This is a genomic window from Zhihengliuella halotolerans (genome assembly GCF_004217565.1).
Taxonomy (GTDB): domain Bacteria; phylum Actinomycetota; class Actinomycetes; order Actinomycetales; family Micrococcaceae; genus Zhihengliuella; species Zhihengliuella halotolerans.
Genome location: NZ_SHLA01000001.1, coordinates 460,427 through 688,161, shown reverse-complemented (window position 1 = coordinate 688,161; position 227,735 = coordinate 460,427). Strand labels below are relative to the sequence as shown.

Here is a 227,735-nt window from a genome sequence, read left to right as displayed (position 1 = left end):
GCGCGTCCGGATCGGAGTTGATCGCGACGATGGTCTGCGCGGTCTGCATTCCGGCCTTGTGCTGGACGGCGCCGGAGATGCCGGCAGCGATGTAGAGCTGCGGCGAGACGGTCTTGCCCGTCTGGCCGACCTGGTAGGAGTGCTCGATCCAGCCGGCGTCGGTCGCCGCGCGGGAGGCGCCCACGGCCGCGCCGAGCGAGTCCGCGAGGGCCTCGACGGGGCCGAAATCGCCTTCGAGTCCGCGGCCGCCGGAAACGACGACACGCGCGTCAGCGAGCTCCGGCCGCCCCGAAGCGGGCTTGGCCTCGGTGCGCTCGACGGTGGCCGACGGGCCGATCTCCGGGACGTCGAGACGGCGGACCTCGGCCGCGCCGTCGCCGGCCGCGGCCGGCTCAACGCTGTTGGCCTTCATCGTGACGACGGCAGTGGCCGTCTTGACCCGGATGCGGGTCGTGTAGGTTCCGGCGAGGACGGACTTCGTGTATTCGTCACCGGCCACCGCGACGACGTCGGTGACGACGCCGGCGGAGAGCTTGATGCCCAGCCGCGCGGCGACCTCCTTGGAGTCGCCCGCGTTGGTCAGCAGGACGAGGTCGGCACCCGACTCGGCAGCCGCTGCGGCGGCGAAGGCCGCCGGGCCGGCGGCCAGCGAAGCGGTGACGTCACTCGACGGGACCAGGACGGTCGTCGCGCCGAACCGGCCGAGGCCGGCGGCGACGTCGTCGTCCACGGGGGACGACACCGCGACGACGACGGACCCGGCGGACCGGGCGGCGGCGATCGTCAACAGTTCGCGCTCCGCTTTGCCGATTCCCTCGGCTGACAGTGAACGCGCATCAAGATAAACCAGTGTGGTGCTCATGTGTATCTCCCGAGGTGGCTAAAGCAGCTTGCGGTCAGCGAGGAAGTCGGCCAGCTTGACGCCGGCGTCGCCGGAATCGGTGATGACGGTGCCGGCGGTGCGTGCCGGGCGGGCCTCACTCGAGACGACCTCGGTCCACGATCCATCCGTGCCGACCGCATCGGCGCCGAGGCCGAGATCGGCCAGGGACAGCGGTGCGGTCTTCTTCTTCTTGGCTCCGATGATGCCCTTGAAGTTCGGGTAGCGCGGCTCCTCGAACTGATCGGTCACGGAGACGATCGCCGGAAGCGGCGCGCGCACGTACTGGGTCTCGGTGTCGCCGTCGCGACGGGCGACGACGTCGCCGCCCTCCAGCGACAGCTCCGAGACGAGAGTGACCTGCGGCAGGCCGAGCCGCTCGGCGAGCTGCGACGGCACCAGCGAAGTCTCGGCATCAGTCGAGGCCATTCCCGTGATGACGAGATCGAACCCGCCCTCGTGGCGGATCGCCTCGGCGAGCGCGAGTGACGTTGCGGCGGCGTCGGAGCCGGCGAGCGCGTCGTCGTTGAGGTGCAGGCCCCGAGTGGCGCCCATCTGGAGGGTCTTCTTCACCGCGTTGGAAGCGGCGTCCGGTCCCATGGTCAGGACGGTCACCTCGTGACCCGCCTTGGTGCCTCCGTGAGCCTCGATGAGCTGCAATGCGGCTTCCACCGCGTACTCGTCGAGTTCGGAGAGGATGCTGTCGCTGCGGTCCAGGCGAGGGGTCTGCCCCGTCAGGTGCCGATCGAATTGCGCGTCGGGTACGTACTTGACCAGTACCAGTACCTTCAGCTGCGCCGGTGCGTCGCTCATTGCTGCCTTTCAGTCAAGACCTGCCGGCGTCGAACGCCTCCGTGGGGTTCGCCGCCGCCATTGGCCGTGGGGACTGTCCGCACACGACCAGGATCGATCGCGGCGGTTGGTCACCATGCTAGCGGGAGAACGCGGATCAGGTTATTCGCCGAAAACCGCGTCGGTTCCCGATGACTCTCAGTTACTCGGGCTCGCGTCGACTGTTACGTCAGCGGTCGCCTCCCGGCCGTCGCGCAGGTAATGAATCGTCGCTTTGTCGCCGGCGGCGTATTCGCGGATCACGGCGGTTAGCGAGAGGCTGTCGTCGATCCGGCGCTCGTCGACGCGGGTGATGACATCACCCTGGCGCAGCCCCGCCTCCTCAGCCGGGGACCCATCCGAAACCTCCCGGACGACGGCCCCGACGCTGAACGACGACGCGTTCTCACCGGTGCCGGCCGGCTGGGCCTGCACCGTGACGCCCAAGAGGCCGTGGCTGGCCTCGCCGTCGGCGATCAGATCCGCGGCGATCCGCTGGGCGTAGTCGATCGGGATCGCGAACCCGACGCCGATACTTCCGCTGTCCTCCCCGCTTGTCGCCCCGTTGCCGCTGGAGGCGATGGCGACGTTGACACCGATGATCTCACCGTCGACGTTCACGAGCGCGCCACCGGAGTTGCCGTGGTTGATCGCGGCGTCGGTCTGGATGACGTTGACGTGGATGGAACCGGAGTTCCCGCTCCGGCCCTCCTGGCCGGGGAACTGGAAGTTGAACTCCCCGCCTCCCCCGTCCTCTTCACCCTCGGCGGGCGCGTCGGGCACGGCGGAGGACTGGATGCTGATCGTCCGGTTCAGCGTGGAGATGATCCCGTCGGTCACTGTTCCGCTCAGGCCCAGCGGGGCCCCGATGGCCACCGCGGTGTCGCCGACGTTGAGGTCGCCGGAGCTGCCGAGCTCGGCCGGGGTCAGATTCTCGGCGTCGATCTTGATCACCGCCAGGTCCGAGAGCGGGTCGGTGCCGACGATCTGCGCCTGGTGCACCTGGCCATCGGCCGTGCGCACGCTCAGACTCGGGTCCCCCGTCTCGCCGCCGAGGGTGACGACGTGGGTGTTGGTCAGGATGTGGCCGTCGTCGTCCAGGATGATCCCGGACCCGGACCCGCCGGCGCTCGACGACGAGGCCTCGATGGTCACGACGCTCGGCGAGGCCTTGGCCGCCGCCGCACTCACGGCCGTCACGTTTTCGGGGTTGTTGATGACGAGGGATTCACCCGGCTGCTGCGAGGAGACCTGCGAGCTGCTGCCCGAGGTCAGGAAGTAGTTCGCGCCGATCGCGGAGCCGGCGCCGACGATCGCAGCCAGGAGCATGCCGCCGACCAGCGTCGCGGCACCGTAGCGGCGGGGCCTGCGCTGCGAGCGCGGGGCCGGCACCGGGGCGCCGTAGAACGTGTGCCCGTCGCCGCTCTGGCCGTACTGGTAAGCACTCGAGTACGCGGCCGGCTGCCCCGCTGCGCCCGCGGTATCGGCGTCGCTCTGGGTCCTGGGACCGGCATCCGCACCGGCCGCCGGCCCGAGTTGTCCGTAGCGCGGCCGCTCAGCCGGCTCCTCGGCCGCGGCGGGCTGCTCCGTCATGGCGGGCTGCTCCGTCGTGGGCTGCTCGACGGCGGGCTGGGCCGCGGTGGCCGCGGCGTCCGGACGCGTGATCGGGGTGGTTTCCGGCTCAGTGGAGGGCTGCGACGCCGGCTCGTCCGGGCCGGTCGCGCCGGTCGGCGGTGTCTGCGGCCGGGGCGGCACGGCCCCCTGCCCGGCCTCCGGCGACGCCGGGTTCCTCGCGTCGTGCTTCGGCGTCTCGGAGCCGTTCGTCTCGCTCATGGCGTGGTGTGTCCTTTCGTCCGTCTTGTTGAGTTCAACTATGACGGGGTCCCCTGTGTTCCGTTCCAGCCTGCCCTATGTTTTTCCTGTGTACAGCCTCCAACGCGCGGACTCGATCGGCAGGGCACTTACGCTGTGAGCGCACCGCCCGCCAGTCGCGGCCCCAACTCTGGAGATGGGCGCCTCAAGACCATAGAATCGCCAACATCTGCTCGAAAACACGGCGTTTCGCCGACGATGCACCGCAGACTCGAAGGGTTACGCATGCGAGAACCGCACGGAATGTCCCCCACGGTACGAACACGCTGGCGTTCGCACCGGTCCCGGCTGAGCTTCGCAGCGCTGGCCTGCGGTCTCGCTCTCAGCCTGGGTGCCTCTCCCGCGGCCGCTGAGGAACCGGTGGACATTCCGGCGGGCGAGTACGTCGTCGACACGACCGGCCTCTTGGGCGGACGCACCGGCGACGTCGAAAATCGGCTCGCCGAGGTCCGTCAGGACACCGGGATCACCCTGTTCGTCGTCTACGTGGACTCCTTCGACAACCCCGATGATCGCGCCTCCTGGATCCAGGCCGTCGCCGACGCCAAAGACTTCGGCAGCAACGACGCCCTCCTCGCGCTCGCGGTCGACGAGCGGCAAGGCGAGCTGGCGGCCCACTCGAGCGGCTGGCTGCAAGAGCACACGCAGCAGATTTGGGGCGAGTGGATCAGCGGCGAACTCTCCGGGGACCCGCTGACTGGCGATGCGCTCGCCGCCGCGGCGGTCGCCGCCGGTGACGGCATCGAGGCAGCCTCCGCGTCCCGCTCCGGAGGCGCCGTGCCGCCGGGGGCCGCGGAGGACCCCGCTGCCACCGGGTCCGGGGGCGGAGGCTTCTGGCCGGTCGTCCTCATCGGTGGCGCGATCGGAGTCGCCGCCCTCGTCGCGGGACGCCGCAAGAAGCGCAATCTCGGACGCGCGCCGCAGCAGCCGTCCGGCGACGGGCAACCGCGGCAGGAACAAGCGGCGCAGCAGGCGCCCGACCCGCTCGCCGCATTGAGCGTCGAGGAGCTGCGCACGCAGGCCGGGAGCCTGCTCGTGGCGGCCGACGACGCCATCAAGTCGAGCGAGCAGGAGATCGACTTCGCCCGCCTGCAGTACGGGGACGATGCCGTCGCGACGTTCGTGCAGGACGTCGCCGCGGCGCGGGGGCACCTGAACGCTTCGTTCAAGCTGCAGCAGCAGCTCGACGACCACATCCCCGACACGGAGGAGCAGCAGCGCTCCTGGCTCGGGGAGATCATCCGCCGCTGCGAGTCCGTCAACGACACCCTCGAGGAGCACCACGAGGACTTCGACGCGCTCCGCCAGCTCGAGCGCCGCGCGCCCGAGTCCCTCGCCCGGCTGCGCGGCGAGCTGCCCGGGCTCGAGGGGCGTCTGGACGCCGCCGAGGAGACGCTGCAATCCCTCGCAGCCTCCTACACGGACTCCGCCTTGGCGCAGGTCCGCGACAACGTCGACCAGGCCGCTGAGCGGATCGACTTCGCGGGGGCCCGACTGGACGAGGCCGCCGGCTCCGTGGGCGACGCGGGCGGCGGCAGCGCCGCCGTCGTCATCCGCAGCGCCGAGGAGGCCATCGGCCAGGCCCGCCTGCTCGTCGACGCCGTGGAGGCGGCGAAGAGCCAGCTGACGCAGACCACCCGCGACCTGGAGTCGGCGCTCAAGGCGGCCGAGCGGGACGTCTCGAGCGCGCGGGCGGCGATGGACGCCTCCGCCGCACGCGAGCTCGCGGGCCCGACGGCCGCCGTCGAGCAGGTCGTCGCCGCGACGCGGGCGGCGATGGTCCAGCCACGTACCGATCCGGAGACCCTGCTGCGCGATGTCGAGGCGGCCCGCACGCAGCTGGACGCGCCGATGGCAGGACTGCGCGACCTGCAGGAACAGCAGCGCCGGGCCGGCGAACAACTCCGCTCGGCGATCCACTCGGCCCAGGTCAAGATCCAGGGCACCGCCGACTACATCCGCGCCCGACGAGGTGGCGTTCGGGCGACGGCGCGGACCCGGTTGGCCGAAGCCGAGCGGCACCTCGACGAGGCGGTGCGCCTGTCACCAACCGACCCGGCCACGGCCCTCAACCATGCCAATCAGGCCATCCACCTCGGCGACCAGGCCGCGCGCGAGGCCGAGAACGACGTCGGCGGCTTCGGCGACGGCGCCCCGGACCTGTTCGGCGGCGGCTACCGGCGGCGGCGCGGCGGCGACAGCTTCGGCGGCGGTCTCGGCGGAGCCATCCTCGGCGGCATCATCATCGACTCCCTCCTCGGCGGTGGCCGCTCCTCGGGCCACGGAGGCGGAAGCCCCTTCGGAGGCGGCGGCTTCGGCGGCTTCTCCGGGGGCGGAAGCTTCGGCGGTGGAGGCGGCGGGTTCGGCGGCGGCGGGGGCTTCTCCGGCGGCGGCGGCAACTTCTGACCTAGACAATCGATTCCCGACTACACGACCAACTACATCTCCAGCGAAAGGCACACACCATGCAGAAGCAGTCGATCTTCGGGCGCATCGCCCAGCTCGCCAAAGCCAACATCAACTCGATCCTCGACCAGGCCGAGGACCCGGAGAAGATGCTGGACCAGATGCTGCGCGACTACACCAATAACATCGCCGAGGCCGAGTCCGCGATCGCGCAGACCATCGGCAACCTCCGCCTGATGCAGCAGGACCGCGACGAGGACACCCGCAACGCGGCCGACTGGGGCAACAAGGCGCTCGCGGCGTCCAGCCGCGCGGACCAGGAGCGGAGCAACGGCGACGATGCGCGGGCAGCCAAGTACGACAGCCTGGCCAAGGTCGCCATCCAGCGGCAGATGCAGGCCGAGTCCGAGGTCCGGTCGTCCGCTCCGACGATCGCCTCGCAGGAGCAGGTCGTCGAGAAGCTCAAATCCGGCCTCGAGCAAATGAAGAACAAGCGCCAGCAGTTGATCGCCAAACGCGACGAGCTGGTCGCCCGGGCCAAGGCCGCCGAGGCGCAGAACCAGGTGCACGACGCGATCAAGAGCATCGACATCATGGACCCGAGCTCGGAGGTCTCGCGTTTCGAAGAGAAGATCCGCCGCGAGGAGGCCCGCGTCCTCGGCGCCAGCGAACTGGCCGCTTCGAGCCTCGACTCGCAGTTCGAGGAACTCGAGGACCTGGGTGAGGAACTCGAGGTCGAGGCGCGGTTGGCGGCGCTCAAGCAGGGGAAGAACCCGGGGGCGCTCGGCGAGGGGGCGGCCGAGATCGAGGGCTCCAGCTACCACGGAGCCTGACGCCTGAACGCACCTGTTAACGCAGCAGGCCCTGACTTGGTTTCCCAAGTCAGGGCCTGCTTTCTCGTTGCGGGGAGAGGATTTGAACCTCTGACCTCCGGGTTATGAGCCCGGCGAGCTACCGAACTGCTCCACCCCGCGGCGCGAGATACAACTATACATAGCCTGTGGCCCGATGCCAAATCGGCCCGCTCCCCGACTGATCGCAGCCGGTTCTCAGCGGCTGACGCGGCCCGTCAGGTTGGCGATCGGGGCGATGACCACGGGCCTCGAGAAGACCACCGCAGCGACGCTGACGAGCACCGCGACGACGAAGATCCAGAAACCGAGCCAACCGTCGTCGCTTCGGGCGGCGAACATGTGGTTCAGATTCGCCCGTGCCCCGGTCGCCAGCACGAGGGCGACGTGGGCGATGACGAAGAGGACGAAGTAGACCATCGTCGGCAGGTGAACGGCGCGGGCCAGTTCGATCGGGTAGACCTTGTTGATAGCGGCCTTCTTCGGCCAGACCTCCGACATGCGCAGGCCCGTCGCGATGGCCAACGGCGCCGCAACGAAGACCGTCAGGAAGTAGGCCAGCAGCTGCAGCGAGTTGTAGTTCACCCACCCGTTTTCCATCGGCCAGTTCAGCGACAGGTACTGCAGCCCGGCGGAGAGCGCATTGGGGAAGACGTCCCAGCTCGTCGGGACAATCCGCACCCAATGGCCGGTTGCGAAGATCAGCACCATGAAGACCAGCCCGTTGAGCACCCACAGCGCGTCCAGCGTCAGGTGGAACCACAGGTTGATGCTGATGCGCTTCGGCGGGTTCTTGGTCTTGATCAGACCCTTGTTGTTGCGCGTCCAGTTCGCCGGCGGACGCTGCTGGGTCCGCACCTGCCAACCGGTCTTGATGATCAGGAACAAAAAGAACATGTTCAGGAAGTGCTGCCAGCCGAGCCAGGCGGGCAGCCCTTCGGCCGTGCCGGCCGGCAGTGGCGTGTGCCCCGGATAGTCGCGCAGGAAGCCCTGCACCGGCTCGAGGGTGACGAGCCACCGCGAGCCGAGCACCAGGAGGGCGAATACGACGACGGCCACGGCCGCCGCGATGCCGTACCTCGCCCACGGCTTCGATCCGCCAGCGGGGGTCTTCGTCGAAAGCGACGCGTTCACATCCATTCCTTTCACCGGGCAACGCCCCTCAGAATACAAGTCGGCGGCCTTCGAGGCGCACCATGTCACGGCACGAGACGCGCAACGTGGCACCGACATCGCGATAGTTAATGATTATTAACATATCGTACTGCAGTAGTTGTGAACTATCCCACAGGGCGCGAGGGCGACCGTGGTCGCTGCGCACTCGGCTCCTCCTCACGGCCCTCGCTGGGGCACGAAAACAAGCAGGCCCTGACTTGGTCTCCCAAGTCAGGGCCTGCTTTCTCGTTGCGGGGAGAGGATTTGAACCTCTGACCTCCGGGTTATGAGCCCGGCGAGCTACCGAACTGCTCCACCCCGCGGCGTAAGACTTAATACTGCCAGCATGGAGGACTGAACGCAAATCGAGGGGCCAGTCGAGGACTGTGCGATGGGACACGGTGGCTGGAACGGCGACGGCCGCCGGCTCCCCTAGCGGGGATTCGGCGGCCGTCGCGTGCGTCTCTCGCGGTGGACTAGTTCTAGTTGTCCCCGGAGCCCTCCGCCGACTCGTCCGCCGGGGCCTCGTCGCCGGTGGCCTCGTCTTCAGCGGGCTCTTCGTTGACCGGTGCCGTGCCGGCGATCTCCGCCTCGGCCTCGATCGCCTGCTCGAGCGCACGGTTCAGGTCCTCCTGCGCCTGCCCGTAGGCCGCGAAGTCGCCTTCCGCGAGTGCCGCCTGGCCCGCCGCGATGGCCGAGTTCGCCGCGGCGAGCGCCTCTCGCAGGTCCTCCTCGGCTGTGGTTTCGGCTGGTTCCTCGGAACCGTCGGGGTCGCCGGATCCGGCGTCGCCGTCGCCATTTGGCTCCTCGCCGGTCGTCGCGCCCGAGGCGCCCTCGAAGAGCTGGTCCAACGCCTCCGAGAGCGTATCGGCGAAGCCGACCTTGTCACCGAAGGAGACCAAGACCTTGCGCAGCGTCGGGTACGAGGTGTCGCCCGTCGAGCGCACGTAGACCGGCTGGACGTGCAAGATACCGCCACCGACGGGCAGCGAGATCATGTTGCCGTTGATCACGTTGGACGCACCCTGGCGCAGAAGGTTCAGCTCCCGCGAGACCTCGGTGTTGGAGTCGAAGTTCTGCTGCGCCTGTCCCGGCCCCGGGACGACGGTGCTCCGGGGAAGCTCGAGGAGCCTCAGCGTCCCGTAGCCGTCCGCCTTCACCCCTGCCTCGCGGCCGGCGTCCGCCTCGGCGGACAGGAACCCGTAGAGCACGTTGCGCTGCTGTCCGCCGGCCGAGGCCCGCGGGATGAACGTCGACGTCAGGGAGAAGGTCTGGTTCTCCTGGTTCGGCATTTTCAGCGACAGGTAGTATGGCGGCTGGGCGACGTTCCCGCCCTCGACCGTCGGATCGCTCGGCACCGACCACGCGTCGTTGGCTTCGTAGAAGTCGTCCGGGTTCGTGACGTGGTACTTGCCGAGCAGCTCGCGCTGCATCTTGAAGATGTCTTCCGGGTAGCGCACGTGACTCATGAGGTCCGCCGACATCTCGGTGTACGGCTTGATCGATTCCGGGAAGACTTTCTGCCACGCCTGCAACAGCGGCTCGTCGGGCTCCCAGGCGTACAGATCGACGGAGCCGTCGTAGGCGTCGACTGTGGCCTTGACCGAGTTGCGGATGTAGTTGATTTCGCCGGAAGCGGTGAGCTCGCGCTGCGCGCCCGTCAGGGAGTCGGTCACGGCCGACTCGATCTGCTGGGACTGCGAGTACGGGAAGTTGTTACTCGTCGTGTACGCGTCGACGATCCACTTGACACGCCCGTCGACGATCGCCGGGTAGGCGTTCGAATCGACCGTCAGGTACGGCGCGACCTTCTGGATGCGCTCCTTCGGCGTGCGGTCGTAGAGGATCTGCGATTCGTCGTTGACGTCGCTGGAGAGCAGCAGGTCGGTCGAGCCGAACTTCAGCGCGTAGACCAGTCGGTTGAAGAAATTGCCGATGCTCGGTCCGCCGTCGCCGGCGAAGGTCGTCTTGGCGTCGCCCTCGCCTGACTCGTCCTGCGGGCGGTCGAGCTCTCGCGGCGCCCAACCCTCGGGGCCGCCGACGACCGAGTACTGCGGCGATTCCTCACCGAAGTAGATACGCGGCTCGTAGTCGTCATCGCTCGTCAGATCGCCGCGCGTCGGGATGCCGCCGAGCATGAAGTCCGGACGGCCACCGGCCGCGACCTTGGCGCCGTAGGCGGCCACGACGCCGTAGCCGTGGGTGTAGGTGATGTGCTGGTTGATCCACGAGTCGGCCGGGTCGACATCGACCTCGCGCACGGCGATGACCGTGTCCTGGACCTCGCCGTCGATCTCGTAGCGGTCCACGTTGAGCGTCTCAGCGAAGCTGTAGTACGGGCGGAACTGCTGCAGCTGCCGGAAGGCGTCGGAGATGAGGTTCGGATCGAGCAGACGGATGTTCGCCGTCGTCGCGCTGTCCTTGGCCAGGGCGTTCTTGGCGGTGTCCGTCGTCGCGTCGTAGTTCTCGGCCTCGACCTTGTCGAGCCCGTAGGCCTGACGCGTCATCTCGATGTTCTTGGCGATGTACTCCTGCTCGACCGTCTTCTCCGACGGGAGCACCTGGTACTGCTGGACGATGAACGGGTACACGCCGCCGGCCACAAGTGCGGTCACGATGAGCATCGCGGTGCCGATGATGGGCAGCTTCCAGCGGCCCAGGATGGCGCCGAGGATGAAGAGGACGGCGACGATGACGGCGGCGACGGCGAGGATCGTCTTGGTCGGGATGACCGCGTTGACGTCCGTGTACATGGCGCCGGCCACGCGGCCGTCTTGATTCAGCAGCGTCGAGTAGCGGTCCAGCCAGTAGTTGACGGCCTGCAGCAGCACGAAGATCGCCGCCGTGACGCAGATGTGCACGCGGGCCGCCTTGGAGACGGTGATCCCGCCGCGTTCCTCGATGCGGATTCCGCCGTAGAGGTAGTGCATGAGCAGGCCGGCGATACCGGCGATCAGCACGACGGAGACGCCGTAACCGACGATGAGTCCGACGAACGGCAGGGTGTTCAGGAAGAACGAGAGGTCCAGTCCGAACTCCGGATCGGCCTCGCCGAAGTCGACCTGGTTCAGGTACAGCATGATCGTCTGCCACTGGCTGGCGATGGCAGCGGCCGAGAACGCGGCCAGCAGGCCGGGGACGCCGATCATCAGGAGACGGCGGATCGGCTCGAGCTGCGTCTGGTACTTGCTCAGCACGTCTTGCTGCTGCGCCGCGGAGGCGTAGACCGGGCGCGAGCGATAGGCCAGTGTGAGGCTGCCCCAGACGCCCAGGCCCATGATGAGGAAGGCGACGACCCAGAGGACGATCTTCGCGATCTTCTCGGTCCAGAACACCTCGGAGTAGCCGAGCTGGTTGAACCAGAGGATCTCCGCGTACGTGTTCGCGAAGAACACGAAGCCGGCCACGAGAACACCGACGACGACGATCGTCGGCATCAGCGCCGAAGACTTGCGTGCGGGCCTCTCGGGCGGCTCCTCGCCGCTATTCGAACCGCCGTCGCCCGGAGGGCGGCCGCCGAAGGGAAAGTCAGAGCCAAACGTCATAGGAACCTCAAGTCAGGGGTTACGGGGCTATGCAAAGTCGCAACATAGTTTGTGTCTATTCTGCCCCATCTGGCCCCGTGTGGCGAACCTCATTGGACACTCTGTGAAGCCCCGTCGCGGGAGGCCGCGTCAGGCCCCGATCAATCGCAGGAGGGCAGGTTCTCCGGTGACTCTCCGGCACCCACGCCGCGCACGGCGTCGTACGCGTCCTCGAGCGTCTCGACCTCGATGATCTGCAGTCCGTCCGGAACCCGCCCCGCCAGATCACGGCAGTTCCCCGCCGGTGCCAGGAAGAAATCAGCGCCGGCCTCCCGGGCGCCCACGACCTTCTGCGCGATGCCCCCGATCGCCCCGATCCGCCCGTCTGCAGTAACGGTTCCGGTGCCGGCGATGTGCTCGCCCCCCGTCAGATCACCCTCGGTCAGCAGGTCGATGATGCCGAGCGAGAACATCATCCCGGCACTCGGGCCCCCGATGTCGTCGAGCGCGAATTCCACGGCGAACGGGAAATCGAAGTCAGTGCGCAGGAACAGGCCGACCTGCTTCGTGCCGTCGGGCGCGGTCGTCGTCTCGACCGGGACCTCCAGCGTCTTCGACCCGCGGCGCACGGTCAGGACGTGGCCCTCCTCGCGGTCCTCCTGCAGCCCGTCGCGCAGCGCCTGGACCGTCGCCACCGAGTCGCCGTCGAGGTCCGTCACGACGTCTCCGACCTCCAACACGTCTTGATTCTGATCGGAGGCGAACTCGACGACGGAGATGGACGCGTCGTAGTCGATGTCCAGCTGACCGAGCGCCGCGGCGACGGATGTCTCCTGCGACTCGTCCATCTGGGCCGTGTTCTGCTCGCTGATCTGCTCCCCTGTCACGCCGCGCGGATAGACGCTCTCCTGGGGGAAGAGGTCCTTCGTGGGGTCGGCCCACGCCTGCAGGGCTTCGAAGAAGGTGACGTGGCGTCCGCCGCCACCGCGGACGAACACGGTCGTCAGGTCGAGACGCCCATCCGGCCGATAGGATTCGGTACCCCTGACGCTGAGCGCGGGTTCTCCCTCCACCTCACCGAGGGTATTGAGCGTCGGACCCGGCGACTCGATGACGTAGGGCGCGGGAAGCGCCATCGTCACGAATGAGAGCCCGACGACGACGGCCGTCGAGGCGAGCAGCGTCCTGCGGAGCCGGCGAGGGCGGGCAGACTGGTCCTCCCCGGTCGGGGATGTGCCGGGCGAGGGTGGGGACTGCTGGGTCAACGGGGTTCCTCTGTACGATTGCCTGCTACGGATCTTTGAGTCCGAACTCTAGGCTACTGCCTACACCAGCGGCCCGTGTCCCGGTCCCCTCCTTGCGCTTTGCCAACAGCGAACCGGGCGGATTCACCCGGGTCACGCACCGGAATCGGGAGTACCGTTGGAGCATGGCTGACAACACCGAGAACAATCGCCCGGACGGCTCCGACGACAACAACGACAAGGACCCGTTTGCCGAGATGTTCTCCAATCTCTTTGGCGGCGCAGGTGGCGGCATGGACCCCGACAACCTGCCCGAGGAGATCCAGAAGGCGATGGGGATGCAGAACGATCCCGCCGCCATGCAGGCCATGTTCCGCCAGATGCAGCAGCTGATGGGGGCGATGGCCAGCGGTGAGAGCGGGCCCGTGAACTGGTCCCTCGCCATCGACTCCGCCCGCCAGGCGGCCGCCGGTGACGATCCCAGCGTGACCGCGCCCCGCCAGCGTGCCATCGCCGATGCCGGGCGACTGGCCGAGATGTGGCTGGACGCGGCCACCGCCTTCGAGGCCCCGACTGCCGAGTTCACGGCGATCTCGCGGGCCCAGTGGGTCACCAAGACGATGGATACGTGGAAGGTCCTCACCTCCGACGTCGCCGAATCGATGTCCGCTGCGATGACAACCGCAATGCGCGACCAGGCACCGGAGGAGATGAAGGGCATGCTGGCCGGCGCGCAGGGCATGTTCCAGAACCTCGGCGGCGCCATGTTCGGCATGCAGCTCGGGACCGCCGTGGGCGGTCTCGCGAAGGACGTCTTCGGCGGTACCGACATCGGCCTACCCTTGGCCGGGAACGCCCCGCTGCTGGTGCCGGCGAACGTGAGCGCCTTCGGCGAAAACCTCGACGCGCCCGAGCAGGAGGTCCTGCTCTTCATCGCGTTGCGCGAGGCCGCCCACGTCCGCCTCTTCACTCGGGCGCCCTGGCTGCGATCGCACGTCGTCGGAGCGATCGAGGCCTACGCACGCGGCATCCACATCGACATGTCCAAGATCGAAGAGTCGATCCGCGACATCGACCCGAGCAACCCCGAGTCCTTCCAGAACATGGCCGTGGAGGGCCTGTTCACCCCACAGCACACCCCGGCTCAAGAGACCGCGCTGGCCAAGCTGGAGACCGCGCTCGCCCTGATCGAGGGCTGGGTCGACGAGGTCGTGGCAGCCGCATCGGCCAACCTGCCCTCCGCGACCGCCCTGCGTGAAATGCTGCGCCGCCGGCGCGCCACGGGCGGGCCCGCCGAGCAGGCGTTCGCCTCACTCGTCGGACTCGAACTGCGCCCGCGCCGGCTCCGCGACGCCTCGGCGTTCTGGTCGACGATGCTCGCCGAACGCGGCCTCGAGGGCCGCGACGACATCTGGTCCCACCCGGACCTCATGCCGACAGCAGAGGACCTGGACGACCCCGCCGGCTTCGGCACGCGTCGCAAGCTCGCCGAGGCCGAGGACAGCGAGCTCGACGAGGCGCTGAACAAACTGCTCTCGGGCGGGTTCGACACCCCTGACGACGACGGGGACGACGAGGCACCGACAGGCCCGACGGACGACTCGAAGTAGCGGCCCGGCCGCCTACGCGGTCTCGGGATTCGCCCATGCGAAGGCCGCCCCGTCGAGGAAGGCGTTGGCCTCCTGCATCCGCGGGTAGCGCCCGGCGAGCGCTTGGAACCGGGGCCCGTGCCCGTCGTCCGCGACGAGGTGGGCCAGTTCGTGCACGAGCACGGCGTCCTGGACCCACCCGGGCATAGGCTGCAGTCGATGCGAGAGCCTGATGGACTTCTCGAACCGGGTGGCCGAGGCCCAGCGGTGGTTCTGGTTCGTCACCCAGCGAACGCTGACCGGCTGGGCCCTCGAGCCCAGGTATTCGGCGTCGAGTGCGGCCGCACGGGCTGCCAGGTCGACGTCGCTGGCCCGCGGCCGGCTGCGGCGCCGCTTGAGCTGCATCTTGCGCACGAGAGACTCCGCGTGCCTCGTCTGGGTTCCGGCGTCCATCCATTCCGGGACCGTGACGACGACGGACTCCCCGTCCCACTTGGCCCCGACGCTCTTGTTGCGCCGCGTCGAGGAGACGATCCGCACGCGTGTGCCGTCCGCCGCATCGAACTCCCTGAGATTCTTCATCGCCATACCCGGAATTCTCCCCCACCCGCCCGGTTGTAGCCATTCGAACCGGCCCCCTGTGGATAACTCGGACGGCCGGTCGCGCCAACGTGGCACCATGCTTCCATGAGCGTGATCGACCCCACATCCGAACCGCCCGTGGCCGAAGAAACGAACCGTCTGCCGCTCGGCCTCGCTGAGACCGCCCGCCGCATCAACCCCGGCCTGCGCCTCTACCGTCTCACCGCGACCTCCGTCTGCATCGGGCTGGGCGCGCGCGGCATCTGGATCGGCGGGGTCTCCGATGCGGACCGCGCCTATCTCGCCCGGCTCGCCGCGAGCGGATCCCACGTCGACTACCCGGTCGCCGACACGACTCTGCCCCCGGCGCCGCGCTGCCGCGAGCTGGACCGCCTCGTTGAGCCCGTCCTCGTGGAGGCGGGGTCGTACCGGCTCCCGGGACTCCGGGCGGACATCATGGCGCCGGACATCGCCGACTGGTCTCTGGCTTACGCGGCACACGCCGGCCCCGCGCTGCAGCGGCGCGACGACGCCGTCGTGCGCGTTCACGGGCTCGGTCGGGCCGGCGCGCAGGCCGCCCAGCTCCTGGCTGCAGCCGGTGTGGGGACGATCGTCCTCGACGACGGCCTGGACGTCCGACCAGCAGACCTCGGCACGGGGCCCTTGTCGATGTCGGACCTCGGCCGGGCGCGCGCAGCGGCCGTGACCCGACGCCTGGAATCGAGCCACCCGCAGACGCGTGTGATCTCCGGCGCCCGGGAGGCGGCAGCCGATATCACGTTGCTCTTCGCGGACCCGGCCACCGGGCTGCCGCGGCACTCCGTCGCCGGGCTGGACGCCGCCCACCTGCCCGTCCGGTTCGAGGACTCACGGGCGGTCGTCGGGCCGCTCGTGCTCCCGGGCCTGACGCAGTGCCTGCGTTGCTGCGTCGACCATCCGGTGGCCTCGCCGTCGTCGACTCCCGTCGGAACGGAGGTCACCTTGGCGGCAACGGCTGCCGGGATCGCGGTCATGCACGCACTGATGCTTCTCGATCGCGTCAACGTGCCCGCGTCGGCTGGTCACGAGGTCACTGTAGACCTCGCCTCGGGCGCCACATCGGTCACGCCGCAACGGACCGGCGACCACTGCGGCTGCATGGGGTAGCGACCTTAGGCCGCGGGGCCGCCGGCACTCAGGATATCGAGGACGTCCGGGCCGTAGCGCTCGAGCTTCGTCCGCCCGACCCCCGGCACCTTGGAGAGCTCCGTGGCGTCCGTCGGGCCGGCCTCGGCGATCGCCATGAGCGTGGCGTCCGTGAAGATCACGAACGCCGGCACCGACGCCTCATTCGCGGTGTCCAGCCGCCACTGCCGCAGCCGCTCGAAGACCGCCTCGTCGTAGCCCGGCGGGCAGTCGCCGCAGCGGCCGACCTTCCGTTCGGCCGCACTCGAGAGCAGCGTCCCGCAGACCCGGCACGTGGGCGGCCCCGCCAGACGACGGCGTTTCGCGGCCCGCGGGCTCGAGGCGCCATCCTGGGTGGACACGGCCGGGCGCAATCGGTCCAGGAAGCGCGAAGGGCGCCGGCTGGCGCGGCCCCCGGGCGTCCGGGAAAGCGACCACGAGACGTGCAGGTGGCGTCGGGCGCGGGTGATTCCCACGTAGAGCAGGCGGCGCTCCTCGTCGTAGTCCGCCTGGTCCTCGGCGAACGAAATCGGCATGAGCCCGTCACTCATGCCCGCGAGGAAGACCGCGTCCCACTCGAGCCCCTTGGCCGAGTGCAACGAAGCGAGGGTGACCCCCTGCACGGTGGGGGCGTGCTGTGCGGCGGCCCGCTCGTCGAGCTCGGCAACGAACTCCATGAGCGAGAGCGACTCCTGCCGGTCGGCGCGCTTCTTCTCAAGCTCGGCGGCGAGTGCCACGAGCGCCTGCAGCGACTCCCAGCGCTCGCGCACGGCCCCCGAACCGCTGGGCGCCGTCTCCGAGTACCCGAGGGAGGAGAGCACGTCCTTGACCTGCTGCGTGACGCTGCCTTCGGCATCGACCCGGGCCGCGGCCCGCAGCTGCAGGATCCCGTCGCGGACCTCGCGGCGCTGGAAGAACCGCTCGCCGCCGCGCAGCTGGTAGCCGATGCCGGCCGCAGCCAACGCCTGTTCGTAGTTCTCCGACTGGCCGTTGGTGCGGTACAGCACGGCGATCTCGGCGGCCTGGACACCCGAGTCGATCAACTGCTGGATGGCCTTGGCCATCCCCGCCGCCTCGGCCTGGTCGTCGGCGAATTCCGCGAACTGCGGCTCGGGTCCGCTCTCGCGCTGGGCGATCAGTTCGAGCGGCTCGGGCCAGGACACGTTCCGGTCCCCGACTCCGGCCTCTATCCGGCGCGTCGAGAGCAGTCGGTTCGCCAGGTCGACGACCTGCGGGGTCGAGCGATAGTCGCGAATCAGCTTCACGAGCGGGGCCTCCGGGTACCGCTGCCCGAATTCCAGGAGGTGCGCCGGCGTCGCGCCGGTGAACGAGTAGATGGTCTGGCTCGCATCTCCGACGACGCAGACGTCCTGGCGGTCCCCCATCCAGAGGTCCAGCAGGCGCTGCTGCAGCGGCGAGACATCCTGGTACTCGTCGACGACGAAGTGGCGGTACTGCTTCCGGATCTGGGCGGCGATCTGCGCTTCGGTGTCGAGGATGCCGACAGTCAGCAGCAGCACGTCCTCGAAATCGATCATGTGGCGGTCCGTTTTGACGTCCTCATAGGACTGGAAAATGCGGGCGATCGTCGTCTTGTCGAACCCGGCGGCGTCGTCGCGTCCCGCCGCGGCGTCGACGTAGCTCTCCGGGGTGTGCATCGAGACCTTCGCCCACTCGATCTCGGCGGCGAGATCGCGGATGCTCGCGCGGTCGGTCGTCAGTCGCAGCCGCCGGGCGGCCTCCGCCACCATCTGCGCCTTGTAGTCGATGATGTTCGGCAGCTCCCCGCCGATCGCCTGTGGCCAGAAGTACTGGAGCTGGCGCAGTGCGGCGGCGTGGAACGTGCGGGCCTGCACGCCGGGGGCGTCCAGGTCGCGCAGCCGCGTGCGCATTTCGGCCGCAGCGCGGGAGGTGAACGTCACCGCGAGGACCTGGTTGGCCTGATAGGCGCCGGTATGCACGCCGTAGGCGATGCGGTGGGTGATCGCGCGCGTCTTGCCGGTCCCGGCGCCGGCGAGGACGCAGAGCGGACCGTTCAGGGTCGTCGCGACGCGCCGCTGTTCGTCATCGAGTCCGGCGAGGATTCGTTCTTCTACTGAGTTCACGCTCTCTGACTCTCCGGCTGGCGCGGTTCGGGCAACGGCCCACCGTACCAAAGTTCGATGAGGCTCCGCGCGACGGAGGCCGGCGTCGGCGCCGCGATGCGCCCGGAGCGGACATCTTCGGCGAGCTGGTCGCGCGTGAACCAGCGCAAGTCGATGATCTCCTCGCCGTCGGGCACGACGTCGACGTCGTCCGTCTGCGCCCGAAACGCGAGCATGAGGGACGCCGGAAACGGCCAGGGCTGTGAAGCGACGTACTCGGGCGAATGCACCACGATCCCGGCCTCCTCGGCGACCTCGCGGACGACGGCGGCCTCGAGCGACTCCCCCGGTTCCACGAACCCGGCCAGAGTCGAGTAGCGCTGCCCGCCCCAGCGGGCGTTCGCCCCCAGCAGCAGCCGGTCTTCCCGGTCGATGATCGAAACGATGATGGCCGGGTCTGTTCGCGGGAAGTGTTCGGTCCCGTCGGCGCTGCAGCGCCGCACCCATCCGCTGTGCACGACGACGGTGGGCGCGCCGCAGCGCGGACAGTGCGTGTGCCCCGCGTGCCAGTTGACGATGGCCGTGGCGGAGATGAGGATCTCCGCCTCGGCGGCGTCCAGCAGTGGCGCGAGCTCGCGCAGCCGACGGTAGGACGCGAACCGATCCTCGGCCACCACATCGACGACCACCGCAACGAGGTGACGTCCTGCGGCTGGCGAGGCGGCGTCGTCGTTCAGCCTGCCGAGGTAGATCTCAGCTGCGTCGCGCGGCGCAAATGCGGCGACCTCCTCGCGCGTGAACCAGCGCAGCCGGGCGCCGTCGGCTTCGACCGCTCCGCTGTGGGCCGAGCGACCGGAGAGGATCGGCAGGTACCTGGTTTCGGGGTCCGCCGTCACAGACGGGAGCCATGCCTCGCTGGCGCGGTCCTCACTGCTGCGCTCGAGGAGGTACGGCACCGGCGCCGCGTCGGCGGTCCGGGGCCTCGAAGTTTGCATGATCCCACCGTACTCACTTGGTCGCGTGCACGCCCCGCGGCACGGCGAAGCTGTGGAGGCCTTCGCCGATGTGGACGCCGCGCGGACACTCTCAGTTAATTTCATGGTTGACGACTCGCCGCCGGCTTCGCCCGTGCTCCCGCCCGTCCCGCATACGGTGGAGGGGTGAAACGCTCTCCCATGGAACTCGCCGCCATCGCCACGGCCGCCGTCCCCGGGCTGACTCCGGTCGGGGTGGGGGCCCTGGCCGACGATGCTGATGACTTCGATTCGGCGCTGGTCCGGGATGCTCAGCAGAATGAGTGGCGCGTCCGCGCCCCGCGCCACGACGAGGCCAGCATGCGCCTCGAGTCCGAGCTGGCCGCCCTGCGGTCGTTCACACCCGCGGTTCGCGCGAGCCTGCCGTTCCGCATCCCCTCGGTGGCCGGAACGGTCCGCCAGGGCAGCCTGCGCACGTTCGTCTACAACCATCTCGACGGTCGGAACATGCCGCTCGACGATCTCGTAGCGGCCGGCGGGAACGCGGCCGCGAGCGTGGGCCGGACGATCGCCGTCGTGCACGGCCTGCCGAAAGAGGTCGTCGACCGCGCGGATCTGCCGATGTACTCGGCGGAGGAATTCCGTCAGCGTCGCCTCAACGCCCTCGACCAGGCGGCGACGACGGGCAAGATCCCGTCGCGCCTGCTGCGCCGCTGGGAGCACGCGCTCGAGGACGTCAGCCTGTGGCGATTCAATCCGACGGTCGTTCACGGCGACCTGCACGAAGAAAACCTGCTGCTCGACGGCGCCGACGTCACCGCCGTCACGGGCTGGACGGACCTGCACATCGGCGACCCCTCTGACGATCTCGCGTGGCTGGCTGCCGCCCACGAGCAGTCGTTCAGCGACGCCGTCTTCGAGGCCTACGTGGGTGAGCGCGGCGACAAAGCCGACCCGCACCTCATGCGCCGTGCCGCTCTGTCCGCCGAGTTCGCCCTCGCGCAGTGGCTGGTGAAGGCCGTCTCGGTGGAAGACCCCGAGCGCATCGCCGAGGCCGAACAGATGCTCGCGGACCTGGACGAAGACATCGCCGAATACGGCGGCCAGCCCATCAGCGTCATCGACCAGCCGCGCTTCGGCGCAGGGGACACCGACGAGGATGCGAACGGCGGCCCCGACGCCGAAGACGCCGACCGCCGCGAGGCCGACGAACCGAAGCCCTCTGCAGAGGGTTCCTCCGATGAGGACGAGGAGCCGGCCGTGACCGTCGAGAAGCCGGCTCACCCGGCCGTCGTCGTGCTCGACGATGTACCGGACGACGACGAAACGCCGGCGAGCCGGGGGCGAGAGCCGCTTACCTCCGCTTCTTTCGCCGCGGTCGCGGAGTCCGCGGCGCCGGAACCCGCAACGAGTGATGCCCCGGCTTCCACACTGGCGGACGAGGCCCCCGCGTCGTCACCGGCCGACGCTGCCGAACCCTCCAGCCCCGAGAAGCCTGCGGATTCCACCGGCTCCGCGCCCGTGGACGAAGAGTCCGAGCAGGACGAACTTGACGGCGAGGACAGCATCAGCAGCGAGGAGGACCGGACACCAGACGAGGTCCCGACCTCTGCCATCCCGTTCATCCAGCTGCCCGCGAAGGACGACAAGGACTGACACGCTCCGTCGCCCCGGCCGTGCTCAGCGCGTCGAGGCGTCCGTGTCGCCCAACGCGCCTTCGATGAGGTCGACGAGCTCGTCCTCCCCCGCGAGCCGCCCCGGGCGGAGCGTCCGCCCCTGCCCGACGTAGAAGAACGCAGCGTCCACTCGCTCCACATCGACCCCGTGCAGGCGCGCAAATCCGAGCCGGTAGACAGCGAGCTGAATCGCTTTGGCCTCTGCGTCCCGGCCAACGGGCACGCGCCCGGTCTTCCAGTCGACGAGGGTCCACCGCTCGTGCCCGCCCGCGTCGCGCTCGCTGAACACCGCGTCGATGCGGCCGCGGACGTTGACAGGGCCCACGTTGGTCTCGAAGGGGACCTCGACGAACGCCGGCTGCCGCTCGGCCCACTCCGATTCGAGGAACGCCCGCTTCATCTCCTCCAATTCGTAGGCGTCGTCGATATGCGCGTCGGCGGTGCCGACCCATTCCTCCAGCTCGAGCATGCCCGTGGAGCCGAATCGCTCCTCGACCCACGCGTGGAAGGCGGTGCCCTTGCGCGCGGCGACGCCCGGCCTCCGCGGCACGGGGCGCCGCATTTGCGCGAGCACCTCTTCGCGTTCGGTCGCGAGGTCGACGAATAGCGAGGCACGCACGTGGGTCGGCGCCTCGTACCGCTTCGGCTCCTCGTCCTGCCTCTTCTTGGCCAGCAACAGCCGCGCCTCGTCCAGCCAGGCGTGCCCTTCCGCGGTGGAGGGGGCCGCGTCCTCGCCGCGGCGCAGGCCGGCCAGCGCCTCCCGCACGACGGCGGCACTTGCCTCGAGCGCCGGGCGCCGGCTCCCGCTGGGCGGGCTCTCGCTGCCGCCGCGGAAAATCTGCGGGCCCGCGAGCGGGTCGAAGGGCCAGCGTGCCTCCGTGGGGTCCTCGCGGTACGGGTTCTCGGCCGGGGCCGCGTCGTCGTCGCACCAGACGGGGACGGTGGCCGGGGAGTCCGCTTCGTCGGCCAGCGGGAGCAGATCCCGCAGGAACGGAGAGACATCGACGGGCTTGCTCCGGCTGCCGAACCACACGGATCCGGAGCACACGAGCAGATGCCGGGCGCGAGTGAGGGCCACGTAGGCGAGGCGGCGCTCCTCGAGTTCGCCGTGGGCCTGGACGTCCTCCTTGAACGCCTTCTCCGCGTCGAGGACGGTCTTGAGGTCCGGCTGATCCGTGTCCCATTGCGGGAGGTCGTGCCGGTCCCCGCGCAGCGGCCACGGCAGCGAGTCGTGCCCCGTGGTCCAGCGGTTGTCCCGCGAGCTCGGGAAGACGCCATCGTCGAGGCCGGCGACGGCGACGATGTCCCACTCGAGGCCCTTGGACGCGTGGATGGTCAACAGTTGGACGGCGTCCGGATCGGATTCGCTCTGGGGGATCTCGAGCCCGTTCTCCTGCTCGGCGGCCGCGTCGAGCCACGCGAGGAAGCCGGTCAGCGAGGAGCCGCCGGAGCTGCGGGCGTAGGTCGCCGCGACGTCGGCGAAGGCGTCGAGGTGCCGCCGGGCCGCGTGGATGCTCTGCCGCGGTTTTGCGGCCAGCTCGAGATCGAGGCCCATCGCCCGTTCGACCTCGTTGATCAGGGTGAGCAGGTCGTCGTCGACGAACGTCCGCAGGTAGCGGACCTCCTCGGCGAGCCGTGCGAGCCGCTCACGCGCGGCGACGCTGAGACTGCGACCGTTCCGGCTCGACCAGCCCGGTGGCGGCAGCTGGTCGAGAGCCTCGACGAGGCTGGCCGCGTCGGACAGTTCGGGCGTCGGGGTCGATTCCTCGCCGTCCAGCGCTCTGGCGCGCCGCGCCTCGAGGGCCTTCGACCAGTCCGCGAACGCGAGCAGGTCGGCCGGTCCGAGACGCCAGCGCGCGCCGGCGATGAGGCGCAGCAGCGCATCCGATCGGTTCGGGTCCACGAGCACGCGCAGCGTCGCCGTCAGATCGACGACTTCCGGCAGCGCGAGCAGCCCCGAGAGGCCGACGATTTCATAGGGGACTCCGCGGGCCTCGAGCGCCGCTGCCATCTCCGCCAGCTGCCCCCTGGTCCGGAAGAGCGCCGCCGCGCTGGGCGTCGGGCCCTGACCGGAAGACTGCTCGGCCCGTAGCTCGGCGCGCGCCGAGAGCAGGCGCCCGGCCAGCCATTCGATCTCCTCGCTGCTGGATCCGAGACGGGCCAGCTCGACCCCGCCGGCCCCGGCGGCCGGGCTGGGCTCGAGCTGTTCGACCGTGACCCCGCCGCTGCGCGACGCCTCGAGCAGGAGCGGTGCGGCGACCGCGTTGGCAGCCCGCAGAATGTTTCGCGAGTTCCGCCACGCGGTCGTCAGCTGGGCGACGGCTGCGGGGCCGCGCTCCCCGGTCCCCGGCTCGAGACGCGGGAACTCGGTCGGGAACCGGAAGAGCTGGCCGGCGGAGGCTCCGCGGAAGCCGTAGATGGACTGGTTGGGGTCCCCCACCGCGGTGACCGCGTGCCCGTCACCGAAGAGCGAAGAGAAGAGCACCATCTGCGCGTGCGAGGTGTCCTGGAACTCGTCCAGCAGGACGACCTTGAAGCGCTCGCGTTCCTCGACGCGGGCAGCCTCGACGTCGCGGGCGATCCGGGCCGCGAGCGCGACGAGATCCCCGTAGTCGAGCACCGACCGCGCCCGCTTGGCCTCCGCGTACCGCTCGGCCAGACGGGCGACGGCCACGCGCGTGGAGAGCATGCCCATCAGCTTCTGGGCCGCCTGCGAACGATCCTTCTCCTTCCCGGCCATGTACGGAAGGGCGTCGAGCCGCTCGATGAGACCCGTCAGATGCTCGATCGCTTCGGCGGGAGTGACCAGGTGTTCGGCGCATTCGGAGGCGAACTGGACGACGGCGTCGGTTAGGGTGGACCGCGCCCCCTGCAACTCGGCGGCGTCGCCGTCGTAGTCCTGCACGATGCTGTCCGCCAGCTGCCAGGTCTGGGCGCTGCCGAGGAGTTCAGCGTCGGGTTCGATCCCGATGCGCATTCCGTGGTCGGCGACGAGCGAGTTCGCGTACGAGTGGTACGTCGAGACGGTGGGTTCGCCGAGCTCCTCGAGCCCGTCCGCGAGCAGCCCCCGCTCCTCCAGCTTGAGCAGCTGGCCCCGGATCCGGTGAGCGAGCTCGCCGGCGGCCTTGCGGGTGAAGGTCACGCCGAGGATCTGGTCCGGGCGCACCAGATTGTTGGCGACAAGCCAGACGACCCGGTCCGCCATGGTCGCGGTCTTGCCCGAGCCCGCGCCCGCGACGACGAGCATCGGTTCGAGGGGCGAGGAGATGATGGCCGACTGCTGTTCCGTCGGCGCGAACGGGCTGAGCTGCGCGGCAAGTTCCTCCGGTGTGAAGCGGACGGCGGTCTCGGCGCTCATGTGGTCTCTCACGGCTGTGTCACCTGTCGTCCTTCGTCGCAGAGCGGGCAGAGGCCGGGCAGCCGGCAGGGCGCGGCCCGCCCCTTCGACGGGTCGTGCCGGGCCAGGAAGTCGGCTGCGCCCATGAGCCCGGCGGCCTCGAGCACGAGCGGCGTCGCCCAGTCATCGTCCCCGATCGCCGGCTGTTCCTGCGGCCGCATCGATTTAGTCCCGTCTCCCAGTTGGACGAGGGCGGCGCCGGCCGGCCGGCCGGCAAGTTGCAGCGAGTCGCCGAGCGCGCCAGCGAGGATCGCCGCCTGGTAGGTGCCTAGCTGGGGGTGCCGGTCGACCTCGCCGGCGCTCGGTTTGGTCTTGCCGGTCTTCAGGTCGACGACGTAGGGTCGCCCGTCCTCGCCGACCTCCACCCGGTCGATGATGCCGCGTACGAGCGCCTTCCGGCTCCCGTCCGTGACCTCGACGCTGAACCCGACCTCCTGGCCGACGAGCCGGCGCCCGTTCTTGCGCATCTCGATGCCGTAGAGAGCGAGTTTTCGCAGCATCTCCTCGGCCCGTTCGCGGTCCTTCTCCGTCTCCCAGCCCGAGGGCAGGTCGAGCTCGGGCCAGCGCTTGTCGAGCTCGGCACGGTACTGGTCGCCGGTCGCCTCGGGCATGTCCTCGGCGATCGCGTGCACGAGCGTGCCCAGACTGCGGGCGAAGTCCACGGCGGCCTCTCCCCCGGCAGCTTGGACGAACCAGTTCAGCGGAGACTCGAGGACCGCCTGAACGCGGGAGGGCGAGACCGCCACGGTCTGATCCTCGGGGGCCACGGGCCCGGTGCTGGTCGGCGGGACGAGCCCCCACCAGGTGTCCGGATGCGCCCCGCGGATGCCGGCGTGCGCAAGGTGGGCCAGGACGACGCCGGCCTCGCGCGCCACCGCCGGATCTCCGCCGTCGAGCTCCTCCTCCGCCGTGCGGCGAAGGTGCGCGACAAGGGCGGCGAGAGTGCGCGGGCGAGGCACTTCGGTGACCTCCCGTTCGCCGCCGTCCGGCACGGGGTCGATGTAGTCGAGCAGCGCGGACGGCTGCTCGTCGGCGGAGAGCACCCCGATGCAGACGAGCTCCTCGCGGGCACGGGAGGCTGCCGCTGCGAAGCTGCGGAACTCGTCGGCGCGCACGGCGCGCACACGCGCGGCGGCATCGCGCTGAGCGGCGGCCTCGGGCCCGTCTTCGACGATGGCGGTCAGCGTCCCGGTCTTGAGCAGTTCGCCGCGCAGCCGGGTGTTGGGCCAGATGCCTTCCTGCAGTCCAGGGATCAGCACGAGACCCCACTCCCGTCCGACGGCGGCCGCCGGGGTCAACACGGCCACGGCTTCGGCGGTGCTGCCCCTGCCGGCGAGGGAGTCCATCGGCAGCTCCTGCGAGGAGATGTGGTCGACGAACTGGCCCACCGTGGATCCGGGCAACTGGTCGATGAAGCGCTCCGCCGCCTGGAAGAGCGCGAGCAGCGCGTCGAGGTCGAGGTCCGCGCGGTGGCCGGCACTGCCCCCGGCGAGCGCGGCCCCAGACCACGCCTTCTCCAGCCCGGAGGCCTCCCAGAGGGACCAGAGGGCCGTCTCCGCGTTGGCCTCGTCGGCGGCGAGGTGACGGCGGGCGGCCGCGAGCATGCGGACGATGCGGCGGGCGCCCGCGGCCTCGCGGCCGAACCCCTCGAGTGCCGTGGCGTCCGCTTCGGGGGCGAGCAGCGCGCACAGCAGTTCGGAACTCGTCCGCCGACCGCCTGCGGTGTACTCCGCGCGGCGCAGCTGCTGCCGCAGCCGCCGGACATCGAGCGCCGTCGCCTGGCCGTATCGGGAGGTGAGCAGCTGCTCGACGACGTCGGCTTCCTCCGGCGGGCCGTCCGCTTGGGCGAGGCTCAGGAGGGTGACGAGCGGGTGCACGGCGGGTTCGTCCTTGAGCGGCACCTCCGCCGGGGGGACGCTGACGGCGATTCCCTGCTGGGTCAGGTGGCGGGCGATATTCCGGACGAGACCGCCATGGCGGACGATGACGGCGATGTCGCCGAGCGGCCGGCCGGACATGAGGTGCTCTTCCAGGATCCGGTGCGCGACGTAGCGCATTTCGTGCACCGGGCTGTCGACGAGGTGCCCCGAGACGCGGCCGGCGCGAGATTCGGCGTCGGGCAGGACCAGGGAGCGGCCGTCTCGACCGGCGGAGACGGGGATGCGCCGGGCGACTCTGCCCCACGCCTCTGCGATGGCCCGGGGCAGGCGGAACGACTCTTCGAGCGTCCATCGCGTCGTGTCTCCGAGATGGGCGTCGATGCGACTCAGGAAGTCGGGACGGGCGCCGCGGAAGCCCTGAACGACGGAGTCCGGCGCGGCGAAGGCCAATACGTCCCGCCCCCGCCCGAGGACGGAGAGGAGCCGGTACTGCGCCGGGTTGGCCTCCTGCAGATCGTCGACCACGAGGAGCCGCAGTCGCTGCTGCTCCTGGTCGAGCAGCTCGGCGTTCGCCTCGAGCAGGCCGGCGGCGCTGCTGATCAGACCGGCCGGGTCGAACGCTTCGGCGTTACCGAGATCGAGCAGGTCTCGATACTCCTGGTAGACGAGCGCGGCGGCCTCCCATTCGGGAACGAGGTGGCGCGCGCCGATCTCCTGCAGGTCGGCCGGCTCGAGCCCGTGTTCGGCCAGGCGATCGAAGAGCTCGCGCAGTTGATCGCGAAAGCCCCGGGTGCTGACGGCCTCGCCGAGTGCTGCAGGCCAGTCCGGAGCAGACGGCAGGCCCGCCGCGTGGCCGTCGAGGATCTGGCCGATGAGGGCGTCCTGCTCCGGTCCCGACAGCAGTCGGGGCGGGCGCTGGAGCGCGGGCAGGTAGCCGCCGATGCGGGCGCGACGGATCAGGTCGAATGCGTAGGACGACCACGTCCGGACCGCCGGCTCGGAGAAGGTCACGTCGACCATTGTCGAGAGAGCGTCGCGCAGCCGCGACGCGTGCGAGCGTGCCGACGTGAGGACCAGCAACTGCTCGGGCTCGAGGTCGGCGTGGACGCCCGGAGCGAAACCCAGGCGCGCGGCCACCGCTGCCAGCAGCGCCGTCGTCTTGCCCGTCCCGGGCGCGCCGAGGACGAGGGTGGGGCCGTGCCCGGCGCGGAGTCCGGCGATCCGGCGCTGGGCTGCGCTGAGTTCCGGCGGCGCCGTGGCCGTCTGGCTCGTCATCGCTCGCTCCCTTCGGTGTCCGTGCCAGCAGTCAAACCCACGGCACCCGCAGAATGGCTCCGGGCGAGGAAAGCCGCGATCGCGTCGAGCGCGGCGAACTCGGCATCATCGGGCTGCCAGCGGGCCTGAGGGAAGCGCAGGCGCGGCGGTTCGGTCGCCTTGAGCGGCTGGCCCTCGGCGCGCCAATACGGCTCGGCCCGCGCGGCGAGATCGGCCGGCAGCGACCCGTCGGCCCGGACGATCCGCCACCACGGCAGTTCCAAGCCGGTGCTGGCCGCCATCGCCGCTCCTACCTGACGCGGGCCGCCGGCACCGAGCAGCTCGGCGACATCGCCGTACGCGAGCGCGCGGCCCGCGGGCACCATCGCCACCACCTCGTAGATCGCGTCAATCAACTGTCCAGCCACCGTTTCAGCCTAGTCGTTCGCCGATTGCCGGTGCCCGACATCACCGGCCGCGCCACGGTTCGTTTCCCATTCCGCGAGCGGGCGCGGGTACCGTTGACGCATGACTCAGACGGCAAGCATGACGTGGAACGAGCTGCCCCGCGCGGCATTCGATCTCGAGACGACGGGCACGGACCCCGAGACGGCGCGCATCGTGACCGCGTCGGTCATCGTGGTCAACGGCAAAAGCGAAATCGTGCACCACAACGAGTGGCTCGTCGATCCCGGCGTCGAGATCCCGGAAGGCGCCGCGGCGGTGCATGGAATCACGACCGCGAAGGCCCGTGCCGAGGGTCAGGACGCCGCGTCCGCGGTGGCCGAGATCACCGCCCACCTCCGCGATTTGTTCGCCACGATGCCCGTCATGGCGTTCAACGCCGCCTACGATTTCACCCTTCTGAGCCGTGAGGCCGCGCGTTACGGGGTCGAACCTCTGGCGCCGGCGCCGGTCATCGACCCGCTCGTGATCGACCGCCACGTCGACAAGTACCGCCGCGGCAAGCGCACGCTCGAGGCCATGGCCGAGTTCTACCAGGTGCCGCTGAACAATGCGCACACCTCGCTCGCAGACGCGGCGGCGACCATCGGCGTCGCCGACGCGATCGCGTCCCGCTATGCGGAGGTGCGGATCGACCCGTTCGAGCTGCACGCAGCCCAGGTGAACTGGCAGCAGGCGTGGGCCGCGAACTTCCAGGAGTTTCTGCGCCGCAAGTCCCCTGAGGCCCTCGTCGACGGTACGTGGCCGCTCAAACCGGCCTTCTGAACCGCCCGAGCGTCGCCACGGGGCGTTAGGTACCACACACTTGTGCACCCTCGGCCCGTCAGAACCCGGTTGGTTACGTCGTGCGTCATGCACCCGCGATAGTGAATGATTCAATGGAACGATACGTTTTTCCTACTTTCGAGGGTTCATTTGATCACCATCACCGATCTGCGCAAGGTGTACCGCCAGGGCAGCCGCGAAGTCGTGGCGCTCGACGGCGTGTCCCTCAGCGTGGCCAAAGGACACATCCACGGCATCATCGGCCACTCCGGCGCCGGTAAGTCCACCCTGGTCCGCTGCCTGACACTCCTGGACCGCCCGACCTCGGGCTCCGTGGCCGTCGACGGGCGCGAGCTCGCCGGCGTCAGCGACCGGGAGCTGCTGTCCGCCCGACGCAAGATCGGCATGGTTTTCCAGCACGCGAACCTCTTCGACTCCCGGACCACGGCTGAGAACGTCGCGTACCCCCTCGAGCTCGTGGGCACGAGCAAGGCGCGGATCCAGGAGAAGGTCGCGAGCCTGCTCGAGATCGTCGGTCTCACCCAGTTCGCGGGTGCCTACCCGTCCCAGCTCTCCGGCGGCCAGAAGCAGCGCGTCGGCATCGCCCGCGCCCTCGCCACGGACCCCGACGTGCTCCTGTGCGACGAGCCGACGAGCGCGCTGGACCCCAAGACCACCGACGAGATCCTCGCGCTGATCAAGGATGTCCGCGACCGTCTGCAGATCACCGTCCTGATCATCACCCACGAGATGGGCGTCGTGAAGAGGGCCTGCGATTCGGTGTCCCTGCTCGAGGCCGGCAAGATCGTCGAGCACGGCCCGATCTCGCAGGTCGTCGCCGACATCGACGGCCGGCTCTCGCACGCCCTGCTGCCGCTGCCGGGCGAGATGCCGAAGGACCTGCCGCCCGGGACGATCATGGATCTGCTCTACTCCGGGGCCGACGCCGTCGAACCCGTGATCTCGACGCTCGCGCGCACATTCGACCTCGACGTCAACGTGTTGGCCGGCTCCGTCGAGGACCTCGGCGGGGCGCAGTTCGCGCACCTGCGCATCCACCTCCCGTCCGACGCCGATATCGCCGCCGTGACCGCACACCTGACCGCTTCCGGCATCGCCGTGTCCGTCAAGGAGGCCTGACCCATGGATTGGTTGACCTCACTCCTCGAGAACCCCGGCATCACCGACGCGATGCCCACCGCGATCGCCGAGACCCTGATCATGATGGTCCTCGCCTCCGTCGCCACGATCATCATCGGCATCCCGCTCGGCGTCGTCCTGTTCGTGACGGCGCGGGGCGGGCTGGCCCCCGTGCGCTGGGTCAATGTCGTACTTTCGGCGATCATCGTCAACATCACCCGCTCGATCCCCTACGCGATCCTGATGCTCACCCTCATCCCGTTCACGAAGTGGATCGTGGGCACGGGCATCGGGCCCTACGCCGCGTGCGTTTCCCTCACGATCGGCACCGTGCCGTTCTTCGCCCGCCTCGTCGAGACGGCCTTGCGCGACATCCACTCCGGAAAGATCGATGCTGCGCTCGTCATGGGCTCGACCCGCTTCCAGGTCGTGCGCAAGATCATGCTGCCGGAGGCGCTGCCCGGCATCATGGCCGGCATCACGACGATGGTCGTCATCGTCATCGGCTACTCGGCCATGGCCGGGATCATCGGCGGAGGCGGCCTGGGGCGCCTCGCCTACAACTACGGCTTCCAGCGCTTCGACAGCCAAGTCATGGTCGCCACCCTCGTCGTGATCGTCATCATCGTCCAGCTGGTTCAGGCCACGGGCGATTGGTTGACCCGGAAGGTCGACCACCGCTGACCCCGATTTTCCGCCATCTTCGCGTGGCGGCCTGCAGCTGGTAGCCGCCGGCTGCACCATCTGCCCGCCCGGTAACCGGCGGGCCGAAAAGAAAAGGATGCGCAGACTATGCGTAAGAAGCTCTCGCTCGCCGCAACCGGCGCTGTCGCCCTCTTCGCGCTGACGGCTTGCGGTGGAGACACCCCCGGCGACGAAGAAAACGTGAACGCGGACGGCAACACGATTATCGAGATCGGCGCCGTTCCGGTCCCCCACGCGCAAATCCTCGAATACGTCGACGAGAACCTCGCCGCCGATGCCGGCATCGACCTCGAGATCAAGGAGTTCGACGACTACCAGACGCCGAACATCGCGCTCGACGAAGGCAGCATCGACGTGAACTACTACCAGCACCTGCCGTGGCTCGAGGACCAGATGGCCACCAAGGGCTACGAGTTCGAGCACGGCGCCGGCGTTCACATCGAGCCCTACGCCGCGTTCTCGAAGCACGACTCCGTCGAGGACATCCCCGACGGCGGCGTCGTGGCGATCACCAACGATCCCGCCAACCAGATCCGCGGCCTCCGCCTCCTCGAAGAGGCCGGCCTCGTCCAGGACATCGACGACGAGACCACCGCGCTGTCCATCACGGACGAGCAGAACCCGAAGGGCCTGGAGTTCGAAGAGAACCAGCCCGAGGTCCTCGTCCAGATCTCCGGCGACCCGAAGGTCGACCTGGCGATCCTCAACGGCAACTACCTGCTGCAGGCCGGCATGAAGACCGCCGACGCCCTGCTGCTGGAGGATGTCTCCGCCGACAACCAGTACGCCAACTTCCTGGTCTGGCGCGCCGGTGAGTCCACGGAGGCCATCGAGGCCCTCGAGGAGATCATGCAGTCCGATGAGGTCAAGCAGTACATCAAGGACTCCTGGCCCGACGGCGACGTGACGGCCACCGACGCCGAATAGCCGCTTCAGGCGCCAGCACGACGACGGCGCGGCGACCTTCCGATGGGAAGGTCGCCGCGCCGTCGTCGTACGCGGGGTCGAGCGTCAGGCGGGCGTCGCGGCGGCGGCCGCCTTGGCCGCTGCGGGAAGCGCGTCGTAGACGCGCTGCATGGCGGCGTCGTCGTGCGCGGCGGAGAGGAACCAGGCCTCGAACACGCTCGGCGCCAGGTAGGCACCCGACTCCAGCATGGAGTGGAAGAACGGCGCGTAGCGGAAGGCCTCCTGGGCCTGCGCGTCGGCGTAGTCGTGCACGCCGCGCTCGCTCGTGCCGAAGGCGACCGAGAAGAGATTGCCCGCGGTCTGGATGGAGTGGTCTACGCCCTCGGCGTTCAGCGCCGCAGAAACGGCCTTCTGCAGCTCGAGGCTCAGCGCGTCGATGTGCGCATAGACCTCGGGCGTGGCGTGGGTCAGTGTCGCGACGCCGGCGGCCATCGCGACCGGGTTCCCCGACAGCGTGCCCGCCTGGTAGACCGGCCCGGTCGGGGCCAGGCGGTCCATGACGTCGGCGCGGCCGCCGAGGCCCGCCGTCGGCAGCCCGCCGCCGATGACCTTGCCGAACGTGTAGAGGTCGGGAGTCCAGCCCTCGACACGGCCCGAGAGGCCCCAGTAGCCGGCGTCTGAGGCCCGGAAGCCCGTGAGGACCTCGTCGACGATGAGCAGCGCGCCGTGCGCGTGCGCGGTGTCGAGCAGGAACTTGTTGAAGCCCTCCCCCGGAGTCACGACGCCCATGTTGGCCGGGGCGGACTCGGTGATGATCGCGGCGATGTTGTCCCCGTGCTCGGCGAAGACGGCCTCGACGGCCGCGCGGTCGTTGTAGGGGACCACGAGGGTCTCGGCCGCCGTGGCCGCGGTGACGCCGGCAGAACCCGGCAGCGCCATCGTCGCGACGCCGGAGCCCGCAGAGGCGAGCAGGGAGTCGAGGTGCCCGTGGTAGCAGCCGGCGAACTTCACGATGAGGTCACGGCCCGTGTAGCCGCGGGCCAGGCGGACCGCAGTCATGGTGGCCTCGGTGCCCGTGGAGACCATGCGCAGGCGGTCCACGCCGCCGAACCGCTGCATCACGAGCTCGGCCAGGGCGGACTCGTCCGGCGTGGACGCCCCGAAGGACAGGCCGCGGTCGACAGCGGCGTGCACGGCCTCCTGCACGGCCGGGTGCTTGTGCCCGAGCAGCATCGGCCCCCACGAGCAGACCAGGTCGACGTACTGCTTGCCGTCGGCGTCGGTCAGGTAGGGGCCGTCGGAGGCGACCATGAAGCGGGGGCTGCCGCCCACGGACCCGAAGGCGCGGACAGGCGAGTTCACGCCGCCCGGCATCAGGGTGCGGGCGCGTTCGAAGAGATCCTCGGAGACGGTCATGGGGTTACTTTCCTTCCTTCAGCCAACCGGCGAGCTCGGCGGCCCAGTAGGTCAGCACGGTGTCTGCGCCGGCGCGGCGGATGCCCAGCACGGATTCGGTGATGGCGGCGCGGCGGTCGATCCAGCCGTTCGCGGCGGCTGCTTCGATCATCGCGTACTCGCCGGAGATCTGGTAGGCGGAGACCGGCACGGGCGACATCTCCGCGACGTCGGAGAGGATGTCGAGGTAGCTCATCGCCGGTTTGACCATCACCATGTCGGCCCCCTCGGCGAGGTCGAGTTCGACCTCGTACACCGCCTCGCGGCGGTTCGCGGCATCCATCTGGTAGGTCCGGCGATCTCCTCTCAGCTGAGAGTCCACGGCCTCGCGGAACGGGCCGTAGAAGGCGGACGCGTACTTCGCGGCGTAGGCGAGGATCGCGGTGTCCTGGTGCCTGGCGTCGTCGAGCGCCTGCCGGACGACGGCGACTTGGCCGTCCATCATGCCGGACGGGCCGAGCACGTGCGCTCCGGCCTCGGCCTGGCACACGGCCATCTCGGCATAGATCTCCAGCGTGGCGTCGTTGTCCACGCGGCCCGCGTCGTCCAAGACGCCGCAGTGCCCGTGGTCGGTGAACTCGTCGAGGCACACGTCGCTCATGACGATGAGCTCGTCGCCGACCTCGGCGCGCACGTCGCGGATCGCCCGGTTCAGCACGCCGTCGGGGTCGGTGCCCGCCGTGCCCGTGGCATCGCGCTCGGCGGGGATGCCGAAGAGCATGATGCCGCCGAGCCCGAGCTCGACGGCCTCGGCGGCCGCACGCTTCAGTGTGTCCGGCGTGTGCTGGACGACGCCGGGCATGGACTGGATCGGGTTCGGGTGCGTCAGGCCCTCGCGCACGAAGGCGGGCAGGATCAGCTGCGCCGGCGCAAGCGTCGTCTCGGCGGTGAGCCTGCGCATCGCGGGGCTCGTGCGCATCCGGCGCGGCCGGTTGGCTGGAAAGCTCATGTCTTCTCCTCGTGGTTCGCGTGCGGGTGGACCCGCACCTACCGTAGTTCTAATGTTCCGGTCCGTGGCGGAGCGCCGATTCCCAGGCGTCGGCCATCGACGCCGGCGTCGGTTCGGCCGACGTGACGATCCGGGCGAAACCGAGGTTCTCGAGTTCGGCACGCGTCGACTCGCCGATCGCGACCGCGATGCCGGCGAGCCCCGTGCCCGCGACGGATGCGAAGGCTCGGGCGATGCTCGGCGACGTGAAGAGCACGGCGTCGATCTGGTCCAGGTCCCCGGCCAGCCGTGCCGGCTCCCAGACCTCGGCATCGGCTGGGCGCGTCCCCTGCCCGACGTCGACCGCAGCCGTCAGCCGCCGGTGCGGCGCAGCCGGCGAGTCCACGGTCCGGTACGCCACGACGACGTCGCAGCTCGCCCCGCGCTCGTTCAGCCCGGCCGCGAGCGTCTCGGCGGCGATGTCGGCCTGTGGCAGGAACACCCGCTCTCCCCCGGTGAGGGAGAGCTCGGCGACGAGCCCGACGGCCGACTGGTCCGCGGGCACGAAGTCCACGCGCAACCCCTCGGTGCGCGCCGCACGCGCCGAGGCCTCGCCGACGGCGGCCAGCCGCGTCGCGGCCGGGACGGTCAGCTCGAGACCGAGCTGGCCCGCCCGCTGTTTGAGCGCGCGGATCGTCGTGATCGACGTCAGCACGATCCAGTCGTAACCGCCGGAGACGAGCCGGCGCACGCCCGCGTCGAGCTCCGTGGTGTCGGCCGGCAGCTCGAAGTCGATGAGCGGGCACAGCACCGTGCGCGCCCCGCGCGCGGCCAGCGCCTCGACCGTGCGCGCGGCCCTCTCCGGGGCGCGCAGCAGCAGCGCGGTCCGTCCGGCGAGCGACGCGCCCCGACCCACGGCTAGAGCCCGGCCAGATCGGCCGCGCCCTCGCGCAGCAGCAACTCGGCGAGCTGCACGCCCAGGGCACGGGCGCCGTCGTCGGTGAGGTCGCGGGTCGACGCGGAGCGGCGGATCACGTCGGACCCGTCCTGCGCGCACACGACCGCGTCAAGCGTCAGCAGCTCACCGTCGACGCTGGCCAGTGCGCCGATGGGCGCCGCACAACCAGCCTCGAGCCGGGCGAGCAGCCCGCGCTCGCTCGTGACGGCCAGGCGGGTCGCGTCGTCGTCGAGCGCGGCGAGCGCCGCCGCCAGCGGCGAGCCGGGGTCGGCGACCGTCTCCGGCCGGCACTCCACCGCGAGCGTGCCCTGCCCGGGGGCGGGCAGCATGACGGACGGATCCAGATACTCGGTGACGTGCTCTTGCAGGCCCAGTCGCCGCAACCCGGCGGCGGCCAGTACGACGGCGTCCAGATCACGCTGGGCGACCCGGCCCACGCCTCCGTCGTCTGCCTGCTCGGGAGAACCCTTCACGCGGCCCAGCCGCGTGCCCACGTTGCCGCGGATGTCCACGATGTCGACGTCGGGACGGGCGTACTTGAGCTGGGCCGCGCGACGCGGCGAGCCCGTGCCGATCGTCGCTCCGGCCGGCAGCGCCGCCAGCGTGAGCCCGTCGCGCGCGCAGAGCGCGTCGCGCACGTCCACGCGCTCGGGCATCGCCGCGAGCACGAGTGCCTCGGGCTGGGCCGTGGGCAGGTCCTTGAGCGAGTGCACGGCCAGGTCGCAGCGGCCCTCGAGCAGGGCGACGCGCAGGGCGGCGGCGAAGACACCGGTGCCGCCCAGCTGCGCGAGTGGCCCGGACGTGACGTCGCCCTCGGTCTTGACGAGGATCGTCTGCGGCGTCAGGCCGGAGAGCGAAGCGAGCGCGTCCGCGACGTGCCCGGTCTGGGTCGTCGCGAGCGCGGATCCGCGCGTGCCGACGGTGAAGCTGCTCATCAGGATTCGGACGACGGCGCCGCGGTGGGCGTGCCGGGACGGGAGGCGGCCGAGCGCGCCGTCAGACGGGGCCGGCAACCGGTCACGCAGCAGATGTCACCCCACTGCCCCGGGACCTGCTGGCCGTCGGCCTGCTTCGGTTTGGCGCCCGCCAGGTGGCCGGCGACGATGTCGACGAGACCGGAAACGAACGCCGCGTGCGTCCCGGGCGTCGGCGCGCGGTGGAACGCGAGGCCGAGCTCGGCGGCGGTGTCCTTCGCCTCGGTGTCGAGGTCCCACTTGACCTCCATGTGATCGGAGACGAACCCGATCGGCATGACGACGACGCCGCGGGTGCCCGCCTCGGCGTACTCCTCGATGGCGTCGTTGATGTCCGGCTCGAGCCACGGAGTGCTCGGGGCGCCGGAGCGGGACTGGAAGACCAGAGTGTGCTCGAGGCCGGCGGCTGCCGGCACCGTGCGCATGAGGGTGCGGGCGACGGCCTCGTGCTGTGCGGAGTAGGCGTCCGTGCCGTACTCCTCCTTCACATGGTCCGGCCCCTGCGCCTCGGCGATCGCCGTGGGGATCGAGTGGGTGACGAAGACGATCTTCGGCTGCGCGTCGGGCTCGCCCTTCGCCGCCAGCTGGGCCCGGACGTCCTCGATACCGGCAGCGAGGGCCTCCTGGAACGGGGCGATGAAGGCGCGGTCGTGGAAGAACTGCGGGATTTTCACGATCTCGAGGCTGTCGCCGAGCCCAGTGGACTCGAGGCCCTTGTCGATGTCCTCGCGGTACTGGCAGCAGCTGGAGTAGCCGGCGTACGCGCTCGTGACGAGCATGAGCACCCGGCGGTGGCCGTCGTCGTGCATCTGCTGCAGCGCCTCGGGGATGTAGGGGTCCCAGTTGCGGTTGCCCCAGTACAGCGGCAGGTGCCAGTCGCGGGCGGCGATCTCGCCCTCGAGGGCTGCGAGCAGGTCGCGGTTCTGCTCGTTGATGGGGCTCACGCCGCCGTTGGCCCGGTAGTGGGTCGCGACTTCTTCGAGCCGCTCGTCCGGGATGCCGCGGCCGGCGGTGACGTTGCGCAGGAACGGGATGACGTCGTCCTGGCCCTCCGGCCCGCCGAAGGAGGCGAGCAGGATCGCGTCGAAGCCGAGGCCCTGGGCCCCGGCTGTCGTTTCTTCAGCTACCCGGCTCATCAGCGCAGCACCTCCGCGACCTGCTCGAATCCGATCATCTTGCCCGTGTAGAACGGAACTTCCTCACGCACGTGGTTGCGGGCGTCGGTGTAGCGCAGGTGGCGCATCATGTCGACGAGGTCGATCAGGACCGGTGCCTCGAGGCAGATCATCCACTCGTAGTCGCCGAGCGCGAACGCGGCGACCGTGTTGGCGCTGATCTCCGGGAAGTCGCGGCCGAGGATGCCGTGGTCGCGCAGCATCTTGCCGCGCTCCGCCGGGTCCAGCAGGTACCAGTCGTACGAGCGGACGAACGGGTAGATGGTCATCCACTCCTTCGACTCGACGCCGCGGGCGAAAGCCGGCGAGTGGGTCTTGGCGAACTCGGCCTCGCGGTGCACGCCCATGCCCGACCACACGATGGAGGTCTCGGCGAACAGGTAGGTGCGGCGGATCTTGCGCACGGCCGCCTGCAGGTCCTCGGCGGAAGGCCCGTGCAGCCACACCATGACGTCGGCGTCGGCGCGCATGCCCGAGACGTCGTAGGTGCCGCGCAGGGTGACGCCGTCGGCGGCGAGCTCCTCGACGAGGGCCCCGAAGGCGGCGACGCCCTCGGAGCGGTCCAGGTCGGAGTCACGCTTGAAGACCGTCCAGAGGGTGAAGTGCAGGGTATCGCCCTCGCGCTCGCGGTCCGCGAGCACGGGGCTGTTCGAACGGTTCTCGCTCATGGTGCCTCTTTCTAGGGGGAAATCGGTGGTGAGTTCTCGGGGATGGGGCTAGCTCACGCTGATGCGGGTCCGCGCTCGGGTGTCGGCGACGACGGCGGCGAGGCCCGTGCCGGAGAGCCAGCCGCCCACGGCGTCCAGGGATGGGAACGCGGAGAGGGCCGCACGGAAATCGGTCACGCGCTGCTTGTGCCCGGTCGTGGCGTACGGCAGGGCGCCCGTGTAGCGCACGACGTCCCAGCCGAGGACGTCCTGCTCGGCGACCTCGACGCCGAGCAGCGCCGCAGCGTCGGAGAGCGCCGTCGAGTAGAGGGTCGCGTCGTCGGAGTCGGCGATACGTGCCTTCTCCTCGGACAGGCGCCCGTAGGACAGGCGCAGCACGTGGGTCCCGGGCCCGGCCTCGTCGGCGAGCCACGCCCACTTGCTGGTGGCGTGCGTCAGCGCCTTCGCGACGATGCCGTCGGCGTCGCTCGAGACGAGGACCCCGCTGCCGCGCGGCCCGCCCGCGGCGCCCTCGCCGTCGAGCTCCGGCCGGTCGACGACGAGCGTGACGAGCGAGACCCCGGCCCCCGGCTCCGGCCGGTACACGGCCAAGTCCGGATCGAGTTGGGAAATCAGGTCGACGGCGGCCGGGCCATCCGTGGCGACGACCACGCGGTTCGCGGTCACGGCCTCGTCCGGCTCCCCGATGGAGAGGGTGTAGCCGTCGTCGTTCCGGCCGATGCGCGTCACGCGCGTGCCGAGCCGCAGGTCGGCGCCGCGGTCGGCGAGTTCCTCGACGAGCGCGGCGGTGAGCCGGTGCATGCCGCCGGCGATCCCGCCGACGGCGGACCCGGCCGGTGCCGCGGCGCGCAGCGCGGAGACGGCGCGAGCGAGCGATCCGTGCTCGACGACAGCGGCGCGCAGCCCGGGGGCCACGGCGTCGACGTCGAGCGTGTCGGGGTCCGCGGAGTGAACGCCGGAGACGACCGGGGTGACGAGCTCATCGAGCACGGTGTGGCCCATACGGTGGCGGACGAGCTCGCCGAGGCTCATGTCGCCCTCGGTCAGCGAACGGTTCACGGGCCGGGCGAAGTCTGCCGCGGCGCGCAGGGCCGCGGCGTGGCCGATGACAGCACGGACGTCGTCGGCCATGGGGTCGCCGGGGATGCCCAGGATGCCGGTCTGCGGCAGGGGCCGCGCGCCGGAGGCCGCCTGCAGCCACGCGCCCGATCCGGCCGGGTAGACGACGTCGCCGTCCAGCCCCAGGTCCTCGAGCAGGTCGACGACGGCGGTGCTGCGGGTCGCGAAAGACTCGGCGCCGGCGTCGAGCCGCAGTCCCGCGACGTCGTGGGCCGCGACGCAGCCGCCGAAGGCGTCGGAGGCCTCCAGCACGGTCACGGTGAATCCGGCCACGGCCAGTTCGCGCGCGGCGATCAGGCCGGAGATGCCACCACCGACGACGGCGGCGGCCGGGCGGGGTGCGCGGGCGGAGGTTTTCACGATGTGCAGCCTACGGCTCGATGGAGTGGATGAGGGAGACGACCCGGGTCAGGACCTCCGGGTCCGTCGTCGGCGGCACGCCGTGACCCAGGTTCACGACGTGGCCCGGCGCCGCGGATCCGGCCTCGACGACCGCGCGAACGTGGGCCTCGAGCACCTCCCAGGGCGCGGTGAGCAGTGCCGGGTCGATGTTGCCCTGCAGCGGGACGCCGCCGCCGAGCCGGCGGTTCGCCTCGTCGAGCGGCAGGCGGTAGTCCACGCCGACGACGTCGACGCCCACGTCGCGCATCGGCTGCAAGATTTCGGAGGTGCCGGTGCCGAAGTGCACGAGCGGGGCGCCGAGACCGCGCACGCCGTCGAGGGCGCGGGCGGAGGCCGGGGCGACGAAGCGTTCGTAGTCCGCGCGGCCCAGGCTGCCGGCCCACGAGTCGAAGAGCTGGCCGGCCGAGGCGCCGGCCTCGATCTGGGCGCGGAGGAACTGCCCGGAGACGTCGGCGGCCCAGCCGGCGAGCGCCTGCCAGGTCTCCGGGTCCGCGTGCATCATGCTGCGCGGGCCCATGTGGTCGCGCGACGGGCGCCCCTCCACCATGTAGGCCGCCAGGGTGAACGGTGCCCCCGCGAAACCGATAAGCGGCGTCGAACCGAGTTCGGCGACCGTGAGCGCGACGGCCTCGCGGATCGGATCGAGCGCGGAATCCTCGAGCGTCGGCAGGGCTGCGACGTCGGCCGCTGTGCGCACCGGGGAATCGAGCACGGGCCCGACACCGGAGACGATGTCGACGCCGACACCTGCGAGCTTGAGCGGGATGACGATGTCGGAGAAGAAGATGCCGGCGTCCACGTCGTGGCGGCGCACGGGCTGCAGGGTGATCTCGGAGGCCAGTTCGGGCAGCAGGCACGACTCGAGCATGCCGGTCCCCTCCCTCGCCTTCCGGTATTCGGGCAGCGAGCGGCCGGCCTGGCGCATGAACCACACGGGGCGCCGGGACGGCTTGACGCCCCGGTAGGCGGAGATCAGCGGGGATTCTGCGGTTCGGCCATCCATCAACGGGTGGCTGGGGCTCAGGGTCATGGGGCAATTCTGCCAACCGGGCATGCTTTGCGCTAATTAGCGCCCCACCAGCGCGCCGCTTCGTGGCGAACGCCACGTGCCGCGAGGGGTGCCGGGACCGGCGTTCTTAGGGCAACCTTAGCGACAGGTGGCGATACCATGGGAGCACTGTGGTTTTTGTTTCGCTCGTAGCCTCGCATTCCGACGTCGACCTCGAAACCGTTGCCCGGCTGAGCGCCGGCGCGTCCGAGGTCGCTTCCGGCGCGCTCGACGGGACCGGACCGGTGAGCGGTGCCGTCGTCCTCGCTACTTGCAATCGCTACGAGGTCTATGCCGAGGCCCGCTCCGAGGAGGACATCGAGGCGACGCGCTCGACCGTCATTTCCGAGATCGCCGAGCTCTCCGGCCTCGACGAGCAGGTCGTCTCCTCCGCCCTCACCACGCTGACCGGCAAAGACGCCGTCAACCACCTCTTCGCCGTGGGCGCCGGTCTCGACTCGGCGGTCATCGGCGAGCGCGAGATCGCCGGCCAGGTGCGCCGCGCGCTTATCGAGGCGCAGGAGTCGGGCACCGCGAGCGGCCCTCTCGTCCGTCTCTTCCAGACAGCCTCTCGCACCGCCAAGGACGTCGGCTCGCGCACCGCGCTCGGCGGGCGCGGCCTCTCCATCGTCTCCGTCGCCCTCGACCTCGCCGAAGACCTGCGCGACGACGCCTGGGCGGAGAAGAACGTCGTCGTCTTCGGGACCGGCGCCTACGCCGGCGCGACGATGTCCCTGCTGCAGCAGCGGCACGCCGGCAACGTCTTCGTGTACTCCAATTCGGGCCGTGCCTCCGCCTTCGTGGCCACCCGCGGCGGGACCGCCTTGACGGACGAGACCCTGGCGGACGCGCTGCGCGACGCCGACGTCGTCATCGGCTGCTCGGGCGGCGACCACAAGCTAACCGCCGGGGATCTGGCCGAGACCGGCCGGGGAGACGCGCCGCTCGTGGCCATCGACCTGGCGCTGACGCGCGACTTCGACGTCTCGCTCGAGGAGCTCGAGCACGTCGATGTCGTGACCCTCGAATCAGTGCGCATGGCCGCCCCCGCCGAACAGGCCGCCGCGCTCGAGGAGGCGCGGGAGATCGTACTCACCGCCGCCGACGAGTTCGCCGCCGAACAGCGCGAACGGTCCGCCGACGCGGCGATCGTCGCGCTCCGCAAACACACCCAGCGGGTCCTGGAGACCGAGGTCGAGCGGGTGCGCGCCCAGCACGGCTGCACCGCGGCGGCCGAAGAGGTCGAATTCGCAATGCGTCGGATGATGCGCCAGCTGCTGCACGAGCCGACCGTGAGGGCCCGAGAGCTGGCAGCCCAAGGCCGCTCGGACGAGGTCGAGACCGCGCTGTCGAATCTGTTCGGCATCTCCACGGCGGACGTCGCCGCGGCGAACAAGAAAGCGCCGCGTCAGAAGCCGCAGGCTGCCCCCGCTCCGGCGCCCGCAGCGATGCCGGACGACGCGGTCCACGCGCGCCACCGCACTGCCTGACCCGCCCCCTCAGTAGACGGGCTTGCCCGGTTCCACGTCGCGCACCCAGCCGAGAATGCCGCCGTCGAGGTGGCGGACGTCGTCGTACCCCTCGGAACGCAGGTGCCGCAGCACCTCACCCGAGCGCCCTCCGGACTTGCAGTGCAGGATCAGCGGCGTCTCGCGCGGCAGATCGATCTCGCCGCCGAGCACGAGTCCGCGCGGGGCGAGGCGGGCACCGTCGATCGAGACGATCTCAGCCTCGCCCGGCTCGCGCACGTCGATCAGCAGGAAGTCCGTCTCCCCCGCATCCCGCCGGCGCAACAGCTCCGCGAGTTCGCGCGCGTCGACGGCGGGGAGCGGCTCCTCGTCGGCCGGGGGCACGGTGATTCCGCAGAACGCGCCGTAGTCCGCCAGCAGCTCGGTCGGCTGCACGAGCTCCGGATCCGGCCGGACGCGGATCTCCCGCCAGGTCATCTCGAGCGAATCGAGGATCTGGACGCGGCCGAGCAGCGGGCGGCCCGCGCCGGTGATGAGCTTGATGGCCTCGGCGACCATGACGGATCCGATCTGCGCGCACAGCACGCCGAACACGCCGCCCTCCGCGCACGACGGCACCGTTCCGGCCGGCGGCGCCTCCGGGTACAGGTCGCGGTAGGTGGGCCCGTGACCGCGCCAGAACACACTGACCTGTCCGTCGAAACGCAGGATCGATCCCCACACGTAGGGCTTGGAGAGAATCGCGGCCGCGTCGTTGACGAGGTAGCGCGTGGCGAAGTTGTCGGTGCCGTCGAGGATCAGGTCGTACCCGGAGAAGATCTCCAGCGCGTTCTCCGAGCTCAGCCGCGTTTCATGCACGACGACGTCGGTCGCCGGGTTGAGATCGGCGACCGCCTTCGCCGCCGATTCCGTCTTCGGCATGCCGATGCGCGAGGTGGTGTGGATGACCTGACGCTGCAAGTTGGAGTCGTCGACGACGTCGTCGTCTACGATGCCGAGCGTTCCGACGCCGGCCGCCGCGAGATAGAGCAGGGCAGGAGATCCCAGCCCACCGGCGCCGATGACGAGCACCTTCGCGTTCTTCAGGCGGCGCTGACCGGTCACGCCGATCTCCGGGATGATGATGTGACGCGAGTAGCGCCGCAGCTCATCCGCCGTCAGCTCCGGGCCCGGTTCGACCAGCGGGCCGGGCGGGGTCGGGGCTGACGTTGCGGGCGCGTCCTGCGGGTTCTCCATGGCTCAACTCTAGGACGCGCCGGGCGCGGCCCCAACACCGCGGCCTCGGCGCGTAGACTGAATGCCACGCCGAGCCGGTCGTCATTCCCCGGCCGATCGGCGTGTTTCTTGCACGTTGGGGGACGAGGCAGAAAGAGGGACACCCGTGGAACACACACCCGTGGGATCTGTTCGCAACGCTCCGGAGGGGCAGCGCTCCGACGCCGGGCCGACTGATCGGCGCGCTCCGCGCATGCCGCGCGAGCAGCGACGGGCCCAGCTCCTGGACGCCGCACATCAGGTTTTCGTGGTCCACGGCTATCACGGCGCCGCGATGGACGAGATCGCGGAAACCGCCCGGGTCAGCAAGCCGGTGCTCTACCAGCACTTCCCCGGCAAACGCGAACTTTACCTGGCACTCCTCGATCACCACCTGGGCATCCTCACGGACGCGATGGTCACGGCCCTCCAGTCGACGGTCGACAACAAGGAGCGCGTCAACGCCGCGATCCGCACCTATTTCGATTTCATCGCTGCCGACCATCAGGCGTACCGGCTCATCTTCGAGTCCGATCTCCTCAATGATCCAGAGGTCAGCGACCGCTTCGAGACGTTCAATGCGCGCATCGCGGACGAGATCACCGGCGTCATCTCCGGCGACACGTCCCTGCCTCACGCGCAGGCGGTGCTGCTGGGGCGTAGTCTGTCGGGCATGGCCCAAGTGGCCGCGCGCTCGTGGCTCGAAGTTGCCGATGACGTGGAACAGGACGTCGCGAGCGATCTCGTGTCCCGTTTAGCTTGGCGCGGAATCAGTCGTTTCCCCAAAGAATCCTGAAGTAGGTTGTAAACATGGACGTACGCATCGGAATTCAGAATGTTAGCCGCGAAGTCGTTGTCGACTCGGACGAGGCCCCGGACGCTGTGGCGAAGACCGTGTCGGAGGCCCTGGCCTCCGGCGGTCTGCTGACGTTGACCGATGCCAAAGGACGTCAGGTGATCATCCCGACGGCCACCATCGGCTACGTCGAGATCGGCTCCGAGGCCCCGCGCCCGGTCGGTTTCGCCCAGTAGTCTCCGCCCCGTGATGACGGCCCGCGGATCCGGCTCCTCAGCCGGGTCCGCGGGCCGTCGTTTTCTGCGCGCTACGCCGTCAGCTTCAGGGCCGCCATCCGCCGCGAGTGCTTCCTGATCAGGTCGGCGAACAGCTCTTTGCGCTCCTCGTCGCCGAACAGTGCGCCGAGGTCGGTGGTGTCGAGGACGAACCGCGCCTTCGTCAACGCCTCCCCGAGCAACCGGCGCCCCCACAGCGCGAGCCGCGAGCGCAGCCGCTCGTCGTCGATATCGGCACGCAGGCGCTCGGTCAGCCACGCCGACTGCTCGTCGAGCTCCTGGATCCGCCGGGCGAGCAGCCGCGCCTGCTCGGAAAGCCGCTCGGCCGCGACCCGGTAGAAGTCGGCGGAGACGGCGTCGAGCACGTACGCCTTCATGAGCGACTCGTACCAGTCCCCCGGCCGTGTCCGCTCGTGCAGCTCGTCGATGATCTCCATGAACGGCTCCATCACGGCCTCGGGATCGCGGCCAGCCGCCGTGAGCTCGTCGCACGCGAGCTCGAAGTGTCCGTACTCGGTGACGGCCAGCTTCGCGAGCGCGGCCCGGTCCGCGAGCGTCGGTGAGAATCGGGCGTCGGAGGAGAGCCTCTCGAACGTCGTCAGTTCGCGGTAGGCCATGAGGCCGTACAGGGACTGTTCGAGCTTCGTCGACTCGTGCTTCTGCGTCATGGCCCCCACCTTATACGCGCTGATTGCTAGTCTTTCGTCGTGGTCTATAAACATCTTGAACTGTCCGCCCGCGCGCACCAGTCCGAACTCGCCGACGCCCTGCGTGCGATCGTGACGGACCTCGAGCTGCCCACCGATTTCAGCCCTGAGGCCCTCGCCGACGCCGAGCGCGCGATCGCGGCGTTCGAACCACCCGCGCTCGACCTCACCGACATCGAGTTCGTCACCATCGACCCGCCGACCTCCACCGACCTGGACCAGGCCGTGCACATCGAGTACGACGGCGACGGGTTCCGCGTCCGGTACGCGATCGCCGACGTGCCGGCGTTCGTTGCGCCGGGCGGCCCGCTGGACGCGGAGACCCGCCAGCGCGGCCAGACCATCTACCTGCCCCACGAGCGCCTCGGTCTCCACCCGGAGTGCATCGCCGAAGACGCCGGCAGCCTGCTGCCCGATCAGCGCCGCAGCGCGTTCGTGTGGACTTTCGACGTCGCGGCGGATGGCCGCCTGACGCGAACCGACCTGGTGCGCGCCGTCGTCGTCAGCCGCGCCAAACTGCACTACGAGCAGGTGCAGGAGATGATCGACGGCCTCGACGGCGCGCGCGCGGACGGTTCCCTGCCGGGCGGCGAAACCCTCCCGGGCCTGCGCGACATCGGCCGCGCCCGGCTGCGCCGCGAACGCGAGCGCGGCGGCGCGAGCCTACGCCTGCCCGAGCAGGAGGTCGAGGTCGATGGCGACGGCCACTACGTGCTGGCGCACCGCTCGAACCTGCCGGCCGAAGAGTGGAACGCCCAGATCTCCCTCATGACCGGCATCGCAGCGGCGCGGATCATGCTCGACGGCGGCGTCGGCATCCTGCGCACGATGCCCGCCCCGGACGAGAAGCAGATCGCCGGGTACCGCCGGCAGGCGATGGCTCTCGGGCACCCGTGGGACGAGGACCTGACCTACGGAGAGTTCCTCGACTCCCTCAATCTGGAGGACCCGGCCGCCCTGGCACTCATGTACTCGGCCACCGTGCTCTTCCGCGGCGCCGGCTACACGGCCTTCGACGGGGAACTGCCCGAGGAGCGCGAGCAGGCTGCGATCGCCGCGCCGTACGCGCACACCACGGCCCCGCTGCGCCGGCTCGTCGACCGCTTCGTGCTCGTGGCCTGCTGGCACCTGGTTCAGGGCGAGGCCGTGCCCGAGTGGGTGCGCGCGGCCCTGCCGGAACTGCCCGGGCACATGCGGGCCTCGGGCCAGCGCGCGTCGGCCGCCGAGCGGCAGGCGATCGACGCCGTCGAGGCGGCCCTGCTGGCCGGGCGGATCGGCGAGAGCTTCGAGGCCGTGGTCATCGAGGAGGGAATGGTCCAGATCCTGGAGCCGGCGATCACCGCGAAGATCAACGGCGAGGGCGACGTCGATTCGGTGCCCGGCCAGCGCGTGCGCGTCGAGCTGGCGGAGGCGGACATCGCCGCACGGCGCGTCCGGTTCGTGGTCCGGGAAATCATCAGCGCGTGAAGTCAGCGATGCCGGCCCGCACCCGTTAGACTGACCGCGTAGGCAAGGATGCCCGATCGTAAGAGTTTGTGAACACTTTTGCAGCGTTTCCCAGCGAACCTGCCTGAAACCTCCACGCCCGCACGGTGCCGTACGAGCCCATGCACGACCAGCGGCTCCCCGCTTCAGCAGGGGAACGACATCGTCAGCAACGCACTTCGGCGTGATGTGAGAAGACCGCGATCGGCTCCGCTGGACGCGCTCGATGCCTCCCGACACGAGGAGCCACGGCGAGCGCCTAAACGAATGAGAATTCATTGACCATCAATACTGGCAACACTGAAGAGACCGTCAAGATCGCAGAACCGGTCGAACCAACAGAGACCTTCGGGGACTTCGGCGTCCGCGGCGATATCGTCGCCTCCCTGGCGGACAAGAACATCATCACCCCCTTCCCCATCCAGGCCATGACGCTTCCGGTGGCTTTGAGCGGCCACGACATCATCGGGCAGGCCAAAACCGGCACGGGCAAGACCCTCGGCTTCGGCATCCCGGCACTGCAGCGCGTCGTCGGACCCGGCGACGCCGGCTTCGAGGAGTTGCCGACGCCGGGCGCCCCGCAGGCGCTGATCGTCGCGCCGACCCGCGAGCTCGCCGTGCAGGTGGCAGCGGACATGACGACGGCGGCCAAGCGCAGCAACGCGCGCATCGCCACGATCTACGGCGGCCGCGCCTATGAGCCGCAGATCGATCAGCTCGCGGCCGGCGTCGAGATCGTCGTCGGCACCCCGGGCCGCCTGCTGGACCTCTACAAGCAGAAGCACCTGAACTTGAAGAGCATCCGCATCGTGGTCCTCGACGAGGCCGACGAAATGCTGGACCTCGGCTTCCTGCCGGACGTCGAACGGATCCTGGCCGCCGTGCCCGAGGTCCGCCAGACGATGCTGTTCTCCGCGACGATGCCGGGCCCGGTCATCGCGATGGCCCGCCGCTTCATGTCGCAGCCGACGCACATCCGCGCCCACGACCCGCTGGACGAAGGCATCACCAAGAAGGACATCCGCCAGGTCGTCTACCGCGCGCACCCGTTGGACAAGGTCGAGGTCGTCGCCCGCATCCTGCAGTCCGAGGGCCGCGGCCGCTCCATCATCTTCTCGCGCACCAAGCGTGCCGCCGCGAAGCTCTCCGAGGAGCTCACCGACCGCGGCTTCTCCGCCGGCGCGCTGCACGGCGACCTGGGTCAGGGCGCCCGCGAGCAGGCGCTGCGCGCCTTCCGCAACGAGAAGATCGACGTGCTCGTCGCGACCGACGTCGCCGCCCGCGGCATCGACGTCGACGACGTCACACACGTCATCAACCTGCAGTGCCCGGAGGACGAGAAGACCTACCTGCACCGCGTGGGCCGCACGGGCCGCGCCGGCAACAAGGGCACGGCAGTGACGCTCGTCGATTGGGAGGACATCCCCCGCTGGGGCCTGATCAACAAGGCCCTGGGCCTCGATCAGGGCGAACCGGTCGAGACCTACTCCTCGTCTCCGCACCTCTACGAGGAGTTGAACATCCCGGCGGGCACGAAGGGCCGTCTGCCGCGCAACAAGCGCCAGCTCGAGGGACTCAAGGGTGAGAAGGTCGAGGACCTCGGCGAGACCGGCGGCAAACAGCGCTCGGACGCGCGTCCGCAGCGCTCGCGCGGTCGTTCCAAGGAGGGCGAGCGTCGCCACGGCCACAGCCATGGCCGCGCCGACCGCCCGAACAAGGAGAGCACCGGCGAGGGCCGCGGCCAGCGTGCCGAAGAGGCGGACACTCCGCCGGTGGAGGCAGGCAGCGAACGGCCGCGCCGTCGTCGTCCGCGGACGCGCCGTCGCAACGGCGAAGTCGTGAACAACCGCGACGAACAGTAGGCATGGGCCGAACCAAGCCGGCGTGGACCACCGACAGCGAGAACCTGGTGGTCCACGCCGACAACTCCGAGGTGCTCCCGCGCCTTCCCGATGGATCGTTCACGCTGATCTACGTCGACCCTCCGTTCAACACGGGACGCAAGCAGGCGCGGCAGTCGACAACGAGCGTGCGCGCTCTGGAGGGTGAGGGCGACCGCGTCGGATTCAAAGGTGTCTCCTATTCGACTCTACGCGGGGCGCTGCGCAGTTACGACGACGCGTTCGACGACTACTGGGGCTTCCTGGAGCCGCGGCTGCGCGAGGCCTGGCGCCTCCTCGCGGACGACGGCACGCTCTACGTGCACTTGGACTACCGCGAGGTGCACTACGCGAAGGTCATGCTGGATGCGATCTTCGGCCGGGAGAACTTCCTCAACGAGATCATCTGGGCGTACGACTTCGGCGGTCGCGCCAAGACCCGCTGGCCGTCCAAGCACGACACGATCCTGGTGTACGTGAAGGACCCGCAGAAGTACCACTTCGACTCGGCCGAGGTCGACCGCGAGCCGTACATGGCGCCCGGCCTCGTCACGGCCGAGAAGGCCGCGCTGGGCAAACTCCCGACCGACGTCTGGTGGCACACGATCGTCTCCCCCACGGGCAAGGAGAAGACGGGTTACCCGACGCAGAAGCCGCTCGGCGTGCTGCGGCGGATCATCGCGGCCAGTTCGCGCCCGGGCGACTGGGTGCTGGACTTCTTCGCGGGTTCCGGTACGACCGGTGCCGCTGCACTCGAGCTCGGCCGCCGCTTCGTCTGCGTGGACGCGAACCGTGAGGCCGTGAAGGTGATGCGGGCGCGCTTCGGCGACGCCGCCGTCGTCGTACCTGGCGTGAAGAAGCCCCGCTAGCGGATGTCGACGCCGACCGGGGCGGACCCGGTCCCGGCCGCGAGGATGAGGCCGAGGGCCTCGACGCTGGTCGAGTTCTCGCCGAGCCGGTTGGGTTTGCCGGCGCCGTGGTAGTCGCTCGAGCCGGTCGCGATCAGACCGTGCTCGGCAGCGATCCGGCGCAGCATGTGGCGACCGTGCTCGGGGTTGTCCCGATGCTCGATCTCCAGCCCCATCAGTCCTGCGGCGATCATCTCCTCGAACACCTCGTGGCCGACCACGCGCCCGCGCGCCGAGGCGACGGGGTGGGCGAAGACGGGCACACCTCCGGCAGCGCGCACGAGCCGCACCGCGTGCGCGGGCTCGATGGCGAAGTGGCCCACGTAGTAGCGCGAGCGCGGCGTCAGAACCGATTCGAACGCTTCGGTCCTCGTTGATACGACGCCCGCGGCCACGAGCGCGTCGGCGATGTGCGGGCGGCCCATCGTCGCCCCGTCCGCGGTGTGCTCCTGGACCAGCTCCCACGAGATCGGGAAGTCCTCCCCCAGCAGCTCGACCATCCGCCGGGCCCGCAGCACGCGCGAGTCCCGCGCCCGGTCGACCTCGGCCAGCAGCCCCGGGTCCTTCGGGTCGTGCAGGTAGCTGAGCAGGTGCACGCTGATCCCCGTGGAGGTCTTGCAGGAGATCTCCATGCCTGGCACGAATCCCACGCCGTAGTCCTCCGCTGCCTCGGCTGCCTCCGCCCACCCGGCCGTCTGGTCATGGTCCGTCAAGGCGACGACGTCGACGCCGGCTTGCGCAGCCGAGCGCATGAGCGCTCGCGGCGACTCCGTGCCGTCGGAGACTCGCGAGTGGGTGTGCAGGTCGATCAGCATGCCACCACTTTAGAGGTTCCGTCGCCGGAGGATGCGCGATGCTGCGAAAACCGTGCGAAACGCCCTCTCGCCGCTGTCATCGGTCGCGGATCTCGTTCTAAAAAAGTTCAGAATCTCTTCCATTTCTCGAATACTTGTACTAGGATTAGTTCATGGAAGCAGCCCTCCTGTTGAACCCCGAGGCGTACGTCGGTCTCTCGCCGGCGGACCGGGGTCGCGCCGTGATTGCGGCACTCGGAGGTACTGCTGGTGAGCTGGCCGCCCAGGATGATGAGGCGCTGATCGAGGCCACACGAACCATGGAAGCCGCAGGCCGCCAGCTGGACGCCCTTCGAATCCGTGGCGCCGGGGAGGTCGCCCTGCGGTCGGAGAAGTCCCTGGGCGAGGACCGGCTCTCAGCCCGGTTGGGGTGCCGGAACGAGATCGAACTGCTGCAGCGGCTCACCCGCCTGCCGTTCGGGCAGCTCAAGAAGCGGATCGCCCTGGACGCGGACACGCGTCCCACCGTCAGCGTGACCGGTACGCCGATCGAGGCCAAGTTCCCTCACATCGCCGGCGCCCTACACCAGGGACAGATCGATCCGGCGACCGCATCCCTGGTGACGGGGATGCTGAACAAGGTCGCCCGGCGTGCAGACCCGGCGCTGCTGGCCGAGGCCGAGGCCGAACTGGTGGACGCGGCCACCGGCGCCCTCTCCGCCCGCCTCATCCAGCAGTCCCAAGCCGAAGAGAACGGCACAGACAACTCTCCCGAGAACCCGGTGGTGCCGGATGAGGGGTTGGCGTTGAGCTACCCGCAGATGCTCAAGCTCGCCCACCAGTGGGGTGCCTGTCTGGATCAGGACGGCCCGGACCCTGCGGCCGAGCGGGCGCAGGGCAAGCGTTGCCTCACGCTCGGACCGCTGAAGGACGGGCTGGTGTCGTTGACCGGGTGGTTGATGCCCGAAGTCGCCGCTCACTTGCAGCGGGTCTTCGACGCGCACTCGAACCCCGCGGCCCGCACCACCGACGCCGAAACCACCGGTGCTGCTGCTCCGGTGTTGGACACGCGGACGGCGGCGCAGAAGCGCCACGACATCCTCATGGCGGTGGTCCAGGCAGCCTCGCGTTGTGAAGGCACCCCGAACCTTGGCGGTGACACCGCCACCCTGCTCGTGCACGTGAATGCCGAGGACTTGTTGGACCCGCAGGGCTACGCCGAGGTCGACGGGATTGATGTTCCGGTTTCCGGACGGATCGCTCACCGCACCGCGTGTACGGGGGCGGTGCAGAAGGTCGTGTTCGACACCCACGGGCGCATCATCAAGCTCGGTACGAAGGAGCGGGTGTTCACGGGGCATCAGCGCCGGGCCATCGCCGCCCGCGACGGCGGATGTGTGATCGCCGGTTGCACGATTCGGGCGGCCTGGTGCGAAGTCCACCACGTGAGCCCGTGGGCCCGGGGTGGGAAGACCACGATCGATAACGGGGTTCTTCTCTGCTGGCACCATCACCACAGCCTCGAGAAGTCTGGTTGGGAAATCGAGATGCGTGCGGGAGTCGTGTTCGTCAAGGCGCCGCCCTGGCTGGATGCGGGAGGAACCTTCGTGCCGGCGCCGACCTCGCAAACGAGGCAGCGGGCCAGGATGCTCGCCGCTGAGCAAGCTCGTCAGGCCGCGCCCAGTCGTGACCGACACGGCAGCGGGGACCGTCCCGGGCCCGGCGGCGGCAGAGGTGGCGGAGGCGGCAGCGACGGGGACGACCCACCCGACCCGCCAGCACCGCCCGACGGGAACCGCCAAGCTGCCTAACCCGCCGGGCCCTCCCGACGGACCCCACCGCGCCGCCTCAGCGGCAGCCACGACGAACACCTCCCGAACCGCGCCGGCCTGTCTGGGCCACGCGGGCAGGACACACCTCAGAACCCCTCACGGGACTGCGATCCGTCTTGTGACTTGTCTGTGCCAGCAAAGCCACACGCGATCATTCTTGATGCCTCGGCGAACTGTTTGAGACACTGGAGCGGTGATGACTGAAGAGAACAACACCTCGTCGAACGACACGCCTGACATGGCGACCGACCAGCCGATCGAGGACCGCGTGAACAACCGTTCGCAGCGGCCGTCGTCGGACGCATTCAAAGAGTTCATGGCCGGCCAGTGGGCCCCTGCGGACACGACACTGCCGCCGGAGGACGCCGTAGCACCCTTCGCCGCCAAGCGCCGGCTCGGGCTGTCGCAGCGATTCCCGGGCGAACGCCTGGTGATCCCCGCCGGACCGCTCAAGGTCCGCTCCAACGACACCGACTACCGCTTCCGCCCACACTCCGGCTTCGCCCACATGACCGGCCTGGGTCTGGACCACGAGCCCGACGCCGTGCTCGTGTTCGATCCGGTCGAGGAAGGCACCGGCGACGACGGGGGCAACCACCGTGCGACGCTGTACTTCCGCCCCATGGCCGGCCGCGACACCGAAGAGTTCTACTCCAATTCCCGCAGCGGCGAATTCTGGATCGGCCAGCGGCCGACCCTTCCGGAGCTGCGGGCGCGCCTGGGCATCCCGACCGCCCACATGGACGAGGCCCTTGAAGACGCCATCACCCGGGGCGCGGGGAATACCGCGCTCGGCGGGGTACGCATCCGCCTCCTGCGCGATGTGGACCTGAACTGCGACGCCCTCGTCGACACCTCGCGCATCAACACGGGAGTGGACCTCGAGGAGTCCGACAAGCTCGACGCCGAACTCCCGGAGGCACTCTCCGAGCTCCGCCTCGTCAAGGACGAGTGGGAGATCGAGCAGATGCGCGCCGCGGTCGACGCGACGATGAACGGATTCCACGACGTGGCCCGTGCACTGCCGCGCGCAGTCGAGCACAAGCGCGGCGAGCGCGTCGTCGAAGGCGCGTTCTTCTCTCGCGCCCGCGAAGAGGGCAACGACCTCGGCTACGACACCATCGCCGCTTCGGGCAACAACGCCACAGTGCTGCACTGGATGCGCAACTCCGGTCAGGTGAACTCCGGCGATCTCATCCTGGTCGACGCCGGCGTCGAGGCCGACTCTCTTTACACGGCCGACATCACCCGCACGATGCCTGTCAACGGCAAGTACACGGAGATCCAGCGCAAGATCTACCAGGCGATCGTCGACGCACAGGACGCCGCGTTCGCCGTCGCCAAGCCGGGCACCACGTTCCGCGATCTGCACACCGCGGCCATCACGGTACTCGCCGAGCGCCTCGACGCATGGGGCCTGCTGCCGGTCCCGCTCGAGGAGGCCCTCGCCGACACCGGCCAGCAGCACCGCCGCTGGATGCCGCACGGCACGAGCCACCACCTCGGCCTCGACGTGCACGACTGCGCGCAGGCCAGGCGCGACATGTACCTCGACGGCATTCTAGAGCCGGGCATGGTCTTCACGATCGAACCGGGCCTGTACTTCAAGGCCGAGGACCTCGCCGTTCCGGAGGAGTACCGCGGCATCGGCGTGCGGCTCGAGGACGACGTCCTCGTCACCGAAGACGGCTGCGTGAACCTCTCGGCCGAGTTGCCGCGCACCCCTGACGAGATCGAGGCGTGGATGGCACGGGTCCAGGCAGGCTAGGGCCCCGGGTACGACGACGCCCGGCACCTGAGCGCGAACTTCGCGTCCAGGTGCCGGGCGTCGTTGTTTCCGAGGGAGTCAGTCCCGCTTCTCGTCCTCCGCGGGCTCCGGCTCGCCGGCGCCATCCTGCTTCTGGGCCTCGGGCGCGGGTTCGGTGACGCGCACGCCGAACTGCGGGCGCCCGTCCGGCAGGTCGCCGTACCCGGGGCTCCCGGGCGCGGCGCCGGCCGAGGGCGTCGGCTCCTCCTGCGGGGCAGCGGGCGCAGAACCGGCCGACTCCGACGGCGGAGTCTGATCCTGCCGCGGCGGCGCCCACGCCGGGGTCACGTGCTCCGCCTGCACCCGGCTCATCGGCAGGCTGGAAGCCAGCCTGCGGGCTGCCGGAGCATGCTCGAAAGAGACGACGACGTCGTAGTATCCGGCCAGGAACTGGTTCGAGGAGGAGAAGTCGCGCTTGCCGCGACGGAACGAGTAGCCGACCACGCCGACGATCATCCAGATCGCCATGCCGAGCGCAACCGAGGAGAGGATCTGGCCGAGCGGGTTGCCCTCGTTGAAGAGGCTCAGCAGCAGGCCGACGAAGATGCCGAACATGGCACCCTGTGCGGCACCGGAGAGCGCCACCCGAGGGTAGGAGAGCTTCGCGGTCACGCGCTCCACGCTCTTGAGGTCGCAGCCGATGATGCTGACGTTGGAGACGGGGAAGTCGTTGTCCGCAAGGTAGTCCACGACCTTCTGCGCGTCGAGATAGGACTCGTAACGGCCAAGGACCTCACCGCGGGGAAGCGAGAGCAGGTCGTTGCTGGACTTGGGGGAACCGAACGGAGTGGACATGCCCCCATTCTGCCGTGTTTTCCTGACGATGACATGAAAAGGCTCCCGGTATCGCTGCCGGTGAACCGAAGCCGCGAAAGCGCACGTGACGCCACGCTTCACCCACCCCGTTTCGGGAGTCCTCGAGGCAGTAGCCTAGAAGTCATGAGCAGCAACCTCGCCACCAAGGTTTTCGTCGCACGCCTGCTCGGACTGGACGTATTCGACCCGCTAGGAGACCGCCTCGGCCGCCTGCGCGACGTCGTCGTGATCAATCGCGGTACCACCAAGCCGGCCCAGGTGGTGGGCCTGCTGGTCGAGGTCCCCGGCAAGCGTCGCGTCTTCGTACCCGTGACCCGCGTGCAGGCCATCGAATCCGGCCAGATCATTTGCTCTGGCTTGGTCAATCTGCGCCGCTTCCAGCAGCGCGGCGCCGAGCGGCTGGCTGTCGGCGAGCTCTTCGACCAGCGCGTCACATTCAAAGACGGGTCCGGGCCCGGCATCATCGAGGACATCGGGCTGGACCAGCAGCGCAACGGCGACTGGCACGTCTCGGCCTACTACGTGCGCCGCGGCGGCCGCGACACGGGGTTCCGCCCGTTCCGCCGGCTGGCCCGCGGCGAACGCATCGTCGTGGACTGGCACGAGATCCTGCACGTCGACGACTCGGAGCCGCAGGCGGCGACGCAGTTCGTCGCCGCCCACGACGAGCTGAAGCCGGCCGACTTCGCCGAAGCCCTCCACGAGATGCCCGACAAGCGCCGGCTCGAAGTCGCCGCGGAGCTGCAGGATGACCGCCTCGCCGTCGTCCTGCAGGAGCTGCCCGAGGAGGAGCAGGTCCAGATCCTCTCCGCCCTCGACATGGAGCGCGCCGCCGACGTGCTCGAGGAGATGGACCCCGACGACGCGGCCGACCTGCTCAACGAGCTGACGGACGAGCAGCAGGAGGCGCTGCTGCAGCTCATGGAACCCGACGACGCCGACGACGTCCGCCGCCTGCTCGAATACGAGGAGGACACGGCCGGCTCGCTTATGACGCCGGTTCCCGTCATCCTGCCGCCGGAGGCCACCGTGGCCGAGGCCCTGGCCTACGTCCGTCAGGAGGAACTCAGCCCGGCGACCGCCAGCGCCGTCTACGTGTGCCGCCCGCCGCTCGAGACCCCGACGGGCCGCTACCTCGGCGTCGTGCACCTGCAGGCGCTGCTGCGCACTCCCCCGCCGGAGTCCCTCGGCAGCATCATCGACACGGACCTCGAGCCGCTGAACGACATGTCGCCGGTCGAGGAAGTCGCCCGGGCGCTGGCGACGTACAATCTGACGAGCGCACCGGTCGTGAACACGCAAGGCCGCCTGGTCGGCTCGGTCACGGTCGACGACGTGCTCGACCACCTGCTCCCCGACGACTGGCGCACCCACGACGACGATCCGAAGGCGGTGTGACCATGCCTGAGAACAACCGGCTTCACCGGGCCCTCGACACCCCGATGGCAGCCCGCGCGCGCCTCTTCCCGCGGATGCGCCCGGACCCGGACGCGTTCGGCCGCGCGACGGAGGGTTTCGCCCGCTTCATGGGCACCCCGCAGTTCCTCGTCTACATGACGGTCTTCTGTGCCCTCTGGCTGGTCTGGAACACGGTGGCCCCGCAGGACTGGCGCTTCGATTCGGCCGCGTTGGGCTTCACGGCTCTGACCCTCATGCTGTCCCTCCAGGCCTCGTACGCCGCGCCGCTGCTCCTGCTGGCCCAGAACCGCCAGGACGACCGCGACAAGGTCTCGCTCACGGAGGACCGCAAGCGCAGCGAGCGCAACCTGCACGACACCGAGTACCTCACCCGCGAACTCGCCGCCCTGCGCATCGCGCTGCGCGACGTCGCGACCCGCGACTTCGTCCGCTCGGAGCTGCGCAGCGTGCTGGAGGAGATGGTCGAGTCCCACGACGGCGAGGAGATCAGGCTGCGGCGCGGGGCCAAGAAGCGCCCGAAGAAGAAGGAAACGCTCTCCGAGGCGACGACACAGCTGCCCGTTGTCGCCCCCGCAACCGACGAGACCTCAGGAGAACCGCAGCAGAAGTGACTTCCCCCGCGAATCCCGACCTGACCCGGCAACTGCACGCTGCGCTCACGCGTGTGCAGGACCCCGAGCTGCGACGCCCCATCACCGACCTCGGCATGGTGGCGGACGCCTCCGCGTACGACGACGGCACGGCCGGCGTCGCCGTGCTCCTCACCATCGCGGGGTGCCCCCTGCGCAACACGATCATCGACGACGTCACCGCCGCGGCCACGTCCGTCGACGGCATCGACTCCGTCGACGTGCAGCTCGACGTCATGACCCCGGAACAGCGGAAGGCGCTCAAGGACCAGCTCGCTTCGCGCACCGTCCCGTTCACGCAGCCGAATTCACTCACCCGCATCATCGGCGTTGCGAGTGGCAAGGGCGGCGTCGGCAAGTCGAGCCTGACGGTCAACCTGGCGTGCGCCATGGCCGCCGATGGGCTCCGGGTCGGCATCATCGACGCCGACGTGCACGGCTTCTCGGTTCCGTCCCTGATGGGTATCACGCAGGCGCCGACCCGCGTCGACGAGATGATCCTGCCGCCGGTCGCGTACGGGGTGAAGGTCATCTCGATCGGCATGTTCGTGGAGGGAAACCAGCCCGTCGTGTGGCGTGGCCCGATGCTTCACCGCGCGCTCGAGCAGTTCCTGACGGACGTGCACTTCGGGGACCTAGACGTCCTGCTGCTGGATCTGCCGCCGGGGACCGGCGACATCGCGATCTCCGTCTCCCAGCTGCTGCCCGCCTCCGGTCTGCTCGTCGTGACGACGCCGCAGTCCGCCGCCGCCGAGGTGGCCGAGCGGGCCGGAGCGGTCGCTTCGACGACCGGTCAGAAGGTCCTCGGGGTCGTGGAGAACATGTCCTGGCTCGAGCTGCCGGACGGCTCGCGCATGCACCCGTTCGGATCGGGCGGCGGCGAGCTGCTCGCGGCGCGGCTGACCGAGGGACTCGATACCGAGGTGCCGCTGCTGGGTTCGGTTCCACTCGAACCGCGACTACGCGAGGGCGGCGATGCCGGCACGCCGCTCGTGATCTCGGACCCGGAGTCGGCCGCGGCCGCGGAGATCGCGGGCATCGCCCGCCGTCTCACGCATACGCCGCGCGGCCTGGCTGGCAAACCCCTCAACGTCACGCCGAACTAGGCGCCCGCGGGTCAGGTCGCTTCGGTGTCGAAGGGCGCACGCTCGCCCTCATCCAGGCGCGGCAGGGCTGCCGCAGTGGCAGCACTTGGCGCCACGGCACGTGTGGAGGCGGGGATGGCCTTGCGGCTCGACGGAGCCTGCGGCGTCTCGCGTGCGGCCCGGGCCGCGTCCTCGAAGTCGTCGAGGAGGGCCTCTTTGATGATCCGGCGAGGATCGTACTGCCGCGGGTCGAGCTTGCGCCACTCGATGTCGGCGATCTCGTCGCCGACCTCGTCGCGCAGCTGGTCTTTGGCGCCTTGGGCCATTTTGCGCACGTTCTTCACCAGCTGCGCCAACTGCTGGGCGTAGCCGGGAAGTTTGTCTGGGCCGAGGATGAGGACAGCCAGAACCGCGAGGATGACGAACTCGCTGCCGTTGATACCGAACACGCCCTTGAGCCTACCTGCTCTCAGCCGTTGATTCGTAGTCGAACACGTTACTCGGCGCCTTCTAAGACGCCCATGCGGGCCAGTCCCTTCGCGAGCCGCGCAAACGCGTTGTCCGGCCTGGTCGGAGCGTGCTCCAGAAGGGCGTTCTCGGTCAGCAGGATCCGGTTGAGAACGGTTTCGTGCTCCGACTCGTCCTCGGTGAACGTCACCTCGTAGACGGCGTCCGCGGTGTCAATGAGCGACGGCTCCGCCGCGTTGGCGTTGACCGTCGTCGAGAGCGCACCCGCCGGGCCCAGCTCGCCCTTTGCCGCGGGGCTTTCGACGGCGGCGAGCGGCTCGGGCAACTCGGCCACGCGGCTGCCGCGGTCCTTGCGCTGCTCGCGGAGGACCACCTCCCCCGCGTGGCCCTCGTAGGTCAGGGTGACACGGGGCACGCCGTTGACGGTGGAGCCGACGGCCGCGCTGAGCTCGTAGCCGATCGAGTTCAAGGCGGGCAGGTTCCATCCATCGCGGCGCAGGTCAGCGACGGCCTGATGGGAGAGCTGTTCGCCCTCTTCATCCCAATTCTCCGTAATCGGCGCACCGGCGGGGCCGCTGGGGCCGGCACCGCCGAGTACCCATGCCGTCGACAGGAAGACGGCCAGCACTGAGCACACGGCGATGAAGGCGACCATCGGGATGAGCTCCCGCCGCGCGCTCCGGCGGCCCGGGGCCGGCGCGGTACGCGCGGAGAAGCCGACGGTGTCATGGGGTCCCGTGTCCGCGCCGACGGCGACGGCGTACGTCGTCCCGGACGCGCCGGCGTCGTACTCACCGGTGCGTGCCGACACCACCGGCAGGGCGGAGGTGAATCGCGCGGTGCGGGTGGCGCGCCGGCGGCGCTGCTCGAGTTCAACTCGGCAGTCGGCACACCGGGACACGTGGGATTCGAACCGCTCGACCTGCCGCTCGTTCAACTCCCCCAGCACGTACGGATCGAGCCATCGACGCATCGTATGCATAGACCGACCAGTTTACGAGGCCGCGCGCGTCACGCGGGGCAGCGACATCGTGGGCGTCTTGGGGCGGGCGGGGTTGCGGTGCGGCAGGCGCTCACGCAGCATCGCGCGGCCGCGGTGAATGCGGGAGCGGACGGTGCCAAGTTTGATGCCGAGCGCCGAGGAGACCTCCTCGTAGGAGAGCCCCTCGAGGTCGCAGAGGACGACGGCGGCGCGGAAGTCGACCGGGAGCGTAGCCAGCGCCTGCTGCACGTCGATGTCGAGGTTGTTGTGTTCGAAGAGCCGCTCGGGGCCCGGGTCCCGGCCGGGCAGGCGAGACTCGGCGTCGTCCGCCAGCGCGTCGAAGCGGATGCGGGACTTGCGACGGGCCTGGTCCAGGAAGAGATTGGTGGTGATGCGGTGCAGCCACCCGCCGAGGGTTCCGGGGGTGAACGAATCCAACGAACGGAAGACGCGGACGAAGGTTTCCTGGGTGAGGTCCTCGGCATCGTATGCGTTTCCGGTCAGGCGGAACGCCAGCCGGTAGACCTTCGCGGAGTGGTTCTCGACGATGGACTCCCAGCTGGGCACGGATTCCGAGGATTCGGCGGCCGAGAGGGCAGCGGATTCGGACGGGGCTGGCGATCGTTTCACGGCTTCAATGCTGGCAGATCAGGCTGTGAAATCGCTGTATAGCACACCGCAAGCCCCTGAAGATCCGGCGCTAGACTGGGTGTGTCCGCAACTGCCCCACCGAAGGAATCGCACCGCCCGATGAGCACCGACAAACACAGCAGCTGGTCCTACGCCGAGGCCCTGCCACTGGAAGACGACGTGCTCGCCCGCGCCCGCGACCGTGGCCACGAGCTCGGCGTCACGCCGGTCGGGACCGGCGCGGCGGCCCTGCTGACGGTTCTGGCCGCCAGCTCCGGCGCCCGCACCGCCGTCGAGATCGGGGCCGGCGTGGGCGTCTCCGGCGTGAGCCTGCTGCGCGGATTCTCGGCCCAGACGGTGTTCACGACGATCGACGTCGACGTCGACCACCTCTCCGCGGCCCGGACGGCCTTCCTCGAACTCGGCGTGCCGACGAGTCGCACCCGAACGATCTCCGGCCGCGCGCGCGACGTGCTGCCGCGGCTGACGACGAACGCGTACGACTTCGTGTTCATCGACGCGGACAAGCCCTCTCTCGTCGAGTACGTCGAACACGGCCTGCGCCTGCTGCGCCCGGGCGGCATGCTCGTGCTGCACGACGCCCTCGACGCGGACAAGGTTCCCCTGCCGGCCGTGCGCCAGCCCTCGACCGTCGCTGCCCGTCAAGCGGGCCGGCTCCTCCGCGAGAACGACGACGTCGTCTCGGCGCTGGTGCCCACCGGCACCGGGTTGTTCCTCGCCGTCAAACGCTAGGCGAGCCGCCCCGACACGCACGCGGCGGCCGGGCCGGGCTCCCCCGGTCCGGCCGCCGCCGTCGTCGTATGTGGTGACTCAGTCGGTGACACCGACCAGGCAGGCCTTCAGCTCGGCCGCTTCCTCGGCGTTCAGCTCAACCACGAGGCGTCCGCCTCCATCGATCGGAACCCGCATGATCAGGCTCCGGCCCTCTTTGGTAACTTCCATGGGTCCGTCGCCCGTACGGGGTTTCATCGCAGCCATTGGTGCTGTCATCCTTCCTCGACAAACGGAACCCCTGCGGCCCCGCCAAGCGGTGCGGCCGAACCCACCGGGGCCCGCCTCTGGCGCCCGATGCTTTCAACCTGCGTTTCATATTATTCCCAAGATCGCCCCGTGGTGCTAATCACAGGCCGACACGAACCGTCCGGGAGCCCGCATCAAGGCTCCTGCCGGCGGTCCGCCCCTGCGGCGGCGCGCACCTGATCCAGCTCACCGTGCAGCCGTTCGATCTCTGCGGAGAGCGCGTCGAGGACGTCGTCGACCTGGTCGCAACGGTAGCCGCGCGCCCCCAGCGAGAAGCGGACGTGCCGCACGTCTTCCGCCCGCATGCGCTCCGGCAGCAGCACGGGCGGCAGCGACGTCGTCGGCTCCCCCAGCTCCTGCGTGGGCAACGGCTCGCCGCTTCGACGGCGGCCCACGACCAGGAACACGGTGGCCCCGAGGACCACGATTGCTAGAAACAGCAGCACGTACTCCATGGCGCCCTACCCCTCGCCGGGACCCGCGGAGGCATCGGGGCGGTAGGCGGTCGCCCACCGCACGGCGTCCTCCGGGTCGTCCGTGAGGTGGAAGAGGTCGACGTCGCTGCTCGAAACGGTGCCCTGGGTGACGAGCGTGTTCTTGATCCAGTCCACCAGCGGACCCCAGAACGCGGTGCCGAAGAGGACGATCGGGAAGTTGGTGACCTTCTCGGTCTGCACGAGCGTCAGCGCCTCGAACAGCTCGTCGAGGGTGCCGAACCCCCCGGGGAGCACGATGAAGCCCTGCGAGTATTTCAGGAACATCGTCTTGCGGGCGAAGAAATAGCGGAAGTTGATGCCGAGGTCCACCCACTCGTTCAGACCCGTCTCGAAGGGCAGCTCGATGCCGAGGCCCACGGACGTCCCGCCGGCCTCGACCGCGCCCTTGTTCGCCGCTTCCATGGCGCCGGGACCGCCGCCGGTCATGACCGCGTAGCCGCGCCCGACAAGGAGCCGGGCGATGTTCTCGGCCTGCTCGTACTCCTTGCTGCCGCGGTGGGTTCGGGCAGACCCGAAGACGCAGATCGTCGGCCCCAGCTCGGCCAGCGTGCCGAAGCCCTCGATGAACTCGCTCTGGATGCGCAGCACGCGCCACGGGTCGGAGTGCACGAAGCTCGTATCACGCGGCGCGTCGAAGAGAAGCTCGTCGGCCTGCTTGATGTCGGCCTGCTCGCGGCGCAGGGTCACGGAGCCCTTGCGCCGCGCGGGGTCCGGCAGTGCGTCGAAGTCGCTCGAGGAGATGTGGTGGCGTCCCATGCGTCCAGCCTATGCCCGTTCGTTCCACCGGGTCGTATTGAGTTGCGAACGGGTTAAATTTTCTCAGGCAACCCCAAGACACCCTTGTGACCAGCCACACTTCGAGTATGGTCAGTCACATGAAAGAAACGCAGACCAACGAGGGTGGATCCGCCGGGCCGGTCGTGCGGATGAACAAGGTCAACAAGCACTACGGCTCCCTGCACGTGCTGCAGGACATCGAGCTCGAGGTCGCCCGCGGCGAAGTCGTCGTCGTCCTCGGCCCGTCGGGGTCCGGCAAGTCGACCCTGTGCCGTGCGATCAACCGGCTCGAGACCATCGACGACGGCGACATCTACATCGACGGCGCTCTCCTGCCCGAGGAGGGCAAACCGCTCGCCCAGCTGCGGGCTGACGTCGGCATGGTCTTCCAGTCCTTCAACCTCTTCGCCCACAAGTCGATCCTCGAGAACGTGACCCTGGGACCGATCAAGGTCAAGGGCATGAAGAAGGCGGCCGCGGAGGAGCTCGCGATGAAGCTGCTCACTCGCGTCGGCGTGGCCAATCAGAAGGACAAGCTGCCTGCGCAACTCTCCGGCGGGCAGCAGCAGCGCGTGGCGATCGCCCGCGCGCTGGCGATGAAGCCGAAGGTCATGCTGTTCGACGAGCCGACCTCGGCCCTCGACCCGGAGATGATCCAGGAGGTTCTGGACACGATGGTCGAGCTCGCTCAGGAGGGCATGACGATGATCGTCGTGACCCACGAGATGGGCTTCGCCCGCAAGGCGGCCCACCGGGTCGTCTTCATGGCCGACGGCCAGATCGTCGAGCAGGCCAAACCCGAGGAGTTCTTCACGAACCCGCAGTCGGACCGGGCCAAGGATTTCCTCGGCAAGCTGATCACCCACTGACCACTCATCACAAGGAGAAGAACATGCGCAAGAAGAATCTCGCGATGGCGTCCATGGCCGCCATCGCCGCACTGACACTGTCCGCCTGTGGCGGTTCCACCGACGACGACGGCGACGGGGCCGACGGCGGCGGAGACAGCATCCGAATCGGCATCAAGTACGACCAGCCGGGCCTCGGATTCCAGGAAGGCGCCGAATACACCGGCTTCGACGTCGACGTAGCCAAGTACGTCGCGAACGAGCTCGGCTACAGCGAAGAGAACATCGAATGGGTCTCCGCGCCGTCCGCCAACCGCGAGACGCTACTCGAGACCAACGGCGTCGACATGATCTTCGCAACCTACTCGATCACGGACGAACGCAAGGAGCGCGTCGCCTTCGCCGGACCGTACTTCGTCGCCGGCCAGGATCTGCTCGTCCGCGAGGACGACAGCGAGATCTCCGGGCCCGAGGACCTCGAAGGCAAGCAGCTGTGCTCGGTCACTGGCTCGACGTCGGCGAGCAAGCTGCAGGAGCTGCACCCGGGCATCGACCTCGTCGAGCAGGGCGGCTACGCGGACTGCCTCGGCCTGCTGGAGACCGGCGGCATCGACGCGGTCACCACCGACGACATCATCCTCGCCGGGCTGGCGGCCACGGAAGCCAACCAGGGCAAGTTCAAGGTGGTCGGCAACCCCTTCTCCGAGGAGAAGTACGGCGTGGGCCTGAACAAGGAATCCGACCAGTGCGAGGCCATCAACGAGGCCATCACCAAGATGATCGACGACGGCGCCTGGGAAGAGGCCGTCTCGACCAACACCGACGGCACCGGCTACGAGCCCTCCGACATGAACCCGCCGGAGCCCGACGCCTGCGCTTGAACCATGCTGTGACCTCGAGGGGCCGGCAGCCCGGCGCGAGCCGGGTGCCGGCCCCTCAGAGGTTCCACACCCACTGAAAAGGAGTTAGGCCGTGGAAGCCTACCTGTCTCTCTGGGAGACGTACGGGCCGCGGATGTTGGAGACCTTCTGGACCAACATCCAGCTCACTTTCTGGGCGGCGATCGCCTCGGTCACGCTCGGGGCGCTGCTGGCCCTGATGCGCATCTCACCCGTGACCAGCCTGCGCTGGGTCGGCGCTGCCTACGTGAACATCTTCCGCAACACCCCGCTGACGATCATCATGACTTTCGGTGTCCTCGTCCTCTTTGGTGTCTTCCAGGTCCAGATCGCGGACGACTTCAATCTGAACTTCTTCCGCATCGCGATCATCGGCCTCACGGTCTACCACGCGGCGTTCTTCTGCGAAGCGATCCGATCGGGCGTGAATACCGTCCCCCTGGGCCAAGCGGAGGCGGCCCGGGCGATCGGGTTGAGCTTCCTGCCGGCCGCCCGCCTCGTCATCTTCCCGCAGGCGTTGCGGGGTTCCATCGCGCCCATGGGCAACGTGCTCATCGCCCTGATCAAGAACTCGACGGTGGCAATGGCCGGTTCCGTCGCAGAGATCTCGGGGACCATGCGGACGATGATGGAGTTCCGGCCCGACGTCGGCATCCCGATCTTCCTCACCGTCGCGGCCTTCTTCGTGATCGTGGTCCTCCCGGTCGGCATGCTGGCGACATACCTGTCCAAGAAACTGGCGGTGACACGATGAGCGGTTCTGTCCTCTTCGATGCGCCCGGCCCCAAGGCCCGGCGCCGCATCCTGATCCTCAACATCATCGGCGCACTCGGCTTCATCGCGCTGATCGTCTGGGTGATCTCCGTCTTGGCGGACTACGGCCAGCTGGCACCCGAGAAGTGGACGTCCTTCACCCAGTCGAGCACGTGGCAGAACTACCTCCTGCCCGGCCTAATGAACACGTTTAAATCGGCTGCGATCGCGATCTTCACCTCGCTCGCGTTCGGCATGATCTTCGGCATGGGGCGACTGGCCCACAACAAGATCATCAACGGCATCAGCTCAGTCGTCGTGGAGTTCTTCCGCGCCGTACCGGTGCTGCTGATGATGATCTTCTTCTGGATCTTCTTCGGTCGTATGGGGATCGTCCCCCAGGGAGACGCCCCCTTCGTCGCCGTCGTGCTCGCGCTGACGCTCTACAACGGTTCCGTCGTCGCAGAGCTCGTCCGTTCGGGCGTGCACGGGCTGCCCAAGGGCCAGCGGGAGGCCGGTATCGCGATCGGCCTGACGCGGGGCCAATCACTGCGTTTCGTCGAAGTCCCGCAGGCTCTCGTGGCGATGATGCCGGCGCTGCTCGGTCAATTCGTCGTCATCCTGAAGGACTCGGCGCTGGGCGCAATCATCAACTACAACGAGCTGCTCTTCAGCTCGCGTCTGGTTGGTACGGGCAACGCGAATGTCTTCCAGGCCCTGCTCGTCGCCGCGGTGATCTTCATCCTGATCAACTTCGCGCTGACTTCCCTGGCCCAGTGGGTATCGACCCGCGTCGCCCGCCGGCGTGCACGCGCCGACGCCACGGACGAAGGACCGGGAGAAGCTCCCGGGCCCCCGCAGACGATGGGAACGACCGCCACGGTCTGACCGGTCTGTCGGCAAGCCGACGACGGCGCCGCACCCCCGTTCGGGTGCGGCGCCGTTTTCGCGTCGGGTGCTCGCGCGTCAGGCGGTCAACCACTCCCGGAGCGAGCCGTAGCAGGCGCGGATTGCGTCGGCGCGGACGTGCTCGTCATCGGAGTGCGCCAGTAGGGCGTCGCCCGGGCCGAAGTTCACCGCGGGGACGCCGGCGGCGGAGAACCGCGCAACATCGGTCCAGCCGTACTTGGGCTTGGGCTTCTGGCCCACGGTCGCCACGAACGCCGCGGCGGCCGGGTGGTTCAGGCCCGGGCGCGCACCGGCGGCCGCGTCCGTGCGCTCGAGATCGTAGCCCGGCAGCAGCGCCCGGACGTACGCCTCGGCACCGTCTGGGTCCTTGTCCGGGGCGAACCGGTAGTTGATCTCCGCCTCGCAGTGGTCGGGGATCACATTGCCGGCGATGCCGCCGCCGATCTTCACGGCGTTGAGCGACTCGCGGAAGTCGAGCCCGTCGACGTTCACGGTCACGGGCCGGTGCACGGAGAGCCGGGTCAGCACGTCGGCCATCTTGTGGATCGCGTTCTCCCCCATCCACGCGCGCGCCGAGTGGGCGGCCCGGCCCTTCGTCGTGACGCGGAACCGGATCGTGCCGTTGCAGCCGCCCTCGACGGTCCCGTCGGTCGGCTCGAGCAGGATCGCGAAGTCGCCGTCGAGAAGCTCCGGACTGTTGCGGAAGAGCCGGCCGAGCCCCGACTTGTAACCCTCGACCTCCTCGTGATCGTAGAACACGTAGGTGACGTCGCGGTTCGGCGCGGTGAGCCCGGCCGCGAGCGCGAGCTGCACGGCGACGCCGCCCTTCATGTCGGTCGCCCCTCGCCCGTAGAGCACGTCGGTGCCGTCGTCGTCCTTCTCCCACACCGAGGGCACGGTGCCGCGGGAGCCGGGCGTCGTCGGCAGCGGAACCGTGTCCAGATGCCCCGCCAGGATGACGCGCTCGGCGCGACCGAGCTCGGTGCGCGCGATGATCGAGTCTCCGTCGCGGTGCACGCTCAGGTGCGGCAGCCGCGCCAACGCCGCCTCGACGGCGTCCGCGATCGCCGCCTCGCCGCCGGAGACCGATTCGATGTCCATCAGCCGGGCCGTCAGCTCCGCGACATCCCCTTCCAGGTCCAGGTGCGCGGGGGCCGCTACGACGCCGTCTTTCACGTGTTTATGGTTAGTCACCGAACCATCCTATCGCCGGTCGCCGCCGTTAGGATGGAATCATGACTTCTGCTTCCGCTCAGCCCACCGCTGCCCGAAACACCGACGTACGCGTGGCCGCCGGCCACGGCCTCGCCACGGTCGCCGCCGACGGGTCCGTGCTCGACGTCTGGTTCCCCGCCCCCGCCTTGGGCTCGCTCGCCGACGCGCAGGACCTCACGGCCGACCTGAACGCCTCCGCCATCGAGGACGCCGATCGCGGCACCCGCCAGGAGGTCGTCACTGTGGAGGCCGACCTCGACGCGGCGCCGACCAGCACGGCCGACGCCTGGCTGCGCCTGCACCTGCTCTCGCACCGGCTGGCGGCCCCGAACTCGATCAACCTCGACGGCGTCTTCGGCCTGCTCACGAACGTCGTCTGGACGAACTTCGGCCCGTGCGCGGTCGAGGGCTTCGAGCTGACGCGCCTCAAACTGCGCCGCCGCGGCAACGTCACCGTCTTCGGCGTCGACAAGTTCCCGCGCATGGTCGACTACGTCGTGCCCTCGGGTGTGCGCATCGGCGACGCAGGCCGCGTCCGCCTCGGCGCCCACCTCGCCGAGGGCACCACGGTCATGCACGAGGGCTTCGTGAACTTCAACGCCGGCACGCTCGGCAGCTCCATGGTCGAGGGCCGCATCTCCGCGTCCGTCGTCGTGGGCAACGGATCCGACGTCGGCGGCGGCGCCTCGATCATGGGCACCCTCTCCGGTGGCGGCAAGGAGAAGATCGTCATCGGCGAACGCGTGCTGCTCGGCGCGAACGCCGGTGTCGGCATCTCGATCGGCGACGACTCCGTCGTCGAGGCCGGGCTTTACGTCACCGCGGGCACGCGCATCACCCTCGGCGACCAGGTCGTCAAGGCGCTCGAGCTCTCGGGCGTGAAGAACCTGCTCTTCCGTCGCAACTCCACCACCGGTGCGGTCGAGGCCCTGCCGCGCAAGGGGCAGACGGTCGAGCTCAACTCCGCGCTGCACGCCAACTAGCCGATGGCGGCACGACGACGGCGGCGGCGCCGTTTCAGGGCCTTCCTCACTCTGGCCCTGAGCGTCGCCGTCGTCGCCGTGGGCATCTACGGCGTCTCGCGGTACGCCGGTGAATCGCAAATCCTCGTCCGCGAGCAGTGCACCGCGTTCATCGGCTCCGAGCGGCACACGCTCGCACCCGACCAGGCGGCCAACGCGGCCCTGATCGGTGCCGTTTCCGTCGAGCGCGGCTTGCGCGCCCGCGCTGCGACGATCGGCATCGCGACGTCGATGCAGGAGTCCAAGTTGCGCAACATCGACTACGGGGACGAGGCCGGCCCCGACTCCCGCGGTCTGTTCCAGCAGCGCCCCTCGCAGGGTTGGGGCACCGAGGAACAGGTCATGGACCCCTTATACGCCGCCAACCGCTTCTACGCGGAGCTCGAGCGCTTCGACTACTCCTCGATGCGCGTGACCGAGGCCGCGCAGAAGGTCCAACGCAGCGCTTTCCCCGAGGCCTACGAGCAGCACGAGCCGACCGCGCGCGCTTTCGCCTCCGCACTGACCGGACACTCGCCGGCCTCCCTCGACTGTACCCTCCGCCGCGCCGAGGCCGCCGGCGACGCCGCAGCCGTGCGCGACCAGCTGGGTGAGCAGCACAGCCCCTTGCTCGCCGCCCGGGCCGAGGTGGACGGGCGCCGGCTCAGCATCCCGACACATGCCTCCGGCGGGCTCGTGGATTCGAACGAACTGACCCAGCGTACGGGTTGGTCGATTGCGCAGTGGGCGGTCGCCCGTGCCGGCACGGAGAACATCGAGTCCGTCTCTTTCGGCGGGCTGATCTGGAACCGGGCGGAGAACCGCTGGGTCCAGGGAAGCACGACGGACGGGCACGTGATCGTCACGGTGTCCGCCGCCCCGGGCACCCCTACCGGATAAGGCGGATCATCGGCTCGAGGTAGCTGCGCAGCAGGCGCTCGTCGCGCACCAGCTCCTGGCTCAGGATCACGGTCCGGTCCCCCACGAGCCACGCCCGGCGCTCGGCCAACGGCAGCTCGATCATGTTCAGCGTCAGAACGTCTTGCGGGTCCGATTCCAGGGACCGTTCCTCGACAAGCGACTCGAGCACCTGCCGGCGACCCGCGGCGGCGTGTTCGCGGCTCAGCGCGTTGTACTCTCGGCGCCGCTCGTGCGACCAGTCGGTCGCCGCCCCGTAGTGGGCGCGGAGCAGTCGCTGCAGCGACGGTGAAGACCGGTAGGCGTTGAAGTGCGGCTGCCCGAGCAGCCCCGGCTCAGGTGTTTCCGTCTCGTCCGGCGACCCGTCGGCGTCGTACCGCGTGACGATGCGCCGCCACCACTGGTGCCATTCCTGGCACAGCTCGGCGAACTCCGCCCGGCTGAACTCATCAGCGGCGCGCGGCTTCACCGGCGGGCTCAGCGGACTCAGCATCGGAGTCTGCGGCGAATCGCAGAGCGCGGGCGAGGCCCTGCGGATGCCGGCCAGATCGCGGAGATAGAGCGCGATCAGCATACTCATGTGGCTTCTGGCCGATACCTGCCAGCCCGGACCGGAGCGCTCGAACACTGCAACCGCCCATCACTCGTGAGACTTCTTAGTCTGTGATTTCCACCGTAGCCCCGGCTGTGGCCCCGCGCCAGCATTTAATCGCAAACGGCGCCGGCGAGTACGTGAGTACTCGCCGGCGCCGTGGGGGTGCACCGGACCTAGCGGGTCGGGTAGTCGCGCTCCGGGTGGCCCACGTAGAGCTGGCGCGGGCGGCCGATCTTCAGGCCCGGCTCCTGGATCATCTCGCGGTACTGGGCGATCCACCCCGGCAGGCGGCCGAGGGCGAAGAGAACCGTGAACATCTTCTCCGGGAAGCCCATGGCCTTGTAGATGAGGCCGGTGTAGAAGTCGACGTTCGGGTACAGCTTGCGCTCGATGAAGTAGTCGTCGGCGAGGGCCTTCTCCTCGAGGCGCATGGCGATGTCCAGGAGCTCGTCTCCACCGCTGAGCTTGCCGAGGATATCGTGCGCCGTCTGCTTGATGAGCTTGGCGCGCGGGTCGTAGTTCTTGTAGACCCGGTGGCCGAAGCCCATGAGGCGGACGCCGTCCTCCTTGTTCTTGACCTTCTCCATGTAATCTTCGGGGCTGACGCCCTCCGCCTGAATAGTGCGAAGCATCTTCAGGACGGCCTCGTTGGCGCCGCCGTGTGCGGGGCCGGAGAGGGCGTTGATGCCGGCGGAGACCGAGGCGAACATGTTCGCCTGGGCCGAGCCGACGAGCCGCACGGTCGAGGTCGAGCAGTTCTGCTCGTGGTCTGCGTGGAGGATGAGCAGCAGGTCCAGCGCCTTCACGATCTCCGGGTCCATGACGTACGGCTCGGCGGCCGTGCCGAAGGTCAAGCGGAGGAAGTTCTCGACGAGGCTGTGCGAGTTGTCCGGGTAGAGCAGCGCCTGGCCGATGGACTTCTTGTAGGCGTAGGCCGCAATGACCGGCATCTTGGCCAGCAGGCGGATTGTGGACAGCTCGACCTGCTCCTCGTCGCTCGTGTCGAGGGAGTCCTGGTACCACGTCGACAACGCCGAAACGGCGGAGGAGAGGACCGGCATCGGGTGGGCCTCGCGCGGGAAGCCGCCGAAGAAGCCCTTGAGCTCCTCGTGCAGCAGCGTGTGGCGCCGAATCTTCTGGTCGAAGGCCTCGAGCTCAGTCGGGGTCGGCAACTCGCCGTAGATGAGCAGGTAGCTGGTCTCCAAGAAGCTCGACTTCTCGGCCAGCTGCTCGATCGGGTAGCCGCGGTAACGCAGGATTCCGGCGCCGCCGTCGATGTACGTGATCTCGGACTTGGTCGCCGCGGTGTTCATGAAGCCGGGGTCGTAGGTGACGTTGCCCGTGGACTTGAGCATCGGTGCGATGTCGAAGCCTGCGTTTCCTTCGACCGCCGGGACCACCGGCAGTTCCAGGTCGGCGCCATTGAACGATAGGCGCGCTGATTTCTGTTCCGTCATAACCTCTCCTTGGTTCGGAGTGAAGGTGGATCGAGCGTCAACGCGATTGCGCCTCAGCGATAATCAGGCAACACGGTACCGGCATGACGTACAACATATCTAATCGACGCTCTGCTTTACGGCCCCTTGACAGCGGCCATGAGTCGTGCTTTTGCGGCGTCGATCCGCTCGTCCGCGGCCGTCAAAGCTACTCGCACGTAACCTTCTCCGGCGTCCCCGTAGAAACTGCCGGGCCCGACGACGATGCCGAGCTCTGCGAGCCGGCCGACCGTCGTCCACGTATCCTCGCCCGCGGTGCACCAGAGATAGAGGCCCGCCTGCGAGTGCTCGATGCGCAGCCCAAACGCCTCGAGGGCGGGAATCAGGCGCTCGCGGCGGCCGCGGTAGAGGTCCTTCTGGGCCTGAACGTGGGCATCGTCGGCGAGACCGACGCGCATGGCCTCCTGCACCGGATAGGGCACGATCATGCCCGCGTGTTTCCGGTTGTTGATCAGGCTCGGCAGCAGGTTGGGGGCCCCGGCCACGAAGGCGGCGCGGTAGCCGGCCACGTTGGATTGCTTCGACATCGAGTACACGGCCAGCAGGTCGGTGTGATCGCCTCCGCTGACGGCCTCCTCCAGCAGGCCCGGCACACCGGCCTCCCAGTCGCCCCAGCCCAACTCGGAGTAGCACTCGTCGGAGGCGACGACCGCCCCGAGGGAACGTGCGTCGGACACGACCTCGGCCAGAGAATCTGCGGAGCGGACGATGCCGGTCGGGTTGCCCGGGGAATTCACCCAGACGAGCTTGACCCGAGAGCGGACGTCGTCCTCCAGATCGCGCAGCGAGTCGGCCGCGACGGACGTCGCGCCGGCGAGCTGCGCGCCGATGTCATAGGTCGGATACGCCACCACGGGGCGCACGACGACGTCGCCCTCCCCCAGCCCGAGCAGCAGCGGCAGCCACGCGACGAGCTCCTTGGAGCCGACCGTGGGCATGACGTTCGCCGGATCCAGGCCCGGGACGCCGCGACGGCGCGCGAACCAGTCCGCGATGGACTGGCGCAGCGCCACGGTGCCGTGAGTCGTCGGATATCCGGGCGCGTCGGCTGCGGCACGCAGGGCGTCCTGAATGACGGCCGGTGTCGGGTCGACGGGCGTACCGATCGACAGGTCGACCGTTCCCCCGGGGTGCCCCGCGGCCTGCTCACGGTACGGGCGCAGCGACTCCCAGGGGTAGTCCGGCAGCGTCAGCATCCGACTCAGGCCTGATTCTGCGGCGGCAGGGCGGACACGAAGGGGTGGTCCTTGCCGGTGTTGCCCATCTTCGCCGCACCTCCCGGGGAACCGATCTCGTCGAAGAACTCGACGTTCGCCTTGTAGTAGTCGGACCACTCGTCGGGGACGTCGTCCTCGTAGTAGATGGCCTCGACCGGGCAGACCGGTTCGCAGGCGCCGCAGTCGACGCATTCGTCCGGATGGATGTACAGCGAACGGTCGCCCTCGTAGATGCAGTCGACGGGGCATTCGTCGATGCAGGCCTTGTCTTTCACGTCCACGCACGGCTGGGCGATGATGTAGGTCACTGAACCCGCTGCCTTCCTACTGGTCTGTGTTCTCGAAGCTGGCGTCGCCGCCCCGCACGGAAGTCCGGGCGCAGACGACTAGGTACCAGCTTAGTCCCTGCGCCCGCACACAGCATTCGGTCTCCTGGTGTGACGGTAGGCTACTTAATGTGACCATCCGCTCCTTCGATGACCTTCCCGCCGGCGAACGAATCGTCGTGCGCTATCGGCTGCGCGCATCCGGGCACGGGCCCACGCTCTCCGACGCTCTGGGCACGTTCACCGGGATCGAAACGGACGACGACGGCGCCGTCGTCGTCATCGAGACCCGCTCCGGGGCGGTTAAGGTGCCGCTGGCGGACATCACCCACGCGAAACAGGTGCCGCCGGCCCCGCCGCGCCGTCGCCGCGGCCCGTGATCTTCGCTTCATCTCCGGTTTGAAAACACCAATCACTTCGTTCTCTTCCCGTATGATGGCAGGCATGTCTTCTGCCCAAGCCGCTACTGACGAAGAACTCCAGGCCCGTGCCCGCGCCCTGAGTTCGCCGCTGCGACTGCGCATCCTCCGCCTGTGCCTGCACAAGGCGCGCACCAACAAGGAAATCGCGGACCTCCTCGAGATCAACCCCGCGACGAGCCTGCACCACGTGCGCACACTCCTGAGCAACGGGTTCCTCGAAGCGGGCGAGACGCGCCGCGGCAACCGCGGTGCCAAGGAGGTCCCCTACCGCGCGACGCGCATGTCCTGGGGCACCAAGATCCCCGATGCGGCGCCCGTCCTCGTCGACACGTTCCTGCAGGAGATCGACGGGCTCGCACCGGACGAGATCCAGGTGATGCGGATCGGGCTCAAGCTCACCGAGGAGGACCAGCGGGAGATGCTCGGGCGGATCAAGGACCTGCTCGCCGAGTATGCGATGCGCCCGGCGGACGACGACGGCGTGGCCACCTCGCTCTTCCTGGCCCACCACCTCGACCAGACCGCGGGCTGAGGCCAGGCCCGCCTACCGGCGGCGGCGCAGGGCTGCGGCCGAGAGGAACAGCGCGACGATCGTCGCCGCGACCAGTCCGAACGTCCACAGCGACCCGGCAAGCGCCGGGCCGAACATGTGCTCCCGGTTGCTCCACGGGACGATAAGCCAGTTGACCGAGTCGAACGAGATGAGCGCGACGACGCCGTAGGCCAGCGTGCCCGCGAGCGCGGCGGCCCACAGCCGCTCCGAGTACGTCGCCGCCAGCGTGAAGAACGCCGTCGCGAGCACGAGCGCGGCGAACGCACCCCACGTCACGGGGGTGTCGCCGAAGTAGAGGATCTGCCCGTGCAGCATCGTGCCGAGCAGTGCCGTGAGCAGCCCGGCGACGACGGCGGCGATCCCTCCGACGATGGTGCCGTACCGGGCGCTCGTGGGCTGGCTGGCCTGCTGCTGCGTCATGGGTCCTTCCAGGGGATCTCGAGAGGTCCGGATCAGTCTACGCGTCCTGCGCGCGACTCCGCCCCTGAAACGCGAGAACGCCCCGCCGCCACCGGTGCGAACCGGCGGCGACGAGGCGTCGTCGTACGAGGAAGCAGATCAGGCGCGGGCGCGGGCGCGCTGGGCCTTGCTGCGGTCGTTGGCGTTGAGCAGAACCTTGCGGATGCGGATGGCGTCCGGGGTGACCTCGACGCACTCGTCCTCGCGGGCGAACTCGAGGGACTCCTCGAGCGTCAGGATGCGCGGCGGGGTCAGGTTCTCGAAGGTGTCCGCAGCGGCAGAGCGCATGTTGGTCAGCTTCTTCTCCTTGGTGATGTTCACGTCCATGTCGTCGGCGCGCGAGTTCTCGCCGACGATCATGCCCTCGTACACCTCGGAGGTCGGCTTCACGAAGAACGAGCCGCGCTCCTGCAGGTTGATCATCGCGAACGGGGTCACGACGCCGGCGCGGTCGGCGATCATCGAGCCGTTGGTGCGGTACTCGATCGGGCCGGCCCACGGCTCGAAGCCATCGGCGAGCGAGGATGCGATGCCGGCGCCGCGGGTCTCCGTCAGGAACTTGGTGCGGAAGCCGATGAGGCCGCGGGCGGGAACCACGAACTCCATGCGAACCCAGCCGGTGCCGTGGTTCGTCATGGACTCCATGCGGCCCTTGCGGGAGGCCATGAGCTGCGTGACGGCGCCGAGGAACTCCTCGGGCACGTCGATGGTCATGCGCTCCATGGGCTCGTGCACCTTGCCGTCGACCTCCTTGGTGACGACCTGCGGCTTGCCGACGGTCAGCTCGAAGCCTTCGCGGCGCATCTGCTCGACGAGGATGGCCAGCGCCAGCTCGCCACGGCCCTGCACCTCCCAGGCGTCGGGGCGCTCGGTCGGGAGGACCTTGAGCGAGACGTTGCCGATGAGCTCCTTGTCGAGACGATCCTTGACCTGGCGTGCCGTGACCTTGGCGCCCTTGACCTTGCCGGCGAGCGGCGAGGTGTTGATACCGATCGTCATGGAGATCGCCGGGTCGTCGACCGTGATGAGCGGCAACGGCTTCGGGTTCTCGGCGTCGGTGAGGGTCTCGCCGATCATGATGTCCTCGATGCCGGCGACGGCCACGATCTCGCCGGGGCCGGCGGACTCGGCCGGGACGCGAGTGAGGCCCTTGGTCGCGAGCAGCTCGGTGATCTTCACGTTCTTGAGCTGGCCGTCCTGGCGGGCCCAGGCAACCTGCTGGCCCTTGCGCAGCGTGCCGTTGAAGATGCGCAGCAGCGCCAGACGGCCGAGGAACGGCGAGGCGTCGAGGTTGGTCACGTGCGCCTGCAGGACCTCGTTCTCGTCGTAGGACGGGGCCGGGACGTGCTTGAGGATGGTCTCGAACAGCGGCTCGAGGTCTTCGCTGTCCGGCAGCTCGCCGTCGCCCGGCTGGGTCGTCGAGGCGCGGCCGGCCTTGCCGGAGGCGAAGACGACCGGCAGGTCGAGCACGGAGTCGAGGTCGAGGTCCGGGACCTCTTCAGCCAGGTCCGAGGCGAGGCCCAGGAGCAGGTCCATCGAGTCGGCGACGACGCCGTCGATGCGCGCGTCGGGGCGGTCGGTCTTGTTGACCACGAGGATGACCGGCAGCTTTGCGGCGAGTGCCTTGCGCAGCACGAATCGGGTCTGCGGCAGCGGGCCTTCGGAAGCATCTACGAGGAGGACGACGCCGTCGACCATGGACAGGCCGCGCTCGACCTCGCCGCCGAAGTCGGCGTGGCCGGGGGTGTCGATGACGTTGATGAGCAGCTCTTTGCCCTGGGCCGCAGGGCCGGAGTAGAACACGGTGGTGTTCTTGGCGAGGATCGTGATGCCCTTCTCGCGTTCCAGCTCGCCCGAGTCCATCACGCGGTCTTCCGTCTCGCCGTGAGAGGAGAAGGCGCCCGTCTGCGCCAGCATCGCGTCAACGAGGGTGGTTTTGCCGTGGTCAACGTGCGCAACGATGGCGACGTTGCGCAGGTCTTCGCGTCGGGTGATGGTTTCAGACATGCGTAAATGGCTCGCTTCGAGTAGAGGGAGAGGGCGCGCAAAGGCCCAGACGTGTCAAGTCTACCCGGTGGAAACGCAGACGGCGTATCGCGCCCGCAAATCGGGGCGCGATACGCCGTCTGCCGACGCGCGTCAGTCGACGCGCAGCCCCTGCTCGCGGAGCAGGGCGCGACGCGCTTCGCGTCGTTCACGCTGCTCGTCGGGATCCGGAACCGGAGCCGCCGCCAGAAGGCGCTTGGTGTAGTCCGCCTGCGGCGCGTGAAGCACTGTCGAGGTGGCTCCCTGCTCGACTGCCCGGCCGTCCTTCATGACGACCACCTGGTGCGCGAGCAGATCGACGACAGCGAGATCGTGGCTGACGAACAGACACGCGAACTCGTACTCCGCCTGCAGTTCAGCGATCATCTCGAGCACCGACGCCTGAACGGAGACGTCGAGCGCCGACGTCGGCTCATCGGCGATGAGCAGCTCAGGTTTTAGCGTCAGAGCGCGCGCGATGGAGATTCGCTGGCGCTGACCGCCGGAGAGCTCGTGCGGGTAGCGGTTCAGGACGCTGCGCGGGAGTCGGACGGCATCGAGGAGTTCCCCGGCACGTGCGAGTCTCTCCTTCCTGTTCCCGACCTTGTGAATGACCATCGGCTCCGTGATGCAGTCGCCGATCGGGAAACGCGGGTTCAGCGACGCGGCCGGGTCCTGGAACACGACGCCGATCCTGCGGCGGACCGCCTTCGCCTCCTTCGGAGGCAGAGCGGCGAGATTCTCCCCCTGAACGGCGAGAGTCCCGCTGGCCACAGGCAGCAGTCCGAGGACCGCTTTGGCGATGGTCGATTTTCCGGAACCGGACTCCCCCACGATGCCGAGGATCTCGTTGCTCGCGACGTCGAAGGAGACTCCTTCGACGGCGCGGAACTTGTGTCCTCGCATGTCGTACTCGAGGACGAGGTCTTTGGCCTCGAGCACGAGCCGGCGTTCTCGCTCCGAGACCCCGGAACGCTCAGCACTCGCGAGCGCCTCGTCCGCGTGCCGCAATCGCGGGACGGCCTCGAGGAGCTTCTGCGTGTACGGGTGCTGCGGACGGGTGAGGACATCCTTGACCGTCCCGGTCTCCACGAGGTCGCCACGGAACATGACGGCCACGCGGTCGGCCATGTCGGCCACCACGCCCATGTTGTGGGTGATCAGGAGAATGCCCGTGCCCAGTTCGTCCTTCAGGCGGCGCAGGAGATCCAGAATCTCCGCCTGCACCGTCACGTCGAGCGCCGTCGTCGGCTCGTCCGCGATGATCACCTTGGGATTGCACGAGATCGCCATGGCGATGACAATCCGCTGGCGCTGCCCGCCGGAGAACTGGTGCGGGTACTGCTTGATTCGCTTCGCCGGATCCGGGATACCCACCTGTTGGAGGAGCTCCACCGCGCGGTCCACGGCTTCCTGACCGTACGCGAGGTCGTGCAGCTCCAGCGCCTCGGTCATTTGCCGCTCAACGGTCAGCACCGGGTTGAGCGCTGTCATCGGTTCCTGAAAGACCATCGCAACGTTCGTGGCCCGCATTTTGCGGACCTGCTCCGGATCCATTCCGACGACGTTGCGCTCCCCGACACTGGCAGCACCCGTGATGTGCGCGTTCTGCGGAAGCAATCCCATCGCGGCGGTAGAGGTCACGGATTTGCCCGAACCGGACTCCCCGACGAGCGCGACGACCTCGCCGGGGGCCACCTCCAGGCTGAGCTTCTTGACAGCGTCCACGTCGCCGAACTCGGTGTCGAAAGTCACACTGAGGTCAGCGAAGCTCAGGACCGACGTCTTGCGGTGCTCGATTGGAGTGCTCATGCGTTGGCCTTCGCTTTCTTCCTCTTGCTGCGTTTCTGCGTTTGCCGCGGGTCGAAAGCGTCACGCAGGCCGTCGCCGATGAAGTTCACGCTCAGCGCGATGGCAACGATGATGGCGCCCGGCCACCAGAAGAGCCACGGTCGATTGGTGAATGAGTTCTGGTATTCGCTGATGAGCAGTCCCAGAGACGATTCAGGCGCTCGCACACCGAAGCCGAGGAAGCTCAGTGACGTCTCCAGCAAGATGGCGCCGGCGATGGCGAACGTCGCGTTGACGACAATCACGCCGATGGTGTTGGGCAGGAGGTGCTTGAAAATGATGCGGCCGTAGGACGCACCCATGGACTGTGCCGCGGAAACGAACTCTCGCTCGCGCAGGGAGAGGATCTCACCGCGCACGAGACGCGCCAGACCGGTCCACGTGACGAGTCCCAGCACCAGCGCCAAGTAGACAATCGAGCTACCCAGGTTGCCGGCCATCTGGCCGAGAACCGCCGCGAGAACCAGCAGCGGGATCACGATGAAGAGGTCAGTGATACGCATCAGGATGGAATCGACCCAGCCACGGAAGTAGCCCGCGACGGCGCCGATAATGGCGCCGATGGCCGTCGCAACAGCGCCGACTATCACCGCGATGATGATCGATTTCTGCGTCCCGCGCATCACCAGGGCGAAGTAGTCCTTGCCCGTGTTCTCCTGACCGAAGGGGTGCTCCCCCCAGATGAAGCCATCGCCACCGAGCCAAGTGGGTATCAGGCTCAGAGTGGGACGCCCGCCGTCGACAACGGATCCGGCGGCGAAGTAGCTCTTGTCCCACCAGCCGGGGATGCCAGCGAATCCGATGGAGGAGAAGGCCATGATGGTAATGAACACCAGCATGCACACGGAGATCATGGCTGCTTTGTGATGGAGGAAGCGCCGCCGAATCATCTGCCCTTGGGAGAGCGACTCCGCGTCTTCTTGAATGAGCCGAGCGTCCTCAGCCTCGGCCAGCGAATAAATTTCACCCGTCGCGGGTGATTTCTGTTGCTTGGGAGTACTCATACCCTGATCCTCGGGTCGATGACGGCGTAGAAAATATCGGCCAGCAAGTTGAAGAGAATGGCTGCCGTGCCGGTGACGAGGAAGAACGCCATCACCGGATTCGGATCCACTTCGCGCAGACCCGTGATGAACAGCTCACCCATTCCCTTCCAACCGAAGACGGACTCCGTGATGACAGCCCCACCGATCAACGCCGCGAAATCGAACGCCGCGATCGTGGCGATGGGGATGAGTGCATTGCGGAACGCGTGCCGGAAGATCACGGTGCGCTCAGGCAGGCCCTTCGACCGTGCTGTCCGGATGTAGTCCTGGCCGGCGACCTCGAGCATGGAGGAGCGCGTGTAGCGGCTGTAGCTGGCCAGCGAAATGATCGTCAACAAAATGGTCGGCAGCAACAACTGGGTGCCCTGATCCAACATGGTCTGCCAGAAGTCGCCACCGAAGTTCGGCGTCTGGGAGCCAATGGTGGCAATAGGCCGCGGCTTCATTCCGAGGAAGCCGGGCCACGCGCGGAACACGTGATCGATGACAGTCAGGCCCGCTCCGATGACACCGGTGGCGACGCTCACGCCCGCGGCCGTCGCACTGTAGCGCCCGCCCATTTTGCGTCCAATGAACCAAGGAATCAGCACTGCGAGCGCCAGACCCGCAACGATGAACCACCAGTTCATGTAGTAGTAGAAAACGTTGAACAGGGCGATCTGCAGGACCGACACAAGCGCTGCGGTGATCAGCGCAGGATACAGAACCTTGCGGTTCTTCACGCCGGTGGCCATTGCGGTAGCGCTCAGCGCGACGGCAAACGTCAGCAGAGCAACTCCGACATATCCCAGCTGCGGATTGCGGAAGAAGTCCAATGCGGTCAACGCCGGCAAGGCGACAGCGAAGAACACGGCAGTCACAGCAAAGGTGATGATGCGTCGGCGGATGCTTCCGGCTAAGAAGACTTGCATGAGGAAGCCCGCGATCAGCGACGTCAGCGTTATTTGTATGACGCTGAAGTCTGGCTCGCTCAGCCAGTTGTTGTAGCCGATGGCGAGGTATTCCTTCAGCAGGACTGCAGCCCAGAAGACGGGGAGCGAGAAGAAGAGGAAGGTCAGGAACGTCACGCCGTAGTCCAGGCCTGAATACTGGCGCACAGCCGTCAAGATTCCGATCGCGATGCCGAAAACCAGGGCCAGAAGTGTGGCCAGCAAGACGAGACGCAGTGTCGACGATGCCGCTAGCTCGAGGAGGGAGTTGACTGAGACACCAGAGCGATTGGTTCCAAGGTCACATTGGAGGGCGAAGCACTTGCCGACACCCATGAGCCACGTCAAATACCGCTGGTACCACGGCAGATCGAGGTTCATATTCGCGATCCGCTGTTCCATCAGGTAGTCGCGGTTCTCAGCGTTGCTTTCTCGCAGATCCTGAAGCGGGTCACCCGAATTGATGACTAGGATGTAGAGCAGAACGGAGGCGCCGAAAAGAATGACGAGCGCAGCACCGATTCTGCGAAGGATGAATTTAAGCACGGGAACTGGTTCCTTTCGAAACCGTCACCACCCGATACGGGTGGACGGACAGGACGCGGGGCCCGGCGCTGTTTGCGTCGGGCCCCGCTCCTGATCGGACGGCTACCTAGCTACTATTCGGCGGCCCGCTGCCAAGTTGGGGCGTTCCAGACGATCCCATCCTGGGTAGCTGTACCTTCGACGTTCTCGATATTCGCAGCCGAGGAGTCGAGCCCCGGGTGCGCGAAGATCGGGATGCCGAACAGGTCGTCCCAGAGCAACTTTTCGATTTCCTTCGTCTGCTCGAGGTGGACCGACTCGTCAAGCGACGTAGCCAGGGTCCGCCATGCAGCATCGACTTCCTCATTCGAGTAGTCCGTGTAGTTCTGCGGCTTACCCGTGGCGTAGATGTTCTCGCCCGACGTGATCTGGCCCGAACCGGCCCAAGCGAACAGCGCTACCTCGTAGTCGCCACGCTCCTGAGTACCACCCGGCTGGAAGAAGTCAGCATCGCCAGCGTCGACGATGTCGAATCCTGCCTCGTCACACGAGGACTTGATCATGGCAACCTGATCAGAACGGCGGGGGTTCGGCGCGGAGTAGCCGATGCGGACCTCGGCACCGTCAGCACCTTCGGCCTCGAGAATCGCCTTGGCGCCCTCGATGTCGACCTCGTCGTACTGGCCGTCGTACGAAGCGTCGACGACCTCACCATAGGTGTCCTGGAACGGGAAGACCTCGCGAGCGTTCAAAACCTCGGCCTCCGGGTTGATCGGCTGGATGAGGTTCTCGACGATCTGCTGGCGCGGCACGCACATGGCAAATGCCTTGCGCAGTTCGAGATTGTCCGAGAAGAGCGAGCCTTCAGTGAAGTTGAAGTCGAGGTGCTCCCACGTCAGAGTGTCGCCCTGGTGGATGTTCACCTTGTCGCCGAGCCCTTCGAGCTGGCTCAGCGTGTCGACCGTCGGCTGCGGAGCGATGACGTCGAGGTCGCCATTGTCGAGGGCCTGAACCATCGCACCCTGGTCGACGAAGCGCATGACCAGCTCATCGTTCGCGGCAAGCTCACCGTAGTAGTTCTCGTTGGGAACCAGCGTCACCGACTGGCCAGCTTCCCAGGATCCGAGCTTGTATGGGCCGTTGACAGGAACCAGCTCTTCGTCCGGAAGCGTTCCTGGGTCGGTGTGCCAACCGGTGTTCCAGAATTCGGCGGCGTCTGCGAGCGCCTCGGCGTCGCCATCCCGCGCTGCCTCGACGAATTCTTCGGTGGTCAAGCCGCCCTGTTCGGCAACCACGTGCGCCGGGTGCAGCATCCAGGTCTGGATTTGCCAGTCAGGGTTGGGGGCGGCGAACTCCACGGTGAAGGTTTTGCCCTCCGCGTCACCCTGCGGTCCCTCCGGAACCTCATCCCCAAGATCAGCGGAGACGGAATTGAAGAGGGGTTCGTCGCCGGACTTCAGGTTGGGATTCTGAAATGCCCACGCGAGCACCGCGTCGGCAACCGTGATCGGTGTGCCGTCGGACCACACCGCGTCGTCAGCGATCGTGTACTCGATCACCATCGGGTCTTCGCTCACCATCTCGAAGGAACCGAGGTCCTCATTGGGGAGGATCTCACCGTCAGTCCCGAAGTACGTGAATCCCAGCTGCATACGGTCCACGATCGCGGAGTTGTACGTGCTGTAGGTCTCCGGGGTGAAGCCGTTGTAGCTGATGAAGTCGTTCGGCCCCACGGACGCGGAGATCGACTGATTTTCAGCAGCCGTCCCGCCGCCGCCGCCGCCGCCGTCACCGTTGGGGTCCGTCTCGGGCGCACACGCGCTCAGGGCCAGCCCCAGGATCGCTCCTGCGGCCACTGCCGTGGAAATACGCTTCAGACGCATTCCGCCTCCTTGTGTCTGCATGTGAATCACATGTCACTGTTTCTGGCCGTCCCGACCTCCGCCGGTCCGACCGCTTCGCCACACACAACGTGCGTGGCATGCCTCACACGAGAGAGACTAGTCCGTGAAACGTTTCTTGAATATAAACTTTCGGGCCCTTGAGGCGAATGTTACCGACTCGCAACATTCCGTTACGTGCATCACATCCACACCCGCAGGCCGTGGCAGCGGGCTCACTGGCGGAAAATCAAGGATGTACTTCAGGTTGAAGATTCCCAATCACTCCCGCCCGTCATGACGGGCCTCTCGACGAGGAAACATAAAGTTTCCAATCGGTCGACGCGGCGCAGAGTCAAGCGTGCGCCTGGCTCGCTGCCCGCGCGATCGGCAAGCCTCACGACGACGACGGCAGCCGGCTCTTGACATTCTCCTGCGGATCGTCTAGCAAGCTCGGCGGATGCAAGATTCTCTGACACGACGACGGCGGGTGGTCCGTCAGCGCTTGCGCGTCGCCGGACCACCCGCCGCATCTCTGGCCGGTTCGACCCGGCCGAGATGGGCCGCTAGACCACTGGTGGGCCGTCCGCCCGCGGGCCGGAAGCCGGAGGGGCCGTCGGAGGTACCGTCCGTCCCGCCGCCGGACCGGGCTCCGGATCGGCCAGATCGTCCAAGTCGACCTTGTTGAGCGTCCGAGCCGCGGCGTCGCGTCCGCCGAGGCCGAAGGCCAGCGCCGCCGCGAGGGCGCCGCCGATGACGACCGCGCCGAACGCGAGGTTGATGATGGAGTCGGCGAGGCCCATGTAGCGCAGGCCCATCGCGATGAACAGTGCGATGGCCGAGTACCGCAGCACCTTGGACGCCAGGCCGTGGGTGACGAACTTGCCGATGAGCTTGGCGATCAGGAAGCCGGCCGCGATGATGACGCCGCCGAAGAGGACGTTGCCGCCCAGCTCCAGGATCTCGTGGAGGATGTTGGTGATCGCCGGGAAGCCCAGCAGCTGCGCCGCCATGATCGCGAAGAAGATCATGATGGCGACCTGGACGATCTTGGTGATCACACCGGAGGCGCTCGCCCCCTCCGGGACGACGCCGAGGCTGCCGAGGGCACGGTCGGTACCGACGCCGCGCAGCAGTTCCTCGAGCAGCTTGCCGAGGAACGAGGAGATGACGAAACCGATGGTCAGCAGGATGCCCGCCGCGATGATGGCGGGAATGGCCGCAAGGAACATCGTGAGCATCTGCTCGGCCGGCTGCGAGATGGCTTCGATGCCGAGGACCTGAAGTGCCGCGATGGCCACCACGATGATGATGACGCCGAAGAGCAGGTTTCCGACGAGCGAGGAGACCTTGGCGTTGGTCTCGTGCGGATCGGTCGGTTCGGCGTCCCTCGGCTTGAACTTGCTGGTCAGTTTGCTCAGATCGACAGTGGCGAGAGCTGTCTGGACGAGCTGGCGCACGATCTTGGCGATCACGTAGCCGATGAAAAAGATGAATCCGGCACCGATGAGGTTGGGCAGGAACCCGAAGATCCCGCCGAGCAGACCCTGCAGCGGCGAGAGCGCCTGCTCCAGATTGAAGAGCTGCAGAATGGCGATCAAGCCGAAGAGCCAAACCAGCAGCGAAGCGATCTGACCGATCGACTCACCGATCTGCTGCCCGTCGTTCCCCTGCTTCTGCAGCGCCGGGATCTTGGCGACCGCCTTGCTGATGGCCCACTTGACGGCCTTCGCGATGATCCACGTGACGACCAGGATGATGATCGCGAAGAGCACCTTCAGGAGCATCGACCCCCAATCGATGTCACCTAGGAAGTTCGACTGCATGACTATTCTCCTCCCGTATTCTGGCGAACCGGCCGGGGCGCCGAATCGCGATGTCCCCTTTGAGCGTAGAAAGTTATGTGACACACCACAAGGGTTTTAAGGACACGGGATGAATTCACGCCAATTCTTGAGGAAGTCGTTCGCCGGCGAGGGAAAGCGCTAGTCACCGCCCTCTAGAACTGATCGCCGGCCCACTGACCCCCACAAATTCGCTGTCCGCGGGGCGGATAGAACCCGATCGGCGCGGGCATTCGATCTCGAATGCCCGCGCCGATTTCAATGCACCGGGAGACGGCCATGGTCGCGCAGACCCGTCAATTCGCGAGAATCGAATTCCCGGTTAATAGTTCGTGAAAAGATTCACCGTGGAGGATCCTGTTTACTTATATCTTCAAGTCTCCTTCGGGTTATCTTTTCGCCAGTGCCGCCACGTCCGCCGCGTCGAGGGCACCCGTGTAGAGACGAAGGTCGTCGACGGCCCCGGCGAACGGCGTGTCCCACCAGTTCACGCCGACTCCGAACACCCCGTCCGCGGTCGTCAGCACGTCCGGAAATCCGGACCCGGCGTGCACCAGCTCCCCGTCGAGATAAACGGCGACGTCGCCGTGATCGACCGTGAACGCCATGTGGCTCCACTGCCCCGCGGGGATCCGCGAGCCCGCGTCGCCGTCGTAGTAGGTGGTGGCCCCGGACCAGAGCAGCGTGTTCCCGCCGACGCCACTGTGGCCCTGCGGGACCAGGCTGATCCAGTTGTTCTCATCCCGCGCCCCGAAGAACGCGGTGGTGTAGGGGGTGAACTGCTCCGGATTGAGCCACAGGCTCACGGAGTACTCCTTGCCGGAGAGCACGCCGTCGGGCAGGCGGATGCCGCTGGCCCCGTCAAGCACGGCGGCCTGCCCGTCGACGCCGCCGGTGTAGGACACCTGCCCGCCGGTGGTGTCGATCCGGTGTCCGGTGACAGTGCCCTCAGCGGTGCGCGACTCGGCCTCCTCGAGCGAACCGTCGAACGAATAGTGCGCCGCGAGCCCCTGCTCGACCTTCGCCAGCACGGTCACGTCGAATTCCACGCGTTCGGTCAGGCCGCCGCTCGCGACAGTGGCCGTCAGGGTCGCGGCGCCGTCGTCGTCCCCGGGGGCGGGCCGGGTGACCGCGCCTTCCGCGGTGACGACGGAGGGATCCGAACTCTCCCACGCGATGTTGGAGCCGTGCGTGCCCTCCGTGGGAAGCTGCAGGTCGGCGACGACGGCGGAGGTGTCACCCAAGTAGTCGCCGCCGGCGAGGTCCGCGCTCACCGCAGCAACGATCTCCGCGTCGGACATCGGCGCGAGAGCACTCCCCCACAGCGAGACGCCAGCGGCGGACTGGACGCTGAAGGCCTGCACCCACGCCTGCGCGGTCGGGTCCCACTCGCGCGAGAAGCGGCCGTCGTAGACTTCGCCGTCCAGCGTGAGCTTGGCGCGGTCCTTGTTGTAGACCTGCCAGCGGCCCGTCACGGCTCCGCTGACGGTGCCGTTCTGGTTCAGGCGGAGGTCCTCAGCGCGGGCGACGTCGGCGGTGATCGCCTTGCCGTGGTCGATGAGGCGGTAGCGCCCGACGGCGTCGCCCCGGCGCACGTGCTCGAGCCCGGCGCCCGCGTAGCGGTAGGGCGCGACGACGGGCCAGCCGGCGGAGTTGAAGTGCATGCGGTTGGCGCGCACGTTGTGGCGCTCGCCCTGGCCGGGGAACCGCGAGTGGAAGATCAGGAGCATCTCGCCGGTCTCGGGGTCGACATAGGTGGTGTTGTGGCCGGGCGAGACGTAGCCGTCGCCGATGCCGGAGCCCGGGTCGCCGACCTCGCGCTGGAAGAGGTAGCTGCCCATGAGCTTGGTGCCGTACGGCTCGATGGAGGCGTCGTCGAAGATCGGCAGGTCGGGGTCCGAGCGAACCTCGCGCATGTCGTTGCCCTCGGCGTCGTAGTAGGGACCGGCGGGACTGTCGGCGCGGGCGACGCGCATGTTGTATCCACCGTCGGAGTCGAGCCCGCCGAAGGAGAGGAACATGAAGTAGTCGCCGGATTCGGCGTCCGGCATGATCGAGGCGCCCTCGATCCGGCTGTGGTTCCCGCCGGTGAGGTGCGTCCCGTAGCCCTGATCGGGCAGCGGCATGCCGGTCTCGGGGTCGAGCTCGAGGCTGAAGATGCCGCCGGAGTAGGAGCCGTAGGTCATCCAGAGGTCGCCCTCGTGGTCGTAGAAGACGTCGGGGTCGACCGCGTTGGGGTGGATGCTGCCGTCGTAGGGCGTGCCGTCGGCGCTCATGCCCTCGCCGTCGCGGTGGCCCGAGCGCAAGATGATGCCGAGATCCCGGTAGGGGCCGCCGACGTCATCGGAGACGGCGACGCCCATCGCCGAGCGCGGCGAATCGCCCCGGCACGCGTTGTAGTACATGTAGTAGCGGCCGTCGGCGAGCTGGATGACGTCGGGGGCCCACAGGGTGTCCGATTCGGCCCACGCGAAGGTCTCGGCGAGTTCGACCGTGACGTCGCCGAAGAGCGGGTTCTCCGCAGTGACGTGATTGGCCTCCTGTTCCCACGTCATGAAGTCCTCCGTGCTGGCGGCGGCGAGGTGGGAGCCGAAGACCCAGTGTTCGCCGTCGGCCTCGACGTGCGAGGGGTCGTGAACCTCGACGTCGGTAAATTCCGGCGTCGGCAGCGGCGCCGGTTGCGGGGGCGCAGCGGTCGCGGCCGGGGCCACGAGCGCGAGCGACAGCGCGGCCACGGCGGCGGCTGTGAGGTGCATTCGTTGTCTCAAGGGTTCTCCTCCTCGTTCGCGCGGCGGCGGGGGCCGCAGCATACAACGTTGTAAATTAGGCGCGAACGATGGAATTCCAACGTTGTATATTGTGACTAGGTTCACAGAATGCGCGGCTCGAGTCAAGGGCTTCCCCGCCGCGCGACGCCATCCTACGATGGGGCCATGAACGTGCACTTGGACGCCGAAGCGGCCGCGCTTGCGGGGATGCTCGAGCTCCAGCGCGAGGCGATCGACGCGCTGCTCGACGACCTCACGGACGAGGAGGCCCGCCTGCGCCTCGTCCCGTCGCTGACGACTCCGCTGGGCCTGGTCAAGCACGCGGCTTTCGTCGAAGACGTCTGGTTCGCCCACCGGGTGGCTGGCCGGGAGCGGGACGTGCTCGGCCTGGCCGCGACGGTCGATGAGAGCTTCACGCTCGCACCGGAGGACACGATCGCGTCGGTGCGCGCGGCCTTCGCCGCCGCGTGCGCCCGCTCGCGCGACATCGCCGCGGAGCACGACCTCGACGAGCGCTTCGCCTGGCGGGAACGCACGGTGACGCTGCGCTTCATCGTCCTGCACATGATCCGCGAGTTCGCCCGGCACGCCGGGCACGGCGACATCCTGGTTGAGCAGATCCGCGCGCGACGGACCTGACGGGACCGCCGCGGCCGGGCCGACCCTTGCCCCGGGGCCGAAGCGGTGCTGGACTGGGGCCCATGGGCATCCAGCGGATCGTGCCGATCCTGACCGTCGACGACCTACCCGGGGCCATCGCGGCCCACACCGCAGCGCTCGGTCTGCGCGTGCTGATGGACAACGGCTGGCTCGCGTTCCTCGGCGACGACGCCGGGAACCAGCTCGGCGTCATCACCCGGGACGCGACGGCGCCGGTCAATCCAGACGTCTCAGTGTTCGTGGACGACGTCGAGGCCGCCCACTCGGCGGCCGTTGGCGCGGGCCTCGAGATCGTGCACCCGGTCACCCACGAGACCTGGGGCGTGCGGCGCTTCTTCTACCGCGACGCCGCGGGGCGGGTCGTCAACGTCGGCACTCACGTCTGAGCCAGGCGGCGCGGTCGCCCGGACCGCGCCGCCGGCCCCGGGCGGGTCTAGCGCGTGGCGTCGATGAGGATCTTGCCGTTCGCGCCGGCCTGGTTGGCCTCGAGCGCCGCCGCCGACTCGGCCAGGGCGAACGTGCGGTCGATCTCGACGCGCAAGGTGCCGGCCGCGACCTTCTGGAGGAGCTCCTGCAGGCGCGCGCCGTCGGGGCGGACCCAGACCCAGCGTCCGCCCGCGCCCTCGACGGTCGGGTCGGCGATCGAGACGTGCCGCCCGCCTTCGGCAAGGACCGCCTGCGTCTCGGACAGGACTCCCCCGACGAAGTCGGCGACGGCCGTCACGCCGCCGGGCGCCACCGCGCGCACGCGCTCGGCCAGCCCGTCGCCGTACGTCACCGGAATGACGCCGAGTGCGCGCAGCTTCTCGTGGTTGCGCTCCGAGGCCGTGCCGATCACGGTCGCGCCGATTTCAAGCGCGAGCTGCGCGGCGAGGAATCCGACGCCGCCGGAGGCCGCGTGGATCAGGAGTGTGTCCTCCTCGGTCAGCTCGAGCGTCTCGAGCGAACGCTGGGCGGTCAGGCCCGTGAGCGGCAGGCCCGCAGCGGCGTCGTACGAGACCGATTCGGGCACGCGCGCGACGGACGTGGCCGGGAGTGCGACGAACTCGGCGAACGTGCCGCCCGAGACGACGTCCTTGCGGCCGTAGGCCGCGACGCGGTCGCCCGGGGCGAATTCCGGGGTGTCGGGGCCGACCTGCTCGACGACGCCGGAGACGTCCCAGCCCGGGATGACCGGGAAGACGGCGTCGAGCAGGCCGTCCAGGCCGCCGGCCATCAGTTTCCAATCGACGGGGTTGACCGCCGCGCGCTCGACGCGGATCAGGACCGCGCCGGGGCCGACGCTGGGGGTCGGCTGGTCGGTGAGTTCGAGGGTGTCTGGGGTGCCGTATTCACGGTAAGTCATGGCTCGCATACCCAGCACAACCGCGCGCCCGGCGCCCGCATTCCCGGCCCGGCCTGTGACTTCGCCGACGGCGGGCCGCTACCCAGCGGCGCTATCCAGCGGCGGCCGCGGCCAGGCCGGCTCGCGTCGCCGGTTCCTCCGACAGGTGCGAGCGCAAGGTGCCGGCGCCGTACTCGCGGCGGAAGCGCCCGCGCTCCTGCAGGACCGGGACCACGAGGTCGACGAAGTCCTCGATGCTCGCCGGCAGCGCTGGAGGCATCAGATTGAAGCCATCGGCGGCACCGGCGTCGATCCACCGCTCGATCTCGTCCGCGATGGCCTCGGGGGTGCCGATGAACGTGGCGTGCCCGCCACCGGCGGCGAGGTAGCCGAGCAGCTCGCGCACGGTCGGTCGGGTGCTCTCGATGATGCGAAGCACCGTCGCGTAGCGGCCCTGCGGCCCCGTGAACTCCTCGAGCGGCGGCAGCTCCGGGACGGGGGCGTCGAGCTCCCAGCCGGAGGTGTCGGTGCCGACGAAGAACGACAGTTGACGCAGGGAGTCCTCCACGGGCAGCAGCTCGTTGAGCTCCCGCTGGCGCCGCCGCGCCTCCTCGTCGGTGCGCGCGACGTACGTGACGAGGCCGGGCATGATCGTCAGGGAGTCGGGATCGCGGCCGTGGGCAGCGGCTCGGGAGCGGATGTCCTCGCGGTAGGCCCGCGCCGACTCCAGATCCCACGCCACCGCGTAGACGCCCTCAGCGTAGCGGGCGGCCAGGTCGCGCCCGGGCTCGGAGGCTCCGGCCTGGAAGAGCACGGGCCGGCCCTGCGGCGACTGCGGCACGTTGAGAGGACCAGCGACATCGAACGCGGCGCCGTGGTGGTCGAGCGGCTTCAGCAGCTCGGCGTCGACGTACTTGCCCTTACGGTCCGCGAGGATCGATTCGGATGGCCAGGAGTCCCAGAGGCCGGTGATCACGCGCACGAACTCCTCCGCCCGCGCGTAGCGCTCCTCATGGGGAGGCAGCGCCTCCATCGAGTGGTTGCGCGCCTCTGCGTCGGTCATCGAGGTCACGACGTTCACGCCGGCCCGGCCACCGGAGATGTGGTCGAGGCTCGCGAGCTGCCGGGCCGCGTTGAACGGATTCCAGAAGGTGCTGGAGATCGTCGTGACGAGGCCGATGTTCTCGGTTGCCCGGGCCATCGCGGTGAGCGTCGTGACCGGCTCCAGGTACCAGCGCGGCCCGCGGTCGAGCCCGTCGAGGCCCACCGATTGGCCGTCGGCCAGGAAGACCGCGTCAAAGAGCCCGCGCTCTGCCGTGCGGGCGAGGCCCTCCCAGTACTCGATGTCGCCGAGGCGCCCGACGCTCGAGTCCGGGTGCCGCCACGCGGCGACGTGGTGCCCGCAGCCGTGCGCGAAGAGGTTGAGGTGCACCTGCCGGACGCCGGGCATCAGTCCTTCACCAGCCCGCCGTCGATCACGAGGTTCTGCCCCGTGGCGGACCGCGCCCAGGGCGAGGCGAAGAAGAGGACGGCGTCCGCGAACTCGGCCGGCGTCGTGACCGAGCGCAGCGGGGTGCCCTCGGCGATCGCGTCGAACACGGCCTCCGGGGTCGCCGCGCTCGCGTCGGTCGTGCGCAGCAGCCCGCCGCTGACCATGTTCACGCGGATGCCGCGCGGCCCCAGGTCGGCGGCGAAGGTGCGCGTCAGGGAGAGCAGTGCCGCTTTGGCCGCGGTGTAGTCGTGGTACGGCACGACGGGGTTCTGGAAGAGGTTGGTGCCGACGTTCACGACGCGGCCGGAGCCGAGCTCCGCGAAGTCGGCCAGGGCTGCCTGGACGACGTTGATCGCGCCCTCGACGGTGCCGGAGAACTGCTGGGAGAACTCGTCGTAGGTGATCTCGTGGGCGTGCGAGCGGCCGTCGCCGTTGAAGGAGAAGTCAACCAGCGCGTTGTTGACCACGGTCGCCAGCGGTGCGCCGAACGCGGCCTTGGCCGCGGCGACGAGCGCCTCGACCTGCGCCCGGTCGCGGACGTCGGCCTGCACGGCGACGACGCGGCCGGGGTGCGCGGCGGCGAGCTCCTCGGCGGCCTGACGGCTCGCGTTGTAGCCGATGACGACCCGCGCGCCCTCGCGCAGGAACGCCTCGGTGATGGCCCGGCCCAATCCGCGCGCCCCGCCGGTCACGAGGACCACCTGGTCGGAGATCGCCGGGGCCGTCTGCTGCGCTTCCGCGGCTGTTGCTGTTGTCATGTGCTCGCCCTTCTGCTCTTGCGGCGAGGGTGCGTCTGGGGCGCCCGCGGAAGCCGGTATCACCGGGGGATGCGCGGGATCGCATCGGACATTCCCTTCGCCAGTACTAACTGGATCAGGTTCTACGGGTCGCATCTCAGCCACCGGTGGTGGCGCCCCGAGTCGTTTCCCAAGGACCGTATCACGGTGCCCGCCGCCCGCGGCCCGGGCGCGTGCCCGCTCAGGGCTGCGGCTGTGGCGCCCGCGCGGAGGCCTGCAGGCGCAGTACGACGGCGTCGAGCCAGGCCCCGACGTTCGCCCGCGCCTCGTGCGTGTCCGGGTAGCGGCACCGCAGGTGCAGTCCCGATTCGTCGAGGATGAACCACAACATGACGCCGTCGGTCGCGATGCTCGCGCCCACGTAGTGCATGTCGAGGCACTCCGGCGGCACCCGGACCGGCAGTCGGCGCAGGTCCAGCCACGAGATTGCGAACATGCCCGGCGTCGCCGGCATCCCGCCCCACGGGCGCAGCAGCTCCTCTAGGGGGTACGACCCGAGCCGCACGGCGGCCTTCACCGCACGTGCGCAGGCGCCAGGCTCCGGATCGCCCGACTCGAGCACCGAATTGGTGATGAACCAGCCCACGGAGTCGTGCCAGGCGTCGTCGTGCCGGCTGTGCACGGGGAAGACCGCACGCAGGGCGGATCCGGCGAGCTCGGCGGTCACGGCGGTCATCGCCGACACGGCCGAGGTGAGGGTCGAGACGCCGGCGGCACGGGCGCTCTCGGCGAGCGCGGCGCAGGCCGCGGTGCCGAGCACGTCGCGGACCTCGACGCGTTCGGGGTGCGGCGCGGATGGACCGAGCGGCAGCGGGAACACCGGCATGCCCCCGGCGCCGACGTGCATGATCTCGGCCCAGCGGCGGCGGACGTCCTCGGGGGCGGCGGGCCGGTCGGTGAGGGCGCGGGTGTGCTCGGCGAAGTCGGGCGCCGGCGGCAGCACGGGGCCGGCGCCGTCGTGCGTGCCGCGGAGCGCGGCAACGAGGTCGCGGACGATGACGAGCATCGACCACATGTCCACGTGGGTGTGGTCGGCGGCGACGATCACCGTGGGTCCGGCGGCGGTCTCGAGCACGCAGATCCGGTGCGACGGCGTCGAGAAGGGCGTGCAGCGGCGGTCGAAGACGTCGCGGACCGCGGCCTCGACGGCCTGGCCAGCGCCGATCGGGTGCTCTACCCAGCGGCCGGCGCCGACGTGGACCTGGTGCAGGCGGGGACCGTCGCCGTCGCCGGGGTCGACAACCGAACGCAGGGTGCCATGCCGGGCGATCACGGCCAGCCACGCCGCGGCCAAGTCGTCCTTCGAGAGCGTCTCCGCGAGGCGGAAGGACACACCCATCCACGCCCCGGGCCGCTCGCCCACGCCGACGTGGCGGCGCTGATCGAAGGACAGGGGCAACGCGCCCGCGGGAGACGAGACGGCGACGTCGTACCCGTAAAGCCGCCCGAAAGGCAGACGCAACTGCGCGATGCTGGTGAGCCGCATGCTGGTAGCCTAACCTTCAATTTCCGCACCGCGACAGCATCATGACGGGAGGCCCCATGGCGAAGTTCACGGTTCCGGGTGCCGACCTGGACGTGGAGCTCAGCGATGAGGGCGGGCATCCGGTGGTCCAGCTGCACGGCCTGACGTCCTCGCGCGCCCGCGACCGGGTGCTCGATCTGGACCTCGGCCGCGGGCTCAGCGGGACGCGGCTGTTGCGCTACGACGCGCGCGGGCACGGGCGGTCGACGGGGCGACAGGCGCCCGGCGACTACCGCTGGGAGGTGCTGGCGGAGGACCTGCTGGCCCTGCTCGAGCGTTTCTTCCCGGGCGAGGCCGTGCACGGGGTGGGGCCGTCGATGGGTGCGGCGACGCTGCTGCACGCCGCGGTGCGCGACCCGGGGCGCTTCTGCGGCCTGACCCTGCTGGTCCCGCCGACGGCGTGGCAGACGCGTGCCGCCAAGGGTGAGGACTACCGGCGGGCCGCCGCGCTCATCGAGCGGCGCGGGGCGCGCGCGTTCGTGGCCGCCGGCGCCAACGTCCCGCCGCCGCCGGCGACGGTGGGCGCACCAGCGACGGTACCCGACGTCGCCGAGCACCTGCTGCCCGCACTGTTCCGCGGGGCGGCGGACACCGATCTGCCCCCGCGCGAGACGATCGCCGGGCTCGGGGTGCCGGCAACGATCCTCGCGTGGGTCGACGACCCCGCCCACCCGCTTTCCACGGCTGAGGCGCTCGCGTCGCTGCTCCCCGAGGCGCGGCTGCAGGTCGCATCCACGCCGGACGAGGTCCGCACGTGGCCCGGAATCCTGAGCCAAGACGTCGCCCAGCACGGCTGAGCGCCCGGGCGCCGTCGTTCAGATCAGCAGGTTCGCCGCGCCGACCCCGGTCAGGACCAGGACCGCGACCTCGAAGAACCGCTGCGAGATGCGCGTCGCGAGCCAGCGACCGGCGAAAGCCCCGACCACGACGAGCGGAACCAGGGCGGCGGAGATCGCGAAGATTTGCGCATCTAGCAGGCCCAGACCGATCTGGAACGGCAGCTTGGCCAGGTTCACGGCGAAGAAGAAGTAAGCCGTGGTGCCGAGGAAGGCCTTCACGGGCAGGCGCATGGAGAGCAGGTACAGGCTCATGACCGGTCCTCCGGCGTTGGCGACCATCGTCGTGAATCCGCCGAGCGTGCCGTAACCGTAGCCGGCCGCGCGCGACGGCGATGCGACCGCGTCGGACCGGGCCTTCGCCCGTCGCTGCCACAGCGCGAAGCCCAGCAGCGCGAGCAGGATCGTCCCGATGACGCGGCGGACGACGTCGTCCGTGGAGGAGCCGAGGAACACGGCGCCGACGACCATGCCGGCCAGCACTCCGGGAACGAGGCGGCGCAGGGTGCGCCAGTCGACGTCGTGCCGGTACATCCAGACCGCGAACAGGTCGCCGACGATCAGGAGAACGAGCAGCGCGCCCGTTGACTCGCGGGCCGGAAGGACGGCAGCGAAGATCGCGACGCAGAGGGTTCCGGCGCCGGGCAGCGCGGTCTTGGCGAAGCCCGCGAGCAGCGCGCCGCACGCGAGCACGGCCCAGGCGAGCACATCGAGTTCGATCACCGGTTCACCCTACGCGGCCCGGCCGGCGACATCTATCGTCACCCGACGAGCCCGCGTCCGACACGGAGAGTCATCATGCGACGTCGTCCGCAGCACAGGGGAGGCAGCACGCCGCGCGGTCCTAGTGTGGGCATTCTCGGGAAGCTCGTGACGTTCCCGTGTCCCCCGACCCCAAGCCCGACAGGAAGGTATACCCGTGCGATCGCTCATCATCCTGGCCGTCATCGGCTTTTTCGCTCAACTCGTCGACGGATCGCTCGGCATGGCCTACGGCGTGACGTCAACGACGCTGCTGTTGTTCGCCGGCATCGCCCCGGCCTCCGCCTCGGCCATCGTCCACCTCTCCGAAGTGGGCACCACGCTGGTCTCGGGGGTGGCGCACTGGAAGTTCGGCAACGTGGACTGGCGGGTCGTCGGCATCATGGCCGTCCCCGGTGGGGTCGCCGCGTTCTTCGGCGCACACTTCCTGGTGGGCCTGGACGGTGAGGCGGCGAAGCCGGTCGTCTCGACGATCCTCCTGGTCCTTGGCATCTACGTCCTGTACCGGTTCCTGCGCATGCCGACGACCCAGCCCGCGTTCCGGGGCACGCTCCGCAAGCGTCTGCTCGTGCCGTTGGCCGTCGCCGCCGGCGCGCTCGACGCCGTGGGAGGAGGCGGATGGGGGCCGGTGGGCACGCCGACCCTCCTGGCCTCGGGGAAGATCGAACCGCGCAAGGTCGTCGGTTCGATCGACACCTCCGAGTTCGTGGTGGCCCTGGGCGCCTCGCTCGGGTTCCTCAGCGGATTGGGAGCGGTCGGGATCGACTTCGCCTGGGTTCTCGCCCTGCTCGCCGGTGGTGTAGTCGCGGCCCCACTGGCCGCATGGCTGGTCCGGCTCATGGCCCCACGCGTCCTCGCCGTCGCCGCCGGCGGGCTCATCGTCTTCACGAACAGCCGGACGCTGCTCGGCACCGACGCGGCAGTGGGCCTGCTGGGCGGCAATACCGGCTCTGTCGTGCTGACTGTGCTCTTCGCCGCGTGGGCGGCGCTGGTGTTCTGGGTCGTGCGACGCGAACTGCGGGCCCGCGCCGCCGAACGCGAGCACCGCGCGGCACTGGCCAGCACGGAGGCCTGAACCCGGGCCATCGCCGCGGGAGGGCTCAGGCCTCGGTGACCCGGCCGGCGTCGACCCGCCAGTGCCGGTCCGTCCGGACCGTGGCGAGCATGCGCCGGTCGTGCGTCACGAGCAGCAGCGTCCCGTCGTAGGAGTCGAGCGCCTGCTCGAGCTGTTCGATGGCGGGCAGATCCAGGTGGTTCGTCGGCTCGTCGAGCACCAGCAAGTTCACGCCCTGGGCCTGCAGGACGGCCATGCCGGCGCGGGTCCGCTCCCCCGGCGACAGCTCGCCCACGGGGCGATTGACGTGCTCGGCCTTGAGCCCGAACTTGGCCAGCAGGGTGCGCACCTCCCCGGAGGCCATCTCGGGCACGACCGCCTCGAAGGCGTCGGCGAGGGCGGCGGGCCCGGCCAGCTGCGAGCGGGCCTGGTCAATCTCGCCGACGCGCACGCTCGCACCGAGGCTCGCGGTCCCCTCGGCCGGCGCCTGGTGGCCGAGCAGCGCCCGCAGCAGCGTGGACTTGCCGGCGCCGTTCGGGCCGGTGATGCCGATGCGCTCCCCCGCGTTGACCTGCAGGGACACGGGTCCGAGCGTGAAATCCCCTTGCCTGATCACGGCCGCGCTCAGCGTCGAGACGACCGAGCTCGAGCGGGGCGCGGAGCCGATCGTGAAGACCAGCTGCCACTCCTTGCGCGGCTCCTCGACCTCCTCGAGCCGGGCGATCCGGCTCTCCATCTGCCGCACCTTCTGCGCCTGCTTCTCGCTCGACTCGGACGCGGCCTTGCGCTTGATCTTGTCGTTGTCCGGGGACTTCTTCATCGCGTTGCGCACGCCCTGGCTAGACCACTCGCGCTGAGTCCGCGCGCGGGAGACGAGGTCGGCTTTCTTGTCCGCGAACTCGTCGTACTTCTCGCGCGCGTGACGCCGCAGCGTCTCGCGCTCCTCCAGGTACGCGTCGTAGCCGCCACCGTACACGCGGTTCGAACCCTGCGCGAGGTCCAGCTCCAGCACCCGCGTGACGCAGCGGGAGAGGAATTCGCGATCGTGGCTGACGAGCACCACTCCCCCGCGCAGTCCGCGCACGAACGCCTCAAGCCGCTCGAGCCCGTCGAGATCCAGGTCGTTGGTGGGCTCATCGAGCAGGACGACGTCGAAGCGCGAGAGCAGAAGCGCGGCCAACCCGACGCGGGCGGCCTGCCCGCCGGAGAGCGAGGTCATGAGGGTCTGCTCGGCCCGCTCGCCATCGAAGTCCAGACCCAGATCGGCGAGCACCACGGGGAGCCGCTCGTCGAGGTCAGCCGCGCCGCTCGCCAGCCAGCGGTCGAGCGCCGCCGAATAGACGTCGGCTGGGTCGATGCCGCCGGCCGCAGGTTCACCGAGCGCCTCGGCCGCCGATTCCATCGCGCGGGTGGCCTCGGCGCACCCGGTGCGCCGGCCGACGTAGTCGACGACGGTCTCGCCCGTGACGCGCTCGTGCTCCTGCGGCAGCCAGCCGACGAAGGCATCGGCAGGAGCCAGCGTGACGGATCCGGCCTGCGATGTGTCGACGCCGGCGAGCAGCCTGAGCAGCGTGGACTTGCCGGCTCCGTTCGCGCCGACGACGCCGACGACGTCTCCCGGGGCGACGGTCAGATCGAGCGAGTCGAAGAGTGTGCGGTGGCCGTACCCGCCGGCGAGTCCGTGGGCGACGAGTGTTGCGGTCATCCCGCAATTCTCCCATGCGTCCCGTCCGCCGCAGCCCGATTCGCACCGGGTGCCGATACTCTACTGAACATGACTCCCGCCGCCCTCCAAGCCACCCGGACGCCGACCCTGCTCTGGGACGTAGTGCGCGTTGTGGCCGCCGTGCTCATCGTCGCTGCCGCGGCCCGGCAGCTCGGGCAGTCGGTGTCCTTCGCGCTCACCACCGACACGGCGCACGGCTCCCACCTGCCGACGGTCGTCGCGAACTTCCTGAGCTTCTTCACGATCGAGTCGAATCTGCTCGCCGCGGCCGTGCTGCTCGTCGCCGCGATTCGCTCGTTCCGCGCACGCGGTCGCGAGGCGCAGGATCCGGCGTGGCTCGCGACGCTCCTGGTCTGCGCGTCCACGTACATGATCGTCACCGGGGTCGTGTACAACGTCCTGCTGCGCGGGATCGAGCTACCGCAAGGGCAGACAGTGCCGTGGTCGAACGAGGTGCTGCACGTCGTCGGCCCGCTCGTCATGCTGCTCGACGTCCTCCTCGCTCCGCGCCGCCGGGCGCTGCCCTGGTCGGCGATCGGCGTCGTCGTCCTCTACCCGATAGCGTGGGCGGCGTACACGCTGCTTCGGGCGAACACGGTCGTCGCCCCGCTCTCGGGCGACCCCTGGTGGTACCCGTACCCGTTCCTGGACCCGCACCTGCAGGGCGGATACGGCGTCGTGGCGGCTTACATCGCCGCGATCGCCGTGCTCATCTCGCTCGCGGGCTGGGGCGTCATCGCCGCCGGCCGCCGCCGGGCCCGCGCCTGACCGTCGCGCCGCACGCCGAATGTGCGGCAGACTCGTGGCATGGACGATCTGCATGTGCCCCCGGGCCCCGGCGCTCCCGGCGGCCTCACGGTGCCCGCGGGTGAGCTGCTCGAGCAGTTCTCCCGCTCCTCCGGCCCCGGCGGTCAGGGGGTCAACACCACCGACTCGCGGGTCCAGCTCAGCCTCGACCTCGGCACGACGACGGCGTTGAACGACGCCCAGCGCGAGCTCGCCCTCGCGCGCCTCGCGGAGCGGCTGACGGGCACGGTCCTGACGATCAGCGCCTCGGAGCATCGGTCCCAGCGGCAGAACCGCACCGCGGCGCGGCAGCGGCTCGCCGGGCTGCTGCGCGACGCCGTCGTACCCGAGATCACCCGCCGGCCGACGCGGCCCACCCGGGGCTCGAAGCGGCGCCGGCTCGAGGGCAAGCGCCAGCGCGCCGAGACCAAACGGAATCGACGCCGTCCGGGCGCCGAATAAAGCGCCCTCTAGCGATCGGCGCAGGCTATGCGCCCGGCCTCCACGACGCCAGCTGGTCCGAGGAGACCTCCTTCAGCCACATCTGCCACAGCGGACCGAAGGTGAAGCGGCGCGCGCCCAGTGCGGTGAGGGCCGCCAGATCGCCGGCGGCGTGCCCGCCGACGGGGTGCACCGTGAGGTTGACCGGTACGCTGACCGCTTCGACGAGACGGGTCACGTCTTCTGCCAACGACAAGCCCACCGGGTAGACGGACCGGGCGCCGGCCTGCTCCATCAGCTTCGCGCGCTCCACCGCTTCCGCGAGCGGGTCGGCGAACACGTCCGGGCCGAACTTGAGGGCGTCGGTGCGCCCGTTGATGACGAAGTCCACTCCCGCCGCGTCGGCGGCCTGCCGGGCGGCGGCGATGTAGTCGGCGTGCTCGTTGCGGTCGCGGACGCGCTTGCCCTCGGAGTGCACGACGTCCTCGATGTTGACCCCGACGGCGCCGGCCTCGAGGACCCGCTCGACCAACTCAGCGGGCGCCAGCCCGTAACCCGACTCGACGTCGGCGCTGACGGGAACGTCGACCGCGCCGGTGATCCGCGCGACCACTGCGAGGTAGTCGGCGAAGTCCATGTTCTCGCCGTCGGAGCTGCCGGTCGCGTCGGCGACGGGGTGGCTCCCCGTGGTGATTCCCTCGAATCCCGCCTCCTCCGCCGTGCGCGCGCTCCAGACGTCCCACACGGTGGGCAGGACGAGCGCTCGACCCGACTCGTGGGCTTCGGCCAGGGTGGTGGCAAGTTCTTTGACGTGTGTCATGTGGTTCTCCTTAGGCTGCGCCGCGCGGCGCTCGGTCACCGGTGTCCGTCAGGGCCACAATAGGTCCTTTTGCCGGCAATGTCAGGGGGTCGAGGAACGGGGCGGCATCGAGTGGCCGTCGACCTGGATCGTGCCGGACGGGCACAAGTACTCGGCCTCGCGGACCGCGTCCTGGTCGCCCTCCGGCGGGTCGGCCTCCAGCAGTTCCACGAATCCTCCGTTCGCGTCGCGGTTTCGGAAGACGCGGGGCGCGACATGGCCGCAGTTGCCGGAGGCCACGCACAGGGGCTGGTGAACGGTGACTTTCATCTTTGGCTCCCCTCTCTGGGTGTTCACTTCACACGCCGGCGTGGCTCCTCGTGTGGCTCAGCCGCGATATCGCTGCACCAGCGGGCACGCGAACGGGTCCCGGTTCTTCAGCCCGACCTGGTTGAGGTAGGCCACGACGGTAACGGCGGCGCCGGACAGCGACTCTTGGGTGTACGGGATGCCGAGCCGGCTGCAGTGCTCGCGCACGAGCGTCTGCAGTGCGGGAAGGTTGGGCCGGGGCACCGCCGGAAAGAGATGGTGCTCGACCTGGAACTGAAGCCCTCCCAGGAGCAGCCGGGACAGCGGGCCGTCGTCGATATTGCGCGACATCCGCACCTGCCGGCGGAGGAAGTCGAGGTGGACTCCAGCCGGGACGGTCGGCATGCCGATGTGGTTGAGCGCGAAGGCTCCGCCCAGCAGGAGACCGAAGGTTCCGACCTGGACGCCGACGAACGCGAACGCCATACCCACCGGCAGCACGAGGAACAGCAGCGTCAGGTAGGCCGCGTGGCGAACGGCGATGAGCGCGATCTCGGTGACCCGGTGCGGTACGTCTCGCGCGCTGAAGAGCATCCGCAGCGACGCGACGTGCAGGTTCAGGCCCTCCAACAGCAGCAGCGGGACGAAGAAGTACCCCTGGCGCCGGGCGAGCCAGGCGCTCAGGCCCTCGCGGCGGTCGGCGGCCGCGGGAGTGAGCGCCAGCAGATTGGATTCGATATCGGGGTCCGTGTTCTCCCGGTTCGGGTGCGCGTGGTGCGTGTTGTGCTTGGCCATCCACCAGTTGAAGCTCAGCCCCATGAGCAGACAGGCGATGAGCCGGGATGCCCACTCGTTCCGCGTTCTCGAGGCGAAAATCTCCCGATGCGCAGCTTCATGCGCGAGGAATCCCAGCTGTGCCATCACCAGACCGATGAGCGCGGCGATGATCAGCTGGAACCACGTCGCACCGAGGAGGACGACGGCAGCCAGCAGACCCGCGAGCAGCAGGACCCACCCGCCGATTCGCGTCACGTAGAACCCGTAACGACGACGCATCAGCCCGGCGTCGTGCACGGTCCGGCTCAGCTGCCGGTAGGACTCCACGTACTCTTCACGGGACAAGGCGGCACCTCCCTGGTCTCGCGCGCCGTCCTCGTACGGCACCGCCGGTGCCCTGCGCCGGCTGACTAGCTGCTTAGGGCTAGATTAGACAGGAATACCGCCCCGTTCAATCCCCTCACCGCTGAGCGCCGGGAGCCGAATCAGCGCTTGGAGGCGCGGTAGCCGGCCTTCTTCGCCGCTGCCGCCGTCGTGAAGCACTCCTCCGGCTTGGTCCGGCTGTAGTAGGCGCCGCTGGGCACGTGGTAGATCCCCGAATTGGCATTGCCCTTGACTGGGTAGCCCTTCGGGCAGTTGAACGAGCCCGTTCCGGCGACGCGCGACGGCTTCGCCCCCGCCTTGATCGTCAGCGACTGCTTCGCCGACGTCGTATAGGTCTTGGACCAGGAGGACTTGCCGGCCGGGACTTTGTACTTGACCGTGGTGGTGACGCTGTACTTTCCGGCCTTCAGCGCGGCCGACGTCTTGTTGGTGACAAGTGTCTTGGACCCCTTCTTCACCGTCACGGTCTTCGACACCAGCTTGGCGCCCTTGCTGACCGTGACGTTCGGCTTGATCGTCGCCTTCTTGCCATAGGGCGCGGTCTTGCTGGCGATCTTCTTGATCGCGACGGCGGTCCGGACCTTGAGCGTCTGACTCTTGGTGGACTTCTTGGTCGCCGAGTATGTCTTCTTGCCATCCTTGACCGAGTAGGTGCGGTAGGTGGCCGTCGTCGTCACCGCGTAGGTGCCGGCCTTGAGCGAAGCGCTCTTGGCCTTGGAAGCGACGGTCTTGCCGCCCTTCTTGACCGTGAACTTCGCGGATGAGAGTTCGGTTCGTCCGGAGAGCTTGATCGACGGTTTCACCTTGGCCGATCCGCCGACGGCAACGACCGGGCTGGCGATCGTCCCGATGGTGAGCTTGGACGACGTCGTCGTGGCCGCGGGCGCCTGCACGGCAACCGTGGTCGGCTGCGGCGCGGCGGTGGCCGGCGCCACTACGGCGCCACCCATGAGAAGCGACGCGGCGGCGACGGACGCGCACCAGCGCATGACAAGTGTTTTCATGATTCCCCCAACGAAAGCCGGATGCAGAGCGCATCGCGGATTGAACGAGAGAATCATAACCCCGGATTTGCGCGAAAGTGCCGGACGAGACACAACAAGTTCTATTCGCCGAAAAATGACGAGCGAAGAGATGCCGCGAGGCGTCAGCGATCGAGGAAGGGGACCGGCTCCGCCTCCGGGAATGGATCGGAACGCAGCCTCCCGTAGGTGTCGACGTCGATCCGCTCGCCGTCGATCAGGAACTTCCCGCGTTCGGTGCCTTCCTTGACGAATCCGGCGACTCGAGCCACTCGGCCCGACGCCGGGTTGTTGACGCGGTGCCCCAGTTCCAGGCGGTCCAGGCCGCCAACCGTGAGCGCCCAGTCGGCCACGGTCGCGGCGGCACGTGCCATCCACCCCTTGCAGCGCGCGTCCTCGCTCATCCAGTACCAGAACCAGCCGCTGCGGTTCGCGGGATCCGCGGTGACACAGACCAGCCCGACGAGTCGATCATCGACGGCGAGCGCGAAGGGGATCTGGTTGCCGTCCGAACGCAGGAGCGCCCGGACGTAGCGTTCGGCGTCCGCGAGCGACGCCACCTCCCCTTGCCTGGCCATGTCCGGGTTCGAGCGGAACGCGGCCAGCACGTCGGCCGCATCCGCTTCCCGCAGTGAGCGAAGCCGGACATCCGCTCCGTGAGTGTTTCTCATGCTGAGAACCCTACGACGACGGGGCCCGGACGACCGCCTTTGCTAGCGTGAGCCCATGGCCTGGACCTTCACCACCGAACTCATCGAATGGCGCGGCCCTGCCCCGTTCGTGTTCGCGCCGATGCCGGCAGTCATGTCGGCCGAGCTGAAGGAAGCCGCGCGCGGCCTCATGTACTGGGGGCAGATTCCCGTCGCGGCGACGATCGGAACCACCGACTTCGACACCGCGATATGGCCCAAGGACGGACGATTCCTGGTCCCGGTCAAGGTGGCCGTTCAGCGGGCTGAGCGGGTCGACGTCGGTGACGTCGTCACCCTCAGTCTGGACGTGCGCGCGGGCCGGCTCGGGCGCTGACTCCGGCGATTCAGGTGTGCCGCAGGACGGTGACGGCGAAGTCGGCGTCGTCGCGCCAGGCCCGCAGGTCCCAGGTGGCGAACCGGTGCTCGAGACGCAGCCCGGCGTCCGCCACGTGGCGGTCGAAGTCGGCGAGCGACAGGTGCCGCTTCACATGGAACCCGACGACGATGAACCCCTCCGGGCTGACACACGCGGCGACGCGGCGAAGCACCGCCGTCTCCGTCCCCGGGGCGAGGAAGACCATGACGTTCCCGGCCATGAGGGCAGCGTCGAAGGGCTGGGCCTGCCCGAGCGAGGCCAGCTCCAGCTCGGCCAGGTCGACGACGGCGTACGTGGGGCCGGGGTGATCCTGCTCGGCCGCGGCGATCAGCTCGGGGTCCGCGTCGACTCCGACGACGCTGTGCCCGCGTGCGTGCAGCTCACCCGCGTGACGGCCCGGCCCGCAGCCGGCGTCGAGGATCCTGGCCCGCCGCGGGACCATGGCATCGACCAGCCGGGCCTCCCCGATCAGGTCCTCACCCTCGGCGGCCATCTCCCGGAAACGGTGGATGTACCACTGCGAGTGCCCGTCCTTGGTCTCTGTCACCCAACGCGTCGGTTCTGCCATGGACCCATCGTAGACGCGCCTTATCCACGCCCGGGCATCCCTGGACCCCGCCGGCCGTTCGCAGGGTGTACGCGTACACTCGTCTCAGGAGCTGCCTCTGGTTCCCCGATGATGGGAGTCCGGATGTCCGGCGCCACTGCCCCCTCCACCACGCCAGTCCCCGTCCCGCCGAGCGGCGCGCTGCTCAGCCTCGGGCTGCTGGCCGGCTCCTCGATGGAGAACGAGCGGCGGCTGCCGATCCACCCCGAGCACCTCGACCGGATCGACCCGGACCTGCGCGCCCGGATGATCGTCGAGCGCGGCTACGGCTCCGACTTCCAGCTGGACTCCGGCTACATCGAGTCGCGCGTCGGCCGCATTGCCGACCGCTCGGAGGTCCTCGCGGCGGCCGACGTGCTGCTGCTCCCGAAGCCGCAGATAGAAGATGTGGCCGCGATGCCCGAGGGCCGCACGCTCTGGGGCTGGCCGCACTGCGTGCAGGACACCGCGATGACCCAGACCGCGATCGACCGCCGACTCACCCTCATCGCCTTCGAAGCGATGAACCACTGGAGCCGCCGCGGCGAGTTCAACCTGCACGTCTTCCACAAGAACAACGAGCTCGCCGGCTACTGCTCAGTGCTCGACGCGCTGCGCCTGACGGGGACCACGGGCGTGTACGGGCCGCGCCGCAGCGCCGTCGTGATCGGCTTCGGCGCGACCGCACGCGGCGCCGTGACGGCGCTCATCGCCCAGGGGTTCCACGACATCCAGGTCCTCACCCAGCGCGACGTCTCGGCGGTCGGCTCCCCGATCCACGGCGTCCACATCGCCCAGCTCAACACGGGCGACGGCGAGATCCACCTCAGCGAGGTGCTCACGAAGGACGGCAACGTCCTGCTCCCGGACTTCCTGGCCTCGCACGACGTCGTCGTCAACTGCACGCTCCAGGACGTCGACGCGCCGCTGACCTACCTGCGGACCGAGGACCTAGCGGGCTTCGCGACCGGGAGCCTGATCATCGACGTCTCGTGCGACGCCGGCATGGGCTTCGAATGGGCGGTCCCCACCGGATTCGACGACCCGATGTTCACGGTCGGCGACGGCGTCAACTACTACGCGGTCGATCACAGCCCGTCGTACCTGTGGAACGCGGCCACGTGGGAAATCAGCGAGGCGGTGCTGCCGTTCCTGCGCACGGTCATGCAGGGGCCGGACGCGTGGGCGGAGAACCTGACCGTCTCCCGGGCGATCGAGATCCGCGACGGCGCGATCGTCAACCCGAGCATCCTGAGGTTCCAGGGGCGCGAGGCGGACTATCCGCATCCTCGCGCGGCCACTGCCTGAACCGCCCTGACACGTCTCCGCTCTCGGGGACGATCGCGCTGGCGGCTCGCACATGCTCGACGAGCGCGGGCACGACGACGTTCCACACCCGCGGCGGCGGCACCTCGTGCCCCATTCCGTGGACGCGCAGCAAGGTGGCGTTCGGGATGATCCGAGCAAGCGCCTCGCCATGCGCGAGCGGGAAGAGCGGATCCGAGTCGCTGTGGACGATGAGTGTCGGCGCCGTGATCAGGGACGGGTCGGCCCCGGCGTCGGCAGCAAGCAGGAAGTGATTGACCATCGACGCGGCCATGTCGCGGCTCCGGCCGGCTTCACGGGTGGCGATCGCGCGGAAGCGCGCGTCGTCGAACCCCAGCGACCCGGCGTACGGGCGTTCGGCTTCGACGCGGTAGTCGATGACGGCTGACGTATCGGACCAGTCTTCAGGTTCGGGTGTAGCGTCCTCCGCCACGGCCGCCTCGGGTGGCGGAAGGTCGTCTGTGCCACCGCCGGCGGGTGAAGACTCGATGAGCGTCAGTGACAGGACGCGGTCGGCTGCGTGCACACCCAGGTATTGGGCGATCCCGCCGCCCATCGACACACCCACGAGGTGTGCCGCACTGATCCCGAGCCGGTCCATGATCCGCAGCGGATCAGTCGCCAAGTCCCCTCCCGTGTAGCTCGGGTGGCCCGGCGGGCTGGCTGTCGACTCCCCGGTATCCCGCTGGTCGTATCTGATCACGTGCAGGCCGTCCGCGGCGAGGGTCTCGCAGAAATCCGGGGGCCACCAATCCATGGACTGCGTGGCGCCGGCGATGAGCAGCACGGGCGGCCCGCTCTGGTCGCCGACCTCGTCAACGGCCAGTGTGACGTGGTCGAGTTCGATGCGCTTCACGAGTCCAATCTCCATCCTCGTTTCCACCGCGTCAACAGGTTCCACGGGAACGACGGCGCCTCCACCAACCGCACCAGACGGGACCGCCCTTGCGGAGAGCGACCCCAATCCATAAAATGAACATCAGTTCATTCTTTGGAGGCACTCGTGCGGGCGGCAGAACACAATCAGGCGCTGCGAGAAGCGACGCGCCAGAGCATCGAAGCGTCCGCCGTCCGGGTTTTCGCCAGGCACGGTTTCGCCGCATCCAGCATCCGACATATCGCCGAGGACGCCGGCTTGAGCGTCGGATCGATCTACCGGCACTACGCGAGCAAGGAGGCGCTCTTCGATGAGCTCCTCGCGCAGGCATCAACCGGCCTCGCCGCAGCAGCCGAGGAGCTCGCCGGCGTTGGTGATCCGCTCGAGCTGGTGCGCGGCTTCACGCGCGAGGTCCTCACCGACTTCGCACGCGGTGGAACCGCAGCCGAGTTCTATCTGGTCGTCAACCAGGGCTTCCTGACGGACACTCCGGCCGGAACGGCGGCGCGTCTGGCGCTCGCCCAGCGCTCGTTGTGGGAGGCCTTCGCCGACCTCGTGCGACGCGGACAGGCGACCGGACGGTTCGTGGCAGGCGACCCGGCCCAACTGACGGCTTGCTACTTTGCCATGCTGTCCGGGCTTGCCAACATGCGCCTGGTCGTCCACGACACCCTGAACGATGCGGGCGTCGACATCGTGCTGCGCCTCCTGACAACCGAAGGAAGACCATAATCGAGATCAAGCGCGGCGACGAGCTGGGCGAGAGCGCCCGTCGGGGCCTCACCGCGGTGCTCGTCCACGGATTCGCCGAGGACTTCAACTACTTCTCGCCGGATCCGGAGGTCCTGACCGCCGCCTTCGAACACATGCTCCTTCTCGAGCGTTTCCACGTGGCACTCATCGACGGGCGTCCGGCCGCAATCGCCACCGTCACGGAAGGTGATCAGGAGTGCTTCGCGCCGAGCCGCCGCGAGTTCCAGCGCACTCTGGGACGCGTGCACGGGCTGATCAGCTACCTCATCGTCCGCAGTCAGTTCCTCGGGGCTTACGACGGCGCGCGACCGGGCCTGGCCGAGATCGGTTTCGTGACCACCGCGCCGCAGCACCAGGGCAGAGGGGTCGCGACGGCTCTCATGAAGCACCTGCTGCGTCTGCCGTACGACGAGTTCGTGCTCAGGGACATCAAGGACAACAACACCCCGGCCCTCGCGCTGTACCGCAAGCTCGGTTTCCGCGAAACTCAAACGCGTCCGGTGAAGTTCGCCCGGCGCGCCGGATTCTCGGCTTACCTGTCGATGAGTCGCAGAACCGGCACTTGACGTGTTGCAGGCGCGGTTCTCGACCGGGCGCGCAACCGGTCGTCCAGACCTCGTCAGGCAACGTCGATTTCAAGAGCCGCGAGCCTTTCGCGCCCCGTCGTCGTGATGGTCAGCGCCCGGTCGGCGCTCCGGCGCCGCACCCATCCGTCAGCGATGACCGCGTCCAGCAGTGCTTTCCCGAATCTCCCGGCAACGTGGGGTCGTCGTTCGGTCCAGTCCGCGCAGGGCCGGATCAGCGGCCGCGCTGACTCGGCGACGTCGAGCCGGAGCCCCAGCGCCTGGCCCGCGTTTTCGCCGCCGGAATCTTGCAAGCCCCACGTCCCGCCGGCGGCAATCAACCAGCCGTCCCGGATTCCGGCGTCCACGAGGGCCACACCGAGCTGGCCGGCGAGGTGGTCGTAGCAGGAACGTGCGATCCGCAGCGCAGTTCGTCGGCGCTCAGTACGCAACGACGACACCTCTGGTTCCCCCGAGAGTCGAAGAAGCGCCTCCACCGCCTCAGCGACATCAGCGTCCGCCAGCTGTGCGAGCCGGGTGCGCCCGACTTTCTCAACCCGCACCAGCCGGGCTTCTTCCAAGCGGGCCAGGTGAGAGCTCACGGTCGACGGGGCTAGACCCACGCGCTCAGCCAGTGCTCCCGCCGGAAGCGGCGGACCGGATAGAAGCTCCTGCATCATCCGCAACCGACCGGGCGCCGTGAGCACACTGCCGAGTTCCTCCAACGAAGCCCGGCGTTCGTCGAAGCTCACGATGGTGCCGCTATTGATGGAGAGGAATCACGCATGACAAGAACTTTACGGTTCTCATGGTCGCTGTACTGCGCCACGAGGTCCGCTCCGTCTGCTGCGAGTTCTGCCATCAGGCGGCCGAGCGCGCCAGGTTCGTCCACGTCGAGCTCCAGCAGGAGCACGTTGTTGACGTCGACGTGCGCGATTCCGGCAGCGAGCAACGCAGCGCGAGCGGCTGAACCGTCGTGGACGAGGTACCGGGCCACGCCTTCCCACATGCCGCCGCCTTCGAGACCGACTCCGGCGGCACCAAGGATGCTGCTGATTCTTGCCAGGTCGTGGGCCGTCCGGATGTCACGGATGCAGATGTCTTTCACGGGACCACGTGGATGGTCGGCGTCACGCGCACCTCGCTGCGGAGCGAGTTCGCGATGTAGCAGGTGTGGTGCGCTTGGACCACGAGATCTTCGACTTCATCCACGCCAGCGTTCCGGACGCGGATCACGGGACGCAGCTCGATCTCGGTCATGGACATCGAGGCAGCGGCTTCGGGCATCTCGCCGTTTGCCGCGTCGTCGTATGCGACGACGTCGACACCTGAACGGGCGGCAGCACTCAAGAACGACAGCATCTGGCATGAACTCGCGGCGGCGACGAGCAACTGCTCCGGATTCGCCAGCTGCGCATCGCCGCGGAACGCCGCGTCGGCGCTCAGCGCAAGGTTCGTCGTCGGCGTCAACGCGACGCTGTGCTCCCGAGAGTACGAGCGATAGCCGGCACCGGTGCTCCCGGCCCACTGGAGCGTTGTCCTGTATTCGTGTGTGGTCATGTGTCAACGATAGGAGCGGAACATTTCGGTGGCGGTCGAAGGATCGCACGCGCAGTAGTGCCCCGAAGCGCGCCCGGGTTCCGACGTCAGGGCTGGCCGCAGCTAGCGACGGCGGGCGATGATCAGGCCATCCCAGCCTTTTTCGCCGACGGTCTGGATCGCGGTGGCGTCAAGGTCCGGATGAGCAGCGATGTCCTGGGCGACAGTTCTGACGCCCTGCACCCGTGGATCATCGCTGTCAGCCTGCACGACGGCGCCGTCGCGGACAACGTTGTCGATGATGATCACCGCCCCGGGGCGAGTCAGCGCGAGCGCCGCAGCAAGGTATTTCGGGTTGCTCGGTTTATCCGCATCGATGAACACCAGGTCGAAGGGTTCGGCATCCGCATCGATCAGGCTCGCGGCGGACTCCGCCGCTGAGCCCACGACGACCTCGACACGGTCACCGATTCCGGCTCGGTCCAGATTCTCGCGGGCAATCAGCGCGTTCTGCTCTTCGAGTTCGAAGGTGACAACTCGACCACCATTTCCGACGGCGCGCGCGAACCAGACGGTGGAGTAGCCGGCGAGGGTCCCGAATTCGAGGACGCGTTTCGCTCCGGCAATCTGCGTGATGAGCCCCAGCAAGGCTCCCTGATTGGCAGCGACTTCAGCGTTGGGCATGGTGGTGCGCGCACCAGATTCGCGGGCCGTGACGAGCGCTGAGTCCTCGTTGACAAGCTCAGCGGTGAAGTACGCGTCGACGTCCCGCCACGCCTGCGCCGAAGCGTATCGGTTAACGGGAACGGTTGCTTCGGGAGAGTCAGCAGTGGTCTTTTCAGTGGCATCGAGGGTCATATCCCATATTATGCACCGCGCTGCTACCAGCGACGCAACGGGTCGAAAACGATGCCCCACTGCCGGCTCGCCTTCCCTACTGCAAACAGAACTCATTCCCCTCCGGGTCGCGGAGCTGATAATAGAGTTCCGGCCATGCGCCCCAAGTCTGGTCCACGAGCCTGACGACTTCTGCACCCAACTGGACAAGCCGGTCTTTCTCCGCATCGAGCTCTTCGCGCGACGGCGCACGGCCCGGCGTGGCCTGGATATCCAGATGAAGCCGATTCCTTCCCGCCTTCTCCCGATCTGCATGGTGGAAGAAGAACCGGGGGCCGGAAGCGCCGTCGGCCGGTTCAGCGACCGCGCGCTTGGCGAGATCGTCCTCCGATAGCCCCGCCTCCAGCAGCTGGCTCTTGAGCGGTTCCTCCCATTCCAACTGCGGATAGTCGAAGACGGCCGCCCAGAAATGCGCCAGGCGCCGGGGGTCATCTGCGTAGAAGGTGATGTTGCCGAGCTTGGAAGGCATCAGCGGCTCCTCGGATCAGCAGCGTTGCCCGCCCAGTCACGTCGGAGCAGGCCGAACACCCACGAGTCGGATACGTCTCCGTTGACGATGCAGTCCTCTCGCAGCGTCCCCTCGAGTTGGAAGCCGAGCTTCTCGAGCACGCGGGCCGACGCCGCGTTGCGGGTATCCGCCTCCGCCTGAACCCGGTTGAGATCGAGAGATTCGAAAGCCCACGCCAGCAGTGCGCGTGCCGATTCCGTCGCATAGCCGTGGCCCCAGACCGATCGGTTGAAGGAGTAGCCCAGGGACGCACTCCGGAAGTCCGGATTCCAGTCGTTGAAGGTGCACCAGCCGAGAAAACTCGCGTCGGAGGCTCGCTCGACGACCACGCGCACGCCGCTTCCGTCCTCCTCCATCGTCCGGTTCCGCTCCATGAAACGTGCCACCCGGGACCGATCGGTCCACGGCGGCGAATCCCAGTAGCGCAGCACGTGGGGATCGCTCTGCAGCGCGAAGAGCGCGTCGCCGTCGTCGTCAGTGAACGGACGCAGTCGCAGTCGATCCGTCTCCAGGGTTGGCGTCGCGAGTGTCATCGAACCAGTCTCACACGAGTGCACGAGCGAGGGCAGTGCCTGGCTTCAACGAATTCTCAGGGCACGACGCGGCGCTCGCTCTGCGCCGCGTGTGAGAATCGGCGCATGACACTCAGCTATCAGAGCGGAGACAATCTCAGTCGGGGCGAGCTCACGGCCTTGTACACATCGGTTGGCTGGTCCGCGTACACGAACGATCCCCCGCGACTCGAAGCTGCCGTCGCCGCATCGCTGCATGTCGTGACGGCCCGGGACGATAGTCGGCTGGTCGGACTGGCGCGGCTGGTGGGCGACGGACTGACCATCGTCTATCTGCAGGACATCCTGGTCGCACCCGAGTGTCAACGCTCCGGGGTCGGCCGCGAACTCTTCCGCCGGGCGTTCGAACCGTTCAGCGACGTGCGCCAGAAGCTGCTCATCACCGACGACGAGCCCCGACAGCTCGCGTTCTACGAATCGATGGGCTTCACCGAGATCAGAGACATACCGCACCCGCCCCGGGCTTTCGCAAAGTTCAGCTGAGCTGAAGACAAGAGCCGCAGTGCCTGCCTGACGTCACGGCGTTCCTGCAGCCCGGTGCCTGCAGCCCGACCCGGTCACGGGTCAGCCCTCGCGCTCGCCCAAGGTGGTGCCCAGCGCGAGAAGCCCGTCCAGGGATTCGGAGCAGAGTTCCAGGCTCGCCTCGTCCATGGCACCCATGTCCACCTCGTAGATGCGGCGGTCCCGGAGGTTCAGCAGGATTGCGGACCCGCCGCCGTCGTCACCGATCATGAAGTAGCCGGGCAGGCAGGTCTGCACCTCGTAGTCGGCGTTCCGCTGGACGACACCCTCAGCGCCCAGAACCGACAGGCTGCCATCAGTGCACATCCCGTTAGAGACCTGCAACAGCTCCACGTACGCCTGGGGCAGGGGGCCACCGTATGCGACCTCCTCCCGCTCGATGGCGGCAGGCGATGCCGGCGGATTCAGCCTGAACGTCCCGGCCAGTTCGATTCTCGTCCGCATGGCTCAAGGCTCCCACACGATGAATGCATCGCAGGCGAGGTAGTGCCGGAACGCGAGAAGCAGCTCGGCCGTCGTCGGGTTCACCCGCTGGGCTCTGGCGTTCGCAACAATGCTCTGCACGTCGTCGATGGCGAGGACGTAGTCGTATCCGAGCGCGACGGCCTCCGCCGGCAGGTCCGCGGCGCCGTCGACGACGTCGTCCACGTCCCACACCAACACCGGTGTCGACTCGTCCAGCTGCCACCGCCCGGCGGGCGCGTACAGGGCGTGCGTCCACGGCAGGTCCTCGGCGGTCCTCAGCACCTCGCCCAGCAACATATTCACGATGGCCGACACCGCTCGTTCATGTCACGGCGCTCCCTCGATAGGCTGGCAACACGAGCGATCCTACCAGCGGTCTGGAACCCCGTAATCGGGCGACGGATCAGCATGGAACGATCGTCGACGAGGGTCGACTCAGCCGCCGAAGGCCCTTCGTCGCCAAGCGGTGGACGGACAAGGTCGCCGAGGTGCGATTCGCCGCGAATCGTCCGCCGGGTCGCTTGGGCGATCGGTTTCACTAGCTACGATCTACAGATGAGCGGCGCGACCAGTTGGCACATCGACGAGAAAACGCTTCTCCCCGTCATCGACGATCTCGAGGCATTTCGCCGTGAATTCAAAGACGACCCGGTCCTCGACGTCCTGATCCAACTCTGGTCCGGCCGACCCCGGCAGGCCGAAGATCTGCTGGGCGCCATGGAAGCGCCCGCTCCGTCCCTTCGACTGCGCGCGCTGCTGGCAGATGCCTGGCGGGACCAAGGCCGCTACGACGAAGCCATCGCGGCCTATCGGGACCTCGTGGCTGCCACTGCTGGTACACCTCGTGAAGCTGTGATGCGGCAACACCTCGGCAAGGTCCACTTCGTTTGCGGAGAGTACGGTCGGGCTCTTGAGTGTTTCGAAGAAACTCTCGAGCTACGAGTTCGTGAGAAGGCCGACGCCGACCTGATTGCCTCATCGCAGTTGGCTGTCGGAAGAGCAACGGAAATTCTGAAGCGACCAAGCATCGGGGACGTCAGTCGTTCATGAGCTGCGGGCACGGGCTCACGTGTGGATCCAGTAGCGCAGTTTTCGCTTGTCCTCGGTCAGAGCGAGGGAACCTTCGAGAACTCCGCCCTGACGTTCAATCACCCGGATCGAGGCGGCGTTGTCGTCGTCGCACGTCACCAGCACGCTCGTCACTCCGAGCTCGTTCAGTTCATCGATCGCTTGCCGGAGCATCTCGGTCGCGTATCCACGCCGCCGATACGCTGGCAGTACGGCATAGCCGACATGTCCACCGATTGCGCGCAAGGGCGCGTTGAGCTCATGACGCACGTGGACCCGGCCGACGATTCGGCCATCGACCTCGGCGAGGAGCATCGTGGCCGGGACCTGCCCTGGGGCGATTCCGATTCCACACCTGGTGCGCACGAGTGCAGTCAGGTAGTCCGTCCACGATTGGTCGTCGTCGGCCAACATGAAATCGAATCCTTCTTCACCCAGCTCACGTTGCGCGGCCAGGACCTCGTGCTCATCGTCCACCGCTGGTGGACGAAGCCTCAACGCGCTTGGCGGTACAGACACAGTCACGGCATCCTCCTTACACACACCATCCGGCCCAAGGTTCGCCGCAGTGCGTCAGTTGACATTCTTGAATCCTGAGATCTCGTAACGGCGTTCGATGCCCGCCATGGCTAGGCACCATTCGCGCCCAGCAACGCGACGATAGTACCGGCAAAAAGCGTGCTCGTCAGAAAACGCATCCCGCACGATCCACACCACCGGATCCTCGGTCGCGCAGATCAGCTCCCCCATCAAACAGGCCGCCAGCACAGTTCATCTCGCATTCCGCCGCCGTCATGACAGCGAAAATACCAGGATCGGAGAAGGCTTGCGCGCTGGCTTCAGAGTTGGAATCGTGCAGAGCAGAGGCGAGCGCAAAGGAGCCCGGGCATGGAGGCGATAGATCTCAAGTACCCGTTCACGTCCCGGTGGCTAGTGCAAAACAGCCCTGCCAACCGTGTTCCGAGCCATGGCACCACACTGTTCGCCAGTTCGTACGCCATCGACTTCGTTCCGCTCGATGATGCTGGGCGGCCTGCCCCGTTGAGCGTCGGCTCCCTTTTCTCCCCGGAGCCCCCCGAACGATTCCCCGGGTTCGGCCGTCCGATTCTCGCGCCCGCGCACGGCACGGTTGTGGCCATCCGTAACGACGACGCCGATCATGCCGCCTACCGCGGACTGCCGTCGATCGGCTACGCCCTCACTCAGCGCGGCCGGGCCGCGGCGGGCTGGGAAAGTCTAGGCGGCAACTACGTCTTCATCGAGCGCTCCGGCGGCGGCGTCGTCGTCCTCTGCCATCTCCAACATGAAAGCCTTCTAGTCCAGCGCGGCCAACCGGTCCGCACCGGACAAGTCATCGCTCGCTGCGGGAACTCCGGCAATAGCACCGAGCCCCATCTCCACGTTCAGGTCATCGATAGCGCGGACATCAAACACGCCCAAGCCGTACCACTGACGTTTGGGGGTTCGCTCCCCCGCACCAACGAAATCGTCACGGTCGAGCCATGAGCCTGCAGGAGACCACAGGGTGCACACAGATCTCGCGTCGCAACCCACCTCTCCGGTTCTGACGCTTTTCGATCGGCTATCGAAGTCGCGCTCCGAGCGTTCGCATCCACGCCAACGCTCACTAGGCCGACGAACTGATCGTCGACAGCGATGTCCGGGGCATCGGTGCTGACGATGCAGACACTGGGCGACCGTTCTATCCCTGAATCATCGTCCTCCTGCGACAGCAACTGAGATAACGCCACCGAACCTCGCCCTACGTCGCGCGCGGCATGGCACCGGACGACAAAGCCGCCCCCTCGTCTGCCTCTGCGGTCGCCATCCCCGTCCCGCCGCCGAGGACCATGGAGTGCACCACGGGCCCCTGGTCGATCCAGCTGGTGGCCGTGACGACAAATCCGAAGCGCTCATACAACCGCACGTTTGCGTCCGATGAGGTTTCCAGCGCGACGCCGGCACCGCCGGTTGCCTCCACGACGTCGAGCCCCGCGCGGATCAGTGCCGCTCCGAGCCCTGTCCCCTGACGCTCCGGTCGCACGCCGACAGTCGCCAATGTCCAGTGGTCATCGGGTGCGGGCGGAAGGCACGCGCGCGCGACAGCATCGAGGCGGTCGCCATGGAGCTCAGCTACACGCCCTTGAAAATCCTCCGACGGCGCAGGCGCGTCCGGAGGGAGCAACGCGATGACACCGTGAACCTGATCCTCGACCAGAACCACCCCCGCGCTCAGCGCATAGCTGAGATAGAGCTCCTGGAGTCCTGCCAGGCGCCGCGAAAAGTCGTCCTCGGGAATCGACCATCGGGTCCAGGGGTACTTCGCGAAGGCAAGGGCGAGCACCCCCGAGGCAGTCTCCAGATCGCCTGTGGTAGCCGCTCGAACGTCAAAATCTGCAGTGGTGCTCATGTCTTCCCCGGTTCGCCAAAGGTATTTTCGTGCCACCTGCCGACACTGCGGTGAAGCAGGACTCGGTCGCTTTCCGGCACGGACGACTTGCTCACGGTACCCGCTGCCCCGCTTGAGCCGCCTCGGTCAGTAGCCGCAAGTGGAGAAGCGGGTACGGAAGCCCGTCGTCGTCCACCGCGCTTCGTCCGGTCACGACGAATCCGGAGCGCTCGTAGAAGCCCGCGGCGTGTTCATTCTGCTCGTTGACATCGACAGCCGTCACGGCTTCAGCTTCGAGCACGTGCGCCAGCAGCTTCGAACCGACGCCGCCGCCGCGGTGGCCGGCATCGACGAACAGCATCTCCAACTTGCCATCAGCCGTCCCCGCAAAGCCGATCACTCTTCCGTGCCGTTCCGCGACAACAAGAGAGACACACGGCAGGTAGTCAGCCGCCAGCCTGGACTCGATCGCGTCGCGGTGCGCTTGCGCCAGGAAGTCGTGGGTGGCATCCACGGCGCTACGCCACACCTTCACAAGTTGGGGATACTCCCCTGGGCCGTTCACCGGCCGGACTACGACGTCGTCATTCATGGAACTGATCGTACGACAGCGAGGAGCCCTCACGGATTCTTCAAGGGCCCGACGACGTCGTACCGGGCGACGACGAAGTCCCCGTTGCGATCGCACTCCTGCAACGCGAGGTCGAACGCCCCGCCGAACAGCGGTCTGCCCGCGCCGAGCGTGACGGGCGCGATCGAGACCAGCACTTCGTCGAGCATTCCGGCAGTTGCGAACTCCGCCGCGAGATCACCGCCGCCCATGATCCACACGTCGCGGTCCCCTGCCGCGGACTCGATCGCAGTCCGGTGACGGGTGGGATCCCCGGCGAGGAACGAGACGTGCTCGTTTGCCGGTTCCAGCTCACGGTGCGTGAACACGAAGGTGGGCATCTGCGGCAACCACGAGCGTTCGTGCTCCAGGATCCACGCGTAGGTGGTCGCGCCCATGACCTGGGCGCCCACGCCGGCGATGAACTGGGTTGCGTTCCCCGGGCCGTCGTCGTCGATGTGCTGCTTGAAGAGCCAGGCCAGGGAGTCGGTGTCGTCGGCCAGAAAGCCGTCCAGCGTGGTGGCGGTGTAGTAGCGGTAGCGCGTCACGATGTGCCTCCTGAGGCGTGGCGGTGCCACATGATCGGGTCGGGGTCGAGATGGCTGACGTCGACGCCGGACTGCGTCAGCATCCAGCGGGCGATCTGGCGTCGGTGCGCCGAGAAGGTCAGGACGTGGGCCAGGATCTGGGAGAGCAGGAACGACTCAGGTGGGTCGCAGAGAGCATCGAGCACCCGGTCGCCCCATGCGCCGCGGCGCTCGACGTCCCGGGTCATCGCGAGCCATCGAACGGCGATGTCGGCGTGCCTCTCGCGCAAACTGACTGCGTCGGTCGCCCCGTCGGCCTCGGGGTCATCGCTGCCCTCGATGCTGGCGAGCCACGGGAGTTTGTCCAAGGCCAGGTGCCGGAGAACATCCGCGAGCGTGGTCTCGGCACCGGCCCATGCCAGCACCTGGTGACCGGGCATCCGCTCACGGCGCCACTCCTCGTCGCCGACCGCCTCTGCCGCGGCAAGCAGGGCGTCTGTCTCGTCGAGGTCGTGCCGGACCATCAGCGCCACCACATCACCCGCAGACTGCTCCTCGTCGGCGTCGACATAGAGCACTGTCGGGGAGTGGAAGTGGATGCCGTTCCGGGCCGGCAGCCAATGGCCTCGTTCGTGCCGCGTCGGCATCGCGCTCGGCGGGCAGCCGAACGCGCGGGAGAATGCGCGCGAGAACCCGTCGACGGAGTCGTACCCCGCAGCAAATGCCGTGTCGGTCACCGACTGTCCGCGTTGCAGTTCCCAGGCGGCACGTTCCAGCAGTACGCGACGCCGGAGCGCGGCCGGCGATTCGCGGGCAGCCCGGCTCACCTGCCGACTGAAGTGGAAGGTCGAGGTGTACGCGGTCGCGGCGATCTGGTCGAGGGCCGCTCCGTCCTCGTGCTCCGCGAGGACGGCATCGAGGAGTTCACGGATGCGGTCGCGTCCCGGTTGGCGTTCGTTCATGCCTCAAGCATGCACGGGTCGGAGCAGTTCTCGCCCGACCGTTCTTGCTCAGTGGCCCTCGGACGCCGCCGCGGCGGCGCGGGCAAGCCAGGCCGGCGTGCGTCCGGGGCGTTGGGGTGGGATGAGTTCGCCGGCCTCGCAGCACGAGACGAGCTGGTTCGCGCGTCGCTCGCGGGTGGTCTGCTGTTTAGCAGACATGATCCAGTGGCGGACGGCCTTGCGATAGCCGAGCGTCGCCTCATCGAGGAACGCCAGGGAACGCGGCGAGGCGTCGACGATCGCCTGCAGTTCGGGAGTGAGCTCTGCCTCCGGATTCTCGTGGGAGTAGGTCCCCGACCGGTCTGCGGTGCGGCGCTCGAAGGCCGCGATGCCCGCCGGGTGCATCCGCCCTTCCGCCATCAGCCGCTCAACGTGAGCGATGTTGACGTTCGACCAGGTGCTGCCCGGTTTGCGAGGCGACCATCGCTGGCGGCGCGAATCCGCATCGATCTTCTGCGAGACGGAGTCGATCCATCCGAAGCACAGCGCTTCGGGGACCGCGTCCTTCCACGTGAGCCCGCGGTCCTCGACGTGCGCGAGTTTGAGCCCCATCCACAACTCGCTCTGGGAGTCATGATGGTGTTCGAGCCAAGCACGGAACTCGGCGGCGTCGCGGAAGAAGATCGCCGGGCGCTCCGCTGAGCCGCCCGGGGTCCCGGGATCGTTGGACATGCGCTCAGCATACGAGGTCCGCGCCAACTTGTGCAGCCAAGGTGCGGGCTGATCCCAAGGCCTCGGACAGGTTGCTGGCCTCGTCCGCCGAGCCAGAACCGCTGCCAGACTGCCCGTCGTCGATCAGCTCAACTCAACTGCTGCTTGCACCCCACAGTGGGTGAATCCCAACCGCTGCGCCAGACGGCGAGAAGCATCGTTTCCCTGACGACTTCGCCACTGTGCGATCAAACCAGCCCTCACCGTCTCCTGCGTCGCGACAGCTGCGGCGGCATAGGCGCAGCCAGCCCCTCGGTGTCTCGGGTCAGCCAGCACCGCCATCTGAGCAAGTTCGGAACGCCAACGCTTGAATCCGGCGATCGCAGCAGGGCTCCCAGCAGAATCCATCGCGGCCCACTTTCGTTCCGTCTCCTCGATGCCGCTCTCTTCCCACTCGGACGCGCTCACTCGGCCGCGCACGGCAACGACATCAGCCGGCGCTGCCTCACGCACATTCAGTCGACGCAAGGGAGGAACACGGTCCGCGAAAAGGAGGTCGGCACGGCCAATAGGATGAGCACCCGCGGGAAGCCTCCTCGCCAGCCCCGCTGCGTCAAGAAGCGACTCTGGGGGTGCGTTGCGGAGCAGATCCAAGACACGCGGAGGCGCGGCCGCGAAACCGAACCCGTCAACATTCACGGCAACAACAGCATCAAGATCCGCCCGCTCGACGAGTATCCACTCGTCCCGGCTGACGTCCTGCGGAGGCACACCGATAACGTTCGCCCACTCCGTCACGATTCGTCCCAGAGCGTTGTGCGAGAGATGCGCGGGCAAGGAGTTCATCTGTGTACCCTACGGTGTCCACTGTCAGAGCCTAGACTGCCGAGCACGGCCGGTACTCGGCGGGACCTTCAGTCGGAACGCGTGCCGCGGTCCGTGACCTTGTAGATCTCACCGTTTTGGTCGTACGTGATCCACTCGCCCACGGGATCGCCGGCCTCAAAGTGCCCGGAGCGCTTGAGAGTGCCGTCCTTCCGGTACCACTCCCAGTAGCCAATGGGCACGCCATCCTCAGACCTGCCCTTAGACCACCGGGACTTTCCATCGGCGTGATACTTGATCAGGAATCCGTCGACAACCTCTGATTTCTTCTGGGCCACCATTTGTGTGCCCTCCTTCCCGTTTTTCGCGGTCTGGCGCGTTACTCATGCTCGCCTGAGACAGCCGGCGCAGGACATCGCATGCATCTCACAAGGCTAAGGCCTTCGTCATCGGCCGAACCGGTTGGTGGGCCCCGGAGATGCACAATCAGTGCATATGAGAACTGACATCAATCGGACCGCAACGTTGGTGCGACGTTCCACTTCTGCTTTCTCGTCAAATGTCACCTAACCCAGCACGCAGATAGGCAAGCGCCCAATCCATGGGCAGAGACCTGGGCGCGTAGTGGCGTCCCGTGCGGCGCATGTTCTTGACGCGGTCGGTGCGGAAGACGCGCCAATCCTCGCGGTTGAGGTCCCAGCCGAAGACGTACCACCGGCGGTCGATGTGGATTTGACGATGGGCTTCGATCCTCCGTTGAGTGCTGACACCGTGCGCGTCGATGTAGTCGAAGACGATGATCTCCTCTGCGGCTGCTGCCTCGGCGATTTCTCCGAGCGCCTCAGCGGCGATGTCGGGAAATGGTCGACGTTCGGCTTCGACGCTCGCGCGCAAGGCCGCCACCCTCGTGCGGAGTCGCCGAGGGAGCAGATCGTCGATCTTCCCGTAGGCGCGGTCAGCGGCGTCGTTCAGCCCACCGGGATGCGAGTAAGTGGCCGCGGCGAGTACGGCAAGGCTGACGACCGTGGCGACGGCTTCCTCGTCATCGAGGACGAGAGGAGGCATCCGCCGCCCGGCCCCGAGCTGGTAGCTGCCACCCGGACCGGGACGGGCATGCACAGGGTAGCCGTAGCCGCGAAGTCGCTCTACATCCCGGCGCAAAGTCCTGGGACTGACCTCGAGGCGAGTCGCCAGCTCTTCCCCGCTAAACGCTCTACCAGCCTGAAGAGCGGCCAGGAGGTCGAGCATCCGCTTGGTGACATCTGCCATGTTCGCCAGCCTAGAAGATGCGGTCAGATTCAGGCCACATCTCCTAGTAGCGTCGAAGTACCTGCCATACCAAGTGGCGGAGCTGAGCAGGGAGGTTGTTCATGGCCATCGGAGTGGTGACACCAAGAGGAAACGTCGGAGCGCACGTGTTGCGGTTGCTGGTTCAAGCAGGGGAACGCCCGCTCGCCCTGCTCCGGGACCCGAGCCTGCTCCGCGCGGATCTGGCCACGTACGTGGACGCGGCTGCACTGGATGTCTGGGACGGAGCGTCAGTCGAGGAGGCCACGCGTGGCCTCGATGCCCTGTACTGGGTCAGCCCGACCGCAACAGATCGTGACCCGCTAGCTGCTCACGCACTTGCTGCGGCCAACGTCCGCGCGGCAGTGGACGCCAATGGGATCGAACGGGTGGTGTTCCAATCCAGCGTTGGCGCGGAGAAGCGTCACGGGGTCGGTGAGATCGACGGTCTGGCTGCTATCGAGCAGGAGCTGGAGCAGACCAGCGCCTCGGTGACGCACCTGCGATGCGGGTACTTCTTCACCAACCTGCTCATGGACGCCGAGTCGATCCGAGACGGTGTACTCGCAACGGCGTTCGACATCTCCCGTCCGATGCCCTGGGTAGCGCCAGCAGACATCGCTGAGGTGGCGACCGCCCGCTTGCTCTCTCGACGCTGGAATGGCTGCCACGTCCAAGCAGTCCACGGCCCCGAAGACCTGTCGTTCAGGCAAGTCGCCCACACACTAGCGGTGACGCTCGGCCATCCAGTCAACGCCCATCAGATTGGCGACGACGACGTCCGATCCGCGCTGCGTCAGCAGGGTATGCCAGCCGCCCAGATAGAAGCGATCGTGATGATGGCCGCTGGGATCAGAGAGGATTTCACTCCCGAGAATCCGCGCACGTACGCCACGACGACGCCCACCACACTGACAAGCTGGGCAGCAGAGCACCTCGGCTGACTACGTCGTCGGCCCTGCGCCTTGTCGGTGGCGATGTGACACTCCATCGTGAGTATCACGAAGATTGCCTACTGATGGCTCGTCGGCTTCCGATTCGTCTCGCCCTAGCCAAGTCACGTCCACGGTCAGGCCGAACCGCTGGCCCGCCCCGCTCGCGATGTCGCACAGGGTGCGGCGAAGTACGGAGGCGGGACCGTACGTTGCCACGATCAGATCACCCACTAGAGCGAATTGCGGATGTTCCTCATTCGCGCGCGCAAGTCGATTTCCTCTCGCATCGGCCATCGCGCAGAACCTCGCTCGATCGACCGGCCAACCTGTCGATGGACGATAGGGCCGCTCACGCCCGTACGACGAACTAGCTCGGACAGCGAGAATTCGAGGTCGGGATGTCCCGTCAGTTCCGCCAAGAGCCGTCCGACCACAGCAAACACAAAGAGATTGTGCCGCGTCCTCCGAAATGGCACCCCGGTCATCTCCTGACGAGATGACCGGGGCGTGGTGCAACTTCGAGCACGCGCTGATTCACACGTTGAAGCAGAACTCCACAGCGTGCCCACACGAATCCATCCGTGCCCTCCACGCACCGGACGCCCAGGTCAACTCCATCCCGGTCACAGATCCGTTGATCGGAGGGCGCGGCTGAGCCAGCCCGAACGACGCGGTGATGCGCGTTGAGAGCAAGGCCCAGCCGCGTCAGATCGCGGCGCTCAGGAAACCGCCGAGCGGACGATCTCGGCGATGCGTTTCTCAGTGGGTGCGTCTATGGTCTCGAAGTACCACGCTGCGGGCATCAATGTTCCGTCGGAACCACCCCCGGGGACGAGCTCGACCTTCTCGGTGAGAGCGAGGTTGACGCGCTCGTCGTTGCGCAGCGTCACCAGCGCGGGAGCACTCGCAGAGAGCGCGTAGGCGGGCATGCCGTACCAGATCCGCGGCTTCAGCCTGGGCTCGGCGGCCACGATGACCGCGTGCACTCGCTGCACGAGCGTCCGTGCCGGTTCGTCCATCTTGGCGATCTTGTCGATCACCTGGGCGAGGTTCTTCTCGTCCTTCGATGCCATGCCATGTCCTTTCGTCAGCCGATGCCTCGCATCGGCAGTTGAAGTCGGCGCAATGATGCGCCGCACCTCATCCGGACATGTCCCGCGCGAGTCGGGCCTCTCCGCAATGTTTCAGGCGGTCCGCGCCTGGAAGTGCAGTCGGCAGCTTCCGCTGCCACGCCGAGAATACCGCAGGCGCTTGCATCTGCGCGAGCCGAAGCGGAGCAGGACGGACCTCGTTCTGGGCGCTTCGGTCAAACGTTGAAGAGGAACGCAACCGCGTCCCGGCACAGGGCTCCCTCTCGGCACTACGCCTCCTGTTCGCGCCGTTCCGCCCAGTCCTCCCGTGACACATCGAAGCGGGCGTAGTTCGACGGAGTACCGAGGAACGTCTCTTCATCGCCCGGACCGGCGTTCCTCCTTCCCAGCCGCTGAAGGATCCTGACAGAGGCGGTGTTGGCCTCAACCGCCTCTGCCCAGATCCGTCTGAGCCCAAGCGTTTCAAATCCGTAGACGAGACCGGCCGAGGCAGCGAGCGCTCCCCAACCTTGGCCCCAGCGCCCCGATGGCCCGGTGACAAAGCCGAGCTCGCGCGTCTCTTCACCCTCACCATGGAGATCTACGTAGCCCACCACGTCATCACCTGAGACAGCAGTCAATCTGATGAGCTGTGGATCAGGCCTCGCGATGAGAGCTCGCCACCATGCAACCGACTCGTCGATAGACGACCTTTCCGCCCAACCTGCGTGAGCACGAAATACCGGGTCGACTGCCCAGGACGCAAACGGCTCCGCATCAGACACGACCATCGGTCGTAGGTGGAGTTCCATCGAGCCGTCCTTGAGAGAACTGGGAGTTAGAGGTCAGGTACGGCACAAGCCTGACAAGCTCTGCCACTCGGCGCAATCGTCGCCAACAACTGATCAACGTTTTCCCAGGAGCTCAAGTCGCTAGGGTTTCGCAGCATAAACCCGGAAGCGACGCTGCGTGACCCGGATCGGGCGGGACGCGTCCAGAGTAGCCAACTGATCCGCGTGCGCATCGACGGTGAAGCAGGGAGCGTCCCAAGGAACGAGCGCAAGATACGTCACGAGCGCAGTTACATCCTTGAACTCCATCGTTCCCCGCCAGTTATTCACCTGATCGATACGGAGACCCGCGGATTCGAGCTCGTCGACGTAGTGACCAGCTGTTACGTGCGGGTACTCGAACGGCACGTCGAACCACTCATGGATCTCTTCTGCGTCATAGCCATCCACCTGCTGCATCAAGAGACGCCCGCCCGGAGCCAGGATTCGAGCAATCTCCCGCGCGTCGATGGCCTCGTGGCGACACATCAAGAGGTCGATGCTCTCGTTGTCGAAGGGCATCTCGCTGTCACGCTCCGCGTCGTACTGGACGACCTCGACACCACTTGCGGAGAGAACCTCACGGGCAATGCGAACGTTCGGCTGCCAACCTTCCGTGGCGACGATCCTTCTGGCAGCAACGCCATCACTACCGAGTAGGGCTTGGAGTCGTTCTCCCCCTCCGGTTCCGAGGTCAACAATTAGCCGTGCGCGCGCCATCTCGGCACGACAATCTTCCTCGAAGTCCCACCATGGTTCGTCGGCAGTCATCCTGCCGTCCAGACACGAGAAGTCCCAACCCACCATCTTCGATTCCGAGAATGCCTGCCGCCACAAATCGATCATGCGACCCAGCATAGGCAGGTGATCATCTGCTGCGGCTACAGGTTGAACCGAGCTCAATCAAGTTCCGGCACGGAGCAGCCTCGCGCTATTGTCACCAAGCTCGACCACGCAGGTCGACGCTTCCAGACGGCCAACTGGCAAGACATGAAGAAACTGGCAAGATCAGCAGTGGCTGACCTGGTGGGTCCTCCACCGCCTGACCATCACGAGAAACAGAACGTTCCCGCGCTGTAATTCGTTGCCAACCGCACGCGCGGTAGAACGGGACAACTTCTTCGCGGCATCCGAGGTACCCGAATTGGATTCCTCCAGTTTCGGTCATGGACTGGTCCGCGGCGTGCATCAACCTCTCGCCCAGTTTCCTTCCACGAGAGTTCGCAGCGATCAGCATTCCACCCACGCCCGCGATATCCACATCGGTCGCACCGACCGAGATGCTCCGTCGCACCCACCCCACGTGTCCCACGACATCAGCGCCAACGCGCGCGATCAGATGCACATCGTGAGATGCGTATCCGTACGGCTGCTGCGGGTCCCACTCGCCGAAGTCCGCGAAGTACTCGGCGTCAAACAAACACCGGAGATCCTCGATGAGCCCCGGACTCAAAGTTGCATGCTGAACGACCTCGATAGAGACAGCTTTCACACCACCCTCAACGTCGTGATCCCGAAGCCCTCGATGTAGCCGCCCAACTTCCTCACCTCCGCGCGAGAACCTTGGTCAGACGGTCGGACAACTCCGCTGCCTCCTCGTCCGACGTGAGTGCACCAGAAGAAAGGACGGCCCGGAGAGCGTCAACGTCGTCGTAGTACGCCCGGAAGACCGTCGGCACGTCAAGACCATGGTCCGGGCGCGTGAGCACCTCAATCTCATCACCGGGCCGGACGGTGCCAGGGGTCTCGATCGACAAGTACGCGCCAGACAGTCCATGCGCCACAAACCGTTTGAGCCACCCGGCCTCGCCCATATGCTGACTGAAGGTGCCACAGGGAATGCGTGGGCCTTCAACCCGAAGGGTGACCTAGTCGCCGATCCGCCAACGCTCGCCGACGAGAGCGCGATCCGGATCAAACCCCTGCGTGGTGAGGTTTTCACCGAACACGCCGTTGTCGAGGGGGCGCCTGAGCTGCCGGCCCCACCAGTCCAGCTGCTCGCGGGCGACTGCATAGACGGCTTGCTGGTCACCACCGTGGTGCTCGCGGTCGCCGATGAAATCGCCAATCAACCCGCCGCCGAGTCCACCACGCTTCGGGCCTGGCACCCGCAGTTCTGCCTGCTCGATCGGTTGCTTGTGAATCCCCGTCAGGTTCTTCTTGGCAGGGTTGGGTCGCGGCGCACCGATGTTCACCGAGAGAACCTTTGGCATGTCGGTACCCTCCTTCAGTCGTTCTGCCGCGGCGTGACGGTGTCCACCTGGTTCTGGTTCGCATCCTGCTTGCCTCAGCAGTCGTCGACGATCGCGACTTGCGCGAGGCCAGCGTCACCTCGCCGAAAGCATATCCGCTGCTAGTCACTGATCCCGTTACAGGGCCGACCGTGCCGGTCGCCCTTCATCGCCGCGACCCCTGCGCGTTGCGTCGCTAACGCTAGACGTTGAAGCGGAACGCGAAATTCGAGAGAAGCGCAACTGACGACGCCGGCACGCCTGCAGGCGTGAGCTCGTTGTCGGTCGTCGTACGCCCGAAGGAGCTCCACGAGTTGCGGAGAGTATTTGCCTGTTGCGACACCTCGAACGAGAGGCCCTATCCGAGACCAAGATCAACCGCGGGGAGCCGGGGTCCGGCCCGTCTCCCCAAGGAGATGTCTGAGAGATACAAGCCAGTGCGAGTCGGGTGAGCTCCGTTCCTCGGGCCTACTCGTCTTCACAGGCTGAGATCCCCGCGATCTCTGGGACGAGTGAGGACCCTGCGGACCTTCGACACGACGGAGAAGGCTCGCAGAGTGCTCATGATGACGATTCACTTTCAGGCTGCGGTCGGTTCGGCTCCGCAGCCGCGATCGGTACCTCCGTCTTGGGCAGGCGGAGGAAGATGGCGAGGAGGATGGCCGCTGCGAGGGCGATGGCGGCGTTGACACCGATGGCGAATTGCAGGCCCGGCAGCAGCGTTGCGGCAACCACCCCGGTCGCGAGCGCCGACATGACAGGGGTGCCGAGGGCGATGCCCACTTGCTGGCTCATTGTCACCAGCCCGGTCGCCAAGCCCTGCTGGTGAGCGGGGACGCCGGAGGTCGCGGCGACGACGTAGCCGACGATCGCGACCAGATTTGCGACCCCGCCGATGAACGTGCAGGCCAACAGCGGGATCAGCCAGTCGCGGCTGTCGCCGGCGAACGCGAGGGGTGCCGTCGCGGCGGCTTGGACGACCAGTCCGGCGACGATCGCGGCCTTGGCGCTTGTCCGACCGATGACTTTCGGTGCGGCGAGGCCGCCGAGTACGGTGCCGATGCCGAGCACACCAAGCGCCAGCCCAGCGGTGACGGCGGAATAGCCCAGGACCTGCTGCAGGTAGAGGGTCAAGAGAAACACGAGCGATGTGAAGGTGCCGAACGCGAGGAGTCCTGCGGTGTTGCCCCAGCCGATGTTGCGGCGATTGAGCAGGCCCGGAGCGACAAGGGGCTCGGCAACGCGGCCCTCGATCTTGAAGAAGACCACGAAGAGCACGAGTACGCCGAGGATTGGGCCCCAGCTCCCGGCGTGGGTCCAGCCGTGGTGTCCGGCATTGTCAATGCCGAACACGAGCGCGACAAGAGCAATGGTGATGGTGATGGCCCCGGGCACGTCCAGCTTGGGTCGTGGGCCGCGGGCCGGTTCGCGCAGCACGAACGGGGCGACGACCATGACAGCGAGGGCGACGACGACGTTGATGAAGAAGGCCCAGCGCCACGACACCGCGCCGGTAAGCAGTCCTCCGAGTACGGCTCCGGAGGTGAAGCCTGCCGCCATGAGTGCACCGTTGAGGCCGAGAGCGCGGGAGCGTGCTGGACCTTCGGGAAACATGGTGGTCATCAGCGACAGAGCAGCGGGGGTGACCATCGCCGTCGCAATGCCCTGACCGATGCGAGCCGTGAGCAGCAGGCCCGGCTCGCTGGCAAGGCCGCCGGCGAGGGACGAGACTCCGAGCAGGACGATGCCGATCATGAACAGCCGCTTGCGGCCGAACAAGTCGGCCACGCGGCCGAAGAACAGGGTGAACCCAGCCGCGCAGAGCGCGAACGAGGTGACAATCCATTGAAGGGCAGAGGTGGCGAATCCAAGCTCACTACCGATGTGCGGCAGGGCGACGTTGAGGATCGAGAAGTCCACCGCGAGGGTGAAGTTCGCCGTGAGCAGGATGGCCATTGCGATCTTCTGAGTGGTGGTGAACCGATCAACGCGTGGAGTCGCGTTCGTGGTCGTTGGGGGCGGTGATGTGTTGATTTCGGTCATGCATCCAGACTCGGCTGCCGGGGACCAGGCAGCTAGATCCCCGATATGCGGGGTCTGGGGGTGCCTATCACTGGCAGGGGCAGGCTCCGCCTATGCAGGTGGGCGACAATGGAACGCATGGAACGACACCCCTTCGACGAAGCGACCGAGTTCGCAGACGCGGACCGTCCGGTCACCGAGCTGGGCCAGTTTCTGCGCTCGCGCCGCGACCGAATCACACCGGACGAGGTTGGCGTCAACAGCTACGGACGCCGCCGTGTGCCCGGCCTGCGCCGGGAAGAGCTCGCCCAGCTCGCGGGCGTGTCGATCACTTACCTGACCCGGCTCGAACAGGGTCAGTCGCTGAACGCTTCCGATGCGATCATCGACGCCCTCGCGCGCGCCCTGCAGCTCGACGCCGACGAGCGCGCGCACCTGCACGCGCTCGCGCACCGGGCACCGTGGAAGCGCCCACGCGCGGCAACTCCACCGGAGGCGGCCAAGCCGGGCGCGGAACAGCTGCTGCATTCGATGGGCGACGTGCCCGCGGTGCTGCTCGGCCGGTTCAACGACATCCTCGCGTGGAACCGTGCCGGTCACCTGCTGCTCGCAGGGCATCTGGACTACGCCGCGACGAGCAGCATCGAGGACCGTCCGAACCAGCTCAAGCTACTGTTCCTCGACGAGCACACCCGCGACCTGTACGTCGACTGGCCGGACGAGGCCGCTCTCGCCGTCGCGTCGCTTCGGTATGTGGCGGCCCAATTCGCCGACGACCGACGACTAGCCGAGCTGGTCGGCGAGCTGAGCATGAAAAGCGTCGAGTTCGCCCGGCTCTGGGCTGGCCATGACGTCAGGCTCTGCACTAGTGGGGCAAAGAGGTTCCGACACCCCGAGGTTGGTGAGCTGGAGCTCGGGTACGAGGCGCTTCACCTGCCCGAGGGCAATGGGCAGCGCCTCCTCACTCACACGGCGCAGCCTGGCAGCGCTTCCTTCGCGGCGCTGCGGCTGCTCACGTCGGCGTCCTGACCGGAAACAACGAAGGCCTCCAGGACCCTCGATTTGCCGGTTCCGAATCGGCCGGTGCGGGCGATCTTGCGGTTCTTCTTCCCCAACACGGCTACTTCGAGGAGTCGCGCATAGGTTCCGTGATGGTCCTTGTCGAGCTCAGGGCCGAATGATTCGAGCAGGACGCTGCACGCCCCTGTCCGCTCCTGCTCTGGATCGGCCTCGACCACGGCGTCATTTTCTCGAATGGATCCGACTGCTCCGCGCTCAGCCCCGCAGCGCCAGTCACCTGCACCGGCCCACAGGACGGACACGGGAAGCGACTGCTTCTTGCTGCTCAGACGTTGAAGCGAGATTCCTTCGCATTCCGATACATGCCAATCTCTGAGAACCCGGCGGTCCTTCCGCAATACCGACGCTCTCCCGACCTTGCGAGCTTCCGAGCTCGCCGAACGAAATAGCAATGCAGGTTGACAACCTTACATTTAGCAACCTAGGTTGACAACATGGAGTCTTCGAGAATCGCGGCAGTGGCGGCCGATACCCGCGACCCGCGAACGGGATTGCGGGCGGTGGCATCACTACGTGCACTCGCGGACACCTTGGAACTTCGGCAGGTCGAGGCCGCGTTGCGCTCGGGCATGAGCTGGCAGGAGGTCGCCGATGCACTGGGAGTCACACGGCAGGCCGCCCACAAGAAGCATTCCAAGCGAATTGACCCTGCGATCTCGATGCCTAGGAGGAACAAATGAACAAACTCGTCCGCGCCGCTCAAACCAGCCAATCACTCTCCCTGGCCGCCATGGAGGAAGCATCCCGGCTCGGGCTCCGCGAAGCCGACATCGACCACCTATTCCTCGCTTTGGTTATCAACGATCAGTCCGCCGGCCACGCACTGCGGGAGCTGGGTATCGATATTGATAGCGCCCGTCTCGCTGTCGCCGAACAGCACAATCAGCAACTCGCCGCACTCGGTATTGAGGCATCGTTCCCCGAGGCCGGACAGATCGTTTTCCACGAGACGGACGGATACGAGTGGAGTCCGCGTGCTCGTGATCTCATCGCGAAGTCCAGCGGCAAAGGCAAAGCCGGCGACGCGGCTGCAGTGCTCAGGGAGCTCGTTGCAGAGCCCAGCGGCCTGATGACCGACATCCTCGACCGACTGGGCACGACATCTGATTCCCTGCTGAAAGTTCTCGACGAGTCGGGCTCACCGGCAGGGACCACCACGGCTGCGATGAAAAAGGTGAAGAGCAGGACCGCAGGGTCCGTCGAGACCTTCGTTCCCGCGCCGATTGACGACGTATGGACCCTTCTTGCGGACCCCACACGTATCCCAGAGTGGGAGTCCAGCATCGGCGTGGTCGATCAGACCAGTCAAGACCCGACACCAGGCACAACCTGGGAAGGAACCGCCCCAACGAACTACCCGAACGGGAAGCCGGCGAAGATCAAGCCTCAGTTCCGTCGCCGCAGCATTGAACTCGTCACCGCGCACCCCCCGGGAACAATCGCTTGGAGCTTCGGATACCCGGATGCCGCGCGAAGTAATCCTGTCGTAACTGAGTTCGCCCTGACGAGCACGATCGGTGGCACCCAGGTCCAGATCATCAAGTCGTGGGCGCGACGCCGAGGGTGGCGGAGACTCCTTGCACTTCCCCTACGCCCTATCGAGAAATTCCTCGTATGGATCAGCCTGTTCCAGAGCGGGAGCGCGATAAGCCGAATCTTCCGCTAAACCTGCGTGCCCGGGTGATTCGACGTTTGACGCCGCGCCTGAGGGTACCGGATCGCACCTAGTGAGATCCGGTACCGAACTAATGGCTCAAGCGGAACGTGACTAGACGTTGAAGCGGAACTCCACCGCATGCCCACACGAAGCAACCTCTGAAACAAGGCCCAGACCCTCACGTATGACGAAACCTTCCGGACAGTCCGCCGATCGTGGGCTCAGACCACGCCTGATTTCCGTCAGCATTCCGAAATTCGTTCAAGGCTCTCAAACCTGATCGGACGAGTGAGCCCCCCTCGCGAAGTCGCCAAGATCATTCAGTTCTCGTGACAATTCGGCGAGTTTCCAGACGACGTCGTGAAGCTCCTACTCCAGCCACCGCTCGGCTGGGGATTGCGTAGCGCGGACGGCGACTTTCCTACCCGCCGCAACGTCGGCTTCCATCGGATCAGTCCGCACAAGCTGGCGGTGTTGCCATGCAATTCGGCGCTGCTTCCATCCGTCCCGCGCGGGCAACTTATGCCACCGAAACGCGCCTAGCGATGAAAAGCAGAACCACAATGACATAAATCCATCCCATCCTCGCCGAGTAGTGACATGTGCAAGAACAGGCCTTTCCTCATTTAGCCCATCGTTCCAAGCCCTTTGCACGCCAACGATCGCCTCCACAAACGTCTCAGATCGACAGTCAGAACGAGGCATTGATGCAGCGGGCTCTTTCAGCGGTAGGCCCGGAAACGACTCAACTCATCGTCGCTCACCGTTTGGCGACCATCGTAGACAGCGATCAGATCATTGTTATGCGCGACGGTGTAGTCGAGGACGTCGGCACACACGCTGAGCTCCTTGGAAAGAATGAGTTCTATCTTGAGACAGCACGACAACAGCTTCTCCTTGTGGGAATATCGAGTGAGGACGTCGACCTGGAGGTGCAGCGATCGTGACAGCAAGCGAGGAGCAGATCAACGTCTTGATCGTTGATGATCACGAACGGTCTCGCCTCGGTAATCGACTCGTCCTGAACAGTGTGGATGACATCACGGTGGTCGGCGAAGCGGCCACAGGCGAGGAGGCGATTGCGCAGGTCGAGGCGCTCAAGCCAGATGTTGTGCTGATGGATGTGCGGATGCCTGGCATGGACGGCATTGAAGCGACCCGTCTGATTACCGGTGCCTCGAGCGCTGTCCGAGTCGTTGTGCTCACCACCTTTGATCTGGACCGGTACGCGTTCGGTAGCCTGCAGGCGGGCGCGAGCGCATTCCTGCTCAAGAGCGCGACGCCCGACACACTCATCAACGCCGTGCGTGTCGTCTCGCAGGGGGATGCCGTCGTCGAGCCCCGGATCACGCGGCGACTTATCGACGCCTTCGTCACTCCGGATGAACCGAGTGGAACCGTGTCCTCGCGTGACGAGCGTCTGGATCGTCTGAGCCCGCGGGAAATTGAGGTTCTCTCCTGCATCGGCCGTGGACTTTCGAACCAGGAAATCAGTGATCTGTTCTTCCTGTCGGCGGCAACGGTGAAGACACACGTGAATCGCATCTTCGCCAAGCTCGATCTGCGCGACAGGGTGCAGGCAGTCATCCTCGCTCGCGAACAGTCCTTGCATCGCGACATTGATCCGGCACTGTAACCCAATCCTCACTCACCACAGAGCCCTCGGATATCAACCCCAGGGTGGTCGGTGCGCATGTGCTGTTCTGGCTATGGTCGATGGACGGGCGTTCCCCTCAGGGCTTGCCCAGACGGACGACCAGAGGATCGTGAGCAGGACATGGTTGGAGACCAACCCACCAACGGCCGACAAGTACTTCGTGCCTCTTCCGTGTTCAAGAGCTACGGGGACACTGCTGCTCTTCAGGGCGTAACGCTGGAGGTCCGGGCGGGCGAGTCCCTCGCCGTGATGGGCCCCTCAGGCTGCGGCAAGTCCACGCTTCTTCAAACCCTCGCAGGAATCACCCTCCCGAATGCAGGGGAGGTGACGTACGCCGGTCAGGAGGGCGTGCAAAACCTCGTGCTTCTCGACGACGAAACCCGTGCCGCGCTGCGAGCAAGAGAGTTCGGCTTCGTGTTCCAGCAGGGACTGCTTCTTGATGAGCTCAATGCCGCGGAGAATGTGGCGGTGCCGCTCATGGTCGATAGGCTCTCCCCCAGTGACGCCATCGCGAGGGCAGGGCAGCTGCTGGCTCAGGTGGGTCTTGGCGGGCTCGATGACCGCCGTATCGGGCAGCTCTCCGGCGGTCAGGCTCAGCGGATCGCCATTGCCCGGGCGATCGTCTCGAATGCGAGCGTCGTCTTCGCCGACGAACCCACCGGTGCGCTGGACTCCCACACGGCCGGTGATGTACTCGAGCTCCTGCTGGCGAGCACGGTACGGCAACATCGTGCTCTCGTGATGGTCACCCACGACGAGTCCGTCGCCAGGCGCTGCAGTCGCATCGCGCGCATGAGCGACGGGCGTGTGATCTCGGACGTCCGGGTGACGTCATGAACATCGGATTGTTTCGGATGCTGCTGCGACCTTCACGGCTCGGTATGAATGCCGTCCTGTTGCCGGCTGCAGGGTTCACTGTTGTCACGACAGTGACTCTCGGCACGATGTCAATCGTGCTGCGGTTGTGGGCTGTGCCTGACAACGCCTTCAGGGCGTACGCACTGCTCGGCGGCGCGCTGATGGTGTTCCTCGTGGTGCCTCTGGTCTCGCTGGTCAACGCTGCGACACGGCTCTCGACCAGGCGACGCGACGACCGGCTCTCTACGCTCCGGCTGCTCGGCGCGAGCTCGGGACTGCTGCGCAGACTTGGCATTGCCGAGATGGCCACTATCGCTGCTCTCGGCATCCTCGCGGGGACCCTCGTGTACTTCGCCACAGCACCGTTGCTGGCTCTCATCCCGCTGCAGGGCAAGACAGTCCTCCCGGGCGATGCATGGTTGCCCTGGCAGGCTATTCTCGGCGTCACGGCCCTCGTCGAACTCCTCGTCGTAGCGATCGTCGTCTCAGGTCTTCGACGCGTCGAGGTGAGCCCTCTTGAAGTGCGGATCCACGCGACCCCGCGCGGCGCACGAGTGCGTGAGCTTCTCGTCGGCATCGGTGTCATCATCGTTGGACTCGTGGTGATGCAGCTCGTCGGCCAGAACTGGGGTGCTACGGGTATAGCTATCGGCTACGTCATCGCGCTCAGCGCGATCATGACTGCGATGAACCTAACCGGCCCGGTGCTCACCAGCTGGATCGCCTGGCTGCGGCTTCGAAGCGCGACAAGACTGGAACACATTCTCGCCTCGCGTAGCGTGCTCGAGGATCCCAAGGCCGCCTGGCGGCAGGTTGGCCCGGTCGGCATCGCAACTTTCATCGTGGTGCCAGCCGGCTCCGTGCTCGGCTATCTGAACACCATCGCGATGAACTCGGATGCCGTGGGGTCAGCGGAGCTGATGCTCTTCGCCGATTTCCGGACGGCGGCCGTGATCGCTACGGTCACCGCATTTCTCATTGTCGGCTGCTCGGTTGGAATCACCCAGGCCGCCGAAATTCTGGACCGCCGGGCGACCTATGTGGCTTTGAATCGTATCGGTGTCTCTGGGGACCTCATGCAGTCTGCTCGCAGGAGGGCGGTGTGGATTCCCCTCAGCGTCGCTGCCATCGGAGCGGCGGCTCTTAGCACGGCGCTGATGTTCATGGTCGTGGTGATCTCGCTGGCCTCTTCACCGCTTTTTATCCTAGGCGTCGTCCTGCTCCTCGTTCTCGGCGTTCTCTTCGTGTTTGCCGCTGTCCAGGCGACCAGACCGGTGTTGACCCGTGTCCTGGCGTCGCCCGAACAATCTCTGTAGCAGTTCAGGCGTCCTGTTCCGGTTTCATCAAATTCTCAACCCTGGGGTGGCATCGGACGACACGCGCACTTTCATAACGTGGTGAATGTGGCGGGACATCGCTGCACAAGCCACGAGAGAAGGAGTGCCAGATGACGATCGTTGCCGATGGCCTGACTAAGCGATACGGAAGCAAGTACGCCATCCATGACGTCTCATTCGAGATCCAGCCCGGAACGGTCACCGGCTTCCTCGGCCCGAACGGTGCAGGCAAATCGACCACGATGCGCAGCCTGGTCGGCCTGGACCGTCCCACCAGCGGCCAAGGCTTCATCGACGGCCGCCCGTATCGGGAGCTTGCTGCACCCCTGCGACAAGTGGGAACGCTGCTGGATGCGAAAGCAGCGCACCGGTCTCGAACCGCCTACCAGCATCTTCGCTGGATCGCGGCAACTCACCGCCTGCCGAAGTCGCGCATTGACGAAGTGATCGGCATTACCGGTCTATCGAGCGTTGCCGGCAAGAAGGTCGGTGGGTTCTCCCTTGGTATGGGGCAGCGCTTGGGCCTTGCCGTCGCGCTCCTCGGAGACCCGCACACACTGATCCTTGATGAGCCCGTGAACGGACTCGATCCCGACGGAGTTATCTGGATCCGAAATCTCCTCAAGTCGCTCAGCCGCGAAGGACGCACCGTACTGCTGTCGTCGCATCTTCTCAGCGAGCTCTCGCTGATCGCGGATCACGTCGTGATCATCGGCAAAGGCCGGATCATCGCCGACAAGCCGCTAGCTGAGCTAGTCGACCAGCCCGATCGAATCCGGGTGCGCACCACGCGTGCGGTGAAACTCATGGAAGTTCTCGTCGGCGAGCAGGTCACACGAGAGATGACGGACGCAGGCACCATCGAGGTCGTCGGGCTAACCAGCGAGGAAATCGCCGAACGTGCCTCTCGCAACGGCATCGTGCTCACCGAGATCGGTGTCGTACCCAGAAGCCTCGAAGACGTCTACCGCGACCTCACTCGCGATCAGGTGGAGTACGGCTCCAATGTTCAGGGGAACGGCTGATGGTGATGACGACCCCTGCCCAACCGGGAGAGACGTCCCGAATGGCCACGTCGCGTGGTTCTGTGTCCGTCACGCTGATCACCGTTCTGCACTCCGAGTGGATCAAGTTCCGCACTTTGGCGTCGTATCCGATCACGACGTTTGCAGTACTGGCGTTAATTGTCGGCATGGGTCTGCTCGAGACATTCTCTCTGGTGTGGGCAGGCAACCCTCCTTCGCGCGTCGGCGATCTTTCGCCCGGGCAGTTTCTCAATGGGATGCAATACGCCTACGTCCTGCTCGGTGTCCTCGCAGTCGTGTTCATGGCTTCGGAATACACGCAAGCGACGATGCAGCCCTCGCTGCTGGCAACCCCAAAGCGCCTGCTGGTGCTTGCAGCGAAATCACTCTTGATGGGAATGATAGGTCTCGGCACCGGCGTCCTCGGCAGCACCATCGTGCTGCTGGTCGTCCCAGGGATCCTCTCAGGGCAAGATCTTCGACTTGCCGACAATTCAGCGGACATCGTCCGATTCATTTCCGGCAGCGGGATCTCACTAGGGCTGATGGCCATGCTTGGAGTCGGACTAGCCGCGCTGATCCGCTCTCTTGTCGCCGCTTTCATCACGGTGGTCTCCCTCCTCACCGTGGCCCCGATCGCCGTCTCGGCGCTCCCGGTGGAGTGGGTCGCCAAGCTCATGGCCTATATGCCCACTGTCGCCGGTTCGCAGTATCTCTCCTCCGACGCCGCGACGAGAATCATCGAACCCTGGTGGGGACTAGTCATTCTGGCGGGTTGGGCACTCGCGATTCTGGTGGCCGGAAGTCTCGTCCTGCGGTATCGCGACGCCTGAAAGCTCTTATCCGAATTCCTCATGAGAAAGCACAACGCACACGCCATGACTACGACACAGACCTCCAGCCCATCGACAGGTGCCGCGCAGCTACGATCCCCAGGATTCCTGGCCACCATCGACGCCGAACGCATCAAATTCTTCACCCTCAAGACCGGCCCCATCGTCACGGCGGTGCTCGGTCTGTTCATCGTTCTTGCCGCCCTATTGTCCTCGTTGTCACTAATCTCGCCATCCTCGAATCCCAACCCTCAGGCAGATCCGATCACCAGTGTCACCGAATTGCGTTTTGTCGACACGGTGCTCTGGATGGCGATCGTCTTCGCCGTCGTCTCAGTACTGTTCGCGACGACCGAGGACAGCTCCGGACAGATCAAGCTGAGCTTCCTCGCCACTCCGAAGCGGGTGCCTGTGGTCCTCGCCAAGACCATCGTGATCGGCATGATCGGATTCGCGATTGGAACGATCGCCTCCGCTTTGGCGATGCTCGTGCCACTCGCAGTACTCTCCACAAGCGAGGTCACCTACCAGTTCGACCTCCCGGAGGCAGCGACGCTTGCGGTAGCGTCGGGGATCTTCATGGCGATGATCGGTACCGTGTCGCTCGCCTTCGGGTTGCTAGTAAAGAACGTCATCGTCGCCATCGCCGTGCCGGTGCTCCTCTTCAGCATCCTGCCCTCGATTCTCGAGTCGATCGGAAATGGCGTGGTCACGACCATCGTCGGGTTCCTGCCTTCGGTTGCTGGGCGCGTGATCCTCACGACGTTCCCGAACCCCGCAGGGCTGGAAGCCTGGCCGGGCATGGCGGTACTCGTGGGATGGGCAGCCCTGCTCGTCGCGCTTGCCTGCGTCGTACTCCGCCGGCGAGATGCCTGAGATCGAGTTCTCGGGTATGGGAGAGTGGAGACACACCAGAAGGGAGAGCTGTTGACGACGAAGGGGATCATCACACGCATCCGGGCAAGCGATATCAACCCGGAAGTGTGGCCTCCCGCGCGCTGGTTGCTCGCACGACCTCGACTCATCGACGCTCTCGTCATCGCCTCCAGTACTGTGCCGCAACTTGTCGCACTGTCCTTCAGCGGTGGCGAACAGCCGCTTTCCGCCTGGATCACAGTCATTCTCGTCGGCGTGGCACTGTGGTGGCGCAGAGACCATGCCTTCTGGGTGATCATCGCTCTTGCGGTGATCAGCTGCATCCACCCCACGATGTACTTGACCGTGGCCTTCGCCTTCACCGGGTACTCCTTAGCGAGCACAGGACCTATTGCACGGACGATTACGGGTGTCGCATCGGCTTTCCTGGCAGCGGCGGCAGGATTAGGAGTCAGATGGCTGATCACCGCGGATGGCACATTCTCCAACCCCGTGTTCGACGCGTTCGTGCTGATCGCCGTCGCTCTGGGCCTCGCAACTCGTGGCCGGAAGGACCGTCGTGCCGCGGTCGATGAACTCATCGCTCAACGCATCGAGAACGCCCGGCAACTGGAGCGGACCCGCATCGCCGCCGAGATGCACGACGTCGTCGCGCACTCTCTCTCCGTGATGATCGCCCTGGCCGACGGCGCAGCGGCATCTCGAGAGCGAGATCCCGAGCAGTCAGCACGAGCAATCGATCATCTGGCCGCCACAAGTCGGAGCGCTCTCATCGAGATGCAAACCGCTATCGGTGTCCTCCGTACTTCGGACGTCAAGCTCGACGATGCCCTCGATAGCTCCGGTTATAACGTCCCCGAGCTGGAGAAGCTTGTGGAAGTGTTCCGCGCAGTACACCTTCCTGTCGTGTTGATCCGTGAGGGCAACGCGGTCGACTTCTCACCAAACCTCCGTACGGGGATCTACCGAATCGCGCAGGAAGCACTGACCAACGCTCTGCGCTACGCCAGTGATGCGACGAGGGTCGAGCTCCGGCTTTCCGTGTCAGGTGACACTACGCGATTGCGCGTCGTCGACGATGGACGCAGCGAAAGTACGTTTGCCCATGGATCCGGTCAAGGAATCGTCGGTATCGCCGAACGAGCCCGTCTACTCGGAGGCTCCTCCGAAGCGGGTCCTCTTCTGCAGGGCGGCTGGCTAGTGGACGCGAGTATCCCTTTGCGACAAGACGTCCGTTAGTTGTTTCGGTTCTGATTAGTCATCGTGATATCGCGATCCGCAGCTCGTCCCGCCGCGTCGTCCAATGCTGACCCGCCGCCACGATCCTCCACCTCCGGCGGGAAAACGCACAGGCACGTGACACGTTGATGCCATTTCCGGGCCTTGTGGCCAGTCTGCAGATCCGCGCGAAATTCGTCTCAGAACTCTTGGGCGGAACCGAGAAGGGACGAGATCATCTCGCGGAGATAGAGCCACGGTTCAAACCGGCCCATCCGACGCGTAGAAGAAACGCGCAGTACAACGCGAGGGTGCGGGACGAGTTGTTCCGTCGCCTTGATCGCGATGGCACGATCAGTGCTGTCGCTGCTGAGCTGGGTTTGAGTGTTGAGTCTTGTTATCGGTGCCGCAATGAGGCTGGGTTCTCGACTCCCCAAACGAAGTCGAGTATTACCGTTCATGCGCCCCGGAACACCATCGCGATGTGCGAGAGTTCCTATGGATGCCTCGTTCATAGCCACCTTGGATCGCAGTTCGGATCCAGAGAGTCCAGGATGGCACTGACCTTTCCCGGCACAACCGGCTCCAATGAGCGGCTAGCACCGTGCGGCGACAACGCGGCAACGGAGAGTTCGTTCGCACTGCTGCAAGGTAACGTCCTCGACCGGCACCGTTTGGCCACCCGAGAACAACTTCGCATCGCGATCGCGACCGGGATCGAACGGACCTACCACCGGCCTATCCGTCAGCCAGCGATTGGCCGATTGGCGCCCGTCGAATGCGAAACCGCGCTGAACCCACCACTGGCCCCGCGGCCTCGCAGACTACTGTCACCCAATCGTGCAGCAGTCCCTAACGCAGCGATGATATGCGATTGTTGGACTTCTTCGGAGCGCACCCAATCCTGGAGCACGTGGACCACGACGAGCGGTCCGCGGCGCAGCGAATCCTCACGAGCCAACCCTAGGAGTCACAATTTGAAACGGACCGATGATTCACAACAGCCCAGCAAGGCTCTGGCCTCGGCCTTGATCGTCTGGCCTGCGGTCAGCCTGATCCTGGTCGTCGTCGGCTACTTGCTCCTGCGGGATCGTGTCCCCAGCCAGATCGTTCGGCATGTCGGCCCGGACGGAGATGGATTCGGATCGCTCCTGATGTTCATCCTGGGTGCGGCGCTCATCGCCTGCTTGCTGTTCGTGATTGGCGGTTTGCTGGTCACCGGATACATCAAGCGCGGCCACCTCTACGGATCGGAGAAGATGATCTCCGTCTCGCTTCTCGCTGGCGGGTATGGGGTTGCAACTATCGGAGCGTGCATCCTTCTTGCGAACCTGAATGTTCAAGACGGTGTTGCGTCGGGCCAGGCTGTCGGCACCTCCCTGCTCGGGTTCGTCTGCGCCTTCGTTGTCGCAGCCGTGATCTACGCGAGAGTGCTGCCGAAGGCGAAGTTAGAGTCACTCTGACCTACCACGTTCAGATGTGACCTGCGAGGTAGCCTCCATCCGAAGACCTTCTTCAGTCACCCCTGCTTCGCAGTCTTCTACGACTTGGCGAAGATCTGGTCCTTAAGCGCGATCAGCGTGCCGGCAACCGCCAGCGACTTCTCTTTCTCTTCAAGCTCAGCCTCGTCACGCATGAACTCGTACATCTCCATGGAGATGGCGATGAGGTCGTGCTCACGCTGCTGCTGGACCTTCGGATCGAACTACGCTGCAGCGAAGAGGTCGTTGAGTCAGATCATCTCGGTAACCGGCGCATCCATCGGCGACACCAGGTCATACTCCTGAGAGGTCTCCTTGGGGGCACGAAGGAGGACCACTAGTTGGACGGTGGTGCCCCCCAGACTGCGATCGAGATAGCGGTGTAGTTGGGCGTCAGGTACCTGGCGTACTGAAGCACGCCGTCGACTGCATAGCCCCGCGGAGGATCGCGGTTGACTGACAAGTGGTAGCGGGTATCAGCCTTGCGCTCCACCACAACCACCATGTCAGGCGTGTTGGGCGAGGTGACGATGAATTCGGGGGAGCCAGCGGCCTTACCGTTTCCTGTCTTCGATGCCTTGGACAACTCCTTACTGATGTCCTGCACGACAGACCGCTACTTCTCGACGACGATGCGCTCTTCGTCATCATAGAAGTCCAAGGTGCGAAGATGCTTGTCGACGAGGTCTTCTGTGATCCGTTCGTTGGCCATGCCTCAGCCCTTAAGCACTTGATTGTGAAAGAACGTCACTTCTTACTTCCCGAAGTTATACGTTGAAACGGAACTCCACCGAGTTACGTGACGTACTAATCTCTGATTCCAGATACGTCGTGTGTGATTTTGGCAGCCGAAAGCCAGCGGGTACGAGCTCAAGAAAGTCGTCGACCCGCGGCTTTCCCACTCTCAAGAGCCTTTCAGTGCGGTCGCAGCCCCTTCAGCACCAAGGCGAGAATGTTGTCGGCGAACTGGTCGTCCAGCCTGCCAGTTCGCAAGAGCCAACGGTGGAAGATCGGTCCGAACAGCAGTTCTACCGCCAGGTCCGCGTCCACAGACTCATCGACCTGACCAGCCCGAATGCCGAGAGTGATGCGCGCCGCGCATGCATCAAGCTGCGGACGAAGTAGCCGACGTACGAGTTCCTCCGCAACCGAGATGTCAGTCTGGATCTCTGCAGCGATCGCACGCTGAAGGCGGTCATTTGCCGGTTCGGCCAGCGCAGCAACCGTGCCCCGGAGAACCAGCCGAAGATCGGATTCAAGATCTCCGGTGTCCGGCAAATCGACCGAGCCCTGCTCGTGCGAGTTGACCTCCAGAATCGCGTCGAAAAGCACTGCAGCCTTCGAACGCCACCATCGATAGATCGTCTGCTTGCCGACCCCTGCAGCTGCCGCGATGCCCTCGATGGTCAATCGGGTGTACCCCACCTCGGCGACGAGATCGCGAGTAGCAGAGAGGATCGCACGGCGCGCACGATCGCTGCGCCGGGAGGCATCGGGCCCCGGCGGATCAGAGGGCGGAGAACCGGGACTTTCGTGGGGCACGCCAACACCCTAGCGCACAACAAGACGAGACGGATCATCTTGACGACCTTCCGCCCCGCTACTACCCTGACGAGACGAACCGTATCGTTGGAGGGCTAACTCACCATGACTCAAGCATCACGCTCCACTCGCACCTGGCTCATCACCGGAGCTGGCCGTGGACTCGGCAGGGCATTCGCGCAGACCGCCTTGGAACAAGGCTACAACGTTGTCGGGACGGTTCGCCGTCCCGGAGCGATGGCAGACCTACAGGCCGACCACCCCGACTCTGTGCAGGAGGTGCTGCTCGACGTCCGTGACGCCGCCGCAATCCCCACCGCGATTAATGTCGCGGCACAGGCCTTCGGCGGCATCGACATCGTCGTCAACAATGCGGGTGGCGGGATCGTCGGAGCCATCGAAGAGTTGGACGAACAGGGCGCCCGGGAACATCTCGACCTGAATCTGCTCGGCGCGATGTGGGTCTGCCAGGCTGCAATCCCCCACCTACGGGCCCGCGGTGGCGGCGATATCGTGCAGATCTCGACAGTCGGTGCCATCGGCGCGATGCCGATGTTCGGCTTGTACAACGCGGGCAAGTGGGCGCTAGAAGGATTCAGCGAAGCGCTGTCGGCCGAGGTCGCGCAGTTCGACATCCGCGTAACGATCGCCCAGCTTGGCGGATTCGCGACCGACTGGGCCGGGTCGAGTATGTCATTCGCAACCCCGAAACAGGAGTACGACGATCTCCGCAAGACCACATTTGGTACTGCGGAGATCCCCTGGCCCACAGCCGATCCCGATGCGTCTACGGACGCTGATCCGCGTAAGGCCGCAGAGGCGCTGGTCGCACACCTGTCGGTCACCAATCATCGTCCACTGCGGGTGCTGATCGGCGACGACGCACGAGAGCATGCCACCTTGGCGTACGCTGGACGCCGAGAGTCCTACGGCGTGACCAGGAACTTCAACTGGCCATCCTGAAACTATGGGATCCCTGCGCTTGACCGCCGCGAACTCGACCCGAACGCGCTCATCAAACGTTGGCCCCGAACGCCACTACACGTTGAAGCGGAACTCCACCACGTCGCCGTCCTTCATGACGTAGTCCTTGCCCTCCATACGGGCCTTGCCCGCGGACTTGGCGGCAGACACCGAGCCGAGCTCGACCAGGTCGTCGAAGTTGATGACCTCGGCCTTGATGAATCCGCGCTGGAAGTCGGTGTGGATCACGCCGGCCGCTTCGGGCGCCGTCGCACCTTGCCGGATCGTCCACGCGCGCGTCTCCTTCGGGCCGGCCGTCAGGTAGGACTGCAGGCCGAGCGTCGAGTAGCCGACGCGGGCCAGCTTCTCCAGACCGGATTCGGAGTAGCCCGCCTCGTGCAGCATCTCCTCAGCCTCCTCCTCGTCGAGCTCGACGAGGTCCGCCTCGAACTGGGCGTCCAGGAAGATCGCCTCGGCCGGGGCGACCATCTCGGCGAGTTCCTTCTTGAGGTCCTCGTTGGCCAGACCAGCCTCGTCCATGTTGAAGACGTAGATGAACGGCTTGGTGGTCATGAGCTGCATCGGCTTCAGCTCGGCGAGGTCGATCTTCGCAGCGGCGGCGCCGGAGAACAGGGTCGTGCCCTCTTCGAGCACCTTCTGCGCAGCCTTGACGGTCTCGATGAAGGACGCCTCGACCTTCTTCGCACGCAGTTCCTTCTCGAGCCGCGGCAGCTGGTTCTCGATCGTCTGCAGGTCGGCGAGGATCAACTCGGTGGAGATCGTCTCGATGTCGGAGGCGGGATCGACCTTGCCGTCGACGTGGACCACGTCGCCGTCCTCGAACGCGCGCGTGACCTGGCAGATCGCGTCCGCCTCGCGGATGTTGGCCAGGAACTTGTTGCCCAGGCCCTCGCCCTCGGACGCACCCTTGACGATGCCCGCGATGTCCACGAAGGACACGGTCGCCGGCAGGATCTTGGCCGAGCCGAAGATCCCGGCCAGCACCTTCAGACGCGAATCGGGCAGCGGGACGACACCCACATTCGGTTCGATCGTCGCGAACGGGTAGTTCGCCGCCAGGACCTGGGCGCGGGTGAGTGCATTGAACATGGTGGACTTGCCGACATTGGGCAGTCCGACGATTCCGATAGTAAGAGCCACGGGAAAGGAGTCTACCCGCCGCGGTGGCACAACGCAGATTCGCGGCCGCAGCCCCGTGGAGGTCCCATTCCTATTCTGCGAGCCCGCCGTGCAAGAGTCATCCCATGACTGCTCTCAGCTTCGTTGTGGCCCTCTTGGCCTTCGTGATCGGCGCCGCCGGCGGCGCCGGCGTTCTCTGGTGGTACGCGGTGCGCGGGCGCGCCCAGGCGGACACCGCCGCGTACGACGACGTCGCGTCGCGTCTCCGTGCCGCCGAGACGACGCTGGCCGCCACGCAGGCCGAGCGCGACGCCTTGCAGGACCGGATCGTCGACGAGCGTCAGCGCGCCGCGGAGGACCGGACCGTGCTGCAGATGATGGCCCCGCTCGCCGACCAGCTACGCCAGGTCCGGCACCAGGTGACGACTCTCGAACGGGACCGGGTCGAGCAGTTCGGCCAGCTCAGCCAGCAGCTCGCGGCCGCCGCCGAGCAGGACGCCGCGCTGCTACGGACAACCTCGTCGCTGGCCGGCGCGCTGAGGAACAGCGCGACGCGCGGCACGTGGGGAGAGACCCAGCTGCGCCGCGTCGTCGAGGCCGCGGGCATGATCAACCGCGTCGACTTCAGCGAACAGGTGACCTCCGGCTCAGCGCAGACGCCGCGCCTGCGCCCGGACATGGTCGTGCACCTGCCCGCGGGCAAATCGATCGCCGTCGATTCGAAGGTCCCGCTGGCCTCCTACCTCGAGGCGCAGTCCCTCGAGGGCGCTGACGCCGCGGGCGACCGGGAGCAGGTCCAGGCCCGGCAGCGCGACCTCCTGCGCGCCCACGCCAAGGCCCTGCGCAGCCACGTCGACTCCCTCGCCAAGAAGGAGTACTGGGAGGGACTGCCGGGCAGCCCGGAGCTGGTGGTCTGCTTCCTGCCAGCCGAATCGTTCCTGGCCGCCGCCCTCGAGGCCGACCCGGGGCTGCTCGACGACGCGTTCGACAAGAACGTCGCGCTCGCCTCCCCCAGCACCCTGCTCTCGATCCTCAAGGGGCTCGCCTACGCGTGGCGGCAGGAGCTGCTGACCGAGAACGCCCGCGCGCTGTTCGATGAGTCCCGCGAGCTCTACAAGCGACTCGGAACCCTCGGCGGGCACATCAACGACCTCGGCAAGTCCTTGAAGACCTCCGTCGAGCGCTACAACTCGTTCATCGGCACCCTCGAATCCCGCGTCCTGCCGTCCACACGCCGGATCCAGGACCTCGACCCGGGCCTCACCCCCAGCGCAGGGGCCGAGGCACCGACATCCGTCGAGGCGACGCCCCGCGTCCTCAGCGCCGCGGAGCTGATCACCGCCGAGCAGTCATGACCGCCGAGCACCCATGACAACCGTCATGGCCGATTCGTGACCGCGGGCCCGGGGCTAACGGAGCCGACCACCCTAGCCTGAAGGCATGGATACACAACCAGCGCTCACACTCGAAGGAATCCGCCGTTCCTTCCCCGACGGCGCCGGCGGGCAAACCACCGCCGTCGACGGCGTCGACCTCACGCTCGCCCGCGGCGAGGTCGTCGCCCTCCTCGGGCCCAACGGCGCGGGGAAGACGACGCTGATCGACATCGTGCTCGGACTCATCGCCGCCGAGGCCGGACACGTCGAGGTCCTCGGCACCACGCCCCGGAAGGCCGTGACCTCCGGCCGCATCTCAGCCCTCCTGCAGACCGGCGGCCTGCTTCCCGATCTCAGCGTCCGGGAAACCGTGAAGATGATCGCCTCCCTGCACGAGCACCCCCGGGACGTCGACGAGGTCCTGGCCGCCGCGGGGGCCACCGGCTTCGCTGCCAGGCGCGTCTCGCGCTGCTCCGGCGGCGAGCAGCAGCGGCTCCGCTTCGCACTCGCCCTGCTCACACGCCCCGAAATCCTCGTCCTCGACGAGCCGACCACCGGCATGGACGTCAACGCCCGGCACGACTTCTGGCAGAACATGAGCGCACTGGCGGACGACGGCGCGACCATCCTCTTCGCGACCCACTACCTGGAGGAGGCCGAACGCTTCGCCCGGCGGACGATCCTGCTGGGCGCCGGCCGCATTCTCGCGGACGGCCCCACCTCGGAGATCCGCCGCCGCGCCGGCGCCGCCCGCGTGACCGTCACGTGGTCGCCGACCGACGCCGAGCTCAGCGGCCTCCAGCACGTGATCACCGCCGAACGACACGGCGCGCGCATCGAACTGCGCACCGACGACGCCGACGCCCTGGCCCGGCACCTGCTCACACGGACCGACGCCCAGGGCATCGAGATCGCCTCGGCCGGACTCGACGAGGCCTTCCGCCACCTGACCGCAGCGGCAACCGAACAGGAGATCACGGCATGAACATCGCCACCTACATCGCCATGGATTTCTGGCGGAACCTGCGCAACCTCGGCAACAGCTTCTTCGTGATCGTGCTGCCCACCGTCCTCTTCCTGTTCTTCGGCGCCTCAATGGAGTGGTCGACGAATCCCGTGGGCGAGGGCAACGTCAGCGCCTGGACCATGATCTCGATCGCCTGCTACGGGGCCGCCATGGCGGCGACCTCGCTGGCCGGTTCCGCCGCCGTCGAACTCCAACAGGGCTGGGGCCGGCAGCTGGCGCTCACGGCGCTGCCGCACAGCGGATTCGTCGCCGCCAAGACCGTCGTCGCCCTGTGCTTCGCCGTCCTCCCCGTGGCGGTCCTGAACCTCACGGGCGTCTTCACTGTGACCGACATGCCCGTCGGCACGTGGATTGCGACGGCGGCCCTGACGATCGTCGGCGTGCTGCCGTTCGCGCTCTACGGACTCGCGATCGGCATGGCCTTCCGCTCCGACGCGGCCGTCGGCACCGCGACCGGCCTGCTGGTGATCTTCAGCTTCCTTGGCAACGCGTTCACGCCGCTCGACGGCTTCCTGCTCGACCTCGGGCGCTTCACTCCGCTCTACGGGGTGGTCGCGCTCGCCCGCTACCCACTCACCCACGGCGACCAGATCTCGATGAACGGCATCGCCGGCAACGACCCGCTCTGGGCTGTCCTCGCGAACGTCATCGCGTGGACCGCCGTCTTCGGCGCCGCGTGCCTGCTGCTGCAGCGCCGGCGCACCAGGAGGCAGTAGTCACTATGGACACGCACCATCAAGAACTCACCGCGGCTGGCAGAATGAGGGGCATGGACCCCGCCGAGAAGCCGAAGCGCTCGCTGGCCGGGATGTTCTACGCCGGAGTCTGGCTGGTCTTCCTCGGCTTCCCGCTCACCGCCGCGATCACCGGGCCCTCCGGTCCCCTGTGGACGGGCGTCGCCATCGGAGCGACCGCCGCGTTCATCGCCGTCTACCTCCGGCTCTTCTGGACCCTCTCCGCGCCGGGTGATCCGGTGGCGCACCAGGGGCGGCATGTCGTCTGGGGCGTCGCGGCCCTTTCAGCGTGCGCAGCGCTCGCCACGCCCGGCGCCGGGCCCTGGGTCAGTACGTTCACGCCGTTCATCGCCGCGGCGCTGATCTTCAGCCTGCCGCTCGTCCCGGGCCTCGCCGCCGGCACCCTCGTGTGGCTGGTGCCCAGCGCGGTCGCGGCCCAGTTCTCCGGGACGCTCTGGACGCTGCTCGGCCCCGGATTCGGTGTCGCCGTGATCGTCTTCGCTCGTCTCATGGAGCACAACGAGCGCCGCGCCCAGGAGGCGCAGCACCACCTGCGCGTCGTCTCCGAGCGGGAATCCATCGCCCGCGACGTGCACGACGTCCTGGGCCACACGCTGACCGTGCTGTCGATCAAGGCCCAACTGGCGCGCCGGCTCCTCGACCGCGACCTGGACGGCGCCCGGGCGGAGCTGGAGAGCATCGACGAACTGGCCCGGGAGTCCCTGACGCAGATCCGCTCTACGGTCACCGAGCTGCGCACCCCGTCGCTGGCGACCGAGCTCGACGCGGCGCGGGGCGCCCTGCGCGCCGCCGGCATCACCCCCGACATCGACGTGGATCCGCTCCTGCCCGATCGCGACAACCTCTTCGCGTGGGCCCTGCGCGAGGGCGTGACGAACGCGGTTCGGCACTCCTCGGCGGCGACGTGCCGCGTCACCGCCACGGCCGCGGTCCTGACGATCTCCGACGACGGCGCCGGGTGCGGCGGGGCCGAGCCCGGCAACGGGCTCACCGGGCTGCGCGAGCGCGCCTGCGCCGCCGGAGCGCGTGTCGAGGTGCGCCCCACGCATCCGGACGGCGAGCGCCCGGGGACGACGCTGGAGGTGACGAGGTGAAGCCGGAGACCATCCGGATCCTGCTGGCTGACGACCAGGACCTGGTCCGCGGCGGACTCGCCGCGCTGCTCGCGCTCGAAGACGACCTCGACGTCGTCGCACAGGTCGGCCGCGGCGACGAAGTCCTGGACGCGATCCGCGAGCACCGCCCCGACATCGCCCTGATCGACATCGAAATGCCCGGGATGGACGGGATCGAGGTGACTCGGCAGGTCACCTCGGCGCTGCTCGGGTGCCGGTGCCTCATCGTGACGACCTTCGGCCGGCCCGGCTACCTGCGCCGGGCGATGGACGCGGGCGCGTCCGGGTTCGTGGTCAAGGACACCCCGGCGGAGCAGCTGGCGCAGATGGTCCGCCGGGTCGCCGCGGGCCAGCACGTGCTCGACCCGCAGCTGGCGGCGGATTCGCTCGCCGGAGGCATCGACCCGCTGACGGAACGCGAGCGCGACGTGCTCCGCGCCGCGGCGGCTGGAGGATCCATCCGGGCGATCGCCGACGCGGTGCACCTCAGCCCCGGAACCGTGCGCAACCACCTCTCGAGCGCCATCGGCAAGACGGACACGAACAACCGCTACGAGGCCGCGCGCGCCGCCCAGGAGCGGGGCTGGCTCTGAGCCTCAGCCGAGCTGGAAGACCGCCATCAGCAGCGTCATCGTCACGACGGTGATGAGCAGGATGCCGGCGAGGTTCAGCCAGATGCCGCCCTTGATCATCTGCCCGATCGTGACGTAGCCGGAGCCGTAGGCGATCGCGTTCGGCGGCGTCGCCACGGGGAGCATGAACGCGCACGTCGCAGCCAGCGCCACGGGCACCGCGAGCAGCATCGGGTCGACGCCGAGGCCCATCGCGACGCCGCCGGCGACCGGCAGGAACGTCGCCGCCGTCGCGGTGTTGCTCGTGAGCTCGGTCAGGAAGATGACGCCGGCGGCCATGACGACGACGAGGACCACCAGGGGCACGGTCCCGAGTACTTGGGCCTGCTCGCCGATCCAGTCGGCGAGGCCGGAGGAGCTGAACTGCGCGGACAGCGCCAAGCCGCCGCCGAAGAGCAGGAGCACTCCCCAGGGGAGCTTGACGGCCCATTCCCAGTTGAGGAGACGCACGCCGCGCTTCGCGCCCGCCGGCAGCAGGAACAGCAGGATCGAGACGGTCATGGCGATGCCCGCATCCGAGATCAGGTCGGGAGAGATCATCGGCAGGAACACCCACGACAGAGCCGCGAGGATGAACATCGCCAGCACCATCTTCTCCCCCGTGCTCATCGGGCCGAGCTCGTGCAGTTGGCGCCGGATGGGTTCGCGGCCGCCGGGGATCTCATCGATTTCGGGCTTGAACAGAACCCTGGTCAGGAGGAACCAGACCAGCACCAGCATCACGGCGGCCAGCGGCAGGCCGACCAGCATCCAGCGCCCGAATCCGATCTCCACCCCGTGAGTGTCGCTCATGTAGCCCACCAGGAGCGTGTTCGGCGGCGTGCCGATGATCGTGGAGAGCGAGCCGACCGAGGCCGCGTAGGCGATCCCGAGCATCAGCGCGGTGCCGAAGTTGGATTTGATCACCGCGTCTTTGACCTTGGAATCGGTCGACTTCTCCTCCTCGGTCGCGCCGTCGTCATCCGACGTTGCGCTCGCCTTCTCCCCAGCCGGACCGGCGAGGTTGGTGACCAGCAGCAGCACGGAGACGCCGATGGGCAGCATCATCACGGTCGTGGCCGTGTTGGAGACCCACATGCTGAGGAACGCCGTGGCCAGCATGAAGCCGGCGATGACCATGTTGGACTTGGTCCCCATGGCCGAGACGGTCATCAGCGCGATCCGCCGGTGGAGGTTCCACCGCTGCATCGCCAGCGCGAGGATGAAGCCGCCCATGAAGAGGAAGATGATGTCGTTGCCGTAGCTCGACCCGACCTCCTTGATGTCGACGCCCCCGAGGACGGGGAAGACGACAAGCGGCACGAGCGCCGTGGCGGGGATCGGCAGAGCCTCCGTCATCCACCAGATGCCCATGAGGACGGCGATCGCCGCCGTCAGCCGGGCGGCGGAGTCCAGATCCTGCGGCATCGAGTAGTACACCGCGAACGCGGCGAGCACACCGGCGACCAGGCCGATCCATCGCCGCATGTTGGTCCGGTGCTCGACCGGTTCGGCCGTGAGGCCGGGCGAGGTTTGTTCGCTCGCACGGCCGCGCGATTGCGCGTTTCTCTCGTCCCCGCCGGGCGTGTATGAATGGGACACCGTATCCTCCATGACAACAGGTCGATGGATGTGACACATTTCACAGTACCTGCTGCAGCTTCGGAGGTCACCAAGTCAACGGGACTTTCCCGCTCGCCCGGAAGCCGTCGTCGCACGCTCAGGTGCGACGCGGGGTCCTAATCGTTCTTGACCCGGCCGCCCGGCCTGGCCGACGAGTCCCCGGACTCCTTGAGCTTGGCGCGCAGCTCCTTCGGCAGCGAGAAGAGAATGTCCTCCTCGGCCGTGACGATCTCCTCCTGGTCGGCGTAGCCGTAGTCCGCCAGGAGCTTCAGGACGTCCTGGACGAGAATGTCCGGGACGGACGCGCCGGAGGTCACGCCGACGGTCGCGACGCCCTCGAACCAGGACTCGTCGACCTCGTTCGCGAAGTCGACGCGGTGGCCGGCCTTGGCACCGTATTCGAGGGCGACCTCGACGAGCCGCACGGAGTTCGACGAGTTCGCCGAGCCGACGACGATGACCAGATCGGCCTGCGGGGCGATCTTCTTGATCGCGGCCTGGCGGTTACTCGTGGCGTAGCAGATGTCGTCGCTGGGCGGGTCCTGCAGGTTCGGGAAACGCTCGCGCAGAATCTTGACCGTCTCCATGGTCTCGTCGACCGACAGGGTCGTCTGCGAGAGCCAGATCAGCTTGTCCGGGTCCTTGACCTGGACCGTGCGCGCCTCGGCGGGGTCGTTGACGATGGTCGTCGCCTCGGGCGCCTCACCGTACGTCCCCTCGACCTCCTCGTGACCCGTGTGCCCGATGAGCAGGATCTCGTTGCCGGCCTTCGCGAACCGGACGGCCTCCCGGTGCACCTTCGTCACCAGCGGGCACGTCGCATCGATCGTGCGCAGGTTGCGGTCGTCCGCGGACTGGACGACGGCGGGGCTCACGCCGTGCGCCGAGAAGACGACCAGCTCGCCCTCGGGCACCTCGTCCGTCTCCTCGACGAACACGGCCCCGCGCGCCTCGAGTTCGGAGACGACGTGGCGGTTGTGCACGATCTCCTTGCGCACGTAGACCGGGGCCCCGTAGTGCTCGAGCGCCTTCTCCACGGCGATCACGGCCCGGTCGACGCCGGCGCAGTAGCCGCGCGGCGCGGCGAGCAGCACGCGCTTGGGTCCCTCGACGGGGGCCGCCGCGGCCACTTCCTCCGGGGAACGGCGCCGGCGCGGAATCTGCGGCATGGGCACGGAAACGGGGACGGTGGTGCTGGTAGGCATACCCACCATGCTACGCGGTCGATTGTCCACACCTCTGCCGACCAGATCACGTTGTGGGGGTCGCAACTGGTAGGAATGAGTAACAACACCACTCGAGAGGATTCATGTGGAGCAGCCGCCAACCGCCGAGGAGCCCCGGTCCATGCCCGCCACGGCAGCGGAGACCACGCCGGAGAACCCCTGGCCGCTCAAACACTTCGCCCAGATCCTCAAAGCGCACGTCGAGCGCGCACCCGAGACCTGGATCGAAGGGCAGCTGCTGGAAGCGAACATTCGCAACGGCCACGCCTACCTGACGATGCGCGACGTCGACGTGGAGAACTCGCTCTCCGTCACCGTCTGGCGTTCGACACTCAGCCGTCTGGACGCGACACCGGAGGTCGGCTCGCGGGTCGTCGCCAAGGTCAAGCCGAACCTCTGGCTCAAGACCGGCCGGCTGTCGATGAACGCCTCTGACCTGCGCCCCGTCGGCCTGGGCGATCTGCTCGCCCGCCTCGAACGCCTCCGTCAGGCGCTCGGCGCGGAGGGTCTCTTCGACGCGGACCGTAAGCAGAAGCTGCCCCTGCTCCCGTCGCGCATCGGCCTGATCACGGGCCGCGATTCCGACGCCGAGAAAGACGTCGTCCGCAACGCCACGCTGCGCTGGCCCGGCGTCGTGTTCGAGATCCGCAACACCGCGGTCCAGGGCGTGAACGCCGTCGGCGAGGTCATGGCTGCCCTCGCCGAGCTGGACGCGGACCCCGAGGTGGACGTCATCGTCATCGCCCGCGGAGGCGGCGCGCTCGAGGACCTGCTGCCCTTCAGTTCCGAGGAGCTCGTCCGCGCGGTCTCGCAGACGACGACGCCGGTCGTCAGCGCGATCGGGCACGAGGCCGACCGTCCGATCCTCGACGACGTCGCCGACCTGCGTGCATCGACTCCGACCGACGCGGCCAAGCGGATCGTCCCGGACGTGGCGGAGGAGAAACAAGGCATCGCCCAGGCCCGCCTGCGCCTCAACCGTGCGATCGAGCACCTCCTCGACCGGGAGTCCGAACGCGTCGCCGCGCTGCGCACGCGTCCCGTGCTCGCCGCGCCGGAGTCGATGCTGGACTCCCGGCGCGAGGATTTGGACCGGCTCGTCGAGCGTTCGCTGTCGGCCACCCGCGCAGCTCTCAGCCGGGGCGAAGCGGAGATCAGGCACCTGCGCGCCCAGGTCCGCTCGCTCTCCCCGCAGCAGACCCTCGACCGCGGCTATGCGATCGTGCAGGTCCCGGACGGCTCCGGCCGCGACGCCCAGTCCGGCGACGTCGTCCGCGACGCCACCAGCGTGCCCGTCGGCGCCGACCTGCTCGTCCGCGTCGCCCACGGCAGCCTCGATGCGACGGTGACCGCGACCCACGGAAGCAACACCGACCCGCACGCCGAACAGACTCCCCCGACCCAGAACCAGCCCGGAAGGACATCATGACCGAAGCAGCGAACTCCCCCGCGACCCCACCCGACGTGGCCCAGCTCAGCTACGAGCAGGCGCGCGAGGAACTCATCACCGTGGTCTCCCAGCTCGAAGCCGGCGGCGCCAGCCTCGAGCAGTCACTTGCGCTCTGGGAGCGCGGCGAGGCGCTCGCGGCACGCTGCGAGTCCTGGCTCGAGGGGGCGCGTCAGCGCCTCGAATCGGCCCGGCAGCGAGTCGAGGGCGGCGCTCCGGAGTAGGACGCGCGCCCCGCCGGGACACCGGACGCTACTCCGCGCTGAGGCGCGCCTTCTGCTCAGCCACGTCGAAGGTCGCCGCCGGCCACTGCGGGTCGATGCCCTGCAGCGCCTCGATCAGCAGCTGCTGCACGGCGATCCGCGCGTACCACTTGCGGTCAGCGGGGACGATGAACCACGGTGCGTGGTCGGCGTCGGTCTCCTCGATCGCGATCTCGTAGGCGCGCTGGTAGTCATCCCACAGTTCGCGCTCGTCGATGTCAGCCGGATTGAACTTCCAGTGCTTCTCCGGGCGGTCGAGGCGCTCCATGAGCCGCTCGGCCTGCTCTCCCTTCGACACGTGCAGCATGATCTTGACGATCTTCACTCCGTCAGCCGCCAGCTGCTCCTCGAAGTCGCGGATGGCTCCGTAGCGCCGCTCGATCTCCTCCGGGTCGGAGAGTCCCCGCACGCGGTGGATGAGCACGTCCTCGTAGTGCGAGCGGTCGAAGACGCCGATCATCCCCTCGCCGGGGATCTCCTTCTCAACGCGCCAGAGGAAGTCGTGCTCGAGCTCCTCTGCGGTCGGCGCTTTGAACGCGTGGTGGTGCACGCCCTGCGGGTCGACGGCGCCGATCACGTGGCGGACGAGCCCACCCTTGCCGGCCGTGTCCATACCCTGGATGATCAGCAGCACGCGGCCGTCGCCCCCGTGGCGCGAGGCGGCGAGGAGCCGCTCCTGCAGGTCGCTCAGGACCGGATCCATCGCGGCCAGCGTCTCGACGCCGTCGATCTTCTTGCCGTCGTACCCCGCCTTGTCCCGCGAGTCGATTCCGGCGAGTTCGACCGGTCGGCGCGCGCGCAGCGCCGTCGTCGGGCTCTCGGAGAACGCGCGCGACTCGTGCGCCGGCCCGGCCACCTCGACGGCCTCATAGATGGCCGCCGCGTCCGCTGCCCGCTGCTTCGACTTCTTCGATGTCCCGCCCACGTCGCTGCTCCTCTCGGGGTACTTCTCCGCCCCGGGGGCCCGGCGCGGCTCTGACAATCAGGCCCGTTCGCGCAAGTCCTCGAGGAAATCGGCGATGCGGTAGATCGCGCTCTCCAGATCACGCACGGCCGGCAGGGTCACCAGGCGGAAGTGGTCCGGGGCGACCCAGTTGAACCCGGTCCCGTGCGTCACGAGCAGCTTCTGCTGCTTGAGCAGGTCGAGTGCAAACTTCTCGTCGTTCTTGATCGGGTACACGTCCGGGTCGAGTTTCGGGAACAGGTACATGGCACCCTTCGCCTGCTGCACGGAGACGCCCGGGATGTCGTTGAGGAGCTTGTAGGCGAGATTCCGCTGTTCAAGCAGCCGCCCGCCAGGCAGGATCAGGTCGTTGATCGACTGGTACCCGCCGAGCGCGGTCTGGATCGCGTTCTGGCCCGGCACGTTCGCACACAGGCGCATGTTGGTCAGGAGGTTGATGCCCTCGATGAAGTCCTGCGCCTGGTGCTTGGGCCCGGAGATCGCCATCCAGCCGGCGCGGAAGCCGCAGACTCGATACGCCTTCGACAGCCCCGAGAACGTCAGGGTCAGCACGTCGTCGGCGAGCGCCGCGGTGTTGTAGTGGACGGCGTCGTCGTACAGGATCTTCTCGTAGATCTCGTCGGAGAACACGATGAGGTTGTGTCGGCGGGCGAGGTCGAGGATCGACTCGATCACGTGTTTCGGATACACCGCGCCGGTGGGGTTGTTCGGATTGATCAGGACGATGCCCTTGGTGCGGTCCGTGATCTTGGAAGCCATGTCCTCCAGGTCGGGCATCCACCCCTCCTCCTCGACGGTGAGGTAGTGCACCGGGCGACCGCCGGCCAGCGAGACCGAAGCTGTCCACAGCGGGTAGTCCGGCGCGGGGATGAGGACTTCATCGCCGTTCTCGAGCAGGGCCGTGAGGCTGAGCGTGATCAGCTCTGAGACGCCGTTTCCGAGGTAGATGTCGTCGACGCTGATGGTGCGGATGCCGCGGGTCTGGTAGTACTGCGAGACGGCGGTACGGGCGGAGAGGATGCCGCGGGAGTCGGAGTAGCCCTGCGAGTTGGGCAGGTTCCGGATCATGTCGACGAGGATCTCGTCGGGCGCCTCGAAGCCGAACGGGGCGGGGTTGCCGATGTTCAGCTTCAGGATGCGGTGGCCTTCGGCCTCCATCCGCTGGGCGTGCTCGAGCACGGGGCCGCGGATGTCATAGAGGACGTCGCGGAGCTTCGAGGACTGCGTGTACCGCACTGATTCGTTGGAGGAGTCTTCCCTGGCTGACATGGACCCAGCTTGCCACAGCTAGTCGCCGAAGCCGTGCTCCGTTAACCATGTTGCGGCGGCGGCGGGTGCCGTGAGCGGGGCGTCGCCCATGAGCGAGAAATTCAGGTCGGCGAGGTCCTCGGCGCTCAGGTCCCGGCTCACCCGGTCCAGCACTTCGCGTGCCTCGTCGCCGACCGATTCGCCGTGCGCGATCGGTACGACCTGCTGAGCAGTGAAATGCTCGGCGGATCCCTGCACGATCACGAGCGAGTGTCCGGCGACGTTCGGATCGGTACTGACCATCTGCCCGACCTGCACGCGGTCGGTGATGACCGCGTCGAGCACGTCGGCGCCGGAGCTGAGCTGGTTGAGGGACTTCGGCTGGCAGTCGTACTCGTCGCCCAGAGCCGGCACGCCGTCCGCCCGCGTGAGCAGAGACTGCGGCCCGCCGAACGTGAGATCCTCACACACGTCGCCGAGGTCCTCGAGCGTCGTGACGCCGTGGGCGACGGATTCAGCCCGCGTCATCACGAGCACCGGCTGGCGCGCCGCCTCCGACGGTGCCAGGGCCACGAGCTCCTCGGGCAGCGCGTCGGCGAGCTCGTCGTAGACGTCGCCGGCCGCGCGCGCGGTCGTCTTGGCGTCGATGCGGAACAGCAGGTCGCCACCGAACTCCGGGACGACGTCGACCCCGCCGCTGCGCAGCGCGTCCTCGTACTGCCCCCAGTCGCCGATGTCTGGATCGACCTCGGCGGCGATCCCGGAGCGGTTCAGCGCCCCTGCGTACAGCTCGGCCACGATCCGCGCCTCGCGCGTCGGCTCGGGCGCGCCGATCACGAGCGGCTCGGGCGAGGCCGCGCTGGCCGAGGACGTTGCGCCCGCCGTCGGGTCGCCCGTGCCGCCGGCCGTCGCGCACGCGGTCAGGGCCAGCAGCACGACGGCGGCACTCGCCGCGGCGCGCAGGGTCGCCGCGCGGCGCGGCGTCGCCGGGGTGGAAACAGAGGGGGCGTCGTCGCGGCCGGCGGCCGGGATTCTCGGGTTCATGCGCTCCAGTCGGGTTTGTGTACTCGCAGCATTTCGAGGGCCTGGTCGACGCGGCCGACCCGGTTCAGGCCCTCGACCTCGGCGAGGGGGAACCAGCCGGCGCGCGAGGTACTTCCGCCGACCTCAAAGCGTAGCCGACCGCCCGTCACGCGCGCCGAGTAGAGCACGGCGACGGTCTGCAGGGGCCGGCCTTCGCCGTGCAGCCGGCGGCCGGCGGGGACGTGCCCGGAGTCGACTCCGAGCAGTCCGGTGAGCTCGACCTGGTACCCGGTCTCCTCTTCGACCTCGCGGACGGCGCCGTCCTCGATGGATTCGCCGAGCTCGACTCCTCCGCCGGGCAGCGTCCAGCGGGGGTCGTGGTCAGGGTTGGTGGCCCGCGCGTCCCAGAGGGCCAGCAAGATCCGGTCGTCATCGACGATCACGCAATAGGCCGCGAGGCGGGTGTCGAAGTCGCGGGAGCGTCTGGTCATGCGTCCCAGCCTATCGCTGGTCACCGTCGCGGAGGCATCCGCTCGGCGTCTTCGCAGCTAAGCACGGGGGCCGCGGCGACGCAGCCGGGCCCACGAGACGCCGGCCAGTACGAGGCAACCGGCGAGGGTCGTGGCGGCGAAGAGCACGAACGTGGCGTCCAGTCCCACCTGGTTGGCGACGAGGCCCAGACCGAGGACGGGGATCGCGCTGCCCGCGTAGGTCACGACGTAGATGAGACTGATGACCTGCGCGTGCTGGGCCGCCTCGATCGCGGCGGCGGCGTCGTTGAACGCGCCGCGGAAGGCCAGGCCCTGCGCGGTGCCCGCCAGGAGGCTGCCGGCGATCACGAGCGGCAGCGAGGCGACGTGGCCGCCGAGGACCAGCACGGCGACGCCCAGGCCCATGCCGACGAGGGCAGGGGCGATGGTCGCCGGGGTCGCGCGGCCGAGCAGCTGGCTCACGGCCGAAGCCGCGAGCGTCAGCGAGGCGATGACGCCGAGCAGCACGCGCGACTCGATGCCGAACACGTCGGCGTAGTAGCCGGGTGCGAGCGAGAGCACCATCCCGAAGACGGCGAAGCTGAGCAGGCCGGTCAGGGCGGCGATCCAGAACTGGCTCTTCGCGTCGGCCGCGAGGCGCAGCCGGCGCGGGCGCAGTGCGCGGCGGGCGTCCCCGGGGGCCGGGGCGAGGGCCGGGCGGGCGCGAAGCAGCCAGAGCGGGACGAGCACGGCGAGCATCGCCGCCCCGTGCACGAGGAACGGCGTCACGGTGGGGTTCGGCAGCTGGCTGAGCACCCCGCCGATGACGGGGCCGGCGGCCACGCCGCCGGCGTTGAGCAGGAGGGTGAAGCGCCCGGCCCAGTCCTGGTGCCGCGGGAGCAGCTCGCGCAGGGCGGCGCTGCTTGCGCCCGTCGCGGCCGCGACGGCGGCCCCCTGGAGGACGCGGCCGAGCACGAGCATCCAGAGCGAGGGGGCGAAGGCGAAGACCAACCCGCCGGCGAGCCCGACCACGACCGCGATCACGAGCGCGGCCCGGCGGCCGATGTGATCGGACCAGTGTCCGTAGCAGACCAGGCCGGCGATGAGCGCGAGCACGTAGGCGCTGAACGCGACGGTCACGCCGAAGGGGCCGAGCTCGAGCTTGTCTTGGAGCAGCGGGTAGAGGGGCGTGGCGATGTTGACGCCGATGAAGAGCAGGGCCATGACCGCGCCGGTCAGCCCGACGCGCGTCTTCAGAGAGGCGTCCCAGCCCCCGCGGAGCGAAAGGTCGTCGGATGCGCGCATCCGCAGCTCGCCGATGACCGTCATGCCCACTCCCTTTCGCCCGCGTTGACCACTACCCACTTATGATGCGATCCCATTGACGTTTCTGCTGCATGACGGATGCCAGAATTGCGCGTAAAGTTCAAAATGAACGTCGAATGTGAGACGAAATGGAGCATCATGCCAAACCGCCACGGCGTGCTGGACGCCGCCGACCTGCAACTGCTGCTCGGCCTCATGGATCAGCCGCGCGCGCAGATCAACGAACTCGCCGATTCACTCGGCGTCGCCCGCAACACGGTCCAGGCCCGGATGCGCCGGCTGATGCGCTCCGGCGTGCTGCGCGACGGCGGCCGCGACGTCGACCTCGCGGCGATCGGCTACGACGTGCTCGCCTTCGTCACGATCGAGGTCGACCACCGCGAGCTGGACACCGTCGTCGCGTCCCTCGGCCGCAGCGACCACGTGCTCGAGGTGTTCGAGACCTCCGGCCGCGGCGACGTCTGGTGCCGCATCGCCGCCCGCGACACGCACAACCTGCAGCAGGTCCTGCGCTCGATCCTCAAGCTGCGCGGCGTCATCCGCACCGAGACCTCCTTGGCCCTGAGTGAACACATCCCCTTCCGCGCGGGCCCCTTGGTGCGGCGCACGGTCGCCGATGCGTAAGCTCGGAGGATGACCCGCACCGCGTGTGCCCCTCGACGACCGCGAAAGGAGAGATCGTGTCCGCGCTCACCGACCGCCTGAACCACATCCTCCACAGCGTCCCGGAGCACCCGCTCGGCACCCCGGACTCCGCGGCCGGCTGCCTCGACCTCGCGTACGAGCGCGCCTACGCCGAGGACCATTCCGGTGCCATCCGCGCGATCACCGCCGGACTCGAACTCCCGGACGCGGACCTGATCACGCGCCTGTCCCTCTGGGGTGCCATGGCGTCGATCCGCCACCTCAGCGGGGACGACGACGGCGCCCGCCGCGCCGCAGACGCCCGCCTCTCGCTGCTGCGGTCGGTGGGCTGGGACCACCAGGCGGACATGGAGGCCGACCTCGGCTCGCTGCTCTTCCGCGAGGCGACGGAATCGGAGATGCCGCTGCTCGAGGCCGCGGTGCTCACGCACGGCGACGCGGGCGCGCCGGACCACGTGCTCGCGGACATCAAGCTGGCCCTCGCCGTCGCCCTGCACGGCGCGGGCAACGCCTCGGCTCTGGAGGCGCTCGAATGGTGCGCGGACGTCTACCACGCGGCCGGGAGGCCGGAGTCCGAGGGCGGCGCCCTGCTCTACCTCGCCCACGCCCGCGCGACGGCCGGGGAGGCCGACGTCGCAATCGCAGTGGCGGACCGCCTCCTCGAACTCGACCTGAACCGGGCGATGAAGGCCGCCGTCTGGATGGTCAAGGCGACCGCCAACGGGGATCGCGGCCACCACATCGAGGCCGAGGGCTGCGCCCTGGAGGCGCTCGACCTCTACTCGGGGGCCGGCGTGCGCAAGGGCGCGGTCTCGGCCGCGGCCGCCGTCGCCCAGCTCGCCGGCCAGTCGGCGGACCACGACGCCGCCATCCTGGCCTGGAAGATCGCCGTCGAGCAGGCTGAGCGCGGCGAGTTCGAGGAGACGTGGGCGATCCGGCTGGCCCTCGCGCACCAGCTGCTCGACGCCGAGGAATTCCTGCTCGCCGAGGAGGTCCTGCGGGCCCTCGTCGACCGGCTCGGCGCATTCGGCCGGGTCACGGAGCGCGCGCGGGCGCTCGTCTCGCTCGGACACAGCCTGCGCCACCAGGAGCGGTTCGACGAGGCGCTGGGCATGTGGCGCGAAGCAGTGCGCACCTTCGAGGAGGCCGGGCTCAACGGCGAGGCGGTCCGCACGCTGCTGGCCCTCGCGACGCTCGTCGCCCACGAGGGCGCACCAGCGGAGGCCCGCGCCCTCTACCAGCGGGCCGTGGACCTGGCCAGGGACGCCGATTCGGACCCCTCGGCGCTGCCGACCGCCCTGCACGCGCTTGGACACTCGATGTGCGAGGGCAAGGACGCCGACGGCCTGAACGCCCTCGACGAGGCCATCCGGCTCGCCGACGAGCACGGGGCCGACTGGCACTCCGCCGACTTCCGCGACACCCACGCCCGGTGCGCCTGGATGCTCGGCGACGGCCGCCGCGCCGTGGCCGAGGCCCTCGACGCCGCGGACCGCTTCCGATCGGTCTCGGACCCGGACGCTGCGGGAAACGCCGAGCTCTTCGCCGCGCACGTGCTGACCGAGTCCCAGCGCCTCGACGAGGCCGCCGCGCTGTACCGGCTGATCAGCTCCGACCACGCTGAAAGCGTCGCCCACGTCAACGCCGCCCAGCGCGGCCTGGCCGACGTCCTCGACGCCCAGGGCCTCACGCTGCAGGCGAACGAGGCGCGCGAGGCCGCCCAGAAGGTCGTGGACGACGCGCTCGACGACGCCGAGGCCACCGCCTACACCGTCCTCGCCGCCGACGAAGCGGCAGCCGCGGCCGGGGAGGACACTCCCGGCGACGATGAGGACGAGGCCCGCGGGCCGCACTCCGCCGGCGAGCACCCTCGCGACGCCGAGGGTCCCGAAGAACCCCGCGAACCATGATCTCCGGCTGGGTCGATCGGCTGCGCGGGGTTTCGGTCCGCACCCGCATCATGGTCGCGCTCATCGCCCTCTCCGGCTTGACGCTGGCCATCGCCGGAACAGCCAACTACCTCGTCCAGCTCGGCGACCTCCACGCCCAGATCGACGATTCGCTGCGCCGCGAAGTGCGCGAGTTCCGCGCGCTCGCGGAGACGGGGCTCAACCCCGAGACCGGCGAAGCGTTCACCTCTGCCGCTGAACTGACCTACCTCGCCATCCAGCGCTCGTCGCTCGAGGAGAACGAGGGTGTCCTCGTCCTCGAGGACGGCGCCGTGCGCTGGAGCGCCCCCGCACCGGTCCCGGTGCGCCTCGAGACGGACACCGAGCTGGTCCGTCAGCTGCTCGCACGTCCCGAAAGCGGCCGGGTCGAGCTGACCACGCTGCGCACGCCGACGGCGTCGTACCGGACGGCGCTGGTGCCCGTCCAGCTGGCCGACGACCGCACGCCGGCACGCATGGTCCTGGCCTTCGACCTCAATCAGGAACTCAACGAGCTCCACCGCAACATCGGAATCTGGGCGGCGGCCGGGACGATCGCGCTGATCATCAGCGCCGCCATCTCCTTCGGACTGCTCAAGACGCTGCTTCGCCCCCTTCGCGCGCTGCGGCGCACGGCCGCCGCCATCGGTGCGGACGACCTCGACGAGCGGCTGACGATCGACGGCAACGACGACCTCGCGGACCTGTCCGAAACGTTCAACAGCATGCTCGACCGGTTGCAAGACGCCCTCGCATCGCAGCGCCAACTGCTCCGGGACGTCGGGCACGAACTGCGCACCCCGGTCGCGATCCTGCAGGGCCACCTGGAGCTGCAGGATGCCGAGGACCCCGACGACGTCCGGCAGACGCAGGCGCTCGCGCTCGACGAACTCGCGCGGATGACGATGCTCATCGACGACCTCTCGACCCTGGCGTCGGCGGACCGGAACGACTTCGTCCAGCCGAAGCCGACCGACGTCGGCGTACTCATGCTCGACGTCCTGGACAAGGCCTCCGCCCTCGGCGACCGGCAGTGGAGCCTCGCGGGCGCCGACACCGTCAAGGCCTCGATCGACCCGCATCGCGTCACGCAGGCGCTGCTGCAGCTGTGCCAGAATGCCGTGAAGTTCTCGGCCCCCGGATCCGCAATCGTCATCGGGTCCGACGCGACGACGGAGCCGGCGGCTGATGGGACGCGCCATCGCACGTTGCGGCTCTGGGTGCGGGACGCCGGAATCGGCATCGACGAGGAGGACATCGCGGCGATCTTCGACCGCTTCTCCCGGGGGCGGAACGGCAGCCGCGCCGAGGGCTCCGGCCTCGGCCTGACGATCGTCCGGGCCATCTGCGAGGGCCACGGCGGACGAATCAGCGTTGCTTCGACCCGGAATACCGGATCGGTCTTTACGCTGGAACTACCCATCTGACAAGGAGCGACTCGTGAGCCAGATTCTGATCATCGAAGACGAACCCCGCATCAGCGCCTTCGTCTCGAAGGGGCTGCGCTCGGCGGGTTTCCAACCGACGGTGGCCGCGAGCGGTTCCGAGGGCCTCAGCCTGGCGATGACCGGGGACTTCGAGCTCATCCTGCTCGACGTCGGCCTCCCGGACATCGACGGGTTCGACGTCCTGCGGCAGATCCGGGACGGGCTCAACGACGTCCCCGTCATCATGCTGACCGCGCGCACGGGCCTCGACGACACGCTGGCCGGCCTCAACGGCGGGGCCGACGACTACCTCGCCAAGCCGTTCCGGTTCGAGGAGCTCATCGCCCGGATCCGGCTCCGACTGCGCCCTGCGGCCAACGGGGCGAGCGTCGCCGCCGACCCGGACGACGTGCTGGACCACGGCGGGTTCCGGTTGGACCTGCGCGCCCGCCAGGCGGAGGTCGACGGCCGGAGCATCGATCTTTCGGCGCGGGAGTTCGCCCTCGCCGAGGCGTTCCTGCGCAACGCGGGCCAGGTCCTCAGCCGCGAGCAACTGCTCTCGCGGGTCTGGGGCTACGACTTCGACCCCGGATCGAACGTCGTGGACGTCTACGTGCGGTACCTGCGCAATAAGCTCGGCTCGTCCCGCATCGAGACGATCAGAGGAGCCGGATACCGGCTCGTCTAATCGTCGTCATCATCATCGTCGTCGTCGTCATCATCGTCATCATCGTCATCATCGTCATCATCGTCATCGTCGTCGTCCGGGGCCTCCGGCGTGGCCGGCCGGACCGGGCCCGGCTGCTCGGACTCCTGTGTGGCTGGGGCCCGCGTCGTCGTGTCTCTTGGCGGCGGTGGAGGGCTGGTCGTGACCTCAGGCTCCGCGCCCCCTTCCGACACCGGCGCGTCCTTGTCCGAGGAGCCGGCCTCGGATTCCTGAACCGGCTCTCCCGTCCCGGACGCGGACGACGACTCCGTGCCACTCGGCGTCCCGCCGGCGGTGGCGACGTCGATGACGCCCGGCCCGAGGTCGTCGTCAGCGCCGATCATCTCGCTGGCCACGACGGCGCCGCCGCCGAGGATGATAAGGCTCATGGCGCCCGCCATGGCCCAGGCTTTCGTTTTCACCGCGTCCCTTTCGAGTGCATTGCGCCGAGCGCGCATCGGCCCGACACGACTAGCGTGCCGCAGGCGCATGAGAGGCGGAGGAGGAGAAGATGAGAGCCCCCTCATCTTCCGCGCTCAGGTCACCTGCCGCGCTCAGCCCGGCACGCGTGCGAGCAGCCGTTCGGCCGCCTCGAGCCGCCCCATGGCCGCCGGCACCCACTCATCTACCTGGCCGGGCACCCGCGCCCCGGCGATGAGCGAGACTCCGACGCCGGCCGCGCTCCCCCACAGCGCCCGCGGGTCGCACCCGCGCTCAAAGACCGACCCGAAGTGGTCGAGGGCCTCGTTGATGTGCACATAGCGGGGGTCGACGGCGGGCAGCACGGCCACGTGCCCGAGCAGGCACGCGAGGTCGTCGGCGCGGCGGCCGGGGCCGACGTTGTCGACGTCGAGCAGCCCGACCAGGCGGTTCTCGTCCATCAGGAGGTTCGCCTCGTAGAAGTCCCCGTGCGTGGGCACCAGCGGCCCGCGGTCGGCTGCATCGAGCGCGTCCCGTACCCCGCGTTCGAGCTCGTCGATCCGGTATGCGGCCTCCGGCAGCGCCGTCCGCGCCGCACTCGCGTAGCGGTCGACGCGATCGGCCCACGCGGGGCGGTGCGGCAGGTCCAGGACCGCCGCCGGCATCTTGTCCAGGAGCGCGACCAGCTCAGCCGGATCCAGGCTCGTGCCGCCGTCGTGCATGATCAGGCGCGAGAGCGAGGCGCCGGAGAGCTCGCGAAAGGCGGCGACGCCGTCCTCCTGATGCGCGAGCACGTCCGGCACGGGCAGCCCGGCGCCGGCGAGGAGGCGGCTGCGCTCGACGAGCTCGTCGGCGAGGTCGGGACGCATGACCTTGAGATAGATCGCGCGTTCGGTGAGCTCCGGCTCGGTCTGCGCGAAGGTGGCCCGCAGGACGGCGCGGCGCAGCGGGCGGTAGGCAACGGTTTCGAGGTGGGTCAGCCGGTCCCCGGCGCCGAAGGCGACCTCGGCCCGTTCGGGGACCGCCGCGGCGGCCAGGCCCGGCAGCTTCGGGTCGCGCGGGTGGCGCCACACCGAGACCACGAGCTCGTCGAATCCCTGCGGGGCCACCTCGTAGCCGGGCACGTGCAACTGGGTATAGGGCAGAGTTCCGTCGCTGTCGGGAGCCGGCGCGGGTAATTCCTCGGTCGTGAGGCCGATGTGGCCGCTGCCGTCGCGCAGCGCGTAGAGGGCGCTGATGCCGGCGCCGGGCCGGTGCTGCAGCTGGACCTGAGTCGGCTGCAGCGTGTCGTAATTGCTGGGGTCCAGGCCGATCCCGGAGGCGACCAGCCGGCTGGCGTGGGCGTTGATGAAGGCGAGCTGGCGCTCCTCAGGCCAGCGTTTCGCTGCTCGAGGGGAATCCACGCCGACGCGCCTCCGATTCCGTCCGCGTCCGAATCAGGCGCCGCGGCGGCGCTGGAGGACGTCGTCGAGATTGATGCGCGGGCCCGCAGGCGCGGTGCCGGCCGCGATCGTCTCCGCCGCGGCGTTGGACCTGGCCCGGGTGTCCGCCAGAATGCTCTTGACGTTCACCGGCTTCTTCTCCTCCGGGCGCGGCAGCGGCTGCGGCTCCGGGCGTCGCGCCTTGGCGGCCTCGACGTAGGTCGGCTTCGGAACCGCGACCGGGTCCCACGTGCGGCCGGCGTCGAGGGCCTGGGTGCTGGACACGGGACGCTGGGCGGCCTTGAGCGCGGCGACGCGGCGGGCCTCGGCGCGCAGTTCCTCAACCGTGAGCCGGCGCTCGGTCTCACCCGATCCGGGCTGCGCGTCGAAGACATCGGAGCTGCCGTGATCCGGAGCCTCGGCTGCGACGGTCCCGGCGACGGCGGCCATGGCGTCGCTGTACGTGCGGTTGATGCGGGCCAGCACCCGGCGGCGGCGGTCGCGCACGGCGAGCGAGCGCAACCCGACGAAGCTGCCGACGAAGACCGCGGCCGCGGCGAGCGTCCACAACCCGGAGACGACACCGAACGGGGCCAGGGCGCCGGTGACGACGAACGTGACCAGCGCGGTGAGGCCGATGAGGGCAAGGCCCAGCCGTCCGTAGCGCACGCGGAATCGCCCCTGGGCCGCCTGAGGCTGCCGGAGGCCGGTCTCGCGCGGTTCAGTCGTCATCATGGGAGTCCTCCCGGTGCTGGCCGTGCCGGCCGTGCGGGTCGGTATTGTACGTTTGCGAATCCACGTCACGGTGGTGCGCGGAAGTGCGGAAACGGGCGGGTACCTGCATCCACACACCTGACGTTACGTCGCGATGCCGGGCTGACCTTGGATTACTCGCGGTGTGTCCGCCATGAAACTCACATCCGTGTGGTTTATGTCGCGCTCAAACGGCCGCCGGAGGCGGCCGGCCCGCTACCCGAACGCCTCGAGCCGCGCCTGGAACCCGTCTCTGACTTCCTCGTTCGTCAGCGCGAAAGTCCGGTGGTCCGCCCATTGCCCGTCGATGTGCAGGAACGCCCGCCGCTCCCCCTCGTCGCGGAACCCCAGCTTCTCGACGACGCGCAGACTCGGCGTGTTCTCGGGGCGGATGTTGATCTCGATCCGGTGCAGGCCGAGTTCGCCGAAACAGAAGTCCCCGGCCATTGCCACCGCCCGCGGCACGATGCCCTGCCCGGCTCGCTCGCTGTCGATCCAGTACCCGATCGAGCAGTTCTTCGCCGAGCCCCACGTGATCGCCGAGACCGTCACCTGGCCGGCGATGACCGGCCGCGCAGCCCGCGGGTCGCGCACCGCGATGACCCAGGGCAGCGCCTGCGCGGCCCGGGCCTGCCGGTTCAGCCCTCGCACCATCTCGCGGAACGACGGCGCCCGGCCGTAGTCCGGCTGCGTGGCCTCCCAGCGGCGGAGCCACTCGGCGTTCCGGCGCCGCGCCGCGCTCCACTCTGCATGATCGCCGACCTTCAGCGGGCGCAGCAGGATGTCTCCGGATTCGAGCGTGGCCGGCCACCACGGGGCAAGACGTGACATGGTCAAAAGCATAGGCGCTCACCCCCGCTACGATGACCTCATGATCGCCGAACCAAGCCCCGTCGCGCCAGAGGTCAAGGACGAGGTCCGCCGCGTGTGGCGCCGCCGCCGCCGCGAGCTGCCCGTCGCGGAGCGCGCGCACCAGTCCGCGGCCGTCGCCGACGCGTTGCGCAATTGGCTCGCCGCCCGCCCGCAGCCGGTCACAGTGGCCGCCTACCTGGCGTACGGCGCCGAACCGACGCTGGACCCGCTGTTGGAATCCCTGCACGACGACGGCGCCACCGTCCTCGTGCCCGTCTGCCTGCCGGAACGGCAGCTGGGGTGGGTGCGCTGGAGCCCGGGCGCGCCCACGCAGCGTTCCACGGTCGCCCCGATCGACGAGCCCGTCGGGCACCGCGGCGGGGTGGAGACGGTCGCCACGGCCGACGTCGTCCTGGTTCCGGCGCAGGCCGTGGACCTGCTCGGGGCGCGCCTCGGGCAGGGCGGCGGGTACTACGACCGTTTCATCGCCCAACTCCGCTCGGGCGGGGCGGCGCCGGCGCTGCTCGCGGTCGTCTACGACCACGAGCTGGCCACGGCGGGCACCCTGCCGGCCGGGCCCCTCGACGAGCCGGTGGACGGCGTCGTCACGTCCCGCGGCATCGCGTGGTTCGCGCGGTGATAGAATTGGCACTCGAATCATCCGAGTGCCGGAAGGAAGCCCATGCCCACTTACGCTTACGCCTGCAAGGACTGCGGCAGCGAGTTCGACGTCTTCCAGTCGTTCAGTGAGGACTCCCTGACGACGTGCGAGGGCTGCGAGGGCACCCTGCGCAAGAAGTTCAACGTCGGCGGCGTCACGTTCAAGGGCTCGGGCTTCTACCGCACCGACTCGCGCTCCTCCGCCCCGGCCGCGTCCGCCGAGGCGACCAGCTAGGACTTTCCGTCCACAGCCGCTGAAACTTCAGGCGCCGTCCACACTGCGAAAGTGGGCGGCGCTTTTGCGTGCCCGGCACGCTGTGATGGAGACATGCGAGGAACGAGGAAGCCGGCCCGGGTGCCGGCGAGCAGCTATCGGCGCGGCTGGCGCGACGTCGTGGCCCGGTACCGGCGGCCCGTCGCAGCGGCCCTGGCGGCGCTGGCGGTCGCCTGCGGGCTCAGCGCCGTGGCACCGGACGCGGCGCCGCGCGTCGCGATCGCTGTGAGCACACGCGATCTGCCGTCCGGGCACGTGATCGAGCCCGGCGACGTCGAGGCCCGGGAGGTCCAGGCGGCGGCGCTGCCGCCGCAGTTCGCGGCGCAGCGCGACGACGGTGCGGACCTGATCGGCCAGCAGCTCGCGATCGCGGCGACGTCCGGCACACCCCTGCACGAGGGTCTGCTCGTCGGCGAGCACCTGCTGGCGGGCACCGAACCCGGGACGGTGGCCGTGCCGTTGCAGCCGGCCGACACGGAGACGCTGTCGCTGCTCTCCCCCGGGCTGCACGTCGACGTGGTCCTTAGTGAGGGCAACGGCTACGAACGGCCCGTCGAGTCGAACCGGATCGCGCGGGCTGTACCGGTGCTCTGGGTCCCCTCGGCGGCACGCGGAGGGCTCCTGGACGGGCCGGTGCCCGGCGGGCCGCAGGCCACGGTGGTCGTGGCGGCGTCCGCCGAGCAGGCCGAGGCGCTGGCCGGGGCTGCGAGCCGCGGGCGACTGCAGCTCATGCTCGTCGCGCCGTAGCAGTGAGGTCAGCCCCAGTGCGGCGGACGCTGCTCCTTGAGCCAATCGTCGCGGTCCTCGCCGGACTCGCCCCAGGAGCGCGGGTCGTCCTCCCCCGCCGTCTGCGGCAGCACCGGGTCGGTGAAGAGGGTCGGCTTCTGGGCGCGGCGGCCGGAGGGCTTCTGGGCGCCGGAGTCGGCAGTGGTCACGTCGTCCTCGTTGGATCCGGAGAGATTCAGGTACTCGCTGAGCGCGTCGGCGATGCGGCCGGGGTCGCTGAAGACGTCGATCGTCCAGAGCGGAACGTAGCGCCAGCCGAGCGACTCGAGCAGCTGCGGCCGCAGCCTCGAACGCTGGCGCACGGTCAGCCGGCTGTAGGCGTCCGTGCCGTCGGAGACGACGGCCAGCGGCATCATGCGTGCGGACTCCTCGTCACCCGCCGCCGGCGCCTGGATCGCCAGGTCGAGCTCGCCGCGGTAGCGCTGCCGGACAGTGGCGCCGCGCTCGAGAAGCCGATTGCGCAGGTCGGCCACGAGCGGGTCCTCGAGCGGGGCGCCGTCGTCGTCGGAACCCGCCTCGGGGGCCAGCGCGTGCTCGATGACGTCCATGAGGCGCGACGCACCGCCCTTGACCCGCTCCAGATCCAGGTCCTCGGGGCGGACGGCCGTGACGATCGTCAGGAATTCACGGGATCGAGTGAGTGCCGAGGCGACGAGCTGGTCGCCCTCGGGCCCGGAGAGGGCGCCGAAATCATGCACGGCCTTGCCGTGCGGGGTGCGACCGTAGCCGAGCGCGAGAATGACCGCGTCGCGCACGATCGACTTGGAACGCTCGATCGTCGAGACCTGGAACCGCTCGTCCTCGCGGGCGAAGAACTCGCGGGCCCACGGGTAGTTCGGCAGCTGGACCTGGATGGCCTCGGCGATGCGGGCCGCGTGGCGCTGGTTGGACGCGACGACGGCGAGCGACATCTGCGGGCGCCGGCGGATGTGCGAGAAGACGAGGTCGGCGACGAGCCGGACTTCGCCCACGGTGGACTCGACGGCCTCGGCGCCGGCGTCCGGCAGGCCGGTGCCGTCGTGCACGTACTCGACGCACAGGGCCGGCTTGTTCGGGCCGAGGGCACGCGCCACGGGAAGGCGGCTCAGCTCGGAGTCGTAGTAGGCCGCCCCGAGGATCTCGGTCAGGTTCTCGTCGACGCCGCGGTAGACGGTCGTCAACCGGCGCTTCGGCAGCACCTCGGACAGCGCGGTGAAGGTCCCCACCGGCTGCTTGGGGGCGCGCAGGGACGCCGTCGGATCGACGGAGACGCTGAAGCTCTTCGGGCCGCCGAGCGCATCGTCGCCGAAGGCCACGATCTGGGGCGCGCGGCTGATCGCGCCCAGGGCGCTGCGCAGCGAGAGCGCGTCCGCGTCGAGCAGCATCACGGCGTCGAACTTCGTCTCGGCCGGTACCACCGAGGGGATCATCAGCGGCGAGCCGACCCAGACGGGGACCAGCGAGTTGACTAGAGGCGCACCGAATCCGGCCAGCGCCTCGACGCTCGGCTGCCCGTCCTTGAGCAGCGCCTTGAGCTCGCGGCTGCCGGCGCGGTGGTCGCCGAGCGCGGCCTTCCACCGCTGCGCCAGCTCCCACTTCAGGCGCGACGCCCCGGAGGCGATGTGCGCGTTGTCGGCGAGACGGTATTCGGCTTCCAGCTGGCGCAGCTGGTTCCCGTCGGACATCGCGAGGTAGTCGTCGCCGCTGATCATGGCCTCGAGCACGGACTGCCACCAGGCGAGCTCGAGCTCGTGCCCGACCTGGTCGGCCGGGACCTCGCGCCCGCGCAGGTCGTCCATCAACTCGGCCAGCCCCGACTCGGTCAGCTGCTCGATGAGCAGCGTCCGCTCCGGCAGCGTCGTGAGCTCCTCGCGGTCCGCGACGAGCCGCTTGACGTGGGCCACCACGTCGGCGACGTCGCGATCGGCGAGGGACTTCTCGCGCCGGCCGGTGCCCATGACGCGGTCGAGGTCCTGCAGCCGCTTGCGGGTCGCCGTGTACTGCCGGTGGATCTCATGCAGCCCGTTGGGCACGGTGGGGTGCCGTTGGCTCGTGGCGTAGCTCTTCCAAGCCTCCCGCTGCTGCTGCACCTCCTGCAGCGACGTGTGCAGGTCCGCGATGTGCACGCCCGGACGGATGTACTCCTTCGCGACGCGGCGCAGGCGGCTGCGGGTCACGGAGCCGAGCTCGATCCCGCGCTCCTTGCGCCACGCCGAGGAAGCGGTCGCGGCGATGAGGTCGTCGACCGAGCGGTCGAAGATGTCGGATTCGAACTTGTCGAGGCTTTCACGCACGGCGACGACGAGCTCGAGCTGCTCACCCCACGTGGCGACCGTCGCTCCGAGCTTGACCTGCGAGTACTCGGCGAGCTTCTGCATCTTCTCGCGCAGCGGCGCGAGCTCCTCGTCGAGCCGCTCGGCGAGCTCGAAAGCCTCGTCGGCCTCCCGGGTGTTGCGCAGCCGGGCGCCGTACCAGGGGCTGTCGACGGCCTTCTGGGTGAACGCGCCGATCTCTGCGGCCCGACGCAGCTTGGCGCTGGTCTCGTGGCGGGTGACGATCGAGTCCAGCACCGAGCGCTTGAGGCGGACCGCGGTCGACGGCGCCGGCAGCAGCGAGGTCAGCCGGGCGAGCTCCTGCATCGCCTGGTAGGGCGAGCAGCCCCACCGCTCGCGCACGTTGTGCAGGGAGCGCACGTGATCCAGCAGCGCGTGGCGGTGGCGCTTGAGGGTCTCGTGCAGCTTCTCGAGCTTCGGCTCGGTGGCCCGCTCGTTGCGCAGGATCGCCCGGGTCAGCTGGCGGCGCAGGGTCTCGGCGTCGATCTCCGGGACGATGCGCAGGGCGAGGCCGCCGAGGCCCAGCTGCTCGAGGCGGTCGGCGAACTCGGCGGCAGTCTCCCGGCGCTCGGCGACGACGAGGATCCGCTTGCCCTGCCCGGCCAGGAGCGCGGCGGCGTTGACGGCGGTCTGCGTCTGGCCCGTGCCCGGGGGCGCGGACACGGCGACGGACTCGCCGGCCTCGAGGAGGTCCAGGACCTCCTGCTGGCTCGCATCGGCGTCGAGCACGAGCAGCTCGTCGGCGGGGTCGCGGTCGTCGCTGCTGAGCACCTCGATATCGGGCTCGACGACGGCCGGGGCGGGGCCGTCGACGTTCCCGCGCGCGGCGAGCAGGCGGGCGAGGACCGGGTGCTCTGGGTCGATGTGGTCCGGGTCCGCCGGATCCGCGACGTCGGCGAACGTGGAGACGAGCAGGCGGTGTTCGACGACGGTGCTCGGCATGCCGGCGAGCTGGCGGCGCAGCTCGTCCATCGCCTGCCGGGGGTCGAAGCGGGCGGTCATGTAGGCGGCGCCGTAGAGTGCGTCGAGGTCGATGTCGACGTCGTGGTGCTCGGCGAAGTAGCGCACGAGGGCTGGGTTGACCTGGGCCCGCCCGGAGATCTGGACGTCGTAGTCGTCGCGGTCGCGGGCGGCGAGGCTGATCCGCACGAGCATCACCGGGGCGCTGAACTGCTCCGAACGGCTGTCGACAACGGAGCGCCACGAGACGACGCCCGCGGCGAGGTAGCCGACGTCGATGCCGCGCTCGTCGGCGAGCTCCTGGATCTTGCCACGCAGGGCGCGTGCGGTGCGCAGGCCCGGCAGAAAGGCCTCCTGGTCGCGCAGGAGCATGGAGAGCCGCGTGCGGCGGCCGGCCATGAACTGGGCCAGGCCGGAGGGGTGCGCGTGCGTGACGTCGATGCTGTTGGAGGGTGAACCGGCGAAGCGCAGCAGCGTGTCCGTGCCTGCTCCCGGTCCGAGCTCGTCCAGCCAGTCGGCGATCGCCGACCCGCTTTCTTCAGTCCCCACCAACGGATACCGCCTTCCATCGCTTGCCTCGCCGCCGTCGAAGGAGACCGACGGCCCTTCTAAACTACGTCAGAAACCCTCCGGTTCGGGCGACCGAAACACGCCTGAGCGCGGGCTGCTTCGCCGCAGAGACGGGAAAACCCCGCCTCCCGGCCGGGCGCGTGCGCCGGGGCCGGGAGGCGGGGTCCTCGCGGGGGTCTACTCCCACTCGATGGTTCCCGGCGGCTTGCTCGTGACGTCGAGCGTGACGCGGTTGACGCCGTCGACCTCGTTGGTGATCCGGTTCGAGATCCGTGCGAGCAGATCGTAGGGCAGGCGCGACCAGTCGGCCGTCATGGCGTCCTCGCTGGAGACGGGGCGCAGCACGATCGGGTGACCGTAGGTGCGCCCGTCGCCCTGGACGCCGACGGAGCGAACGTCGGCCAGCAGGACGACCGGCATCTGCCAGACCTCCTGGTCCAGCCCCGCGGCAGTCAGCTCGGCGCGAGCGATCGCGTCGGCCTTGCGCAGCAGGGTCAGGCGCTCCTCGTTGACCTCGCCGATGATGCGGATGCCCAGGCCCGGGCCGGGGAACGGCTGGCGCTGGACGATCTCGTCCGGCAGGCCCAGCTGCGCGCCGACGGAGCGAACCTCGTCTTTGAAGAGGGTGCGCAGCGGCTCGACGAGCTCGAACTGCAGGTCCTCCGGCAGGCCGCCGACGTTGTGGTGGCTCTTGATGTTGGCCGCGCCTTCGCCGCCGCCGGACTCGACGACGTCCGGGTACAGGGTGCCCTGGACGAGGAATCGAACGGGCTCGCCCTCCTCCGCGGACTCCTTGACGATCTCGACCTCGGCCGCCTCAAAAGCGCGGATGAACTCGCGGCCGATGATCTTGCGCTTCTCCTCCGGGTCCGTGACGCCGGCGAGGGCGGAAAGGAAGCGCTCCTGCTCGTCGGCGACGTAGAGCTTGGCCCCGGTCGCGGCGACGAAGTCCGTCTCCACCTGTTCGGCCTCACCCTCGCGCAGCAGGCCGTGGTTCACGAAGACGCAGGTCAGCTGGTCGCCGATGGCGCGCTGGACGAGGGCCGCGGCCACGGCGGAGTCGACGCCGCCGGAGAGCCCGCAGATGGCACGCCCGGTACCGACCTGCTCGCGGATGCGCTCGACCTGCTCCTCGACAATGTTGCCGGTGGTCCAGTCGGGGGTCAGCCGGGCGCCCTTGAAGAGGAAGTTCTCGAGCACGGTCTGGCCGTGGGCGGAGTGCTTGACCTCGGGGTGCCACTGCACGCCGAAGAGCCTGCGCTCCTCGTCGGCGATGGCCGCCACGGGTGCACCCTCGGAGGTGGCGAGCACGTCGAAGCCGGCCGGCGCGCCGAGCACGGAGTCGCCGTGGCTCATCCACACGCTCTGGTCCTCGGGAGTGCCGGCGAGGATCGAACGCGCGTCACCGGTGGTCTTCACGCCGGTGGAGCCGTACTCGCGCAGGCCGGTCCGGGCGACGTCGCCGCCCAGGGCGTTGGACATGGCCTGGAAGCCGTAGCAGATGCCGAGCACCGGCACGCCGGCCTCGAACAGGTCCGCCTCGACCCGCGGGGCACCTTCGGCGTAGACGCTCGACGGGCCGCCGGACAGGATGATCGCCGCCGGCTTCTTGGCGAGGATCGCCTCGGTCGTCATGGTGTGCGGAACGATCTCCGAATACACATTGGCCTCGCGTACGCGGCGCGCGATGAGCTGCGCGTACTGGGCACCGTAGTCGACGACCAGAACCGTCTGATGGTCTGGAGCAGCAGGAACGTTAGTCACGGCATCCACTTTAGTCGACGCGCCCGCACTTCCGGTCCGCTGTTGCGCGCCTAGTACCGCTGGACGGCTGCCGGGTTGGATTCGATCTCCTGTTGCACCTCCGCGTGGATCTTGGCCTCCACGTAGAACGACAGGAATGGCACGACGCCGCCGAGGGCGATGAACAGCAGCCGCGTGAACTTCCAGCGCATCAGCATCCAGAGGCGGAAATCACACAAGAGGTAGAGGACGTACATCCAGCCGTGCGCGATCTGGATCGCCAGTGTGATGTTGAAGCCGCCCGTGTAGCCGTCCACGGGCACGAAGCCGAGCGCGTTGCTCGAACCGTCGAAGAGCGTCCCGCCGGCGACGAGTTCGACGCCGAAGCCGTACTTGGCGGTCATCTCGACCACGAGCAGCAGCAGGAACACGCCGGTGATGTACGCGGCGACCTTGAACCAGCCGGCGGCATTGCGGATCTGGGCGTGCGTTCCACCGAGCCGGCGGCCCGTCAGGCTGGTCACCGACTCGCTCGTGCCGTGCTCGGGGGTCTGTCCTGACGGGGGCGTCGGGGTTTCGGACACGGTCTCGCCTTCCGGTCGGTGGTTCGGGGTGCGGTTCAGTGCGGCGGCGCGGGCGTCGCGGCGGTAGTCGTCGACGACGAGCCGGGTCCAGAGGAAGAACGCGAAGCCCGCGAAGAGCGCCCACTCGAGCCCGTAGAAGATGTTCAGCCAGTTGGTCTGCGACTCGGGTGGTTGCGGACCGACCCACACCGGTTCCAGGTCCGTCGCCGAGGCGTCGGCGCCCGCGGCCGTCTCCGTCTCGAACGCGACGACGAACCCGCTGTACGAGTCGACGTCCCACAGGTTGATCAGCTCGGCGACCGAGAGTGCGTCGACGACGCCGTCGCGGTGGTCCCCCGCCTGCGGGGACTCGGTCGGCAGCAGCCTCCCGGTGACCGTCACGGTGGACGACGGCGGCGCGGCCGCTGCGCTGGTGTCTGGCTGCCAGCCGCGCACGACGGGGATGACGACGTCGCCGCCTGCTGCGGCCGCAGACCCGTCGGGCGCTTCCTCCCCTTCCGGGAGGGGATCGTCGAGGACGAGCCCGGCGACGACCCAGTAGCCCTCGTCCGGAGTGCCGTCGGCGTCGTTCTGCAATCGCCCGGAGACCAGAAGCTGGGAGTCCGGCAGGAAGCTGCCGGTGGCCGCGACGATCTGGTCGGCATCGCCGGCCATCATGGGGCGATACGGGCCGAAGTGGCTCGTCAGTTCGACCGGATTCTCCGTCACCGAGGCCGGCGGCGGCGGCGCCGTCTTGGCGCGGCCGAACTGCCATTGGCTCAGCAGGACGAACCCTCCGGAGAGCAGTAAGGCCAGGAGCAGGGCCAGCAGCCATTTGGGCTTCAGGGCGGTTTTCAACACCGTCCCAGCCTACTTCGATGCCTTGTAGAAGAGCTAACGGGCTACCCTGCGGCGGCCACCGGAACGGGTGCCTCGGGCCGGACGACCCAGCGCCCGATCGCCGCCGAGGCCCCTCCGAGGAGGCCGTAGGCGAACGCTTCACCTCCCGTGTATTCCCTCAGGAAAAGCACGACGGCGACGAGGGAGAACATGGCGAAGATCACGCCAGGCCGGCCGCGGAATCCGGCCTCCTCGCCGTGCAGGCCGGGAGTGAGTCAGTCCTCGCGGACCGGGACGATGTCCTCCACGTTCATGCGGGCGTTGTCCGCCGAGACGTCGTCCGGCTGCTCCTGGCTCTCGCGCTCGGCCTCGACACGGGCGAGGTAGTGCTTGACCTCGCGCTCGATCTGCGCGGGCGACCAGCCGAGCAGCGGGGCCATGAGCTCGGCGACGACCGGGGCCGCAGAGACTCCGCGGTCCCAGGCCTCGATGGAGATGCGGGTGCGGCGCGTCAGGACATCGTGGATGTGCCGGGCGCCCTCGTGCGTCGTCGCGTACACGACCTCCGCGCCGAGGTAGTCGTCGGCGCCGGGCAGCGGCTCGCCGAGGGTCTCGTCCGCGCGGATCAGCTCGAGCACGTCGCGCGTCAGCGACCCGTAGCGGGAGAGGAGGTGCTCGACACGGGCGACGTGCACTCCGGACCAGCGGGCCAGCCGGTTCCGACTGTTCCAGGCGGCTTTGTACCCCTCCGCGCCGAGCAGCGGGATCGTGTCGGTGCAGGACTCGGGTGCCGAAGCGTCGAGGCTGCGCACGGCCTCGTCGACCGCGTCCTTCGCCATGACCCGGTAGGTCGTGTACTTGCCGCCGGCGACGACGACGAGCCCGGGGACGGGGTGCGCGACCACGTGCTCGCGCGAGAGCTTCGCGGTGGAGTCGTTCTCCCCCGCCAGCAGCGGGCGCAGCCCTGCGTAGACGCCCTCGACGTCCTCGCGGGTCAGCGGGCGCTTGAGGATCTTGTTCACGTGGTTCAGGACGTAGTCGATGTCCTTGCTCGAGGCGGCCGGGTGGGCCTTGTCGAGCTTCCAATCGGTGTCGGTGGTGCCGATGATCCAGTGCCGGCCCCACGGGATGACGAACAGCACCGACTTCTCCGTGCGCAGGATGAGCCCCACGGTCGACTGGAAGCGGTCGCGCGGGACGACGAGGTGGATGCCCTTGGACGCGCGCACCTTGAGCTGCCCCCGGTCGGTGACGAGGTCCTGGGTCTCGTCGGTCCAGACGCCGGTCGCGTTGATGACCTGCTTCGCGCGGGCCTCGAACAGCTCGCCGGTCTCCTGGTCCTCGAGCCGCGCCCCGACGACGCGCTCGCCCTCGCGCAGGAAGTCGACGACCTTGACCCGATTCGCGGCCTGCGCCCCGTACTTGGCGGCCGTGCGGACGACGTCGACGACGAGGCGGGCGTCGTCGACCTGCGCGTCGTAGTAGCGGATCGACCCGACGAACGCGTCGTCCTTGAGGCTCGGGGCGGCGCGCAGGGTCCCGCGCCGCGAGAAGTGGCGGTGCAACGGCACGCCGCGGCTGCGGCCCGAGGCCATCGCGAGCCCGTCGTAGAGGGCGATGCCGGCGCCGACGAACGGGCGCTCGAAGAAGCGCTTGGTCAGCGGGAACAGGAACGGCACGGGTTTGACCAGGTGCGGGGCGATGCGGTCGAGCAGCAACCCGCGCTCCTGCAGCGCCTCGTGCACGAGGCCGAAGTCGAGCATCTCCAGGTAGCGCAGGCCGCCGTGGATGAGCTTCGAGGAGCGCGAGGACGTGCCGGAGGCCCAGTCCCGGGCCTCGACGATGCCGACGCGCAGGCCGCGGGTCACGGCGTCGAGCGCGCTGCCGGCGCCGACGATGCCGCCGCCGACGATCAGCACGTCGAGCTCGGCCCCGGGCTCACTCGTGGCCTTGAGCGCCTCGATCGACTCGGACCGGCTCTCCGGCCCCAGTTGTCCGTGTCCGGAGTGTCCTGCCGTTGAGTTCTCTGCCCGAGTCGATGTCATGGTCTCTACTTCGCCTGGTAGGGGGACACGACGACGTCCACCCGCTGGAACTCCTTCACATCGGAGTAGCCGGTGGTCGCCATCGAGCGGCGCAGCGCGCCGATGATGTTGGATGTTCCATCCGTGTGATGCGACGGCCCGTAGAGGATCTCCTCGAGCGGACCGACGGTGCCCACCTTGACCCGGTCGCCGCGGGGGCTGTCGGGGTGGGACGCTTCCAGGCCCCAGTGCCAGCCGGCGCCGGGAGCCTCCGTGGCCCGGGCGAGGGAGGTGCCGAGCATGACGGCGTCCGCTCCCATCGCGAGGGCCTTGACGATGTTGCCGCTGTGGCCGAGGCCTCCGTCGGCGATGACATGCACGTAGCGGCCGCCGGACTCCTCGATGTAGTCGCGGCGTGCGGCGGCGACGTCGGAGATGGCCGTGGCGAGCGGTGCGTGAATGCCGAGCGCGCGGCGGGTGGTGCCGGTGGCGCCGCCGCCGAAGCCGACGAGCACGCCCGCGGCGCCCGTGCGCATGAGGTGCAGGGCCGGAGTGTAGCCGGCCGCGCCGCCGACGATGACGGGCACGTCGAGCTCGTAGATGAACTGCTTGAGGTTCAGCGGCTCCTGGTTCTGCGAGACGTGCTCGGCGGAGACCGTGGTGCCGCGGATGACGAAGATGTCGACGCCGGCGTCGACGACCGTGCGGTAGAACTCCTGCGTCCGCTGCGGGGTCAGGGACGCGGCGACGACGACGCCGGCCTCGCGCACCTCCTCGAGGCGCGCGGTGATCAGCTCGGGCTGGATCGGCGCGGAGTAGATCTCCTGCATGCGTCGGGTCACGGCGGGGTTGAACGCGTTCGACGCATCGGCCTCAAGCGAGGTGATCTCCTCGAGCACCTTCTCCGGCTGCTCGTACCGGGTCCACAACCCCTCGAGGTTCAGGACGCCGAGCCCGCCGAGCCGGCCGAGGGCGATCGCCGTCGCCGGGCTCATCACGGAGTCCATCGGAGCGCCGATGATCGGCGCCTCGAACTGGAACGCGTCGATCTGCCACGCCACGGAGACGTCCTGCGGGTCGCGGGTCCGGCGGTTCGGGACGATGGCCACATCGTCGAGCGAATAGGCCCGTGCACCGCGCTTGCCGCGGCCGATTTCAATCTCGTTCATCACCGCACCAGCCTATCAGCGCGCCCTCGCGAGCGGGCCGAACCCTAGACGTCCAAGGCCGCCGCGGCGTCACGCAGTGCCTCGGCCGCGGCCTGCTCGGCGTCGGCCAGGGCCTCGACCCGGCCCGCCAGCTCCGCCAGGTAGTCGCCCGTGGCGGCGAACCGCTTCTCGCGCGCGGCCTCGGGGCGCAGCAGCGCGATCAGCTCGTCCCAGTCCGCGGCGAGGTCGCGGTACGCGCCCGCCGCCGCGCCCAGCGGGCCCAGCCCGTCGCGCTCGGCGGCCTCCTCCAGGAACCGCGCGTAGAGCCCGCGCAGCCCGCCGGCGCCGCTGTAGCGGCCGCCGTCGAAGAACCCGGAGATCATCTCCAGCGCCGTCTCGAGCCGGTCGGCGTCGCCAAACAGCGCCGGCCAGTCGCGCGCGCCGGTCCCGGTGAGCTTCGAGGCCCACGTGCGCATCCCGGCGACGCCGAAGTTCTTGGCGAAATGCGCGGGAATGCCCGCCAGCTCGCTCTCCCCCAGCAGGCGCGCGGAGGTCTCGCGCACGGCGGCGGCGATGGCCGCGACGAGCTCGACCTCGCGCGGCTGCACGGATTCGGGCACCCACGCCTGCCAGTTCTTGTCCTTCTTCCGGCGCGAGCGCGCGGCCGAGAGCTGCCCGGGGCGCAGCACCCGCAGCGCGCCCGAGCCGTCATCGATGAGGTACTTGCCGTCCTCGTCCTCGCCGAGCACGGCCAGATCGACGGACTCGGCGTCGGTGTCCGGCACGTCGGAATCGACCCACGGCAGCACGGTCTCGGTCACGCGCACGACGACGGCGCGGCCGGCGTCCAGCCCCTCGTCGAGGTGAGTCTGGGCCGCCTTCGAGCTCGAGGTGTGCACCTGCCGCACCGGCACCCCGACGCGCTCCAGAAGGTTCTCGATGTAGGGCTCGGGGTGGGCGCGGGTGACGACGGTCGCCGTCGTGCCCGAGGCGTACTCGAACGTGAAGACCATGAAGCCGATGCCGCCGGCGAGCCCGGCGAGCAGCGCCTCGCTGAGCGGTGCGGACGTGCGCGGGTCGGTGACGCCGGCCTGCGTGAGCACCCGCTGCCACAGCCCGGCGTCGTACTGCACCACGCCCTCCGGCGCAGGGTACTCGGGAAGGTCCGCGCCGTCGTCGTGCGGCTGGGCCGCGGCGGGCGCGGTCGGGCGGCGCGCGCCGGGGGCCGGAGCGCCGGCGAGGACGGCCTTGCGGGCCTGCGTGTACGTCTCCCCCGTGCGGGCCATGCGCTCGCGGGCGAGCTTCTTGAGCTGTTTCGGCTGGGGCACTGAAGTGGCGTCCTTCTGGTCGGTGCTGCGGGTGGGGTGCGGGCCCGGCGATCGCGGGCCGGGCGCACTGCATTGTACGCAGGCCGCGCCGTCCGCAGGTACCGGGGGCGGGTCAGAGGATGAGCTTGAACCCGTCGTGCGAGGCCGCGAAGCCGAGCCCGGTGTAGAAGCGGTGCGCGTCCGTCCGGGACTTGTCGGACGTGAGCTGCAGCAGCGCGCAGCCGCGGCGTTCCGCCTCGGCGATGACCCAGCGCAGCATCGCGGTCCCGAGGCCGCGCCCGCGGTGGGTCCGCCCGACGCGCACGGCCTCGACCTGGCCGCGCTTCGCACCGCGCCGGGCCAGCCCCGGCAGGATGCTCAACTGCAGGGTCGCGACGACGGCGCCCGCGTCCTCGACGACGACGAGCGCGTGGGAGGGGTCGGCGTCGATCTCGGCGAAGGCGCGCAGGTACGGCCCGGCGCCGTCGGGCCCGTCGACGCCGTCGCGCGCGGCGCCGAGCTGGTCGTCCGCGAGGAGGGCGACGATCGCGGACACATCGTCGGCCCTCGCCCGGCGCAGCGCGAGCATCCCGCCGTCGGGCAGGGTCAGCGTTTCGGAAAGCATGGCCTCAGCCTACGGCCCCCGGGCGCGACGAAGCCCTCCGGCGCGGCACGTTCACCGCGGCGGAGGGCTTCGTCGACACGTCTAGCGCGAGCGGTAGTTCGGGGCCTCGACGGTCATCATGATGTCGTGCGGGTGCGACTCCTTCAGACCGGCGGAGGTGATGCGCACGAACTTGCCCTTGGCCTTGAGCTCCTCGACGGTGTGCCCGCCGACGTAGAACATCGTCTGGCGCAGGCCGCCGACGAGCTGGTGCGCGACGGCGGAGAGCGGGCCGCGGTAGGGCACCTGCCCCTCGATGCCCTCGGGGATCAGCTTCTCGTCGCTCGGCACGTCCGCCTGGAAGTAGCGGTCCTTCGAGTAGGACGTGTTCTTGCCGCGGGTCTGCATGGCGCCCATCGAGCCCATGCCGCGGTAGGCCTTGAACTGCTTGCCGTTCATGAACACGAGGTTGCCCGGGGACTCGGCGGTGCCGGCGAGCAGCGAGCCGAGCATGACGGAGTCGGCGCCGGCGACGAGCGCCTTGCCGATGTCGCCGGAGTGCTGCAGGCCGCCGTCCGCGATGAGCGGCACGCCGGCCGGGATCGCGGCCTTGGCCGACTCGTGGATCGCGGTGACCTGCGGGACGCCGACGCCGGCGACGATGCGGGTCGTGCAGATCGAGCCCGGACCCACGCCGACCTTGATGGCGTCGGCGCCGGCATCGATGAGCGCCTGGGCGCCTTCGCGGGTCGCGGCCTGGCCGCCGATGATATCGACGTGCGCGGCCTTCGGCTCCTTCTTCAGGCGGGCGATCATGTCGAGCACGCCCTGGCTGTGACCGTTGGCGGTGTCGACGACGAGCACGTCCACGCCGGCCTCGACGAGGGACATCGCGCGATCGTAGCCCTCGCCGAAGAAACCGACGGCGGCGCCGACGCGCAGGCGGCCCTCATCGTCCTTGGTGGCCTGCGGGTACTGCTCGGCCTTGTCGAAGTCCTTGACCGTGATGAGGCCCTGGAGGATGCCCTCGTCGTCGACGAGCGGCAGCTTCTCGATGCGGTTCTCCCCGAGCAGCCGCTGCACCTCGGCCGGCTCGACGCCCACCTTCGCGGTGATGAGCGGCATGGGCGTCATCTTCTCGTACACCTTGGTGGTCGCGAACTCGGCGCGGGGCACGAAGCGGGTGTCGCGGTTGGTGATGATGCCGAGCAGCTTCTTGTTCTCGTCGACGACCGGCAGGCCGGAGACGCGGTAGTGCCCGCAGAGGTCGTCGAGGTCCATGAGGCTCGCGCCGGGGCTGATGGTGACCGGGTCGGAGATCATGCCGGACTCGGAGCGCTTGACCTTGTCCACCTGTTTGGTCTGATCCTCGATGGAGAGGTTGCGGTGGATGATGCCGATGCCGCCCTGGCGGGCGATGGCGATCGCCATCGGCGCCTCGGTCACGGTGTCCATCGCCGCGGAGATCAACGGGATGTTCAGCCGGATGCGCTTGGACAGGCGCGTGGAAGGATCCGCGTCGGACGGGATCACGTCCGTCGGGCCCGGCAGGAGCAGGACGTCGTCGTAGGTGAGCCCTTCGAGGGCGAACGGGTTGAACTCAGACACGGATGGGGGCCTTTCGCGAACCAGAGGAGGAGTGGTTACATCCTAGAACGCGAACGGGCCTGCTCGCATTCCGCGTCCGCACACGCGGCCTCACCAGCGGAGCGCCGCCCGGAACCGCTCCTCGAACACCGGCGCCAGCGTGTGCGCGTAGGTGCGCGTGACGTGGTCCTCGTCGCGGATCGTGATGACGTTGCCGATGACCGCGTGGCACGTGTCGTCGAGGCAGAAGCGGTCGGTGAGGTCGAAGAAGCTCAGCTCGCGGGGCAACTGGCCCTCGTCAACCTGCTGCGCGAGCTCGTCGAGCGGATTCTCGGGCGCGAGCACGTAGTCCTTCGGCAGCGAGCAGTTCTCGGTCCCGCGCATGTCCACGCACTCCGGCACGGAGTAGGTGAAGCGCGGGGTGTCCCGCAGGCCGACGACCTGGATGCCGGCTTCGGCGAAGGGCAGCACGCCCTCGACGTAGCCCGGCGCGACGATTTCCTGGTCGGCGGGGGTCAGGTCGCCGTCCGGATACTTGCCGGTGATCGACGCGACGGTGAAGACGGCGTCCGGGGCGTGAGCGAGAATGTAGTCGGGCGCGGCCTCGATGAAGTCGTTGCAGGAGTCGTTGCGGTCCGGCCCGACCGTGCCGTAGCGGCAGCCGGGCTCGTGGATGAGGATCCAGGCCCAGTTGTTCTTCTCGGCGATCGGCTGCATGGCGGTCGTCCAATGCTGGGCGTGGGAGTCCCCCAGCAGGATGATGAACTTCTCCGCCGTCTCCGGATCCCCGTACTGACGGCAGTACTCGATGCCCTCGTCCTCGGGCTTGAACTGCTCGATGCACGCCCCGCCGGCCTTCGCCCACTCGTCATCGAGCGCGGTCGACAGCGGCAGCACGGCCGCCGCCGGGTCGATTTCGGGCTCGTAGCCGGCGTTGAGCGCCGCGGCGCCCGGGTTGTCGGAGGGGGTCTGCTGCGCGGCGGCGGCCTCGTAGGCGTCGACGCGGTTCTGCCATCCGCCCAGCGGGATCAGCACGACGCCGATGAGCGCCGCGACGACGAGCGACATGCGGCGGCGGCGCTCGGTCGGCCAGCGCCACTGGTGCAGGGGCGTCTCCACGACCTTGGTGGTCGCCCAGGCGAGGACGAGCGACAGGCCGATCACGGCAGAGCCGTCGAGCCAGTTCGCGGTTTTGTTGCCGCTGTTGATGAGGTAGATGACCAGGATCGGCCAGTGCCACAGGTAGAGCGCGTAGGAGATGCCGCCCAGGCGCGCGAGCGGCTTGATCGAGAGCAGGCGGTCAACGCCGAAGCGGCTGCCGGTCTGCCCGGCCCCGATGATAAGGCCGGCGGCGAGCGTCGGCCAGAGGGCGACGAAGCCGGGGAACGAACCCTGCACGGTCAGCAGGAGGCCGCACGAGAGCATGGCCGCCATGCCGGTCCAGCCCATCGCGACGCGCACCCCGACGGGCAGGCGCTCGGCGTACGGCAGAGCGACGACGAGCAGCGAGCCCAGCGCGAACTCCCACAGGCGGGCGCCGGTGTCGAAGTAGGCCCAGGTCTGGAAGGTCGAGGTGACGTACACGGAGTACGCGAGCGAGAGAACGAAGACGCCGCCGAAGACCGCCGCGAGCACGGGACGGAAGCCGAGGTCCGGGCGGCGGCGCTTGAGCGAGCGCCAGAGCAGCGCGGCACCGGCGATGACAATCGGCCAGAGCACGAACACCTGGCCCTGGATCGACAGGGACCAGAAGTGCTGCAGGGGACTCGCGGCGGACTGGCTGGCCGCGTAGTAGTTCACCGAGTCGGAGGCCAGCTGCCAGTTCTGGTAGTAGAAGAGCGAGGAGATGGTCTGGGTGGCGACCTCCTCCCAGCGCGTGCGCGGCAGGAGCGAGACGGTCGCGGCGACGACGGCGAGCAGGACCACGATCGCCGCCGGCAGCAGCCCGCGCAGGCGGTTGAGCCAGTAGCCGATGAGCTTGAGCGGCTTGCCGGCCTCCACCTTGTAGGTGAAGGACGCGGTCAGCAGGAACGCGGAGACAAGCAGAAAGACGTCCACGCCGCCGGAGACCCGGCCGAGCCAGACGTGGTAAAGGACGACCATGAGCACGGCGAAGGCCCGCAACCCCTGAATCTCGGGGCGGAACTCCGGTTTCGCCACGTTTTTCGACCGCTCGGCTGCGGTCGTGCGCGGCGACGCTGTCAGGCCGTCGACCATATGCACGCTCTTCCTGCTCGGGGGCATGGGGCAAGGGAGCAGATCGGATTCGACGCCGCTCGATCTTCCAGTTTAGCAGTGGTCCGCGTCCGCGCCCCGTGACACAGTGTCCCTTCCGAGCGCGACGGCGGCGCGCCCCCGCGTGGGTGGCGCGCCGCCGTCGTCGTGCCGGTTCGCGTGGGGCTACCGCGAAGCCCCGGCCCGGCGCTTGTTGTAGATGTCGAACGCCACGGCGAGGAGCAGGACCAGGCCCTTGACGATCTGCTGGGTCGACTGGTCGACGCCCATGAGCTGCATGCCGTTGGACATGACCGCCATGACGAGGCCGCCGACGATCGCCCCCGTCACGCGACCGACGCCGCCGGTCGTGGACGCGCCGCCGATGAAGCAGGCCGCGATGGCGTCGAGCTCGAACATGTTGCCTGCGCCCGGCTGCGCGCCGTTGGAGCGCGACGAGAACACGGCGCCGGCGATGCCCGCAAGCAGGCCCATGTTGATGAAGATCCAGAAGTTGACCTTCTTGACGTTCACCCCGGAGAGCCGCGCGGCCGAGAGGTTGCCGCCGATCGCGTAGATGTGGCGGCCGAAGACCGTGCGGGTGGTGACCACGTGGTACGTGATGATGAGGCCGCCGAGAATGATCAGGACGATCGGCATGCCGCGGCTCGTGGCGAGCTGCCAGAAGAACCACATCACGACGACGCCGACGACGAGGATCTTCGCCAGGAACATCGGCATGGCCTCGACCTTCTGGTCGTACTTCTGCCGCGCGCGGCGCGAGCGCAGCTGCGTCCACGCGAAGCCGACGACGGCGAACACGCCGATGAGCACCGTGAAGAGGTCGTAGCCGTAGCCGCCGAGGAGGCCGTTGAGGAACCCGCCGGCGACCTGCTGGTACTCGCTTGGGAAGGGCGAGAGCGAGACGTTGGAGAGGGTCAGATACGTCAGGCCGCGGAAGAGCAGCATGCCGGCCAGGGTGACGATGAAGGCTGGGATGCCCACGATCGCGACCCAGAAGCCGTGCCAGACGCCGGAGAGGATGCCGACGCCGACCGCGGCGAGGAGGCCGACCCACCAGGGAAGCCCGTTGCCGATGACCAGGACGGCCGAGACCGCGCCCGTGAAGGCGACGAGCGAGCCGACCGAGAGGTCGATGTGCCCGGCGACGATCACCATGATCATGCCGAGGGCCAGAATCAGGACGTACGAGTACTGCAGGACGATGTTGGTGACGTTGATCGGGCTCAGCAGCAGCCCGTCGGTCATCACTGTGAACAGCGCGATGATCAGCACGAACGCGATGTAGATGCCGCTCGTGCGCAGGTTCTTCGTGAAGAGGTCTTTGAGCTCGGATGCGACGCTCATCAGACGGCCTCCTTCTCAATGGTCATGAGCTCCATCAGCTTCTCCTGAGTCGCCTCGGAGACGGGGAGCTGGCCGGTCATGCGGCCGTAGGCGAGTGTATAGATGCGGTCGCAGATCCCCAGGAGCTCGGGCAGCTCGGAGGAGATCACCAGCACGGCCTTGCCGGCGTCCGCGAGCTGGTTGATGATCTGATAGATCTCGAACTTCGCGCCGACGTCGATCCCGCGGGTCGGCTCGTCGAGGATCAGCAGCTCGGGCGCGGTATGCAGCCATTTGCCGAGCACGACCTTCTGCTGGTTGCCGCCCGAGAGGTTGCCGGTGACGGCCATGACCGTCGGCGACTTGATGTTCATCGACTTCCGGTAGCCCTCCGCGATGCGGATCTCCTCGTTGCCGTTGACGAAGCCGTTGGCGGCGATCTTCTCGAGGCCGGCCGCGGTCGTGTTGATACGGATGTCCTCGATGAGGTTCAGCCCGTAGACCTTGCGGTCCTCGGAGACGTAGGCGATGCCGGCCTTGATGGCCTTGCCGACGTTGGAGGTGTCGACCTTCTTGCCGTCCATGAAAACCTCGCCGCTGATGCCCCGGCCGTAGGAGTGGCCGAAGACGCTCATCGCGAGCTCGGTGCGCCCCGCGCCCATGAGGCCCGCGATGCCGACGATCTCCCCGGCGCGGACGTCGAGGTTGGCGTTGTCGACCACGATCCGGTCGGCCTGCGTCGGGTGGCGCACCGTCCAGTTCTTCACCTCGAAGACGACGTCGCCGACCGTGGACTCGTGCTCCGGGTACCGGTGCGAGAGGTCGCGGCCGACCATGCCGCGGATGATGCGGTTCTGATCGGAGGCCGGGTCCGACATGTCGAGCGTCTCGACGGTCTGGCCGTCGCGGATGATCGTCGTGGTGTCCGCGATGTCCTCGATCTCGCCGAGCTTGTGGGAGATGATGATGCAGGTCATCCCCTCCTCGCGCAGCTCGCGCAGGAGGTCGAGCAGGTGCGCCGAGTCGTCGTCGTTCAGCGCGGCGGTCGGCTCGTCGAGGATGAGGAGCTTGACGTCCTTGCTGAGGGCCTTGGCGATCTCGATGAGCTGCTGTTTGCCGACGCCGAGCTGGCCGACGGGGGTGACGGGCTGCTCGTCGAGCCCGACGCGCGCCATCAGTTTGGCCGCCTCGGCGTTCGTCTCGTTCCACTCGATGAACCCGGCGCGCTCACGCTCGTTCCCGAGGAAGATGTTCTCCGCGACCGAGAGGTGCGGCACGAGCGCCAGCTCCTGGTGGATGATGACGATGCCGCGGCTCTCGGAGTCCTTGATGCCGGAGAACTTCGCCTCCTCGCTCTCGAAGACGATCTTGCCCTCGTAGGTCCCGTGCGGGTACACACCCGAGAGGACCTTCATGAGGGTGGATTTCCCGGCGCCATTCTCGCCGCAGATCGCGTGGATCTCGCCTCGGGCGACCGAGAGGTTGACGTTGGAGAGCGCCTTGACGCCGGGGAAGGTTTTGGTGATGTCCTGCATCTGCAGGATCGTGCTGTCCATGGGCCGTCCTTGTGTCGTGCCTGGTGGATTGGTGCGGGCGCGCGCCGCCGGGGCCGGGCGGTTGGGCCCGGCCCCGGCGGCGGGTGCCGACGTGATCGGCGGAGCCGCTCCTACTCGGACTTGCCGGCCTCGACCTCTTCGGCCGTCCAGTAGCCCGATTCGACGAGCAGCGACTCGATGTTGTCGGCCACGACGATGTCGGACTCGAGCAGGAAGGACGGGACCACCTTGACGCCGTTGTCGTACGACTCCGTGTCGTTCGGCTCCGGCTCCCCGCCCTCGGCGTACGCCGTGGCGGCCTCGACGGCCTGCGTCGCGAGCTTGCGGGTGTCCTTGAAGATCGTCGCGTACTGCACGCCGGTGTCGATGAGCTTGACGGAGGCGATCTCCGCGTCCTGGCCGCTCGTCACGGGCAGGCCGGACTCGATGTCCTTGCCGTAGCCAGCGTTCTGCAGCGCGGTGATGATGCCGCGGGAGATGCCGTCGTACGGCGAGAGGACGCCGTCGAGCTGCTCCTTGCCGCCACCGTAGTGCGCGGTCAGGAGGTCCTCCATACGCTTCTGCGCGGTCTCCTGCGACCAGCGCAGGGTCGCGGCCTGCTCGATGTCCGTCTGGCCGGACGCGACCTCGAGCACACCCGAATCGAGGTATGGCTCGAGAGTGTCCATGGCGCCGCCCCAGAAGAAGTGGGCGTTGTTGTCGTCCAGCGAGCCGGCGAACAGTTCGACGGCGAACGGTCCCTCCTCGCCGGTCTCCTCGCCCTCGGCATCGAGGACGCCGAGGCCCTGCAGCAGCGACGTCGCCTGCTGGACGCCGACGTTGTAGTTGTCGAACGTGACGTAGAAGTCGACGTTCTCGGTGTCGTTGATCAGGCGGTCGTAGGCGATGATCGGGATGTCCTGGTCGGCGGCGGCCTGCAGCTGGTTGCCCAGCGCGGTGCCGTCGATCGAGGCGACGATGAGGATGTCGGCGCCCTTGGTGATCATCTGGTCGATCTGCTGCTGTTGGGTCGGAATGTCGTCGTTGGCGAACTGCAGGTCGACCGTGAAGCCGGCCTCCTCGAGCTGCGACTCGACGGCCTCGCCGTCGGCGATCCAGCGTTCCGACGTCTGCGTCGGCATCGCGACGCCGATCGTCACGTCCTCGGCCGCCTGCGAGCCGCCCTCCTCGCCGGGGGCGGCGGAGCCGGCCCCGCCTCCGCCGCACGCGGCGAGCGCGCCGATGAGCGTGACGCTGCCGATTGCGGCCGCGACGCGCGGGAAAAGTGTGTTCTGGTTCTTCATGTCTTGCCTCCCGGGGCGAAAGTTCGGTCGGAGTGATCCAACCCACTAGATGTTAGCGCTCACAGATGAGCTTCGCCACATCCTGGGAGGCCCGTTTTCGCGCCGTCCGCGGCGGCCTGATTTCTTCCAACGATGCAATACCGTCTGACCGCTGCGGATGCGCGGTCGCGGGGCGGTCGACTCGCGCCGGCCGCTCCCGCGACCTCCCGCCGACACGCCCCGCTGCGCGCGCGGGGCGCGTCTCACTGGAGCCCGGCGACCTCCTCGGCACCCAGCGCGCGGTCGTAGATCCGGAAGTCCCGCACCTCGCCCCACAGGTGGCGATCGGCATCGTAGAGGGAGCGTCCGATGTAGTTCGCGCTCGTCTTCCCGTCGCCGATCGCGCCCGGATCGACGTCGACGCCGTCGGCGCGCCCGACCTCCACGCCGTCCAGATAGAGCACCGCGGTCTCGTCCGCGAGTGTGTAGGTCAGTGTCTTCCAGCTGCCGCGCTCGAGGTCCGCTCCCGCTGAGACGGTGCGCTCACCGGACCAGTTGCCCGTCGAGATCGATGTCCTGTAGGCGTTGCCCGTCGTGAAGAGGTAGCCGTCGCCGGCGCCGTCGCGCGAGTTGCCGAGCCCGTAGATGAAGTACGCACCCTGCTGGCCCGGGTCGATCTTGACCTCGAGCGAGACCGTGATGTCCTCGAGCCCTGCCATCAGGTCCGCCGGCAGGGCGACGTGATCGTCGACCCCGTCGAGCTCCACCCCGTCAGCACGGGCGACCGCTCCCCCGGCGAGGACGGCGTCGTCGACCCCGTCCACCGCTGAGCGCCCGTCGCCCGTGAGCGGGTAGTGCGCGCGCAGCCCCGGCGGCTGCTCGGTGACCGTGACCTCGACGCGCGAATGGTGCCGGCCGATCCTGGCGGTGATCGTCGTCGTCCCGGGTTCGACGGCGGAGACGAGACCGTCCTCCACCGTCGCGACCGTCTCATCGGACGAGGTCCAGACGAGCCGGCCGGAGGCGTTGGCCGGTTCGACGGCGGCGCTCAGTTCCGCGGAGGATTCGCGCCAGAGCGCGAGCGCGCCGTCGTCGTCCTGGATCTCGATGCCGGTCGCGGCGATGGGCCGGTTCTGGACGGTGACGCGCGCGAGAGCCGGCTCCGATGCGTCGGCGACGACCCCGCGCACCTCGAACTCGCCGCTGCGGGCGTAGTCCGCCTCGTCGATCTCATCCCATTCGACGGGCGCGGTGCCCGTGCTGCCGTCGGCGAACGTCGCTTCGACCGTCTGCGGCAGCAGCGGCGCGTGCTTCTTCCGCGTGGTGACAGCGACCGGTTCGAGCTCAGTGGCGAGCGCGTCGGGCTGGTAGGCGGCGAGCAGGCGCTCGTACTCCGCGCGGGTCACGGGCAGCACGGTGCCGTGCCTCGGGTGCGAGGGCATCGTGTAGTCCTCGGCGACCGTCCACTCCCCGGAGTCAAGGTCGTCGCTCACGAACGGGACGTAGCCGCGGCCGCCGAACTCGTCGATGAACATGTACCAGCGCTCGTCGTGGTTGTCCTTGAAGACGAGCGGCCCCTCGCCCTGGGCGATGCCCTCCTTGCCGTCGGCGGCCTTACCGATGCAGTCGGCGATGAAGTCGTAGTCCGTCGAGCGCAGCTGCGTCGAGACCTCGGCGGTGATGAACTTGGAGCACGGCGTCGTGGACGTGTTGTTCCGCTCGTCCTTGGTGAACCGGTAGTACTTGTCGCCTTCGCGGATGACCGTCGAGTCGATGACCGAGTAGCCGGGGTCGATCCAGACCTGCGGCTCGGAGAACTCGACGAAGTCACTCGTGGTCGCGTACATCATCCGGTTGTGCTGGGCGCCGGCGTGCTCCGGGTCGTCCTCGTCATAGAGCTTGGAGGCCCAGAAGACGACGTACTCGCCGAGCTCCTCGTCGTAGAACGCCTCGGGAGCCCACACGTTGCCGGCGGACTCCGGGGCGACCTCGACGAGGCGCTGGTCCGTCCAGTTCACCAGGTCAGTCGACTCCCAGACCATGATCGAGCGCGACCCGTGGCGCTGGAAGCCGTCCCAGTCCCACGAGCCGTGCACCTTCAGGTCGGTTGCGATCTGGTAGAACTTGTCGCCCTCGGGCGCGCGGATGATGAACGGGTCCCGGACCCCTTCGTCCCCCATCGTGGAGGTCAGGACAGGCTCGCCATCGTTGAGGTCCCGGTAGTTCAGCGGGTCGTCGCCGGCACTGAGCCCGAAGTAGACCTGTTCGCCGTCGGCCGTGCCCTCCCCCACGAAATAGGAGAAGAGGTAGCCGGCGTACTCCTCATCGGCGGTAGTGGTGGCGGCGGCCGGCTCGGGTGCCGGGGGCGCGCCGCGCTCGGCGGCGGTCGCGGGACCGCCTGCAGCCGTGGGCAGTAGTAGGGCCAGCCCCGCGGCGAGGGCCGCCGTCCGCTGGCGTCGGGTGTGCTTCACATTGACTCCTTCGTCTGCTGTCTTGATGTGATGAAAAGCGAGGGCCCCGACACACGGTGCGCCGGGGCCCTCGCCGCTTCGTGGATCAGCGAACCGTCAGCGTGACGGTCGTGCTGCTGGGGGCGAACTGGTCGTTGCCGGCATAGCCGACTTCGACGTCGTGCTCCCCTGGTGCGAGCCCGTCGGTGGGAACCCCCACCTTGGCCTTGCCGTTCTTGAGGTTGGACGTCGTCTCGACGCCGTCGACCCGGACAAGAACGTCGCCATCCAGCTGGTCCTCGCCTTCGGGGGCGGCGACGCGAACCGTGAACTTCGCGTCCTTGCCGACCTTGGCCTTGGCGTCTTTGGCCGTGGTCTCGGTCGCGAGCCGCTCCTCCACCGGCTCGTTCTCCTGGGTCCCGATCCGGAGGAACGTCACCGAATGGGCGGGGACTTCGTAGGTGAAACCGTCGGCGACGCCAGCGAGCTCGAACTCGCGTGGAGCAACCGCGGTCTTCTCCCCCTTGGTGTTCGCCGCTGCGGGATCACCCACCAGTTCGGTGACGGCCGCGGTACCACCGAGCTCGACATCGGAGATGTCGAACGTCGTCTCCGCCGCCGTGCCGGTCGGGTTGACGACCTTCACGATGAGTTCCTGCGTCTCCGTGTCCCGCGTGACGACCTGGTACAGGGACTTGGGGGTCGGCTCCGAGTAGGAGAGGTGCAGTTCGCCGTCGAGATACAGCTCGATGGTGTCCCCCTCCACCACAATCTTCACCTGGTAGTCGCGGCCGGATTCCAGCGTGACGCCCTCCTTGGCAGCTACCTCTCCCTGGCGTGCGCCATCGGCGCGCTCCAGGACGGAGCGGGTGTTGCCCCAGCCACCGAGGTTCCACCAGTAGAAGTCGTCGCTCGCACCGGCGGCGAAGCCCACGAGGAAGCCTTCGTCGCCACCGTCCTTGCGGGCGGTCAACTCGAGCGTGTAGTCCTCCCAGTCACGGTTGTAGGCGTCCGTGATGATGGTGCGTGCGTCCTCGACCGTGGCATCGGACTGCACGTACTCTCCGTCGGCGACGCTCCACTGACCGGCCACTGCCTCCCACTGCGACGCGTCCTCGAACGAATCGGAGAACAAGACGTCTCCGGTTCCGTTGTCCGTGACGGTCACGTCGTCGTAGGCGGCCTGAGTCAGCCAGCTGGAGAGGAAGACTCCACCGGAGAGATCCTCCTGCTCGACGGGTGCGGCCTCATGCGTGGACGGCACGACCTCGTCCCCGACGTTGGTCATCCACAATTTCTGGTTGTAGTAGTTGACCGATCCCCAGGACTCGTCGTTGTCGAACCACATCATGTCCGGGGCCCACTGGACGTGGTCCTCGTTGGCGAACATCGGTGCGTAGGACGCCATTTCGACGACGTCAGAGTTCCGCTCCAGGCCCGTCATGTAGGCGGCTTCGGCGAGCGCGTTGGCGAACGTGTTCCCCCGTGAGGCGTACTCGCCGAGGAAGACGTGCGGTCCTTCGCGATCGTAGGAATCGTAGCGGTCGTCGTTGGCCAGGAACCAGGCCGGATCGTTGTAGTAGTGCTCGTCGACCATCTCGACGCCTTCAGCGACGTTGAAGTCCCACAGCTCGTCGAACCGAGTTCCGGAGTCGTCCGGGCCGGTGTTGGAGATGATGGTGATCTCCGGGTACTTCGCCTCGATGGCGTCCCGGAAGCGGGGGAAGTTCGCCTCGAACGTCTTGGTGTTCTCCTCGTTGCCGAGGCCGATGTACTCGAGGTTGAACGGCTCCGGGTGCCCCAGGTCGGCGCGGGCGCCGCCCCACTCGGTGTCGACGTCGCCGTTGGCGAATTCGATCAGGTCCAGGGTGTCCTGCACCCAGCGGTCGATCCGCACGTCGTCGGTCATCTCCGGGATGGTCGACCCGCAGCCGTTGGCGCCGACCGACACCACGGGCAGCGGGGTCGCGCCGAGATCCTCGGCCCACTTCATGTATTCCAGGTAGCCGAGACCGTAGGTCTGGTTGTAGCCCCAGAAGTTCCAGTTGGTGGGACGTTCCTCCACTGGACCGATGGTTTCCTTCCACTGGTAGGTGCGCTGGCGGTCTTGGCCGTCGGACTCCAGGTAGGTGTCGAAGGTACCGACGTTGGTGACACATCCGCCGGGGAACCGCAGGAAACTCGGGTCGAGATCAGCGACCATCTGCGCCAGATCCTTGCGCAGCACGGACGGCCCGTTGACTGGGCCCTCCCACGTGTCCTGCGGGAAGAGGGAGACCATGTCCAGTCGCAGCGTGCCGGCCGCGCCCGATGTCACGGACAAGCGTCCGGCGTCGGTGGTGTTCTCCGAGGTCAGCGTGGCCGTGTACTGCTTCCACTCATCAGAGCCGTCGACGGCCACGGTGGCCGTGGCGTGGATCTGTTCTCCGGCCGGGTCCTCGAGCGAAACCGTCAGATCCTGGGCGACAGCGGAGCGCGCCCAGACGCTGAAGTCGTAGCTCTCGCCTGCGATCAGCGCGACACCCTCGTTGTACGACGTGTTCCTGACGCCATCGCCAGCGCTGTCCGCAGCGATCTCGACGTAGGCGCGGTTCGAATCGTTGAGCCATTCGTCGCGTTCCGACGCGACCGAGACGTCGCCGTCGCCGACGACCTCCCAGCCGGTCAGCCCGTTGAACGAGGCGTTGTCCGACGGCGCGAATTCGAAGGAACGGTTCCGGACCAGTTCCGCGTAGATGCCGCCGTCAGCGGCGTAGTTGATGTCCTCGTAGAACGCGCCGTACATGGTGTCGCTAATTTCGTGCGCGGTACCGTCGCCGTCGATCGACACGGTGTGCGCTCCGGCGGCGCCGGAGCCGATCGAGAAGGCGGCGGCGGAAGCTGCCGCTCCCAGCACCAGAGCGCCGTCGTCGGACCGTGTCGCGTAGGCGGCGTCGTCTTCCGCACCGGCCAGACGCAAGTGCACGCGTCCAGCACCGGCATCGGTGAGGCGCCACTGGTCGTTGTCGCTGCCGGCTTCGCCGAGGAAGAGCCGCCCGTCCTCGTGGACGGAGACCGGCTGCTCCTTCGCCGTCAGCGTCACCGGCCGCTCGCCGTCGACCCCGCCGGTGCCGGTCTCCTCAGCTGCCAACCTCAGCGTCGTCAACGGGCGCTCGCCGGTCAAGGACAGCGATCCGTCGCCGTCGGCGGCCAGGTAGCGCGCATCCGCGGCCCCGGTCAGAGTGAAGACGCCCTCCGGCACCACATCGACGGGTGCTGAGGTGTCCAACCAGAAGGTGTCGAAGGCAGCCTCGTGACTGCTGCCGTCCTGTGCGGCGAGGGCGTAGATCCCCACCTGCGTGACGTCCCACGACGTGGTGAAGCGCTCGGCTTCGGCCCAATCACCGTTTTCATCGCCGTAGGACACGACGATCTCGTCGCCGGTGCGGTCCAGCCGCAGCCACTCGGTGGTCGACCCCGGGCGCGGAGTGAGCGTCGAGTTGTACGCGGCGTTCTCTTCCAGCCCCGACTCGATCACGACCGGACCGCCGTCGCCGAAGGAGACGTGGCTCAAACCGCTGCGGACGTAGTTGTCGATGTCCTTCCAGGCGATGATGCCTGCTCCTTGGAAGTCCTTGGAGACCGGGGCCGTCACTTTGGTGGCCACGGAGAAGTCGCCGGCGGGTACGTCGACCATGAACAGATTCTCGGCCGCGTTGTCGTCCTGCCACGTGTCGCCGGTCTGCGACGTGAGGTTCAGCGCGGAGTCGCCGAGGTTCCAGGCCTCAGCGTCCTCGTTGACGATCTCCCACGCGGAGTCGAGCTCGGCGGCATCGAAGTCGTCACGCCAGGTGCCCTCGCCGAGCTCGGGGTCGGGACCGGGGACCACGTCTCCCGGTTCCTCGGCCGGCGGGAAAGCGTCCAGCAGTGCCGACTGCTCCTCGCCCGTGATCGGAACCACCGTTCCGTGGCGTGGGCTGGTCGGCAGATCCGCGTCCGGCACCGATGTCCAGTCACCGGAGTTCAGGTCCTCCGTCTCGAAGAGCATGTAGCCCTGACCGCCGTGGTAGGACGGCTGGTCGATCATGAGGTACCAGCCGTCGTCCGTCAGCGACGGGAACATCGTGGGGCCCTCACCGGACGTGAAGGTCCCGCCCCACGGGTTGGGCTGGCCGACGCCGATCTGCTCGGCGATCAGGTCCCAGCCGTCGCCCTCGGCGACGCCCTGCGTCAAACGAAGGTCGTCGGAGGACTCCTGGCGGACCGTCATGTCCGACTCGTCCTTGGTCAGACGGTAGAACGTGTCGCCGACCTCGGCGATCGTCGAGTCGATCATGCCGCGGCCGTCACCGCGCTTCTCATCGATCCAGACCCGCGGCTCGGAGAACTCGACGAAGTCGGTCGTGGTTGAGTACATCATCCGCTGGTAGCTGGTGTTGATGTCTCGGTCGCCGGGGGCCACATCATCCGGATACAGGGCCGAAGCCCAGTAGACGATGTACTCGCCATTGGCCTCGTCCCAATGCGCTTCCGGTGCCCAGACGTTGCCGGCGTGCTCCGGCGCAACGGTCACTTCCCGCTGCTCGGACCAGTCGATCAGGTTCGTCGACTCCCACACCATGAGGGAGCGGCTTCCGGTCTCCTGTGCGTCGCCGAAGCTTCCGCCGCCGTACATCTTCAGGTCGGTAGCGATGAGGAAGTACTTCGCTCCGTCGGCGGAGCGGATCAAAAACGGGTCACGCAGTCCCTGCGTGCCCAGCGTCGACTCCAGCACCGGCTCGCCGCCATTGAGATCGTGCCAGGCCATGGGGTCGTCGCCGTCACTCACGGCGAGGTGGATCTTTTCGCCGTCGTCGTTGCCTTCACCTGTGAAGTAGGGGAAGACGTACGCGTCGTAGTCGGCGTCGTTCACGTCGACGGCGCTCGGCGCGGGCGCGGCGGGGGCGGGGGCGGGAGGCGGCGCGGCGAAAGCCGTGGCCGGCAGCGCGAGGGCGAGAGTCAGGGCCAGTGGAGCGGCCCAGTGTTTTCTTCGATACATCGAGAGAATTCCTCCGTCGTGGTACATCAGTGTCCAGACTTGCTGATGGTGCGAGCGCGGCCGCGGATGAGCCGCCTGGGTACCCCGGAACCAGCGCGGGGCGATTTCCGGGTACGACGAAGGAAGGGTCGCCGCCGTCGTCGTACCCTGGACCTAGCTGGGGCGCGTCAGGTGCGCCGCAGGGTGAGAATGCGTTGGAGAACGACGAACACCAGCAGCAGCGCGCCGATGACGATCTTGGTCCACCAGGAGCTCAGGGTCCCCTCGAACGTGATGATGGTCTGGATCAGGCCCAGAACCATGACGCCGATGATCGAGCCGAGCACGAACCCGGTGCCGCCGATCAGCAGGGTCCCGCCGATGACGACGGCGGCGATCGCGTCGAGTTCCATCGCGACGCCCGTGAGCGCGTAGCCCGAGCGGGAGAACATCGCGAAGAGCACGCCGGCGAGACCGGCGCACGTGCCCGAGATGACGTAGACGAGCACCTTGGTGCGCTCGACGCGCAGGCCCATGAGCAGCGCGGACTGTTCGCCGCCGCCGACCGCGTACACGGTGCGGCCGAAGCGGGTCCGGTGCAGGATCCACCACGCGGCGGCGACGGCGGCGAGGGCGATGACGACCGCGCCGGTCACGCGCCAGCCGCCGAGCGAGAGGCTCCACGACGAGAGGGAGACGAAGGACTCATCGCGGATCGGGACCGATTCGGGGGCGAAGAGGAAGCACAGCCCGCGGGCCAGGAACATCCCGGCGAGCGTCGCGACGAACGGCTGCACGTCGAAGTACTGGATCATGATCCCCATGCCCAGGCCCATCACGGACCCGGCGAGGATCGCGATCGGGACCACCGTCCCGAGGCTCCACCCGGCCTGCAGCAGCGTGGCCGTGACGACCGAGGACAGGGCCAGGACGGCGCCGACGGAGAGGTCGATGCCGCCGGTGAGGATCACAAACGTCATGCCGACCGCGAGGACGATGAGGTGGGCGTTGTTGATGAAGAGGTTCGACATCACCCCGGGCGAGAGGAAGTTGTCATAGCGCACCCCGCCAATGGCAAGCATGAGGCCGAAAACCACCAGGGTGCCGATGACCGGCAGGTAGCGGCGGTCTGGACTCAGCCGGCGGGCGGCGGGGGTGCGTTCGGCTCGTACGACGGCGCTCATGCGCTGACCTCCTGGGCACGGTTGCGGCGCACACGCAGCCCGGAGAGGCGGGCGCGGAGCGTCGGGGATTGCAGCAGCGTCACGGCGATCACGACGATAGCTTTGAACAGCGGGGTGACCAGGGGCGAGACGCCGAGAACGGTCACGGTGAGGGTGAGCGTGGTGATGACGAGGACCCCGACGAGCGTGCCGCTGAGGTTGAACTTGCCGCCGGAGAGGGCCGTGCCGCCGATGACGACGGCGAGGATCGCGTCGAGTTCGATGAAGAGTCCAGCGTTGTTGGCGTCGGCCGCCATCGTGTTGGAGGCAAAGATCAGGCCCGCGAGTCCGGCGAAAAGTCCGGAAAGCGCGTAGACGGTCCAGGTGAGCGTCTTCGCCTTGACGCCTGCCAGCCGGCTGGCCTTCGGGTTGATGCCGACGGATTCGAGCAGCATGCCTAGTGCCGTGCGGCGCACGAGCAGCGCGACAACCGCGAACGTGCCGTAGGCGATGAGCGCCGCGATGGGCAGGCCGAGCCAATGGCCGGAAGCCAGCATCCGGAACGAGTCGCTGTTGACGGTGGTGATCTGACCGCCGGTGATGAGCATGGCGACGCCGCGGCCGGCCGTCATCAGGATCAAAGTCGCAATGATCGGCTGGATCCCGAGCGCGGAGACCAGGAACCCGTTCCACACTCCGAGCACGAGGCACAGCCCGAGTCCGACAACGATCGCACCGACGGTTGTGCCGAGGGAGCCCGGGTCGGGGGAACTGGCGATGAACGTCATCGACACCGCGCCGGCGATGGCGACGGTCGCGCCGACCGAGAGGTCGATGCCGCGGGTCGCGATGACGAGGGTCATACCGAGCGCCACGAGCAGCAGCGGGGCGCTGTTGCGCAGGATGTCGATCGGCGCCCCGAACAGGTGTCCATCCAGCACCGTGACGGCCAAGATGTCCGGCCGGCGGATCGTGCACGCGAGCAGGAGCGCGGCGAGGGCCACGAGCGGCCAGAGCAGCCGGCTCTTCAGGATGGTCTTCATTCGTCTTCTCCCCCGCTGGCGATGAGATCGATCAGGTCCGGCACGCCGACGTCGGCGCCCCCGGCGATCTCAGCGACCTTGGTCCGGTCGCGCATGACGGCGATGCGGTCGCTGAGCCGCAGCACCTCTTCCAGTTCCGCGGAGATGAACACCACGGACATGCCCTGCTCGGCCAGCTCGGAGACGAGGTTCATGATCTCCGTCTTCGCGCCGATGTCGATGCCGCGGGTGGGCTCGTCGAGGAGCAGCAGCCGGGGCGCGGTCGCGAGCCAGCGGGCGAGCAGGACTTTCTGCTGGTTGCCGCCGGAAAGATTCTTCAGCAGCGCCTGCGGGTTCGCCGGACGTACGCCGAGCGCCTTGATGTACTCGCCGACGATCTTGTCCACGTTCGCCCGCGGCAGCGGGCGCATCCAGCCGCGCGCCGCCTGCAGACCGAGGATGATGTTCTCGCGCACGGTCAGGTCGCCGACGACGCCCTCCCCCTTGCGGTCCTCGGAGGTGTAGGCGATCTTGCGGGCGAGTGCGGCCCGGGGCGTGCGCAGCCGGGTGGCGCCGCCGTCGTACGTCAGGGATCCGGCGTCGGATCGGTCCGCTCCGTAGAGCAGGCGCGCCAGCTCCGTGCGGCCCGAGCCGAGCAGGCCCGCGAGGCCGACGACCTCACCTGGGTAGAGCTCGAGGTCGAACGGCTGCACCGAGCCCTTGCGCCCCAGGCCGACGGCCTGCAGCAGCGGTTCGCCGCGCGGGGCGGACCCGGCGCGTTCGGGGCGGGCGCGGGCCTGCCCGACCTCCGCATCGGCCTCGCCGGCGATCATGAGGGAGACGAGCTCGCGCTGGGGCAGTTCGGACGTGAACCGCTCGCCGACGAGGCGCCCATTGCGCAGGATCGTGATGCGATCCGAGATCGCGTAGATCTGGTCCAGGAAGTGGGAGACGAACAGGATCGCGACGCCGTCCTCGCGCAGCCGGCGCATGACGCGGAAAAGCTGGGCGACCTCGTCCGTGTCGAGACTCGACGTCGGCTCGTCGAGGATGAGCACCTTCGCGTCCACGACCATGGCACGGCTGATGGCCACGAGCTGCTGGATGGCGAGCGAGTGGGAGTCCAGGGAGCTGGCCGGGTCGATGTCCAGACCCATCCGCGTCAGGTGGCGGGCCGCCTCGCGGCGCATCGCCTGCCAGTCGAGACCGCCGAACCGGCGGGGCTCGGAGCCGAGCATGATGTTCTCGGCGACCGTCAGGTTCCCGCAGAGGTTGACCTCCTGGTAGACGGTCGAGATGCCCCGCTCGCGGGCGTCGGCGGGACCGGCGAAGCGGGTCTCGACGCCGGCGACGGCGATGCCTCCCGCCGTGATCGGGTTGACGCCGGTGAGGGCCTTGATGAGCGTGGACTTGCCGGCTCCGTTCTCCCCCATCAGGGCGTGGACCTCGCCCGGGAAGAGGCGGAAGTCGACGCCGTCGAGGGCTTTGACGCCCGGGAACTCGACGGTGATGCCTCTCATCTCGACGACCGGATCGGCGGTGGTGCGTTCGCTGGCCGCGGGCGCGCTCGCCGCGGGTGTTGCTGCAATCATGTCGGTGCCTTCTCGTGTCCCCCGCCGGTGCGGCGGGCGGGTGAGGTCTCGGGGACGGGGCGGGGCGCGCCGCCGCCGGAGGGCGACGGCGCGATGATCGCTCCTAGTACAAGCGGTCCGGCAGGGCCTCGGCGGCCTGCTGCTGGTCGAACTCGGCGTCCTCGACGACGATGCGCTTCTCGACCTCTTCGCCGGCGACGACCTTCTTGGCGATCTCCGCGAGGTCCTCGCCGAGCATCGGGTTGCACTCGACGATGTAGTTGATCTTGCCGTCGGCGAGTGCCTGCATGCCGTCCTTGACGGCGTCGATCGTCACGATCTTGACGTCTTCACCGGGCGTCAGGCCGGCGGCCTCGATCGCCTCGATGGCGCCCAGGCCCATGTCGTCGTTGTGCGCGAAGACGATGTCGATGTCGTTGTGGGAGTTCAGGAAGCCCTCCATGACCTGCTTGCCGCCGGCGCGGGTGAAGTCGCCGGTCTGCGAGTCGACGAGCTCGATGTCGGTGCCGTCGATGGCCGCGGCGAAGCCCTCCTTGCGGTCGATGGCCGGGGCGGAGCCGGTGGTGCCCTGCAGTTCGACGAGCTTCATGGACTCGCCGTCGAAGTTCTCGGCGACCCAGTTGCCGGCGCGCTCGCCCTCGAGGACGAAATCGGAGCCGATGAACGACTCGTAGAGGCTGTCGTCCTCGGTGTCCACGGCGCGGTCGGTGAGGATGACGGGGATGCCGGCAGCCTGGGCCTCCTGCAGGACGGCGTCCCAGCCGGTCTCGACCACCGGAGAGAACGCGATGACGTCCTGGCCCTGGGCGATGTAGGAGCGGATCGCCTGGATCTGGTTCTCCTGCTTCTGCTGGGCGTCGGAGAAGCTGAGCTTGAAGCCGTTCTCCTCGGTCAGCGTGTCCTGGATGGACTTGGTGTTGGCCGCGCGCCAGCCGGACTCCGCGCCGACCTGGGAGAACCCGATCGAGATCGTGTCCCCGCCACCGCCGCCGTCGCCGCCGGCATCGGGGCTGTCCGCACCGCCGCACGCGCTCAGGGCGACAACCGCCGCGACCGAGGCCACGGCAGCCGCGCTGCGCAGGAAGGTCTTTCGTTTCATGGTCTTCTCCTCAGGATCGTCACCGACCGGTTGCGAGTCATCCACGTCGGTGGCAAGTGTGTTAGCGCTCACAATGTTAGCGATAACAACCAGGGGTCGATAGTGCTGCAGGTCACAATCGAATAACGGTGACGCCGAGTGTCGAGCATCGACAGAAGTTCAACGTTTTCCCTTGCTCCGGCATCGAACCGAGAGTCGACGCAGACCAAAAAGGGCCGGCGCTCTCCACGTGGAGAGCGCCGGCCCTGTGCTCGGTCTGCGGGCGGTTAGAGCCCCTGGGCCAGGCGGTAGTACGCCTGGTTGAAGCGCACCTGATCCGCGAAGCCACGGCGCGTGGTGTCCTCGTCGATCACGAGCAGCTCGGTGCGCGAGATCTCCGCGAAGACCTCGAACGCCTCGACGCCGGCCGCCGTCGACATGACCGTGTGGTGCGCGCCGCCGGCCGTGAGCCACGACTCCGCCGAGGTCGAGAAGTCCGGGCGCGGGCGCCACACGGCGCGCGCAACCGGCAGGTTGGGCAGATCCTGCGGCGGCACGACGACGTCCACGACGTTCGCGGTCAGGCGGAAGCGCTCGCGCATGTCCGCGAGGGAGACGACGACGGCGCCGGCCGCCTCGTCCGCGTTGAACACCATGCGCACGGGGTCCTCGCGGCCGCCGATGCCCAGCGGGTGCACCTCGATTCGGGGCGTCGACGTGGTCAGCGAGGGGCAGACCTCGAGCATGTGCGCGCCGAGGATGAGCTCGCTCCCCGGGGTCAGGTCGTACGTGTAGTCCTCCATGAGGGACGCGCCACCGGGCAGGCCGGCGCCCATGACCTTCGCGGCGCGCACCAGCACGGCGGTCTTCCAGTCGCCCTCGGCCCCGAACCCGTAGCCCTTGGACATCAGGCGCTGCACGGCCAGGCCCGGCAGCTGCCGCAGCCCGCCGAGGTCCTCGAAGTTCGTCGTGAACGCCTTGGCGCCGGCGTCGACGAGGAACTTCTCCATCGCGAGCTCCTGGCGCGCGGCGTAGCGCAGCGACTCGTGCCGCTCACCCCCGACACGCAGCTCGGCGGCGACGTCGTACTGCTCCTCGTACTCGGCGACGAGCGCGTCGATGTCAGCCTCGGAGACCGCCTCGACGACTTCCACCAGGTCGTTGACGGCCCACGTGTTCACGGAGACGCCGAAGCGCAGCTCGGCCTCGGTCTTGTCGCCCTCGGTGACGGCGACGTTGCGCATGTTGTCGCCGAAACGGACGAGCTTGAGCGACTGCGTCGCGGCCCAGCCGGCCGCACCGCGGACCCAGTTGCCGATGCGGGCGGCGACGGCCGGGTTGGAGACGTGGCCGACGACGGTTGTGCGGGAGGCGCCGATGCGGGTCGCGAGGTAGGCGTATTCGCGGTCGCCGTGCGCGGCCTGGTTCAGGTTCATGAAGTCCATGTCGATGGACTCCCACGGCAGCTCGACGTTCGCCTGCGTGTGCAGGTGCAGCAGCGGCTTGGTCAGGGCGTTGAGCCCGGAGATCCACATCTTGGCCGGGCTGAACGTGTGCATCCACGTGACGACGCCGAGGACGGCGTCGTTCGAGTTCGCCTCCAGCATGGCGCGGCGGATCGCGTCCTTGTCCTTGAGCACGGGCTTCCAGACGATCTTGGCCGGGACCTCGCCGGAGGCGTCCAGGGCTGCGGCGACCTGCTGCGACTGTTCGGCGACCTGCGCCAGCGTCTCCTCGCCGTAGAGGTCCTGGCTGCCGGTGAAGAACCAGACCTCCTGGTCGGCGTACGGCTTCTCTGCCTGCGTCATGTTCATCCTTTCGTGAAAGTTCTCGGGCCGGCTATTTGCCGTAGACGTTCTGGTAGCGGTCGTAGAGCGAGTCGATGTGCGCCTGCGCGATCGGCGCCGGATCCCCCAGCTGGCGGGAAATGTGCACGGTGCGGGCGACCTCCTCGCACATCACGGCGGCCTTCACGGCGGCGCGGGCGTCGGCGCCGATCGTGAACGGCCCGTGGTTCTTCATCAGCACGGCGGGGCTGCGGGACCCGCTCAGGGTCTCGACGATGCCGCGGCCGATCGAGTCGTCGCCGATGATCGCGAACGGGCCGACGGGCACGGGGCCGCCGAACTCGTCGGCCATCATCGTCAGCACGCACGGGATCTCCTCGCCGCGCGCAGCCCAGGCCGTCGCGTACGTCGAGTGCGTGTGCACCACTCCCCCGACGTGCGGCATGTGCCGGTACGTGTAGGCGTGCGCGGCGGTGTCCGACGACGGCGAGAGGGCGCCGTCGAGCAGCTCACCGTCGAGCGTGCAGACGACCATCGATTCGGGCGTCAGGTCGTCGTAGGAGACGCCCGAGGGCTTGATGACGAACAGATCGGCGCTGCCGTCCGGGACGTCGGGGTTGGGCACGCGCTGGGAGACGTTGCCCGCGGTCCAGACCACGAGCTCGTAGCGGGGCAGTTCGGCGTGCAGGTCGGCGACGATCCGGCGCGCACGCGCGACCTCGTCGCGCACGGCCTGCGGGAAGGCGGCCAGCGGTTCAGCGGCTCTCATGGGGGCTCCTGGTCTCGGGAGGGTGGTCAGAGGTTCTCGGTGGCGGCGCGCTCGACGGCGAGCCCGGCCTCGTAGCGGGTGAGGAACGCGGCGTAGCCGGCCTCGTCGGCCGGATCGGGCGCGACGACGTCGAGCTCGGCGTCCGCGAAGACCCGACCGGCTAGGTACTCACCCAGGGACAGGGACGCGTCCGGGGCCTCGAACACGTGGCGGCGGTACGCGGCCAGGACGGCGACGCCCCACGCCCCGCCCTCGCCCGCGGTGGCGCCGACGGCGACGGGCGCCCCGATCGCGGCCGCGAGGAAGCGCTGGGCCACACCGGCCGTCTTGAACAGGCCGCCGTGGGCGAACATCGCGTCCAGCTTCACGCCCTCGCCGGCGAGGACCCGCATGCCGAGGCTCAGCGTGCCGAACGCGGCGTAGACCTGGGTGCGCATGAAGTTCGCCAGACTCAGGGTCGAGTCCGGGGTGCGCGCGAAGAGCGGCCGGCCCTCGTCGAGGCCCGTGATGGGCTCGCCGGAGAGGTAGTTGAAGGCGAGCAGCCCGCCGCCGTCGGCCTCGCCGTCGAGCGCGGCGGCGAAGAGCGCGCCGAAGACGTCGTCGCGCGAGGCCGTCGACCCCAGGGCCGCGGCGAACTCGCCGAAGAGCCCTGCCCACGCGCCGAGCTCGCTCGCGCCGTTGTTGCAGTGCACCATGGCCACGAGGTCGCCGGCCGGGGTGGTCACCATGTCGAGCTCGTGGTGAACGGCAGCCAGCGGCTGTTCGAGCACGACCATCGCGAAGATGCTCGTGCCGGCGGAGACGTTGCCCGTGCGCGGGGCCACCGAGTTGGTCGCGACCATGCCCGTGCCGGCGTCGCCCTCGGGCGGGCACAGCGGGATGCCGGGACCGAGCGCGCCGCTGGCGTCGAGCAGCCGGGCGCCGTCCTCGGTCAGGACGCCGGCGTCGGCGCCGGCGGAGAGGACCTCGGGCAGCAGGTCGGCCAGCGGCGCGGCCGGGGCTGCCTCGCCTGCGGAACGACGCCGGTCGGCGAGGGAGTCGTACGCGGCGAGCATGCCGGCGTCGTACCCGCCCGTGGCGGGGTCGATCGGGAACATGCCCGACGCGTCCCCGACGCCGATGACCTTGCGCCCGGTGAGCCGCCAGTGCACGTAGCCGGCGAGCGTCGTGAAGAAGGCGACCTCGGGCGCGTGCGCCTCGGCGTCGAGCACGGCCTGGTGCAGGTGGGCGATCGACCAGCGCAGCGGGATGTTGTAACCGAAGAGCTCGGTGAGCTCGGCGGAGGCCGCGCCCGTGGTGGTGTTGCGCCACGTGCGGAAGGGCACGAGCAACTCGTCGTTCGCGGAGAAGGCCAGGTAGCCGTGCATCATCGCGGAGACGCCGATCGCGCCGAAGGTCGCCGGTCGCACGCCGTAGCGGGACTCGACGTCGTCGCACAGTGCGGCGAACGCGGAACGCAGGCCCGCCTCGACGGCGTCGAGCGAGTACGTCCACATGCGGTCCTCGAACTGGTTCTCCCAGCCGTGGCTGCCGCTGGCGAGCGGCGCGTGGTCTGCTCCGATCAGGCTGGCCTTGATGTTGGTCGAACCGAGCTCGATGCCGAGTGTGGTGCGGCCGGCCGCGATGGCCTCCTGCACGGCGGTGCGCGTCGAATCCATGAGGTGAGTCCTTTCCCCGCGCTGCGGGAACCGATGATCGGTGCCGTCCCGGGAGCGCGTCCGCCCTCCGCAGGGATTCCATCACCTATGTTAGCGCTCACAATTCGTGACGCGCAACACGGGTGCTCGGATGAGCACCGGGGATCGCCGGGCGGGTTCAGGAACGCGGCGGGGCGCTGCTGCCGCGGGGCACGAGGCTGGGCGCGAGCACGCGCGCCTCGCCGGGGGTGCTCGCCCCGTCCAGCAGCGCGTCGAGCGCCGCCCGGCCCACTTCGGCGAAGGGCTGGCGCACGGTGGTCAACGCGGGGATGTAATACGCGGAGCTCTGCAGGTCGTCGAAGCCGACGACCGAGACGTCGTCCGGCACCGCGACCCCGGCCTCCCAGAAGGCGCGCAGCAGGCCGATCGCGAGATAGTCGTTCGCGGCGAACACGGCGGTCACGGCCCCCGCGCGCACCTGCTCGACGAGGCCCGTGCCGACGCCGAACCCGCTCGCGGCGAACCAGTCCCCCGCCGCTGCCTCGACGGCCTCGCAGCCGGCCTCCGCCATCGTCTCCCGCCAGCCGCGGAGGCGCTCGGCGGCGTCGAACCAGCCGACGGGGCCGGAGACGTGCACGATCCTGCGGTGCCCGAGGCCCAGCAAGTGCTCGGTGGCCTGGCGAGCGCCGTCGCGCTGATCCACGTAGACGTACTGGACGGGGTCGGCGGCCGTCACGTCAGTGCGCGCGGCGACGACCACGACCGGGATGCTCAGCGCCGTCTCGTCGATGGCGCGCGTGACGTGCTCGAGCGGGGCGACCACCACGACGCCGTCGACCCCCTGGTCGACGAGGTGGTTCAGCGCAACCAGCGCCGAGTCGACGTCGTAACGGTCCAGGGAGGTCACGGAGACGAAGTAGCCGCGGGCGCGGGCGGCGGCCTCGACGGCGAGCACGGTGGACTGCGGGCCGAAGAACTCGCTGCCGACGGTGAGGATCCCGATCGTGGACGTGCGCGCCGTGACGAGCGCGCGGGCCGCGCGGTTGCGCCGGTAGCCGAGCCGTTCGATGGCCTCGAGCACGCGTTCCCGGGTCCCCTCGCGCACGTTCGGATGCTCGTTGAGCACGCGTGAGACGGTCTGGTGGGAGACGCCGGCGACGGCGGCGACGTCCGCCATCGACGGGCGCCGCGACGGGCGGCTCTCGGCCGCGTGCTGTTCTGGGTTCACGGTGGTCATTATTCCAAACGGTTCCGGGGGCACGGTGAGCCCAGCAAACCAGAGAACGACGCCGGCGCGCCGCCTTTCACAGGCGACGCGCCGACGTCGTTCAGCATTCAGGACCCGGAATCAACCGGTTCCCGGACGGGGACTCAGGCGTCCTCGTCCTCGACCTTCTCGGCCACGAGCGTCTCGGTCGTGAGCACGAGCGCCGCGATGGAGGCGGCGTTCTGCAGGGCCGAGCGGGTGACCTTGACGGGGTCGATGACGCCGGCCGCGACCAGGTCCTCGTACTCGCCGGTCTTGGCGTTGAAGCCGTGGTTCGGGTCCAGATCGGCCACGCGGGCGGCGACGACGTAGCCGTCGTAGCCCGCGTTCTCGGCGATCCAGCGCACCGGCTGCACCAGGGCGCGGCGGACGATCCCGACGCCGGCGGCCGCATCGCCCGTGAGGGCGGTGACGGTCTCGTCGGTGTCGAGCACGGCCAGCGCGTTGACGAGGGCGGTGCCGCCGCCGGCGACGATGCCGTCCTCGAGCGCGGCGCGCGTCGAGGACACGGCGTCCTCGATGCGGTGCTTGCGCTCCTTGAGCTCCACCTCGGTGGCGGCGCCCACGCGGATCACGCCGATGCCGCCGGAGAGCTTCGCGAGGCGCTCCTGGAGCTTCTCGCGGTCCCAGTCGGAATCGGTGCGGTCGATCTCGGCCTTGATCTGGGCCACGCGGTCGTTGACGTCGGACTCGGAGCCCGCGCCGTCGACGATCGTGGTCGCATCCTTGGTGATCGTGACGCGGCGAGCCGAGCCGAGCACCTCGAGGCCGACCTGATCCAGCTTCAGACCGAGATCCGGGGAGACGACCTGCGCGCCCGTGAGGATCGCGATGTCCTGCATCATGGCCTTGCGGCGGTCGCCGAAGCCCGGCGCCTTGATGGCGACGGCGTTGAGCGTGCCGCGCAGCTTGTTGACCACGAGGGTGGACAGGGCTTCGCCCTCGACGTCCTCCGCGATGATCAGCAGCGGCTTCTTGGCCTCGAGCACCTTCTCCAGCAGCGGCAGGAAGTCCTGCACCGTGGAGATCTTGCCGGAGTTGACCAGGACGAGCGCATCCTCGAGGACGGCCTCCTGGCGCTCCGGGTCGGTCACCATGTGCGGGGACAGGTAGCCCTTGTCGAACTGCATGCCCTCGGTGATGTCCAACTCGGTCTGGGTCGTGTTGGACTCTTCGATGGTGATGACGCCGTCGGTGCCGACGCGGTGGAACGCGCGGGCCAGCAGTTCGCCGACCTCGTCGTTCTGGGCGGAGATCGCGGCCACGTTGGCCACGTCCTCGCCCTCGACCGGGCGGGCGTTCTCGGCCAGGCGGGCCGTCACGGCCGCCACGGCGGCCTCGATGCCGCGCTTGACGTCGCCCGGTGCAGCACCGGCCGCCACGTTGCGCAGGCCTTCCTTGACGAGGGCCTGGGCCAGGACGGTGGCGGTGGTGGTGCCATCGCCGGCGATGTCGTTGGTCTTGGTGGCAACCTCTTTCGCGAGCTGAGCGCCGAGGTTCTCGTAGGAGTCCTCGAGCTCGATCTCGCGGGCGATGGTCACGCCGTCGTTGGTGATGGTGGGGGCGCCCCACTGCTTGGCCAGGACAACGTTGCGGCCGCGGGGGCCCAGCGTGACCTTGACCGTGTCGGCAAGCTTGTCGATGCCTGCCTCGAGCGCCTTGCGAGCTTCGTCGTTGAACGCGAGCTGCTTAGACATGGTGTAACTCCTTCAGCGCGGCGTGCAGCCCCGGACCTGTCCGGGCCGGGGCTGCACGCGTAAAAGACTTACTTTTCGACGATCGCCAGAACGTCGCGGGCAGACAGCACGAGGTACTCGGCGCCGCCGACCTTGACTTCGGTTCCGCCGTACTTCGAGTAGATGACGACGTCGCCCTCGGCGACGTCGACGGGGACGCGGTTGCCCTTGTCGTCGAAGCGGCCCGGGCCCACGGCCACGACCTTGCCCTCCTGGGGCTTCTCCTTGGCGGTGTCAGGGATGACCAGTCCGGAAGCGGTGGTCTGCTCAGCTTCGAGCTGCTGAACAACGATACGATCCTCGAGAGGCTTGATGGAGACCGACATGCGGCTCTCTCCTTTGCGTGAGTTACCAATGGTTACTGGGGCCAGAAGGGGTGTAACCAACCGTCGTCGCGGTGCCAGTTGGCAGTTCCTCAGGCTTTAGCACCCGACGGCGTCGAGTGCTAATCACACTTTATGGAACGACTGGCACTCATGCAAGCAGACTGCTAATTCTGGTCGGCGCGTCGCATCACCTGGAGGGTGCGTGACGCGTCGACAAGCCGGACGGGCAGCGGCAAAACGTTCAGTGTACTGAACGCTTCGTTCTTGTTACCGTCACCTCATGAGCACCTGGGCACAATCCATCGGCACCCGCGTCACCGGTATCCGCACCCACCGCGGCCTCTCCCTGTCGCGGCTGGCCCGCGAGGCCGGAGTCTCCAAGGCGACCCTGTCCGGCTTGGAGGCCGGCACGGGCAACCCGACCCTCGAGACCATCGAACGGCTCGCCCTCGCCCTCGCCATCCCCGTGACGGACCTGCTCGTCAGCACCGAGCGCGCGACCCGAGTGGTCCGCGCACCGCGGGACGCGGCACCCGCGGAGCGCAGCGTCCAGCTCCTGGCACGCGTGGCCGGGATCCGCGACTGGGAGGTCTGGAACCTGACCATGCCGCCCGGGGCGAGTTTCCAAGGCGTCCCGCACGCGCCCGGGACCGTCGAACTGATCCGGGTCGCCGCCGGCAGCCTCCGCGCCGGGCCCGACGACGAACCGCACGACCTGCACCCGGGCGACCTCATCGAGTTCGCCGGTGACTGCCTGCACCGGTACGTCGCGGGGCCGGCGGGGGCCGACGTCGTCGTCTCCCTCGGCTCCTCCGGCGACCAGGCACGCCCGTGACCCCGCTCGCCTGGACCACCCTGCTCACCGCGTGGACGGTGGCCGTGGCTTCGCCGGGCCCCGATTTTCTCGCCGTCCTCCACACGTCCCTGCGCCGCGGCCGCGCAGCCGGGGCACTCGTCGCCTGCGGCGTCGTCGCGGGCATCACGCTGTGGCTCGCGGCCGCGCTGACGGGTGCTTCGATGCTGCTGAGTGGTCACGCGACGCTCTACCTCCTCATCCGCTGGGCGGGCGCGGTCTTCCTGATCCTCTACGGGGCGTCGATTCTGCGCGGGGCGTGGAGGAAACGGCGTGACGGCACCTCCGCCGCCGCGGCGGCAACGGCCGCCCCGGAACCCGTCTGGCATTCGGTGCGCCGCGGCTTCCTGACCAACACGATCGGCAATCCCAAGGCGCTCGTCTTCTTCGGGGCGCTGTTCGCCTCGATCCTGCCGCCGGGCACGACGACGACGGAGAACCTGCTCGTCGGCGCGGTCATGGCCGCGATCGGGCTGGGCTGGTTCCTGCTCGTCGCCGCCGCGGCGCGCCTGCCCGCGGTCGTCTCCGCCTATCGACGCGCCGAGGGGGCGGTCACTGCGGTGCTGGGCGCCCTGTTCGTCGTGTTGGGGATCGTCCTGGCACCCGGGCTCGGACTCTGACCGGGAGTAGACCGCTCCCAGTTGCCTCGCGACGTTCGTCGCCGCGAGGCGTGGGGCGCCCCGCTACTTCGCGGCGGGCCGGGCCAGCGTCGCGGCCCCGAGCTCCTGCAGCAGCACGTCCCAGACTTGCAGCGCGGGCACCGGTTGGATCGCCACCGTTCCCTCGTCCTGCGCACCGACGGCGTAGTGACCGGCCGCGTCGGCGTTGAGCCAGCTGCGGGCGAACGGGGTCTTCTCGATCTCCATGTTCCAGGCGAACCACGGCTGGGCGAAGAGCCTGGCGGTGGCCGCGTCGCACCCGGCTGGTGCCGTCAGCTGCCCGTCGACTCCCCGCTCGTAGTCCGCGTGCGTCAACGTGTCGAGATCGCCGGCGACGGTCCAGGCGGGGCCGAGCCCGGCCCACGCCGCGATCAGCGCGGGCAGACCCTCGACGGGCACGACGTCGGCGCGCACCTTGCCCTCGGGCGTCGCCCCGCGCGGCGCCTTCCCGTGGACGATCTCAGCGGCCGGGGCTCCGGCGAGCACGAACGCCCGGCCCGCACCGACGTGGATCTGCAGCCGAGTGTCCGTGCCGTGGTGGCGCCCGGTGAGCTTGACGGAGAAGTCGCGGTCCCGCAGTGCGTCGAGCATGAGCTCGAGCGTCGGAGTGAACGCGCCGCCCGGCTCCATGAGGCCGCCCGCCACGAACTCCTCGACGACCTGCGGGTGCGCCATGAGTTCGAAGCGGCCCAGGCCGTGCCGGTCGAACTGGGTGATGAGGAAGGCGATGGTGGAGTCGCTGAGCAGCGGCCCCTCCGTGTCGAAGGACTGCGAAGCGGGCAGCTTGGAGAGGTCCTCGACGGGGTGGCCGGCGAGCTCGCTGAGCCACTCGTCGTGCCGGGGTTCGCGCTCCCCGGTGGAGGTGTCCACGTCGCGCGTCCCGGGCCCCGGCACCGCACCGGTGCGCGCCCAGCGGATCGAACCGGCGATCAGCGAGTTCCCCTCGAGTACTTCGGCGGCCAGGTGCACGGGCGACGTCGTCGTGATCTCGAGGGCGTAACCGCCGCGGGCCACCAGGAACCGCTCGACGATGAGGTTGAAGCCGTCGGCGTCGTACGTGAAGCGCTGCCGGCGCGCTTCGGTTCCGTCGATCTCGGCGAGGTCGTGCGAGATGAAGTGGCAGTTGTTGAAGACGGCGCGGGTGGAGGCGAGCGAATAGGCCGCGAACGCGGCCAGCGACCCTGCGAACTCGCTCTCCCGCACGACGACGTTCGACCGGAACGCCATGCCCTCCGCCTCCGGATGCGCGAGCACGAAGGTTGCGTCGCCCGGCTCAAGTGTCTCCCATGCCTCGGGCGCAATCAGCCGCACACTCTCGATCTCGCGCTCGCTCCACCCCTCGGGCAGTGCTTCTGTGGAGCTCATTCGATCTGCTTTCCGCCTCCGTCGACGCGCCTGTGCGGGGCGTTCCCAGCTGGCCGCCCCAGACGCCCATAGAGCTTGCCGCCGGGGCGCAGGTCCTGACTCAGCTTGTCCTCGCCGCGCGCCATTTTCTCTTCGTCCTCCTTGACCCACTTCGGCAGCATGAAGCGGGGCAGCCAGAAGAACCCGATAATTCCGATAGGCAAACCAGCAAAGGCAGCCACGACGCAGACAAGACCGACCAAAGTCATGATCGGCCCATGCAGCAAATCAAGCCCATGGAGGACCATAAAGATCGATAGGCCCAGAAATGCGAGCCCCAGATATAGACCCGCTAGACCAGCCCACCCGGGAAAGAATGATTTAAGTGCCAGCCACATGACATATTTGCCTCGATAAGCCAACACGCCGGAAACAACAAGAACTAGACTCATGCAAAAGAAGAAGGTTGCAGCGCCCCAGTCAAACAAAATGTACTCCCAAACTAGAATTCATGAGGCCTAGAAAAGTTCGTCCCACACTTCACTGACAGCTTCGGCCATGTCACCGCTGAGATCTCCCGCCCAATCACCGGCAATGACCAAACCATCCGCGGCCGCATCTTTCCAACCCAGGTGATCCAACATGTAAGAGGCAGTGATGCCGATTGCGAACCCGGCGATCGTGCCGATTGGTCCACCGATGACGGTACCGATGGCCGCCCCCGTTGCACCAGCCCCCAGATCAATGCCGACCTTCGTCGTTCCTTTGACCGCGGCTTCGTAGGCGGCACGATCATCGACTTGCTCCTGAGACCAGTCAGCGTGTTTCGCCCGAACCTCAATCTGGGCGTCCTGGTGCTCATCCGCGTACGTGGCTGCGGCGCTCAACCCAACACCGAGGGGCCCCGCGGCCCTGGCGGCCCGCGTCCATCCTTTCGCGTCCTTAACGCTGCGGGCAAAATCAGCGACCCGCTCGTCAAGACGCCACAGCGGAGGCTTCGGCCGAGCAGCCAGGTCTTGCCAACGGGTCGGATCCTTCCTAACCCAGTTTCGGTAGAGGCGATTGCGCCCGTAGAGCCAGCCATTGATTTGCGGCTTCAAGTTCATGAAAGTGCGCTCGGTCCACGTCATGTCGCTGACGATCTGCCCCTGCACCGCATGAACCTGCCGCTGATACATGATCGCCGAGGACATGTAGACGCCTTCGCTGCCGGAGACGTACGTCCCGCTCGGCACCACGGCGATCGGCGCGAGGCTGTGCACCAGAATCGTGGCCGGCTCGATGATCTTCTGCATGAACCTGTGATCCTCGAACTGACTCATCTTGAGCCCTGCGCCGACCACACCGGAGGCGATTCCAGCCTCCCGGGAGGCAATCGTGTCCACGAATCCGGTCTCGGTCACGTCGACGCTCCGGATCCGAGCAGCGCAATTCTCCGCGGACTCAACGAAGTCCGCAGCCACCGAGTTGACGAGCCCCTGCAGGTGGACCCTCGACTCAAACCTCTCACCGGGCGTCGGCGAATCCGTCGTGCACGCATTGAGATTGAAAGCTTCGATCTCACCCCATAGCGCCTGCCGGCGCTGGACCAGAACCTGCACCTCGTCCGCGAAGGCCTCCAAGTGCCCCGCGATCCGGTCCGTGGCCCGCTGGACAACCACCCCGTGCGCAGGCGGAAGCGACATGGCACCCACCAATTGCTCGCGCCCCTCACCGCTGCGGTAGCCGCGCTGCACGTTCGCCCATCCGTCGGCGGCATCCTCGATCGTTGCTGCGACGACGGAACCTCGGCACCGCAAAGCCCCGGCTTCGCGTCGCACCGACTCGGCAGCGGGCCAGTACTCGAGCCCCGACGTGTCCAGCGGAACGGTGTACGCCACCGTCATGAGTCCGCTCGCATTCTGTCGAGGCTGCGGAGGTCGGGGGCTTCACCGGCGCTGGCGTTCGCGCTGTCCATCATCTGCTGGTCCCCCTCGTCGACAGCGCGGACAACGTCCCGCAGGACCTGGGCCGCATTGGCCATCCGGTTCTCCGCCGCCAGGACCTGCTGCCCCAGCACGTCGTTCCACGAATCCGTGAGCGCAGCCTGAATCGACGCCACCCGCACCGCGATGGCCGTCTCTTCGACGGCGGCCGACAGCGCTTCCCTCTGCGCACCCACCGCCGCGACGCCGCCGTCCATGCCCGCTGCCACGGACTGCAGCGTCAACGGCTCGATGTCGTACCCGTTCAATGCCAACTGAACCCCTCTCCACTGCGGCACCATGCTACCGACCGGCCGCACCGGCACCCCGGAGTTATCCACAGATCGAATCTTCGGGCGTCTGGTCGCGTCAGATCCTCGTCGCCTCGCGACTCGTCACCCTGTGGATATCTCATGCGGCGAGTGGACGAACCGGTTAGGCTCTTTTCTTGAGAGTGAGTTGGGGCATACGAGAGGCAGTCGTCAGTGAAACAGTTCAGTCCCGCGTCCGTCGTGTTCGCAGGTCTCCTCGCGTTGGCGTTGGCCGGGTGTTCCGGTACGACGCCGGAGCCCTCCGAGTCGCCATCCCCCACATCGGCGGCGCCGACGAGCAGCGCTCCTCCCACGCCGAAACCGGCCACGAGCACCTCCCCGGCAGAGAATCTGGAACCCCCGCAGATGCCGGAACTGGCCACGGAGTTCTCAGTGGCTGGCTTCGAAGCCTTCGTCGAGTACTGGTTTGATGCCCATAATTACGCGCTTGCCACTGGCGACGTGGAACTGATGATGGACGTTTCCGACGATAGATGCGTCTACTGCCTCAATCACGAGCTGGGGATCAAAGAAATCTATGAAGCGGACGGGTGGATCGATGGAGGTGACGTCGTACCATCGTCTTTCTTTACGAACATGGCGGAGCTCGAAGGAGGGCTGTATCAGGGGAACTTCACCCTGAAGCAGATGAAGGGAACGGTCTACACCGCCGAAGGTGACGTAGATGAATCGCAGGTATTCGATCCTGACGATTATGACTATGAGATGCGCGCGTATCATGACGGCGATGGCTGGGTCGCTAGCAAGATAGATCTCTGGGAACAGCCAGATGACTAGTTCACAACTAATGATTGCAGCGCTGGCACTCACGATTCCCCTGAGTGCCGTTGTGGGTACGTCATTCGCTTCTCTCAATGGCGCCGCGGGCGAGGGCGAGTGGCTATTCGAGGGGGAGGATAGCGAGAGCGGCGACGGTGGTGGTGGGGGCTCAAACGGCGAGAACAGCGCCTCAAATCCAGTCCCTGAGCGAGCTACAGAATGGGAAACCTATGTCCCGTACTGCAGAGATAGATCCAACCTAACCGGCGAAGAATCAGACGATTGTCATGCTAGTGCGAGCGCCCGCTGTGATGAGGGCGAGAGCTTTTACCAGATACGTCACCACACTCGTGAGAACCCAGAAGGTTCGCTGACGCCGGGAGTCGCGTGTCTGTCGGATAGTTCGCCACTCATCGTTGATGCGGACGCGCCTGAGGAGGTCGTCACGGTAACGACGAACGAGTTTCGGTCGTTGCCGATTCCGTCGTCGGAGATCGTGTTCGAGTCACCCGTCGAGGGGCACGAGGAGTACGGCATCGCGCTGATCCGTCAGAGGGTCAACCAGTGGGCCGACAGTCAGGTGCACATGCTCGATACCACTGTGCTCGGCACCGTCGTTGAGGTCCGCGCCACGCCGATCGAGTACCAGTGGAACTACGGCGACGGGAACCACCGCACAACCTCTCATGCCGGCGACGCCAGGCCCGATGACGCAGATCCGTACGAGTACCGGACCTACACGGACAACATCTACGAAGAGACCGGCAACTACGAGGTCAACCTGACCACGGTCTACACCGGCGAATTCCGCTACGGCGACTCCGGCTGGATCCCGATCTCCGGTGTGGCCTCGGTACCGAGCGAGCCGAAGATCAACAGCATCTGGAAACGCGAGACCCGCAACGTCTCGGCCGACTGCATCGAACACCCCGAGGGCTGGGCCTGCGATTCGCCGTTCCTGAAAACTCCGCCTTGGGAAGAGGAGTAGTAGCCCTCAGGTCGCGAGGCCGTGGCGGACCAGTGGATACTCCCGTCGACGAGAAGCACGGGCTCCCCTCTCGCTGAGTCCACCCGATACGCTGGTGTACATGGCCCCCACCCCGCAGCGCGCCGACGCGAATCAGTCCGTCGAGAACCTCGCCCCCGTCCTGACGTCGGAGGGCTTCGGCCTGCTCGAGTCGCTGCCCGCCGACGCGGCCATGACCGAGGACGCGGCCCTCGCCACCAACCTCGCCCTGCGCAAGGCGGGGCACGATCCCGAGGTCGTGACCGCCGTCGTGCATCAGGCGCGACTGCGCGCCTTGGCGGGTATGAAGTTCGGGCCGTTCGCCGAGCACATGATGCTCACCCGCGCGGGCCTGGAACAGGCGACACGCATGAGCGTCGCCGCGCTGCACGCGCAGCGGTTCGTGAAGGCAGGCTTTAAACGCGTCGCGGACCTCGGCTGCGGCCTGGGCGCGGACGCGATGGCGATGGCGACGCTGGAACTGGACGTCACCGCCGTCGAACTGGATGAGACCACCGCGGCCGCCGCGACCGTCAACCTCATGCCGTGGCCGAACGCCCGCGTGGTGCAGGGCGACGCCACCGAATTCGATCTCGAGGGCTTCGACGCGGTGTGGCTCGACCCGGCCCGCCGCACGACCAGCACCTCGGGCACGTCGCGCGTTTTCGACCCGGAGGCGTTCAGCCCGCCCCTGTCTTATGTAGAGAGCCTCTCGAACGCCGGCCTGCCCGTCGGTGTGAAGCTCGGCCCCGGCATCCCGCACGAGTCGATCCCCGAGGATTGCGAGGCCCAGTGGGTCTCCGTCGAGGGTTCCGTCACCGAGGTCGCCCTGTGGTTCGGGCCGCTGGCGCGCCCCGGAGTCAAGCGCGCGGCACTTGTGCTGTCGGCTGACGGTGCCGCCGAGCTCACGAGCGAGAAGCACGACGACGTTCCCGCCGAGCCGGAGATCTCCGAAATCCGCGACTACCTGTACGAGCCGGACGGCGCCGTGATCCGCGCGGGACTCGTGCGCGAGGCGATGTTCCTCGTCGGCGGCCACCTGCTGGACCCGCACATCGCGTACTTCACCGCGGAGACGGCCGAGCAGACCCCGTTCGCGCGCGCTTACAAGGTGCTCGACGTGATGCCGTACAACATCAAATCGCTCAAGCGGTGGGTGAAGGACAACGGGATCGGCGTCCTCGACATCAAGAAGCGCGGCGTCGACGTCACCCCGGAGGAGTTGCGCAAGATCCTGCTGGCCGGCTCGGGCCGGAAGGCCAAGGGCAAGGCGACGCTGATCCTCACGCGCATCGGCGATTGGCGCGTGGCCATCAACGTCGAGCCGGTCTAGTAGGCAGGCGCCGGCCCCTAGTTCACGCGGGCTGCTGTTCTGGGAGCGATCGTCGGGAGAGAACCCGGGGCCGATTGAGCTGGATGGGCGGCGGCCAGGCGGATTGGGAGAATCACGGCAAGACCGGTGCGCCGGATCTCGCGTTCAAACTCTTCGAACGGGTCATCGGGCCCGACGTGGCCCCCAGGCCGTCGGTGATCTTGCGCAAATGCTGAATGGTGATGCTGTTACTTCGACCACAGTTGTGCCCTTTCGCAGGAGGTCTAGAAGTCCGCATCAGGTCTGTCACTCACGGATGGCATCAAAGTGCCAGAGTCCGCTCCATCGGAAATTCCCTGATTGTGCGCAAATAGGAACTTCCTTGACCGAACCGGTTAGGCTACTCTGTGATTGGAAAGTGCATCAACAGTCCAAGATGACAACATTCACAGAATACGGATAACAATATGAGTAAAGTGTCTCGCCGATCAACACTAACTGTGGCCGCTTGGACTGCACCCGCGATCGCATTGTCTGTCGCAGCGCCGGCAAGCTCGGCTTCGACCGGAATCGACGAACAGGCCGGACTATCCGCAGGCATGATCGGCAATCGCGCTGGTCTCAGTCCGGCCAATGTGCCCGGTTGGCGCTGGTCGATCTACGACCGGACGCCCGCAATCCTGGACACCCTGCCTTGGGTATATGTTGAAACTTGGGATCAGACACTTGGCGGCGGCCCGTTCGCCACTGAGGAAGAGGCCCAGTTGGCGGCTGCTGCCGCCATTACCGCGCAAGAGGTCAACTACGACTATTTCGTAACACGCACGTCAGATCCCCTTTCGCGGACCGTGCGTGACTGCCGTGCGACGTTTGGTACGTGGTCGTCGTACGACTCCGTCGCTTCATCGGCTCAAACGACGATCGTTCCCGACGGCGCTGGCGGATTCACCTACGAAGTAAAGTTGACTGCAAGCCGAGATCTCACTATCTACGAACTGGGAAGCTCAATCGCAAGCGGCGGCCCGACCATTGCTTACAGCTTCGGCACGTCCCGGCGTCCCGTGGACACCGGGCTTGGCACTCCAAAGCCGATTTTCACCATAACTCCTGTAACAACTTCAACCCCAGGACCCGCAGGCACAATCTCCGGGGACATGTACTACGGCTCGGCAACGGCCTAGTTTCACAGGGACTCGGCGGCTCGGCTGCCCGCACTTAGAGCCGCCGAGTCTCCATTCAACGAGCAATCTCGTTGTTCTTCGCTTGGATGTTGCAGATGCGGTCGATCGGGAGAGCCCTCTTGAACGCGGACCCGGGATAGATGAAGATTCTCGTTCGTTCTATGCCAAACCCCCGGGCCGTGTCGTGGTGGGTCATGACCAGTGACACCGTGCACGCGTGCGAGACGTCGGGCCAATCCACGTGAGCCCAGAATCCCGTCGGGGCCTCCTTGCTTATCGCCCGCGTGGACCTCGTAGTTGACCAGGTGTAGATAGTCTTCGGTTGCCGCACTCAGGAACATTTAGTCCTGCCGCGGGGCACGCACTTCGAGCTCGTCTCGCGGACGATCTGAGGCCTTCCTTCGACACGAGGACCTCCGGATGATCGTGGGCGTGGAGAACGCCTCGAGACCGGAGGTCCTCGTCTTGCACCGTCGCGACACCCGTTTCACAGCCACAGTCGGGAAGACATCCCAACGCGCTATATCAGTCGACAAGGCCCTTCATTTCTAGGCTGTGCCCCATCAGAGCATCACTGCCGCACGAGCCGTTGATAGGCAACCGTCGCGAGCGCCGCCGCTTGATCTCCGAGAACACTGTCATCAAAGATAACGCGTGGCGAATGATTGAACTCGACCGTCGACGGATCCGTTCCGTCCGGCGAAGTCAGCATCGCGATGAAAGTCCCCGGCACCTCGTCGAGAACAAAGGAAAAGTCCTCGGATCCCATCATTGGTGTTTCCATCTCCATGACACGGCCATTACCGAAAGCGACCCGCAAGTCGTCCATGGTCGACTGCGTTGTCGATGGATCATTCGTTGTGACGGGATAGAGCACAGTGAAGTCCATGGTGGCACTGCATCCGTGGGCTTGCGCGATGCCGTCAACGAGGCGGGGCAGCTCGATCTTCAGGCGTTCCAGCGAAGTAGCCGACAACGAACGAACGGTTGCCGCGATCCGTGCCTGTTCCGGAATAACGTTGAGCGCGCCCGCCCCCGTATCAAGCCGGGTCACGGACAGAATAACCGGATCGAAAGCGTCGAATCTGCGTGTAACGAACGTCTGCAGAGCCATGACAAGTTCAGCCGCCACAGGGACCGGGTCTATCGTCTGATGAGGTTGGGAGCCGTGTCCGCCACGACCGGTAATCACAACTTCCAATTCATTGGATCCGGCGCAAATTGCCCCCGAGCGCGTGGCGAAGACCCCCTTTGGCCCGGGGGCGACGTGAATGGCGTAGGCCGCAACAGGTCTTTCGCCCGCGACGTCCAGGAGCCCTTCCTCGAGCATGACCTTCGCTCCCCCATGGCCCTCTTCGCCCGGTTGAAACATGAAAATGACGTTTCCAGGAAGGACGTCACGGTGGGCTGAAAGCAGCCGAGCCGCGCCCACTAGACCGGCCGTATGGAGGTCATGACCACACGCGTGCATGTTGCCGTTGGTCGAGGAGAAGTCGAGGTTCGTAGCCTCGCGGATCGGAAGCGCGTCCATGTCACCGCGAAGTACGATGGTCGGCCCCGGTAGGGCACCACGCAGAAGTGCGACGATCGATGTTGTTCGTTGACCGAGAGTGAGCTCGAGCCCCAGGTCAGAAATCGTGTCGAGCACCCTTCTCTGCGTGCGCGGTAGATCGAGCCCGAGTTCAGGGTCAGCGTGGATCGCTCTGCGGAGCGCGACAAGCTCGGGAAGCAGGTGGTTGGCCTCCGCTGCGAAGTCCGGAATTGCCGAACCGGGTTCCGTGGTTCCAGGCCGTATTTCATTGAGTCTGTTAGTAGTCATAACGCATCCTTGTCATTGTTGAACCCGCTGGAGCCAGCCTTTTCAGGGTGAAATTCAGGAGGGCTTGGTTCGTTCGACGGTCGATCAGATTCGAGCATGAGCAAGCACACCACCGCACCGATGAAGGCAAGTCCGCTGATGGTCCAGATAGTGATGTATCCCTCGATCGCCGCGAACCTGCCGTCGGCTGCTGCAAACACTGACAGGATCAGACCGAAGATGGCCCCAGCAGCAGCTCCTCCGAGCGTTCGGAGCGAGTTGTAGACACCCGTGGCAATACCCGTTTGGTCCTGGGGGGCTCGTTCTGCGAGGAGGGCCGGGAGCGCTCCGAGGAGAAGTCCCATTCCGATACCAGAAACCCCAGAGGTCAGCCAAAGGTGCCAAAGTTCGGCATGAAAGACGGTTTGCGCAAGATTGGCTGCAGCTGCGAGGACTGCCCCGAGAATCAAGACTGTGCGGATGCCAATCAATTTGGCGAGATAGGCAAAAGATGCGCCACCCACGGTGGCTAGCAGCGTGATCAGGGCCAACACACCTGAGACCGTGCTCGGAGTGGCTTCGAAACCGTACCCTGTCGCCGCCGGATCGGCCGCCAAGAACGTGGAAAGCGGCGCCTGTCCACCAAAAACCACCATCCCAAACAAGAATCCTGTCAGATATATCGGTCCGAGTCGACGCGAAACGATAAGCCGTACGTCGACCGCAGGAGAGCTCACACGCAACTCCCAGAGCACCCAGGTGGTAAAGACGAGCAAAGCTGCGGCCAGCGATGCAATCGTCGACAACGATCCAAAGCCCTCACTTGACGCGAGCCGGAGCCCGCTCAGGAGAAGTACCATCGCGACCGCCAGACCGATGAAACCAATCGCATCGATCCTCCCTCTGCTCCGGGAGTTCGATTCCGGAACTTTGAAGAACACCGCGTACGCGCTGATGGCGACAAGCACGACGGGCAAAGCCAGTGTCGCCGACAGTGACGGTGAGACCGAATCGACGATGCCGGCGGAAACCGTGCCGAGGATGGCCCACCGGTGAGGAATGAAACGAGGAGTCCGATGGCCTTCCGTGCCGACTCGCCTGAAATTCGGCCGTGCACTAGCGCAATCTCAAGCGGCAGCCACACGGCAAGCGGGCCCACGAGAACTCGGGCAACCAGCACCAAAGGGTAGCTGGGCAAGAGCGCCGTCACGATCGTTCCGATCAGCACGGAGATAATGGCGATTCGCAATACGCGTCGATGACCGAAAAGGTCCCCCAGCCTCGACATCAAAGGAACAAAGACAGCCGCAGCGAGGGTCTGCACCGTGAGGAACCAGGTAATGTCCGCATCGGTGGTACCGAGGTGATCAGCAATCTTGGCCAGGAGCGGTGGATAGTATCCCTGCACGAATCCACTGGCTAGCTCGCAGAAAATAAGAAAGCCGACGACGGCGCGCGGATTCTTCTGCGGTTGAATTCGACCAAGATGAGTGTTTTCTAACATGATTCTCCGTCATGAGGTGCGGTCCGATTGCCGTGATGGAATAGGGAGAACTACTGAAGATAGCGCGGCGGGTTCTCGACAAGAGCCGAAATAACTGCACGAAATTGATCGCCAGTGATGTGAATCTGTTTGATTGATTGCCGGTAAATCGTGAGCCCGGCAATAGTATCGAGCACCAGGTCCCTGTCGATGTCCGCCGGGACCTCACCTCGCGCAACAGCGCGATCAATGATCTCTACACCGCGATCACGCCGCAGTCGAAAGAAGTCCTCCCAAAGGTGAACGTAGACGTCGGGCTCGAACATGGCCGTGAAGCCTTGACCGCTGGCGCGTTTTCCATCGACAAGGCGCTGGTTGGACTGATTCTGGAGGGCGTGATCCAGGAGATCGTCAATGAGATTCCCGCGATCCGGAATGTCGCCCAGACTGACATGTGTCTTGATCGCCGCGGCAACCAGCGCCCCCTTGTCCGTGAAGCGACGATATACAGCCGCTTTGCCGCATCCCGCCCTCTTGGCGACGTGCTCGATTTTCAGAGCGCTGTAGCCCTCCTCGATCACGAGCGTTGCTGCCGCCAGCAGAATGCGCTGCGTCAGGTCTTGATCCGTCGGCCGCCCGGCATTGCCTGGGTCGGACGGTTCATGTGTGGCATACGTCATAGGCGATATAATACGGAACGTTTCGTTTCATGCAAAATGCCGCTTCGTCGCCAGTCGGAAGCCTTTGGCGAACGAAGGTGCCGTGCCATCCCGAGACTTCGACACCGGGCTGACTGCTATCGGCGGAACAAGGGAGGCACGGAGGCCGCACACAACGCGGTGGACGCGTCCGAAGCACCCGCTGACGGCGACTGCCACTCGAATCGGGTCCCTCGAAGCAGCCAACAATGTTGACAGTGCAACGTCTCAGGGCGCATCAGCGACACCCGCTTCCAGGCCCTGCCCTGGACGCCTCTCGGGATAGCAAGGGCCGCAGTGGGGCCGACAACGGACTATTCGTCAACTGGTGCCGCCGGCAGCCAGGCACTCGGGCACTAGGGCACTGGGGCGAGAAAGAGTCGGATGCTGCCCCGGTGGACGCAGGCACATCAGGAATCTCGCTGCCGTGCCCGCCAAACGGGTCGCGCGCTTGGCACGCGAGAGTACCCTCGCCCGCCTCTTTCGACGGCTCCGGCAACCAGCAGGACAAGCCAGTGGCGTCCGACCGGGGCGATGAAGCGGCCGTGGGCCACTATTCTTCGTGCCGCAACCAAGCGGCTGCGGGATGTATCAGACGTGCCGACACGCCGCGTCGCCGAAGGGACGGTACCCGCCCCGCCCGGCGAACCACGTCAACGCACAGCTGCTACGCCTGCGAGCGCATGAACTCCTCGGCCGCAGCGACCTGCTCCGCCGTCGGCGTGATGCCCGTGTAGAGCACGAACTGCTCGAGCGCCTGCAGCGTCATGACCTCCGCGCCCGTGATGTCGCGCTTGCCGGCCGCGCGCCCGGCGGCGATGAGCGGCGTCTCGGCCGGCACGGCGATGACGTCGAAGACCACTTCGGCCCGGGCAATCTCCTCTTCGGTGAAGGACAGCTGCCCCGCCCCGTCGCCTCCGTCCATGCCGATCGGCGTGACGTTCACGAGCATCGTGGCCCCCGCCGGCACCTCAGCCGAGTACGCGAACCCGTACTGCTCGGCGAGCGCGGTCCCCCGCGTCTCATTCCGTGCGACGACGGTGACGTCGCCGAACCCTGCGCTCTTCAGCGCCGCGACGGTCGCCTTGGCCATGCCGCCGGAGCCGCGCACCGCCACGGACAGGTCCTTGTCCAGATCCTCGACGAGCTGCGCCACGGCGAGGAAATCGGTGTTGTAGGCCGTCAGCACACCGTCGTCGTTCACGATGGTGTTGACCGACGCGATCGCCGCAGCCGACTCCGTCATGTGGTCCACGAGCTCGATCACCGCCTCCTTGTGCGGCATCGAGACAGCGCACCCGCGGATCCCGAGCCCGCGCACCCCGGCGATCGCGTCGGCGATGTCGGTGGGGCGGAACGCCTTGTAGATCCAGTTCAGGCCCAGCTGCTCGTACAGGTGGTTGTGGAAGCGCGTCCCGTTGTTGCTGGGCCGCTCCGACAGCGAGATGCACAGGGTCATGTCCTTGTTCAGAATGGGCATGCCGCCAACCCTAGCAACCGGCGCCGGCGGCGTACCCGCCCACGTCAACAGGCAGCGCACCCGGCGCCTCGCGATCCCCGGTCAGGACCTCCACGAGCGCGGTGAAGGACTCCTCGTTGCGCCCGTAGAGCGCAATGAGCGCCGCGTTCCCGGTCGATCCGGCCAGCGGCCACGGCGCGTCGAGGGTCACGACGACGTCGCCGCTCGCCGGCGGCACGTCCGTCCCGAGCAGCGTCACGACCGGCCCCGATCCGACGGCGAGCCCGGCCTCCTGCGCGGCGGCGGTCAGGCGCGCCCGGTCGGCCGGATTGCCGCCGACGATCTGGATCGAGTCGCCGACCAGGTCCGCCCCGCACGTCCCGCTCACCTGGGTGATTGCGGCGCGGGCCGCCTCGAGTGCGACGTCGGAGCTCGGCTCGCGCGTTTCGCTTGCCGCCTCGGCGTCCTCGCTCAGGCGCTGCTGCCACATCATCATCGCCACGACCCGCGTCGCGGCGTCGTCGAGCCGCTCCGGCTCGATCGTCCCGTCCTCCACGGCGGCGACAATCGCGGCGTGCGCGGGCCGCACGTCGGCGGGCATGAGCAGCAGGTCGGCTCCGGCGGCCAGCGCGTTCACCGCCGGGTTGCCCGCTGTCTGGTTGAGCGCGCCCATGTTCAGCGCGTCGGTCACGGCGACACCCTCGAAACCGATGTCGTCGCGCAGCGCCTGATAGGTCGCCGCCGACAATGACGACGGCACCCCCGCCTCCAGGTCCGTCACCGCGATGTGCCCCACCATGACCATGGGCACACCCGGGTCCTCGGCGGTGCCGGCACCAGCGGCGAACGGGACCCAGTCGTGCTCGGCCAGCTGCTCGCGCGTCTTCTCCTGCACGGGCAGCCCGACGTGCGAGTCGGTGGTCACGGACCCGTGGCCCGGGAAGTGCTTGAGCGAGGGCAGGATCCCGGCCGCGAGCGAGCCGTCGACGGCGGCCAGCGCGTGCTCGCCCACGACGTCGGGGTCGGAGCTGTAGGAACGGGCCCCGATCACGGGGTCCTGCGGCCCGACGGTCACGTCCGCGTCGGGTGAGAAGTTCATCGTGAAGCCGATCTCGGCCAGGTCGCCGGCCAGCGCCTGCTGGGCCCGCCCGGTCAATTCCGGTTCTCCGGCGGCGCCGAACGCCATCGGGGTGGACCACTCGGTCAGCGGGGCATTCAGCCGGGCCACGCGCCCGCCCTCTTGGTCGATCCCGACGATCGCGGGCCAGTCACGTCCGGCCTCCATCGTCTCCCGGAAACCGTCGACGATCCCGCCCAGGGCCTCAGTGTCTGCCGTGCCGTCGGCGGCCTGCGGGACGTTGTCGCCCATGATGATCACGCCGCCGAGTTCGAGCTCCTCGGCCGTCGCGCGCGCCGCTGACGCATCCGCCCCCGAGTAGTACTGGATCAGCACCTGCCCGGCTTTCGCGCCCAGGCTCATCTGCTCCACGGCGGCCGCGGCGTCGTCGACCTCGGACTCGAGCGGGCCCCAGCTGGTCACGGGCGGCGGCGGTGGCGTCGTGGATTCGGGTGCCGGCGCCGTCGTGCTGCCCGTGGGCCCGGGCGAGGACGGCGCGGCCGGGCCACAGCCGGCGAGGACAACGCCGCAGGCCAGGGCGACGGCGACCGCCCGGGAGGTCGACAACGGGGACGGACGCGTAGCGGTACGGACGGTTTTCACGCTGAAAGGGTACCGCGCCCATACAATGAAGGCTCGGCTCGTCAGCTACGAAGGAGCACCCCGCATGGAGATCGAGTTCGCCGCGTCCAAACAGTCGACGCTCGGCGTCGAATGGGAAGTGGCGCTCGTCGACCGCGAAACCGGGGATATGCGTTCCGTGGCCAACGAGGTTCTCGCCGGGGTCCACGCCCTGCACGGCAACCTGACCGAGGACGAGGAACACCCGCACGTGAAGCAGGAACTGCTGCTGAACACTGTGGAGCTCGTCACGGGCGTGTGCGACACGGTGGCGGAGGCCGAGGCCGAGCTGGCCCACAACTTGAATGAGATCCGGCGGGTCACCGACCCGATGGGAGTCGACCTGTACTCGGCGGGCAGCCACCCGTTCTCGCCGCCGAAGCTGCAGGCGGTCACGGACAAGGAGCGCTACGCCAAGATGATCGACCGCACCCAGTGGTGGGGTCAGCAGATGGCGATCTACGGGGTGCACGTGCACGTCGGGCTGGACCGGCGCGAGAAGGCACTGCCGATCGTGGACGGGCTCGTGAACTACCAGCCGCACTTCCAGGCGCTCTCAGCGTCGAGCCCGTTCTGGGGCGGCGAAGACACCGGGTACGCCTCGCAGCGCGCGCTGATGTTCCAGCAGCTGCCGACCGCCGGGCTGCCGTACCACTTCGGGGCGTGGGAGTCGTTCGAGCACTACGTCGGCGACATGCTGCACACGGGCGTCATCGACGACATCTCCGAGATCCGCTGGGACGTGCGGCCGGTGCCGAAGTTCGGCACGGTGGAGATGCGCATCTGCGACGGCATGAGCTCGCTGCAGGACATCTCCGCGATCGCCGCGCTGACGCAGTGCCTGGTGCATGAGATGTCGACGGGTCTGGACAACGGCTGGGCGATCCCGGTCATGCCGCCGTGGCACCGAGTGGAGAACAAGTGGCGCGCCGCCCGCTACGGCTTGGACTCGATCATCATCCTCGACAAGGAGGGCAACGAAGCCCTCGTCACGGATGAGATGTACAAGGTCCTGAACCGGCTGGAGCCGTTCGCGCGCGAACTCGGCTGCTCGGACGAGCTGGCCGACATCGAGCGCATCATGCGCGGCGGCGCCGGCTACCAGTGGCAGCGCAAGATCGCCGCAGCGCACGACGGCGACCTGCGCGCCGTCGTCCGCGACAACGTGGAGCGCATGCGCGTCGCCTAGGGCGGGTACGACGCCGCCGCAACAGGGCGGTGCGCAGCACACCGCCACGCTGGGCTCGGCTAGGCAGCCGGCAGCGAGATCTGCGTGATCGGCTGCCCCGGATCCGTCGCGAACCCCAGCCCGGTCGGGGCGATGCCCGCCGAGACCAGCTGCGAGGCCAGCGCCGCGATCATGGCGCCGTTGTCCGTGCAGAGGCTCGGCTTCGGCACGCGCAGCGTGATCCCGGCCGACGCACAGCGCGCCGCCAGGAGTTCGCGCAGCCGCGAGTTGGCCGCCACGCCGCCGCCGAGCAGCAGGTTCGTCAGGCCGTGCTCGGTGCACGCCATGACCGCCTTCTTCGTCACGACGTCGACCACGGCCTCCTGGAACGACGCCGCAATGTCGGCCACCGGCACCTCGATCCCCTTCGCCTGGTACTGCTCCACGCTGCGGGCCACGGCCGTCTTCAGCCCGGAGAAGGAAAAGTCGTACCGGTGCTTACCCGGGGCGTCGGCGGTGCCGACGAACTTCGGCATCGTGAGCCCGCGCGGGAAACGGATCGCCTTCGGGTTGCCCTCGCTCGCGATGCGGTCGACTGCCGGTCCGCCCGGGTAGCCGAGCCCGAGCAGGCGGGCGACCTTATCGTAGGCCTCCCCCGCCGCGTCATCGATCGTCTGGCCGAGCAGCTCGACGTCGCTTGTCAGGTCGTTGACCTTGAGGATCTCCGTGTGACCGCCGGAGACGAGCAGCGCGCCCAGGTTCTCGGGCAGTTCGCCGCCGTCGAGCACGCCCACGCCCACGTGGGCGACGAGGTGGTTGATTGCGTACAATGGCTTGCCGGTCGCGACGGCCAGCGCCTTTGCGGCGGCGACGCCGACCATGAGGGCCCCGGACAGCCCGGGGCCGCTCGTCACGGCGAGCGCGTCGACGTCGTCGAGGGTGACGCCGGCGGTGTCAAGCGCCTGCTGCAGCGTGGGGATCATGGTCTCCAGGTGCGCGCGGGCGGCGATCTCAGGGATCACTCCGCCGAACCGCACGTGCTGTTCCATCGAGGTGCTCACGGTGTTGGCGAGCAACTCGGTCCCGCGGACGATGCCGACACCGGTCTCGTCGCAGGAGGACTCGATGCCGAGGATCAGGGGCGCAGCAGACATGCGTTTCATTCTAGTCGCCGCGCGCGGGGCGCGACGTGAGCATGCCTCATCGCGGGATGGCCGAGGCCGAGCCGCACGAGATCAGCAGGCCAGTGGCCACGGTGTACGTGTGCTGCACGCCGGTCTCCCAGCCCCCGGGCCCGACGGCGAAGAGGCGGAAATGCCCGGTCCCCGCGGACAGCAGGCTCACGGGCACCTGCACGCTCGTGGCTGACGCGGCCAGCGTGCCCGTGCGCGTGGGCGGCCCGATGCCGAGCAGGCCGGGGTTGTAGAACTCCCAGCGGTACTGCTGGCGCGTCAGGCCGCCGCTCGGATTGGACCAGCTGAAATCGAGGCGCGACACCAGCAGCGGCTTGTTGCAGCTCAGGTTCTGCGCCGGGGCGACCTCACCGGCCGTCAGGCCGGCGCGGCCGAACTCGGCGTCGGCCCAGGACGCCAACGTGGGTTGGGCCGGCGCGGACACGGCGAGCGCCCCGGCCACCAGGCCCAGGCCGGCGAGCAGCGCCAGCGCTCGTGTCTTGAAGGAGCTACCCGGCATCGCTCTCACCCCGATTCCGGCGCGCTCGGCGGCGCGCCTCGAGCAGGACGGATCCCAGCACGAGGGCGGCGCCGCCGAGCCACGCGATGCCGATTCGCGCGCCGGTGTCCGGAAGGTCTCCCGGCCCCGGTGAGGGCGTTGACGTCGGTCGCGGCGTGGGCGCGGCCGTTGGCGAGGCGGGCGGGTCCGCGGGCGATGTCGGGTCAGCGGACGGCGTCGGTGAGGGGCCCGGAGGCGGTTCCACGCCGACGTCTTCGCCGAAGCCCGAGGCGGTGACCCGCAGCGCGGTGCTGGCGCCCTGGGCGCGCTGCGCCTGCGGCCCGGTACCGCCGGCGATCCGCACGTCGAAGAGCATCCAGCGCGCCTCGTCAGCCGGGACCCGGGTGAACAGCTCCGCCGAATCGCCGACCGCCACCGTCCCCAGGTCGACGGCGCCCAGGTCCCGGCCCGTGCACGTGGCCTCGTCCATCGATCGGCCGGCGTCGTCGTACCCGGTCCACCGTCCGGTGCAGAAGCGGACCGCGACATCGAGCGCGAGGCGCGGGTCGCCCCGGACCGACAGGCGCGCGGAGACGTTGCCGGACTCCTCCGCGTCGGCCCAGACGCCGACCTGCCACGGGACGGACGCTCCGGGGCGCAGGTCCCCCATGGCGGCCGCGTCGCCGCGCGTGCTCACACGCAGCACGTCGCCGCTGGCCGTCGATTCCTCGGGCGCGGCCGCGGCCGGTGCCGGGAACGCGGCCTGGGCGCCGGCTGCGGCGACGATGAGCGCCAGGACGGCGGCTCCCCGGTGACGGCCGCCGCGGCGGGCATCGGCCGGCTCGTCACGGCGGTGTCCGCGCGGCCAGAAGGCCCACGTGACGAGCGCCGACGCGCCCAGTGTGAGGCCGCCGAGCACGTAGGGGTTGCCGAACCAAACGACGACGTTGGCCGCGTGCGGCACGTGGAAGAACACGCGCCGGACCTCCTCCACCGTGTACGGGTAAGGGTCGTCGTCCCGGTTCGCGTCGCCGCGCATCGTGAAGGTGCGCGTCGCGGAGCCGGCGTCCGCCGTCTCGATCGAGGTGATCCGGTGAGTCACGGGCAACTGGCCCGGCCTGTCCACGGTGACGATCTGTCCGACCTGCACGTCGGCTGCCGGCACGGCCCGCGCCACGGCCACGGATCCGGTGGGAATAGTCGGCTCCATCGATCCGGTCTTGAACATCAGGAGGGAGACGTCGAAGACGAACGCGCAGACGGCCAGCACGATGCACACCGCACCGCCCGCCGCGGCGACGTTCAGCAGGGCGCCGCCGAGGAAGCGCGCGGCGCGCGAGGCCCGCGGGCGCGCGGCTGCGCGTCGCACCATCTCCCCTCCCTTCACGTTCGGTCGTCTCGATTGCGGATCAGTCGGAAGTGCCGGTGACCTGCCACGTGATGTTCCCGCTCTGACCCTGGGCGTTGTTCGGCGTGCCGGTGGCCAACCGCACCTCGAAGCAGAACCGGCGGGCGTTGCCGGCGGCCGCTGCGACGGTGGCCTGCGCCGGGGAGAAGACGGACGACGCCGGCACGGCGGTTCCGCTGTAGGTGGCCGCCGCGCAGCTCGTCGCCGTGTCCACGACGGCGACGCGGTAGGTGAGGTTGTTGGTGATGGCTGTCGCCCCGCTCGGCGTCGACGCGCTCAGGGCGACGGTCCCGCCGACGGTACTGGCCGCCGTCGTGCGCACGTCCAACCGCCCGTGCACGACGGACCCCGGAGACATCGCGCTCGCCGCCGTGCCGAACGTCAGCTGGGCGGCCGTGCCCGACGTCGAGTGCTCAGCGTAGCCCGTGCCGGGATCGCCCTGGATGCCGAAGACGCTCGCCGTGAAGTCGGACTGCGCGTGCTCGGAATCGGTCCACGCGGCGAGCGTCAGCGTCGTCCCGACGCCCAGGACCAGCGCGCCGGCGAGCACCGCGCGGATCCGGAGCAGCGCCGGCCGGTTCAGGGACGTGTGGCGCCCCACGCGCCTACTCGCTCTCGGCGTCGAACTGCCAGATGACGGACGTCTGCCCGCCCTGCTCGAACTCGCCTTCGTCACCGGCGGTGACGGCGAAGCAGAGCGGGATGGCCGTGCCGTCGGTGCCGCCGCCGTTGGAGACGAGGTCCAAGCTCGTCGCGCCGGACTGGTCGTTCAGGGTCGCGCCGCTGGCGATCACGGGGCCGGTGGCGGTGCCCGCCTCGCAGTCGCCACTCTCGACCTCGGTGATGGTGTAGCTCGTGGCGGCGGCATTCGCTCCCGCCACATCGGTGGCGACCGCGCCGGCCGGCGTCAGCGTTCCGTCCGTCGTGGTGGCGCTGTCCAGCCGGAGCCAGTACGCGGCGTAGGTCGTGTCGCTGGGGGTCAAGTTGTCGAAGAGGTCGGAGAACGTCAGCTGCAGCGCCCCGTCCGCGGTCTCGTGCTCGGCGTAGGCGACGCCGTCGTCGCTGCCCTCCAGATTGAAGGATCCCGCGGTGAACAGGCCTTCGCCGAATTC

At 68.1% G+C, this 227,735-nt stretch carries 210 protein-coding genes, 2 tRNA genes, 2 pseudogenes and 1 riboswitch (2 of these 215 running past the window's edge); of the genes and pseudogenes, 77 read left to right on the top strand and 137 right to left on the bottom strand.

Translation table 11 applies throughout. The features are described 5' to 3' along the window. The 3 genes from EV380_RS03065 to EV380_RS03055 all read right to left on the bottom strand — a co-directional run. On the bottom strand, positions 1–862 hold the 5' portion of the coding sequence (locus tag EV380_RS03065) for an electron transfer flavoprotein subunit alpha/FixB family protein (RefSeq protein ID WP_130449274.1). It extends 92 nt beyond the left edge of the window; only the first 862 of its 954 coding nucleotides appear in the window; its start codon is at positions 860–862; the stop codon falls past the left edge of the window. Positions 863–880: 18 nt separating this feature from the next. Next, on the bottom strand, positions 881–1,693 hold the full coding sequence (locus EV380_RS03060) for an electron transfer flavoprotein subunit beta/FixA family protein (protein WP_207219292.1): 813 nt from the start codon (positions 1,691–1,693) through the stop codon (positions 881–883). 177 nt (positions 1,694–1,870) lie between these two features. Next, the gene (locus tag EV380_RS03055) at positions 1,871–3,544 is read right to left on the bottom strand and encodes a S1C family serine protease (protein ID WP_242607485.1); all 1,674 of its coding nucleotides are present in this window, start codon (positions 3,542–3,544) and stop codon (positions 1,871–1,873) included. A 264-nt stretch (positions 3,545–3,808) separates the two neighbouring features. Here EV380_RS03055 and EV380_RS16950 point away from each other — a divergent pair, with 264 nt between their 5' ends. Together EV380_RS16950 and EV380_RS03045 are read left to right on the top strand one after the other, a co-directional pair. Then, positions 3,809–5,989 (top strand): TPM domain-containing protein, encoded by a 2,181-nt coding sequence (locus EV380_RS16950; protein WP_278030530.1) that lies wholly within the window; start codon positions 3,809–3,811, stop codon positions 5,987–5,989. Between the two features lie 59 nt (positions 5,990–6,048). After that, positions 6,049–6,822 carry a PspA/IM30 family protein gene (locus EV380_RS03045; protein WP_130449272.1) on the top strand — a complete coding sequence of 258 codons (774 nt, stop codon included), beginning with the start codon at positions 6,049–6,051 and terminating at the stop codon, positions 6,820–6,822. A 67-nt stretch (positions 6,823–6,889) separates the two neighbouring features. On the opposite strand, the gene EV380_RS03040 is transcribed toward EV380_RS03045, so the two are convergent. The 5 genes from EV380_RS03040 to EV380_RS03020 all read right to left on the bottom strand — a co-directional run bounded on the left by EV380_RS03040 (position 6,890) and on the right by EV380_RS03020 (position 12,784). Continuing rightward, positions 6,890–6,963, bottom strand: a tRNA-Met gene (locus EV380_RS03040). A gap of 75 nt (positions 6,964–7,038) precedes the next feature. Beyond that, the gene (locus tag EV380_RS03035) at positions 7,039–7,980 is read right to left on the bottom strand and encodes a cytochrome b/b6 domain-containing protein (protein ID WP_130452069.1); all 942 of its coding nucleotides are present in this window, start codon (positions 7,978–7,980) and stop codon (positions 7,039–7,041) included. A 264-nt stretch (positions 7,981–8,244) separates the two neighbouring features. Then, a tRNA-Met gene (locus tag EV380_RS03030) sits at positions 8,245–8,318 on the bottom strand. A 159-nt stretch (positions 8,319–8,477) separates the two neighbouring features. Further along, positions 8,478–11,540, bottom strand: coding sequence for a UPF0182 family protein (locus EV380_RS03025; protein ID WP_130449270.1), 3,063 nt, complete (start codon positions 11,538–11,540; stop codon positions 8,478–8,480). Between the two features lie 140 nt (positions 11,541–11,680). Beyond that, a complete protein-coding gene (locus EV380_RS03020) occupies positions 11,681–12,784 on the bottom strand; it encodes a YlbL family protein (RefSeq protein WP_102160102.1) in 1,104 nt (367 codons plus the stop codon). A gap of 164 nt (positions 12,785–12,948) precedes the next feature. Here EV380_RS03020 and EV380_RS03015 point away from each other — a divergent pair, with 164 nt between their 5' ends. Beyond that, the gene (locus EV380_RS03015) at positions 12,949–14,373 is read left to right on the top strand and encodes a zinc-dependent metalloprotease (RefSeq protein ID WP_130449268.1); all 1,425 of its coding nucleotides are present in this window, start codon (positions 12,949–12,951) and stop codon (positions 14,371–14,373) included. 12 nt (positions 14,374–14,385) lie between these two features. Here the strand turns inward: EV380_RS03015 and EV380_RS03010 are convergent, their stop codons facing one another. Next, positions 14,386–14,940: a M48 metallopeptidase family protein gene (locus tag EV380_RS03010; protein ID WP_207219290.1), complete on the bottom strand. Its 555-nt coding sequence runs from the start codon at positions 14,938–14,940 to the stop codon at positions 14,386–14,388. Positions 14,941–15,039: 99 nt separating this feature from the next. Between EV380_RS03010 and EV380_RS03005 the strand changes: the two genes are divergently transcribed. Further along, a complete protein-coding gene (locus EV380_RS03005; protein ID WP_130449266.1) occupies positions 15,040–16,080 on the top strand; it encodes a ThiF family adenylyltransferase in 1,041 nt (346 codons plus the stop codon). A gap of 5 nt (positions 16,081–16,085) precedes the next feature. On the opposite strand, the gene EV380_RS03000 is transcribed toward EV380_RS03005, so the two are convergent. Both EV380_RS03000 and nudC read right to left on the bottom strand, forming a co-directional pair. Further along, positions 16,086–18,203, bottom strand: a complete 2,118-nt coding sequence (locus EV380_RS03000; RefSeq protein ID WP_207219289.1) for an ATP-dependent DNA helicase UvrD2 — start codon at positions 18,201–18,203, stop codon at positions 16,086–16,088. After that, a complete protein-coding gene (gene nudC, locus EV380_RS02995; protein ID WP_165391879.1) occupies positions 18,200–19,177 on the bottom strand; it encodes an NAD(+) diphosphatase in 978 nt (325 codons plus the stop codon). The genes EV380_RS03000 and nudC overlap by 4 nt, the downstream gene beginning before the upstream one ends. 165 nt (positions 19,178–19,342) lie before the next feature. Here nudC and EV380_RS16975 point away from each other — a divergent pair, with 165 nt between their 5' ends. Continuing rightward, positions 19,343–20,812: a phosphotransferase gene (locus EV380_RS16975; protein WP_130449260.1), complete on the top strand. Its 1,470-nt coding sequence runs from the start codon at positions 19,343–19,345 to the stop codon at positions 20,810–20,812. Positions 20,813–20,836: 24 nt separating this feature from the next. Here EV380_RS16975 and EV380_RS02985 read toward each other — a convergent pair whose 3' ends face one another. The 3 genes from EV380_RS02985 to EV380_RS02975 are packed head-to-tail and all read right to left on the bottom strand — an operon-like array spanning position 20,837 to position 27,791. Beyond that, entirely contained in the window at positions 20,837–24,190 is a 3,354-nt protein-coding gene (locus EV380_RS02985) for an ATP-dependent helicase (protein ID WP_130449258.1), read from the bottom strand. An 8-nt stretch (positions 24,191–24,198) separates the two neighbouring features. Beyond that, positions 24,199–27,384, bottom strand: a complete 3,186-nt coding sequence (locus EV380_RS02980) for an ATP-dependent helicase (protein ID WP_130449256.1) — start codon at positions 27,382–27,384, stop codon at positions 24,199–24,201. Then, positions 27,381–27,791: an MGMT family protein gene (locus EV380_RS02975; protein WP_242607484.1), complete on the bottom strand. Its 411-nt coding sequence runs from the start codon at positions 27,789–27,791 to the stop codon at positions 27,381–27,383. The genes EV380_RS02980 and EV380_RS02975 overlap by 4 nt, the downstream gene beginning before the upstream one ends. A gap of 100 nt (positions 27,792–27,891) precedes the next feature. Between EV380_RS02975 and EV380_RS02970 the strand changes: the two genes are divergently transcribed. The 4 genes from EV380_RS02970 to EV380_RS02955 all read left to right on the top strand — a co-directional run bounded on the left by EV380_RS02970 (position 27,892) and on the right by EV380_RS02955 (position 31,365). Beyond that, entirely contained in the window at positions 27,892–28,593 is a 702-nt protein-coding gene (locus EV380_RS02970) for a 3'-5' exonuclease (protein ID WP_242607483.1), read from the top strand. 150 nt (positions 28,594–28,743) lie between these two features. Next, positions 28,744–29,733 carry a methionine ABC transporter ATP-binding protein gene (locus EV380_RS02965; RefSeq protein ID WP_130449254.1) on the top strand — a complete coding sequence of 330 codons (990 nt, stop codon included), beginning with the start codon at positions 28,744–28,746 and terminating at the stop codon, positions 29,731–29,733. A 3-nt stretch (positions 29,734–29,736) separates the two neighbouring features. Then, positions 29,737–30,417 (top strand): methionine ABC transporter permease, encoded by a 681-nt coding sequence (locus tag EV380_RS02960; protein ID WP_130449252.1) that lies wholly within the window; start codon positions 29,737–29,739, stop codon positions 30,415–30,417. Between the two features lie 108 nt (positions 30,418–30,525). Further along, positions 30,526–31,365 carry a MetQ/NlpA family ABC transporter substrate-binding protein gene (locus EV380_RS02955; RefSeq protein ID WP_130449250.1) on the top strand — a complete coding sequence of 280 codons (840 nt, stop codon included), beginning with the start codon at positions 30,526–30,528 and terminating at the stop codon, positions 31,363–31,365. A gap of 84 nt (positions 31,366–31,449) precedes the next feature. Here the strand turns inward: EV380_RS02955 and hemL are convergent, their stop codons facing one another. From hemL to hemE, 8 genes are read right to left on the bottom strand one after another with little or no spacing between them, the layout of a single operon-like run. Continuing rightward, positions 31,450–32,760: a glutamate-1-semialdehyde 2,1-aminomutase gene (gene hemL / locus EV380_RS02950; protein WP_130449248.1), complete on the bottom strand. Its 1,311-nt coding sequence runs from the start codon at positions 32,758–32,760 to the stop codon at positions 31,450–31,452. Positions 32,761–32,764: 4 nt separating this feature from the next. Next, positions 32,765–33,748 carry a porphobilinogen synthase gene (gene hemB / locus EV380_RS02945; protein ID WP_130449246.1) on the bottom strand — a complete coding sequence of 328 codons (984 nt, stop codon included), beginning with the start codon at positions 33,746–33,748 and terminating at the stop codon, positions 32,765–32,767. A gap of 49 nt (positions 33,749–33,797) precedes the next feature. Further along, positions 33,798–34,643, bottom strand: coding sequence for a uroporphyrinogen-III synthase (locus tag EV380_RS02940; protein WP_130449244.1), 846 nt, complete (start codon positions 34,641–34,643; stop codon positions 33,798–33,800). A gap of 2 nt (positions 34,644–34,645) precedes the next feature. After that, positions 34,646–35,620, bottom strand: coding sequence for a hydroxymethylbilane synthase (gene hemC, locus EV380_RS02935; RefSeq protein ID WP_130449242.1), 975 nt, complete (start codon positions 35,618–35,620; stop codon positions 34,646–34,648). Continuing rightward, the gene (locus EV380_RS02930) at positions 35,620–36,795 is read right to left on the bottom strand and encodes a ferrochelatase (protein WP_130449239.1); all 1,176 of its coding nucleotides are present in this window, start codon (positions 36,793–36,795) and stop codon (positions 35,620–35,622) included. Before EV380_RS02930 ends, hemC begins: the two co-directional genes overlap by 1 nt. Further along, positions 36,795–37,502, bottom strand: coding sequence for a hydrogen peroxide-dependent heme synthase (hemQ, locus tag EV380_RS02925; protein ID WP_102160134.1), 708 nt, complete (start codon positions 37,500–37,502; stop codon positions 36,795–36,797). Before hemQ ends, EV380_RS02930 begins: the two co-directional genes overlap by 1 nt. A gap of 48 nt (positions 37,503–37,550) precedes the next feature. Continuing rightward, the gene (hemG, locus tag EV380_RS02920) at positions 37,551–38,981 is read right to left on the bottom strand and encodes a protoporphyrinogen oxidase (protein ID WP_242607482.1); all 1,431 of its coding nucleotides are present in this window, start codon (positions 38,979–38,981) and stop codon (positions 37,551–37,553) included. A 10-nt stretch (positions 38,982–38,991) separates the two neighbouring features. Continuing rightward, the gene (gene hemE / locus EV380_RS02915) at positions 38,992–40,053 is read right to left on the bottom strand and encodes a uroporphyrinogen decarboxylase (RefSeq protein ID WP_130449235.1); all 1,062 of its coding nucleotides are present in this window, start codon (positions 40,051–40,053) and stop codon (positions 38,992–38,994) included. Between the two features lie 149 nt (positions 40,054–40,202). Between hemE and EV380_RS02910 the strand changes: the two genes are divergently transcribed. After that, entirely contained in the window at positions 40,203–41,561 is a 1,359-nt protein-coding gene (locus EV380_RS02910) for a glutamyl-tRNA reductase (protein WP_130449233.1), read from the top strand. Between the two features lie 9 nt (positions 41,562–41,570). Here the strand turns inward: EV380_RS02910 and moeB are convergent, their stop codons facing one another. After that, entirely contained in the window at positions 41,571–42,776 is a 1,206-nt protein-coding gene (gene moeB / locus EV380_RS02905) for a molybdopterin-synthase adenylyltransferase MoeB (protein WP_130449231.1), read from the bottom strand. A 232-nt stretch (positions 42,777–43,008) separates the two neighbouring features. Between moeB and EV380_RS02900 the strand changes: the two genes are divergently transcribed. After that, on the top strand, positions 43,009–43,590 hold the full coding sequence (locus EV380_RS02900) for a TetR/AcrR family transcriptional regulator (RefSeq protein ID WP_102160158.1): 582 nt from the start codon (positions 43,009–43,011) through the stop codon (positions 43,588–43,590). A 14-nt stretch (positions 43,591–43,604) separates the two neighbouring features. After that, positions 43,605–43,826 carry a DUF3107 domain-containing protein gene (locus EV380_RS02895; RefSeq protein ID WP_130449229.1) on the top strand — a complete coding sequence of 74 codons (222 nt, stop codon included), beginning with the start codon at positions 43,605–43,607 and terminating at the stop codon, positions 43,824–43,826. A 71-nt stretch (positions 43,827–43,897) separates the two neighbouring features. On the opposite strand, the gene EV380_RS02890 is transcribed toward EV380_RS02895, so the two are convergent. Then, a complete protein-coding gene (locus EV380_RS02890; RefSeq protein ID WP_130449227.1) occupies positions 43,898–44,533 on the bottom strand; it encodes a ferritin-like fold-containing protein in 636 nt (211 codons plus the stop codon). A 39-nt stretch (positions 44,534–44,572) separates the two neighbouring features. On the opposite strand from EV380_RS02890, the gene EV380_RS02885 reads away from it, so the two are divergent. The 3 genes from EV380_RS02885 (at position 44,573) to EV380_RS02875 (ending at position 48,806) form a co-directional block, all read left to right on the top strand. After that, the gene (locus EV380_RS02885) at positions 44,573–46,039 is read left to right on the top strand and encodes an RNB domain-containing ribonuclease (protein WP_130449225.1); all 1,467 of its coding nucleotides are present in this window, start codon (positions 44,573–44,575) and stop codon (positions 46,037–46,039) included. A 296-nt stretch (positions 46,040–46,335) separates the two neighbouring features. Next, positions 46,336–47,919, top strand: coding sequence for a DEAD/DEAH box helicase (locus EV380_RS02880; RefSeq protein ID WP_102160881.1), 1,584 nt, complete (start codon positions 46,336–46,338; stop codon positions 47,917–47,919). Positions 47,920–47,921: 2 nt separating this feature from the next. Continuing rightward, the gene (locus EV380_RS02875) at positions 47,922–48,806 is read left to right on the top strand and encodes a DNA-methyltransferase (protein ID WP_102160883.1); all 885 of its coding nucleotides are present in this window, start codon (positions 47,922–47,924) and stop codon (positions 48,804–48,806) included. Here EV380_RS02875 and EV380_RS02870 read toward each other — a convergent pair. Then, positions 48,803–49,660 (bottom strand): PHP domain-containing protein, encoded by an 858-nt coding sequence (locus EV380_RS02870; protein ID WP_130449223.1) that lies wholly within the window; start codon positions 49,658–49,660, stop codon positions 48,803–48,805. The two genes, EV380_RS02875 and EV380_RS02870, sit on opposite strands and share 4 nt — an antisense overlap. Positions 49,661–49,812: 152 nt before the next feature. Here EV380_RS02870 and EV380_RS02865 point away from each other — a divergent pair, with 152 nt between their 5' ends. After that, positions 49,813–51,450: an HNH endonuclease signature motif containing protein gene (locus EV380_RS02865; protein ID WP_130449221.1), complete on the top strand. Its 1,638-nt coding sequence runs from the start codon at positions 49,813–49,815 to the stop codon at positions 51,448–51,450. A gap of 217 nt (positions 51,451–51,667) precedes the next feature. Continuing rightward, positions 51,668–53,239, top strand: a complete 1,572-nt coding sequence (locus EV380_RS02860; protein WP_130449219.1) for an aminopeptidase P family protein — start codon at positions 51,668–51,670, stop codon at positions 53,237–53,239. A gap of 78 nt (positions 53,240–53,317) precedes the next feature. On the opposite strand, the gene EV380_RS02855 is transcribed toward EV380_RS02860, so the two are convergent. Then, positions 53,318–54,073, bottom strand: coding sequence for a YflT domain-containing protein (locus EV380_RS02855; RefSeq protein ID WP_207219287.1), 756 nt, complete (start codon positions 54,071–54,073; stop codon positions 53,318–53,320). 144 nt (positions 54,074–54,217) lie between these two features. Between EV380_RS02855 and EV380_RS02850 the strand changes: the two genes are divergently transcribed. The 3 genes from EV380_RS02850 to EV380_RS02840 are packed head-to-tail and all read left to right on the top strand — an operon-like array spanning position 54,218 to position 57,248. Then, positions 54,218–55,492: a magnesium transporter MgtE N-terminal domain-containing protein gene (locus tag EV380_RS02850; protein WP_102157470.1), complete on the top strand. Its 1,275-nt coding sequence runs from the start codon at positions 54,218–54,220 to the stop codon at positions 55,490–55,492. 2 nt (positions 55,493–55,494) lie between these two features. Then, complete coding sequence (locus EV380_RS02845; protein WP_102157469.1) at positions 55,495–56,124, top strand: DUF1003 domain-containing protein; 630 nt, start codon at positions 55,495–55,497, stop codon at positions 56,122–56,124. Then, positions 56,121–57,248, top strand: coding sequence for an Mrp/NBP35 family ATP-binding protein (locus tag EV380_RS02840; protein WP_102157468.1), 1,128 nt, complete (start codon positions 56,121–56,123; stop codon positions 57,246–57,248). Before EV380_RS02845 ends, EV380_RS02840 begins: the two co-directional genes overlap by 4 nt. A gap of 11 nt (positions 57,249–57,259) precedes the next feature. Here EV380_RS02840 and EV380_RS02835 read toward each other — a convergent pair whose 3' ends face one another. Genes EV380_RS02835 through sigE form a run of 3 tightly spaced genes read right to left on the bottom strand, consistent with a single transcriptional unit; the run spans position 57,260 to position 59,307 of the window. Then, positions 57,260–57,676 (bottom strand): sec-independent translocase, encoded by a 417-nt coding sequence (locus EV380_RS02835; protein ID WP_130449217.1) that lies wholly within the window; start codon positions 57,674–57,676, stop codon positions 57,260–57,262. Positions 57,677–57,723: 47 nt separating this feature from the next. Then, positions 57,724–58,677 carry a zf-HC2 domain-containing protein gene (locus EV380_RS02830; protein WP_102157466.1) on the bottom strand — a complete coding sequence of 318 codons (954 nt, stop codon included), beginning with the start codon at positions 58,675–58,677 and terminating at the stop codon, positions 57,724–57,726. A 12-nt stretch (positions 58,678–58,689) separates the two neighbouring features. After that, positions 58,690–59,307 carry an RNA polymerase sigma factor SigE gene (sigE, locus tag EV380_RS02825; RefSeq protein ID WP_102157465.1) on the bottom strand — a complete coding sequence of 206 codons (618 nt, stop codon included), beginning with the start codon at positions 59,305–59,307 and terminating at the stop codon, positions 58,690–58,692. Positions 59,308–59,427: 120 nt separating this feature from the next. On the opposite strand from sigE, the gene EV380_RS02820 reads away from it, so the two are divergent. Next, positions 59,428–60,060 carry an O-methyltransferase gene (locus tag EV380_RS02820; RefSeq protein WP_130449215.1) on the top strand — a complete coding sequence of 211 codons (633 nt, stop codon included), beginning with the start codon at positions 59,428–59,430 and terminating at the stop codon, positions 60,058–60,060. A 78-nt stretch (positions 60,061–60,138) separates the two neighbouring features. Here EV380_RS02820 and EV380_RS02815 read toward each other — a convergent pair whose 3' ends face one another. The 3 genes from EV380_RS02815 to EV380_RS02805 form a co-directional block, all read right to left on the bottom strand. Then, complete coding sequence (locus EV380_RS02815) at positions 60,139–60,306, bottom strand: DUF3117 domain-containing protein (protein ID WP_102157463.1); 168 nt, start codon at positions 60,304–60,306, stop codon at positions 60,139–60,141. A gap of 176 nt (positions 60,307–60,482) precedes the next feature. Next, positions 60,483–60,803, bottom strand: coding sequence for a DivIVA domain-containing protein (locus EV380_RS02810; protein WP_242607481.1), 321 nt, complete (start codon positions 60,801–60,803; stop codon positions 60,483–60,485). Positions 60,804–60,809: 6 nt separating this feature from the next. Then, positions 60,810–61,601: an LOG family protein gene (locus EV380_RS02805; protein ID WP_130449213.1), complete on the bottom strand. Its 792-nt coding sequence runs from the start codon at positions 61,599–61,601 to the stop codon at positions 60,810–60,812. A gap of 170 nt (positions 61,602–61,771) precedes the next feature. Here EV380_RS02805 and EV380_RS02800 point away from each other — a divergent pair, with 170 nt between their 5' ends. The 4 genes from EV380_RS02800 (at position 61,772) to EV380_RS02785 (ending at position 65,010) form a co-directional block, all read left to right on the top strand. Continuing rightward, complete coding sequence (locus tag EV380_RS02800; RefSeq protein ID WP_423219040.1) at positions 61,772–62,491, top strand: amino acid ABC transporter ATP-binding protein; 720 nt, start codon at positions 61,772–61,774, stop codon at positions 62,489–62,491. 23 nt (positions 62,492–62,514) lie between these two features. After that, positions 62,515–63,351: a glutamate ABC transporter substrate-binding protein gene (locus EV380_RS02795; RefSeq protein ID WP_130449209.1), complete on the top strand. Its 837-nt coding sequence runs from the start codon at positions 62,515–62,517 to the stop codon at positions 63,349–63,351. A gap of 91 nt (positions 63,352–63,442) precedes the next feature. After that, positions 63,443–64,123, top strand: a complete 681-nt coding sequence (locus EV380_RS02790) for an amino acid ABC transporter permease (RefSeq protein ID WP_242607480.1) — start codon at positions 63,443–63,445, stop codon at positions 64,121–64,123. Continuing rightward, complete coding sequence (locus tag EV380_RS02785; RefSeq protein WP_130449207.1) at positions 64,120–65,010, top strand: amino acid ABC transporter permease; 891 nt, start codon at positions 64,120–64,122, stop codon at positions 65,008–65,010. Before EV380_RS02790 ends, EV380_RS02785 begins: the two co-directional genes overlap by 4 nt. 78 nt (positions 65,011–65,088) lie before the next feature. Here EV380_RS02785 and dapE read toward each other — a convergent pair whose 3' ends face one another. Next, a complete protein-coding gene (gene dapE, locus EV380_RS02780; protein WP_242607479.1) occupies positions 65,089–66,225 on the bottom strand; it encodes a succinyl-diaminopimelate desuccinylase in 1,137 nt (378 codons plus the stop codon). A 41-nt stretch (positions 66,226–66,266) separates the two neighbouring features. Between dapE and dapD the strand changes: the two genes are divergently transcribed. Both dapD and EV380_RS02770 read left to right on the top strand, forming a co-directional pair. Continuing rightward, positions 66,267–67,229: a 2,3,4,5-tetrahydropyridine-2,6-dicarboxylate N-succinyltransferase gene (dapD, locus tag EV380_RS02775; protein WP_130449205.1), complete on the top strand. Its 963-nt coding sequence runs from the start codon at positions 66,267–66,269 to the stop codon at positions 67,227–67,229. Between the two features lie 3 nt (positions 67,230–67,232). Continuing rightward, a complete protein-coding gene (locus EV380_RS02770; protein WP_130449203.1) occupies positions 67,233–68,147 on the top strand; it encodes a hypothetical protein in 915 nt (304 codons plus the stop codon). On the opposite strand, the gene EV380_RS02765 is transcribed toward EV380_RS02770, so the two are convergent. The 4 genes from EV380_RS02765 to fdxA form a co-directional block, all read right to left on the bottom strand. After that, on the bottom strand, positions 68,137–68,745 hold the full coding sequence (locus EV380_RS02765; RefSeq protein ID WP_130449201.1) for a hypothetical protein: 609 nt from the start codon (positions 68,743–68,745) through the stop codon (positions 68,137–68,139). The genes EV380_RS02770 and EV380_RS02765 overlap by 11 nt on opposite strands. 188 nt (positions 68,746–68,933) lie before the next feature. After that, complete coding sequence (locus EV380_RS02760; RefSeq protein ID WP_102157455.1) at positions 68,934–70,217, bottom strand: citrate synthase; 1,284 nt, start codon at positions 70,215–70,217, stop codon at positions 68,934–68,936. Positions 70,218–70,333: 116 nt separating this feature from the next. Further along, positions 70,334–71,452, bottom strand: a complete 1,119-nt coding sequence (dapC, locus tag EV380_RS02755; protein WP_130449198.1) for a succinyldiaminopimelate transaminase — start codon at positions 71,450–71,452, stop codon at positions 70,334–70,336. A 5-nt stretch (positions 71,453–71,457) separates the two neighbouring features. Continuing rightward, positions 71,458–71,781, bottom strand: a complete 324-nt coding sequence (gene fdxA / locus EV380_RS02750; protein WP_102157453.1) for a ferredoxin — start codon at positions 71,779–71,781, stop codon at positions 71,458–71,460. 149 nt (positions 71,782–71,930) lie between these two features. Between fdxA and EV380_RS02745 the strand changes: the two genes are divergently transcribed. Together EV380_RS02745 and EV380_RS02740 are read left to right on the top strand one after the other, a co-directional pair. After that, positions 71,931–72,179: a putative acetyltransferase gene (locus tag EV380_RS02745; protein ID WP_102157452.1), complete on the top strand. Its 249-nt coding sequence runs from the start codon at positions 71,931–71,933 to the stop codon at positions 72,177–72,179. Between the two features lie 64 nt (positions 72,180–72,243). After that, the gene (locus EV380_RS02740; protein ID WP_102157482.1) at positions 72,244–72,753 is read left to right on the top strand and encodes a helix-turn-helix domain-containing protein; all 510 of its coding nucleotides are present in this window, start codon (positions 72,244–72,246) and stop codon (positions 72,751–72,753) included. 12 nt (positions 72,754–72,765) lie between these two features. On the opposite strand, the gene EV380_RS02735 is transcribed toward EV380_RS02740, so the two are convergent. From EV380_RS02735 to EV380_RS02700, 8 genes are all read right to left on the bottom strand, one after another. Further along, on the bottom strand, positions 72,766–73,194 hold the full coding sequence (locus EV380_RS02735) for a hypothetical protein (RefSeq protein WP_130449196.1): 429 nt from the start codon (positions 73,192–73,194) through the stop codon (positions 72,766–72,768). Between the two features lie 138 nt (positions 73,195–73,332). Continuing rightward, positions 73,333–75,240 carry a translational GTPase TypA gene (gene typA / locus EV380_RS02730; RefSeq protein WP_130449194.1) on the bottom strand — a complete coding sequence of 636 codons (1,908 nt, stop codon included), beginning with the start codon at positions 75,238–75,240 and terminating at the stop codon, positions 73,333–73,335. 132 nt (positions 75,241–75,372) lie between these two features. Beyond that, positions 75,373–77,070: an ABC transporter ATP-binding protein gene (locus EV380_RS02725; protein WP_130449192.1), complete on the bottom strand. Its 1,698-nt coding sequence runs from the start codon at positions 77,068–77,070 to the stop codon at positions 75,373–75,375. Then, on the bottom strand, positions 77,067–78,113 hold the full coding sequence (locus EV380_RS02720) for an ABC transporter permease (RefSeq protein ID WP_102157448.1): 1,047 nt from the start codon (positions 78,111–78,113) through the stop codon (positions 77,067–77,069). Before EV380_RS02720 ends, EV380_RS02725 begins: the two co-directional genes overlap by 4 nt. Further along, complete coding sequence (locus EV380_RS02715) at positions 78,110–79,630, bottom strand: ABC transporter permease (RefSeq protein WP_130449190.1); 1,521 nt, start codon at positions 79,628–79,630, stop codon at positions 78,110–78,112. Before EV380_RS02715 ends, EV380_RS02720 begins: the two co-directional genes overlap by 4 nt. Before the next feature lie 113 nt (positions 79,631–79,743). Then, positions 79,744–81,492, bottom strand: a complete 1,749-nt coding sequence (locus tag EV380_RS02710; protein WP_130449188.1) for an ABC transporter family substrate-binding protein — start codon at positions 81,490–81,492, stop codon at positions 79,744–79,746. A gap of 563 nt (positions 81,493–82,055) precedes the next feature. After that, positions 82,056–83,315, bottom strand: a complete 1,260-nt coding sequence (locus EV380_RS02705; protein WP_130449186.1) for a mechanosensitive ion channel — start codon at positions 83,313–83,315, stop codon at positions 82,056–82,058. Positions 83,316–83,722: 407 nt separating this feature from the next. After that, positions 83,723–86,089, bottom strand: a complete 2,367-nt coding sequence (locus EV380_RS02700; protein ID WP_130449184.1) for a LamG-like jellyroll fold domain-containing protein — start codon at positions 86,087–86,089, stop codon at positions 83,723–83,725. 177 nt (positions 86,090–86,266) lie between these two features. Between EV380_RS02700 and EV380_RS02695 the strand changes: the two genes are divergently transcribed. Then, positions 86,267–86,740: a DinB family protein gene (locus EV380_RS02695; protein WP_130449182.1), complete on the top strand. Its 474-nt coding sequence runs from the start codon at positions 86,267–86,269 to the stop codon at positions 86,738–86,740. Positions 86,741–86,802: 62 nt separating this feature from the next. Further along, positions 86,803–87,147, top strand: coding sequence for a VOC family protein (locus tag EV380_RS02690; protein ID WP_130449180.1), 345 nt, complete (start codon positions 86,803–86,805; stop codon positions 87,145–87,147). A gap of 47 nt (positions 87,148–87,194) precedes the next feature. On the opposite strand, the gene EV380_RS02685 is transcribed toward EV380_RS02690, so the two are convergent. The 4 genes from EV380_RS02685 to EV380_RS02670 form a co-directional block, all read right to left on the bottom strand. After that, on the bottom strand, positions 87,195–88,106 hold the full coding sequence (locus EV380_RS02685; protein ID WP_341272756.1) for an NADP-dependent oxidoreductase: 912 nt from the start codon (positions 88,104–88,106) through the stop codon (positions 87,195–87,197). Between the two features lie 91 nt (positions 88,107–88,197). Next, a complete protein-coding gene (locus EV380_RS02680) occupies positions 88,198–89,535 on the bottom strand; it encodes an LLM class flavin-dependent oxidoreductase (RefSeq protein WP_130449176.1) in 1,338 nt (445 codons plus the stop codon). Further along, positions 89,535–90,335: a 3-oxoacyl-ACP reductase gene (locus tag EV380_RS02675; RefSeq protein WP_130449174.1), complete on the bottom strand. Its 801-nt coding sequence runs from the start codon at positions 90,333–90,335 to the stop codon at positions 89,535–89,537. The genes EV380_RS02680 and EV380_RS02675 overlap by 1 nt, the downstream gene beginning before the upstream one ends. Before the next feature lie 74 nt (positions 90,336–90,409). After that, positions 90,410–90,505, bottom strand: a riboswitch (TPP riboswitch). Between the two features lie 50 nt (positions 90,506–90,555). Further along, positions 90,556–91,860, bottom strand: a complete 1,305-nt coding sequence (locus tag EV380_RS02670) for a condensation domain-containing protein (protein ID WP_130449172.1) — start codon at positions 91,858–91,860, stop codon at positions 90,556–90,558. A 56-nt stretch (positions 91,861–91,916) separates the two neighbouring features. Here EV380_RS02670 and EV380_RS02665 point away from each other — a divergent pair, with 56 nt between their 5' ends. Next, complete coding sequence (locus EV380_RS02665; RefSeq protein WP_102157437.1) at positions 91,917–92,696, top strand: alpha/beta fold hydrolase; 780 nt, start codon at positions 91,917–91,919, stop codon at positions 92,694–92,696. Between the two features lie 18 nt (positions 92,697–92,714). Here EV380_RS02665 and EV380_RS02660 read toward each other — a convergent pair whose 3' ends face one another. Continuing rightward, positions 92,715–93,458 carry a sulfite exporter TauE/SafE family protein gene (locus tag EV380_RS02660; RefSeq protein ID WP_130449170.1) on the bottom strand — a complete coding sequence of 248 codons (744 nt, stop codon included), beginning with the start codon at positions 93,456–93,458 and terminating at the stop codon, positions 92,715–92,717. 196 nt (positions 93,459–93,654) lie between these two features. Here EV380_RS02660 and EV380_RS02655 point away from each other — a divergent pair, with 196 nt between their 5' ends. Then, positions 93,655–94,572, top strand: a complete 918-nt coding sequence (locus tag EV380_RS02655) for a sulfite exporter TauE/SafE family protein (RefSeq protein WP_130449168.1) — start codon at positions 93,655–93,657, stop codon at positions 94,570–94,572. Positions 94,573–94,597: 25 nt separating this feature from the next. Here the strand turns inward: EV380_RS02655 and EV380_RS02650 are convergent, their stop codons facing one another. Then, the gene (locus EV380_RS02650; RefSeq protein ID WP_130449166.1) at positions 94,598–96,256 is read right to left on the bottom strand and encodes an ABC-F family ATP-binding cassette domain-containing protein; all 1,659 of its coding nucleotides are present in this window, start codon (positions 96,254–96,256) and stop codon (positions 94,598–94,600) included. Between the two features lie 69 nt (positions 96,257–96,325). On the opposite strand from EV380_RS02650, the gene EV380_RS02645 reads away from it, so the two are divergent. Together EV380_RS02645 and arfB are read left to right on the top strand one after the other, a co-directional pair. Further along, positions 96,326–97,045, top strand: coding sequence for a Pr6Pr family membrane protein (locus EV380_RS02645; RefSeq protein WP_130449164.1), 720 nt, complete (start codon positions 96,326–96,328; stop codon positions 97,043–97,045). A gap of 39 nt (positions 97,046–97,084) precedes the next feature. Next, positions 97,085–97,525, top strand: coding sequence for an alternative ribosome rescue aminoacyl-tRNA hydrolase ArfB (arfB, locus tag EV380_RS02640; RefSeq protein WP_130449162.1), 441 nt, complete (start codon positions 97,085–97,087; stop codon positions 97,523–97,525). Between the two features lie 25 nt (positions 97,526–97,550). Here the strand turns inward: arfB and EV380_RS02635 are convergent, their stop codons facing one another. From EV380_RS02635 to EV380_RS02615, 5 genes are all read right to left on the bottom strand, one after another. Continuing rightward, on the bottom strand, positions 97,551–98,324 hold the full coding sequence (locus EV380_RS02635) for an isocitrate lyase/PEP mutase family protein (RefSeq protein WP_130449160.1): 774 nt from the start codon (positions 98,322–98,324) through the stop codon (positions 97,551–97,553). Between the two features lie 81 nt (positions 98,325–98,405). Further along, positions 98,406–98,633, bottom strand: coding sequence for a ferredoxin (locus tag EV380_RS02630; protein WP_130449158.1), 228 nt, complete (start codon positions 98,631–98,633; stop codon positions 98,406–98,408). A 57-nt stretch (positions 98,634–98,690) separates the two neighbouring features. Then, a complete protein-coding gene (locus EV380_RS02625; protein WP_242607478.1) occupies positions 98,691–99,734 on the bottom strand; it encodes a fatty acid desaturase family protein in 1,044 nt (347 codons plus the stop codon). Positions 99,735–99,874: 140 nt separating this feature from the next. Next, positions 99,875–100,777, bottom strand: coding sequence for a sunset domain-containing protein (locus EV380_RS02620; protein WP_130449156.1), 903 nt, complete (start codon positions 100,775–100,777; stop codon positions 99,875–99,877). A gap of 143 nt (positions 100,778–100,920) precedes the next feature. Continuing rightward, the gene (locus tag EV380_RS02615) at positions 100,921–101,466 is read right to left on the bottom strand and encodes a GNAT family N-acetyltransferase (RefSeq protein ID WP_130449154.1); all 546 of its coding nucleotides are present in this window, start codon (positions 101,464–101,466) and stop codon (positions 100,921–100,923) included. Positions 101,467–101,521: 55 nt separating this feature from the next. Here EV380_RS02615 and EV380_RS02610 point away from each other — a divergent pair, with 55 nt between their 5' ends. Next, entirely contained in the window at positions 101,522–101,821 is a 300-nt protein-coding gene (locus tag EV380_RS02610) for a DUF1905 domain-containing protein (RefSeq protein WP_130449152.1), read from the top strand. Positions 101,822–101,831: 10 nt separating this feature from the next. Here EV380_RS02610 and EV380_RS02605 read toward each other — a convergent pair whose 3' ends face one another. Then, positions 101,832–102,431 (bottom strand): class I SAM-dependent methyltransferase, encoded by a 600-nt coding sequence (locus tag EV380_RS02605; protein ID WP_130449150.1) that lies wholly within the window; start codon positions 102,429–102,431, stop codon positions 101,832–101,834. Positions 102,432–102,554: 123 nt separating this feature from the next. Between EV380_RS02605 and EV380_RS02600 the strand changes: the two genes are divergently transcribed. After that, positions 102,555–103,757, top strand: a complete 1,203-nt coding sequence (locus EV380_RS02600; RefSeq protein ID WP_130449148.1) for a N(5)-(carboxyethyl)ornithine synthase — start codon at positions 102,555–102,557, stop codon at positions 103,755–103,757. Here EV380_RS02600 and EV380_RS02595 read toward each other — a convergent pair. Next, the gene (locus EV380_RS02595; protein WP_165391877.1) at positions 103,687–104,646 is read right to left on the bottom strand and encodes an alpha/beta fold hydrolase; all 960 of its coding nucleotides are present in this window, start codon (positions 104,644–104,646) and stop codon (positions 103,687–103,689) included. The two genes, EV380_RS02600 and EV380_RS02595, sit on opposite strands and share 71 nt — an antisense overlap. 132 nt (positions 104,647–104,778) lie before the next feature. Between EV380_RS02595 and EV380_RS02590 the strand changes: the two genes are divergently transcribed. Both EV380_RS02590 and EV380_RS02585 read left to right on the top strand, forming a co-directional pair. Then, positions 104,779–105,384: a TetR/AcrR family transcriptional regulator gene (locus EV380_RS02590; protein ID WP_242607477.1), complete on the top strand. Its 606-nt coding sequence runs from the start codon at positions 104,779–104,781 to the stop codon at positions 105,382–105,384. 56 nt (positions 105,385–105,440) lie between these two features. Beyond that, on the top strand, positions 105,441–105,971 hold the full coding sequence (locus EV380_RS02585; protein ID WP_242607476.1) for a GNAT family N-acetyltransferase: 531 nt from the start codon (positions 105,441–105,443) through the stop codon (positions 105,969–105,971). Positions 105,972–106,024: 53 nt separating this feature from the next. On the opposite strand, the gene EV380_RS02580 is transcribed toward EV380_RS02585, so the two are convergent. The 6 genes from EV380_RS02580 to EV380_RS02555 all read right to left on the bottom strand — a co-directional run bounded on the left by EV380_RS02580 (position 106,025) and on the right by EV380_RS02555 (position 109,445). After that, positions 106,025–106,675 carry an ArsR/SmtB family transcription factor gene (locus EV380_RS02580; RefSeq protein ID WP_278030568.1) on the bottom strand — a complete coding sequence of 217 codons (651 nt, stop codon included), beginning with the start codon at positions 106,673–106,675 and terminating at the stop codon, positions 106,025–106,027. A gap of 41 nt (positions 106,676–106,716) precedes the next feature. Continuing rightward, positions 106,717–107,076 (bottom strand): amino acid-binding protein, encoded by a 360-nt coding sequence (locus tag EV380_RS02575; protein ID WP_130449142.1) that lies wholly within the window; start codon positions 107,074–107,076, stop codon positions 106,717–106,719. Then, on the bottom strand, positions 107,073–107,528 hold the full coding sequence (locus tag EV380_RS02570) for an OsmC family protein (RefSeq protein WP_130449140.1): 456 nt from the start codon (positions 107,526–107,528) through the stop codon (positions 107,073–107,075). Before EV380_RS02570 ends, EV380_RS02575 begins: the two co-directional genes overlap by 4 nt. Positions 107,529–107,630: 102 nt before the next feature. Then, positions 107,631–108,365 (bottom strand): O-methyltransferase, encoded by a 735-nt coding sequence (locus EV380_RS02565; protein WP_130449138.1) that lies wholly within the window; start codon positions 108,363–108,365, stop codon positions 107,631–107,633. 76 nt (positions 108,366–108,441) lie between these two features. Beyond that, positions 108,442–108,873 carry a VOC family protein gene (locus tag EV380_RS02560; RefSeq protein ID WP_130449136.1) on the bottom strand — a complete coding sequence of 144 codons (432 nt, stop codon included), beginning with the start codon at positions 108,871–108,873 and terminating at the stop codon, positions 108,442–108,444. Continuing rightward, positions 108,873–109,445 carry a GNAT family N-acetyltransferase gene (locus tag EV380_RS02555; RefSeq protein WP_130449134.1) on the bottom strand — a complete coding sequence of 191 codons (573 nt, stop codon included), beginning with the start codon at positions 109,443–109,445 and terminating at the stop codon, positions 108,873–108,875. Before EV380_RS02555 ends, EV380_RS02560 begins: the two co-directional genes overlap by 1 nt. Before the next feature lie 105 nt (positions 109,446–109,550). On the opposite strand from EV380_RS02555, the gene EV380_RS02550 reads away from it, so the two are divergent. Continuing rightward, on the top strand, positions 109,551–109,967 hold the full coding sequence (locus EV380_RS02550) for a GNAT family N-acetyltransferase (protein WP_130449132.1): 417 nt from the start codon (positions 109,551–109,553) through the stop codon (positions 109,965–109,967). Positions 109,968–110,048: 81 nt separating this feature from the next. Here EV380_RS02550 and EV380_RS02545 read toward each other — a convergent pair whose 3' ends face one another. Further along, positions 110,049–110,450, bottom strand: coding sequence for an SMI1/KNR4 family protein (locus EV380_RS02545; protein WP_130449130.1), 402 nt, complete (start codon positions 110,448–110,450; stop codon positions 110,049–110,051). A 3-nt stretch (positions 110,451–110,453) separates the two neighbouring features. Continuing rightward, positions 110,454–110,768, bottom strand: coding sequence for a DUF7716 domain-containing protein (locus EV380_RS02540; protein ID WP_423219039.1), 315 nt, complete (start codon positions 110,766–110,768; stop codon positions 110,454–110,456). Between the two features lie 258 nt (positions 110,769–111,026). Between EV380_RS02540 and EV380_RS02535 the strand changes: the two genes are divergently transcribed. Then, a complete protein-coding gene (locus EV380_RS02535) occupies positions 111,027–111,521 on the top strand; it encodes a tetratricopeptide repeat protein (protein ID WP_130449126.1) in 495 nt (164 codons plus the stop codon). A 15-nt stretch (positions 111,522–111,536) separates the two neighbouring features. On the opposite strand, the gene EV380_RS02530 is transcribed toward EV380_RS02535, so the two are convergent. Continuing rightward, entirely contained in the window at positions 111,537–112,058 is a 522-nt protein-coding gene (locus EV380_RS02530) for a GNAT family N-acetyltransferase (RefSeq protein WP_278030566.1), read from the bottom strand. A 54-nt stretch (positions 112,059–112,112) separates the two neighbouring features. Then, positions 112,113–112,289 carry a hypothetical protein gene (locus tag EV380_RS16540; RefSeq protein WP_165391876.1) on the bottom strand — a complete coding sequence of 59 codons (177 nt, stop codon included), beginning with the start codon at positions 112,287–112,289 and terminating at the stop codon, positions 112,113–112,115. Between the two features lie 138 nt (positions 112,290–112,427). Here EV380_RS16540 and EV380_RS02525 point away from each other — a divergent pair, with 138 nt between their 5' ends. Then, positions 112,428–113,045, top strand: a complete 618-nt coding sequence (locus EV380_RS02525) for a M23 family metallopeptidase (RefSeq protein ID WP_130449124.1) — start codon at positions 112,428–112,430, stop codon at positions 113,043–113,045. Between the two features lie 256 nt (positions 113,046–113,301). Here EV380_RS02525 and EV380_RS02520 read toward each other — a convergent pair whose 3' ends face one another. From EV380_RS02520 to EV380_RS02485, 8 genes are all read right to left on the bottom strand, one after another. Further along, on the bottom strand, positions 113,302–113,949 hold the full coding sequence (locus EV380_RS02520) for a GNAT family N-acetyltransferase (RefSeq protein ID WP_130449122.1): 648 nt from the start codon (positions 113,947–113,949) through the stop codon (positions 113,302–113,304). A gap of 91 nt (positions 113,950–114,040) precedes the next feature. After that, positions 114,041–114,520, bottom strand: coding sequence for an acetyltransferase (locus tag EV380_RS02515; protein ID WP_102157412.1), 480 nt, complete (start codon positions 114,518–114,520; stop codon positions 114,041–114,043). A gap of 29 nt (positions 114,521–114,549) precedes the next feature. Continuing rightward, positions 114,550–115,086, bottom strand: coding sequence for a dihydrofolate reductase family protein (locus EV380_RS02510; protein ID WP_207219284.1), 537 nt, complete (start codon positions 115,084–115,086; stop codon positions 114,550–114,552). Beyond that, a complete protein-coding gene (locus tag EV380_RS02505) occupies positions 115,083–116,027 on the bottom strand; it encodes a helix-turn-helix transcriptional regulator (RefSeq protein ID WP_130449120.1) in 945 nt (314 codons plus the stop codon). Before EV380_RS02505 ends, EV380_RS02510 begins: the two co-directional genes overlap by 4 nt. Positions 116,028–116,075: 48 nt before the next feature. Further along, the gene (locus EV380_RS02500; protein ID WP_130449118.1) at positions 116,076–116,738 is read right to left on the bottom strand and encodes a YdeI/OmpD-associated family protein; all 663 of its coding nucleotides are present in this window, start codon (positions 116,736–116,738) and stop codon (positions 116,076–116,078) included. Positions 116,739–116,861: 123 nt separating this feature from the next. Further along, the gene (locus EV380_RS02495) at positions 116,862–117,563 is read right to left on the bottom strand and encodes a GNAT family N-acetyltransferase (RefSeq protein WP_130449116.1); all 702 of its coding nucleotides are present in this window, start codon (positions 117,561–117,563) and stop codon (positions 116,862–116,864) included. A gap of 68 nt (positions 117,564–117,631) precedes the next feature. Further along, a complete protein-coding gene (locus EV380_RS02490; RefSeq protein ID WP_130449114.1) occupies positions 117,632–117,883 on the bottom strand; it encodes a toxin-antitoxin system YwqK family antitoxin in 252 nt (83 codons plus the stop codon). A gap of 214 nt (positions 117,884–118,097) precedes the next feature. Continuing rightward, complete coding sequence (locus EV380_RS02485) at positions 118,098–118,811, bottom strand: helix-turn-helix transcriptional regulator (RefSeq protein ID WP_130449113.1); 714 nt, start codon at positions 118,809–118,811, stop codon at positions 118,098–118,100. 101 nt (positions 118,812–118,912) lie between these two features. On the opposite strand from EV380_RS02485, the gene EV380_RS02480 reads away from it, so the two are divergent. Further along, positions 118,913–119,773: an NmrA family NAD(P)-binding protein gene (locus tag EV380_RS02480; RefSeq protein WP_130449111.1), complete on the top strand. Its 861-nt coding sequence runs from the start codon at positions 118,913–118,915 to the stop codon at positions 119,771–119,773. A gap of 710 nt (positions 119,774–120,483) precedes the next feature. On the opposite strand, the gene EV380_RS02475 is transcribed toward EV380_RS02480, so the two are convergent. From EV380_RS02475 to EV380_RS02450, 6 genes and pseudogenes are all read right to left on the bottom strand, one after another. Continuing rightward, complete coding sequence (locus tag EV380_RS02475; RefSeq protein ID WP_130449109.1) at positions 120,484–120,837, bottom strand: DUF1801 domain-containing protein; 354 nt, start codon at positions 120,835–120,837, stop codon at positions 120,484–120,486. A 287-nt stretch (positions 120,838–121,124) separates the two neighbouring features. Continuing rightward, on the bottom strand, positions 121,125–121,646 hold the full coding sequence (locus tag EV380_RS02470; RefSeq protein WP_130449107.1) for a GNAT family N-acetyltransferase: 522 nt from the start codon (positions 121,644–121,646) through the stop codon (positions 121,125–121,127). Positions 121,647–121,766: 120 nt separating this feature from the next. Beyond that, positions 121,767–122,510, bottom strand: a complete 744-nt coding sequence (locus EV380_RS02465; protein WP_130449105.1) for a class I SAM-dependent methyltransferase — start codon at positions 122,508–122,510, stop codon at positions 121,767–121,769. 91 nt (positions 122,511–122,601) lie between these two features. Next, entirely contained in the window at positions 122,602–123,156 is a 555-nt protein-coding gene (locus EV380_RS02460) for a GNAT family N-acetyltransferase (RefSeq protein ID WP_130449102.1), read from the bottom strand. Positions 123,157–123,208: 52 nt separating this feature from the next. Further along, positions 123,209–123,877 (bottom strand): annotated as a pseudogene (locus EV380_RS02455) (MOSC domain-containing protein). Between the two features lie 579 nt (positions 123,878–124,456). Continuing rightward, complete coding sequence (locus EV380_RS02450) at positions 124,457–125,851, bottom strand: MFS transporter (protein ID WP_242607475.1); 1,395 nt, start codon at positions 125,849–125,851, stop codon at positions 124,457–124,459. A 204-nt stretch (positions 125,852–126,055) separates the two neighbouring features. On the opposite strand from EV380_RS02450, the gene EV380_RS02445 reads away from it, so the two are divergent. After that, on the top strand, positions 126,056–126,946 hold the full coding sequence (locus EV380_RS02445; RefSeq protein ID WP_130449098.1) for a helix-turn-helix transcriptional regulator: 891 nt from the start codon (positions 126,056–126,058) through the stop codon (positions 126,944–126,946). On the opposite strand, the gene EV380_RS02440 is transcribed toward EV380_RS02445, so the two are convergent. Beyond that, a complete protein-coding gene (locus EV380_RS02440) occupies positions 126,883–127,155 on the bottom strand; it encodes a hypothetical protein (protein ID WP_130449096.1) in 273 nt (90 codons plus the stop codon). The two genes, EV380_RS02445 and EV380_RS02440, sit on opposite strands and share 64 nt — an antisense overlap. A gap of 276 nt (positions 127,156–127,431) precedes the next feature. Between EV380_RS02440 and EV380_RS16815 the strand changes: the two genes are divergently transcribed. The 11 genes from EV380_RS16815 to EV380_RS02385 all read left to right on the top strand — a co-directional run bounded on the left by EV380_RS16815 (position 127,432) and on the right by EV380_RS02385 (position 137,921). After that, a complete protein-coding gene (locus EV380_RS16815; RefSeq protein ID WP_102157396.1) occupies positions 127,432–127,677 on the top strand; it encodes a hypothetical protein in 246 nt (81 codons plus the stop codon). Further along, positions 127,674–128,663, top strand: a complete 990-nt coding sequence (locus tag EV380_RS02430) for an SRPBCC family protein (RefSeq protein WP_130449094.1) — start codon at positions 127,674–127,676, stop codon at positions 128,661–128,663. The genes EV380_RS16815 and EV380_RS02430 overlap by 4 nt, the downstream gene beginning before the upstream one ends. Before the next feature lie 593 nt (positions 128,664–129,256). Then, positions 129,257–129,601 carry a hypothetical protein gene (locus EV380_RS02425; RefSeq protein WP_130449092.1) on the top strand — a complete coding sequence of 115 codons (345 nt, stop codon included), beginning with the start codon at positions 129,257–129,259 and terminating at the stop codon, positions 129,599–129,601. Beyond that, positions 129,598–130,290, top strand: coding sequence for a response regulator (locus EV380_RS02420; RefSeq protein WP_130449089.1), 693 nt, complete (start codon positions 129,598–129,600; stop codon positions 130,288–130,290). The genes EV380_RS02425 and EV380_RS02420 overlap by 4 nt, the downstream gene beginning before the upstream one ends. 192 nt (positions 130,291–130,482) lie before the next feature. After that, complete coding sequence (locus tag EV380_RS02415) at positions 130,483–131,148, top strand: ABC transporter ATP-binding protein (protein WP_242607474.1); 666 nt, start codon at positions 130,483–130,485, stop codon at positions 131,146–131,148. Then, positions 131,145–132,485, top strand: a complete 1,341-nt coding sequence (locus EV380_RS02410) for an FtsX-like permease family protein (protein ID WP_130449085.1) — start codon at positions 131,145–131,147, stop codon at positions 132,483–132,485. Before EV380_RS02415 ends, EV380_RS02410 begins: the two co-directional genes overlap by 4 nt. A gap of 131 nt (positions 132,486–132,616) precedes the next feature. Then, the gene (locus tag EV380_RS02405) at positions 132,617–133,531 is read left to right on the top strand and encodes an ABC transporter ATP-binding protein (RefSeq protein WP_130449083.1); all 915 of its coding nucleotides are present in this window, start codon (positions 132,617–132,619) and stop codon (positions 133,529–133,531) included. 62 nt (positions 133,532–133,593) lie between these two features. After that, positions 133,594–134,364 (top strand): hypothetical protein, encoded by a 771-nt coding sequence (locus EV380_RS02400; RefSeq protein ID WP_130449081.1) that lies wholly within the window; start codon positions 133,594–133,596, stop codon positions 134,362–134,364. Between the two features lie 45 nt (positions 134,365–134,409). Then, on the top strand, positions 134,410–135,240 hold the full coding sequence (locus EV380_RS02395; protein ID WP_130449079.1) for a hypothetical protein: 831 nt from the start codon (positions 134,410–134,412) through the stop codon (positions 135,238–135,240). A 51-nt stretch (positions 135,241–135,291) separates the two neighbouring features. Further along, positions 135,292–136,479, top strand: coding sequence for a sensor histidine kinase (locus EV380_RS02390; RefSeq protein ID WP_130449077.1), 1,188 nt, complete (start codon positions 135,292–135,294; stop codon positions 136,477–136,479). 956 nt (positions 136,480–137,435) lie between these two features. Then, complete coding sequence (locus tag EV380_RS02385) at positions 137,436–137,921, top strand: hypothetical protein (RefSeq protein WP_130449075.1); 486 nt, start codon at positions 137,436–137,438, stop codon at positions 137,919–137,921. Between the two features lie 355 nt (positions 137,922–138,276). Here EV380_RS02385 and EV380_RS16740 read toward each other — a convergent pair whose 3' ends face one another. Together EV380_RS16740 and EV380_RS02375 are read right to left on the bottom strand one after the other, a co-directional pair. Next, entirely contained in the window at positions 138,277–138,546 is a 270-nt protein-coding gene (locus EV380_RS16740) for a hypothetical protein (RefSeq protein ID WP_207219282.1), read from the bottom strand. A 308-nt stretch (positions 138,547–138,854) separates the two neighbouring features. Then, the gene (locus EV380_RS02375; protein WP_130449073.1) at positions 138,855–139,481 is read right to left on the bottom strand and encodes a TetR/AcrR family transcriptional regulator; all 627 of its coding nucleotides are present in this window, start codon (positions 139,479–139,481) and stop codon (positions 138,855–138,857) included. A 105-nt stretch (positions 139,482–139,586) separates the two neighbouring features. Here EV380_RS02375 and EV380_RS02370 point away from each other — a divergent pair, with 105 nt between their 5' ends. Next, entirely contained in the window at positions 139,587–140,444 is an 858-nt protein-coding gene (locus tag EV380_RS02370; RefSeq protein ID WP_130449071.1) for an SDR family NAD(P)-dependent oxidoreductase, read from the top strand. 75 nt (positions 140,445–140,519) lie between these two features. On the opposite strand, the gene ychF is transcribed toward EV380_RS02370, so the two are convergent. Further along, the gene (gene ychF, locus EV380_RS02365) at positions 140,520–141,605 is read right to left on the bottom strand and encodes a redox-regulated ATPase YchF (RefSeq protein ID WP_130449069.1); all 1,086 of its coding nucleotides are present in this window, start codon (positions 141,603–141,605) and stop codon (positions 140,520–140,522) included. 104 nt (positions 141,606–141,709) lie between these two features. Between ychF and EV380_RS02360 the strand changes: the two genes are divergently transcribed. From EV380_RS02360 to EV380_RS02340, 5 genes are all read left to right on the top strand, one after another. Then, a complete protein-coding gene (locus EV380_RS02360) occupies positions 141,710–142,939 on the top strand; it encodes a DNA recombination protein RmuC (RefSeq protein ID WP_130449067.1) in 1,230 nt (409 codons plus the stop codon). Between the two features lie 85 nt (positions 142,940–143,024). Beyond that, positions 143,025–143,945 carry an ABC transporter ATP-binding protein gene (locus EV380_RS02355; protein WP_130449065.1) on the top strand — a complete coding sequence of 307 codons (921 nt, stop codon included), beginning with the start codon at positions 143,025–143,027 and terminating at the stop codon, positions 143,943–143,945. Then, complete coding sequence (locus EV380_RS02350; RefSeq protein WP_130449063.1) at positions 143,942–144,703, top strand: ABC transporter permease; 762 nt, start codon at positions 143,942–143,944, stop codon at positions 144,701–144,703. The genes EV380_RS02355 and EV380_RS02350 overlap by 4 nt, the downstream gene beginning before the upstream one ends. A 53-nt stretch (positions 144,704–144,756) precedes the next feature. Continuing rightward, positions 144,757–145,836, top strand: a complete 1,080-nt coding sequence (locus EV380_RS02345; protein ID WP_165391875.1) for a sensor histidine kinase — start codon at positions 144,757–144,759, stop codon at positions 145,834–145,836. Next, positions 145,833–146,450: a response regulator transcription factor gene (locus tag EV380_RS02340; RefSeq protein WP_130449059.1), complete on the top strand. Its 618-nt coding sequence runs from the start codon at positions 145,833–145,835 to the stop codon at positions 146,448–146,450. Before EV380_RS02345 ends, EV380_RS02340 begins: the two co-directional genes overlap by 4 nt. A gap of 3 nt (positions 146,451–146,453) precedes the next feature. On the opposite strand, the gene EV380_RS02335 is transcribed toward EV380_RS02340, so the two are convergent. Next, positions 146,454–148,082: an SLC13 family permease gene (locus tag EV380_RS02335; RefSeq protein ID WP_130449057.1), complete on the bottom strand. Its 1,629-nt coding sequence runs from the start codon at positions 148,080–148,082 to the stop codon at positions 146,454–146,456. 125 nt (positions 148,083–148,207) lie between these two features. Next, positions 148,208–149,296, bottom strand: a complete 1,089-nt coding sequence (locus EV380_RS02330) for a 4-hydroxy-3-methylbut-2-enyl diphosphate reductase (protein ID WP_102157382.1) — start codon at positions 149,294–149,296, stop codon at positions 148,208–148,210. Positions 149,297–149,438: 142 nt separating this feature from the next. On the opposite strand from EV380_RS02330, the gene xseA reads away from it, so the two are divergent. Both xseA and EV380_RS02320 read left to right on the top strand, forming a co-directional pair. Then, entirely contained in the window at positions 149,439–150,746 is a 1,308-nt protein-coding gene (xseA, locus tag EV380_RS02325; RefSeq protein ID WP_130449055.1) for an exodeoxyribonuclease VII large subunit, read from the top strand. Then, a complete protein-coding gene (locus EV380_RS02320; protein WP_130449053.1) occupies positions 150,743–150,988 on the top strand; it encodes an exodeoxyribonuclease VII small subunit in 246 nt (81 codons plus the stop codon). Before xseA ends, EV380_RS02320 begins: the two co-directional genes overlap by 4 nt. A 28-nt stretch (positions 150,989–151,016) precedes the next feature. Here EV380_RS02320 and EV380_RS02315 read toward each other — a convergent pair whose 3' ends face one another. The 5 genes from EV380_RS02315 to EV380_RS02295 all read right to left on the bottom strand — a co-directional run bounded on the left by EV380_RS02315 (position 151,017) and on the right by EV380_RS02295 (position 156,061). Beyond that, positions 151,017–151,829 (bottom strand): PPK2 family polyphosphate kinase, encoded by an 813-nt coding sequence (locus EV380_RS02315; protein WP_130452059.1) that lies wholly within the window; start codon positions 151,827–151,829, stop codon positions 151,017–151,019. A gap of 180 nt (positions 151,830–152,009) precedes the next feature. Then, a complete protein-coding gene (locus EV380_RS02310; RefSeq protein ID WP_102157379.1) occupies positions 152,010–153,260 on the bottom strand; it encodes a pyridoxal phosphate-dependent aminotransferase in 1,251 nt (416 codons plus the stop codon). 18 nt (positions 153,261–153,278) lie between these two features. Continuing rightward, on the bottom strand, positions 153,279–154,283 hold the full coding sequence (locus EV380_RS02305) for a glycine betaine ABC transporter substrate-binding protein (RefSeq protein WP_130449051.1): 1,005 nt from the start codon (positions 154,281–154,283) through the stop codon (positions 153,279–153,281). Then, positions 154,280–154,753 carry an NUDIX hydrolase gene (locus tag EV380_RS02300; protein ID WP_102161083.1) on the bottom strand — a complete coding sequence of 158 codons (474 nt, stop codon included), beginning with the start codon at positions 154,751–154,753 and terminating at the stop codon, positions 154,280–154,282. The genes EV380_RS02305 and EV380_RS02300 overlap by 4 nt, the downstream gene beginning before the upstream one ends. A gap of 57 nt (positions 154,754–154,810) precedes the next feature. Next, positions 154,811–156,061, bottom strand: a complete 1,251-nt coding sequence (locus EV380_RS02295) for an MFS transporter (protein WP_130449049.1) — start codon at positions 156,059–156,061, stop codon at positions 154,811–154,813. Between the two features lie 135 nt (positions 156,062–156,196). Between EV380_RS02295 and EV380_RS02290 the strand changes: the two genes are divergently transcribed. Genes EV380_RS02290 through EV380_RS02275 form a run of 4 tightly spaced genes read left to right on the top strand, consistent with a single transcriptional unit; the run spans position 156,197 to position 160,746 of the window. Continuing rightward, a complete protein-coding gene (locus EV380_RS02290; protein WP_102161088.1) occupies positions 156,197–156,682 on the top strand; it encodes an Lrp/AsnC family transcriptional regulator in 486 nt (161 codons plus the stop codon). A 56-nt stretch (positions 156,683–156,738) separates the two neighbouring features. Beyond that, the gene (locus EV380_RS02285; RefSeq protein ID WP_130449047.1) at positions 156,739–158,613 is read left to right on the top strand and encodes a tetratricopeptide repeat protein; all 1,875 of its coding nucleotides are present in this window, start codon (positions 156,739–156,741) and stop codon (positions 158,611–158,613) included. Further along, positions 158,610–160,058 (top strand): sensor histidine kinase, encoded by a 1,449-nt coding sequence (locus EV380_RS02280; protein WP_130449045.1) that lies wholly within the window; start codon positions 158,610–158,612, stop codon positions 160,056–160,058. Before EV380_RS02285 ends, EV380_RS02280 begins: the two co-directional genes overlap by 4 nt. A gap of 13 nt (positions 160,059–160,071) precedes the next feature. Next, positions 160,072–160,746, top strand: coding sequence for a response regulator transcription factor (locus EV380_RS02275; protein WP_102161075.1), 675 nt, complete (start codon positions 160,072–160,074; stop codon positions 160,744–160,746). On the opposite strand, the gene EV380_RS02270 is transcribed toward EV380_RS02275, so the two are convergent. From EV380_RS02270 to EV380_RS02255, 4 genes are all read right to left on the bottom strand, one after another. Next, positions 160,743–161,153, bottom strand: coding sequence for a hypothetical protein (locus EV380_RS02270; protein ID WP_130449043.1), 411 nt, complete (start codon positions 161,151–161,153; stop codon positions 160,743–160,745). The two genes, EV380_RS02275 and EV380_RS02270, sit on opposite strands and share 4 nt — an antisense overlap. A gap of 165 nt (positions 161,154–161,318) precedes the next feature. Further along, positions 161,319–162,587 (bottom strand): aminoglycoside phosphotransferase family protein, encoded by a 1,269-nt coding sequence (locus tag EV380_RS02265; RefSeq protein WP_130449041.1) that lies wholly within the window; start codon positions 162,585–162,587, stop codon positions 161,319–161,321. Between the two features lie 33 nt (positions 162,588–162,620). Beyond that, positions 162,621–163,340: a hypothetical protein gene (locus tag EV380_RS02260; RefSeq protein ID WP_130449039.1), complete on the bottom strand. Its 720-nt coding sequence runs from the start codon at positions 163,338–163,340 to the stop codon at positions 162,621–162,623. A gap of 234 nt (positions 163,341–163,574) precedes the next feature. After that, entirely contained in the window at positions 163,575–164,189 is a 615-nt protein-coding gene (locus tag EV380_RS02255; RefSeq protein ID WP_130449037.1) for a GNAT family N-acetyltransferase, read from the bottom strand. Positions 164,190–164,229: 40 nt separating this feature from the next. Between EV380_RS02255 and EV380_RS02250 the strand changes: the two genes are divergently transcribed. The 3 genes from EV380_RS02250 to EV380_RS02240 all read left to right on the top strand — a co-directional run bounded on the left by EV380_RS02250 (position 164,230) and on the right by EV380_RS02240 (position 165,891). Continuing rightward, positions 164,230–164,850, top strand: a complete 621-nt coding sequence (locus tag EV380_RS02250) for a 5-formyltetrahydrofolate cyclo-ligase (RefSeq protein ID WP_165391874.1) — start codon at positions 164,230–164,232, stop codon at positions 164,848–164,850. A 42-nt stretch (positions 164,851–164,892) separates the two neighbouring features. Next, on the top strand, positions 164,893–165,105 hold the full coding sequence (locus EV380_RS02245) for an FmdB family zinc ribbon protein (RefSeq protein WP_102161063.1): 213 nt from the start codon (positions 164,893–164,895) through the stop codon (positions 165,103–165,105). A gap of 93 nt (positions 165,106–165,198) precedes the next feature. After that, positions 165,199–165,891 (top strand): RcpC/CpaB family pilus assembly protein, encoded by a 693-nt coding sequence (locus tag EV380_RS02240; RefSeq protein ID WP_130449033.1) that lies wholly within the window; start codon positions 165,199–165,201, stop codon positions 165,889–165,891. Between the two features lie 8 nt (positions 165,892–165,899). On the opposite strand, the gene EV380_RS02235 is transcribed toward EV380_RS02240, so the two are convergent. The 25 genes from EV380_RS02235 to groES form a co-directional block, all read right to left on the bottom strand. Continuing rightward, positions 165,900–169,751: a DUF4011 domain-containing protein gene (locus tag EV380_RS02235; protein WP_242607472.1), complete on the bottom strand. Its 3,852-nt coding sequence runs from the start codon at positions 169,749–169,751 to the stop codon at positions 165,900–165,902. A gap of 198 nt (positions 169,752–169,949) precedes the next feature. After that, positions 169,950–171,536: a glutamine-hydrolyzing GMP synthase gene (guaA, locus tag EV380_RS02230; protein WP_102161006.1), complete on the bottom strand. Its 1,587-nt coding sequence runs from the start codon at positions 171,534–171,536 to the stop codon at positions 169,950–169,952. A 50-nt stretch (positions 171,537–171,586) separates the two neighbouring features. Then, the gene (locus EV380_RS02225) at positions 171,587–172,939 is read right to left on the bottom strand and encodes an SURF1 family cytochrome oxidase biogenesis protein (RefSeq protein WP_242607471.1); all 1,353 of its coding nucleotides are present in this window, start codon (positions 172,937–172,939) and stop codon (positions 171,587–171,589) included. Positions 172,940–172,980: 41 nt separating this feature from the next. Further along, a complete protein-coding gene (locus tag EV380_RS16535) occupies positions 172,981–173,130 on the bottom strand; it encodes a hypothetical protein (protein WP_165391873.1) in 150 nt (49 codons plus the stop codon). A gap of 63 nt (positions 173,131–173,193) precedes the next feature. Beyond that, complete coding sequence (locus EV380_RS02220; RefSeq protein ID WP_102160991.1) at positions 173,194–174,963, bottom strand: glycerol-3-phosphate dehydrogenase/oxidase; 1,770 nt, start codon at positions 174,961–174,963, stop codon at positions 173,194–173,196. Positions 174,964–174,968: 5 nt separating this feature from the next. Beyond that, positions 174,969–176,114 carry a GuaB3 family IMP dehydrogenase-related protein gene (locus EV380_RS02215; protein ID WP_130449031.1) on the bottom strand — a complete coding sequence of 382 codons (1,146 nt, stop codon included), beginning with the start codon at positions 176,112–176,114 and terminating at the stop codon, positions 174,969–174,971. 41 nt (positions 176,115–176,155) lie between these two features. Next, complete coding sequence (locus tag EV380_RS02210; protein WP_130449029.1) at positions 176,156–177,418, bottom strand: BtrH N-terminal domain-containing protein; 1,263 nt, start codon at positions 177,416–177,418, stop codon at positions 176,156–176,158. 112 nt (positions 177,419–177,530) lie between these two features. Continuing rightward, complete coding sequence (locus EV380_RS02205; RefSeq protein ID WP_242607470.1) at positions 177,531–178,022, bottom strand: GNAT family N-acetyltransferase; 492 nt, start codon at positions 178,020–178,022, stop codon at positions 177,531–177,533. 81 nt (positions 178,023–178,103) lie between these two features. Continuing rightward, a complete protein-coding gene (guaB, locus tag EV380_RS02200; protein WP_102160997.1) occupies positions 178,104–179,609 on the bottom strand; it encodes an IMP dehydrogenase in 1,506 nt (501 codons plus the stop codon). Positions 179,610–179,699: 90 nt separating this feature from the next. Continuing rightward, on the bottom strand, positions 179,700–181,805 hold the full coding sequence (locus EV380_RS02195; protein WP_130452056.1) for an acyltransferase family protein: 2,106 nt from the start codon (positions 181,803–181,805) through the stop codon (positions 179,700–179,702). A gap of 183 nt (positions 181,806–181,988) precedes the next feature. After that, positions 181,989–183,170, bottom strand: coding sequence for a multiple monosaccharide ABC transporter permease (gene mmsB, locus EV380_RS02190; protein WP_130449027.1), 1,182 nt, complete (start codon positions 183,168–183,170; stop codon positions 181,989–181,991). Next, positions 183,170–184,705, bottom strand: coding sequence for a multiple monosaccharide ABC transporter ATP-binding protein (gene mmsA, locus EV380_RS02185; protein ID WP_130449025.1), 1,536 nt, complete (start codon positions 184,703–184,705; stop codon positions 183,170–183,172). Before mmsA ends, mmsB begins: the two co-directional genes overlap by 1 nt. Before the next feature lie 110 nt (positions 184,706–184,815). Further along, positions 184,816–185,988: a multiple monosaccharide ABC transporter substrate-binding protein gene (chvE, locus tag EV380_RS02180; RefSeq protein WP_130449023.1), complete on the bottom strand. Its 1,173-nt coding sequence runs from the start codon at positions 185,986–185,988 to the stop codon at positions 184,816–184,818. 242 nt (positions 185,989–186,230) lie between these two features. Beyond that, the gene (locus EV380_RS16810) at positions 186,231–188,438 is read right to left on the bottom strand and encodes a LamG-like jellyroll fold domain-containing protein (protein WP_130449021.1); all 2,208 of its coding nucleotides are present in this window, start codon (positions 188,436–188,438) and stop codon (positions 186,231–186,233) included. A gap of 85 nt (positions 188,439–188,523) precedes the next feature. Further along, positions 188,524–193,434 (bottom strand): alpha-L-arabinofuranosidase C-terminal domain-containing protein, encoded by a 4,911-nt coding sequence (locus EV380_RS16530; RefSeq protein WP_165391872.1) that lies wholly within the window; start codon positions 193,432–193,434, stop codon positions 188,524–188,526. A gap of 167 nt (positions 193,435–193,601) precedes the next feature. Next, positions 193,602–194,597: a galactofuranose ABC transporter, permease protein YjfF gene (gene yjfF, locus EV380_RS02155; RefSeq protein ID WP_130449019.1), complete on the bottom strand. Its 996-nt coding sequence runs from the start codon at positions 194,595–194,597 to the stop codon at positions 193,602–193,604. After that, the gene (locus EV380_RS02150) at positions 194,594–195,619 is read right to left on the bottom strand and encodes an ABC transporter permease (RefSeq protein ID WP_130449017.1); all 1,026 of its coding nucleotides are present in this window, start codon (positions 195,617–195,619) and stop codon (positions 194,594–194,596) included. The genes yjfF and EV380_RS02150 overlap by 4 nt, the downstream gene beginning before the upstream one ends. Beyond that, on the bottom strand, positions 195,616–197,190 hold the full coding sequence (locus EV380_RS02145; RefSeq protein WP_130449015.1) for a sugar ABC transporter ATP-binding protein: 1,575 nt from the start codon (positions 197,188–197,190) through the stop codon (positions 195,616–195,618). Before EV380_RS02145 ends, EV380_RS02150 begins: the two co-directional genes overlap by 4 nt. A gap of 103 nt (positions 197,191–197,293) precedes the next feature. Next, entirely contained in the window at positions 197,294–198,289 is a 996-nt protein-coding gene (locus EV380_RS02140) for an ABC transporter substrate-binding protein (protein WP_130449013.1), read from the bottom strand. A 266-nt stretch (positions 198,290–198,555) separates the two neighbouring features. Beyond that, entirely contained in the window at positions 198,556–200,076 is a 1,521-nt protein-coding gene (gene araA / locus EV380_RS02135) for an L-arabinose isomerase (RefSeq protein WP_207219281.1), read from the bottom strand. Positions 200,077–200,107: 31 nt separating this feature from the next. After that, entirely contained in the window at positions 200,108–200,824 is a 717-nt protein-coding gene (locus EV380_RS02130; protein WP_130449009.1) for an L-ribulose-5-phosphate 4-epimerase, read from the bottom strand. Between the two features lie 26 nt (positions 200,825–200,850). Next, on the bottom strand, positions 200,851–202,482 hold the full coding sequence (locus EV380_RS02125; protein ID WP_130449007.1) for a xylulokinase: 1,632 nt from the start codon (positions 202,480–202,482) through the stop codon (positions 200,851–200,853). A gap of 157 nt (positions 202,483–202,639) precedes the next feature. Continuing rightward, entirely contained in the window at positions 202,640–203,698 is a 1,059-nt protein-coding gene (locus tag EV380_RS02120) for a LacI family DNA-binding transcriptional regulator (RefSeq protein WP_102160574.1), read from the bottom strand. Positions 203,699–203,832: 134 nt separating this feature from the next. Then, positions 203,833–205,425: a chaperonin GroEL gene (gene groL / locus EV380_RS02115; RefSeq protein WP_102160572.1), complete on the bottom strand. Its 1,593-nt coding sequence runs from the start codon at positions 205,423–205,425 to the stop codon at positions 203,833–203,835. A gap of 68 nt (positions 205,426–205,493) precedes the next feature. Then, on the bottom strand, positions 205,494–205,790 hold the full coding sequence (groES, locus tag EV380_RS02110; RefSeq protein ID WP_102160569.1) for a co-chaperone GroES: 297 nt from the start codon (positions 205,788–205,790) through the stop codon (positions 205,494–205,496). A 280-nt stretch (positions 205,791–206,070) separates the two neighbouring features. Here groES and EV380_RS02105 point away from each other — a divergent pair, with 280 nt between their 5' ends. After that, a complete protein-coding gene (locus tag EV380_RS02105) occupies positions 206,071–206,625 on the top strand; it encodes a helix-turn-helix domain-containing protein (protein WP_102160565.1) in 555 nt (184 codons plus the stop codon). Further along, complete coding sequence (locus EV380_RS02100; RefSeq protein WP_165391871.1) at positions 206,622–207,263, top strand: LysE family translocator; 642 nt, start codon at positions 206,622–206,624, stop codon at positions 207,261–207,263. Before EV380_RS02105 ends, EV380_RS02100 begins: the two co-directional genes overlap by 4 nt. 63 nt (positions 207,264–207,326) lie before the next feature. Here the strand turns inward: EV380_RS02100 and EV380_RS02095 are convergent, their stop codons facing one another. Genes EV380_RS02095 through EV380_RS02080 form a run of 4 tightly spaced genes read right to left on the bottom strand, consistent with a single transcriptional unit; the run spans position 207,327 to position 210,885 of the window. Beyond that, the gene (locus EV380_RS02095; protein ID WP_130449003.1) at positions 207,327–208,667 is read right to left on the bottom strand and encodes a hypothetical protein; all 1,341 of its coding nucleotides are present in this window, start codon (positions 208,665–208,667) and stop codon (positions 207,327–207,329) included. After that, the gene (locus EV380_RS02090) at positions 208,664–209,134 is read right to left on the bottom strand and encodes a hypothetical protein (RefSeq protein ID WP_130449001.1); all 471 of its coding nucleotides are present in this window, start codon (positions 209,132–209,134) and stop codon (positions 208,664–208,666) included. The genes EV380_RS02095 and EV380_RS02090 overlap by 4 nt, the downstream gene beginning before the upstream one ends. A gap of 30 nt (positions 209,135–209,164) precedes the next feature. Next, the gene (locus EV380_RS02085; RefSeq protein ID WP_130448999.1) at positions 209,165–210,526 is read right to left on the bottom strand and encodes a hypothetical protein; all 1,362 of its coding nucleotides are present in this window, start codon (positions 210,524–210,526) and stop codon (positions 209,165–209,167) included. A 2-nt stretch (positions 210,527–210,528) separates the two neighbouring features. After that, on the bottom strand, positions 210,529–210,885 hold the full coding sequence (locus tag EV380_RS02080) for a hypothetical protein (protein ID WP_130448997.1): 357 nt from the start codon (positions 210,883–210,885) through the stop codon (positions 210,529–210,531). 210 nt (positions 210,886–211,095) lie between these two features. Here EV380_RS02080 and EV380_RS02075 point away from each other — a divergent pair, with 210 nt between their 5' ends. The 4 genes from EV380_RS02075 to EV380_RS02060 all read left to right on the top strand — a co-directional run bounded on the left by EV380_RS02075 (position 211,096) and on the right by EV380_RS02060 (position 215,200). Then, the gene (locus EV380_RS02075) at positions 211,096–211,719 is read left to right on the top strand and encodes a DUF6318 family protein (RefSeq protein WP_130448995.1); all 624 of its coding nucleotides are present in this window, start codon (positions 211,096–211,098) and stop codon (positions 211,717–211,719) included. A gap of 478 nt (positions 211,720–212,197) precedes the next feature. Further along, the gene (locus tag EV380_RS02070; protein WP_207219279.1) at positions 212,198–212,689 is read left to right on the top strand and encodes a hypothetical protein; all 492 of its coding nucleotides are present in this window, start codon (positions 212,198–212,200) and stop codon (positions 212,687–212,689) included. A 100-nt stretch (positions 212,690–212,789) separates the two neighbouring features. Further along, positions 212,790–214,040, top strand: a complete 1,251-nt coding sequence (locus tag EV380_RS02065; protein WP_102160600.1) for a class I SAM-dependent methyltransferase — start codon at positions 212,790–212,792, stop codon at positions 214,038–214,040. 578 nt (positions 214,041–214,618) lie between these two features. After that, on the top strand, positions 214,619–215,200 hold the full coding sequence (locus tag EV380_RS02060; protein WP_130448991.1) for a hypothetical protein: 582 nt from the start codon (positions 214,619–214,621) through the stop codon (positions 215,198–215,200). A gap of 571 nt (positions 215,201–215,771) precedes the next feature. Here EV380_RS02060 and EV380_RS02055 read toward each other — a convergent pair. The 6 genes and pseudogenes from EV380_RS02055 to EV380_RS02030 form a co-directional block, all read right to left on the bottom strand. After that, a complete protein-coding gene (locus EV380_RS02055) occupies positions 215,772–217,019 on the bottom strand; it encodes a M20 metallopeptidase family protein (RefSeq protein WP_130448989.1) in 1,248 nt (415 codons plus the stop codon). Then, positions 217,016–218,041: an MFS transporter gene (locus EV380_RS16805; protein ID WP_341272783.1), complete on the bottom strand. Its 1,026-nt coding sequence runs from the start codon at positions 218,039–218,041 to the stop codon at positions 217,016–217,018. The genes EV380_RS02055 and EV380_RS16805 overlap by 4 nt, the downstream gene beginning before the upstream one ends. A gap of 8 nt (positions 218,042–218,049) precedes the next feature. Then, positions 218,050–218,502: pseudogene (locus EV380_RS17000) on the bottom strand (MFS transporter); the annotation flags it as partial. 50 nt (positions 218,503–218,552) lie between these two features. Continuing rightward, positions 218,553–219,161 (bottom strand): TetR/AcrR family transcriptional regulator, encoded by a 609-nt coding sequence (locus EV380_RS02040; protein WP_130448982.1) that lies wholly within the window; start codon positions 219,159–219,161, stop codon positions 218,553–218,555. 685 nt (positions 219,162–219,846) lie between these two features. Further along, positions 219,847–220,659, bottom strand: a complete 813-nt coding sequence (locus tag EV380_RS02035) for a shikimate 5-dehydrogenase (protein ID WP_242607469.1) — start codon at positions 220,657–220,659, stop codon at positions 219,847–219,849. A 10-nt stretch (positions 220,660–220,669) separates the two neighbouring features. Continuing rightward, positions 220,670–222,358 (bottom strand): glycoside hydrolase family 3 N-terminal domain-containing protein, encoded by a 1,689-nt coding sequence (locus EV380_RS02030; RefSeq protein WP_341272754.1) that lies wholly within the window; start codon positions 222,356–222,358, stop codon positions 220,670–220,672. 64 nt (positions 222,359–222,422) lie between these two features. Between EV380_RS02030 and EV380_RS02025 the strand changes: the two genes are divergently transcribed. After that, positions 222,423–223,565, top strand: coding sequence for a glutamate--cysteine ligase (locus EV380_RS02025; protein WP_130448980.1), 1,143 nt, complete (start codon positions 222,423–222,425; stop codon positions 223,563–223,565). A 59-nt stretch (positions 223,566–223,624) separates the two neighbouring features. Here EV380_RS02025 and tsaD read toward each other — a convergent pair whose 3' ends face one another. The 5 genes in view from tsaD to EV380_RS16715 are tightly spaced (at most 46 nt apart) and all read right to left on the bottom strand, a layout consistent with a single transcriptional unit that may run on beyond the window. Beyond that, the gene (tsaD, locus tag EV380_RS02020) at positions 223,625–224,698 is read right to left on the bottom strand and encodes a tRNA (adenosine(37)-N6)-threonylcarbamoyltransferase complex transferase subunit TsaD (RefSeq protein WP_130448978.1); all 1,074 of its coding nucleotides are present in this window, start codon (positions 224,696–224,698) and stop codon (positions 223,625–223,627) included. 46 nt (positions 224,699–224,744) lie between these two features. Continuing rightward, positions 224,745–225,236, bottom strand: coding sequence for a hypothetical protein (locus EV380_RS16525; RefSeq protein ID WP_165391870.1), 492 nt, complete (start codon positions 225,234–225,236; stop codon positions 224,745–224,747). After that, positions 225,226–226,587 (bottom strand): signal peptidase I, encoded by a 1,362-nt coding sequence (locus EV380_RS16800; protein ID WP_242607468.1) that lies wholly within the window; start codon positions 226,585–226,587, stop codon positions 225,226–225,228. The genes EV380_RS16525 and EV380_RS16800 overlap by 11 nt, the downstream gene beginning before the upstream one ends. 37 nt (positions 226,588–226,624) lie before the next feature. After that, the gene (locus EV380_RS02010; RefSeq protein WP_165391869.1) at positions 226,625–227,224 is read right to left on the bottom strand and encodes a SipW-dependent-type signal peptide-containing protein; all 600 of its coding nucleotides are present in this window, start codon (positions 227,222–227,224) and stop codon (positions 226,625–226,627) included. 4 nt (positions 227,225–227,228) lie between these two features. Next, positions 227,229–227,735, bottom strand: the 3' portion of a protein-coding gene (locus EV380_RS16715) for a SipW-dependent-type signal peptide-containing protein (RefSeq protein ID WP_207219276.1). The gene runs 99 nt beyond the window's last position; the window shows 507 of its 606 coding nt (coding positions 100–606); its start codon lies beyond the right edge, outside the window; its stop codon occupies positions 227,229–227,231.

Bases quoted from the DNA above. Each gene is read 5' to 3' on its own strand.
- EV380_RS03060 (WP_207219292.1), bottom strand. From the start codon at position 1,693: ATGAGCGACGCACCGGCGCAGCTGAAGGTACTGGTACTGGTCAAGTAC.
- EV380_RS03055 (WP_242607485.1), bottom strand. From the start codon at position 3,544: ATGAGCGAGACGAACGGCTCCGAGACGCCGAAGCACGACGCGAGGAAC.
- EV380_RS16950 (WP_278030530.1), top strand. From the start codon at position 3,809: ATGCGAGAACCGCACGGAATGTCCCCCACGGTACGAACACGCTGGCGT.
- EV380_RS03045 (WP_130449272.1), top strand. From the start codon at position 6,049: ATGCAGAAGCAGTCGATCTTCGGGCGCATCGCCCAGCTCGCCAAAGCC.
- EV380_RS03035 (WP_130452069.1), bottom strand. From the start codon at position 7,980: ATGGATGTGAACGCGTCGCTTTCGACGAAGACCCCCGCTGGCGGATCG.
- EV380_RS03025 (WP_130449270.1), bottom strand. From the start codon at position 11,540: ATGACGTTTGGCTCTGACTTTCCCTTCGGCGGCCGCCCTCCGGGCGAC.
- EV380_RS03015 (WP_130449268.1), top strand. From the start codon at position 12,949: ATGGCTGACAACACCGAGAACAATCGCCCGGACGGCTCCGACGACAAC.
- EV380_RS03010 (WP_207219290.1), bottom strand. From the start codon at position 14,940: ATGGCGATGAAGAATCTCAGGGAGTTCGATGCGGCGGACGGCACACGC.
- EV380_RS03005 (WP_130449266.1), top strand. From the start codon at position 15,040: ATGAGCGTGATCGACCCCACATCCGAACCGCCCGTGGCCGAAGAAACG.
- nudC (WP_165391879.1), bottom strand. From the start codon at position 19,177: ATGCAAACTTCGAGGCCCCGGACCGCCGACGCGGCGCCGGTGCCGTAC.
- EV380_RS02985 (WP_130449258.1), bottom strand. From the start codon at position 24,190: ATGAGCGCCGAGACCGCCGTCCGCTTCACACCGGAGGAACTTGCCGCG.
- EV380_RS02980 (WP_130449256.1), bottom strand. From the start codon at position 27,384: ATGACGAGCCAGACGGCCACGGCGCCGCCGGAACTCAGCGCAGCCCAG.
- EV380_RS02970 (WP_242607483.1), top strand. From the start codon at position 27,892: ATGACTCAGACGGCAAGCATGACGTGGAACGAGCTGCCCCGCGCGGCA.
- EV380_RS02960 (WP_130449252.1), top strand. From the start codon at position 29,737: ATGGATTGGTTGACCTCACTCCTCGAGAACCCCGGCATCACCGACGCG.
- EV380_RS02955 (WP_130449250.1), top strand. From the start codon at position 30,526: ATGCGTAAGAAGCTCTCGCTCGCCGCAACCGGCGCTGTCGCCCTCTTC.
- hemL (WP_130449248.1), bottom strand. From the start codon at position 32,760: ATGACCGTCTCCGAGGATCTCTTCGAACGCGCCCGCACCCTGATGCCG.
- hemB (WP_130449246.1), bottom strand. From the start codon at position 33,748: ATGAGCTTTCCAGCCAACCGGCCGCGCCGGATGCGCACGAGCCCCGCG.
- hemC (WP_130449242.1), bottom strand. From the start codon at position 35,620: ATGAGCAGCTTCACCGTCGGCACGCGCGGATCCGCGCTCGCGACGACC.
- EV380_RS02930 (WP_130449239.1), bottom strand. From the start codon at position 36,795: ATGAGCCGGGTAGCTGAAGAAACGACAGCCGGGGCCCAGGGCCTCGGC.
- hemQ (WP_102160134.1), bottom strand. From the start codon at position 37,502: ATGAGCGAGAACCGTTCGAACAGCCCCGTGCTCGCGGACCGCGAGCGC.
- hemE (WP_130449235.1), bottom strand. From the start codon at position 40,053: ATGACCCTGAGCCCCAGCCACCCGTTGATGGATGGCCGAACCGCAGAA.
- moeB (WP_130449231.1), bottom strand. From the start codon at position 42,776: ATGGAGAACCCGCAGGACGCGCCCGCAACGTCAGCCCCGACCCCGCCC.
- EV380_RS02900 (WP_102160158.1), top strand. From the start codon at position 43,009: ATGCCGCGCGAGCAGCGACGGGCCCAGCTCCTGGACGCCGCACATCAG.
- EV380_RS02895 (WP_130449229.1), top strand. From the start codon at position 43,605: ATGGACGTACGCATCGGAATTCAGAATGTTAGCCGCGAAGTCGTTGTC.
- EV380_RS02890 (WP_130449227.1), bottom strand. From the start codon at position 44,533: ATGACGCAGAAGCACGAGTCGACGAAGCTCGAACAGTCCCTGTACGGC.
- EV380_RS02875 (WP_102160883.1), top strand. From the start codon at position 47,922: ATGGGCCGAACCAAGCCGGCGTGGACCACCGACAGCGAGAACCTGGTG.
- EV380_RS02870 (WP_130449223.1), bottom strand. From the start codon at position 49,660: ATGCTGATCGACCTGCACACCCACTCGCGAGTCTCCGACGGCACGGAG.
- EV380_RS02865 (WP_130449221.1), top strand. From the start codon at position 49,813: ATGGAAGCAGCCCTCCTGTTGAACCCCGAGGCGTACGTCGGTCTCTCG.
- EV380_RS02860 (WP_130449219.1), top strand. From the start codon at position 51,668: ATGACTGAAGAGAACAACACCTCGTCGAACGACACGCCTGACATGGCG.
- EV380_RS02855 (WP_207219287.1), bottom strand. From the start codon at position 54,073: ATGTCCACTCCGTTCGGTTCCCCCAAGTCCAGCAACGACCTGCTCTCG.
- EV380_RS02850 (WP_102157470.1), top strand. From the start codon at position 54,218: ATGAGCAGCAACCTCGCCACCAAGGTTTTCGTCGCACGCCTGCTCGGA.
- EV380_RS02845 (WP_102157469.1), top strand. From the start codon at position 55,495: ATGCCTGAGAACAACCGGCTTCACCGGGCCCTCGACACCCCGATGGCA.
- EV380_RS02830 (WP_102157466.1), bottom strand. From the start codon at position 58,677: ATGCATACGATGCGTCGATGGCTCGATCCGTACGTGCTGGGGGAGTTG.
- EV380_RS02820 (WP_130449215.1), top strand. From the start codon at position 59,428: ATGAGCACCGACAAACACAGCAGCTGGTCCTACGCCGAGGCCCTGCCA.
- EV380_RS02815 (WP_102157463.1), bottom strand. From the start codon at position 60,306: ATGGCTGCGATGAAACCCCGTACGGGCGACGGACCCATGGAAGTTACC.
- EV380_RS02810 (WP_242607481.1), bottom strand. From the start codon at position 60,803: ATGGAGTACGTGCTGCTGTTTCTAGCAATCGTGGTCCTCGGGGCCACC.
- EV380_RS02805 (WP_130449213.1), bottom strand. From the start codon at position 61,601: ATGGGACGCCACCACATCTCCTCGAGCGACTTCGACGCACTGCCGGAC.
- EV380_RS02800 (WP_423219040.1), top strand. From the start codon at position 61,772: ATGAACAAGGTCAACAAGCACTACGGCTCCCTGCACGTGCTGCAGGAC.
- EV380_RS02795 (WP_130449209.1), top strand. From the start codon at position 62,515: ATGCGCAAGAAGAATCTCGCGATGGCGTCCATGGCCGCCATCGCCGCA.
- EV380_RS02785 (WP_130449207.1), top strand. From the start codon at position 64,120: ATGAGCGGTTCTGTCCTCTTCGATGCGCCCGGCCCCAAGGCCCGGCGC.
- dapD (WP_130449205.1), top strand. From the start codon at position 66,267: ATGACTTCTGCTTCCGCTCAGCCCACCGCTGCCCGAAACACCGACGTA.
- EV380_RS02770 (WP_130449203.1), top strand. From the start codon at position 67,233: ATGGCGGCACGACGACGGCGGCGGCGCCGTTTCAGGGCCTTCCTCACT.
- EV380_RS02765 (WP_130449201.1), bottom strand. From the start codon at position 68,745: ATGAGTATGCTGATCGCGCTCTATCTCCGCGATCTGGCCGGCATCCGC.
- EV380_RS02760 (WP_102157455.1), bottom strand. From the start codon at position 70,217: ATGACGGAACAGAAATCAGCGCGCCTATCGTTCAATGGCGCCGACCTG.
- dapC (WP_130449198.1), bottom strand. From the start codon at position 71,452: ATGCTGACGCTGCCGGACTACCCCTGGGAGTCGCTGCGCCCGTACCGT.
- EV380_RS02740 (WP_102157482.1), top strand. From the start codon at position 72,244: ATGTCTTCTGCCCAAGCCGCTACTGACGAAGAACTCCAGGCCCGTGCC.
- EV380_RS02735 (WP_130449196.1), bottom strand. From the start codon at position 73,194: ATGACGCAGCAGCAGGCCAGCCAGCCCACGAGCGCCCGGTACGGCACC.
- typA (WP_130449194.1), bottom strand. From the start codon at position 75,240: ATGTCTGAAACCATCACCCGACGCGAAGACCTGCGCAACGTCGCCATC.
- EV380_RS02725 (WP_130449192.1), bottom strand. From the start codon at position 77,070: ATGAGCACTCCAATCGAGCACCGCAAGACGTCGGTCCTGAGCTTCGCT.
- EV380_RS02720 (WP_102157448.1), bottom strand. From the start codon at position 78,113: ATGAGTACTCCCAAGCAACAGAAATCACCCGCGACGGGTGAAATTTAT.
- EV380_RS02710 (WP_130449188.1), bottom strand. From the start codon at position 81,492: ATGCGTCTGAAGCGTATTTCCACGGCAGTGGCCGCAGGAGCGATCCTG.
- EV380_RS02705 (WP_130449186.1), bottom strand. From the start codon at position 83,315: ATGCAGTCGAACTTCCTAGGTGACATCGATTGGGGGTCGATGCTCCTG.
- EV380_RS02700 (WP_130449184.1), bottom strand. From the start codon at position 86,089: ATGCACCTCACAGCCGCCGCCGTGGCCGCGCTGTCGCTCGCGCTCGTG.
- EV380_RS02695 (WP_130449182.1), top strand. From the start codon at position 86,267: ATGAACGTGCACTTGGACGCCGAAGCGGCCGCGCTTGCGGGGATGCTC.
- EV380_RS02690 (WP_130449180.1), top strand. From the start codon at position 86,803: ATGGGCATCCAGCGGATCGTGCCGATCCTGACCGTCGACGACCTACCC.
- EV380_RS02685 (WP_341272756.1), bottom strand. From the start codon at position 88,106: ATGACTTACCGTGAATACGGCACCCCAGACACCCTCGAACTCACCGAC.
- EV380_RS02680 (WP_130449176.1), bottom strand. From the start codon at position 89,535: ATGCCCGGCGTCCGGCAGGTGCACCTCAACCTCTTCGCGCACGGCTGC.
- EV380_RS02675 (WP_130449174.1), bottom strand. From the start codon at position 90,335: ATGACAACAGCAACAGCCGCGGAAGCGCAGCAGACGGCCCCGGCGATC.
- EV380_RS02670 (WP_130449172.1), bottom strand. From the start codon at position 91,860: ATGCGGCTCACCAGCATCGCGCAGTTGCGTCTGCCTTTCGGGCGGCTT.
- EV380_RS02665 (WP_102157437.1), top strand. From the start codon at position 91,917: ATGGCGAAGTTCACGGTTCCGGGTGCCGACCTGGACGTGGAGCTCAGC.
- EV380_RS02650 (WP_130449166.1), bottom strand. From the start codon at position 96,256: ATGACCGCAACACTCGTCGCCCACGGACTCGCCGGCGGGTACGGCCAC.
- EV380_RS02645 (WP_130449164.1), top strand. From the start codon at position 96,326: ATGACTCCCGCCGCCCTCCAAGCCACCCGGACGCCGACCCTGCTCTGG.
- arfB (WP_130449162.1), top strand. From the start codon at position 97,085: ATGGACGATCTGCATGTGCCCCCGGGCCCCGGCGCTCCCGGCGGCCTC.
- EV380_RS02635 (WP_130449160.1), bottom strand. From the start codon at position 98,324: ATGACACACGTCAAAGAACTTGCCACCACCCTGGCCGAAGCCCACGAG.
- EV380_RS02630 (WP_130449158.1), bottom strand. From the start codon at position 98,633: ATGAAAGTCACCGTTCACCAGCCCCTGTGCGTGGCCTCCGGCAACTGC.
- EV380_RS02620 (WP_130449156.1), bottom strand. From the start codon at position 100,777: ATGAAAACACTTGTCATGCGCTGGTGCGCGTCCGTCGCCGCCGCGTCG.
- EV380_RS02615 (WP_130449154.1), bottom strand. From the start codon at position 101,466: ATGAGAAACACTCACGGAGCGGATGTCCGGCTTCGCTCACTGCGGGAA.
- EV380_RS02610 (WP_130449152.1), top strand. From the start codon at position 101,522: ATGGCCTGGACCTTCACCACCGAACTCATCGAATGGCGCGGCCCTGCC.
- EV380_RS02605 (WP_130449150.1), bottom strand. From the start codon at position 102,431: ATGGCAGAACCGACGCGTTGGGTGACAGAGACCAAGGACGGGCACTCG.
- EV380_RS02600 (WP_130449148.1), top strand. From the start codon at position 102,555: ATGTCCGGCGCCACTGCCCCCTCCACCACGCCAGTCCCCGTCCCGCCG.
- EV380_RS02595 (WP_165391877.1), bottom strand. From the start codon at position 104,646: ATGGAGATTGGACTCGTGAAGCGCATCGAACTCGACCACGTCACACTG.
- EV380_RS02570 (WP_130449140.1), bottom strand. From the start codon at position 107,528: ATGACCACACACGAATACAGGACAACGCTCCAGTGGGCCGGGAGCACC.
- EV380_RS02565 (WP_130449138.1), bottom strand. From the start codon at position 108,365: ATGACCCTCGATGCCACTGAAAAGACCACTGCTGACTCTCCCGAAGCA.
- EV380_RS02560 (WP_130449136.1), bottom strand. From the start codon at position 108,873: ATGCCTTCCAAGCTCGGCAACATCACCTTCTACGCAGATGACCCCCGG.
- EV380_RS02555 (WP_130449134.1), bottom strand. From the start codon at position 109,445: ATGACACTCGCGACGCCAACCCTGGAGACGGATCGACTGCGACTGCGT.
- EV380_RS02550 (WP_130449132.1), top strand. From the start codon at position 109,551: ATGACACTCAGCTATCAGAGCGGAGACAATCTCAGTCGGGGCGAGCTC.
- EV380_RS02545 (WP_130449130.1), bottom strand. From the start codon at position 110,450: ATGCGGACGAGAATCGAACTGGCCGGGACGTTCAGGCTGAATCCGCCG.
- EV380_RS02540 (WP_423219039.1), bottom strand. From the start codon at position 110,768: ATGTTGCTGGGCGAGGTGCTGAGGACCGCCGAGGACCTGCCGTGGACG.
- EV380_RS02535 (WP_130449126.1), top strand. From the start codon at position 111,027: ATGAGCGGCGCGACCAGTTGGCACATCGACGAGAAAACGCTTCTCCCC.
- EV380_RS16540 (WP_165391876.1), bottom strand. From the start codon at position 112,289: ATGGGGGAGCTGATCTGCGCGACCGAGGATCCGGTGGTGTGGATCGTG.
- EV380_RS02525 (WP_130449124.1), top strand. From the start codon at position 112,428: ATGGAGGCGATAGATCTCAAGTACCCGTTCACGTCCCGGTGGCTAGTG.
- EV380_RS02520 (WP_130449122.1), bottom strand. From the start codon at position 113,949: ATGAGCACCACTGCAGATTTTGACGTTCGAGCGGCTACCACAGGCGAT.
- EV380_RS02515 (WP_102157412.1), bottom strand. From the start codon at position 114,520: ATGAATGACGACGTCGTAGTCCGGCCGGTGAACGGCCCAGGGGAGTAT.
- EV380_RS02505 (WP_130449120.1), bottom strand. From the start codon at position 116,027: ATGAACGAACGCCAACCGGGACGCGACCGCATCCGTGAACTCCTCGAT.
- EV380_RS02500 (WP_130449118.1), bottom strand. From the start codon at position 116,738: ATGTCCAACGATCCCGGGACCCCGGGCGGCTCAGCGGAGCGCCCGGCG.
- EV380_RS02495 (WP_130449116.1), bottom strand. From the start codon at position 117,563: ATGAACTCCTTGCCCGCGCATCTCTCGCACAACGCTCTGGGACGAATC.
- EV380_RS02490 (WP_130449114.1), bottom strand. From the start codon at position 117,883: ATGGTGGCCCAGAAGAAATCAGAGGTTGTCGACGGATTCCTGATCAAG.
- EV380_RS02485 (WP_130449113.1), bottom strand. From the start codon at position 118,811: ATGGCAGATGTCACCAAGCGGATGCTCGACCTCCTGGCCGCTCTTCAG.
- EV380_RS02480 (WP_130449111.1), top strand. From the start codon at position 118,913: ATGGCCATCGGAGTGGTGACACCAAGAGGAAACGTCGGAGCGCACGTG.
- EV380_RS02475 (WP_130449109.1), bottom strand. From the start codon at position 120,837: ATGGCATCGAAGGACGAGAAGAACCTCGCCCAGGTGATCGACAAGATC.
- EV380_RS02470 (WP_130449107.1), bottom strand. From the start codon at position 121,646: ATGGAACTCCACCTACGACCGATGGTCGTGTCTGATGCGGAGCCGTTT.
- EV380_RS02465 (WP_130449105.1), bottom strand. From the start codon at position 122,510: ATGATCGATTTGTGGCGGCAGGCATTCTCGGAATCGAAGATGGTGGGT.
- EV380_RS02450 (WP_242607475.1), bottom strand. From the start codon at position 125,851: ATGGCCATCCTGCTCACGGCGAACTTCACCCTCGCGGTGGACTTCTCG.
- EV380_RS02445 (WP_130449098.1), top strand. From the start codon at position 126,056: ATGGAACGACACCCCTTCGACGAAGCGACCGAGTTCGCAGACGCGGAC.
- EV380_RS16815 (WP_102157396.1), top strand. From the start codon at position 127,432: ATGGAGTCTTCGAGAATCGCGGCAGTGGCGGCCGATACCCGCGACCCG.
- EV380_RS02430 (WP_130449094.1), top strand. From the start codon at position 127,674: ATGAACAAACTCGTCCGCGCCGCTCAAACCAGCCAATCACTCTCCCTG.
- EV380_RS02410 (WP_130449085.1), top strand. From the start codon at position 131,145: ATGAACATCGGATTGTTTCGGATGCTGCTGCGACCTTCACGGCTCGGT.
- EV380_RS02405 (WP_130449083.1), top strand. From the start codon at position 132,617: ATGACGATCGTTGCCGATGGCCTGACTAAGCGATACGGAAGCAAGTAC.
- EV380_RS02395 (WP_130449079.1), top strand. From the start codon at position 134,410: ATGACTACGACACAGACCTCCAGCCCATCGACAGGTGCCGCGCAGCTA.
- EV380_RS02370 (WP_130449071.1), top strand. From the start codon at position 139,587: ATGACTCAAGCATCACGCTCCACTCGCACCTGGCTCATCACCGGAGCT.
- EV380_RS02360 (WP_130449067.1), top strand. From the start codon at position 141,710: ATGACTGCTCTCAGCTTCGTTGTGGCCCTCTTGGCCTTCGTGATCGGC.
- EV380_RS02355 (WP_130449065.1), top strand. From the start codon at position 143,025: ATGGATACACAACCAGCGCTCACACTCGAAGGAATCCGCCGTTCCTTC.
- EV380_RS02350 (WP_130449063.1), top strand. From the start codon at position 143,942: ATGAACATCGCCACCTACATCGCCATGGATTTCTGGCGGAACCTGCGC.
- EV380_RS02345 (WP_165391875.1), top strand. From the start codon at position 144,757: ATGGACCCCGCCGAGAAGCCGAAGCGCTCGCTGGCCGGGATGTTCTAC.
- EV380_RS02335 (WP_130449057.1), bottom strand. From the start codon at position 148,082: ATGGAGGATACGGTGTCCCATTCATACACGCCCGGCGGGGACGAGAGA.
- EV380_RS02330 (WP_102157382.1), bottom strand. From the start codon at position 149,296: ATGCCTACCAGCACCACCGTCCCCGTTTCCGTGCCCATGCCGCAGATT.
- xseA (WP_130449055.1), top strand. From the start codon at position 149,439: ATGCCCGCCACGGCAGCGGAGACCACGCCGGAGAACCCCTGGCCGCTC.
- EV380_RS02320 (WP_130449053.1), top strand. From the start codon at position 150,743: ATGACCGAAGCAGCGAACTCCCCCGCGACCCCACCCGACGTGGCCCAG.
- EV380_RS02310 (WP_102157379.1), bottom strand. From the start codon at position 153,260: ATGTCAGCCAGGGAAGACTCCTCCAACGAATCAGTGCGGTACACGCAG.
- EV380_RS02305 (WP_130449051.1), bottom strand. From the start codon at position 154,283: ATGAACCCGAGAATCCCGGCCGCCGGCCGCGACGACGCCCCCTCTGTT.
- EV380_RS02300 (WP_102161083.1), bottom strand. From the start codon at position 154,753: ATGACCAGACGCTCCCGCGACTTCGACACCCGCCTCGCGGCCTATTGC.
- EV380_RS02295 (WP_130449049.1), bottom strand. From the start codon at position 156,061: ATGACGGTCATCGGCGAGCTGCGGATGCGCGCATCCGACGACCTTTCG.
- EV380_RS02290 (WP_102161088.1), top strand. From the start codon at position 156,197: ATGCCAAACCGCCACGGCGTGCTGGACGCCGCCGACCTGCAACTGCTG.
- EV380_RS02280 (WP_130449045.1), top strand. From the start codon at position 158,610: ATGATCTCCGGCTGGGTCGATCGGCTGCGCGGGGTTTCGGTCCGCACC.
- EV380_RS02270 (WP_130449043.1), bottom strand. From the start codon at position 161,153: ATGAGCCTTATCATCCTCGGCGGCGGCGCCGTCGTGGCCAGCGAGATG.
- EV380_RS02260 (WP_130449039.1), bottom strand. From the start codon at position 163,340: ATGATGACGACTGAACCGCGCGAGACCGGCCTCCGGCAGCCTCAGGCG.
- EV380_RS02255 (WP_130449037.1), bottom strand. From the start codon at position 164,189: ATGTCACGTCTTGCCCCGTGGTGGCCGGCCACGCTCGAATCCGGAGAC.
- EV380_RS02250 (WP_165391874.1), top strand. From the start codon at position 164,230: ATGATCGCCGAACCAAGCCCCGTCGCGCCAGAGGTCAAGGACGAGGTC.
- EV380_RS02245 (WP_102161063.1), top strand. From the start codon at position 164,893: ATGCCCACTTACGCTTACGCCTGCAAGGACTGCGGCAGCGAGTTCGAC.
- EV380_RS02240 (WP_130449033.1), top strand. From the start codon at position 165,199: ATGCGAGGAACGAGGAAGCCGGCCCGGGTGCCGGCGAGCAGCTATCGG.
- EV380_RS16535 (WP_165391873.1), bottom strand. From the start codon at position 173,130: ATGTTCTCCCTCGTCGCCGTCGTGCTTTTCCTGAGGGAATACACGGGA.
- EV380_RS02220 (WP_102160991.1), bottom strand. From the start codon at position 174,963: ATGACATCGACTCGGGCAGAGAACTCAACGGCAGGACACTCCGGACAC.
- EV380_RS02205 (WP_242607470.1), bottom strand. From the start codon at position 178,022: ATGCTTTCCGAAACGCTGACCCTGCCCGACGGCGGGATGCTCGCGCTG.
- EV380_RS02195 (WP_130452056.1), bottom strand. From the start codon at position 181,805: ATGGTCGACGGCCTGACAGCGTCGCCGCGCACGACCGCAGCCGAGCGG.
- mmsB (WP_130449027.1), bottom strand. From the start codon at position 183,170: ATGAGCGTCGCATCCGAGCTCAAAGACCTCTTCACGAAGAACCTGCGC.
- mmsA (WP_130449025.1), bottom strand. From the start codon at position 184,705: ATGGACAGCACGATCCTGCAGATGCAGGACATCACCAAAACCTTCCCC.
- chvE (WP_130449023.1), bottom strand. From the start codon at position 185,988: ATGAAGAACCAGAACACACTTTTCCCGCGCGTCGCGGCCGCAATCGGC.
- EV380_RS16530 (WP_165391872.1), bottom strand. From the start codon at position 193,434: ATGTATCGAAGAAAACACTGGGCCGCTCCACTGGCCCTGACTCTCGCC.
- yjfF (WP_130449019.1), bottom strand. From the start codon at position 194,597: ATGAGCGCCGTCGTACGAGCCGAACGCACCCCCGCCGCCCGCCGGCTG.
- EV380_RS02150 (WP_130449017.1), bottom strand. From the start codon at position 195,619: ATGAAGACCATCCTGAAGAGCCGGCTGCTCTGGCCGCTCGTGGCCCTC.
- EV380_RS02145 (WP_130449015.1), bottom strand. From the start codon at position 197,190: ATGATTGCAGCAACACCCGCGGCGAGCGCGCCCGCGGCCAGCGAACGC.
- EV380_RS02140 (WP_130449013.1), bottom strand. From the start codon at position 198,289: ATGAAACGAAAGACCTTCCTGCGCAGCGCGGCTGCCGTGGCCTCGGTC.
- araA (WP_207219281.1), bottom strand. From the start codon at position 200,076: ATGACGCAGGCAGAGAAGCCGTACGCCGACCAGGAGGTCTGGTTCTTC.
- EV380_RS02130 (WP_130449009.1), bottom strand. From the start codon at position 200,824: ATGAGAGCCGCTGAACCGCTGGCCGCCTTCCCGCAGGCCGTGCGCGAC.
- EV380_RS02125 (WP_130449007.1), bottom strand. From the start codon at position 202,482: ATGGATTCGACGCGCACCGCCGTGCAGGAGGCCATCGCGGCCGGCCGC.
- EV380_RS02120 (WP_102160574.1), bottom strand. From the start codon at position 203,698: ATGACCACCGTGAACCCAGAACAGCACGCGGCCGAGAGCCGCCCGTCG.
- groL (WP_102160572.1), bottom strand. From the start codon at position 205,425: ATGTCTAAGCAGCTCGCGTTCAACGACGAAGCTCGCAAGGCGCTCGAG.
- groES (WP_102160569.1), bottom strand. From the start codon at position 205,790: ATGTCGGTCTCCATCAAGCCTCTCGAGGATCGTATCGTTGTTCAGCAG.
- EV380_RS02105 (WP_102160565.1), top strand. From the start codon at position 206,071: ATGAGCACCTGGGCACAATCCATCGGCACCCGCGTCACCGGTATCCGC.
- EV380_RS02095 (WP_130449003.1), bottom strand. From the start codon at position 208,667: ATGAGCTCCACAGAAGCACTGCCCGAGGGGTGGAGCGAGCGCGAGATC.
- EV380_RS02065 (WP_102160600.1), top strand. From the start codon at position 212,790: ATGGCCCCCACCCCGCAGCGCGCCGACGCGAATCAGTCCGTCGAGAAC.
- EV380_RS02060 (WP_130448991.1), top strand. From the start codon at position 214,619: ATGATCGGCAATCGCGCTGGTCTCAGTCCGGCCAATGTGCCCGGTTGG.
- EV380_RS02055 (WP_130448989.1), bottom strand. From the start codon at position 217,019: ATGACTACTAACAGACTCAATGAAATACGGCCTGGAACCACGGAACCC.
- EV380_RS02040 (WP_130448982.1), bottom strand. From the start codon at position 219,161: ATGACGTATGCCACACATGAACCGTCCGACCCAGGCAATGCCGGGCGG.
- EV380_RS02035 (WP_242607469.1), bottom strand. From the start codon at position 220,659: ATGCCCATTCTGAACAAGGACATGACCCTGTGCATCTCGCTGTCGGAG.
- EV380_RS02025 (WP_130448980.1), top strand. From the start codon at position 222,423: ATGGAGATCGAGTTCGCCGCGTCCAAACAGTCGACGCTCGGCGTCGAA.
- tsaD (WP_130448978.1), bottom strand. From the start codon at position 224,698: ATGTCTGCTGCGCCCCTGATCCTCGGCATCGAGTCCTCCTGCGACGAG.
- EV380_RS16525 (WP_165391870.1), bottom strand. From the start codon at position 225,236: ATGCCGGGTAGCTCCTTCAAGACACGAGCGCTGGCGCTGCTCGCCGGC.
- EV380_RS16800 (WP_242607468.1), bottom strand. From the start codon at position 226,587: ATGGTGCGACGCGCAGCCGCGCGCCCGCGGGCCTCGCGCGCCGCGCGC.